Raw genomic sequence first — 225,969 nt, forward strand, 5'->3', positions numbered from 1 at the left:
ACAAGCCGTCTGTTTTTGCCTTGTTGGCGAGGAAGTTAATCCGCTCCAATTGTTCGGGTGCTAACATGAGATTCGCCCCCTCTCTACTGAATTTGTAGTTCTACTGTACAAAATCAGGGCGCAGGAATCAAGTTTCTGGCACTGCCACATGTTCCAAATAGCGACGGTTCACAGTCGCTTTCGAGACTTCGTAGCCGAATCCACGGAGCGTGGCCGCGATTTCGGCGAAGGTGAGCCCCCGCTCCCGAAGTTGGACGATCTCCTCGATCGGCACTTCGATCCGGCTCCTCCCACCTTGGTCATGGTGCTGAATGTTGCGTTGCGGGTTGAAGCCGTTCGCGACCGCCCGGCGCATGCCGCGCGATATCTTGGCGTTATGAATCTTCCGTTGATACTCCTCGACGACGCTGACAATCTCAAGCACCATCTTCTCGGCGTCCGAGACGACGTATTCGTCGGACGACTGCATCGTCAACAGCCGGACGTTATGCTTCATGAGCGTATGCAAGATGGCGATTTTTGCATTCCCCCGGCCGAGGCGACTGTCATCGCTCACGAGCACGGCATCGAGCTTTGACGCCGACACATGCTCTAACAGATCAAGCAGACCCGTCCGATTGACCTCGAAGCCGCTCTCTTGTTCGGTGATCACATCGATCACTTCCGCATCGAGACGTTTGGCCATCTGTAACAATTCCGCTTCTTGCCTCGTGAGCGAGGTTTCCTGAGTTGACTTGTTCGTCGATACGCGACAATAAATGACGACTCGCATCTCGTCACTCCCTTTCTTTCCAGTCATCCTTTTACGATACACAGGATGAGCGGGTGTTCGCAATCCAAATCGATCATTCAGCGGCGAACCACGTCGTTTTCCGTTCTTCTTTTTCCGCACGTTCCGCTAACAGCTGGGCTTCGAGCGTTTCCGCTTCGTTGAACGCAACTTCTTGTTCGATACTTCTTTCGACCGTCATCACTGTCGGCTCGACAACTTCGCCTTGGCGAAACTCGCCGACTAAGTAAAAGGCGAACATACCGAGCACTACCATTCCGACCAATATGAATCCGTTGACTGTATCTTTCATTTGAACCGCCTCCAAATACGAGAATATGCGTTCTTAGGAACGTCTGTTCGTTTATCTGTTCTCATCATAAAACAAGAACTTCTGTTCGGTCAAGAAAAAACGAACGAATGTTTGTACGCTCATATGTTCTTGTGTTAAAATAAATCCATAAAGAATAGGATGCGTTCGCAGGTTATTCGACATAAACGAGGTGAAATCCATTGAAAAAAATGTCAGCAAGACAGCAACAGATTCTTGATTTTATAAAAGCTGAAGTTCGGACGAAAGGTTATCCGCCGTCAGTCCGAGAAATTGGTGAAGCCGTCGGTCTCGCATCGAGCTCGACTGTGCACGGTCACTTGGACCGTCTTGAAAAACGTGGATTGATTCGGCGCGATAAGACAAAACCGCGTGCGCTCGAAGTGTTGAGCGAGGACGCCCCGTCAATCGAGGAGCGTGAGACGGTCATGTACGTCCCGGTCATCGGGAAAGTTACGGCCGGAACACCGATCACGGCGATCGAGAACGTGGAAGAACACTTCCCGCTCCCGGCCCATATCGTCGGTTCGGATAACGTGTATATGCTCTCCGTCTCTGGCGATTCGATGATCAACGCCGGAATCCTCGACGGAGACCGCGTACTCGTGAGACAACAGAACACGGCAGACAATGGAGAGATTGTCGTCGCGATGACGGACGAGGGTGAGGCGACCGTCAAACGGATCTACAAAGAAGCGTCGAAAGTCCGACTCCAGCCGGAGAACGATGAACTTGAGGCGATGTATTTCGATAACGTATCCATTTTAGGGAAGGTCATCGGTGTATACCGGACGATCCATTAATGGCTAGCGGCAAGACACATACGCGTACGAACCTCGTGGCAATCGGTGCTTTAGCGATTGCCACGCCTTTTATTGATGTCGATATCCCGACTACCCTTTTCCTCGGTGCGCTTATCGGGACGTTCTGGCTCTCCCCGGACCTCGATTTGAAATCGGATGCATACTATCGGTGGGGACCGCTGCGTGGCTTTTGGCTCCCTTACGTGAAGCTGATGCCGCACCGGTCTCCGCTGTCGCACTTGCCGGTGTTGAGCGATCTCATTCGTGTCATCTACCTCGGCTTCCCGCTCGCACTCGTCCTTACGTTCACCCCGTATGAAGCGGCTGTGAAGACGTGGCTCGACTTGAACGGCATCCCGTTCTTCCTCGGTCTCGTGTTCGCGACGACGCTCCATACGGCGCTCGACTATGCGTCCACATTTTTCAAACGTGCGTTCTAATCTCAAAACAAGCGACCACTCAATTGCGAGTGGTCGCTTGTTTTGACTAAAAAACGCCCGATCCAAGAAACTGGATCGAGCGTTTTTTGAATCCATTCGACTTAGTAGAGAGTCATGTACTGATCGCGTTCCCACTCTGTTACTTGCGTGCGGAACATATCCCACTCGATCTCTTTCAACTCGAGGAAGTGTTCGCCGATGTGGTCACCGAGCGAATCCATGACGATTTTGTCGGCGCGGAGTACTTCGAGCGCGTCGAAGAGTGTCGCCGGAAGATCGTCAATGCCGTTCGCAACACGCTCTGGCTTGTCCATCACGTAGATGTTGCTGTCGATCGGTTTCGGCGCTTTCAAGTCTTTCTCGATGCCGTCAAGACCAGAAGCCAAGAGGGCCGAGAGCGCGAGGTACGGGTTCGCCGCCGGGTCAACCGAACGTACTTCGATACGTGTCGAGAGGCCGCGGGCAGCCGGTACACGGACGAGCGGTGAACGGTTACGGGCGCTCCATGCGACGTAGCATGGTGCTTCGTATCCAGGCACGAGACGCTTGTACGAGTTGACCGTCGGGTTACAGATCGCCGTGAACGCACGTGCATGCTCGAGGATACCAGCTGTGAAGGCGCGTGCCGTATCCGAGAGCTCCATGTCACCGTTCGGGTCGTAGAACACGTTCGTGTCGCCTTTAAAGAGTGACATGTTCGCATGCATCCCTGAACCGTTGACACCGAAGAGTGGTTTCGGCATGAACGTCGCGTGAAGGCCATACTTCGCCGCGATCGTCTTGACGACGAGTTTGAACGTTTGGATGTTGTCGGCAGTCGTTACCGCATCCGCGTATTTGAAGTCGATTTCATGCTGTCCTGGTGCGACTTCGTGGTGTGACGCTTCGATCTCGAAGCCCATGTTTTCGAGCTCGATAACGATTTCTTTACGGCAGTTCTCGCCTGAATCGACAGGTGCCAAGTCGAAGTAACCGCCTTGGTCGTTCAATTCGAGTGTCGGCTGTCCGTTCAAGTCTTTCTTGAAAAGGAAGAACTCTGGCTCTGGTCCGACGTTGAACGCTGTGAAGCCGAGCTTTTGCATATGCTCGAGGTTGCGTTTCAAAATACCGCGCGGGTCACCGCTGAACGGTGTGCCGTCCGGATTATAAATATCACAAATTAAGCGAGCGACTTTACCGCTGCCGTCTGTCCACGGGAAGACAACCCACGTGTTAAGGTCTGGATAGAGGTACATGTCTGATTCCTCGATGCGTACGAACCCTTCGATTGAAGAGCCATCGAACATCATCTTGTTATCAAGTGCTTTGTCCAATTGGCTGATTGGCACCTCGACGTTTTTAATCGTACCGAGGATATCCGTGAATTGAAGACGAATAAAGCGTACGTCCTCTTCTTGTGCGATCCGTTTGATGTCTTCTTTTGTGAACGTTTTTCTGGCCATGATAAAAGTCCCCTCTCACATTGTGTAATGGTTTGTGTACTGGCGTCATCGATAAAAACGTGACAACTCTCCTTGGATGAGCGACGTTTTATTGAAACGACCAGCTTCTTGAAGCTGTGTTTTCAATAATTGATGTAACTCTTTCTCGGAAATCTTTGGCGGTTCGCTTGGCGGAGCCGCAGAAGCAGATTGTTCTGTCTCTTTGGCACCGTCGTTGTCGAGCATATGGCGAATCGCCGCCAAGTTGAAGCCTTGGTCAATGAAATCTTTGATTGCGAGTAAACGTTCGACATCATTAAAGGAATAAAGTCGTCGTTTCGATTCCGTCCGACTAGGCGAAACCAGACCCTGTTCTTCGTAATATCGAATCTGCCTGCCTGTCAGTTGCGTCAGATCTTGGACGATCCCAATCGGAAACAACGGGTTGGAGCGACGAAATTGATCGGCCATCCCTTACCCCTCCTTTTCTGTCTCACAATGTGAGAATAATACATGACAACTTTCCTGTCAATAGATGTTAAGAAAGTTAACATGACATTTCGGTTACAACGTTTGAGTTGAATTTTCACGGTCAAATGTGACGAGCCCTTTCGTCCGCAATTGGCTCAAGGCGAGCATTAACGCGACTTTCACGTGTGCATAGGTCAAGCCACCTTGGACGTATGCCGTGTACGGCGCCCGGAGTGGTCCGTCCGCTGATAGTTCGATCGACGAGCCTTGGATGAACGTCCCGGCCGCCATGATGACGTCATCCTCATATCCTGGCATATAGGCCGGTACCGGCAGTGCGTGGGCGTTGACCGGGGACGCCATCTGAATGCTCTGACAGAACGCGATCATCTTGTCGCGGTCGCGGAACGTGACCGATTGAATCAAATCGGTCCGCCGTGACGTATAATGCGGATCGGTCTCGAAGCCGAGCAGGCCGAGCAGGCTCGCCGTCAAATGGGCCCCTTTCAACGCTTGGGCGACCGTGTGCGGCGCCATATAAAAGCCTTGATACATCTCCTGCAGCGAATAGAGCGACGGACCGGCCTCGCTGCCGATGCCTGGTGTCGTCATCCGGAACGAGCATCGTTCGATCAATGCTTTCGTCCCGGCGATATAGCCGCCTGTCTTCGCCAAGCCACCGCCCGGGTTTTTAATGAGCGAACCGGCCATGAGGTCGGCCCCGACATGTGTCGGCTCAATCGTCTCGACAAATTCGCCGTAGCAGTTGTCGACGAAGACGAACACGTGCGGGTGCGCTGCTTTGATCGCCGCGATCGCCTCGCCGATTTCTGTGACTGGGATGCTGCGTCGATTGGCGTACCCTTTCGAACGTTGGATGCCGACGAGCTTCGTCTCGGGGCGAATCCGTTCGATCGCAGCCGCGACATCGATTTGATCGTCTTTCAACTCGACCGTGTCGTAGCCGACACCGAGTTCTTTCAATGAACCGCGGCCGTCGCCACGGATGCCGACGATCTCTTCAAGCGTATCGTACGGTTTACCCGTGATATACAAGAGTTCATCTCCCGGTAACAACACACCGAACAAGGCGATCCCGATCGCGTGTGTCCCCGAGATGATTTGCGGACGACAGAGGGCGAGTTCGGCCCCGAACACGTCCGCATAGATCGACTCGAGCGTGTCGCGCCCGATATCGTCATAGCCGTACCCGGTCGTCGGATTGAAATGAAAGTCCGACACTTTATGCTTCTTGAACGATTCGAGGACACGGTATTGGTTGAACTCCGCCGTTTCCTCGATCGCTTCAAAATAAGGTTTCACCCGTTGTTCCGCTTGCTTGACGAACGGGGCGAGTTCATCGTAATGCTCAATCTTTTCTTGCCACATCATTCACACCTCAAATGGTTTCAGCGTCGCATATAGACGCGTGTCTTCTCTCATATAACCGACAAGTTCGACCGAGCCGTCGTCAAGGAAGTTCTCCTCGAGCCGGTACATCGAATCTTTGGCCGGATGGTAATGTTCGAACGAGCTGACCGGCAAGACGACGTGCACTTTCGTCAACACGTCCGAAATCTTGTCCTCGATCGCGCCGATGAGCGTCTCGATATCGGCCGAGTCGAGCGCCGAGATGACGAGCGGTCCACCGACGAAGTCAGCCGTCAAGCGATCTTTCTTGTTGTACACTTCGAGCTGCGGCAACTCGCTCGCGCCGAGATCGGACAAGACCGAATTGGTCGTATCGATCTGGTTCATGTAGTGCGGGTTCGACGCGTCGATGACATGAAGCACGAGGTCGGCCCCGAGCACTTCTTCAAGCGTCGAGCGGAACGCGGCGACGAGTTTCGTCGGCAAGTCACGGATGAACCCGACCGTGTCGGTGATCAGCACTTTCCCGCCGCGCGGCAGTTCGAGCTCACGCGTGAGCGGGTCGAGCGTCGCGAACAGTTCATCCTGTTCATACGTGTCGGCATCGGTCAGACGGTTGAAGATGGTCGACTTGCCGGCGTTCGTGTAACCGACGAGCGCGACTTGGAACACACGGTTCTCTTTCCGGCGCACACGGTAGCGGTCACGGTGCGCGACCGTGCCTTCGAGTTGTTTCTTGATCTCATCGATGCGGCGCTTGATGTGACGGCGGTCACTTTCAAGTTTCGTCTCACCCGGGCCACGCGTCCCAATCCCGCCTCCGAGTCGTGACAACTGTGTGCCTTGCCCGATCAGGCGTGGGAGCAAGTAGTTCATCTGGGCGAGCTCGACTTGGAGCTTCCCTTCCTTCGACTGGGCCCGTCCGGCGAAGATGTCCAAGATGAGTTGCGTCCGGTCGATCAATTTCATCTCGTCCGGGTCGTTCAACGAGATCCGAATATTTTTCGATTGGGCCGGTGACAGCTCAGCGTTGAAGATGACAATATCCGGCTCGAACTGTTCGATGAGTACGGCGAGCTCCTCGACTTTCCCTTTCCCGATAAACGTCCGGCGGTCGACTTGTTGCCGTTTCTGGTCGAGTCTTGCGACGACCTCACCTTTTGCTGTGTCGACCAACTCGACGAGTTCACCCATCGATTGTTCATATGTCCAATCGTCGACGGTCGGTAGCTGACACCCGACGATAATCACTTTCTCTCGTTCCATATACATCCCTCATTCCTAATAAGTCTCATCCTCCATCTTACCACGAATCCATGAATGGAGAACGTCCGTTTGTGGTACGATATGAAGAGAAGGAGGGACGTCCCATGACGAAACGCAGAAAAGAGTACTCGCTCCCCGAGTATATCGAAACGTATTTATATCATCTCGGTGCGAGCGGCCGCCAGCCATCGACGCTGAAACGCTATCGCTACGACTTGATCGACGTGCACAAATACTTCAGCGACCATAACGTCGAACTCGTCACCCCCGAGGAATGGCTCGCCGTCCCGCTCGAGTCATGGAAGACGTTCATCAACGATTTTTTGATCGAAGAGAAACAGTACCAACAGGCGACGGTCGCCCGCATCGTCACCGTGATCAACAGCTTGACCCAGTTTTTGAACCCGCTCCGCAAAAAGATGCTCGCCTATTCGCAACCGGCGCACACGCTCACCATCGACCAAATCGCGTTACAGTCCGAGTTCGACAAGCTCGTCCGGACGATCCGGTCGCCGCGGGGATTGAGCGAGAACCAGCTTCAGGCTCATCCCTATCTCGTCAACCGCAACGCGCTCATCGTCACACTGTTCTACAAATACGGTTTGCGCGTCCATCATATCATCCGTCTGAAAATGAACGACCTACACTTGGCGAGCTACGAGTTCGACGTCTATGACCGGCTCGGTAACAAGTTCACGCTGAAGCTGACGCCGGAGGACCAATCGCTCCTCATGAACTATCTCGCCGACATCCCGACGCCGGTGCGCCCGCGCTGGTACTCGGAAGACCCGGTGTTCGTCTCGTTCGACTTTGCCCGGATGACGTTCCGCTGGGTGTACGCCAAAAACCAGCCGAAACAGCTGACGATCGTCATGATCACGAAGATGATGCGGCAGTTGAACGAGCGCAGCGGCGTCACCCGCTCGGTCACCCCGTCGATGCTCCGGAACGCCCATGTCTTGAAGACGTATGCGACCGACATGACCTCTCTCGAGCGGATGAACGTGACGTGCATGCATAAAGAGTCGTCGCTCCGCCGTTATGAGCAGGCGTATGCCGAGTTCGGTGCCGAGCTGTTCGGTGAAAATGTGACGAACTAAAACCCGCCCTTTTCCGAGGACGGGTTTTGCTTTGTCGATCAATGGGCCCATTCATCTTCTAGTAACCCGTAGACGACATGGTCGACGTACCGGTCGTACAGCCATTCGGCGTCTCGAAGCACGCCTTCTTGTTTGAAGCCGAGCCGTTCCGGCAGCGCCCGGCTCTTCACGTTCCCGGTCGCGACACGGATCTCAATCTTATGTAAGCGGAGTTCCTTAAATCCGTACTCGATGATCGTTTCAAGTGCTTGGCTCATGATGCCCTGCCCTTGAAAGTCTTGGCCGAGCCAATAGCCGACCGTCCCGCACTTGATGCCACGATCGATATCGTTGAAGCCGATCGTGCCAGCGAGGTCACCTTGATAGATGATGGCGAACGATTTCGGATACCCACCCGTCTCGATCAATCCTTTGATTCGTCCTTCGATGTTCTGCCGCGAATCCTCAACCGTCTCCGTGTAATCGAGCCACCCGAGCCACTCCCGAAGATATGGCTTCGATGCCATCGTCAGTTCGAACAACGCCTCCGCGTCGTCAAAGGTGAACATCCGTAGCTGTAATTTTTCATCGATGTTATAAGCCAACATGTTACCGTCCCCCCATCCATCTCCCATTTATTGTGTTCACTGATGATTTATTGTAAGCTATCTGTAAATAATTTGAAAGCGGTGAAAATATGTAATCTGGCTTCATCCATCCCATCCAAAATTGAATAGTCCTGGAGGAGATTTGTGATGAAGTCATTTTACACGCTCTTGGTCAGTCAATGGCTGGCCAACATCGGTGACGTGCTCTATATCGTCGCCTTGATCGCCTTATTGTATCAACAGAGCGGTTCCGCCCTCGCAGCGGCCAGTTTCCCGATTGCCGTCACGATCGGCATGACCGTGAGCGGTCTGTTCTTTGCCCGCGTCCTATCTCGGTTCACGCTCGGTCAGACGCTACTCGTCACGCAATTACTGAAAACAATCCTACTTCTTGCGGTGATTCAGACGGAATCGGTCTACGTCCTCGGTCTTGTCGTACTAATCGCTTTCTTAGACGGGTTCGCCCGTCCGGTCCAGGCGTCGTTCATTCCCCGGCTGACGACAAATCGCCAACAAGCAAACAGTCTCGTCCAAGGATCGAACCAGTTCATCCAGCTGGCGATGTGGCCGCTTGGGACGATTCTTGTCGCTTCGTTTTCAAGCGAGGTGGCTCTAACCGTCGCTTTGATTTTGTTCACGCTGTCAACGCTCGTCACGTTTCAATTCGTCCATTCGCTCGACCACGATGTGACGGAAACAGAGCTTGAATCGGACATTTCCCTAAAGGACAGCCTCGCCTTCGTGCGAACAGCACCTTATGCTCGACTGATCACGGTGTTCGTCACGTTCGAATCGTTCGTCAGCACACTTTGGATTTCAGCGCTCCTGCTCGTCTATTTGGAGCGCCATCTCCACATCGATACGAGCTGGTGGGGAACGATGAACGCGAGCTTCTTGGTCAGTATGATCATAGCGAGCGCTTACCTGTACCGTGCAAAGCGCAACAGTTCGCTCGCCATCAGCTCCGTTTTGTCTGTAGGGGCCGCCCTGTTGTTCGGGCTGACGTCTCACATCGTGTTCGCACTCATCGCGCTCGCGATTCAAGGATACGCCACCCAGCTCCTCATCATCCAGACGAACACAGCGCTCCAAGAGACAACACCGGCCGCACAACTCCCGTACGTCTACAGCGTCCAACAGACGACCTACACGTTCGCCTTCAGCATCGGCAGCCTGACGTTCGGTATGCTCGCGGACGGATTGCCGATTGCGGTCGTCTACTTGATTGGCGCAGGTTTGACCGTTCCGCTCGTCTGGCTCGGTCGACAAATCGATCAGGCGGACGACGTGGTCCAATCTGCATAATAAGTAGGCGCCTTCTCGGTCAGAGAGGGCGCCTATTCATTGTGTATTTTCTTGATTTCTCATCGGTACTAAGGCGATGGTTTATACTAAAAGAAACCGTTGAATGGAGTGATTGATTATGTCCATACTTTCGCACGAAGAAACAACCGAGTTATTGAATACGTTGGAATCACGATTTACCACCCATCCCGAACGGCATCCTGGTATCGCCTGGTCCGACGTATTGACGCAGCTTCAGGCGGACAATAGTAAACTTTTCTCGCTCGCCGAGATGGAGCGGACTGGTGGTGAACCTGACGTGATTCAACTTCCAAACGGTGACCTCGTTTTCTGCGACTGTTCAGCCGAAAGTCCGACTGGCCGGCGCAGCCTTTGTTACGACAATCAGGCGTTGGCCGCCCGGAAGAAAAACAAACCGTCCGGCAGTGCTGTCGCAATGGCCGAACAGATCGGGATTTCGATCCTCGAAGAAGCCACATATCGCCACCTGCAGACGTTCGGAATGTTTGATGTGAAGACGTCAAGCTGGATTGTAACTCCGGAGGCGATTCGACAAAAAGGCGGCGCCTTGTTCTGCGACCGGCGCTATGATCATATCTTTGTCTATCATAACGGCGCTGATTCCTATTATGCAGCCCGAGGGTTCCGTGGAATGTTGATTCTTTGAGCAGGGCCATGAGCCTTGCTTTTTAATGGAGAAATAGTTTGATTCGTTAGAATAAATACTTTCTCAACTTTTTTAACATTAATGCGGTATATGAAATAACCGAAACTGAATCGCATCATATACGAATTAAAAAACTGCAGACAATCGTCTGCAGTCTCAACCTTACGCGTGAAGCGTGACGTTCAACTCTTCGGCGACCGCCTTGAAGGCCGCGAGCGCGCGTTCGAGGTCGTCACGGGTATGCTCCGCCGTCACGATCGTCCGGATGCGGGCCTTGCCCTTCTCGACCGTCGGGAAGGCGATGCTTTGCGCGAACACACCGTGGTCTTTCAGCTTGTCCGAGAACGTGTGCGCGAGCGTCTCCTCACCGAGCATGACCGGGGTGATCGGCGTCGTCGCGTGGCCGATGTCAAAGCCGAGGTCACGGAGACCTGTCTTGAAGAACTCCGTGTTCGCCCATAACTTATCGAACAGTTCCTCTTCTTCTTTCATGACCCGGATCGCCTCACGGTTCGCCGCGACGACCGCTGGCGGGTGTGACGTCGAGAACAAGAACGGACGCCCTTTTTGGATCAAGAAGTCACGGACGTCGTTCGAGCAGGCGACGTAGCCACCGAGGACGCCGATCGCTTTCGACAACGTCCCGACTTGGAGGGCGACCCGTCCGTCGAGACCGAAGTGGTTGACCGTCCCGCGGCCGTTCTGACCGAGGACGCCTGACGCGTGCGCATCGTCGACCATGACCGCCGCATCATACTTCTCGGCGAGCTCGACGATCTCCGGGAGCGGTGCGATGTTGCCGTCCATCGAGAAGACGCCGTCCGTGACGACGAGACGCGTCCGGTAGTCTTGCGTTTCTTTCAAGGCCGCCTCTAAGTCTTCAAGGTCGGTATGCTTGTAGATGCGGCGGGCCGCTTTCGTCAGACGGATGCCGTCGATGATCGAGGCGTGGTTGAGTGCGTCACTGATGACGACGTCTTCCGGTCCGAGCAGCGCCGACAAGACGCCGAGGTTCGTCGCGAACCCTGACTGGAAGACGAGTGCCGCTTCCGTATGCTTGAACTCGGCGAGTTCACGCTCGAACGCCTCGTGCATCTCGAACGTTCCGGCAATCGTCCGGACCGATCCCGTCCCGGCCCCGAACGCTTCGACCGCTTCGATCGCGGCTTGTTTTAAGCGTGGGTGGTTGGCGAGTCCGAGGTAGTTGTTCGACGATAATTGGACGAGCGACTTACCGTTGATCATGACCTCGTTCCCTTGCGCCGATTCGAGCGGCACGAGCGAGCGGAACGTGCCCGCTTGTTTCATTTCATTGACTGCTTCTGTAATATGTTCAAATGCCATATCGATTCCCCCTGTTTATGGTAGTAAGACGACTTTCCCGCATTTCCCGGCCCGCATGAGCTCGAAACCTTGCTCGAACTCCTCGAGCTTGAAGACGTGGGTGATGATCGGTTCGACGTTCAATTGGCCGGACGCGAGCATTGTCGACACTTGGCCCCACGTCTCGTACATTTTACGACCGGTGATGCCTTGGACCCTTATTCCTTTGAAGACGACGTCACGCGTCAAATCGAGCGCGACCGGTCGTGCCGGAAGTGATAAGACGTTGACGTCGCCGCCCGCCGTCACCATCTTGAACGCCTGGTCGATCGCGACCGGATGCCCGCTCATCTCACAGACGACGTCGATCCCGTCCCCGTCCGTCTCAGCCATGATCAGGTCGAGCGGATTTTGGTCCATGCTGTTGATGACGACGTCCGCCCCCATCTGTTCTGCGAGCTTCAGCCGGTACGGATTGATATCAATCGCATACACGCGGCTCGCACCGGCCGCCTTGGCGACGCCGACGGCCATGAGACCGATCGGACCACAGCCGACGATGGCGACAGTTTGTGCCGTCACGTCACTTGCGAGCACGGTATGGACCGCGTTCCCGAGCGGCTCTTGGATTGATGCGAGCTTCGACGGCATCGTCTCCGGGTTGACCCATAAGTTCTCTTCCGGCATGACGACATACTCGGCGAAACAGCCTTGTGTGTCGACCCCGATGATTTTCGTATTTTTACAGATATGATACTGGCCACGCAAACATTGTTTACACTGATGGCAGACGATGTGTGTCTCAGCCGACACGGTCTGACCGACTTTGATGCGCTTCGCGCCTTCCCCGAGCGCCACGACTTCCCCTGAAAACTCATGCCCGAACACGTAAGGCGGTTTGACCCGGCTCTTCGCCCAGTCGTCCCATTCATAAATATGGACGTCGGTCCCGCAAATCGATGTCGCCTTCACTTTGATCAATACTTCACCGGCACCCGGTGTCGGAATCGGCACCTCGACCAGCTTTGCCCCAAATCCGGCCGTGTGTTTTTGAATCGCTTTCATAACAGGTGTCGTTGCTTCCTTCTCTGTCGTTGACACGAGCTGTTCCATCGAAAACGTCCCCCTCTTGTCTGTTTGTCGAACTTCACGTTCTCTTTCATCTTGTCATAAAATGACGAAACTGAGAAGATAGAACCTCATTTTTCAACAAAAAAGAGAAGCCATCCGCTCCGATGGCTTCTCTTCACAAGAATAGGACCTATGTCCCGACCGCACAAGCTCATCTCGGTTCGATGATGAGCTTGATGGCAGTTCGTTCTTCCCCGTCAATTAGAATATCCGTAAACGCTGGAATACAGATCAAATCAAGACCGCTCGGCGCGACGAAACCGCGGGCGATGGCGACAGCTTTGATGGATTGATTGAGCGCACCGGCGCCGATCGCTTGAATCTCACACGTTCCTTTTTCACGAAGAACGCCAGCTAATGCACCCGCAACGGAGTTGGGATTCGATTTTGCTGAAACTCTGAGTACGTCCATTCTTGTTTCCCCCTCGGGTAGGTTGTTCAATCAAACCAGACGGTCTGATCATCTAGGTGTATGCGTTCGATCTTGGTCGCTCGTTTCGACTGGTCGTCGATCGTGATTAAAACTCCATTAAGTTGTTCCCGTCCCTCGGCAACTTCAAACCGGACCGGGAGTTGTGTTACAAACTTTTTCAACACGACAGACGCGTCCATGCCGAGGACACCGTCGAGCGGACCGGTCATCCCGACATCAGTGATATACGCCGTCCCGTTTTTGAGCACGCGCTCATCAGCGGTTTGGACATGGGTGTGCGTCCCGACGACCGCTTGGACACGGCCGTCTAGGTGATACCCCATCGCGATCTTCTCACTCGTCGCCTCGGCGTGCATGTCGACGAAGATGGCATCGACATCGTCCCGAACCTCATCGACGAGGGCGTCGACTTTGCGGAACGGACAATCGAGCGACGGCAAGAACACCGTCCCCATGACGTTGATGACGGCAAGCTTCTTCCCGTTCTGCTTGAGTACCATCATGCCGACACCCGGTGTGCCGTCCGGATAGTTGGCCGGACGGACGATACGCTCGGCGTCGTCGATCCAATCAAAGATTTCACGGTTGTCCCAAGTATGGTTCCCCATCGTCACGCCATGGAATCCAAGTTCGAGAAATTGTTGGTATATTTTTTTTGTGATACCGCGTCCGTTGGCTGCGTTCTCACCGTTGACGAGCATGAACGTCGGACTATATTTGCTTTTCAAGCGCCCGATTTGTGCTGCCAAGATGTCACGACCCGGTTTCCCGACGACGTCACCGATAAATAAAATCTTCATAACTATTTCCTCCTTCAAAACAGAAAAAGCGGAGAATGTCTCCGCTTTTTACTTCGCATAATCGACGGCACGCGTTTCACGAATGACCGTCACTTTAATTTGTCCTGGATAATCCAGTTCATCTTCGATCCGTTTGCAAATATCGCGCGCCATCTTGTTCGCCACGACGTCGTCGACGACATCTGGGCGGACGATGATGCGGACTTCGCGTCCTGCTTGGATCGCATATGATTTCTCGACACCTTCGAACGACTCACAAATTGACTCGAGGCGTTCTAAGCGGCGAATGTAACTCTCGAGCGTCTCTTGACGAGCGCCCGGTCGTGCCGCAGACAGCGCGTCTGCCGCTGCGACGAGAACAGCGATTGTCGATGTCGCTTCGACGTCTCCATGGTGCGAGGCGATCGAGTTGATGACGACCGGATGTTCTTTATACTTCGTGGCCAGCTCAACGCCGATCTCGACGTGGCTGCCCTCGACTTCATGGTCGATTGCTTTCCCGATATCGTGGAGGAGTCCCGCTCGCTTGGCGAGCGTCACGTCTTCCCCGAGCTCGGCGGCCATCATGCCGGCGAGGTGGGCCACTTCGACCGAATGGGCGAGTACGTTTTGACCGTAACTCGTCCGGTAACGCATGCGTCCGAGTGTTTTAATAAGGTCAGGATGTACCCCGTGGATACCAGCCTCGAACGTCGCTTCTTCACCGTATTCACGGATGCGCTCATCGACTTCGCGGCGTGACTTCTCGACCATCTCTTCGATCCGGGCCGGATGGATCCGTCCGTCTTGAACGAGTTTTTCTAGCGTCATCTTGGCGATCTCACGACGGACCGGGTCAAATCCGGACAAGATGACCGCTTCAGGCGTGTCATCGATGATGAGATCGATCCCAGTGAGCGTCTCGAGCGTGCGGATGTTACGTCCTTCACGACCGATGATGCGCCCTTTCATCTCGTCACTCGGCAAGTTGACGACAGATACCGTCGTCTCAGCGACATGTTCAGCCGCATAACGTTGCATCGTGAGAGACAACAAGTGTTTCGCTTTTTTATCAGCTTCAAGTTTTGCTTTTTGCTCGATGTCTTTTTGAAGGAGAGCAGCATCGTGAAGCGCTTCCTGCTTCGCTTCGTCCATGATGATGGTTCGTGCTTCTTCTTTTGACAAGGCCGCCACGCGTACAAGTTCTTGACGGGCTTCCTCGTATAATTCCTCCACTTTGCTTTCGAGCGTCTCTGCTTCACGTTTCCGTTTCGCAATGCCTGCCTCGCGTTCATCCAAAGCATCTTCTTTCCGTTCGAGCATGTCTGCCTTCCGGTCAAGAAGCTCTTCTTTTTGAACAAAGCGATTCTCTTTCACTTTCTGCTCTTCGCGACGTTCGCGTAACTCTTGTTCCGTCTCATTGCGAAGTTGAATCATCTCTTCTTTTACTTCAAGCCGTGCCTCTTTTTGCATCGCTTCCGATTGTTGTTTCGCTTGCTCCACAATCTTGGTCGCTTCCGTCTCAGCACCTTGAATCTTCGCTTCGGCGATCGATTTACGCACAAAAAAACCTGCAACAAAAGCTATCGGCAAAAGGAGGATCAGAATAAGCCAATTTAGCCATTCCATCATGTTCACCTCCCTTTCGCAAGGTTATTTTATTTTTTTAAGATTGAATGACACGGGTGGACCCGCGCATAGCTTTATTGTACTTATTTACTTGTTAGAATGCAATGCAAGGACAGGATAGAACTCCCAATTCCTTAAAAAATATTGTGATATACAAAAAACCCGCTCGGACGCATCCGGCGGGTCGCTTGCTTAATCTTCTTCGATGAGTGAGAGCACTTCATCACTGTCGGCTTCGACCGTGACCGTCTTCTCACCGTTGAGACCGTAGTGATCACGAATTTGTTGTTCGATTGCTGCGGCGATTTGTGGATTTTCTTTCATGAACTGCTTCGCATTTTCACGACCTTGTCCAACGCGTTCTTCGTTATACGAATACCAAGCACCGCTTTTTTGAACGATATCAAGATCGGCACCGATATCGATGAGTTCACCTTCACGTGAGATCCCTAGACCGTACATGATATCGACTTCAGCTGTTTTAAATGGTGGGGCGACCTTGTTCTTGACGACTTTGATCTTCGTCCGGTTACCGACCATTTCTTGGCCTTGCTTCAACGTCTCTGCACGACGGACTTCTAAACGAACCGACGAATAGAATTTCAAGGCACGTCCACCTGGAGTTGTTTCCGGGTTCCCGAACATGACACCGATTTTTTCACGAATCTGGTTGATGAAGATGACGATCGTCTTCGATTTGTTCGTCGCACCCGACAACTTACGGAGCGCTTGGCTCATGAGACGAGCTTGAAGTCCCATGTGTGAGTCACCCATCTCACCTTCGATTTCAGCTTTTGGTACGAGTGCCGCTACCGAGTCGACGACGAGGATGTCGACGGCACCAGAACGAACGAGCGCTTCTGCGATTTCGAGCGCTTGCTCCCCTGTGTCCGGCTGTGACAAGAGAAGTTCATCGATGTTGACACCGAGGTTGTGCGCGTACTTCGGATCGAGCGCGTGCTCCGCATCGACGAACGCTGCTTGGCCACCGCGTTTTTGGACTTCAGCGATCGCATGGAGCGCCACTGTCGTCTTACCTGAAGATTCCGGTCCGTACACTTCGATGACACGACCACGTGGATAGCCGCCTGCGCCGAGCGCGATGTCGAGGGCGATTGATCCTGACGGAGTGACGGATACTTGTTGATCTGTATTTTCACCGAGGCGCATGATTGAGCCTTTACCGAATTGTTTCTCAATTTGGCGTAATGCCATTTCTAACGCTTGTTTACGATCACTCATAGATTAATGAGCCTCCTTTGATTTGTATCTTTATTATAAACGAACCCAACCTTTTACACAAGGATTTTACGAACGTTTATTCGCCTTTTTTCATTCGTTGCCACAATGCCCATAACCCGTCCTTGGCCGCCCGTGCCTGGATGACGTTCCGCTGTTGGTGCGGATAGACGCGTTCGATTACTTCCATGCCTGACGGCGTCTTCACCCCGATGAACACGGTGCCGACCGGTCGACCCGAATTGGAGACGGGTCCGGCCTCACCGGTAAAGGACAGTCCGTAATCCGAATTCGTCTGATCAACGAGCCCTTGGATCATTTCTAAAGCAACTTGTTTTGAGACGACCGACTGTGACTCAATTGTAGCAAGGGACACCCCTAAAAACCTATTTTTTAGCTTGTCCGAGTACGTGACGACGCCTCCTAGAAAGACTTCTGACGCCCCTGGGACCGCCGTCAGCATCGCTTGGACTTGTCCCCCGGTCAGCGATTCGGAGATCGATAGCGTCGCGTGGCGCCGTCTTAGCTCGCGAATCAAATGCGTAGCCAGCGTATCCTCGTCCGAACCGAAATAATAGGCGCCGACACGGGACAGAATGTCTCGTTTGACGCGGTCGATCATCTGGCGGGCCGCGTCCTCGGTCTCCGCTTTCGCGCTGACACGCAGTCGCGCTTCCCCTGATTCCGCGTACGGGGCGACTGTCGGGTTCACCCCGTCCATTAGATCGGATACCGCCTCGTCAAGAGCCGACTCACCGATCTCATAAAAACGTAGTGATTCAGAAACGATCGTCGCACCCGAAAACTTGCTCGGAAACGTCGCTTCGACAATCGCTGCCATTTCGCGTGGCACCCCGGGTAAGAGCAGCCACGTCGTCTCGTCCTCGACCCACATGCCGGGAGCGAGACCGACCGGATTGTGGAGCACTTCAGCTCCTGATAAAACATCCGCTTGTCTGGCGTCCCCGTCGTTCATGGCTCGTCCCCGCGAGGCGACAAAGCGTCGGATCGTGTCTAAAGACGCTTCGTCCCGAACGAGCGGACGGCCGAGCAAGTCAGCGAGCACTTGTTTCGTGATGTCATCATTCGTCGGACCGAGTCCCCCGGTGACGATCACGAGTTCGCTCCGCCGCTTCGCTTGCTCGAACGTTTCTCTCAAGCGATCGAAGTTATCCCCGACCACTACATGATACAGCACGGACAGCCCATATTTCGACAACTGCTCTGATAAGTAACGGGCGTTCGTGTTCGAGATTTCCCCTAAGAGTAGTTCAGAACCTACCGCAATGATTTCCGTCCGTTTCATCGAAGTTCCTCCTTTGATTCAAAAAAAAGACGAGTTGCTCCCACAACTCGCCTGTCGTCGATTTACATCGATTTTACAATGATCTTATAGTTTTGTGCGAAATACTCGGCCCCAGAATAAATCGTCAAGACGAGTGCGAGCCACATCGCCCACTCTCCGAACGGGATGCCGATATAGTTGAAAATCGGGTTGCCGAACAATAAGAAGATGATGGCAAAGAGCTGGACCCATGTCTTCGCTTTACCCGACTTACCGGCCGCCACGACGATTCCTTCATCAGCCGCGACGAGACGAAGCCCCGTCACCGCGAACTCACGTGACAAGATGACGACGACGACCCATGCCGCGACGAGATCCATCTCGACGAGCAAGACGAGCGCCGCCGTGACGAGTAACTTGTCAGCGAGCGGATCCATGAACTTGCCGAAGTTCGTGACCAAGTTGTGCTTACGGGCCAAGTGCCCGTCAAGCCAATCCGTAATCGCTGCGATCGTAAACACGACCGCGGCGATGAATTGATGGAGCGGTACTTCCGCTCCGAGGAAAGCGATGTCTCCCCAGTTAAAATCTACAGCGAGCAAGACGACGAATACGGGGATGAGCAAAACCCGCAACATCGTCAGGCGGTTAGGTAGGTTCATCGAGAACTCCTCCTCTAGAAGAGGTCGACTTATTCAGCGTCGACTCTCTTCACAAATATATTTTGTGTGACCGGAGAATCAGCAAGCTCAAGCTCACGGCCGTTGACGACAATCTTCTCGACGCCACCAATCAAACCGATGCGAATCCGAAGCGTATCCGTTTCGGCACCTTCGATGACGATCGGGTTTTGTTTCGATTGGTTCGGATATTCCGGTGCAAGGAACGCTCCTTCAAGCGATGTATCGCGAACGCCGACATAAGTCGCCGGTGATTCTTTGACGTGAATCTCGGTCGTCAGCTTGTCAGCTGTTGCGATCTCATACGTGAGATCGGCCCCGTTCGTTTCCTTCACCGCAATCGGTCCGGTTTCTTCTGCCGGCTCTTCCTCGGCCGGTGTTTCTTCGACCGGTGCTTCTTCCGTCGGCTCTTCTTCAGGAACGTCTTCATTTTGGTTGATCGTCACGCCTGAAGCCGGTGGTTCAGCCGGTGTCGCGTCCTGTCCGCCTCCAAAATCGAGATTTCTAACGACGTAGTAGACCGCTGTCACGAGCAAGAACGCGACAAGCACGAGCATGATTTTCGGCACCCATCTTGAGACGCGGCTCGACGTCTCGGAAGCTTTTGAATAAGTTTGCTTACGTGATAATTGAGCGGTCGGTTGCGGTTCGATTTTCGGTAAATCTTTTGCATATGTCTCGTAAAGCTCATCGACATCAAGCCCGAGCGATTCCGCATACGTTTTGATGAACGCCCGTGCATAAAACGAACCAGGGAGATTTTTATAATCACCTTCCTCGATCGCGATGATATAGCGCTTTTGAATCTTCGTCGTCTGCTGAATTTGGTCAAGCGTCAGACCGCTCGCCTCACGCCTTTGTTTCAAAAAAGTCCCTAGTTCTGTCAAAGGGGTCCACACCTTCCATTCAATTAATTATTCAAACCATTCTGCTTCACGATTCGTTTCTTGCGGAATGATGATGATTTCATCTTGGTTGTTTCGCAGTTCGATAATATAGTCAAAGTCCTCAAACACGCAATCGGTATTGCGGACGTAAAGATCGGGATGCTCGATCACTTTGACGGCAGGCAGACGCATGACTTCCCGGATCAACTGACGATGACGTTCGTCCATCGTCCGCGTCGAAACGGCGCCGTCGATTATGTAGACGTGATCGCCTTCTCGTTCTTCTTCAAACAGTGACGTCCGGACCGTCTGTTTCATGAGCGTCGACGAGAGAAACAGCCAACGCTTGTTTGCGCAGACGCTCGCCGCGACGATCGACTCCGTTTTGCCGACGCGCGGGTTGCCCCGGACACCGATCAACAGATGTCGTTCTTCTTTCATCAGTTCAGCGACAAAATCGACGAGTACTCCCAAATCTCCACGCACGAAGCGAAACGTCTTTTTGTCGTCGTTGTCGTGTTCGATATAGCGGCCGTGACGGATCGCAATCCGGTCCCTCAGTTTCGGGCGGCGGAGTTTGATGACGACGATCGCTTCCATCTTCCGCAAAATATGCTCGAGCCGATGGACGTGATCGGCGGCCGGTGCCTTGAGCAACATCCCACGACGTTGAAGATCGACCCCGTTGATGGTCACGATCGAGATTTGGAGCATCCCCATCAGCGAGGCGATATCGCCGAGGATACCGGGGCGATTTTGGCAAAGTTCATATTCGAGATACCATTCTTCGAACTTATGATCCATCTCGTCCACCCTTTCCGAATGTAGGCTCGCTACCTTGTTCATTCTAAATTATTTTAGAAGAATTGAAAAGAACTCGTTTCAACCGAGGCGACAAAGTTTTCACTGCCAACCGCCATCGACCCGTAACACCGTGCCGGTCACGTAGGACGCGGACGGTGAACAGAGAAAACGGATCGTCTCGGCAACTTCTGTAACATGACCGAGACGGCCGAGCGGAATCTCATCTCGAACGTCTTGTTTCGTCTCTTCTACCGTATCATTCATCGGCGTCTCAATCCACCCCGGCGTGACGGCATTGATACGAACATTGAACGGACCGGCCTCGCGCGCGAACGCTTTGACGAAGCCGAGCTGGGCCGCTTTGACGGTCGAGTACATCACTTCTCCTGCCGCTCCGACTTCCCCCCAGACGCTCGAGACGATGACGATGTCGAGCGGGCGATCGTAAGCTTTTTGTCCGACGACGTGTTGAACGAGTCGAACCATCGCGCGCACATGAACACGATAGAGACGATCGAGTTCAGTGATGTCCGCGTCGACGAGCAGCCCGTAGGCATGGTTCCCGGCGACGTGAATAATCCGATCGACCGCGCCGACCGTAGCGAGCCAGGCGTCTAGCGCCTGGTCGTCGCCGAGGTCGCACGTGACGACTTGTCCTGACAAACCCTCTGTCTTCACGAACGCTTCGAGCGCTTCCGTGTTCGCGTACGCATGTAAGATGAGCTCATCATCGCGAAAGGAAAGGGCGACGGCACGACCGATCGCCCCACTCGCCCCGGTGATGAGTGTCGTCATGGTTTTTTGACGACACAGACGGTCCGTTGATCCGGTTTGAACAATCGGTCATACGTGTCGTATAGCTCTTCAAGCGTGACCGCGTCTAGCAGCTCAGGCAAATCGAACATGTTCCCGCCCGTTAGCGCGTAGCGTGAAAACTGATTGGCGATGAACTCGGGTGAGTTGAGCGCCTTCAAAAACTGCCCTTTCATCATCCGCTTCTTACGGTCGAGTGTCTCATTTCCGATGTCGAGCGGACGCTCGAGCACCTCGGTGATGCGGGCGACGAACGCATCGACATGCGGTGTCTCCATCGACAACACGGCGAAGGCGAACGATTCTTCCGACGTATAGTCGAACGAGAAGGCATCATCGATCAACCCTTCGGCGTAAAGCTCTGCATAGAGCGGCGCCGTCGTGTCAAACAAGGCGTGCATGAGCAGTTCGACGGCTAGTTCTTGTTTCATCCCGTCTTCCCCGGCGCGTGGCGTGTCCTTGTAGCCGATCATGACTTTCGGGACTGATACGTCCATCTCGATGACACGCGTGGCTAAGCGGACCGTTCTCGGCTCTTGCACGTGTTCGCGTTCAGTGAGTACAGGCGGTTCGAACGTTTTCGCGGCCTGATTCGAACGGATCTGTTCGAGCACGATGTCAGGGTCGATGTTGCCGACGACGAACAGCGTCATGTTACTCGGATGATAGAACGCTTGATGACACGCATAAAGGTCAGCGGCCGTGATCGCGCTGATCGACTCGATTGTTCCGGCGATATCGATTTTGACCGGATGCGCTTCATACATCGCCTCGATCAAACCGAAATAAAGACGCCACCCTGCGTTGTCTTGATACATTTGAATCTCCTGGCCAATGATGCCTTTCTCTTTCTCGACCGAAGCCTCCGTAAAGTACGGATCTTGGACGAAATCAATCAACGTCTTTAAGTTTGCCTCGACGTTTGACGTGGCACCGAACAAATAAGCGGTCCGGGTGAATGATGTGAAAGCGTTCGCCGACGCCCCGAGCTGTCCGAACTTCTGGAACACATCGCCGTCCTCTTTTTCGAACATTTTATGTTCAAGGAAATGGGCGATCCCGTCGGGTACTTCGATCCAGTCGTCCGTTTTGAAGCGGCGGTCGATCGAACCGTATTTTGTCGTGAATGTGGCGTACGTCTTTTCATATCCAGCTTTCTTCAGCAAGTAGACCGTCAGCCCGTTATCGAGAACGACGTGATGAATCGTCTCACCGACGTTTGGAAAATCTAGTTTCATGCTGTCCCCCCCTTTAAACAATAAATCGCCTTCAGTTTGATTTGACTCGAGAGCGCGGCCACGTCTTCTCGCGTGGTCCGGGCAAGGATGGCCATCTCTTCTTCGAGTGAGAACGGACGGATGTCCGAGCCACTCATCCAGGCGATCAGTTGACGCGGACTGTCACCGAGCTGGCGCCGTTGATGGAACAACATCTCTTTCGTCTGCTCAAGCGTCATGTCATCGAACTCTCCTGCTTGCAGGTCGGCAAGTTGGTCGGCAATGATTTGTTCTGTTTTCGCTTGGTTCAAGGCATCGATCCCGGCGTAGACGAACAGCATTCGGCTGAGTGAACTGTATTGCGACGCCGCATAGTACGCCAAGCTCTCCTTTTCACGGACGTTCATGAACAGTTTCGAGTGTGGGAACCCACCGAACAAACCGTTGACGACTTGCATCTTGATCGCGTCCTCGCTGCGCGGGTCAACGTTGGCCTCGTAGGCGAGGTGAAGTTTACTCTGCTTCACGTCCTGCTGTTCCTCAAGTCGTTGAAACTCTCGGTCGACCGGTTCAGGATACTCTCGGACGAGCGGCGAGCCGAGCGTCTCGAGTGGCAAAAACGCCTCGGTCACTTGGTCACGCGTGACGTCCCCGACGACGTAGACGTCGATGCGGTCGTGCTTGATCATGGACGTGTACGCCTCATAGAGCGATCGCGGCGTCACCTGGTCAAGTTGTTCGAGTGTCCCGAGCGACGGGATCGCGAGTTCTCCGCCGAGCAGTTCTTGCAATCGCTGCTGGGCGAAGCGCATTTTATCATCGTATACCGACTCGATACGTTGACGCTGCAAACGGGATTCTTGTTCGACGATGAGCGGTTGGAACGCGCCGTCGAAAACGTTCGGGCGGAGCAATACTTCTTCTAATAGCTTGATCGCCTGAGACAGGACCGGTTCCCCGACGAGCCGGTCGTTCACGACTTCCAGTTGGAACTGGATGACATGCTCTTTCCCGACTTTTGACGCACCGGCGAATAGGCTGGCATCATATAATTGTTCGAGCGGTGTGTGAAACAGTTCAATCGACGGATACGCCGCCGTCGCTTTTTCCATGACGTACGGCAATAGCGCCCGGTCGGCAATCGTCTCTGCAGACAACGGCGCCGCGAACGAGACGAGGCACGTCGTCGTTTTGAATTTATCGGTCGGATAGACCGAGTAGTGGAGCTGGTTACGGAATTGTTCGATCCCTTTCATGAATCATCTACTCCTTTTTCGTTTTCGGTTGGAACACGGACGCACCGCGCGCATACTCTTGATCGGGTACGCCCGCCACCACGTTGGCATAACGGGCGGCCGTGAACAAGTAATCGCTTAAGCGGTTATAGTAAGACAATTGACGAACGGCCGCATCGATGTTGACGAGCTCGCGTTCGACGCGGCGACAGACCGTCCGGGCGACATGCAGACTCGCCGAGGCCACGCTGCCCCCCGGCAAAATGAAGCGGACAAGTTCCGGACACTTCGTCTCTAGTTCATCGATCCAAGTCTCGAGCTCGGTGACGATCGCTAAGTCGACTTGCTGCGGCGGATCTTGTTTGTACATCAGTTCTGAACCGAGGTCGAACAGATCGTGCTGGATTTTCGTCAGCTGATCCCGTAACGTCGCGTCCGTCTGGTGCGCGAGCGCGAGACCGATGTGACTGTTCAATTCATCTAACAATCCCATCGCCTCGATTTGCGGGTGTACTTTCAAGACGCGTCCGCCGATCAATGACGTTTCACCCTTGTCGCCTCCACGTGTATATCGCTTCATGTCATTTCCTCCTCTATGCCACAAATGGTGACCCATAGGAGTCACCATTGTCGTTATGATTGCGGTTGGTCGTAAGGGAGCCGAATCGTGAACGTCGTCCCTTCGCCGTACACGCTCGTGACGTCGACCGTTCCATGATGGGCGTCGATGACGTTCTTGACGATGGCGAGTCCGATGCCTGTTCCGGTCTTCCCGCCGCTCGTCCGGGCCTTGTCCGCTTTATAGAACCGCTCGAACACAAACGGCAAGTCCTCTTTCGGGATCCCGCTGCCGGTATCGGTCAAACAGATCAAGAAGCCGTCCGCTTCTTCGGTCGCCTCGAGCCGAATCGCTCCGCTCTCGGTGTGGGCGATGGCGTTGCCGATCAAGTTCGTGAACACTTGTTCTAACCGGTCCCCATCCGCTTCAATCACCCGCTTCGGAGCCACGGTCGACAACGTGATCCCTTTCTCGTTCGCCATCTGGTTAAACTTGCGCATCACCCGCGGTAAAAATTCGCCGAAATCGAACGCTGCGAACTGCATCGTCTCTTTCCCTGATTCGATTCTCGCCAAATCGAGTAAATCGTTGACGAGCCGGGCAAGCCGTAACGACTCGTCGTAAATGATCGAAGCGAATTCTTTCGTCGCCTCGTCACTTTCGGTCATGCCGTCGATGATCGCCTCGGAATAGCCTTGGAGCGTCACGAGCGGTGTTCGCAGCTCGTGGCTGATGTTGGCGACGAAATCGGTCCGCATCTTGTCGAGGCGGTGACTTTCGGTCGTATCACGGATGACGACGACCGCTCCCTCGAAATCTTCCTCCCCGAGGAGCGGTGTGACCGTCAACGTGTAATAGTGATCGTCTTGCTTCACTTCAATCGTCTTCTCAGGCGCACCGCCGACGACGTCTTCGTAGAGCGCGAGCACGACTTCGTGCGGTTGATCGTCGTGCAATAACGGCTGTGCCTGCGGGTTCGTCACGATCACGTTCGCATGGCGATCGAGCGTGATGACACCGTCTGCCATCGAACGCAGAATCGAAGCGAGCTGCAGCCGTTCGCGGTCGAGCGCGTTCACGTATGTCGACAGCTGGCTGCTCATCGCATTGAATGAGCCGGCAAGTTCACCGATTTCGTCGTTCGTCTTCTGGACGAGCCGCAGATCGAACTGTCCTTCACCCGTCTTATTGACGGCGTCCCTCATCTCACGCAGCGGGGCCGTGATCCGGGTCGATAAGAAGAAAGCGAACACGGTCGTGACGATGATCGCCGAGGCGACCGTCCAAAAGATGATCGTCCGCGCCCCTTCATTCGCGCTTGAGATCGCGTTGAGCGGCTCAATCAAATAGAGCGTATACTCACCCGTCTCAAGAGAGAACGTCGTCCGATACGCCAAGGCAGCCTGGTCATCGAACGACGAGAAGTTCCCGATCGCCGTCTCCCCTATAGCTTGATAAGGACCCCATGACTGACGTCCGAGTTCGGTCATCAAGCCATCGACTTCCGTGCCGAAGTTCGAACGGACCGACCCGTTCTCTAAAATATAGTTCGCCCCGTACACTTCGATGATTTGGTCGACCGTCCGTGACGAATCGCCTTCCTCTAGCAAGACTGACTGGACTTGCCCACCGAGTTTCGCTAAATGCCCACGTTCCTGATCAATATGGAACGAGTTGAAGAACTCGAGCATCAGGACGGATACGATGAACAAAATCAGGCTGACCAACACGAGGATCGTCAGCCACAGCTTCGTGACAATACTATTGCGGCGAATCATCACTCACTGACGACTTCAAACTTGTATCCGACACCCCATACCGTCGTAATCATTTGGGCCGCGGATGGAGAGACACGGTTCAATTTCTCACGAAGCCGTTTCACGTGCGTGTCGACCGTTCGAAGGTCTCCGAAAAATTCATAGTTCCATACTTCTTTTAACAGTTGCTCCCGCGAGAACACTTTATCGACTTGTTTGGCCAGGAAGAATAATAGCTCATACTCTTTCGGCGTGAGGGCGATTTCTTCTCCGTCGACCGTGACACGGTGTGCGTCATTGTCGATCGTCAAATGCGGGAACACGATCAAGTCTTTCGACTTTTCGGCCGTTTGCAAAAACTTTGTCGAACCTGAGCGACGGAGTAGCGCTTTGACGCGTAAGACGACTTCACGAGGACTGAACGGTTTGACGATGTAGTCGTCCGCGCCGACCTCGAACCCTTGAACCCGGTCGATCTCCTCACCTTTCGCCGTCAGCATGATGACAGGTGTCGCTTTCGTTTTACGGAGTTCGGTACACACCTCGACCCCGTCCATCTTCGGCATCATCAAGTCGAGCAAGATGACGTCAAAGTCGCCTTCAAGTGCGAGTTGAAGCGCTTCTTCACCGTTCGTCGCTTCTTCGATCACGTATTGCTCCCGTTCTAGATACATTTTTAACAGTCGGCGAATTCTTTCTTCGTCGTCGACTACTAGAATTTTTGTTTTATCAGCCATCAACTAAACCTCCCAGAGAACCATTACAAGATGTAGCGAATGTTGCACAATTGTGAACATTTCGCTCTCTTTCATAACTATACCACTCTATTATTTCGCTTAACAACGGTGAGTTGTATGCCCTTACGAAAAAGAAGCCACCGAAGTGACTTCTTTTTCATCAAGCGTATGAATGTAATCCGGCGATGACGAGGTTGACGAACACTAAGTTGAACATGATGACGGCGAATCCGCCGACACAGAGCCATGCTGCTTTCGTCCCCGTCCACCCCCGCTGGATGCGCATATGCAAGTAATAAATATAGATGAGCATCGTGATGAGCGCCCATACTTCTTTCGGGTCCCAGCCCCAGAAACGGTTCCAGGCAATCTGCGCCCAAATCATGGCGAAGATGAGCCCACCGAGGATGAAGACCGGCAATCCGATCGCGATCGAACGGTAGCTGATCTCGTCCGCGAGGTCAAGATCGACTTTCTTCGCAAGCGGTTGCAACGCTTCCGCAATGCGTTTGCGTAAGACGACGAACCGGAGCACGAGGTAAATGACGGCGCCAGCGATAACCGACCAGAGCAACGTGTTCAACTTCAACGTATTGATGAACGTCGGCAATTCGAGCGATAGTCCACTCGCACCTGATAACAGTTGTGCGCCTTCCGGTACGAACAAGATCGGCATGAAGTATTCGTACGACTCTTGCGTACCGCGGTCATTCGTAAATTCGACGACACCGCCGGCACCGATTGCTTTAAACAGCATCGATACGAGGATGAAGCCAAGCGTGCACATGAGGACGAACATCGTCACTTCTAGCCATGTGCGCGATTTCGATTGTTCGCGCATCGACGTCTCGTTGAGCAAGAAGATCAAGCCCGAGGCGAAACTGATGGCGAGAATCCCTTGACCGAGAGCGGCCGTCGTGACGTGAATTTTCAACCAGACACTGTTCAGTGCCGGAATGAGCGGTGCCACTTCGCTTGAGAACATCGATGCGAACGCGATGACGAGAAGCGCCACCGGCATGGCGAACAAGCCGAGCACATCGTTTTTATAGATCCCGTAGACGACGAGAAAACCAAGCACCATCATCATTCCGAAGAATGTCGTGTACTCGTAAAGGTTAGAGACCGGCGCGTAGCCGACCCCGATCCAACGCATGATAAAATATCCTATTTGGGCGACAAAGCCGATGACGGCTAGCGTGAACGCATACTTACCGTAAGCGATCCGGTTGACGTTTCGGTCTTTGCGCATGCCACTGACCGCGATTGTGAACAACACGGTCGCCACGGCGTAAAGAATGAACGCGATCAAGAGCAGGCGGCTGCTCCACTGAATCCACTCCATTATGATTCCCCTCTTTCTTTAGTTGAGTCGATGTCTGCCTTTTTTTCGAACCGAGCCTGGTCTTCCCAAATCGGCAGCCCATTTTTTTCTAGGAGCGGTGTAATCTCGCGGTGAAGCGACGACGGGTTCTTGTTCGTGAATCCAGCCACGAGCACGTCCGTCTCGTTATGACGTCGAATCCAGACCCGGCGGTGCGGCCAATACATCCCCATAATGATCCCGATCATGAAGATCGTCCCACCGACAATTAAAATCGGATACGTCGAGTCGCTCTTGACCCGAAGTCCGCTCGTACTCGCCATTTCCGTTCCTGCGAACTGGATTGCGTAACGATTGTCTTCATCGGCAACGTTCAATCGAATCCCGATCAAGTTCGATTCGGTCGTCCCATCCGGGTTCTCGACCGCTAAGAAGAAAGCAGGGTTCAACGCCCGTGGTGACTTCGTATCCGGCTGTCCGTTTCGAACTTCAAAGTCCGGATACAAGTCGTTGAGCGTCACCGTGACCTCGCCGAGATCGTAAGTCGTCTCAGGGTCCGTCAAGTCAACCGTGAACGGTCCGTATATGTCACCCGTCTGTTTGTCACCGACGTTAAACGACATCGACAAAAACTCGGGTCGGCTTGAATACTGCTCCTGATACACTTCGTACTTATCAAATTTGAACGGATGGTTCACTTTCGTCGAACCGGTTTCGACTTCCTCGAGTTGCGGCGATCCGTCCTCGTTCGTTCCGGTCTTCTTGAACAGTGTCAGTTCCGTCTCATAGTTTTTCGGGACAGCCCCGGCTTTTTCAATCGCCTCGGCGAACTTGGCGTCCTCCGCATTATTTTCTGGATCATACATCTCGAGGATGAACTGATCATTACGAATGTAATACGTGTCATCGGTCGCCTCGAGCGCGACCGTCTCGCCTTCCCTTACCCATTCGAGCGTATCGGTGTGAAATGCCGGGAAGACGCGGAGCATCGCCCCCATAAAGAAGATGACAAGCCCGATGTGGTTGATGTATGGGCCCCAACGACCAAACCGATACTTCTCGGCGAGTAGCGCATCGCCGTCGCGTTTTACATGATAACGCTTAGACTTCAACGCCTCACCGAGCGCGTCGATCTGTTCGTCCGTCCCTTTACCTTCACCGATCAGGCGTTGCCCGCGCATGAAGCGGTCGGTGCGTCGGACCGGTTGATATTTCAACGCTTTATACAACGGAAAGAATCGATCGATCGAGACGACGATCAGTGACAACGTCAGCATCACGATCAACGTGATGTACCACCACGACGTATATAAGTTATGGAATCCTAACGTGTAATAAATCGTTCCTGGCGTGCCATATTCTTCGGTATAGTATTGACTTGCCGGCAATTGTTGCGGAATATACATCTCTTGCGGAAATGTCGTCCCGACCGCAGAGCCGACGATAATGAGTCCAATCAACCAAAGACCGACTTTGACCGATGCAAAGAAACTCCAGACACGGTCAATCCAAGATCTCGGACGACGCTTCGACCGTAAATCGGCGCCGTCGTATTTCATATCTAGCATGTGTGCGCCCCCCGTTCGCTTACAATGACTTCTCGGCTAACTCTAACAGTTTCTCTTTCGTGAGTTCGCCTTCATACTTTTCAATGACTTTTCCGTCGGCATCGATGACGAACGTCACCGGTAAGTTATAAATGCCGTACGCCTTCTCGACTTCGCTACGTGTATCCATCAAGATCGGATAGTCGAGTTCGACGCCGAGGTCATTGATAAAGTTGTCGACCCGCAGCGGCGTCTCACCGACGTTCACGGCCCAAAAATCCACGCCCATATTTTGAAGCGTGGCATAGTTGTCTTGTACGACCGGCATCTCTTTCTCGCACGGTTCACAGAACGTACCCCAGAAATTTAACAGCATCCCTTTCCCATCATACGTTTCGCGCTCGACCATCGTCGCACCGTCAAGACTGACAAGTTTAAAGTTCGGCGCGTCGTCTCCGGCCTCGACCCGGCCATCGTTCCCGGCCTGCTCGATCAATTGCATGATGACGACCGCACCGGCAAACAGCACCATCGTCATAATCATGAGTCGCCAAAATGACCGCCTTTTCTTATGGGCCATCGCTTGATTCATCCGATCGCCTTGTTTCGTCTCTTTCGTCATAATTTCACACCATCCTTCAGTTGCTATTGTACTGAAAAAACAACGATAACGCACATTAACAGACTTTTTTCATCCTTTTGTCACAGAATCTCCACAAAAGAAAAAATCATCCTGTGTAAGGACGATTTTTAACTTGTTATTTTTTCTTTTTCTTGCCTCGCGGTTCGTTCGGCACGACCGGGTTCGCGAGCTCACGGAGCTTGCTCACTTCCTTGCGTGACAACTCGCGCCAGTCGCCTGTCGTGAGTCCGTCGAGCGTCAAGAAACCGAACTGTTCGCGCTTCAGTTTGATGACTTCCGAACCGACTGCTTCGAGCATGCGTCGAATCTGACGGTTGTGCCCTTCCGAAATGACGATTTCGAGAATCGCCGAGTTCTTCTTATGGTCGACTGTCTTCATTCTGACTTTCGCGCTGCCCGTCTTATAACCGTCATCGAGCTCTAAGCCTGACTCGAGCTGCTTGATGGCGATATACGAAGGGATGTTTTTCACTTTCGCGACGTAACGTTTCGGGATTTTGAACTTCGGATGAGTCATCATGTTCGAGAATTCTCCGTCGTTCGTCAAGATGATGAGTCCCGTCGTATTGTAATCGAGACGACCGACCGGGAAGACACGTGACCCTGGTGGGACGAGATCGGTAACGACTTTGCGTCCTTTATCATCGTCGACCGTCGACACGTAGCCGCTCGGTTTGTAGAGCACGTAGTAGACGTGTTCTTCCTGTTCGATTTTGACGCCGTCGACTTCAATCTCCGACTTCGGTCCGACTTTCGTCCCGAGCTCACGAACGACTTTGCCGTTAATGCGAACCCGTCCGTCTAAAATCATTTCTTCGGCTTTACGCCGTGAGGCGATACCCGCTTGGGCAATCACTTTTTGTAAACGTTCCATTTAATCATTCTCCAATCTATCTTCCGTAATCGAAGTTGGCTGGCCGAAGAACAGATCGCCTTCGTCTGCCAACTCGTCAACAAACGTTAATGGTGGCAACTCCTCGAGTGAATTGAATCCGAAATGGTCAAGGAAATGCTCGGTCGTCCGGTACAGTTTCGCGCGCCCGATCGTCTTCGCCCGGCCGGCTGATTCAATCAGCCCTTTTGACAACAACGTATGAATGACGCGTTCGACTTTGACACCGCGGACTTCCTCGATATCGGCCCGTGTGACCGGCTGCTTGTAGGCGATGATGACGAGCGTCTCCATGGCCGCACGAGACAGCGCCTGTTCGGCCATCGTCCCGACATACCGTTGAATGTACTCGGACACGTCCGGGATCGTCACAAGCTTGTAAACGCCGCCCGATTCGATCAATTGAAACGGACGCCCGGAATCCGTGAACGACGCCCCTAGCTTATTCAATTGTTCGCGGGCAGCGGCCTCAGAAATATCGAGCGTATCTGCTAACGCCCGGACTTCCATGCCTTCTTCTCCGACGACAAACAATAGGCTTTCAATGATCGTTTCATAAGACAACAACGGCTTCATCCCTTTCCTTTGACGCTTCGACAAACGAAATGTGAATATCTCGGTCGACTTGCTTTGTCGTGACGACTCGTAACTTAATCAACTCAAGCAGCGCCATGAACGTGACGACGAGGTCGGACACGTCCGGCCGTTCTTCGAAGAATGCAAAGAACGACGTGTTCCGGTTCGCCGACACATGTTCATGCAAACGGGTCATCTGCTGTTCGAGCGTCCGCTCTTCCCGCTTGATCGTCTTTTTACGCCGTTCTTTCCAACGCTTCCGCTCGACCATCTTTGAATAGGCGTGCAACAAATCTGAAAAGTTGAGCGGTCCATCGTAAGGTTGGACCAGTTCAGACATGTACCGTGTCAAATCTTCGCCGGGACGGCTATATAGTTCGAGCCGTTGCTCTTCTTGCTCGCGCATGAAGACGACCGCTTCTTTATAAGCTTTGTATTCAATCAACTGTCGAATCAACCCTTCCCGAGTCGGCTCTTCGCCGAAATCCGGAATCTCATCGTCCTCGATCGGGACCGGTGGCAACAGTTGTTTGCTCTTTAATTGGAGCAACGTCGCCGCCATGACCAAATATTCACTGGCCACATCGAGCTCAAACTTTTGCATCGTCCGGATAAAGGCGACATACTGGTCCGTGACTTCCGAAACAGAGATGTCGGCGATATCGAGCTCCATCTTGCCGATCAAGTGGAGCAACAAGTCGAGCGGGCCTTCGAACGTATCGATTTTGACGTTATACGCTTCCATAGAGACACCTGCCATTTAACATTTTTGCGCTTTAGTATAACATGTTTTGTAGTACAGTGACCACGAAAGGAGAAAATTGATGCTTACCCCTTTTTATCAGTATACGTTGCTGTTTGAATGTCATGCCGATTATTTCGAGTGCCACGAGGTGCTCGAAGAGGCGTGGCAGGATGGGAACCGAGAACATCTCGGCTATGCCGTCTTGATCCAGTACGCCGTCGCCCACTACCACTTCCGCCGGGGCAATACGGCCGGGGCCGTCAAGAGCGTCGCTGCATTGAAGCAAAAGCTTCCTTTGGCCGCAAGCGCTCTTGAACCGCTCGGCATCGACATGGAGGCGTTCACACGCGACTTGGAACGTTGGCCGCTCCCGGACACACTCCCGCTAGACGAGGCGACACGCCGACAAATCGACCGGTTGAAACCCACGTTCGAACCGACCTCCCTGACTTTCGACGAGCTCGTCCATAAACATATCCACCGTGACCGCACGCCCGTCGTTGAAGAGCGTCTGCTCGCGCTAGAACAACGACAAAAAGCTAGGCGCTGAGCCTAGCTTTTTATATCGAGACTTGATTCCATTTTTCGAGCAAGTCACTCGTCTTCCCGCGACCGACAAGCGTCAAATCGAACGGTAACAAGTTCCGTGTCTCATCGAGCAGTTCATATGAACGTTTCTCGCCACGGAACGAAGGCGACAAGGCGATATGATGGATGCACATCGTCGTCTCAAGCTGTTCCATCCCGATGATCCCGACGAAGTCTTCTTCGACTTTCCACAAGTAGAGGAACTTCGAAGCATCTTCCTCGTAAGATCGTACGAGTTCGAGAAGGGCGAGCGGAGACTTGTCGCTACATGAAAATGCGAGCAGCCCCATCGCCGTCTTCTCGTGCGATTGTTTATACTTCACCAGCATGGCTGGTCTCACCACCTTTAGTCAGACATGTTTCACGAAGTGAACACGTGAGAGACATGGCTCATTGTGCCATAACGTTTAGGCAGAAATCAATTCTCATCCCAAACTTTGACTTCAGCCATCTTCGTGCCTTGGCGAAGTTTGACCGCGTGCTCAAGACCTGACGTCACTTTACCGAACACAGTATGAACCCCATCAAGGTGCGGTTGTGGCGCATGGACGATGAAGAACTGTGATGAGCCCGTGTTGCGCCCAGCGTGTGCCATCGAAAGCGAGCCGGCTTCATGTTTGTACGGGAACGAAGTCGACGTCTCGCAAGGAATCGTTTTACCTGAACCGCCCATACCTGTTCCGTCTGGGCATCCGCCTTGACTGACGAAGCCTGGGATGACACGGTGGAACGTCAATCCGTCGTAGAAGCCGCGGTTCGCGAGCTCTTCGAAGTTGTCGACCGTGATCGGTGCTGCATCATGGAATAAATCGAATTCAATCATTTCACCGTTCTCTAATTTCATTGATCCTTTTTTCATATGGAAATACCCCTTTATGTTCATATAGTCAATAATCACTCACATTACCCATCTTATCAAAAAAAGACGTCTGTCTCCACTGTTTTGTGGAAACAGACGTTCTGACTTACTGGATGACCGCGTGGACGAGCGGACGTGCCTCTGGTTGAGTGGCGCCGATCGTGTAAGCATGATCCATGCGTTCAAGTGCCGAAGACATGTCTTCGATGTTTGAACGAAGGACCGCGATGACGTCACCCGCCTCGACTTTGTCGCCGACTTTCTTCTCGAGCGTGATACCGGCCGCGAAGTCGATCAAGTCGTCCTTCGTTGCCCGTCCCGCTCCGAGGAGCATCGCTGCGACACCGACCTCGTCCGCGATGATCGATTCGACGTAACCGGCTGTCTTCGCGACGAACGTCGTCTCAAATTTCGCTTGCGGGAATTTAGTCACATCATCGACGAGTGAAGCGTCCCCACCTTGTGCCGCGACGAACTGACGGAATACTTCAAGCGCGTGACCGTCGGCCATCCGGCGTTCAAGATCGGCGTATGCTTCGTCAAACGTCTTATAAAATTCACCGAGGACGGCCATATGACCGGCAATCGTGAGTGCGATCGTTTTCAAGTCTTTGACGTCTTTCCCAGACAATACTTCAATCGCCTCTTTCACTTCGTTCGCGTTCCCGATCTCAAAGCCGAGCGGTTGGTCCATATCAGTGATGACAGCGATCGTCTTGCGACCGACGTTCTTCCCGATGGCAACCATCTCTTCAGCGAGAGCTTTCGCGTCGTCGAACGACTTCATGAACGCACCAGACCCTGTCTTGACGTCAAGGACGATGCTGTCGGCACCGGCAGCGATCTTCTTCGACATGATCGAGCTCGCGATGAGCGGAATCGACTCGACCGTCGCCGTCACATCGCGGAGCGCGTAAAGACGTTTGTCGGCCGGCGTCAAGTTGCCCGTCTGCCCGATGATCGACATCTTGATGTCGTTCACTTGCTTCGTGAACTGAGCTTCTGTCAACTCGACGTTGAACCCTGGGAATGATTCGAGCTTGTCGATCGTCCCACCTGTATGACCGAGCCCGCGCCCGCTCATTTTAGCGACCGGGATACCGATCGAGGCGACGAGTGGGGCGACGATCAAACTGATCTTGTCACCGACGCCACCCGTTGAGTGCTTATCGACTTTTTTTCCTTTAATTTTAGAAAGGTCGATGACGTCACCTGACTTGACCATTTCCATCGTCAACGCTGCCGTCTCTTTCTCGGTCATGCCATTGAAATAAATCGCCATCGACAAAGCAGACATTTGATAGTCTGGAATCGTCTCATTCGTGAAGCCTTCCACGACGTAGCGGATCTCCTGTTCGTTTAATTCTCCACCGTTACGTTTTTTCAAAATCAAGTCGACCATACGCATAAGTTTCGTCCTCCTAGAATTGTTTTAGTTACATGCTTTTAATCGTGCCACGTACGAGTGAAAGGAAGTCTTGACGGACGCGCTCTGTCGTCTCGATGACTTCTTCGTGGTTGAGCGGTTGGTCAAGGATACCTGCGGCCATGTTCGAGACGCATGAAATTCCGAGGACACGCATGTCTGAGTGACGAGCCACGATGACTTCTGGTACGGTCGACATGCCGACGACGTCGCCGCCGAGCAGACGGGCCATCTTGACTTCGGCCGGTGTCTCGTATGTCGGACCGGTGTTCCCGAAGTAGACGCCTTTTTGAATCTTGAGACCGAGGTCTGACGCGACCCGCTCTGTCAACGCGACGAGTTGTTTGTCGTACGCCTCTGACATATCCGGGAAGCGTGTCCCGAAGTCGCTCGCGTTCTTGCCGATGAGCGGGCTCGTGCCGAAGAAATTGATATGGTCCGTGATGACCATCAAGTCGCCTGGGTTGAACGCCTCGTTGCAAGCACCAGCGGCGTTCGTGACGATGAGCGTCTCGACACCGATCAATTTGAGGACACGGACTGGGAACGTGACTTGTTCCATCGAATATCCTTCATAGAAATGGAACCGTCCTTGCATCGCAACGACACGTTTCCCTTCAAGGTCACCAAAGACGAGCTGTCCGGCATGACCTTCGACTGTCGAGACCGGGAAGTGCGGAATATCTTCGTAAGGAATCGCGACCGGATTCTCGATTTCGTCGGCGAGCACGCCAAGACCTGATCCGAGAATGAGTCCGATTTCTGGTGTTCCGTTCATGCGTTCCTGTAAAAATGCTTTTGTTTCGTTCCAATTTACCATGTGTAGTGCCTCCTCAAATTTCGTTTAAGAAACTGTTTCCGATTGCTGGTGCGTCGACGTCAAAGTTATCCGCCACCGTGGCGCCGATATCTGCGAACGTAGCGCGAACGCCGAGGTCGACCGCAGTCGAACCGTGGTGATGAACGATGAGCGGGACATATTCCCGCGTATGGTCCGTCCCTGGTGCCGTCGGATCGTTACCGTGGTCGGCCGTGATGATCAGCAAGTCGTCTTCACGCAAGCGAGCAAACACTTCAGGAAGACGGGCGTCATACTCTTCGAGCGCGACCGCATATCCTTCCGGATCCCGGCGATGGCCGAACAATGCGTCAAAGTCGACGAGGTTCAAGAAGCAGAGCCCTTCGAACTCCTCATCAAGCGAAGCGACGAGTTTGTCCATCCCGTCCATGTTTGACTTCGTACGGACCGCTTTCGTCACGCCTTCTCCGTCATAGATATCACTGATCTTCCCGAGGGCAATCACGTCTTTTCCAGCTGTTTCGAGCGTGTTCATGACCGTCTTGCCGAACGGTTTGAGCGCATAGTCGTGACGGTTTGACGTCCGGACCCAAGCACCAGGCGTTCCGAGGAACGGCCGGGCGATGATCCGTCCGAGCATGTACGGATCTTCGCGCGTGATGTCGCGCGCGTATTCGCAGATGCGGTACAGTTCTTCGAGCGGGACGACTTCTTCGTGGGCTGCGATTTGTAGCACCGAGTCGGCCGACGTATAGACGATCAACGCGCCTGTCGCGACATGCTCTTCACCAAGCTCGTCTAAAATTTCCGTTCCTGACGCCGGCTTGTTGCCGATGATGTCGCGTCCACTGAACTCTTTAAGCCGGTTGATCAAATCGTCCGGGAATTCCTCGAACACACGGAACGGCGTATCGATATGGAGACCCATGATTTCCCAATGACCAGTCATCGTATCTTTCCCGGCCGAAATTTCTTCCATCCGCCCGAACGCGCTCGGCGCGCTTGACGGTTCGATGCCTTCGATCGGTTTAATGTTCGCTAACCCGAGCTTGCCCATGTTCGGCATGTTCAAGCCGCCATGCTCACGAGCGATATGACCTAACGTGTCTGAACCGACGTCTCCGAACTGGTCGGCATCTGGGGCTTCCCCGATCCCGACTGAGTCCATGACGACTAAGAATATACGTTTAAATTTCTTCACAAAAGTTCCTCCTTTAAGTGTCTAGGCCCGCGGGTGATGCTTACGGTACACATCGTGGAGCCGCGCCTTGTTGACATGTGTGTAGATTTGAGTGGTGGAGAGATCGGCATGGCCGAGCATTTGCTGGATGGCGCGCAGATCGGCACCATTCTCGAGCAAGTGCGTTGCGAACGAGTGACGCAACACGTGCGGTGTGATCTCTTTCGCGATACCGGCGTCTTTCGCCCGTCGCTTGATGATTTTCCAAAAGCCTTGGCGGCTAAGCCGACCGCCACGTCCGTTCAAGAACAACGCCTCGGTCTCCCGACCACCGAGGCCGTTTCGCGCTTGCTGGATGTAACGTTCGACAAAATTTTGGGCGACCGACGACACCGGAATGATCCGGGCGCTCTCGCCTTTGCCTTCACACTGTAAATACCCCAGTTCAAACTGTAAATCATCCAAATCAAGACCGAGAAGTTCGCTGACGCGCATGCCTGTCCCGTAGAGCAGTTCGAGCATGGCACGATCCCGAAGCGCGAGCGGGTCGTTCGTCGGGACGCTATCGAGCAAGCGCTCGACTTCGTCTTGCGACCACGTGTCCGGCAGATGCCGCTCCGCTTTCGGCGTCTCTAAATAAAGTGCCGGATCGGTCGAGGCGCCGCCGCTCATCTTCAGATGGTGATGAAACGTGCGAATCGAACTGACGGCTCGCCGCAGTGACGAGGCGGCCCGACCCGCTTGCGACAGTTCCTCTAAATGCTTGACGATATGTGAGCGCGTGACTTCATTCCACTCGGTCACCCCAAGTTGGGTTAGTGTCGATAAGTACTGGGTCAAATCGCTCGCATAGGCTTGTCTCGTGTTGGTGGACATTCTTTTTTCAACCGTCATATATTGTAAAAACGACTCGACTTGCGAACGCATGACATCCCCCTCCTTCCTCGCTACACCTGAATACGCTTACATCATATCACTTATGTAAACCGTTGTGAAGACGTCTGACCTCATTTTTTTGTAAGTTTTTTTGACAGTTTTTTGTCATCGATTTCACGCCCGTTTTCTCCAGGAAATCGACTGACAATCCCACTGTATTACTGGTAAGATTAACGTAGTTGAAAAGGAGTGATGACGATGAACATCGAGCATGTTGCCGTATGGGTCCACGACCTCGAACGGATGCGTCGCTTTTACGAGACATACTTTGGTGCCAGCGCCAACGACAAATATACGAACCGGCACAAACAGTTCGCATCGTATTTTTTAACGTTTCCGGAATCAGCGTGCCGCCTCGAGCTGATGTCACGGTCGGACATCCAAGGCGAAGCGATGCCGACACTCGGCTGGGCGCATGTCGCCTTCGCGCTAGGCAGCGCCGAGGCCGTCGACGAATTGACGGCGCGCTTGCAGGCTGATGGCTATGAACTCGTCGATGGACCGCGTCTGACCGGGGACGGCTATTATGAGAGCGTCGTCCACGATCCAGAACGAAACAAAATTGAACTGACGATTTGACGGCACGATGAACATAAAGGAGGACAAGCCGAGCGGCTTGTCCTCCTTTGTTTCGTCAACCGTTAATGACGGCTTTATGCCCTTCGAGCGTGACGCCTTTCGCTTGGCACACTTTACAGATGCCATGGAACGTCAAACGATGGTCTTTGATTAAAAATTCATACTTGCTCTCGACTTTCTTCTCGACGTCGACGAGCAGGTCTTCCATGATCTCTTCGACTGATCCGCACTCGACACAGACGAGGTGATGGTGCGAATGGTTCGCCCCTTCTGGTCTGAGATCGAACCGGGCGACACCGTCACCGAAGTTGACTTTGTCGACGACGCCGAGCTCGGTCAACAGTTCGAGTGTCCGGTAAACGGTCGCGAGACCGATTTCGGGTGCGATGCTCTTGACGAGCATGAACACGTTCTCTGCACTTAGATGGTCTGTCTCATTCTCAAGCAAGATACGGACCGTTGATTCTCGTTGCGGTGTCAATTTATATCCTTTGGCGCTCAATTGCTGTTTGATCCGTTCAATTCGCGTTTCCATAAGGCGCCCCCTCTTTACATAATTCACTATTCAAAGCATACCGAAGTTCCGTCGTTTTTTCAAATTAAAATCATTACTATGTAAGTCTATCACAACCCACTACAGATTAGAATTATTTCAATTTAGATAATTGCCACCATTGAATCGCCATGATCGTCTTGGCATCGGTGATCCGGCCACTCGCTAAAAGTTCGCCCGCTTCTTCGAACGTATAACGTTCGACTTGTAAAAATTCGTCCTCGTCTAGGTTCATCGCTCCCGCCGTCAAACCTTTGGCGACGAACACGTCAACGCGCTCACTACAAAATCCAGGTGCCCCGTAAAACGAGAACATCTTTTCAAGCGACTCGGCTTTATAACCGGTCTCTTCCTCGAGTTCACGCTTCGCACTCGCGAGCGGCTCTTCTCCGATTTCAAGTTTCCCGGCCGGAATCTCGAGTGACATCGATTCGAACGCTTTCCGGTATTGCTCGACGAGAACAATCTTGTCGTCCTCATCGATCAACAATATCGCGACGGCCCCATTATGATACACAAGCTCTCGGACCGACGTTCCTCCGTTCGGGAGCGCGACGACATGTTTCTCGACATCGAAAATCTTCCCTTGATAGATGACTTCCCGTTCAATCGTTTTCTCTTCCATGGTTATGTACTCCTCACGTTTTCTTATATACTGTAATTATGAGTCAAATCAATGGACGGAACAAGGAGGAATTATCGATGGCAGAACTTGGACTAGGAACGATGTCGATTTTAAAACAAGGTGACGATGAGGGCCGACGGATTCTCGAGGCGGCTCACGCGTCAGGGATCCGTCATTTTGACACGGCTGACGTCTATGACCGTCACGACGTCGAACGGCTCGTCGGTGAGACGTTTGCCGGTCGGCGGGACGATTTGTTTTTGACGAGCAAAGGCGGGAATGAATGGACCGAGGACGGAATGCGCTGGAACCCAGCCCCTTCCTATTTAGAACAGGCGCTTCACGGTTCTCTCGAACGACTACAGACGGATTACTTAGACTTATATTACGTACATGGTGGAACGATGGAAGACGACCTTGACGCGACGATCGATTTCATGCGCCGACAAAAGCAGGCCGGGGTCATCCGTCAAATCGGGCTCTCCTCGATTCGCCCGAACGTGATCCGCTACTGGCTTGAGCACGGGGAGCTCGATGTCTTGATGACACCGTACTCACTGCTCGACCGCCGCATCGAATCACTCGGGCAAGACGTTCCGCTCGTCGGTCGAGGACCGCTCGCTAAAGGGCTGTTGACCGATGAATGGTCCGAGCGCTTGAGCGCTAAGGGCTTCGAGTCGTGGAGCGAACCCGAGTTACGCAACCTCCTGTCGACGTTGCCACACCCGATTCAAGCGTATGCGCTCGCTGCCGCGAAACGGACGTGCGCCGTCGTCTTGCCTGGCGCTTCTTCTGTTGAGCAGTTGCAGCAGACGATTGACGCGTATCATGACGACATCAATGAGCGTGCACTCGATAAACTACTGGCTCGTCTACCGATTCATCCGTATACAAAACATACGACCTGAACGTCAGGTCGTATGTGTATCGCGCTGTTTCATTTGTTCGATCGCCCAATCGGCCCAATCGGCATAGTTTTCCATCATGCGGATCGCATATTCACTCGTCAATAAGTACCCGAGCGTGTCCGCTTCCGATTGATGGGCTGCTTGGAACGCACGAATTTGATGTGCGACTTGTTCATGATGCGTTTTCGTCTCCTCGACGTAACGGATCGCCTCGTCGAGCGGGAGCAGTTGCAGCAGGCTGACGCGCAGCAGGTTCTCATCTTTCATCTTCGGCTGAAACGACGTCGGTTGTCTGAGCCAGTCAATCAACTCTTGACGTCCCGTCGCTGTGATCGAATAGATCTTCTTATCGGGAAGATCATGTTGGGTCACATGCTCTGACGAAACGAGGTGCTCGTCTTCCATCTTTAACAGTTCCCGATAAATCTGTGTATGATGGGCGTGCCAAAAGTGGATCATTTGCGCTTTGAACGTCGCGTTCAAGGCGTAGCCGGTCGCAGGCTGATGGGTCAACAACCCGAGTAGTGCATGACGTAACGCCATAACCATCACCATTCCCTTGCAGTTCAGTTTTTTTAAGTGTAGCACAATCTCTTGTAAGTCCGAGAATGTCAATCGGTTGACGGGCGCACCGAAGACACAGACAATGAGAGAAAGGAGTGATCAATCATGAAACCAATACAATCTGAACAACAATTCCAAACTGCCATTCAAGATAAAGGAATGGTCATCTTCACGACGTCTTGGTGCCCGGACTGCCGCCGCCTCGACATGTACGTCGACGAACTCGTCAAAGACTACCCGCAATTCAACTGGTACGTCGTCGATCGCGACGAACTGCCTGAACTGTCTGACACGCAGGAAGTCCGTGGCATCCCGTCACTGCTCTTCTATAAAGAAGGCGTCAAACAAGAACACCTTCATTCGGCGCATGCGAAGACGGAAATGCAAATTCGGTCGTTCCTCGACACGTTGAACGCCTAATCAAAAGACGACCGCGGTCGTCTTTTTTAGTGCGTGAATTTCTGCATGTAGCGCCTGTCGATTTGACGCTTGATCCAATACGAACACCGGCCGTGCCACGTCAAGCGCCCAAACGTGAGTAAGGCGTGTCCCGGGGTCGTCAATAAAATATTGAGCGACGTCCGCTGTTTATATGGCTTTTGGTCACCGAGGAGCGCCGACGCGACGTGACGGCCCGATCGGACCGCGTCGACGCCTCCGTTCAAGCCCATTGCCATATCCCCGGTGATGTAAATATCTTGATACGTCGCGTGACGCAAATAAGCGTCGGTCGGAATAAACGACCCCTCCTCGGCAAGGCCTGAGCGGTGCCACCACTCGACCGGCACGACTCCAGTCGCGTCAAGGACAAGACCGTCTGGCGCGTCCCCACCCTCATACTGTTGCGCGATCAGCGTCACCCCGCTTGCAACGAGACGACGGGCAATATGACGGCCGACCCGGTTCGGCAAGTCGGGCAAAATCTGCTTCGCATAGAGCGTGACGTGTTGCTTCGACCTCACGCAAGCGAAAGCGAGCTCGACGCCAGCTTTGCCCCCTCCGACGATTGTGACCGCACGGCTCGCTTGAATGTGTTCGATTGCTACGTCTGTCATCGGTTTCAAGCCCGTTCCGATCCCTCGGCTCTTCGCACCTGTCGCGAGCACGAGATGATCGTAAGCGATCATACCTTGATCGGTCTCGATGATTCGTTTGACCGGGTCGAGCGAGATGAGTCTGCTCGCGACCGGTGTGACGTCCGGTCGCAAGTTGACGACTGCCGAAGCCATCTCATTTGCGATCACTTGGGGGAACGCCCCGGTATAAATCGTTTCCTCAAGTCCGACATAACTGACCTCGTACCGTTCACGCAACTGTTCGATCCGCCCTAAAATTTCGAGTTGCCCGTGACCGAGCCCGACTAGGACGAGCCGCGGCTTCATCGTAAAATCCGCCGTGCTTCCAACAGGCGCTGGCTGATCGTGAACACTTCAAGGATGAGGAACAGCGTCGCGACGACCCCGATCCACGACGGGAACAAAATCATGAGCGTGAACAAGATGAAGCACTCCGTCCGTTCAAGGAGACCTGGTTGATAATAAAATGATTTCTCAGAACGTTTTGAACTGCTGGCTCCGACGGCGAGAAACAGCGTCATCGCAACGACGAAGGATCCGAGCAAGAAGAGAAAGACCGGCATGTGCTCAGGATAACGAAGCGCCAGCGCGACGACGACCGAGATCTCGACGATGCGATCGAAGACGAGGTCGAGCACTGTGCCAAACCCCGTCTTCCGAGAGCGGCGCGCCATCGTCCCGTCAATGACATCGAGAAGACCCGATAACCAAAGCAGGGCGACCGCTGTCCAAAGCATGTCATTATAAATAAAGAACCCGACCGAGATCCCGATGATCCCTCCAAGGATTGTCACTTCGTTCGGTGTGAAATTCCATTTTAGAAGCCGATCGGCCCCTCGTTCAACGATGGGACGAACCCAGCGGCTTCCGTACGTGTCTAGCATCAAACCACTCCTTTTTTCTTCCGCAAATAGTAGGTCTCCCCGACCTGAAACGATTCATCCCGGGGGAGAATGACGTACGTACCGGTCGCGAGGCGATACTCGCCTAGGCGATTGCCGAAGCGATTCAACTGTCGGACGAGTACGACCGGTTCGCCTGCTTGTTTAGTCACTTCCATCATCGTCGCCGGATAAGACGAACCTGAAAGCTCGATAAAGTCTCCAAACGCCGGCTCAGTCTCGTAAAGTTCGCCTGGCGTCCCCGTCACTAGGACTTCTCCGTCCTCGAGCAACGTCACCCGATCGGCGACGAGCATCGCTTCTTCCCGGTCGTGGGTCACGAGCAACGCCGTCAACTCGAGTTGTTGGACGAGGTCCCGGATCAGCCGCTGCAACTCGTACTTCAAATCCGGATCGAGATTCGTGAACGGCTCATCTAATAAAATGAGCCGCGGCTCGGCCGCAAGGGCACGGGCAAAACTGACACGCTGTTGCTCGCCTCCGGAAAGTTCGTGGATGTCATCGTCATATCGGCCCGGAAGGCGGACACTGGCAAGCCATGCCTCCGCCTGCTCCCGCGACCGATTTTGAGTCGCGAGCGTCACGTTCTCCCCGACCGACAGATGCGGGAACAGAAGCGGTGATTGTGACAGCATCGTGATGCGCCGCTTGTGAGGAGGCGTCCCGAGGAGCGGCTCTCCGTCCCACGTCACCGTCCCCGTGTCTGCCGTCTCAAGTCCAGCGATAATCCGTAGCAACGTCGACTTCCCGGATCCGCTCACCCCGACAAGCGCATGGATCTCTTTCTTGTCAACGATCAGGTCGACCCCGTTCAATACGTCGCGTTGTTTAAAGTTCTTTTGTATTCCTGTAACGACTAAACTCATCTTAACCGCTCCTTCATAATTCGTACCGATACGCGGAACAGTCCTCCGAGACCGATATACAACAAGACCGGTAACAAGATGAGGACCCACGTGTTTTGTAGTGCCAATGAAACGTCATTTCCTGCATACGATTGATACAGTTGTGTCGTGACGGTCGGGATGAGCCCTGCGCCGATCAATTGCACGAGCACGAACTGACCGAGAACGATGACCGTCGAGAACAAGACGATCGTCCGCATCGTCGCCGCCAACAAAGGAAACAGCACCATGCTAAATCGAGGCAGCGGCGGCAGTGTCATCGTCTGCTCAAGGAGCGGGCGTCCGATCACATACATCGCATTGTAGGCGAGCCGGATCGAGTACGGGAGCGTCGAGACGAGCAAGACGAGCAAGACACCGGCATACGTCCCGACGAGCCCGACGTTCGCGAGCACGATGTACATACCGAACATACTTGCCATGACCGGAATGAACAACGGGATAAAGACGAGCCACTCGACGAGTGTCCGCCATCTCGACTCTGTAAAAATCAGCCACCACGCTGTCCCGAGACCGAGCCAGACATTGATGACGGCCAAACTGATGACGTAGAACACCGTGTTCATGAGCACTTCATCCAATCGGATCGGAGAAGGCCAACCGAAGAGTAAGCCGAGAAACGGGAACAAGATGAAACAGATGATAAGGACCCGACTCATCGCCTCACCCCTTTTTCAATCCGGCGTCTTCGTTTGGCCGTAACGAGATACGATACAAAAGCCCCGACCGAGATCAATAGTGTCCAAACGAGTGCGACCGCGTAGGATTCATTCGCGTTTAAAAACAACCCTGTCGTCAGCCGTTCGTATGCGAGCACCCCGAGCAGCTCCGGGAATGTGACCCCGAGCAGGGCCGGTACCTCGTAAGCGAACGAGATGAACGCCACTAAAATCCAAAACGAGTCCAGGAGCGGCTTCAGTAAAAACGGCCACTCCGCGACTTTGAACTGCTCGAACCGTGTAAGTTGGAGCGTCTTCGCCATATCAAGATAGCCGCGATTCAGTTGCCCGTATGTGCCGAGCATCATCAAAAAGACGAACGGCACTTCTTTCCACACATACGTCAATATGACGACAAAGTGATGGCGCTCGTTCGCTTCCACAAGCCCGTAAAACGGAAAACCGCCCGAGAACAACAACAAAAATAAATACGCACCTGCGACATGCGGCACGAACATCGGCAATTTGAGCAGCGCTGAAAGCCAAACCACCTCTCGAATCCGGACCGTTCGTGCCAACCACGTCCCGATGAGTAGCGAAATCGTCGTCGAGACGAGCGTCACGTAAAGCGTGACGGCTAAACTCGCCCGCCACGCCGCGTCGCGCCAAAGTGACGTCCATTCGAATGAAGCGGTCTCACCGGCTAGAAATACAAGACCGGCGAGCGGTAGCAACAAGACGATGACGCTCAAGCCGACGCTACCTCGCGACACGAGACCATCCCTCACGAACTTGATCGATCACGCTCGGCCCGAAGTCGGCAATCGAACGTTCGGCAAGTTGTTCAGGGTCTGGATACGTGACGCCCGTGTCCAGTTTGAGGAAGGCTTCCCGGTCCGCTCGTTCAAGCTTCGTCAAATCGAGCGACGTCCCGTCTCCCCAATACGTCGCATCTTGTTTGGCGAGTTGAGCTTCCGGTGACAACAATTCATTGATCACGACGAGGGCACCGTTCGGATTGCTTGCGTTGAACGGGACCGCGAGAAAATGCGTCGAGGCGATTGAATGATCGAGGACGAGGGCACGCGTCCCGTCTGGAAACACGCCGTCGTTTCGCTCGGCCTCAGCACGACGCTCATTGAATCCCATCGTCATCCACACGTCACCTTTCGCATAAAGTTGGTCGAGTTGGGCGAGTGACTTCGGATACGTCGCCCCTTGTTTCCACAGATTCGGTGACCACGTCGCGAGTTCATCCCAAAATGCATCCGGGATCGTTTGATCGCTTCGGATCGTTTCCCCGTACTCGGCATAGAGCAGATGGCGGACGAACGCGTTACCGGTGAAGTCTGTCACTTCAGGATACGTGAAACGGCCCGGATTTGCTTCGGTCCAACGATGTAGTTCTTCGAACGTCGCCGGAGGATTCGTCACTTTGTCGGCATCATAGTGCAGCACAAACTGAACGTTGCCCCACGCCACCTCGAGTCCGTCGGTCGGCGTCCCGGCGTCGGTCGCTTGCGCGGTCTCGTTCAAAAGTGCTGAGTTCGGGATTTTATCGAGCAGGTCGCCTTGAAGAAGCTCCGCCTCGGCCGCGTTTCTAAAATTATCACCATTGATCCACATGAGATCGATCGTGCCCGCCTCTCGGTTCGAACGTTTATCGAGTGACAGTTGGCGAATGAATTCGGCCGTGTCCATCGGGACGCGATTTAACTCGATATCGTATGTTTCTTTCAGGCGCGGTGCGACGTAGTCATCGATGTAACGGTTGATGCCGTCGTCCCCACCCCACAAGTAAAAGTTGACCGTCGTTTGCTCAGCCTCTTGAACCGCCTCGTCAAACGTCGGGGCCAAGTCTGCTCCCATCGTCCCGCAGGCGCTGAGGAAAACAAGCGCAAACAGCAGCCCAAATTGTCGTATTCGTCGCATCGTACTTCCCCTCTCTCTACTACTTTTTGTCAAATCCCCGTTTTGCCAACCGTTCGAACCAAATCGGGCACATTGCGTACAGTTTTCCGCCTAAGTCCATCCACCACGGGGCGTTGACTTCACGTTTCGACTGTTCAAACGCTGAGACGACCCGCTGTGCCAACTGATCTGGGTCGAGCATGATACGACGCACACTCTGTTCATAGCGCCCCGTCTTATCAGCACGATCAAAGAACGGCGTGTTGATCGGACCAGGATTGACCGTCAGTACATGGACACCTGCCGGCTTCAGCTCGAGCCGGAGCGCGTTTGAAAACTGGAGCAACGCCGCTTTCGATCCGGCATACACGGCCGACTTCGGGGTCGGCACTTTGGCAGCTTGCGAGCAGACGTTTATGATCGTCCCGCCTCGCTTCATCCGGCGCCCACAGTCACGCGACATCACCATCGGCGCGATCGCGTTCAAGCGCATCGTCTCTTCGATGACGTCCGTCGTTTGATCAACGACCCGGTCAAACTCACCGACGCCGGCGTTGTTGACCCAACCGTCGATCGGTCCATATTTCCGTACGACATCGTCGACGAGCGTCTCATAACTTGTCAAAACATCCGCGACCATCCAGTCTGCAGATAGTTTCGTCCCGAGCTCTCGAAGGCGCGTCTCGTTTCTGGCAATTAACGTCAGCTTATAGCCCGCTGCCGAAAAAGAATGCGCCAAAGCGGCACCAAAGCCGCTCGACGCACCCGTGATCACAATATGTCTCATTCCATTGCTTCCTCCACTCTCACATAAATCCATTTGCCATCGGCTAACTGCTTGACGACATGACCGCGCTCCTCGAGCAATGTCAACCGCGCGAACACTTCGCTGAAGACAAGCGGCATCGCCCGGCGCATCTTCCGCCCGTACAGCCGCATCGACCAATCGAACACACTCAAGCCGTCGGCCCAGTCGTTCAGCAGCTGTTCGCTCCGTTCATAGCGTTGACTGATCCTTGATTCGATGAGTACCCGCGGATGCTGAATCGGATTGCCGTGTCCGCTCACGACGAGCTTAATATCAAGCTCCTGTAGCTTTCTAAGCGAGTCGAGATACAGTAAGACCGGTGACGCAAACCCTTCGTCCTCATACGGTTGTTCGATCAACGGATTCGGTTCGACCGCATCGATCAAATGATCACCGGCGATCAAGACGCCGCCCGGTCCGAGAAGTCCGAGTTGATCGCTCGCGTGTCCCGGCAGATGAATCGTCTTCCATGCCCCGTCGCTCGTCACGTCTTGTCCTTCTTCGAACGTCATCGTGACGGTCGTCGGACCGATCCAACGCAGCGCCTCCCGATAGTCCGGTAACTTGGTGATGATCGACTCCGGTGCCCCAAACCAATGAGCCAGTTCATATAAGAAGTGATTGCCTTTTTTAATAAAGTTCGGTGTCTGTTCCAAATAACGAACGAGCTTCTCGTGACCATAGACTGGAATCGAGGCATCGCGTAGCCGCCAAGCTTGACCGGCATGGTCGGCATGATGGTGCGTTAAAAATAGAAAATCGATATCCGCTAGCGTCAGTTCGAGTTCAGCCAATTCACCGTTCAAGGACGCCCATGCCTCTTCCGTATCCGGGCCACAGTCGACCATGAAAAACCGGCCCCCATGCTCTACAATGTATACGTTCACGTTACCGACCTCAAACGGTGTCGGAATATCGAGTCTTGCCAGTTGGCTTGAAATCCAGTTCGCCACGTCCACACAACCCCTTCCACCTATCTTCATTCATTATACCTGTCAGAAAGAAGGGATTTCAATGGCACAAAAAAAGGAGGGGATTTCTCCCCTCCAATCGTTTATAAGTTAATGACGGTCACTTTATCGCGTGTCATCGTTTCAAGACTGCGTCCAATCCCTTGGACACCGAGACCTGATTGTTTCACACCGATGAACGGGAAGTGGTCAGGACCGCGTTCCGTTCGACCGTTGACTTGGACCGTACCGACTTCAAGCTTGTCGGCGACCGTGAACGCACTGTTCACATTTTGCGTGAACACGCTCGCTTGAAGACCGAACTCTGACTCGTTCGTCAGTTCGATCATCTCGTCGAGCGAGCTGACACGGATGATCGGAAGAACAGGTCCGAACGGCTCTTCCCAAGCGACACGCATCTCACGCGTGACGTGATCGAGCAGCGTCGGGTGGAGCAGGTTGCCGTCACGTTCGTTACCGTGGACGACCGTCGCACGCTTGTTGACGGCGTCGTCAATCAAGCCTTGAACGTAGTCAGCCGACTTTTTGTCGATGAGCGGGACGATGAAGCTGTTGTCGACTGGCGAACCAACCGTGAGCTTCTCGACACGCTGTTTCAACATGGCGACGAGTTCGTCTGCTTGATCTTCGAGAACGAAGACGCGTTTGATCGCCGTGCAACGTTGACCCGAGTATGAGAACGCACCGCTGACGATTTGATCCGCCGCAAGCGTCATGTCCGCGTCTTCTAAGACGAGCGCCGGGTCTTTGCCGCCGAGCTCTAAGACGACCGGGACCATCGATGCCTGTTGTGACAAATGTTGACCGGTTCCTGTACCGCCTGTGAATGTGATCATGTCGACACCTGGGTGCGACGTCAAGTAGTCGCCGATGACCGAACCGCGACCCGTCACGAGGTTCAACAATCCGCTCGGAAGACCGGCGTCTTGCAGTGCCTCGACCATTTTGACGCCACTGATCGCACCTTGTGTCGCCGGTTTAAAGACGACCGCGTTCCCTGTAATAAGGGCCGGGGCGATTTTAGCAGCGGCTAAGTTGACCGGATAGTTGAATGGTGAGATCGCGAGAACGACACCGAGTGCCTCTTTTTTGATGATCGCCATTTTATTCTTTGATCCGCCCGGGAACGAATCGCCTTGCATGAATCCACCTGTGAAACGAAGTCCTTCCTCAGCCGTATAACGAATAATCTCAGCTGTGCGGACGACTTCTTTCTTCGCGTCGCTCAAGTTCTTCCCGACTTCGCGCATGATGATTTGACCGATCTCATCGACGCGTTCTTCGAGTTTGTCCGCCCATGCGTACAACAGCTCGGCGCGCTTGTTGACCGGAAGCGCCGCCCACTCTTGTTGTGCACGTTTAGCACCGTGAATCGCCTCGTCGACTTCGTCGCGCGACATCGCTTGGACGTGTCCGACGATTTCTTCTGTATAAGGTGAAACGAGTTCGATCGTCTCATTTGTTGTTGATTCTTGCCATTGCCCGTTAATTAAATATGGATACGTGTTCATACTCATAATCTCTATCTGCCTCCTGAGTAAGCTGTGATATCTCGTTGCCACCCTCATTGTATGCAAAATCAATTCCGTTGAACAACTATAAAGATTCAGTTTATGTAATGTAAACGGTTACTCCATGACTTTTCGTGATTTTTGACCTGACTTTGACACTTTTCAACTGAAGACTTTGATCGATTTGACCGATAGAGAGGAAGAGAGAACGCGATATAGGAGGGACCACCATTGAGCATGGATCATAATATTTTACTTGAAGCAGGTACGAACGAGTTAGAAATCGTCATTTTCCAGTCAGGCCCGTTTATTTTCGGGATTAACGTCATGAAGGTTCGCGAGATCATCACGATGCTTCCACTCACCCCGTTACCTGGAACGCCTGAGGCGATCATGGGGTTGATCGAACTACGCGGTGAAGTCATGACGGTCATCGATCTCCCGATGGTCATCGGCCATCCTCGTGAAGCCGGAGACGGGGATCGCTTGATCGTCTGTGAGTTTAACGGTGAGAAATCGGTGCTCCGAGTCGACCAAGTGACAGAGATCAAGCGCATCTCATGGGAACAGATCGATACACCGTCAGATCTCGCCCGCGGTGTCCAAGGCATCACGAACGGCGTCGTCAAAACAGGAGACCAAATGATCATTCTTCTCGACTATGAGCGCATCGCTCTCGAGTTGTCACGAAAAGACATCATGGCTCGTGAATCTGTCAAACGACTCGGTGCAAGGGAACGCTCGAACAAACAAGTGTGGATCGCAGAAGATTCGGAGATGCTCCGCACCTTGATTATCGACACGCTCGATGAGGCAGGCTACTTCAACACGACAATCTTCAACAACGGGAAAGAAGCGCTTGATGCGTTCGAGCAAGATGGTGTCGAGTGCGATCTGCTCATCACCGACATCGAGATGCCACAAATGGACGGGTTACATTTGACGAGACGGCTGCGCGAAATGGACCGCTACGCGACATTACCGATTGTAATTTTCTCGTCACTCATCTCAAACGACTTGAAACATAAAGGCGACGCCGTCGGCGCGAACGCACAAATCACGAAGCCTGAGATCGGCATGTTGATCGCGACGCTCGATGAGTTTTTAGCCTAATGACAAACGGAGGGGCCGCAAAATTGCGGCCCCTCTTTCATTACACCAATCGATTGAAATAGGCGTCCCACTCGACAGCGAACCGTTTCATTTGATGCTCGATGTCTTCAAGCACCGGTTCAAGGTTCTCGACCTCGTTCGTCTCACCGGCGAGTTCAAGTTGTTGGAAATGCGACGCCGTCTCGTCGAGTCCGACCGAATAAGAGGCGCCCTTTAACAAGTGGGCGAGTTGTTCGATTTGTTCATGATCTTTCGTCTCGACCACGCGCTTTAATTCAGGAAACTTCGCCTCGAACTGCGCGACGTACGTCTCTGCAATCTTTTTCAGAAAATCTTTATTTCCACTTGCGATTTGATGGAGCTCTGCTAATTTCTCTTCATTAAACAGAGCGTTTTGAGGTGTTTGAGTCATCTCCATCCCTCCTTCTACTCATTCCTTCTGACATTTTAACTCACTGTAGTATGTTTTCGAGAGAAAACAAAAAATCTCCTTCTTTGCGATTGCACTCTCCTACTCGCCTACCTATAATAAAGTTGAGCTAAGGTAGGAGGAAGATTATGCTAACGATTTACCGTACCGACGCATCTGGTCGTGTGCACGAGATCGAAGACTTTGACAAAGGAAGCTGGATCCAACTCGTCAATCCGACGAAAGACGAGGCCGATCAAGTCATTGCCGCCTCCGGCATTCCTGAAGACTTCGTGTACGACCCACTTGATATTGAAGAAAAGCCGCGCTTTGAGAAAGATGACGAAGGCCTGCTCATGATCATTGACGTTCCATACGTCGAAGAAGACGATACGGGACGTGCCTATAATACGATCCCACTCGGTATCATCGTCACGGGACGACATTTCATCACCGTCTGTTCGCGTGACCTCGATGTACTCAACTTGTTCGCTAACGGCAAAGCCCGCTTGTTCCGGACAAACTATCGCAGCCGGTTCGTCTTCCAGATTTTGCACCGAGTCAGCATGACGTACTTGCGGTTCCTTCGCCAGATCGACCGGCGAATGGAAGAGCTAGAGCAAGAACTTCAACGTTCGATGCGAAATCAGGAAATTTTCCAGTTGATGAACTTACAGAAGTCGCTCGTCTACTTCATGACATCGCTCAAAGCGAATGACAGCGTCCTCGACCGCATCGTCAAGACGCCGAGTCTTGAGAAGCATGAAGAAGATGAAGACTTGTTAGAAGACGTATTCGTCGAGCATCGTCAGGCGATGGAGATGGCCTCGATTTATAACGACATCATCAGCATTAAGATGGATGCGTTCGGGTCGATCATCTCGAACAACGTCAACTTCGTCATGAAGTTCTTGGCGTCGATCACGATCGTGCTCAGCATTCCGACGATGATTTCCGGGATCTTTGGGATGAACGTCCAAGTCCCGTTCGAAGGTCAACCAATCGGCTTCATCTTTGCCATCACATTGATGGTAGGTTTTTCGAGTCTCGCCTTTTATATCTTATGGCGGAAACGTTATTTCTAGACAAAAGGATGAAATCGTCACGAGCGACGGTCTCATCCTTTTGTCGTTTAAGTTAGCTTTAACGTGACGAGACACAAGTCGTCGTCAATCTCAATTTTCGGGACGAGCCGTTCGGCAACGTGACGGGCAAATTCTAAGCCGTACGTGGCGATGTCTTTTTCAAGCCAACGGATTCCGTCATCGATGTCTTTGCTGTAACATTCCATCAGTCCGTCCGTGTACATATGCAGGACCATACCTGGCGTGATCTTGATTTCTTTCGATTCATAATTCGGTTCCTCGAACATGCCGACCGGCACCCCAGTCGTCTCGAGACGAGTCATCCCTTCCGGAGACGTTACGATCACAGGCGGATGGCCGGCATTGACGTACTCGATGCGTTGATTCGTCGTATCGATGTAACAATAGACGGCCGTGAAATAACTTTGCATATCGTCGCCCGAAAACAGAAACGTCATCTGTCGGTTCAGTTCGGTCATGACGTCAACCGGGTACTGGACGTTGGCGACAAGGCCTGGCAAGATCGAGCGGATTCCCATCGTGATCAAGGCTGAAGACACGCCGTGACCCATCACGTCGAAGATGATGACACCGTAACGATCAGGCGCGACTTGGAACCAGGCGTACATGTCACCCGCCAATTTTTTAGATGGCAGGTACAGCGCCCGCATATCGATTTCCGCGCTACTGATTGGTGGGGTCAGTGCGCTCTGCTGAATCTTTTGGGCCAAATCCAGGTCATATTGGAGACGCGCCTCATATTTTTTCCGTTCATCGACGGCCGCTTTGTAACGGAGCGCCGAGCGAATCCGAGCGAGGAGTTCGGTGATTTTGATCGGCTTCGTCGTATAGTCGGACGCTTCAGCATCTAGCCCTTCGGCAATTTGCTTCTCTTCGGTCCGGCCCGACACCATGATTACCGGCAGTTCTTCATATCCTGTCATTTGTCGAATCCGTTTGCACGTTTCAATCCCTGAGATGCCCGGCATCTCGACATCGAGCAGGACGAGGTCATACAGCGACGGGGCTTGCGGGTCCATGAGGAGCGCGAGAGCATCTTCACCACTTGAGACCGAGACCGTCTCATAATCGTGTTGATGCAATAATTGTTCGAGAACCATCGTATTGACCGGTTCGTCGTCGACAATCAAAATCGCCATAGTCATCCCTACCTTCTCTGTCAGTGTTCTTCTATATGTTATTGTATCATATCTAATCCAGAGACCAACCATTTCAAACCTGTAACAGTTGTGAGAGACTCAAACATGGAGAACGTCTCAGCTTTTTGTCATACTAAAAGAAAGAAAGCGAGGAATGCGCCATGGGATGGATATTTGCCGTGAGCGGATTGATTATTTTACTCGTCTTGGTCGCCTCTGTCGTCGTCATCCAAAAAGGATACGCCTACAAAGACAACAAAGATGACATCGTTCTCGATTACGATGAGATCAATCGCCGCATCACCGAACAAGATCAGCAGGACAAATAGAGCCATCCACGACGGATGGCTCTATTTTTATTTGAATTCGAAACGGAGCGCCCCTTTTTCAAGGTAGAGCGTGGCATCAAACGTCTTGTCGCCTTTTTTGAACGCATGAACATTTGACTGCCCGCCGTTGATCATCTGTTTCAGTTCATCTTTCGCGAGTCCGACGCCGAGAACTTGTTTTGACACGGTGAATTTGCAGCCTTCGCGGTAGCCGCTGCAACCGATGAACTTCGGATGCTCGACGAGTCCTTTTCCACAGCTCGGACAGACGCCAAACGACGCTTTTGGCCGCGAGGCAGATTTCTTCCCGAATCGTCTCGGTTCAATCGTATAGCCTTCCGGATTCGCCGCCGCGACTCTCGCTTTGGCTTCTTCGACGAGATGAATCGACATCTTTTTCGCCTGGTCGATGAATTCGGCCGCAGACGCAGACGCCTGTCCGATCTCATGGAGCCGCTTCTCCCATTTCGCGGTCATGGCCGGCGAGGCGAGAATGCTGTCGCCGAGCACATCGATTAACAGACGGCCTTTATCGGTCGGAACGAGCTCTTTCTTTTGAAGTTCAACATAACCCCGCTTCTTCAAGCCGTCGATGATGTTCGCCCGAGTCGCTTCCGTGCCGAGCCCCTCGACTTCTTTCATGATATGGATCAGTTCCTCGTCGTCGAGCTGTTTCCCGGCGACTTTCATCGCCATGATGAGCGCGCCTTCCGTATACCGTTTTGGAGGCTCTGTCTGTTTCGATAACACTTCGACTTTCTTTTCAGTCAACGGCTCACCGGTTGTCAGCACCGGAAGCTCGACGTCTTTTGACTTCATCTCGACGACTTGACGGTACCCGGGGCTGACAACGACCGTCCCTTTTGCCCGGTATAAGTCTTCCCCGTCCATCAAGTCGACGGTCGTCTTCTCGAGTTTGGCCGGGGGGGCGAACGCTGCGAGAAAGCGGCGGTTGATCAAGTCATACAGCTTCGCCTCATCCCCGCTAAGTCGACCCACATCGCCGCACGCTTCGGTCGGAATGATCGCGTAGTGATCGCTCACTTTTTTCGCGTTGACGTAGCGGCTGTTCCGGGACGGGTTCTCGGTCAACACGTCAGCGAGTCCGGCATATGCCGCAGACTTCAACAGCCGTGCTTTCGTTTGGGGGAACAGCGTTGCCTCGTCCGGCGTCACGAAACTGGAATCGGTCCGTGGATAACTGATCCACCCTTTCGTGTACAGCTTCTGGGCGATATCGAGCGTCTTCTTCGCCCCGAAACCAAAGCGTTTGCCGGCCTCAGCTTGGAGACCCGACAGACTGAACCAGAACGGAGGGTGTTCCACTTTCTCTTCTTTATCGATTGATTTTACGATCGCCGTCCCGGTCGCTCGGTTGACGACCGCTTCGGCTTGTTCATGCGTCTTCAACTTCGTCGTCTTGCCGAGCGTATATTTCGCTTTGAACGTGCCCCGTCCTTTTTGGAGCGTCGCTTCGACCTCGAAATAAAGCTCCGGGACGAACTGTTTGATTTCACGCTCCCGATTGACGATCAAGGCGAGCGTCGGCGTCTGGACGCGTCCGAGCGAGAATACGTCTTCAATCCCGATCGTCTTTAACAGCGTCGTATACGCTCTTGATGCGTTCATGCCGACGAGCCAGTCGGCACAGGCGCGGCTCATCGCCTCGTGGTAATACGGAATCGTCTGGTCACCAGGCAACAGCTGGGCGAAACCGCGATCGACCGCCTGCTCGGTCAAACTCGAGATCCATAAGCGCTCGAGCGGTTTTTTGTTGCCCGCGAGCCTCAAGATGAGGCGAACGATCGCCTCCCCTTCCCGCTCGGCGTCGGAAGCGATGATGACGTCCGTGATGGAGCGGTCGTGAAGCCATTTTTTGATTGTCTGGAACGGCTTCGACTTGCCCTGCGAGATGCGGTAGTCGAACCGGTCTGGGACGATCGGAAGTGACTCATATTTCCAAGATTTCCACTCCGGACGGTAGTGAGACGGCTCTTGGAGTTCACATAAGTGTCCGACCGCCCAAACGACGATGGCACCTTCTGGGAAACGTTGACACGCTGCGATTTCAATCTCGTCTTTTTTCTTTTTTGATGGATATGGCGCTGCCAGCTTTTGTGCCTGCGACGGTTTCTCCGCAATGATTAATCTCATGTGATCCCTACTTTCGTTGTCGTTCGAACGACCTTGTTAGAACGACACTTTCGAAAAAGAATGTTTTTTCTCGTATGTTTCATTATATCATTAGAGGAATATGTACAAAACCAAAGGGGGATGCCTGTTGTCTTATTTAATTTTATTTGCCGCCGTCTTTTTCCTATCGACGAGCGTCTTGTTCGTCAAATGGACGTCCGCACCGGCGGAGACGGCCGCATTTTACCGCATGCTGATCACGTGTGTGATGCTACTGCCATTTGTTGACTTCAAGTCACTCATTGGGACACGCCTTATGACGCGATACGCCTTGTTGCTCAGCGGGACACTGCTCGCGTTTCATTTTTGGCTTTGGTTTCTATCGCTTGACTATACGACCGTCGCGAGTTCGACATTGTTCGTGACGTCGAGCCCGATTTTCGTCTTGATTGGAAATGCACTCTTTTTTAAAAAGCATCCGACACGAAAAGGGTTGGCTTTCGCGCTCATCGCTGTTTTGGGCGGAATGCTCGTCGCGGCAGGTGACCTTCAACTCGGACGTGAAGCTCTGTTTGGGGACCTACTCGCCTTAGTCGCCGCTCTGCTCATCGCCGGCTATTGGCTCGTCGGCCAACACGTCCGTGCCGAAATGAACACGAATACATACTCGTTCAGCGTCTATTTCGTCGCCACGGTCGTTCTCTGCTTCATGCTCCTCTTCCGGGGGACGACTTTTACCGCCTTCGAATCTGTCAACTGGTGGTATTTCCTCGCCCTTGCCTTCTTCCCAACGATTTTAGGACATAACTTGTTCAACTACGCTCTCGCTCGTGTCAGCGCGACCGTCGTCAGCATCACCATCCTCGGTGAAGCGCTCTGGGGCATGTTGTTCGGATTCGTCTTTTTCGAGGAACGGCTCGGCGTGATGCAATGGATCGGCGCGGCCGTCTTGCTCGGCGGAATCTACTTGTTCCTAAAAGAAGACGCCCGCTCTACAAGAACGGACGTCGTTTCATAAGTTGGTCACTTTCGCTTCTGCCTCTTCTTCAGACGGACGGAACAATAGCTTGCGGTCCCATACCGCCATGCCGACCGCCGTCAAGAAAGTCAAACCGTCAGCGATCGGAAACGCGAGCCAAACGCCGAACACACCGAAGTAGTTCGGTAAGATGAAGACGAGTGGAATCGTATAGAGCGTCTGTCTCGATAAAGACAAGAACATCGCGACGCGGGCTTTCCCGAGTGATTGATAAATGCCGTTGACGAGCATTTGCACGCTCGGGAGAAACGAGACAGCGAACAATACGTGAATCGCCGTGACGCCGCCGGCAATCAAGTTGGCGTCAGACGTGAACATGCGCATGAGCGGTTCCGGAATCAACTGGAGCGTCAGCCAGATGATGACGGCGATGGCAATGCCGGCCCGCATCGCCGTCCAGATCGTCTCTCGCATCCGGTCGAATTGTCTGGCTCCGAAGTTGTAGCCGACGATCGGTTGCATGCCTTGGACGATGCCCATGATCGGCATCCCGACGAGCGCCATGAATTTATTGATGATCGCGAAGATGGCAAGCTCTTCGGTGCCACCATACGTCCCGAGCATGACGTTGACGCCGACGAATAAAATCGACTGCGACACCATCATGATAAACGAAGACGACCCGATCGCCATAATCTCTTTCAACTCGCCGAACCGCAGTCGAAACTTCCGCCATTGGAAGTCGAGCTCGGTCCGGCGATTTTTTTTCGCGAAGAAGAATCGGAGCATGAGGACCGATCCGACGACTTGAGCGAGCGCCGTCGACCAAGCGGCCCCGTATATGCCCCAGCCGAACGTGAAGATGAACAACGGCGTCGTCACTAAGTTCACGACGACAGTCGTGAGCATCACTTTCATCTGATACGGCGCTTGCCCCTCAGCCCGCACCATTGCGCTCGCGGCGAGGGTGAACATGAAGAACGGTGAGCTGATAAGCACGACCGATAAGTATTGACGACTCAATTCCATGATGGCTGACGTCGCCCCGAACACCGTCAAGATGTCGTCCAACATGAAAAAGGCGGAACTGACCGCGAAGGCGGCGAACACACCGACGAGGACGAGCACGTTCAAAAACGTGACGGCGGCACCGGCATCGTCCCCTTTGCCGAGCTTCCGTGAACTGATCGAGGCCCCGCCAAGTCCGACCGCGCTTGAGACGGCCATGAGAATCATTTGAATTGGAAAAGCGATTCCGATGGCGGCCACGGCAGTTGCCCCGATCCCGCGGGCGACGAAGATTGTATCGATGATATTGTAGAGCGCCGTCACCAGCATGCCGATCATCGCCGGCAGCGACAGCTTGAACAGCAGGCGTCCGATCGGATCGGTCCGGAGCTGCTCCGTATTTTGATTCATGCTTCCATCCCCTTTTTCGTCTATGTTAATAGGTTAGCAAGATTGGATGGAACGGTCGACTATGTTGTCTTACCGGATGTGTCAGACCGGGCTCGGTACAGACGTGCTCGCGACACCCGCTTTTCGCTTACGCATGATGAAGTCGGTCGCGACAGGTTGGTCGACTTTGACGCGTACCGTCATCATCGCCTGGTTCGCCGTCTCGAGCGGCATCCCGGTCTCATCGAACAACTCGTCGATCCGTTGCGTGAAGCGGACGAACCCGGGACCAAAGAATTCGACTTCTTCTCCGCGACGGAAATGGTTACGCTGCTCGAGCGTCGCCATGCCTGTCGACGCTTCATACGAGATGACGCGCGCTGCGAACGCATATTGCGGGATGGCGCGCGGTTTGCCGAACAATTGCTCTTTCTCGGTCGGGATGCCGTAATAGAACCCGCTCGCGAGCTCCCGTTGCGCCGCTTTCCAAATCTCTTCTTCCCATGCCGGGTCGAAGACGAATCCTTCAGGATCCTCGCAGTAGGCGTCGATGACTTGACGATAGACGTTACAGACGGTCGCCACGTAATGGATCGACTTCATCCGTCCCTCGACTTTCAAGCTATCGACGCCGGCATCGACCAAATCGGGTATGTGCCGGACCATCGCAAGATCGACCGAACTCATCGAGAACGGTTCCTCATCGCGCGCTGCCATGTCATCTGTCAACAACTCATCCGCCTCGAAGAAGCCGTATTTCCAGCGGCACGACTGGGCACAGCCGCCGCGGTTCGCATCGCGGAGCGCCATATGGTTCGACAGCGTGCAACGTCCCGAGTAGGAGATACACATTGCGCCATGGACGAACGCCTCGATCTCGACGTCGACTTGACGCTTCATCTCTTTGATTTCTTCCATCGACACTTCACGGGCGAGAACGATTCGCTCTAGTCCTTCCTCTTGCCAAAAACGGAGCGTCTCGTAGTTTGTCGCCGACGCCTGGGTCGACAAATGGACCGGAAGACCGGGCGCGTCCGTGAGACAGACCTCGATCATGGCCGGGTCCGAGACGATGACGGCGTCGATGCCGATGTCACGGAGTCGACAGAAGAAATCGCCCGCGCCATCGATATCCCCTTCATGGGTCACCATGTTCGCGGCGACATACACTTTCGCCCCGCGCTCGTGCGCGAATGCGACGCCTTCAGTCATCTCCTCGTATCCGAAGTTGCCGGCCCGCGAGCGGAGCCCGAACTGTTGACCACCGATAAAGACCGCATCGGCCCCGTAAAGAATCGCCATCTTTAATTTTTCTAAGTTTCCTGCCGGAGCTAGTAGTTCTGGACGTTTTTTCATCTTGATCCCCTCACTTGATCTCTTCTGGATTTCTTAACAGCAGTCCGGTCCCAAGCCGGAATTGTTCAGGTTGGAGTTCGGCGAGACGCCGTTCCATGAGCGTGCGGTCGAACTGGCCATTCAACAAATCCGACCGGGCTTTGTCGAACAGACGGACGATGTCGACGAACGCATCCCCGGCATGCCACCCATCGAGTTTCCACGTATGCAGTCCGCCTTTTAAGAGCACCGGCAATTGACCCATGAGCGTCAAATCTTCGGAGAAGACGTGCGTCCCATTGTCGTCTTGGTAGACGGGATAGCGACTGTCCGCATCAGACGGTTCGCTCATATAGTACTCGCGCGCTTCCGCGTCCCCTCTCGACCGACCGATCTCATTGAAATAGTTCGTCAATAGCGGTCGTTTCGAGTGATGGATACATGTTGGTCCGTACACTTGAACCTCGACGGGGAGCCCGATCTGCTGTTGAATCATCCCGAGTTCGGTCAGTGTCACTTCACGGGCCGCGACAGCCCCGATCGCGTCGCGCTTACCCCAAAATTGAATGTGTCGCGCCGACGTGACGAGCGTTTGAGCATCGTACCAATAGGGGATATTTGCATTACGGATCAAGCGGATTGCACCTGGATCGCCCGCCGTCACACTGTCGATCCCGATTTGCTTGAGCGCGTGTAAGTAATCCGGCAACGCCTCGATTTGATCGTTATGCATCAAATTGTTGACGGCAACCGTCACTTCTTTGCCGTAACGATGGGCGAGCGCTGTGACTTCTCTCACAGCAGGAAGCGACCAGTCACCTTTATGGCGTAAACCAAACGTCGACTCTCCGATATATAGACGGTCTGTCCCCGCCATGATCAGCGCCTCTGCTTGTTCGACGCTTTGTGCTGTAGTAACTAGCTGAATCATCATCTGTTTTTTCTCCTGACTTTGTGAGTCTAATCACATATTCTTGATATACTTTAGCACACGTTCAAGCGTGTCGACGAAGCAGGAATTTAACAACTGGTGAAGAAATCAGTAACAATGTATGACTTTTTAATTGAAGGAGTGGACGATTTTGACAAAAACAGCCTTGATTACCGGTGCCTCGACTGGCATCGGCCTAGATCTCGCCGTCTTAGCGGCCCGAGATGGATTTGACTGTATTCTCGTAGCTCGTAGCGAGCCACGGTTACATGAACTCAAAAAAGTGCTTGAAAAACGATACACGATTAACGTGCACGTATTCGCACTCGACCTATCTGAACACAACGCCGTGAAACGGTTGACGAACGCGATTGACGACGCCGGGCTCACGGTCGATTTTTTAATCAATAACGCTGGTTTCGGTACGGCCGGCGAGTTTATCGAGCTCGATGCGGAAACCGAGGCCGAAGAGGTCCGGTTGAACGTCAACGCCTTGACCGAGTTGACGAAAGCGTACTTGCCTGACATGGTCGCCCGCAATCACGGCTACGTCTTAAACGTCGCCTCTGTCGCCGCATTCCAGCCGGGACCGTATATGGCCGTCTATTATGCGACGAAAGCGTACGTCTTATTGCTTACAGAAGCGCTCCATGCCGAGACGAAAGGCACAGGCGTAAACGTCAGCGTCCTTTGCCCGGGTCCGACCGACACCGGTTTCTTTAACCGGGCCGGCAGTGAAATGATGGTATCGAAAATGCCGTCTCATCTCGTCGCTTTCTTCGGTTATAAGGGCGTCATGAAAAATAAACGGGTCATCATCCCAGGCTTGTCGAACCAAGCGCTCGTCGGACTCGCGAAAATTATGCCGCGAGCGGTCAGTCTCGAAATTTTACGTCGATTCCAAAAACCGACAGATGCCTCGGTCGAACAGCTCCCGACATCTTGAACCTAAAACAAGCAGAGCGACTCAAACGTTTGAGTCGCTCTGCTTGTTTAGGTTGAGGAATCAGTCGCCATGGCGTGACAGCTGAATCAGACGTCGAATAAAGATAAAAGCTGGTATCACCGTCATGAGTGCCGTCGTGACGACAAGTGACCAGGCGAACACGGCTTCAAGTGTGACCGTTCGGGTTCGTAGCTCCTCGAGAAGATTGACGTTTTGAACGGACAAGACGATCATCAGTGCCGGCCAAACGCTAGAAGCGAGGATGCTCAACATCGCGTATCGTGTCCGAATGAGCCGACGCGACATCAAGAAGATATTGACGGCCATAAACAATAGTCCGATGAAGAGGAACAAACCGATCTCATACATATTGACGTATCCGCCCATGCTCAACCACCTCACTCGAGTAGTACTCATGTTTACCCGTCTTCTCGGACAAATATGCGAACGAATAAATCGTGTAGGACGATCAAAAAGAAGACGTTTGCGATTCCATGAGCCAAATCGAACGGCAAGCTAAGGATGAGCAATTTGATAAAGTCGGCTCCAATCACTTCCGCGAACGACAAGTTCGCCGTCCAGCCGAATAAAAAACCAGAGCCGAGCCCGATTGACCAAAGTAACATGCGCGACCGTAACAAGATCGGTCGTAACAAGTAAACGAGCGTGATCACGAGCAGCCAACCGAGAAACTGATACAAAACGAACGGACCGAGGCCGAGTAAAAGTCCCGATAAAATCGGGACGAATAAAGCGAGCATGCCTGCACTCGTCCATCCAAAATAGAGCGCGGTCAGCATCAATAGTGCAGTCGTCGGTTGCACGTTCGGGATGGCCATGAAAAGCCACCGTCCGATGACGGCGAGCGCAAGAAGCTGCGTCAATACAGAAATAGGTGACTTCGTCCGCTCAAACTTCGACAAAAGTGCGAACGCGGTTATGAGGGCGAGGACGTAAGTGACCATAACGTACTCCGATCCACGTACTGTTCGCGCGTGCCGTCAAACACGACCGCTCCGCTCGCCATACATAAGACATGACCTGCCGCCGCAATCAAGCGTTCATCGTGGGTCGCACATAAAACACGCGCCGTCTCGGCTTTTTGTACGATTGCCGCAACGAAGGCGTCGCGTTCGTTCTCCGACAGTCCGACCGTCGGCTCGTCGAGGACGATGAGTGACGACGTGGACGCGAGTACCGCCTGCAACTGTTCGACTCGTCGATTCAACGATTTTGGGAACGGCCCGTACTCGGGGTCTGCCGGAAGATAGAGCGGCCGCTCTGATAACTTCACTTTCCCGTATAACGGACGCAGACTCTTCGCCATCAGTTCTAGGAGTGTCGACTTGCCACTGCCGTTCGTCCCGATGCACACCGTTAACCCTGGTCCGTCAGAACGGTACGACACGTGTTCGACCGCGTAGGCGGGTTGCAACGGATGACGATAGGACACGTCTTTGACGTTAATCGATGCTTCACTAGAGGACTTTACGACCGTAAACGCATGTGTTGCACCGCCTTCACGCGACCGGTCCGTATAAGCGACGCTAATCCCGAGCTGTCCTAGCCGCCGAAGCAGCATCGACAAGTGTTCGCTTCGGAATCGATCGAGATAACGGAACGGCTCGATGAGAACGAGCGCATCGGGATTTTCGCCGAGCACATGAGCGATTCGAACGAGCTGTTGTTCTCCGCTCGAGCATTCATCAAATCGTTTTTTGGACAGATGATCGATTTGCAAGAGAGCTGCCAGTTCGGCGCCGCGCATCGCATCATCACCGGCGAGCAGTGAAGCGACCGAACCGGCGAGCGGGTCATCGAGATTGACGATATGGGCCCGCTCTGAAGCGACCCACTCCTCAATTTGCTGATGTCCGTGCTCTGAGGATAACCAACGCATCTCGCACACCTCCTTTCGTCAAATACGGGTAAAGCAACCAGATGAGTGGTGACCACTTAAGCGCCGCCACAAAGCAAATAAACAGGATGAACAGATGAACGAGATCATCACCTTGGAATGAACGTAGGCGCGGCAACGCGTAAACGGGTTCACGGCGCTGGCTGTCAATCCCGACGACGATCGCTTCTCGCCAATCTTGTCGCTGGTGACTACGGAGCGACAAACGGATGGCCCGTTCCATGGACGGGACGAGCGCCCAAGCACCGTACAGCAACCGGGTCGATTGCGGAAAGCGTCGCAAGAGCGGCAATAGCCGTTCTAATCGCATGAAACGGCTCGCCCAAACCATTCCGAGTAAAAACGTCGCCAAGCGGACAATTTGGCCGCTGAGCGCACGGATGGAGACGTCCCACTGGAGCAAAATCGGTGCGAGCGAGATCAGCGCGAACGCGACAAGCAGACCGAGCATCGCAACGGGAAAGCGCCGCTCTAACAGTAACAACAAGACCAGCCCGGCGAGCAGACTTAACGAACCGTTCACATGGATCAAGACGTACAGATGGACGAGTAGAAAGAAAAGGAGCGTGACAGCATGTCTACGCTCCCAATCCGCCTCATTCGAAGAAAGAAATCGCATCTTCTTCAAACCGCCATTGGATGATATCGGTGGACTCGACTTCTTTTGCAGCCGCCCCTTCATCGCCAGGGCTGCCGTTAAAGGCGTACACCCAGCCAGATGACTGACCGGCCGATTTTTCTTGAATCCCGTCGATTGCCGTGACGTAGGTCATCTCCCCGCTTCCGACCGAATCAATCGGCAATTCTGTCGCCTTGAGGGCATCGAGCACCGTCGCCCCATCCTCTAGGCAGACACTTTTCTCATGGTACAACGTCTCTTCCGTCGACGCGTCGTAAACGGAAATCGTCGGTTCGACGTCACAAGACTCACTTTGTCCGTTCGATGTCTCTTCTCCAGCACAAGCTGCCAATAAAGGTATCATCATACCCATGATGAGCAATTTTTTCATTGATCCGTCAAATCCTCTCGTTGGTGGATGGAGTAGTTGTAAAGAATCGTATATTTTTCGCCTGTCGTTCTGCCTTCACGGGTCAAACCGGTCAATTGAATACTGTTGGCGAGCACGGGTTCGCGCTGGAGCCAGAATTTGACGATTCGTCCGTCCCGGTTGATCATGAGCATCGCTTCGTTCTCGAACGTGTACATGTCGTACAGTCCGTCAAATGAGAGCTGCAAGAGCGGTGCCTCGACTTGTTTGGCAAAGTCTTCCCACGCTGTCCCCCGTACGGCTTCGATCACGTGTTCGAAGTCAACGAGCTTCTCGAAAAAGGCTCGACCGGAACTTTTGTTCATCTCATCGACTTGACGATACTCAAGTTCCCCTGAGTCGTCATAGTTGATGCGGATTTGCTGGAACGAGCTGTTGCGTTCGACCATGAGCAAATACTCGAGTGACTGCAGTTCACCGTCCCGGTCGACAATCATCTTGCTACGATCGAGCTTGATCACCTCGCCGTTGATCCGGCGTAAAATCGTATCTGTCATCCGGTCGAACGACTCGTCTTGCACCGACACCGGCCCGATTTGTTGAGATTCGGCCCGGAATTCGGATTGGTCGAACAAAGGTACGAACAGTAAAACGATGAAGAAGAAGAAGCCGACGAGCGCCCCGTACCATTTATACCGGCTGTTTCGTTTTGGAAAGAACAAGAATGACATCAAAAATCCGATTGGGATATGAAACCCGCCGATCGGAAACGAAACGATTCCGAGCAACGAGTAGAATAAGAACTTGGCGAAAAAGTTCGGTTCTGGTTCTTTCAACTGATTCAATCTTACACCTAGCAACAGGCTGATGACGATGAAACCTAGCCAAACGTATAGTTGTATTGTCACATCAATCCCCCACTATAAACTCGGAAAAGTCGGTTGCCACATGGCTATCCGCAAACCCAGACACGACCTCGGCCTCAAATTCTGCTTCCCGGCCTTGGTAGCGGGCCGAGATATGGGTGACGATCAACCGGCCCGTACCTGCCTCGTTCGCGAGCCTTGCGGCTTCGACCGTCGTCGAGTGACCATACTGTCTCGCAAGTTTTGACTCCCCCTGCATAAACGTCGCCTCGTGGACAAGAACGTCGGCAGCTTGTGCGAGCACGAATGCATTCTCGCACGGAGTCGTATCCCCTAAGATGGCGACGATCGCTCCACGGACCGATTCTGTGACATATTCTTTAGACGCGTATGTTTTCCCTGCAAATTCAAACGTGTCTGCTTGTTTGATTGTCTGATAGATTGGACCGCTCGGAATACCGAGTGCTCTCACTTTGTCGACGAGGAGCGTCCCCGGACGCGCCGGTGCCTCGATGCGAAACCCGTAAGATGGAAAGCGATGCGCGAGCTTCCGCACCGTGACGAGGTGACCGTCTTGCTCGAACGTGTCCCCGTCCTCATATTCGACAATCGTCAGGTCATAGCCTAAATATGAACCGGTCAGTTTCAACGTCAGCTCGAGCCATTGCTTGATGCCACGCGGCCCGTACAGCGTGAGCGGATCCTTTCCGTCGAGGGCGGAACGCGTCGATAAGAAACCTGGCAACCCGAAGACATGGTCTCCGTGTAGATGCGTGATCCAAACAGCCGATACTTTTCGCGGTTTGATCGTGGTATGGAGAATCTGGTGCTGGGTCGCCTCCCCGCAATCGATCAGCCACGTCTGTTTAGGCAATATGAGTGCGAGCCCGGAAACGTTCCGTTGTTTCGAGGGCATGCCTGAACCAGTTCCTAAAAAATGTAACTTCATAAATATATTTGTCCTTTCTGCTAGCCTAATCCATGCTATACTTGAGTCACTCGTTGAAAAGGATGTGATCCGTGATGAATAAAGTTGAACATTCCGATGCTTTGTATGAAGTGATTCGGGAACGAGCGACTTCAATGAATCGCAAACACCAACAAGATGCAGGCACCTCGATCCGAATTCACGACATAGCGACCGAACTTCACTGCTCAGACGAACTCGTCTTAGAATCGTTGGAGTTCGCCGCATAAACACACGAACACATAGGAAGAGCCGACTTAGCGTCGGCTCTTTTTTTAGTTTGTTTCCCGTGTTGCGACTTGCTCGACAATTTCAACAACGAGTTCAATCAACTTATACAGTTCGACGAGTGGCATGCGTTCGTTCGTCGTATGGATTTCTTCATACCCGACCGCAAGGTTGACCGTCGGAATGCCTCCACCGGCGATCACGTTAGCATCTGAGCCCCCGCCCGAATGAAGGATACGAATCGGACGTCCAATCGCTGTCGCGGCTGACTTCGCCACTTCGACGACTTCGTCGCCTTCTTCGAACTTGAAGCCCGGGTACATGATGTCAATCTCGACTTCAGCACGACCACCGTGCGTCTCAGCCGCTTCGATATACGCTTGCTTCATCGCTTCGGCTTGCGCTTCCATCTTATCGTGGATAAGCGAACGGGCCTCGGCGAGCACTTCGACGTAATCACAGACGATATTCGTCGCACGTCCGCCTTCGAAGCGTCCGATGTTAGCCGTCGTCTCTTCATCGATCCGACCGAGCTTCATTTTTGCGATCGCTTTCGCTGCGATTTGAATCGCCGAGACCCCTTTTTCTGGGGCGACACCGGCGTGGGCCGTCTTCCCGTAAATTTTCGCGTTCACTTTTGCTTGGGTTGGAGCTGCCACGATAATATCGCCGACCGGTCCGTCCGAGTCGAGTGCGAAACCGAATTTCGCATCGATTTTCGAGAGGTCGAGCACTTTCGCACCGACGAGACCCGATTCTTCACCGACCGTGATCACGAACTGGATCTGACCGTGTGGGATTGCCTCCTCTTTCAAGACCCGAACGAGTTCGATCATCGCTGTAAGCCCCGTCTTGTCGTCGGCACCGAGAATCGTCGTCCCGTCCGTGACGATATAACCGTCTTTAATACTCGTTTTGATGCCTTTACCTGGTGTGACCGTATCCATGTGGGCCGTGAAGTAAATCGGGTCAACGCCCTGTTTCGTCGCAGCCAACGTGACGATAAGATTGTTTCCTGAATGCGCAGTTTTCGTCGATGCGTCGTCTTCGTAGACGTCACATCCGAGTTCTGTGAAGACCGACTTTAAATGCTCACAGATGACCGCTTCTTCTTTTGTCTCTGAATCGATGCTGACCAACTGTAAAAATGTGTCCAGCACACGTGTCTCGTTTACCATAAAAACATCCCTCCATCCAAACATTTCTTGGTTATTATAACAAACTCATGTCGTTTGCACGAACCTTTTCCATTCTGTACAATGAGGTCAAACACGTTTTGGAGGATTCTCATGAGAAAAAAACAACAAAAACGACAACGCATCATTCAAATCGGCGTCGTCGTCATCGTATCAATCTTCTTGCTTAGCACGTTTTTGTCGGGAATGGCCATGTTCCTGTAACAGGAGAATGTATCGTTCTTTCAAGATCAAGTAACTCTTTACATCTGACAAAATATTTAGCAGTGACGAGCGTACCTCAAATTCCTCACGCGATGTGGGGAGAGGTACGTTTTTTCGATAATGGTCGATGATCTCCTCGAGCTCGCGAAGAAACGCCGAGGCGTCAGCCTGCTCGTTGACGTTGTCGCCGACGCGGCGTAAAAATGTGGCGACGGGTTTCGCCTCATTGACGACCATCGTGATTTCCCGCGCATTATCAGCAATCCGCTTCAAAATGTCGTACTGGCGCTCGCGCATCCGGAAGTATAGATAGTCCATGTCTTCGTTGCGCTTCCCGATCGAGTTCCCCATCCGGCGGAGCGCCAAGTCTTTCCCGTTCTTTAAATAGTCACGCGTCTTCAACAGCATCATCGAATGGTTATTGTACACACCGGTCTCGACACAGGCTGCGACGTCATAGAAGTGGACCGCGAGCGCCCGGTTGATACTCTCTTTAATGCGCTCGATGTCTTTATCGAGCGTCGGCATGTACATGTTGACGACGAGTCCGACGCCAACCCCGATCGCGATCAACAGGAGTTCGTTCAAGAACAAGTCGAGTGAGAACCGTCCTTCGGTGTACAGATGGGTCAAGATGACGACACTTGTGATCATGCCGTCCTGCAGTTTGAGCTGTTGAACGAGCGGGATGAACATGACAAAATAAAGTGTGAGCGTCGCTGGAGAATAGCCGAGTAACGTGAACATCAACGCGCCCATCCCGATGGCGAGCAAACTTGCCATGACACGTTCATATGAGGCCCGAAATGACTTCTTGCGCGTCTCTTGGATGCTGAGGATGGCGATGATGGCCGCGAAGACGTAGTAATCGAGATGGATCGTCTCAGCGATGAGCATCGCGATCCCAGCCGCGACCGCCGTCTTTAACGTACGTGTACCAATTTTCATATCATTCCCTCCTCTCATACAAAATTGTTTACTAGTTTTCTCTGTTTGGCAATCCTCAAGTTTGGAAGTGATCCTATTGAAGAAAAAACAACGACGCCGGCTCTTGCCCGCCCTGCTCAGCTTAGCACTTGCCATCTTCGGCTTTCTTTGGTTACAAGAGCGGGGCAACGGGACGTACACCGTCGAGACGTTCGCAGATGGTGACGTCTCGTCCCGTCACTTCGAGTCGCTCGCTGAAGCCCGCACTTACATGGAACGCGGCGACAATCGCGCCTTGCTCGGCCCGTCCGGCGAAGTCATCGACTTTACCGGCACCGGCATCGCCGTCACGCCGACCGACCGGGTCACGAACCTGTATAAAGATGCCGCGTTCAAAGAGCGGCAGTCGTACGTCGCCGGCGGCACCCGGCTTAGGCTCGTCGGAAAGGGTTCTGACCATTTGCGAGTCACCATCTCCGGTGCCGACGTGTACGTACCGCTGGCCGACATGACGCTATACCCGGACGCCGTCGTCGAGAAACGCGGCTACTACGAGATGCGAGACGGACAAGTGCTCCATACCGTTGAAGCGAACGGGAACTTGGCTGGGACGTTCTTGGTCGGACCGGCCCCTCAGGAAGCGTCGGACCGGTTTTATACAGAAAACGTCCGGGACGTCTTCGATTCACCGTACCAATTCGCCTCGATTCAGTCCAAATCGCCGTACTCGGCCCGCGAACTCGATCAATTTCTTGCCACGCTCGGTGACAGTCCGCTCACCGGAAAAGGTGATGCCTTCAAGGACGCCGAAGCCGAGTTCGGTATTAACGCCCTGTTCTTACTCGCCGTCGCCGGTCACGAGTCGGGATACGGGACGTCCGCGATCGCCCGCGATAAAAATAATCTCTTCGGGTTCAAAGCGACAGATGACGACCCGAGCGGTAACGCCTCGACGTTCGCTTCAGTCGAGGCGAGTGTTGATGCTGCGGCCCGCTTGTTCGCCGAGAAGTATGTGACCGGATCGTACGACCGCGGCCCGTTCCCCGGCAACAAGCAAGAAGGTGTCAACGTCTTCTACGCCTCGGACCCGTATTGGGGCGAGAAAGTCGCCGGGACGATGTATCGCATCGACCGCGAGCTCGGATTAAACTATTTGGAACAGCTCCAGTGACGGCCAAACGGCCGTCGCTTTTTTTTTGCAGGAATCCCAAGAGTCAAACCCGAATACTAAAAATGAACTACCATTCATTCAAAGGGGGAGATTCATTTGAAAACGATTTGGATTACCGGCGGTTCGTCCGGCATGGGGAAATCGATGGCGCTAAAATTTAAAACAGAGGGCTGGAACGTCGCCATCAGCGGCCGCAACGAGGAACGCCTACAAGAAACGATGACTGAACTCGAGGCGATCGGTGCGGGACAAGCGTTACCCGTCCAACACGACGTCCGCGATTACGAGGCGTGCGCCCAAGCGCTCGATCAGATTGTCGAACGATTCGGTCCGGTGCATGCGCTCGTTAATAACGCAGCCGGCAATTTTGTCTGTCCGATGCTCGATTTGACACCGAACGGTTGGACGAGTGTCATCGACATCGTCTTGAACGGCACGTTCAACTGTACGCACGTCCTCGGAAAGCACTGGGAGCGCGAACAACTCCGTGACGGTTCGATCATCAACATGGTCGCGTCGTACGCGTGGCAGGCGGGTGCTGGTGTCGCACCAAGCGCCGCCGCTAAAGCAGGCGTCCTGAACTTGACCCGGACACTCGCCGTCGAATGGGGCTATCAGTTCGGGGCCCGCGTGAACGCGATCAGCCCGGGACCGATCGAACGGACTGGCGGGGCCGACAAACTCGCGGTCCACGTCAAAGAAGTCGAGCGCATCCGCCGCAACGTCCCGCTCGGCCGCTTCGGGACACCGGAAGAGATCGCCGACCTCGCTTTCTGGATGACGTCGGATGAGATGCGTTACTTGAACGGTGAATGCATCTCGCTCGACGGCGGGCATTGGCTCAATAAACATCCATTTTAACGCCAAACGGCCGAGGATCCCTCCTCGGCCGTTTTACATATCTTCGCCAACCCATTCCGCCTCGAACTGCTTCAAGAAAGACGTCATGAACGCGTGACGGTCGCGGGCGATCGCTTTCGCCCGGTCCGTATGCATCCCGTCTGCGAGCAAGAGCAGTTTGTCACTAAAATGCGCGATGGCGCTCGAAGGGTCGTCCGGATCATAGAGCGGTGTGCCTCGTGATCCGGCATACTGGAACGTCCTGGCGATGCCGATCGCACCGACCGCATCGAGCCGGTCTGCGTCTTGAATGATCGCACTCTCGAGCGTCGTCGGCAGTCTGCCTTGCGAGAACGACGTCTCCGCGATGACGGCGAGTACGTGATCCGTCTGGCTTGTACTGAGGGCGATCGTCTCGAGATGATGCCGGACGAGCCCTTTGGCTCGTCCGAGTTTCGCGTCCTCGACGTCATGAAGCAGCGCTGCGAGCGTGACGACGAGCGGGTCGACCGCCATCCCTTCAGCGAGATGTTCGGCGAGCCGACGCACCCGTTCGAGATGACTCATGTCATGCCCGGTATGATCTCCGGTATGAAGCTTCGTCACGAAACGTTCGGTCGCTTGAATCGCTTGACGCGTCATCAAATCTCGATCGTCGTGTTCGGTTCGATCAACAGACCGCGCTGATGTAACTGGTCACAAAAGGCACGTGCATCTTGTTTGATCGGTGGGAACGTATCGAAATGGATCGGGACGATTCGTTTCGCCTGCAGCCAATGGGCGGCATCGAGCGCGTCAACCGGACCCATCGTGAAGTTGTCCCCGATCGGCAGGAAGGCGACGTCGATCTCGAACCGTTCACCGTACAGTTTCATGTCCGAGAACAATGCCGTATCACCCGCATGGTAAAGCGTTAGTGAGTTCGTCTCGATGATGAAGCCACCCGGCATCCCCATATAGACCGGGACGTCGCCCATGTCAAGGCTCGAGCTGTGGAACGCCTGCGTCATCGTCACACGGCCGAACGGGAAGGAATACCCGCCCCCGATATTCATGCCGTGGACCGAATAGCCTTTTTTCTCGTAATAGGTCGCGAGTTCATGTGTCGCGACGATCGTCGCGCCCGTTTCTTTCGCGATCAGTTCGACGTCCTCGATATGGTCGAAATGCGCATGCGTCAACAAGATGTAGTCGGCTTTCAATGTCGCCGGGTCGACGTCCGTATGCGGGTTACTCGTCAAAAACGGATCGATCAAGACGCTCGTCCCGTCGATATCGAGCTGGACTGTCGCATGGCCATAGTAAGTGATCTTCATTCGAATCCTCCCTTTCTGGTGTCAGATGGAACGTGTCATCACAAGACTTTTTCTAAGAACCGTTTGGCCCGGTCCGTCTGCGGGTTGAGGAGCAGGTCGTCCGGTTTGCCTTCCTCCATCAAGATTCCTTCATCAAGGAACAGGACACGGTCAGCCACTTCACGGGCAAAGCCCATCTCGTGCGTGACGACGACCATCGTCATACCTGAATCGGCGAGTCCTTTCATGACGTCGAGCACTTCATTGACCATCTCCGGGTCGAGCGCCGACGTCGGCTCGTCAAACAACATGACGTTCGGCTCCATGGCAAGCGCCCGGGCGATCGCGACACGTTGTTTTTGTCCGCCTGACAACTGACTCGGATAAGCATCGATCTTCTCCGATAATCCGACACGCTCGAGCAACGTCTTCGCTCGTTCGATTGCTTCAGCCTTGCTGACTTTCAACACGTTGATCGGTGCGTACGTCAAGTTGTCGAGCACGTTCATATGCGGGAACAAGTTGAACTGTTGGAACACCATACCGATATTTTGCCGTGCCTTCGAGACGTTGGCCCCTTTTTTCGTCAACTCGTATCCGGCGACGCTGACCGTTCCGCTTGTCGGCACTTCGAGCATGTTCAAGCAACGTAAGAACGTCGACTTACCGGAACCCGACGGACCGATGACGGCGACGACTTCTCCTTGTTCAATCGAAGTCGTAATCCCTTTCAACACTTCAAGGTCACCGAACTGTTTGTATAAATCCTTTACTTGTATCATCTGCCATCACTCTTTCTTAACCGTTTTTCAAGACGTTGACCAAAGTATGTCAACACCATCACTATCGTAAAGTATATCACACCAGCGAACAGGAGCGGTTCGAAGTAGATTGCCTTTTGTCCTCCGACGATTTGGGCCCGGCGCATAATATCGAGGACGCCGACCGTCGAGACGAGTGCCGACTCTTTCGTGAGCGTGATCATCTCGTTGACGAGTGCAGGCAAGATGTTTTTAAACGCCTGCGGCAAGATGATCGAGCGCAGCTGTTTGACATATGGAACACCTAGCGCGTCAGACGCTTCCCACTGGCCTTTGTCGACCGCTTGAATCCCGGCCCGAATGATCTCCGAGATGTACGCCGCCGAGTTGAGCGAGAAGGCGATGACGGCCGATTGATAAGGTGTCGTGATAAAGCCCGTCAACTGCGGTAAGCCGAAGTGGATGATGGCGAGTTGCAAGATGAGCGGTGTTCCCCGGAACACGGCCGTGTAGGCGTGTCCGATAAAGTTGACGAGACGGTTCGGCACGATCTTGAACGTGGCCACGATGACACCGAACGTGATCCCGAACAGCGCCGAGACGAGCACGACTTGAAACATGACCGGGATCCCTTCAAGAATGTACGGGATAGAATCATAAATCCGACTAAAATCCATTATAAGTTCCTCCTAAAAAAGGCTGACTGATGTTTTCAGTCAGCCTTAATCCATAATTATTCAGCTGGTGCTGCTTCTTCTTCGAACCATTTTTGAGCTAACTTCTCGATTTCTCCTGATTCGATCAATTTGTTCAACTCTTCGTTGAACTGATCGCGGAGCTCATCGTCTTTACGGAAAGCCGCGGCCGAGCCGGCTTCTTCTTCGTCAACGATTTCAAACGTCGCTAGTTCGCTGTCTTGGTCGAGGTACTTCTTCGCGACCGTATCTTCGATGACCATTGCGTCGATGCGGCCTGTCTTGATTTCTTGAATGATCTCAGGGATTTTGTTCAAGGCGACGATTTCCGCTCCGGGGATCTGGTCTTTGGCGATCCCTTCTTGGATCGAACCGAGTTGGACGCCGACTTGTTTCCCGTCTAGGTCTTCAAGCGTTTGAATCGCGTCGCCTTTTGATAAAATCAAGTTTTTCGCCGTAAAGTAAATATCTGTGAAGTCGGCGTTCTCTTTCCGCTCTTCAGTCGGTGTCATGCCCGCCATGACGAAATCGACACGTCCAGCGTTCAAGGCCCCGAGCAAGCTACCGAAGTCCATATCTTCAATTTTCAATTCATAGCCCATGTTGTCGGCCACTTGTTTGGCGATGTCGATATCGAATCCGACGATTTCGTCACCGCTCGCCGTATCGACGAACTCATAAGGGAAGTAGTCCGCGCTCGTCCCCATGACGAGGACTTTGTCGTCTTCCTCATTCGTCGACGATGACCCGCCTTCATTGACGTCGGCGCCACAGGCGACCGAAAATGCAGCCAGTGCTGCGATACATAATGCTAGAAGACTTTTTTTCATGTTCATTTTCCCCTTTTCAATAAGATGGAATTGTCAGAACTTTAACAAAATTATGACATATTTGTTTTTCTGTCTCAATAGTTCTTTCGCTCTTCATATGTCTGACTTGTTCTTCAACCACTATATACACATAATTATTAATTGTAAAGTATATTCATGCATAAAAACCAAAAAAAAATACGGTCACATCCGCTCGTAAGCGAAATACGTGACCGTACCATTATCTGTCGACCCATAAGGTTGCACCCGTTTCACCGATGTGATCGGGATGGCGCTATACACGTGCGGATAGCGATCTCCGTCCTCATCTAGCTCGTAGTGGAGCAAGCTGCCGAGGCGCCCAATATGAAACGAGACGAGCACGACCCGCTCCCCATGATAGTGGCGCCTCGCGACTTTACTGATCTGTTGCGGGGTGCAGCAACGAACGTATCCTTCCGTTTGGAGCGATTCTTCGTTGATCTCACCTCGCGACAAGGCGATCGCATATTCCGCCTCACTCATGATTTTAATGACTGGTTCCATTCGATCGATCCCTTCTTAAGGAAAAGCGCAAAGGCAAAGCCTTTGCGCCCACACATTGATTACGCGTAATAAATATCGAACAACGTCTGTAACTGTTCGACGAGCTCTTCAGCCGTCGACGACTCGATCGTGCTCCGTTCGACCATCGTGACGATGTTACCATCTTCGAGTAGCGCGATCGATGGTGACGACGGGGCGTACCCTTCGAAATACTCACGAGCCCGGTCCGTCGCTTCCCGGTCTTGCCCGGCGAAGACAGTGACGAACTGATCCGGTTTCGTGCCTTCCATCTTGTTCACGTAGGCCGCCGCCGGACGAGCGATCCCGCCGGCGCAACCGCATACCGAGTTGACGAGCACGAGCGTCTTGCCTTCTTTTTTCAGTGCCGCATCGACTTCTTCCGGTGTCGTCAGTTCGGTGTATCCTGCTGCCCGTACCTCATTGCGTGCCTGTTCGACTACATCTTGAAAGTATAATTGAAAATCCATATTGTTTCCCCTTTCGACTTTCGTCTTATCTTTCTTATTTTACGTCTTGTGGATCGGTTAGGACAAGTCTATCGCTCAACTGACCTTCAAGGAACGGGTCCGCACCGAGTAACGACTTGAACGCTTTGTAGCGGACGCGCTGCTCTTCGGTCGCTTCGCGGTTCGTCAAATAGGCGCGGATCAAAATATTTTTTGGTGTATGTTCCATGTCGATAAATTCGAGCAACTGCGCTTCATAGCCGACGAGACCGAGCAGTTCGGCCCGGATCGAATCGGTGGCGAGCGCCGCGAACCGTTCCTTGACGAGGCCGTGTTGAAGCATGACGTCGAGGCTCGGCGCCTCGAGTTGCCGGTTCAGTTCTTTCTGGCAACACGGCACGCTCAAGATTACTTTCGCCCCCCAGCGGACCGCTCGCGCGAGCGCCATGTCGGTCGCGACGTCACAAGCATGGAGCGTGACGACCATATCGACCGCCGACTCGCCTTCAAATTCATTGATGTCCCCAACGAGAAACTCGAGCCGCTCGTAGCCGAGGTCGCGGGCGATCCCGGCGCACTCCTCGATGACTTCCTTCTTCAAATCGAGCCCGGTGATGTGTACGTCATACCCTTTCATCTCATGCAAGAAATGGTACAAGGCGAACGTCAGATACGATTTGCCCGAACCGAAATCGAGAATCCGGACAGTCCGGTCGGTCGGGAGGTATTTGATCGAATCCTCGATGAACTCGAGGAACCGGTTGATTTGTTTAAACTTATCGTACTTCTGACGCTTCACTTTCCCATCTGCCGACTGGACGCCGAGGCGAATCAGGAACGGGACCGGCTCATCGACCGGCAACACGTACTGCTTTTCGCGGTTGTGCGTCAGTTTCACTTGCTTCACGTCCGTTGGCCGCTCTTTATACGTCACTTTAAACTTTTTCGAGAGTTGGAAATGGAGCTCGGTCGCTTTCAGCTGAAACTGTCCTTGCCGGAAGTTTTCGAGCAGCTGTCCAAGCTCTGCGATCGCTTCTTCCGTACGTAAATTTTTATGTTTCATAACGCGCTCAAATTGGTATTCAAACTGTATGTGGTACTCATCTTTCAACAATACCGGCTTCAGTTTCACCCGGCGTAAATCGCTCGATTTTTGACGTGGTTGACTGATTGTCGCCGTCACGAGCTCTCCATCTTCAATCAGACCGTTGAGCCGTTCCATCAAATCTGTATATTCCACTTGATTCATCCTTTTTTTAAGTAGTTGCGAAACTTTTTAAACGTGCATCCGTACATACTATTACACGAACACGTGCAAACGTCAAAGGAGGATCACCATATGTTTAAAAAGTTACTTTCATCGATTGGAATCGGGGCCGCGACTGTCGATACGCGCCTGGCGGAGAACAGTTGTGTTCCCGGCGGTACGCTCGACGGGGTCGTCCACATCAAAGGCGGCAACGTCGAACAATCGGTCGACCGTATCTACATTTTCTTCAATACGCTCTACAAGCACGAGGTCAATGACAAGACGACCTATTCGACGTTCACGATCGAAAAAATCCTGTTGAACGAGGCACCGTTCATGATCGGACCGGACGAAGTGAAAGAGATCCCGTTCACGATCGAGGTGCCGTTCAACACACCGATCTCCGTCAGCCAGTCGAAGACATGGATCGAGACCGGCCTCGATATCGCCCAAGCGGTCGACCCGAAAGACGAGGACTCGATTCTCGTCAAACCGAACCACAAGCAGCAAGTCATCCTCGACGTGCTCGACGATATCGGTTTCCGGCTAAAAAAAGCCGACACCGAGATGCTGCCGGCCAGACATCGCTCGGGACGACTCCCGATCGCTCAAGAGCTCGAGTATTCGCCGAACGGCACAAGCTTCGGACGCCGGCTCGATGAACTCGAGGTCATCTTGCTCCAAGACGAGACGAGCCTTGACTTGTTGATCCAAGTCGACAAGAGCGTCCATAGTTTAGGCAGTCTATTCGCCGACTTAACCGGGACCGACGAATCGACACATCGGCTCAGCTACTCACAGGCCGACTTGTCTTCGCCTGAACGCATTCGTCGCGACCTCGAGTCATTGATTGAACGGTCAATTTAACAAAAGGAGCCACGGACATGCGTCCGCGGCTCCTTTTTGGATCAATAAAGTGTGTACGTGTTCGGGTCGATTGATTCGAGCGCCTGTTTGATCGCCTGTAAGAACTGTCCGGCGACGAGACCGTCGAGAACGCGGTGATCGACCGACATGCACAAGTTGACCATGTCGCGTGCTGCGAACATACCGTTCACCCAGACGGGACGCTTCACGATCGATTCGACCGAGAGAATCGCCGCTTGCGGGTAGTTCAAAATCGGGGCCGATTGGATCGATCCGAAAGCGCCCGTATTGTTGATCGTGAACGTGCCGCCACGCATCTCGTCGGCTTTCAAGCGGTTCGCGCGGGCCCGGCCGGCGACGTCTTGAAGCGCGACGGCGAGCCCTTTGATGTTCTTCTCGTCTGCATGCTTGATGACCGGGACGTAGAGCGCATCGTTCGCCGCGACGGCGACCGATAGATGGATATCCTTGTGGACTTTGATATGGTCCCCGGCCCACTCCGAATTCATCATCGGATGTTTCTTCAGACCTTCGACCGCAGCCTTCATGAAGAACGGCATAAACGTCAACTTGACGCCTTCCCGTTCGAAGAACTCATCTTTCAATTTGGCGCGCGCCTCGACGAGGTTCGTCACGTCGACTTCGATCATGAGCCACGCATGCGGTGCCTCGTGCTTCGAGCGGACCATGTTGCTCGCGATCGCTTGACGGACACCCGCCGTCGGGATCATCTCGATGCGGTCTGACGATTCACTCGGTGTCGAAGCGGTCATTGGCGCGACGACAGGATTCGTGACGGTTTCTGGCACATCGAGCTTCACTTGCGTCATCGTCTCTTGAACCGGTACTTGCGTCGCCGGTTCCGGTTGGCGCGGACGACCTTCCGATAAGTAACGAAGGACGTCTTTCCGCGTGATCCGGCCACCGAGTCCTGAGCCGTCGAGTTGATCCAAATCGATATCATTCTCACTCGCGAGACGGATGACGGCCGGTGAGAAACGCCCGTTCGCGCTTCTATTACGCGGCGGCGCGGAAACTGGAACGGTCGCGACGACCGCAGCCTGTTCCGGCTGCTTCGTGTCTTCAGTTGTCACTTCGGCGGGCTCATCGGTAGCGCTTGCGACTTCCATCGTCAAGACCGGCGTGCCGACGCTAACGGTATCGCCTTCACCAATCAACAGCTCTTTAATGATCCCAGCACTCGTCGCCGGAATCTCGGCCGTCACTTTATCGGTCATGACTTCAGCGAGTGGTTCATACTCTTCGACCCGGTCGCCCGGCTTGACGAGGAATGTCGTGATCGTCCCTTCGGTCACACTTTCCCCGAGTTGTGGCATCTTGATCGTCTGTTCCATAAGACCCCTCCTTAAAACGCAGCGAGCTGACGGGCCCGCTCCGCAATTTTTTCAGGGGATACGATGAAATACTTCTCCATCGGTGGCGCGTACGGCATCGCCGGCACGTCCGGCCCTGCCAAGCGTTCGATCGGCGCATCGAGTTCAAACAGCGCTTTCTCGGCGATGATGGCTGCAACTTCCCCGATGATGCTGCCTTCTTTGTTGTCTTCGGTCACGAGCAGGACTTTACCCGTCTTCTTGACGGCTTCGACGATCGCGTCTTGATCGAGCGGATAGACCGTGCGTAAATCCAAAATATGCGTGCTGATCCCTTCCGCCTCGAGCGTCTTCGCGGCTTCTTGGGCCATATGGACACAGAGGCCGTACGTGATGATCGTCACGTCGTCGCCTTCGCGTTTGACGGCGGCCTTGCCGATCTCGACCGTATAGTCGTCAGTCGGTAAGTCCGCCTTTAACAAGCGGTACGCCCGTTTATGCTCAAAGAACAGGACAGGATCGTTCGAACGGATCGCCGCCTTGAGCAGTCCTTTGGCGTCGACCGGGTCGGACGGGATGACGACTTTCAAACCAGGCGTCGAGTTGAACATACCCTCGACCGACTGTGAATGATAGAGCGCGCCATGGATCCCGCCCCCGAACGGCGCCCGGATGACCATCGGACACGTCCAGTCATTGTTCGAACGATAACGGATTTTCGCCGCCTCGGACACGATTTGGTTGACGGCCGGCATGATGAAGTCGGCGAACTGCATCTCGGCGATCGGCCGCATCCCATACATGGCCGCACCGATCCCGACGCCTGCGATCGCACTTTCAGCGAGCGGAGCATCGATGACACGGTCCTCGCCATACTTTTCAATCAAGCCTTGCGTCGCCCGGAAGACACCACCGCGGACGCCGACGTCCTCACCGAGCACGAACACGTTCTCATCGCGTTCCATCTCTTCATGGATTGCTTCATTGATCGCTTCAATAAACGTTTTCATCAGTTATCCCCCTCGTACACGTGGTCCATCGTCGATTCAGGTGCCGCGTAAGGCGCCTTGTCGGCATACGTCGTCGCCTCGTTCACTTCGACGTCGACTTTCGTCTCGATGTCTGCGAGTTCGGCCTCGGTTGCGATGCCGTCTTCGAGCAATCGCTTCCGGAACAGCTGAATCCCGTCGCGGTTTTTCAGTTCGGCGAGTTCTTCTGACGAGCGGTACGCCTTGTCATCGTCATCCGACGAGTGCGGCACGAGCCGTTCGACTTCCGCCTCGATCAACGTCGGACCTTCTCCGCGGAGTGCGCGGGCGCGCGCCTCTTTCACGGCGACGTAGACGGCGATCGGGTCTGTCCCGTCGACCGTCACTCCTGGCATCCCGTATCCTTTCGCCCGGTCCGAGACGCGCTCGCAGGCGAGTTGCTTCGACAGCGGTACCGAGATTGCGTACTTGTTGTTCTCACAGAACAAAATGACCGGAAGTTTATGCACGCCGGCAAAGTTTGCCCCTTCGTGGAAGTCCCCTTGGTTCGACGAGCCTTCACCGAACGAGACGAACGTGACGAGCTCTTCTTTTTTCAGTTTGGCCGCAAGTGCGACACCGACCGCGTGCGGCACTTGTGTCGTCACCGGAGACGACCCCGTCACGATGCGAAGTTGTTTCGAGCCGAAGTGACCTGGCATTTGCCGCCCGCCCGAGTTCGGGTCTTCCGCTTTGGCGAACGCCGACAACATCAAGTCACGCGCCGTTTGACCGAAATGCAAGACGACGGCGACGTCCCGGTAGTATGGAAGGATGTAGTCGGTCCCTTTCTCGAGGGCGAACGCCGCCCCGACTTGGGCCGCTTCTTGTCCTTGACACGAGACGACGAACGGGATTTTCCCGGCCCGGTTCAATTTCCACATCCGTTCATCGATTTTACGGGCCCGGACCATCGTCTCAAACATCGCGGTGAGGTCTTGTTTCGACAAGCCGAGCTCTTCATATGAATTCACAGTCATTTGTTCCATTTTCTGTTTCCTCCTTAGGCGTGAATCGGTAACCCGTCCACGGCGAGCGCCGCTTCTTGGAATGCTTCGCTCAGTGCCGGGTGCGGGTGGACGAGCTGACCCATCTCCCAAGCCGTCGCGTTCAAGACGAGGGCGAGCCCGCCTTCCGTAATCAGTTCTGTCGCTTTCGGTCCGACGATGTGGACTCCGAGCAGGTCGTCAGTGTCCGAGTCTGAGATCAGCTTGACGAATCCGTCGGCTTGTCCTTCGATCCGGGCTTTTCCGAGTCCATTGAAACGGTACGTCCCCGTCTTGACAACGTGTCCCGCTGCTTTTGCCGCCTCTTCGGTCAATCCGACCGATGCGACTTCGGGTACACCGTACACACAGCGCGGGATGACGTTGTAGTCGAGCGGTGTCGGTTCTTGACCGAGAATCACTTCGACCGCTTTGACACCTTCAGCTGACGCGACGTGGGCGAGCTGGAGTTTACCGATGCAGTCACCGATCGCAAAGATGTGACGTTCTTTCGTCCGATATTGCGAGTCGACTTGGATGACGCCGTTCTCGACGATGATCGACGTGTTCTGCAGCCCGAGGTCTTCAGTATTCGCGATCCGACCGATCGAGACGAGCACACAGTCGACCGTAAGTTGTTCGTCACCGACCGCGAGCGCGACATCGTCCGCTGACACGGTCGTCCGTTCCGGGTCGACCGTCACATTTTTCTTCACACGCACGCCGCGCTTCTTGAGCAGTCGCTCGACTTCTCGCGAGACGGCCTTGTCTTCGAGCGGTAACAAACGTTCGCCGACCTCGATCAGCGTCACGTCGACATCGAGGTCGATCAGCATCGACGCCCATTCGACGCCGATGACGCCGCCTCCGATGATGGCGATGGACGTCGGCAACTGCTCGAACCGGAGCAAATCGTCTGAATTGAGGATGCGCTCATGATCGAACGGCAACCCTGGGAGCTCCCGGGGGATCGATCCCGTCGCAATGATCAACTGGTTCGGCAACAACAGCTCCGACTCGCCGGTTTCATCCTCGACCGCGACCGTTCCCGGCTGGGGCGAGAAGATGCTCGGTCCCAAGATTGAGGCTTTGCCGCGGAACACTTCGATTTTCCCTTGCTTCATCAAGTGCTCGATGCCTTTCTCAAGGCCGGAGACGAGCTCTCGTTTGAACGTTTGTGCCCGTCCCATGTTGAACGTGACCGCCCCGACTTCTACGCCATACGTTTCGCCATGTTTCGCCGTTTGATAGACGTGTGCTGCCTTCAAGAGCGCTTTTGTCGGGATGCAGCCTTTATGTAGACATGTCCCGCCTAGTTTTTCCGCCTCGACGATCGCGACGCGCTTACCGGCCTGCGCCGCTTTGATCGCGGCGACGTAACCACCAGGTCCGCCGCCGATGACGATGACATCAAATTCTCGTGCCATGTGTATCCCCCTCATATGCTTTTACAGCTTCTTCTTGCCGGATGATCCGAAGGGCCCCTTCCGTGAGCGCCTTCAATTCATCCTCACCCGGATAGACGTGGACGGGTGCCAAGTAGCCGACCCGGTCTTTGATCTTCCCAGTCAGCCAATCCGAGTAGGCGATCCCGCCCGTCAAGATGATGGCATCGACGTTCCCTGACAGCGTGGCCCCGTGCTTGGAGATTTCTTGGGCGACTCGATACGCCATCGTCTCATAGAGAAGTGCGGCCTTATCGTCACCTGCCGTCATCCGGTCTTCGATCTCGATGGCGTCGACCGTTCCGAGGTGTGCATACAATCCACCGCGACCGACGATTTTCTGTTTCATGTCGTTTTTATTATACCTGGTACTATAACATAGTTCTACTATCTGTCCAACAGGAATCGAGCCGGCTCGTTCCGGTGCGATCGGACCGTCCCCATCGAGTCCATTGTTCACATCGATGACGTTCCCGGACGCGTGCGCCCCGACCGTGATGCCGCCCCCGAGATGCGCGATAATCAAGTTGAGCTCATTGTAATCGCTTCCATTTTCTGCGGCGAAGCGCTTGCCCACGGCTTTTTGATTCAAGGCGTGGAAGATGCTCCGTCGATTGATTTCTGGCATGCCCGTCGCTCGAGCGAGGTCATGCATCTCGTCGACGACTACCGGGTCGACGATAAAATTCGGTACTTGAAATAATTCTCCGAGCTTATAGGCGATCAAGCCGCCCAAGTTGGATGCGTGTACGCCGTAGCGCCCGCTCGTGAGATCTTCGCGCATGAGTTCATTGACGGCATATGTCCCCGAAGTCATTGGGGCGAGCAGTCCGCCGCGACCGACGATCGCCGACAACGATTCGCCGGCGATGCCTGATTCAATTAACAAGTCCCGTACTTCTCGCTCCCGGTGAGGCAATTGTTCCGGGAGTGACAATCCTGTGACATCTTCTCCGTGGCGGACCGTTTTCGACAAAATTTCGTCTGAGCCCTCAAATAAACCGACTTTCGTTGACGTCGATCCCGGGTTGATCGCTAGAACGAGTTGTCTCGTCATGTTAGCGCCCACCTAACAGGCTCTTTTCGACTTTCAAGAACTGGCTGCGCGAACGCGACATCATCTGGATACGCTCTTCGGCCATCTTCTCTGCCGCGACGTGAGTCGGTACCCCGTCCCGTTCAGCGATTTCGAACACACGCTGCATGTTGTCATAAATTAAGTCGACTTTCTTCATGGCCCGCTCGCGGTTGTACCCTTCGAGCTCATCGGCCACATTGATGACACCGCCTGCGTTGATGACGAAGTCTGGTGCGTAAAGGATGCCTCGCTCCTCTAACACGTCGCCGTGACGGTCTTCAGCGAGTTGGTTGTTGGCCGCACCGGCCACGATTTGAGCTTTCAGTTGTGGGATCGTCGCATCGTTGATGACCGCACCGAGCGCACATGGCGCGAAGATGTCACACTCGACCGCATAAATCTCATCCGGTTTGACGACTGTCGCCCCAAAGTCCGTCTCGGCCCGTTTGAGCGCGTCTTCGTTAATGTCCGTGACGATCAGATGCGCACCTTCCTCGTGCAAGTGGCGGCACAAGTTATAGGCGACGTTCCCGACACCTTGGACGGCGACCGTCTTGCCGGCGAGCGAGTCGGAACCGAATTTCCACTTCGCTGCCGCCTTCATGCCGCGATAGACACCGTACGCAGTAACAGGAGACGGGTTGCCGCTCGAGCCGAACGCTGGGCTGACGCCCGTCACGTAGTCGGTCTCCATATGGATGAAGTCCATATCGGCGACGGTCGTGTTGACGTCTTCGGCCGTGATGTAGCGGCCGCTGAGCGACTGGACGTAGCGGCCAAAGGCACGGAACAATGCTTCCGATTTGTCCGTCTTCGCGTTCCCGATGATGACGGCTTTCCCGCCGCCGAGGTTGAGTCCCGCCGCCGCATTCTTGTATGTCATCCCTTTAGCGAGACGTAGCACGTCTGTGAGCGCCTCTTCTTCTGATGTATAATTCCACATCCGCAGTCCGCCGAGGGCTGGTCCGAGTGTCGTATCATGAATCGCGATGATTGCTTTCAAGCCTGATGCTTGATCTTGACAAAATACGATCTGTTCATAGTCCTCAGCCTGCAATACGTCAAAAATTCGAAAGCGTGGTTCCATGTTTGTTTCCATCATTTTTTATTCCTCCTGAGTCATCAGTTATTTTTTAGCGTGCAATAGAGCGAACGCGAGCGAATAAAGTTTCGCCTCGGCCGTATCGGCCCGGCTCGTCAAGACGACGGGGGCACTGGCCCCGACGACGATCGCCGCGACGCTGGCCCCGGCGAAGTACATGATCGATTTATAAAGGACGTTGCCGACCTCTATGTATGGAACGAGCAATAAGTCGGCTTGTCCGGCCACTTCACTAGCGATCCCTTTTTGTTTGGCGGCAATCATGTCGACGGCGTTGTCGAGTGCGAGCGGTCCGTCGACGACGCAACCCTTGATTTGACCACGCCGGTTCATCTGGGCAAGGAGTGCGGCGTCCATCGTCGCGGTCATTTGCGGATTGACCACTTCAACTGCCGCGATTGCAGCGACACGCGGCAACTCGTAACCGATGTCTCGCATCGCGCCGACCGCGTTATGAATGATATCGACTTTTTCTTCGAGCGTCGGAGCGATATGGATCGCTGCGTCGGTCACACCGATCAACCGCTCCCGATTTGGAATTTGGAACAAGGCGACGTGGCTTAGCGTCCGGCTCGTCCTGAGTCCCGACTCCCGGCTGAGCACCGCCTTCATGAAGACCGAGGTCGACACCATTCCTTTCATGAGAACATCAGCCTCGCCGTTGCGAACCGCAAGTGTCGCTCGTTTGGCGATATCGGCGTCTCCCTTGACGTGCAAAATATCGATCGTCGACTCGGCAATGTCATGTTCATCACACAAGCGTTTAATCTCCCGGGCGTCACCGAATAGGATAAATCGTGACAATCCATGGTCGGTCGCAAGCTTGACGGCGCGGATCACTTCCACGTCGGCCGCCCCGGCGATCGACACGGTACATCCATCTAACCGTTTTGCCCGTTCGAGCATCCTGTCAAAGTTCATCGTTGTCCCCCCTAACCTGTCTACACTTTATATTATGCAAGTTTGTTTCCATTTTTGAAAGCGCTTTAAACAAGAGGTCGCCCTGCAATATATTACACAGTAAGCAAAAATATGCATGCATATTACTGCAGACGTTCAAGTTTATTATACAGCGTCCGGATCGAGATGTGTAACCGTCGCGCTGCTTCTGATTTGTTCCCGTCAGCTTCAGCGATCGCCCGGTCGATCAAATCTCGTTCATAGCGAGCGACGGCGTCTTGAAGCGATACGGCTTCGACTGATCGCGCCGTGACGGTCCGTGTCGATAGTTGAAGGTGATGGGGAGCAATCCATTGCTCAGAACTTGCCATATAAATCATCGCCCGGCCAATCACATTCTCAAGCTCACGGACGTTCCCTTTCCAGTATTGACTCTTTAATAGTTCGATCGCAGCTTGATCGACCCCGTGGACGAGTCGACCGTACTCTTGATTCAGTTTACGGATGATCCGCTCGCAAAGCGGCTCGATCTCTTCAAGCCGGTCACGGAGCGGTGGGATGTGGATCGGCATCCGGTTGATCCGATAATATAAATCCTCACGAAACGTCCCGTCCGCCACTTTCTGTTCTAAGTTCGCGTTCGTCGCCGCGATGATCCGGACATCGACCGGGATCGCGTTCGTGCCCCCGACTCGAACGATTTCATGTTCTTGGAGGACACGGAGCAGCTTGACTTGAACGTCGACCGGGAGTTCGCCAATCTCGTCTAAAAACAAAGATCCACCGTCCGCCTCCTCGAAATAGCCGACTTTCCCGCCGCGCCTTGCCCCGCTGAACGCACCGTCCTCATACCCGAACAGTTCGCTCTCTAACAGCGTCGGCGAGATGGCTGCACAGTTGACCCGGACAAACTTTTTAAACTTCCGCGGCGATTCGCCGTGGATGGCGTGGGCGAACAGTTCTTTGCCGGTGCCGGACTCGCCGCGTATGAGCACGGTGACCGGCGTGAGTGCCGCTAGGCGGGCTTGTTCGATGACAAAGCGCATCGCTTCGCTTGTCGCAATGATATCTGTAAATTGATATTTCGCCTCCAAGTTGCGAATCCGCGTCTTCGCTTCCTTCAACTCATCACGCAACGCCCGAATTTGGGACACGTCGCGAATGACGCCGACGGAACCGCGCAGCTTCCCTTCGACCACAATAGGTTCGGCGTTGACGAGGATGTCTCGGCGCGTCGCCCCGATCTGCATCCGAACATCACGTACGCCTTGACCGGTCGATAAAACTTTCAAGTGCACGCTCTCCTGCATTCCAATGTCGGCCGTCGCCGGTTTATCAACGACATCTTCTTTTTTAAATCCGGTCAAGCGGGTATAGGACGGATTGATTAAAATCGTATTCCCGTTATGGTCGGCGACCGAGATCGCCTCGCTCGTACAGTCGATGATCGCTTCGAGCATCTGTTGGTTCTGCTTCAGCCGTTCGACGACGATTCGGATAAACTCGCCTGGCAGCACGACCGCCTCCGAAAAATGGTCCTTCAGTTCAATGAACGTCTCGCTCTGTCCGGTCGTCTCGATCACAAAGTCGACTTTTTTGTCGGCACACGCGCGCCAATCGCTCGAAGTCTGGATCCCCCAACTCCGTGCCAGCTTCAATCCTTCTGCCTCTATGTCCGAGTCGATGACGGCAGCGACGGTGACAAGCGGGGAATCAAGGAGCATCTTGAGCACCTCGGTCCCGCCTTTCCCCGCTCCGACAATCAACAATCGTTTATTCATTTTTAAAATCCCCCATTTTCCTAATCTATATTCATGCTACTCAACCGCCTTCCTTTTCGCAACTCTTCGAAAAAGGCAGTGTTTCCGCTCTCGTTTTCTGTTAAAATAATGAGTGGAAAAGGAGGAGATACTATGCGTGTGATCGCGCTTCTGATCCTAATCATCCCAGGCCTATTCGGCGTTTACGGCATCAAGCTTTTACGTGACAGCTTCTTTTTAAAAACGAGTGCCCCATTCACATGGATCGAGTCGGTTGCTGCAGCATCGATGTTGCAAGGAACGTTCGGTCTGTTACTGGCAATGGGCGGTATCGGTTTCGTTGCAGGATATATCTTTAATCGCGACAAGAAGACAGGAAAAGTCCCACGAATAGATTCTTGAACACACAAAAAAAAGGTTCCCTAACTTGACTTCATTTCAAGTGCGGAACCTTTTTATTCATATTGAATTGTGATCACTACGGATGATCTCCTTTCATACTTGCTATACTGCTTTGACATGAGATCCAATGGTCTTCTTAATGAAGAAGTTTGAAAGAAATTAGTAACTGCCGTCTTGCGTGAACGGAAACTTACTTCTTCGAGTTACTAACAAATGTTCATCGGGTCATGTCCAACCATCCATTGTGAAGTCGAACGCTTGCCATGAGATGTTCAACGATTGACAACACTCCTTTTGGTCAACTGAACGATTCGTTTTACCCTGACATGGGTCCCTAGCTTCGAACCGATGTCGGAATCGTCTCGCAAATGAGCGAATGTCGCGACCTCTCGTCGGAACAATAACGATTTGAGATGTCGTTCGCACCTCTGAGCTATTAACGGATAGCGAGCCGAGATGATTTCTTGCTCTAACCTGTTCCGGAACATGTTAGAAAGCGTTCATCTGACGCTCGTCCAAGTAACTTGGTACACATTTATTATAACAAGGATCATCAAAAATGCAAGCGCTTTCTTTATAAATAAAGAAAAGAAATCAGGGGATTCCCCTGACTCCTTCACTGTTGTTTGAACGATTGGTACGTTACGAAATACGAAATAAATTCTGAGTTTTTCGGGCTGCGCTCTCGCTCTGGACGACCGTCAAACATCTCGTGATCCCGCATCCCGTTTTCCCAAGCCGTCTTAATCGCGTGACGCATCGCCCGCTCGACCCGAGACGACGTCGTCTCATGTTCTTTGGCGATCATCGGATACAATTCCTTTGTGATCAACCCTAAAAGTTCTTGCCGCTCCCTCACATAGACGACCGCTTGGCGGATATACTTAAATCCTTTGATCCGCGGCGAGATGCCGAGCTGTTGCAACAAGAGCGAGATGTCGAGTTCTTCTGGCGACATCGGTTCGAACTCGCGGCTTGAACCCGCAGCCAGCTCGCGGATTTTAGAAATCAGTTGTTGAATGTTGAACGGTTTGACCAAGAAATAAGAAGCACCCAGTTGAACGGCTTGTTTCGTGACTTCATCTTTCCCGAAAGCGCTGAGCATGATGACTTCCGGTTTCGTGTTTGGCAAGTCTACTTGAAGCCGTTCTAGAACACCGATCCCGTCAAGATGCGGCATGATGATATCTAGCAGTAGCACATCCGGCTGGTGTGTCTTGACGACGTCTAAGCATGCTTCGCCGTCGAAAGCGGTCCCTACGACTTTCAAGTCGGACTCGGACTCAAGTTGTCGAGTCAACAAGTCGACGATTTCACGATTGTCGTCCGCAATGCATAATGTAATCAATTAAGACACTCCTTCGATAAACTTCCGTTTTAATTGGAGGGACATATCAAGCAGCTCCTCCACATGCTGTTTCGTCAGATCGGTCATTTGCGCACCGGCAATCATTCTTCCGAGTTCATCGATGCGGTCCTCATGGCTAAGCGCGGCGACGTTTGTCTTCGTCCGTTCGTCCGTCTCGGTCTTTGTAATATACAAGTGATGATCCGCCATGGCGGCCACTTGGGCCAAATGCGTGATACAAAGCACTTGTGAACCGACCGACAAGCGGAAAATCTTCTCCCCCATCGCTTGGGCAACCCGTCCCGAGACACCCGTATCGACTTCGTCAAAAATAATTGACGCGACACCGACCGTCCTTGAGAAAATCGATTTTAACGCGAGCATGACCCGTGACAGCTCTCCGCCTGAGGCGACTTTCGCTAGCGGCTTGAACGGCTCTCCGACGTTCGTCATCATATAAAATTCGACTTGATCGAGCCCGTCCGCCTTGCACGACACTTCTTTGAATCGGACCTCAAACTTCGTCTTCTCCATATAGAGCTCTTTCAACTCACGCTGAATTGCCTTCTCAAGCTCGCCGGCTGCTCGTTTCCTTGCTGCCGACAACTCGAGGCCGGCCGAACGCATCAAACGTTCGAGCCTGTCGAGGCGATCTGTTATTTCTTGAAGGTGTTCTTCCCGATTTGTCATCGTTTTTAACTCTTCTGTGATTTTTTCTCCGTACGTGATGACATCGTCAATCGTCGCCCCGTATTTCCGTTTCAATTGTTGGAACAACGCGAGGCGCGTTTCAATCTCATCGAGCCGGATCGGATCAAATTCAAGCGAATCGAGTTGGTCGCGCAATTGGAACTTAGCGTCTTCAAGCAGGAAATATGCGTTCGAGATCATCTCGGCCATCGGCGCAAGTGATGCCGTGAGCGCCGAACCTTCTTCCATCTCCCGCATCGCGATGCCGATTTGATCAATCCCTTTCCCCTCGTCCGCAACGGCGTCGTAGGACAAGCGGACGTGCTGATGAATCCGTTCAAAGTTTGCAAGTTCGTTCCGTTCTTCAGTCAACGCCTGCTCTTCCCCGACTTTGAGCTCGGCCGCGTCGATTTCATTCGTTTGAAACGATAATAAGTCCATTCGTTGGGCCAATTCCTGCTCGCTCTGGCTAAGTCGTTTCAGTTCATCAGCGACACGTTTCCAATCGGTGTACGTCTCGTGATAACGCGCTAACAACGGGGCCAGATCCGTTTCAGCGAAACTGTCCAATATGCCGAGATGATGCTCGGCATCCATCAAATGTTGGTGCTCGTGTTGTCCATGAATATCGACCAAGAGACGTCCCAACTCACGCAACGTCGACAGCGGCATCATTTTGCCGTTGACACGACACACACTCTTTCCGCTACTATGTAAATCACGGCGCAAAATGACGGTCCCTTCCTCGATCTCGATTCCGTACTGCGTCGCCGCCTCGATGATCAAGTGATCGGGTTCGACGACGAACAGCCCTTCGATTTCCGCTTTATCTTGACCGTAACGAACGAATTCACTCGAACCACGTCCTCCGACGAGCAGTCCGATCGCATCCAGGAGAATTGATTTTCCCGCCCCGGTCTCTCCGGTCAATACGGTCATCCCGCGCTTGAACGTGACGTTCAATTCATCGATGATCGCAAATTGTTTGATCGATAGTTCTGCTAACATCTGATAATTCACCTCATAACATTCCGAGTAGTCGTTCGATGATCTGCTTCGCCTGGTCCTCATCCCGTGCAATCATCAAGATCGTATCATCCCCGCACACTGTCCCGATCAATTCATCCCATGACAGGTGATCAATCAAGACGCCGATCGCGTCCGCATTACCAGGCAACACCTTCATGACGACCAAATTTTGGGCCGAGTCGACTGAGACGAAGCTGTCGCCGAGTATCCGTTTCATCTTGCCATACGGGTTAAAGCGCTGGTCGGCCGGCAGACTATACTTATAGCGGCCGTCATTGAGCGGCACCTTGACGAGATGAAGTTCTTTAATGTCACGCGACACTGTCGCCTGCGTCACTGGGTAACCAGACCGATGGAGTTCGTCTACGAGTTCATCTTGGGTCTCAATTTCACGATTCGTAACGATTTCTCGAATTTTAATCAATCGTTGTCCTTTGTTCATACACCCTGACACCTCATTTTTCGTTTCACATATACAGTATCATTCTAAAGTATTGGTGAAAAAAGGTCTACCATTCCAAGGTTGAAAAGGAAAGATATGGTGAGCAACCACCTTCAAAAACAGCTGCAGACGATTTGTCTGCAGCTGTTCATACGGTTTTCTTCAGTTGGGTATGTGCCTCGTCGATGACCGCTGACACATCGAGAGCTGGTTCGACCCCACCGACGCCCGTGTAACGGGCGAACAGCAAGAACTCGATATTGCCGTCACCGCCAGTGATCGGCGAGAAGTCGAGCCCTTCGACCCAGAACCCTTCAGATGCGAAGTAGCGGACCATCTCATTGACGACGCGTTCATGAATTGACCGGTCCCGAACGATGCCTTTTTTTCCGACATCCGCTTTACCGGCCTCAAATTGAGGCTTAATGAGCGCCATGACGACACCGTCCGGTTTTAAAATTTGTTTTAACGGCGGAATCATCAGCCGAAGCGAGATGAACGAGACGTCAATCGTCGCAAAGTCGGGTTGAATCGGGAACTGTTCGTTCGTCGCGTGCCGAAAGTTCATCCGTTCCATGACGACAACACGTTCGTCGCTCCGAAGCTTCCAAGCCAACTGATTGTAACCGACGTCGACCGCATACATTTGCGTCGCCCCGTTTTGAAGGGCACAGTCAGTAAAACCACCCGTCGACGAGCCGATATCGATCCCGATACGCCCGGAGACGTCGAGCGGGAACACTTGGAGTGCTTTTTCAAGCTTTAACCCGCCACGGCCGACGTAAGGCATCGTCTGCCCTTTGACTTCGAGCGGGATGTCGTCAAACACTTTATCGCCGGCTTTATCGAGCCGCTCCGTCCCGCTGTATACGATTCCGGCCATGACGGCCCGTTTCGCTTTCTCTCTCGTCTCCGCTAATCCGCGATCGACGAGCAATACATCTAATCTTGTTTTATTTCGTTTTTCCATAATTCCTCACACATTCTGTCGATTTGTCATTTGAATGAACTGCTCTACCGATTCCGCGATTTGAGACGGTCTGAGCCCGATCTCTTCTAGCAGTTGATTGACCGCGCCATGTTCAATATAACGGTCCGGAATCCCTAGACGAAGGACGCGCGGGAACTGTCTCGCATCACTCGCATGCTCGAGCACGCTGCTTCCGAACCCTCCGGCAAGAACGGCCTCTTCGAGCGTGACGAGCGGGATGCCTTCCTCATAGAGCGCGGTAAGCATCGCATCGTCGAGCGGTTTAATCGTACGACAGTTGATGACCCGTACGCTCCGTTGTCCTTCGAGGAGCGTTCTCACTTCTAGCGCATCTTGTACTTGCGGCCCGAACGTCAAAATAGCCACGTCCGTCCCGTCAGCCACGACTTCCCACTCATCGAGCGGAAGTTCACGCAACGTCTCACTCATCGGGGTACCGATGCCTTCTCCGCGCGGGAACCGCACAGCGATCGGTCCATCATCATATTTTAACGCCGTGTAGACGAGATGTTGCAATTCTTCCTCATCTTTCGCCATCAAAATCCGAATGTTTGGCACATGGCGCATGAAGGCGATATCGAACACGCCTTGGTGCGTCTCCCCGTCGGCGCCGACAAGGCCCGACCGGTCAATCGTGAAGACGACGTTCAAGTTTTGGCGGCAAATATCGTGCACGAGCTGGTCATAGGCGCGCTGGAAGAACGTCGAATAGATCGAAACGACCGGTTTGAGACCTTGTGTCGCTTGACCTCCGGCGAGCGTGACCGCATGTTGCTCGGCGATGCCGACGTCAAACATGCGTTCCGGAAATTGCTTGTTGAAACAGTCCAGTTTCGAACCGACACTCATCGCTGGCGTGATCAACGTCACTCGCTCATCCGTCTCCGCGACTTTCGTGATCGTTTCGGCCACGACTTTTGAATAACTCGGTCCTTTGACTTTCCCTTTAATGACTTCACCAGATTCAATCTTGTACGGCCCGAGACCGTGCCACGTCCCGATGCCGTCTAGCTCGGCCGGACGATAGCCTTTGCCTTTTTTCGTGATGACATGGACGAGTACCGGTCCATCAATTTTTTTCGCATACTCAAGTGTCTCGAGCAAATCTTTCAAATCGTGACCGTCCGTCGGTCCAAAGTAAGTGAAGCCAAGTTCTTCGAAAAACGTACCCGGTATGAGTGCCGACTTCAACATGTCCTTGACTCGTTCGCCACTACGTTCGAGCGAACTTCCGACAATCGGGATGTGCTTGATGAGTGCTTCGACTTCCTCACGGGCATGCTTCAGTTTACGTGACGCCCGCATCCGGCCGAGCATATTATGCATCGCCCCGACGTTTGGCGCGATCGACATTTCATTGTCATTTAAAATGACGATGACGTTTTGTTTCTCGGCCCCGATGTGATTGAGTGCTTCGAGCGCCATTCCACCCGTGAGAGCACCGTCTCCGATGATGGCGATGGCGCGATCATCCGCTCGCCCTTTTAGCTCGTTGGCGATGGCAATCCCCATTGCCGCCGACAACGAGGTCGAACTGTGCCCCGTCTCCCATACATCGTGCTCGCTCTCACAGCGCTTCGGAAACCCACATAAGCCATTATACTGGCGAAGCGTGTCGAACTGGTTCGTCCGTCCCGTTAAAATTTTGTGGACATAGGCTTGATGCCCCACGTCCCATACGAGTTGATCTTTCGGACTGTCAAATACACGGTGCAAGGCAAGCGTCAACTCGACAACGCCGAGGTTCGGCCCGAGATGCCCTCCCGTTTCTGCCAATTTTTCAATCAAGAACCGTCTGATGTCTGCGCCAAGCGCTTCGATCTCGGTCACCGACATTTTCTTTAAAAATGACGGGTCTTGAATGGATGTCAGGTCCATGATGACCATCCTTTCTCCTATCGTATTACTGATTCGTACCTTACATTTTACAAGAATGTGTCCATATATGCTATACATACAGAAAAACAAAGGTGACACGATGTGCTCATCGTGTCACCTAAAGTCAATGATTGCGTTTGACGACAAAGTAAAGTAGCTCATGCAAACGAGGTGAAGCGACCGACAGTTCGGCGAGCGCAGCTTCAGCTTGTGCGACTTCTTGAGCGAGCGCTTGTTTCGCACCGTCAAGACCGAGCAGCTTCGGATACGTCGATTTATCGTTCCCTTCATCCGAACCGACACGCTTCCCAATCAACGCCTCGTCGCCTTCGACGTCTAAAATGTCATCTTGGATTTGGAACGCAACACCGAGATGCGCTCCGAAACGCTTCAATGCCGCTTGGTCGCTTGCGGACGCATCGGCCAAAATCGCTCCTGCTTCGAGCGCATAGACGAGCAGCGCCCCGGTCTTGCGGGCATGAATCGACTGAAGCGTCTCTAACGATACGTGTTGTCGTTTCTCGGCTAGCATATCGTCTAGCTGTCCACCTACCATCCCGGCACTACCGGCCGCCTCGCTGAACCGTGAAATCAAACTCACTAGTTTTTCAGGCGCGGCGTGCGTGCGGGTGATCACTTGAAATGCGTCCGTCAAGAGCGCATCGCCCGCAAGGATCGCGGTCGCTTCATCAAACTGACGATGGTTCGTCGGGCGGCCTCTGCGGACATCGTCGTCGTCCATCGCCGGCAAATCGTCATGAATGAGTGAATACGTATGTACCATCTCGAGTGCGACGGCGGCTTCGTGACCGAGTTCAATCGGTCGGCCGTATGTATCGAGGACGGCGTACAGGAGGGCCGGACGAATCCGTTTCCCACCTGCCTCTAATGAATAGGTCATCGCTTCGAACAGTCGCTTCGGCATGGCCGCGTCGTCAACGAGACGACTCATCGCCTGTTCGACCGCACGTTTCCACTCATCGAGCATCAACTGACTCATACGGCGCCTCCTTTGTCACGGAGCGTACCGTCCAGTTCTAAAATTTCGTCCATTTTCTTTTCGGCAGCCGTCAATTTTGACTGACAAAGCGCCGACAGACGAACACCTTCCTCATAGAGCGTCATCGCTTCTTCAAGCGCGACTTCTCCAGTCTCAAGTTTCGCCACGATGTCTTCGAGTCGGGCTAGCGCCGTCTCAAACGTCTGTTCTTCTTGTTTCTTCGCCATAATGTCTCTCCTTCACTTCCGCGACGGCATGACCGTCACGGAAACGGATCGTCACGACTCCGTCATGTAGTTGTTTGACATCTTTCACGTACGTCCCGTCTTGCTCGGTAAGCGTATAGCCTCGGGATAGGACCGCGAGCGGGCTGACCGCATGCAACCTGCCGACCTGCGCGGCAAAGCGTTCGGTCGGCCGTTCGAGCGGCCGAATCCGGTTCAGTCGTCCTTCAAATTGACGGTACCGTTCATCGTTCGTCCGCAGTGCCCGAGCCAAATTCCGGACATCGAGCCGCTGCTGCGATTGAGCGAGACGATGGCGGGCGAACGTCAGTTGTTTGGTGACACCTTGCTCGAGACGGATCTCAGCCTGAGCGAACCGGTCCCGCTTTTGTGAGAGCGTGAACCGCGGCGACTTCAACCCGTAGCTGTTCGCCGCCCGTTCGAGCCGGTCGCGCACAGCTGTCATTTGATTCGTGACGGAACGCTGCAACTGCATCGTCAAACGCTCGACGTCTTTTCGCTGCGCATCGATCGTCGCCGTCGCGAGTTCCGCCGCAGCCGTCGGTGTGGCCGCACGTAAGTCGGCGACGAAATCGGCAAGCGTGAAGTCGGTTTCGTGACCGACGGCCGAGATGACCGGAATCGTCGAGTTGTAAATCGCTTCAACGACGATATCTTCGTTGAACGCCCACAGTTCCTCGATCGAGCCGCCGCCCCGGCCGACGATCAAGACGTCACAGTCCGTCCGTTCGTTCATCCAGCGAATCGCACTCGCCACTTGCGGGGCCGCCAAGTCACCTTGGACGGCAACCGGGGCGAACGTGATGGCTACGTGTGGCGCCCTGCGCCGCAGTGTCGTCGCGATGTCGTGCAAGGCGGCACCTTTGGGGGACGTAATGATCCCGATTCGTTCAGGGAAGGCCGGGAGCGAACGCTTCCGTTCCGCGTCGAACCACCCCTTCGCTTCGAGTTCGCGTTTTCTCGCCTCGTAACGTTCAAACAATAGACCGACACCGTCTTGACGCATCAGTTCAACGTACAGCTGAACGTCACCCGTCGCCTCGTACATCGTCACGCGCGCGACGACGACGATGTTCATCCCGTCTGTCGGTTCGAACGTGAGCGTTCTGGCGTCACGTGAAAACATGACGGCTTTCATACGAGACGCCTCATCTTTCAACGTGAAATAGCAATGACCCGAAGCGTAACGTTTAAAGTTCGAGATCTCACCGACGACCGCGATTTGTTGTAAAATCGGATCGTCGTCAAGCTGTCGTTTGATGTAACGGACGACTTCGGACACTTGAATCGGATTAGCCACGCGAAGCGACCTCGACCGTGTTATGCATGAGCATCGTGATCGTCATCGGTCCGACGCCGCCAGGTACAGGCGTGATGGCGCTCGCCACATCTTTGACACCTTCATAGTCGACATCCCCAACGAGACGATTGTCGACACGGTTGACACCGACGTCGATGACGATCGCACCTGGTTTGACCATGTCGGCCGTGACGAGTCCGGCCCGCCCGACCGCGACGATCAAAATATCGGCCTGTCTCGTCATCGCTCCGAGGTCAGCCGTCTTCGAATGGCAATACGTGACAGTCGACGACTCGTTCAAAAACAGCATGCCGACCGGTTTGCCGACGATTTGGCTTCTCCCGACGACGACGACATGCTTCCCGACGAGGTCGGTCTGCGTTTTGACGAGGTGTAAAATCCCGTGCGGCGTGCACGGCAACAGTGTGTCAAGACCGAGCATCATTTTCCCGACGTTCTCCGGATGGAAGCCATCGACGTCTTTCTCCGGCGAAATCCGCATGATGACGCGAGATTCATCGATATGGTTCGGTAACGGGAGTTGGACGAGAATCCCATGTACCGCTTGATCTTCATTCAATAAATCAATCAGCTTCAGTAAATCCGCTTCGGTCATGTCATCATCAAATCGAAGTATTTGCGAGTCGATGCCAATCTCTTTGGCCGCTCGCTCTTTCCCGCGAACGTAACTGTGGCTCGCTGGGTCGTCCCCGATTAAAATGACTTTTAATTTCGGGGTGATGCCGCGCGCCCGAAGAGCTGTCACCTGATCTTTTAACGTTTCCCGATACGATGCTGCGATTTGTTTCCCGTCGATCACTACTGCCATCTCTCTCATCCCCCATTGTCTTAGGTTTCTCTGTAGTTGGTGTGGTGTCTTCTCTATTTGTTTAACAGACCGTGTGCTTGTCTTCGCTTACGCTTTAATGATGTTACCGAGCACGCCGTTGACGAGCTTGGCCGCTTCTTCATCGGCGAACGATTTGGCGAGTTCGACCGCCTCGTTGATCGTGACTTTGTCCGGAATCGTCTCGACGTAGAGCAACTCGTACGTCGCCATGCGGAGAATCGTCCGCTCGACATTTCCGAGACGATCGAGTCTCCAGTTTTTCAAGTTTTCGATGAGCAATTCGTCAATCTCATCTTTCTTCTCCAACGTTCCAACGACGAGTTGTTCGTAGAATGGATCAGAGTCCATGCCATCAAGGGCAAATTCGATGGCCTCGTCTACCTCAAGATTTGATACTTCGATTTGAAAAAGTGTTTGAATCGCTTTCTCACGTGCTTCATGACGTTTCATTCAGATACTCTCCTTTTGCTTGCTTTCATCTTTAATCGGCAAGGATACCCCTACTTCAATCGTGCGCCGGGCACAGCCCGACGATAAGTGGGGGAGAAATTGCCGCCGGGACTGAATCACGCATGTCCGTTTTGGCAGACAACGTCGCTATCGATACCGGCCTCATCTCTTGCCCATCCTCTCCGGTTGTTCGTTTGTAAACTGTTCTCTACGGGAAAAAAATATTATCTCTAGTGAAAGGCGGTGAACCCAATGTCCACCATCACTGCGAAGGTCCAACTCTTCGTCCCGCCCCCTCAAGCGGCTATCCTGAGGGCAACGATGGACGCATACCGGTCGGCTTGTGACTGGCTGTCGGGACACGTCTTCGAGACGAGGGACCTGAACCAGGCGAGCCTCAACGACTCGCACTATGCCGAGCTCCGGCAACGGTTCGGCCTGAAGAGCCAGATGGCCCAGTCGGTCATGAAGACGGTGATCGCTCGGTACAAGTCGGCGAAGTCGAACGGGCACGCGTGGTCCCGTGTGGAGTTCAAGCGTCCCGAATACGACCTCGTCTGGAACCGCGACTACTCGCTCACCCAGGACCGGTTCAGCGTGAACACGCTGGACGGACGGATCAAGCTGGACTATGCGCGTAAGGGCATGAGGCAGTACTTCAACGGGACGTGGCGGTTCGGCACAGCCAAACTGGTGCACAAACACGAGAAATGGTTCCTACACATCCCCGTGACGAAGGCGTTCCCCGAACCCGACGACGCTTGCGTCACAAACATTGTCGGTGTGGACCTCGGCATCAACTTCCTGGCGGTCACGTACGACAGCCAGGGCGAGACCACCTTCTACGACGGAAGAATGGTGAAGCACAAGCGAGGCACGTTTAAAGCGACCCGCGAACAGCTGCAACGACGGCAGACCCCATCGGCCCGCAAGCGGCTGAGACAGCTCGGCTCGAGAGAAAACCGTTATGTGACCGATGTGAACCATCAGGTCACGAAGGCACTCGTCGACCGATACCCGAGGGGCACGCTGTTCGTGTTGGAGGACCTGACCGGCATCCATGCCGCCACAGAGAAGGTGCGGGCGAGAAACCGCTACGTCTCCGTGTCGTGGGCGTTCTACCAGTTCCGTCGCATGCTCGAGTACAAGGCCGCACTGAACGGTCAGAAGATGATCGTCGTCGACCCGAGACACACCTCCCAGACCTGTCCGACATGCGGGCACACCGAGAAGGCGAACCGGGACAAGAAGCTGCACACGTTCCAATGCAAGAACTGCCGGTACCGATCGAATGATGATCGCGTCGGCGCGATGAACCTGCATCGGAAAGGCATCGAACACATCGGTACAGGTGCCACGGGAGCATGACCCCCATGGAAGGGGCGAGGTCAACCGTCCCGATGTTCCGCCACGCGAAGGTAGGAGGCGCATGAGCGCCGTCCGCACTACCGGGCAGGAACGAGCGTAACCGTACTCTACGAGGGTAGAGGCGCCGTCGAGTCCTCGACGGACGCAAGCCCCCACCTCAAACGGACCGTCAAGGCGTTAAGTGGCGGGTTGTTGACTGTGATAGTTTAGCATAAAGCACTCACAAATTCAGTACAAAAAACAAGGAAGCCCGAAATAATGTTCGGGCTTCCTTGTTCGACTCATTTCGTCAGTATCATTTCTTTTTCGACAAATTTCGTGTCGAACGCACCGTTACGGAAATGTTCGTGCACCATGACTTGTTGATGGAACGGAATCGTCGTATGAATGCCCGACACCGTGAACTCGTCAAGGGCACGGAGCATCTTCGCGATCGCCTCCTCGCGCGTCGGGGCGTGGACGATCAACTTCGCCACCATCGAGTCATAGAATGGCGGGATGACGGCACCTGCGAACAGTCCGCTGTCGACCCGTACCCCCATTCCTCCTGGAACGATATATTGATCGATCTTGCCGGCCATCGGACGGAAGTCCGCGAACGGGTCTTCGGCGTTAATGCGGCATTCGATCGAGTGGCCGCTAAAGACGATATCTTCCTGTGAGATGGCGAGCGGATGCCCGAGCGCGACTTCAAGTTGCGCTTGGACGAGATCAAAGCCGGTGATCATCTCTGTGACCGGATGCTCGACTTGGATTCGCGTGTTCATTTCCATAAAGTAAAACTCGTTCGATTCAGGGACATAAATAAACTCGATCGTCCCGGCGCCCGAATATTGGATCGCTTTCGCCGCTTTGACGGCCGCTTCTCCCATCGCTTGACGCGTCGCCTCGTCGATTGCAGGCGACGGGGCCTCCTCGATCAGTTTCTGCATCCGGCGTTGGATCGTGCAGTCCCGTTCTCCTAAATGAATGACGTTCCCATACTGGTCAGCAAGCACTTGTACCTCGACGTGACGGAACGATTCGATATATTTCTCTAAATAGACGTCACCGTTCCCAAAAGCTTGTTTCGCTTCTTTACGGGTCGCGACGAGTCCTTTGATGAGCTCTTCTTCATCGAAAGCGACACGAATCCCGCGTCCGCCGCCTCCGGCCGTCGCCTTGATGATGACCGGATAACCGATTTCTCGAGCGAGTTCAATTGCCTCATCATCCGTCACGACACCGCTCGATCCCGGGACGACAGGCACACCTGACTCGATCATCGTTCGTTTCGCTTCATCTTTAATGCCCATCTTCCGAATCGCATAGCTGCTTGGACCGACGAACTGGATCCCGCACGCTTCGCTCATCTCGGCGAATTCGGCATTTTCTGCCAAAAATCCATAACCAGGATGGATCATCGTCGCATCGACCGCACAAGCGACCGACAAAATGTTCGGGATATTCAAATAAGAGTCTTTCGACGGGTTCGGTCCGATACAATACGCCTCGTCCGCGAGACGAACGTGCAACGCCTCACGATCTGCCTCCGAAAAGACGGCGACTGTCGGGATATTCATTTCTTTGGCTGCCCGAATGATTCGTACCGCGATCTCGCCGCGGTTTGCAATGAGTAATTTCATAGCACCCTCACTTCACGCTAAAGAGCGCTTGGCCATATTCGACTAGATCGCCGTCGGCGACGAGGATTTCAACGACTTCCCCGCTGATTTCGGCCTCGACGTCGTTGAACAGTTTCATCGCTTCTAATATACAGACGACCTGACCCGTCTCGACACGATCGCCTACTTTGACGTACGTGTCTTTATCCGGGGCCGGGCGTGAATAAAACGTTCCGACCATCGGAGATGTGATGGTACGTAAGTTGCTCACTTCCGCTTGAGGCGCTTCGCTCTCTTCTACGACTGGTGCAGATAACGGAGCAGTAATCGGTTGAGCAAGCGGTGTGCTCGCGACGATTTGCTGCGCCGTTTCTTTTTTTAATGACAGTTTGAACTCGGACGTCTCGAGCTCCATCTCATGGATAGACGTCTGGTCGAGCAGTTCAATCAGCTCTTTAATATGATCGATTTGCATGAAATAAACCCCCTATTTATACCTGGTACTAATCTCTACTCTACTATAACTGGTCAGACCAGTGAATGCAACGACAAAAAAAGTGCCCATTCGTTTGAATGGACACTGCTCGTATTACCCGTTATAACGTCCCATGAAGTCGCCGGTACGTGTGTCGACCGTCACTTTTTCACCTGGCTCGATGAAGAGCGGGACTTGAATGATATGGCCAGTTTCGACCGTAGCGTTCTTTTTGACGTTTGACGCCGTATCCCCTTTAACACCTGGGTCAGCTTCTGTGATCGTCAAGACGACCGTCGTCGGAAGTTCGATCCCGAGGATCTCACCGTTATAATCAGCGATGCTCACTTCCATGTTCTCGAGCATGAACGGAAGCGCCGCTTTCACTTGCTCGCCCGTCAATTCGAGCTGCTCATACGACTCCGTATCCATGAAGACGTACGTGTCGCCCATCGGATACAAATACTGCATTTTTTTACGTTCGATGTGAGCGCGTTCGACCCGCTCGCCGCCCCGGAACGTCGTCTCTTGAATCGCGCCAGAACGCAAGTTGCGCATTTTCGTACGAACGAACGCTGCGCCTTTACCTGGTTTGACGTGTTGGAACTCGATGACTTGCCAAATCGAACCATCTGATGTTTTGACTGTTAACCCTGTCTTTAAATCGTTTACTGATACCATATTAATTTCCTCCTAAAAATGAGCTGAGACTCAAGCCTCGATCGTGATTAACTCTTTTGGCGACTGCGTGAGACGGACATTTCCATCCTTCGTGATGACGACATCATCTTCGATACGGCAGCCACCGATGCCGGCGATGTAGATCCCAGGCTCGATTGTGACGACCATCCCAGGTTCGAGCACCGTGTCAGACCGGAATGACAACCCTGGTGCCTCATGTACTTCCATTCCGAGTCCGTGACCGGTTGAGTGGCCGAAGTACTCGCCGTACCCGGCTTCTTTGATGACGTCACGCGTCAACGCGTCAGCCTCGATGCCAGTGATGCCGGCCCGAGTCCCTTCCACGCCTGCCAGTTGGGCACGTAACACCGTGTCATAAATCTCGCGCAATTTGTCTGAGATCTCACCGACTGCGAGCGTACGCGTAATATCCGAACAGTAGCCTTTGTAGTACGCTCCGAAGTCGAGCGTCACGAGTTCACCGGCTTCGATGACTTTGTCACTGGCCACACCGTGCGGCAATGCCGAACGGTGACCAGAGGCGACGATCATATCGAATGAAGACGAATCCGCACCTTGGCCGCGCATGAACATCTCCAACTCATTGGCGACTTCTTTCTCAGTGCGTCCCGGGCGAATGAACGTCTGGATGTGGGCAAACGCCGCATCCGCAATCGCCGCAGCTTCCTTCATTATCTTAATCTCTGCCTCGTCCTTAATCAAGCGCAGCTTTTCCACGATCCCTGACGTCTCGACCAGTTCAGCCGCTACCTCTTTTTCATACGTCCGATACGTCCCGACCGTCATGTCATCTTGCTCGATACCGAGACGCTTCACCCCTTCTCGGCTCGCGATGTCAGACACCGACTTGATGAGCGATGTTTCGAGCTCGATGATGTCATAACCGGTTACTTGGCTAGCTGCCTGCTCGGTATAGCGGAAGTCCGTGATGAAACTCGCCGCCTTCGCTGTGATCAAAATGACCCCACTCGACCCGGTAAACCCAGACAAGTAACGAATGTTCTCTCGTTTCGTCACGAGCAATCCATCGATCCCGTTCATTTCTAACTGAGCTTGTAGCTTGTTGACGCGTTCAATCATGTCGATTCCTCCAATGTTCGATGAGTGCATGCAACGCGAGCGTATAGCTCGTCAATCCGAAGCCGCTGATGACGCCGAGGCAGACACCGGCAAGTTTCGATTCGTGACGAAACGACTCACGGGCATGCACGTTCGAGATATGTACTTCGACGACCGGGGCTGAAATAGCGGCAATCGCGTCCCGCAATGCAATCGACGTATGCGTATACGCCCCGGCGTTCAAGATGACGCCCGCGTAATCATACGCCTCATGCAGCGCATCGATCAGCTCACCTTCATGATTGGACTGGATGAACGTGAGACGAACATCTCCCGGTGCTTCGAGCAACAGTTCTGCCGTCAAGCCTTTCAGCGAGACATCCCCGTACACATCCGGTTCCCGTCTACCTAGCAAGTTCAAATTCGGTCCATTCAAGACAAGTATATGCACAAGCCTTCCCCCTCATTCGTCAAGTCTTTCTTATTGTAACAAATTTATGCGAAGAGCGATAATTGCGTCACCTGAGGTTTCGTTTTTCGATCGAATCACGTTATAATTCAACTATATACTTGTCAGAATCGAGGAGAACCTATGAAAAATAAAAAGTTGATCCCCGTCGGCGGTCAAGCACTCGTCGAAGGCGTCATGTTCCAAGGACGCACCGAGAGCGCCTCGGCCATCCGGCGTAAAGACGGATCGATCGAGACGTTCAAACAGCCTCGCCTCCTCGTCCCGTGGGTCCAATCGTTGAAAAAAGTCCCGTTCCTTCGTGGCATCGTCGCTTTATACGAGTCGTTAAAGAACGGCTCGGCCCACATGAACTTCGCGAGCGATCGCTATGACGTCGACCCGAGCGAAGACGTCACGGAGAAGCCAGAGCAGAAGCAAAACATCCTCATGGTCATCATGATCGCCATCGTCGGTGTCATTTCTTACATCTTCGGAAAATTGATCTTCAACGTCACCCCGGCGCTCCTTGCCGCTATGTTCCAAAACGTGCCCGCACTGTCCGGTCACGTGATTCAAAACCTGCTCGAAGGGGGAATTAAACTAGTATTACTGCTCAGCTACCTATACTTGATTTCATTGACCCCGCTCATCAGACGCGTCTTCCAATATCATGGCGCCGAGCATAAAGTTATCAACTGCTACGAATCCGGACGACCGATCACCGTTGATAACGTCCGTTCAAGCTCACGCCTCCACTATCGGTGTGGTTCAAGCTTCATCCTGTTCACCGTTTTTGTCGGCATCGGCGTCTATATGGTCGTCCCGATCGACCCACTTTGGGTCCGGCTCGTCAGCCGGATCGCGCTGTTGCCGGTCGTCATCGGCATCTCGTTCGAGGTGCTTCAATTCACCAATCGATTCCGAGAGCATCGGTTTTTATCCGTACTCGGTAAACCAGGACTTTCATTGCAACTATTAACGACGCGAGAACCGAACGACGAACAGATTCGCGTCGCCATCGAAGCGTTCGAGACGTGGGAACGTTCCGAACTCGGTCAACCGGACGTCCAAAGAGAGGGATAAAGAGGAGGAAAACACCATGATCAGACAAAGAATCGGCTCGACCGCGGCGACCATCGTGTTCATCTTAGGCTTCATCGGAGTCGGACATATGTTAGCGACCGATCCTGGTCGATTGTTCAGACAGCTACTCTTCATCGGTATTTTCGGGTTAATCTTTTACGTGATTTACCGGGTCTTCATGGCTCCTAAAATTTCGGCCGAGGACGTACGTTACCGGAAGACCGCGCAAGCATCGAAAAAACGGATGGCGCGACCGGGCAATAGCCAAAAAGTCAAACCTTCCGCAGCGGCCGCTAAGAAAAAGAACACCAAATCAGGTTCGAACGTCACCAAACTGTCGAAGCGCACGAGCGTCCATCGCAGCGACGCCCCTCACCTGACCGTCATCGAAGGGAAAAAGGGCAAGAAGAAAAAGAAAGCGAACATGTAAAAGGAGCGCCTCTCGAGGCGCTCCTTTTAGTCTGTCTCGACAAATCCGATATACGGTAAGTTGCGGTATTGTTCCGCGTAGTCGATGCCGTACCCGATGACGAACTCATCTGGAATCTCGAATCCGACATAATCCGCGTCAAGTTGGACGAGGCGACGAGCCGGTTTATCGAGCAACGTGCAAATTTTCAATTCTCCCGGTTGATGCAGCTTCATATGCTGACACAAAAACTTGAGCGTCTGGCCGGTATCGATGATGTCCTCGATAATGACGACATATTTCCCTTCGACGTCGAGGTCAAGGTCTTTCCGGAGTTGGACGTTACCGCTCGAGACCGACTTTTTCCCGTAAGACGAAGTCGCGACCGTGTCCAGTTGGACGCTCCCTTTCATCTGTCGCATCAAATCAGCGGCGAACACGAGTGAACCTTTTAACACAGGGACAAGGACGATCGGCGTCCCGGCCGCATCACGTTCGATCTGTTCCGCGAGTTCAGCGACGCGCTGTTTAATCTGTGCTTCATCAAATAACTTCCCTTTGATTTGAATATTCATTTGCCGGCGATTGTTCGCCGTCACCCCCTTGTTTATCTATCCAGCAACCATTCTATCATACAATCAGTCTAAAAATAGACTTTAATTCAATAAAACGATGTTAATGTTCGGTTTTTGGTTAAGGTGTATAAAAAAAGACCACCACCCGCTTCAACAGTCGGCTAGTGGTCGATTTCACTCATCGCGTGTCATATTCAGTTCTTGAAACTGTCGAAACTGCTCCATCAACTCGGGTTTGTCTTCAAAGAATTCGACGAATTGGGTCATGCAGTCGAGCGTGTTCGAACTCAAATGATGTTCGATGCCCTCAACATCCTCATAGACGTGCGCTTCATCGACTCCGATCAGCCGTAGGAACGACTCGAGCATCGTATGACGCTCAACGAGCCGCTTGCCGATCTTCTGCCCTTTATTCGTCAACATCAGGCCTCTGTATTTTTCATACACCAAATAACCTTCCCGGTCTAACTTTTGCACCATTTTCGTGACTGAGGAGGGATGCACCCCTAAATGTTCGGCGATATCAGATACACGGGCGTATCCTTTCTCGACCATCAGTAAGTAGATTCGTTCTAAGTAGTCTTCCATACTCGGTGTCGGCATGGGCGTAGCCTCCCCTTATGTTCCATTCTCCAATCTCCATTTTAGCGTAACCCGTGTAAAACCGAAAGCAGAACGGGCAAATCGTCTAGTCAATCATTGTCTCATGACCTTAAATTCTTTATAATGAATGTTGGTGAAACTTAATAGAGAAAGGGAGAACATCAATGGGAATCGAAACAATCCTCGTCATCATCCTCTGGGCTGCGCTCATCGCATACATCGTCTGGCGCTTCATGCCGGCTCGTGGTTTGAAAAAAATGAAACAAGAAGAATTTCGCGCTTCGCTCCGCAAAGGACAATTGATCGACGTCCGTGAACCGAACGAGTACAAGGGAGGCCACATCATCGGGGCCCGTAATATCCCGGTCGGCCAGATGAAACTTCGGATGAAAGAGCTACGGAAAGATCAACCGATCCTCATGTACTGCCAAGGCAAGTCACGTACGAACCAAGCGGCCAAACTGCTCATGAAAAATGGTTACACCGACATCTATATGCTTGAAGGTGGATTTAAAAACTGGAAAGGGAAAGTCAAAAAAGACTGACCCTCACAAATAAGCGTTGCTCCAACATTCGTTGGGGCAACGCTTATTTGATTGAACGTTCAAAAGAATTTAGCGATCGATTTCGGTGTTAAAACTTTCCCTACCGATTTGATTTCCTCATTGACGACGAGGCCAGGCGTGCTCATAATTCCATATGACATAATTTGCTCGATGTCCGTCACTTTTTCAACCGTCGCCGTCTTCCCAGTTAATCGTAACGCTTCTACGACATTTTGCTCCAGCGTTTTGCAATTGCGACACCCGGTCCCTAAAATTTTTATGTTCATGTTCGACTCCTCCTCATAGTATAAAGTTGAATAAGTAACCAATTACCGTGATCCCTAACGTCACAATGACGAAGAAAATGATGACGAGCTCTTTCTTCAACACTCGGCTCAACAATAGACCTTCAGGTACAGACAAAGCGACGGTCGACATCATGAACGCAAGAGCCGTTCCGATCGCCATTCCTTTCCCTACGAGCACCTCGATGACTGGCAACGTCCCGATCGCATTGGAATAGAGCGGAACCCCGATCAACGTTCCAACGATTGGGCCATACCAGTTATCTCCCCCTGCGACACGCATAATGAACTCGGCCGGGATGAACCCGTGAAACCCTGCCGCGATCGCAATCCCAATCAGTAAATAAGGTCCCACTTTTTTCACGGTCTCATAAACGCTATTGAGCGCTGTCACTAAACGATCTGCTTGTGATAATTCAATCGTGACCGCGACTTGTTGACTTTTGATTTGATATACGTAGTCTTGCACATACTTTTCAAGATGTAACTTTTCAATTAGCAGGCCAGCGAACAACGCGACCATCACTCCTGCAAATACATATAAGAACGCGACCTTCCAACCGAACATTGAGATGAGAAGGACGATAGAAATTTCATTCACAATCGGTGACGTGATGAGAAACGTGAACGTCATCCCGAGCGGAATACCCGCTTCCACGAACCCGATGAAAAAGGGGATCGTCGAGCAGGAACAGTATGGTGACAAGACGCCTAGACCAGCGGCACCAATATATCCGCCAATTTTCCGCTTGCCACTCAAATAGTCGCGAACTTTTTCTACAGGGAAATAACTGCGAATATATCCGATCACAAAAATCATAATGCTCATCAGCACGGTTATCTTCACAACGTCCATCACGAAAAATTGTACAGCTTCACCGAAACGACCACTTAGATCAAGGACGTCGTATGCGACAAAGTCTCCAATCCGATCAAACATGTTCACCCACTTCTTTCTCTGTCAATTGGAAAACGGTGTTCCGTCCCAAACGTGTCGAGCGAATGACTTCACCACGCTCTAGCAAACGGAGATGATGTGTCAACGTAGAGTTCGGCACCTCGAGCGCGCTCGACAGTTCACATAAGCACATCGGGGCTATGCCTAACAGGCGGACGATCTTTAACCGAGTTGGATCTGCCAGTCCTTTATGGAAGGCGGCTTGTCGCTCGAGCTCTCCCTCATCAAATTGACAGATACGTAAGGATTCGCGAAGTTCTTCGTCTGTTTTCAAAGTCCATTCCATCTTCATCACCTCCTCTTATATAACTAGTTTGCTAGTTATATAGTTTCAAGTCTACACACTTGTTCAACTATTCACATTTAAGACATTTTTTAGTTCATACAATCGTCACAACCACTCATCTTGGCACAAATCAAAAACCCGCTCGCGAATTGTGAGCGGGTTGTGGCTTAGTTGATTGACGATGGTTGGCGTCGCTCATACTTCAATACCGGCTTACGGGCAGCGAGCGTCTCGTCGAGTCGTTTGACGACCGTCGTGTGCGGCGCCGTCTGAACGATCTCCGGATTCTCTTCTGCCTCTTTGACGATTTGGAGCATCGCGTCACAGAATGCGTCGAGCGTCTCTTTCGATTCCGTCTCGGTCGGCTCGATCATGATGCACTCCTCGACGTTGAGCGGGAAGTAGATCGTCGGCGGATGGTATCCGAAGTCGAGCAATCGTTTGGCGATGTCGAGCGTACGGACACCGAGTGCCTTTTGACGTTTACCTGACAAGACGAATTCGTGCTTGCAGTATGTGTCGTACGGCACATCGAACGCGTCCTTCAAACGGGCGAACATGTAGTTGGCGTTCAACACTGCTTCGCGTGAGACACGCGTCAGCCCTTCGGCGCCCATCGTCTTAATGTAGCTGTAGGCGCGTACGTTGATGCCGAAGTTTCCATAGAACGGTTTAATGCGTCCGATCGACTGCGGGCGATCGTAATCGAGCGTAAAACCTGAATCCGCTCTTTTTACGATCGGTGTCGGCAAGTACGGGATCAAGTCGCGCTTGACGCCGACCGGTCCCGAGCCCGGACCGCCGCCACCGTGTGGTCCTGTAAACGTCTTGTGCAAGTTCAAGTGGACGACGTCAAAGCCCATATCACCAGGACGGGCGATCCCTAGAATCGCGTTCGAGTTAGCCCCGTCGTAGTACAGTTTACCGCCTGCCTCATGGACGACTTTGGCAATTTCAAGGATGTCCGCCTCGAACAACCCGAGCGTGTTCGGGTTCGTGAGCATGAGCGCTGCCGTGTCGTCCCCGACTTTTCCTTTTAAGTCAGCGAGGTCGACAAGTCCCCGCTCATCCGATTTGACCGTGACCGCCTCGAATCCGGCGACGACGGCCGAGGCCGGGTTTGTCCCGTGCGCCGAGTCCGGGACGAGTACTTTCGTCCGATTCATATCGCCGTTATGCTGGTGGAACGCTTTGATCAACATGAGTCCGGTCCATTCCCCGTGGGCCCCGGCTGCCGGTTGGAGCGTCACTTCGTCCATCCCCGTGATTTCAGCGAGCTGGTCTTGAAGGTCGACCATCATCTCGAGCGCCCCTTGCACCGATTCGATCGGTTGGAGCGGGTGGATGTGGGCGAACCCAGGCAGACGTGCCATATCTTCGTTCACTTTCGGGTTGTATTTCATCGTACATGATCCGAGCGGATAGAAGCCGGAATCGACACCGTGGTTCCGCGTCGACAGCGACGTATAGTGACGAACGACATCTAGTTCCGACACTTCCGGCAGTTCGGCCGCCTCTTGACGAATCATCGACGCCGGTAACAGCGCCTCAATATCAACTTCTGGCACGGTCGGTGTCGGCAAGTTGTACCCGGTACGTCCGGCACGTGACACTTCAAAAATGAGCGTTTGTTCGTGTTGCATCAGTTCGTCCCCCCAACCACTTCAATAAATCCGTCAATCTCTTCTTTCGTGCGCAGTTCGGTCGCACATAGCAACATCTGTGTTTGACGATCAGCATCATACGTTCCGAGCGGCAATCCACCGATGATCCCATTTTCAAGCAAGCGGCGTGACACGGTTTCGGCATCGGTACCGAAATCGACGACGAACTCGTTGAACATCGGTCCTTCATCGATGATTGGGTAACCGGCCGACTTCAGTGCCTCTTTCATATAGTGGGCCGTTTGAATGTTGCGGACGGCCATGTCACGAATCCCATATTTCCCGAGCGCGGACATCGTGATCGAGGCGGCGAGCGCGTTGAGCGCCTGGTTCGAGCAGATGTTCGATGTCGCTTTATCGCGGCGGATATGCTGTTCCCGTGCCTGTAGCGTCAAGACAAAGCCGCGTTTCCCGTCCTCGTCGACCGTCTGACCGACGAGACGACCCGGCAGTTTACGCATGAGCGCCTTTTTGACGGCGAAGTAGCCACACGATGGACCACCGAAACTTTGCGGGATCCCGAACGGTTGGGCATCCCCGACCGTGATATCGGCCCCGAGCGCACCAGGAGACTCTAAAATACCGAGTGCGAGCGGGTTGCTCGATACGACAAAGAGCGCACCGGCATCATGGGCCGCTTTCGCGAGCGTCGCCAAGTCCTCGACGCGACCGTAGAAGTTCGGGTACTGAACGACGAGACACGAGGCGTCCGTCAAATCGACGTCCGCCAAATCCGTCACGCCGGCCGCAACATGCGTATATTCAACGGAAAGTCCCGGTCCATCCGCGTAGGTGCGGATGACGTCTTTCGCTTCCGGGTGAACAGCACCGGAGACGATGACACGTTTCTTCTTCGTATGAGCGCTCGCGAGGTAAGTCGCTTCCGCGAGTGCGGTAATGCCGTCATACATCGACGAGTTGGCGACGTCCATCCCCGTCAGTTCACAAATCATCGTCTGGAACTCGAACATCGCTTGCAGTTCACCTTGTGAAATTTCAGGTTGATACGGCGTATACGCCGTGTAAAACTCAGAACGGAGCAACATATGGTTCATGACGCTTGGCGACAAGTGGTCGTACATGCCGGCTCCTAGAAAACTCGGATGTGATTTCGTATGAAGGTTCTTCTCGGCAAGCTTTGTCATGTGGCGGACGAGATCGACTTCTGGGAGCGGAGCGCCGATGGCAGATAACGATGCCGTCTCCCGGAGCGTGGCCGGGATATCTTCAAGCAAATCTTCGATCGATTCGACACCGATCGTCTGGAGCATATCGCGTTCGTCTTGCTCGGTCATCGGTAAATAACGAAATTCCATTCTGTTCATTCTGAATCCCCCTGTATCATTTACGTTTATAGAACGGTGTCGGCACACGTTCGGCTTCTATTTGTTTGCCCCGAACTTCGACGATGAAGTTTGATTGTTCGACAAACCGGCGATCGATCCGGGCCCAAGCGATCGATTCGTTAACGGTCGGCGGCATCGTTCCCGTCGTGACGACGCCGATCGTCTCGCCGTCAAACAAGACGGGCGCACCTTGTCGGGCAATCCCGCGGCCGAGTAGCTTCAAGCCGATCAGACGGCGCGGAATATCTTCTTTTTGTTTGACGAGGGCATCTTTCCCGACGAAGTCGGTATCGAGCTTGACCGCAAAGTTCAAGTTGGCCTCGAACGGCGTCACCGTCTCGTCTAACTCATGCCCGTACAGCGGCAGACAAGCTTCAAAACGGAGCGTGTCACGTGAACCGAGCCCGCACGGCGTCACTTGTTCTGCTTCGAGCGCAGTCCAAATCTTCGCGACATCTTCGGCCCGGGCGTATACTTCGAACCCATCCTCACCTGTATAGCCACTCCGCGAGACGATTGCTGGCACACCGGCAACGTCGCCGCTCAAAAACCGGAAGAACTTGATCTCATGTAGCGGTAAGTCCGTGATTCGTCCGAGTACTGTTTCTGCAATCGGACCTTGGATCGCGATTTGACCGTACGCATCCGATTCATCGGTCACAGTGACGTCCCCTGATACGTATCGACGGACGTGGGCCACGTCTTTTTCAATATTCGAGGCGTTGACGACGAGCCAATACGCGTCTTCATCGAGACGATAGACGAGCAGGTCGTCGACGACCCCGCCGTCAGGTAAACAAAACAAATTGTATTGCGCTTGCCCGATATTCAGCTTCGAGACGTCATTCGTCACAAGACGTTGGACGTTTTCGAACGCGTCCGGACCTTCAATCCGAATTTCCCCCATGTGCGATACATCGAACATGCCAACCCGCTCCCGAACCGCTTGATGCTCTTCTTTGATTGACGAGAACATGATGGGCATCTCAAACCCCGCAAAATCCACCATCTTCGCCTTCGTAGAAATCAGGTCGTACAAAGGCGTACGTTTCAACGTTAACTTCTCCATAATATCCCCCAATCCCGAACGTAATTAATCCATTTGATGAAATATTTCGTTTTCTATTCCACTCTATCAATTTTTTGACGCGCTGCCTAGCAAAAATGGGCAAAAATAAAGAGGATTGAAAACGAAAACGTTTTCATCCTCATTATTTCATATTTCAGTCTCAGTGGAAACGCCTGAACGATCGATTCCAGCGGTCCGTTTAATTTCCTTCGCAAGGCCGACCGTTGCCTGTTTCAGTTCGAGCGACTCGTCTTTCACTTTAACCGAATAAGCCTTCATTTGCTTCACCGATGCGTTGACCGTGTCGATGTGCTGTTTGATCTCACCGACCAAGCCTTGAATCACATTCATTCGAATCGTAAACCGTTCCGTCAACCGTTTCACACGTCGCAGATCGGTCTTCATTTTGTTCCGATACAATAAAAATCCGTATCCACCTAGCCCGACGAGTGCGAGCACGATAATACCAAGATTAATCCAAATCATCTGTCTTCCTCCTTCAACCGATCTAGTTCACAAGCAATCGCTTCCGAGCTCAATGAGGCGTCGATTGTCACATCGGCGTAAGCGTAAAGCGGACGCCTGCGCTCGTATAGCGCCTCGACACTCCTTTTACCAAGTTGCACGAGCGGACGGTCCGAGTCTTTAATGCGCCCCCAACACAGTTCGAACGGCAACTCAAGGGCAACGATGCGCCCATGCCGCCGCATCCATTCGATATTTTCTGAGCGCTCGACGATTCCGCCGCCTGTCACGATATAGTCCGCATGAACGTTTCGAAGCATCGCCGTCTCTTCGGCCCGAAACGAGCTCTCACCGTGGCGGGCGAAATAAGCAGGTAAACTCATTCCAAGATGCCGTTCGAGCGCTTCATCCAAATCGATGACATGATTCGATTTTTCAAGATATCGTTTTAAGCTTGATTTACCTGTACCCATAAACCCGATGATGTAAAACGGTCTAGTCATCGAAATAAATCACCTCTTTATGCTTCTCTCCCGTCTTCAACCGAATCTCGACCTCCGTCGTACCTGGCCCGAGCGGTCGGCAGAAAATCGTACCGGTCGGTTTGACGATGATCTCTGCTTCTGTCTGGCACGAATGTTTGGCGACCATGAGATGGGATTCGAAGCGAATCGCCAAAATTTCGAGCGTCAGGCGTTCCGTGCTTCGTTCGATATCAGTATACCAAAACAAAGCTGCAGCTAATAGCCACGTCAAGAGGACTAACGTAGAGATGACGAAGAACCCGAGCGCATGCACATCACGGACTTCTCCCGAGGGCCGATCGAGTCGGTCCACTGAATCCGGTAGCCGTTTCCTAACGGTTCGACGCGATAACCATCGATTCCTCTTATAAATAACAAGTTCCCTCCCTCTTCGCCTACCATGACTAAGTTCCGATTGATCTGCTTGAGCGTCCACGTCCACGTCGTCTCATCGGGTCGAACGTACGTACCGACGAGTCTACCTTCTCGCACCTGACAGTCACGACTGTCGAACAGTTTGCGGACGATGAGTTGTGGTGTCGTGTTCACTTGACCGCGCGGTTGTTCGTAAAACGCCTCCCCGAGCGCTAAAAAGTGGACGAGTAGCCCGATGAACAAGGGGAGCAACAATAATGTGAACGTCATCTCGAGCAACGTGAAGCCACCCTCAGAGCGTCGGCAGACATATGTCTCGTTCACAAATTTCGACTTCACCGCTTGGGTCGGCCGCATCGAGCAACACCTCCCCTTGAAGCCGTTCATAAGTCCGAACCGTCGCCTCGAGACGTTCCACCCGCTCCGTACCCGCCGTAACGAACGGTGCAATCACACCGACCCATCCGATCAGGAGGGCTAGACTTAAACAAACTTCCCAAAACGTGACGCCTTGCTCATCCTCCCCCACTACGGATCACCTCCGGCTCATACGTGCCCATCCTGAACTTCAATGTGACCGTGACTTGGCCCGTGTAAAATTTCCACTGTCCGGCATACGTCGCCGCCGACTTTGAAAAAACGATTTCGCTCGTTGTCGGCAGGCTCATCTCGACACCGTCGGGAACGACGCCTGAAGTGATCGACGTCGTCCCGCACGTGATGTGATACCGCCGTTCTTTCATGTACCATCTCAAGCGCGGGACACATTTTTCATCGGCGGCCACATACGGATACTGACCGACCTCGGCGATGTCTTGGACGAGCGCCTCCGTGAAGTCGATGAGCGCGAGCCGGTCCATCGAACGGACGGTAGGCGTCGCCACTAAAAGGAGTAACGACAGGACGACGAGCACCCAAGCCATCTCGACGAGCGTATAGCCGCCTTGTCTCATTCCAGCGCCAACGCACCCGTGCTCGGCGTGTACGTGTACGTCACCGACTGACAGCTATATTCGAGCGGGGTCTCGGTCGAAGCGCGTTTGATGACGGCGAGCGATTCTGGATACGCCTTATGTTCCGCATAGTATAAATTGATTTCAGATTCGACAATCCGTACGCTCCCTTCACAGCTGACGCTATCCGCCCGTGACTTCCCGTCCGACATAGACGGGACGAGTAGCAGCAACAAGACCGAGATGATCAGTAACACTGCCGCCATTTCAACGAGTGTGAATCCTTGCTCTGCCTGACAGTCTGATTTGAGTTTTGCCACGATAATTCTCCTCCTCATAGTTGGGCCATAATTAGTTTGACCGGCAAATAAATCGTATAGAACATCATCGTCACCATGACGGTCAAGAAGCCGTACAAAAGCGGCTCCGTCTTGGCGATCAGTTGCTTCCAATACAGTTCCATCTCTTCAAAGATCAAGTCTCGATGTAACGCCATAATCAATCCGAGGTCTCCACTCACCGTCCCGACCCCGAACAAGCTGACGACTTCATGATCGAGCAGACATTCCTCTCGGGCCGCCGCCTCCAACTCGATCCCACCAGACATCCGGTCATGGATGCGCCGGGCGATTTGCGCCACTTCCCCGTCCCCCTGAGAGAGACGCTCGATGACGTGACGAACCGAAATTTGACCTTCACTCAGTAAGGACAGTTCGCTGACAAACAAATACGTGATATACAGTCGTCTTCCCCGCTCGACGAATCGGATCGGGACGGACCGGCCTCGCTTCACGACCCAATAGCCCCAGACGCCCGTCAAGACGAGCGCGACGAACAAGCCAGGGAAAAAACCTCGTGACAAGAGGATGGCGCTGATTCCGTCTAAATCTTCGACCTGCACCATCGAGAGCAATTTTGGAAAGATGTACAGCGCATAAATGGCGCCAAGCCCTAAAAGCATCGTCAAGATGACGAGCGGATACCTCGCCAGTTGTTTTAGCTCTTGCTGCAGGCCTCGACGCATCATCGATAAGGCAAGTACTTGTTCTAGACCTTCAATGAAATGATGTCCCCGTTCCGCCGTGACGAGCATGTCTCGCATGCGGGCATCCGTGACGAGTTCTGAGAACACGTCGGCGAGTGCCAGACCACTCTCGAGCTTTTGCCGCATCACACGAATCAGTTGTTTTTGCTTCCCCCGCTCATGCAACTCGAGCGTCTCGAACGTCTTTTTCAACCCGACCCCTCGTGCTTGCAGTCGCAGGAAGCGCCGGATCGTGTTCAGCTCCCTACTGGAACGGACGTCGACCATGAGCAAGTCACCTCCTCTCTCCGCTGCAACACACACCAATGGCGCGGCACCTCTACTTTGCCGATCAACTGTTCGAGACGGCGCTCACCGTCTTCGATACTCGCCGTATGAAACGTCGCGATCGTCAAATGTCCGCTCAGTGCCGCATCATGCGCGACACGCAGTTCTTCACTCGTCCGCACCTCCCCGACAACGATGATATCCGGGTCGGCTCGCAACGTTTCTTTCAACAAACGTCTATGATCCAGTCCTGCCAATACATTCACCTCGAGCTGGATCACACCCGTCAATTGCTGTTCGGGAGGGTTTTCGATCGTCACGATCCGGTGGTTCTTCAAACTTTCAAGAAAAGCATAGAGGACTGTCGTTTTTCCGGCCCCCGTCGCGCCACCGATTAAAAACAAGCCGTGCCGCAGCTCAGCCATGCCTTGAAAACGCAACACATCCACTTCAGATAACAACTCTCGAAGTTGGAACGAGACGTTCGGCAGACGCCATGACATGAGCACATCAGTAAATGACGGCAAAAACGTGACCCGGATCATTTCTTTGTTTCGATCATATATCCCGGATTGTGGAACCCGATGATCCGTTTCAGCGAGCGAACACCAATATTTCATATGTAATGTGAGCCGTTCGTAGTCTGGACGTGGTATCGTCTCAAGCTTTGTGATCGACGTCCCGTGACGCACCTGTACGATAACGGCGTCTTTGCCTGGCATGAAATGGACATCGCTCGCCTCGAGCCGTCGCGCCGTTTTAATCAATCGATCAATCACTTGTTTCATTGTCCCCACCTCATAAATGAGCATAAAAAAAAGCCCACTCTTAGGAAAGTGGACTTGTCTTATGAAACGTTTACCGAAGTCAAATCATGGCGGCGGGCATACGTCTCGATTGACGCCTTGTCATAGCCGACAATGACTTCTTTACCGTCTGTCAAAATCGGGCGTTTCAACAGCTTCGGATTTTCGCTCATCAACTTCAGCAATTCGCTCAGTTTCAATTCATCGACGTCAACGTTGAGCTGTTTGAACGCTTGACTTCTCGTTGCTAGGAGTGAATCGACTCCGTCTTCGCTAAGTGCAAGCAGCGTCAAGAGTTCGTCTACCGTCGGAGCGTCTCGGAAAATATGGCGTTCGTTCACATCAAGTTGTTGCTCTTGTAAAAACGCTTTCGTTTTTCGACACGACGTACAGCTTGGATACGTATAAAACATAAGTTCACTTGCCACTTTCAGCGCCTCCTTTTATTTGACAACCTGTTCCGTTCAATGTTTGTAAGTTGATTATACAACCTATTCCGCTTTTTGTACATAGTTTGTACAACCTTTTTTGAATTTTTGTACAACTTTATATAACATATCGATTTCACATATTTTTCACGATTATTTTGCTCAATTCACACGTTTTCATAGCATTTTTCTGAATGTGTTGGTAAAATAGTGAATGAGAATGGAATAATGTACGTATGGGGGGATTAACATGGCGAGAATGTTCCGTGTCCTAGGCTTTTGGACTGGGTTGATCGCGGCGCTGGCTTTCGTGGGCGCACTCGGTGGAGATCAAAGCAGTAGCGAACATACTGGTGACTTCGTCGTAATGGGTCTTGTCTTTTTAGCTCAAACAATTTTCTTTGTCGCACTAGGCTACTTGAAACTGACTGAAAAAACGTATGTATACGTGTTCGGCGCTTATTTGACTGTTTTCTTCGTCGTCTTCACGTATTGGAGTAACTTCCAAATGTAAAAAAAGATTGTCTCTCGTTGAGACAATCTTTTTTTATGTTCACCGTTCAAAAAATGGATTTGAACGAATTTCAGCTTCGAGTGTCGTCTTCGGTCCGTGACCTGAATAGAGCACCGTCTCGGCCGGCAATAATTGACGCATCCGATCGATCGATCCGAGGAGTGTCGATTGGTCGCCGCCGAATAGATCGGTCCGGCCGACCGATTGTTTGAAGATCAAGTCACCGCAAAAGGCAACACGTTCGCTCGGGATGTGCAATGTGACACTCCCCGGTGAATGGCCCGGCGTGTGATGTAACTCGATTGTAAACGCACCAATCTCTAGCTTCTTACTTTGATAAGTTCGTTCGGCCGGTCGCATCGATGAGTGCGGAAGATGGAATTTTGCGGCCCCGTTCTTTTCGCCGTCGGCGAGCCATGACCGCTCGGCTTCATGAACATAGACCGGCACCGGATAGCGATCGCGCAGCGCGTCGATTCCGCCGATATGGTCAAAGTGGGCATGCGTCAACAAAATGGCGTTCAATCCGCCGAAACGTTCCACCGCCTCAAAGAATTTCGGGTCGTCCGTGCCCGGGTCGACGATAACGACCGTTCCGTCTTGTTCGAGCACGTATCCGTTCTCTTGGGCAAGGCCCGATGTGATTTTTACAATATTCATCTAGAACACCTCCACAACCATTCTAAACGATATTGTGGCAAAATTGTAGCGGTGGCAACCTTTGCTCGACAGCGTGTGTTATTTCGGATAAAATAATAGTGATATTTCAGTGAAATTTTTATGAATTTCATGACGTATAATAAAGGGGGAACTCGTCATGCATTTGTATGAGCCATTTGGATGGATTTCACTCATCGTAGCATTCGTTGCACTTTGGGGGATGGCCCGTTCATTCAAAAAACGCCAATTCTTTCCACTTGCGTTTGCCGGAATCACCGTGCTTGTCTTTGGATTCTTTGGCGTCGCAACATTGATTTTCGGTGGAATCCCAGGTTAATGTTGACTTACCACGAAGACGACTGCGGTCGTCTTTTTTTATTTCACAAAAAAAGCGCTGACGTTTAACGGTCAGCGCTAGCTCTTGATTATTAGTCGGTTTGTTCTTTAAAGCGAAGCAAATCCGAATAGATCAAGTCATCGTTCATTTGCAGGATTTTTTCGGCTTCTTCCGTGACCGGTCCGCAAAGTGTCGTATCTTCAACCGCTTCTCCAGTCGTCGCATCGTAACACATCGATTGCGTCCACACGTAATCTTCCGTGACGACCGTGCCGTCTCGGAAGATGGCGCGACTATTGCGGTCTTCCGCGAACAAGTCGTTCCCGAACCCGACCAAGTCCGACGTATCGATGCCGAGCAAGTGCAGGAGCGTCGGCTTCATGTCGATATGACTTCCGATCGTCTCATGGACTTCACCTGCTTTTTGGCCCGGCAAATGGATAGCGAACGGCACTTGTTGAAGTTTCGCCACATCGTACGGCGTCAGTTCTTCTTTGCCGAGTAGTTCAGCTAACGCGTTGTTATGGTTTGTCGAAATACCGTAATGGTCACCGTACACGACGAAAATCGTATCTTCCCACATCCCGTTCTGTTTCAGTTCGTCGATGAACAGGCCAAGCGCATAATCTTGGTAAGCGAGCGCTTGCGGGAAGTTGTTAAGCGTCGTCGAGTTCGTCTCGAATTTCGGTACGAGTTCGTAATCCTCGCTCGGCATCGTATACGGGAAATGGTTCGTGAGCGTGATGAACTTCGCATAGAACGGCTGCGGGAGTTCCTCGAGCATCGGAATCGATTGTTCAAAGAAACTATCGTCCAACAAGCCCCACTCTGTCATATCCTCAGGATTCCCAAGATCGTAGCTCTTCTCATCAAAGAACATGTCGACACCGGTGTTCTTATACATCAAATCGCGGTTCCAAAACGATTTGTTGTTCGCATGGAACACGGCCGAATAATAGTTCTCTTCTTTAATCAGTTCAGGAAGAGCTTGGTACTCATTATCAGCGTTCGTGAAGTAAACGGCACCACGCGGCAAGCCATACAGCGAATTATCGAGGGCGAACTCGGCGTCTGACGTTTTCCCTTGCCCGACCGTATGGTAATAGTTTGGCCAGTAATGGGACTCTTCGATCAATTTGTTCAAGTTCGGCGTGATATACTCGCCGTTCGCGGCTTTCATATTGTGTGTGAAGTTTTGGGCCGACTCGAACGAGACGACGACCACGTTTTTACCTTTATACTTTCCGAACAAGTCCGGATTCGGCGCCGCATAGTTTTGGCGCGTATACTTTTCAATCTTGGCTAGCTCCGAGCCATCGGCCATCGCTTTCTGCGCGGACGTCTTCGTTTGAAGCATCGCGTCATAGACGTGGAAGTTGAACGTCCCGATGTTTTTGACGAGCAGCTCACGGTCGAACGAACGCGTCAACAGTTCAGGGCGTTCCGTTTCAGCAAGCGACAAGTTGAACAAGAACACGGCGACAGCTGCCACGAACGTGATGAGCGCCCGGCGATGAGACGCGGCGGTTTGCAGTGTATTGATCTTCCATAGTACGAACGGCAAGACAAGCACGTCCCCAAGAATGATCAAGTCTTTCCATTCAAGCAGTGACGTGAAAGAAGTAGACAACGTCTCCATGTTCGACGGTTGCAAAATGACAGGCATCGTCAAGTAGTCTGTAAACTCGCGGTAGTAGACAGCGTCCGCGAACAACAGGAACGAGGCGACCGCATAAAGGGTGTACAGCACCCACTTTTGCTTATTTCCTTTAAAGAAGAAACTAAAAGCGAACAAGAACAAGGTCGAGCTGATCGGACTGATCAACAAGATGAACGCTTGAGCTGTGTTTTCAATCGGGATGTCAAAGAAAAATTGGTAAACTACGTACGTCTTCGTCCAAAGTAATAAACTAAATATCCAAAATAACCGATATTCTTGAAACGAAGCGCGGACCGTTTCATTCAGTCGCATAGTCAGCTTCGATAAGCTTTGAGATGACTTCATCTGACGGCCTCCTCCTCTTTTCAGTTTTAAGACGTCCTCAAACAGGATGCGCCATGAATAAGTTCAATAACATGTAGTTGGCTTGTTATCTATTTCACTAACGGTAACAGCCCAGTATCAAGTCCAAATCTTACCCCTTTTTTAACAAAAAATCAACCACACCTTTACAATTCCCTTTGTACGTCAAAAGCACACATGCGAGATCGCATGTGTGCTTTACAGGTTAGACTCTAGTCGGTAAAAAATGTTTTCGTGCCAGCCAAGCGCAGCCGATGACCCCGGCATCATTCTCGAGTTCGGCAATTTTGAACGTCGTCGACGTATATACCCGCTCAAGGGCAAACCGCTTAAATTGTTCATCGAGCGGCTCGAGCAAAGCTTGTCTCGCTTTTGAGACACCGCCGCCGATCACGATTATTTTAGGGTTCAACGTGTTGGCGATGTTTGAAATCGTCAACCCGAGATATTCCGTCATCTCTTCGACGACCTCTGTCGCGACCTCGTCTTTCGCTTCATAGGCTTCAAATACATCGCGAGCCGTCACTTCACCTAACTCGTTCAATGACGTCGTTCTCCCTTTACGCTTTTGTAAGGCGAGACGGGCGATACCGGTTGCTGAGGCGATCGTCTCGATGCAGCCTGTGCGCCCACATCCACACATGACCGCTTTCGCCTCGTCGCGCTCGACCGTGATATGTCCGATCTCACCAGCCATGCCAGAAGCCCCATGGACGATGTTCCCGTTCGTGATGACACCGCCGCCGACACCCGTACCGAGTGTGATCGCGAGTAGTTCAGACGCACCTTCACCGGCGCCTTTCCACATCTCACCGAGCGCGGCCGCGTTTGCGTCATTCTCGAGCACGGCCGGCAATCCGACTGCTTTCTCGAATTCGCCGACGAGCTCAAAGTTCTTCCACCCGATGTTCGGCGAGTATTCGACGACACCTTCTGAGAAGTTGATGAAGCCTGGAGCTCCGATTCCCGCACCCGCAAAATCTTGCTTCGCTTTTCCAGATTGCTGAAGGTACGCTTCAAACGAGGCGGCGATATCAGTCGGGATATGTACCCCATTATCACGGATGTCCGTCTTGATCTCCCACTTGTCTGAAATGATCCCGTTCATGTCCAGGACGGCCATTTTCACCGTCGTCCCACCGATGTCGATTCCTAATAACCACTTCATGCATTCCACTCCTCGTCTCAAATAAATCGCTTTCATCCAATAGTCTACACTATAAAACCTCTTGTGCAAACATTTGCACAAGAGGTTTTTCTGTCAATCTATTGAATTTTTTAGTTCATGCGTCAGAATAATTTTCGCCGTGTCATACTCGCGCTGTTCGATCATGCCACCGGCGTTCAATTCGTCTAACTCCATCATCATGAGACCGATCTCGGCGTCACGCTCTCCGATGTAAATAATCGTGCCAAACGATTTTAAGAACTGTTGCACGTCATAAAAGTTTCTCATTATTATTCCTCCATCGCGGTCAATACGTAGCGATATAGCAACGCTCGTGTCGCCTCGAGCGATGTTTGGTGCGTCCTCTCATAGCTGTGGCTCGACTCGATCCCAGGACCAATGAGCGCATGCCTTACGTCATAGCCGGCCCGGATCGCAGCTGATGCGTCCGAACCGTAGAACGGATAAATGTCGACTTTGAACGGAATGTCGTGGTCGCGGCAAAGCTTTGTGAACTGACGACGCAACTCGAGATCGTACGGTCCTGAAGAATCTTTGGCACAGATCGATACCGTGTACTCGTCCGAGTGTTGCCCGTCCCCGAGCGCCCCCATATCGACTGCGATGTACTCGTCAACTTCGTCCGGGATCCCGGCGTTCCCACCAAAACCGACCTCTTCATAGTTCGAAATTAAATAATAGACTGTATGCGGTAAGTCCGCTTTGACCAAGTCACGCGCCAAATCGAGCAGGATGGCGACTGACGCCTTGTCGTCAAGATGACGCGATTTAATATAACCCGTCTCCGTCTGTTTGAAACGGGGATCGAACGAGATGAAGTCCCCGACTTCGATTCCTAACGCTCGGACGTCGTCCGCCGTATGAACGTCGGCATCGAGACGTACTTCAATGTTCGCCGCCGTCCGCTCGGCACTGTTCGTGTCTTTATAGACGTGCACACTCGATTGATGGACGAGGATCGTCCCGTCCACCGCCTCGCCCGCTTCGCGATGGACGAGACAGTTCTCACCTTCGATCGCGGTCCAGGCGTAACCGCCGACTTGTGTCAGCCGCAAGCGCCCGCTCGGCAACACTTCCTTCACCATCGCACCGAGCGTATCGACGTGGGCGGTCAAAAGACGGGCCGGCCCGCTTTGGCCAGGAAACTTGGCCAACAATGCACCTTTTCTCAACCGGCTCGTCTCAATCCCTAGATCCGTGAGCTCACGTTCGACGTAACTGACTGCTTCGTGCGTCATTCCAGAAGGACTCGGAATCTCTACTAATCGTTTTAACGTATCAATCATGTTGTTACTCCTTTGTCATCGATGATATCCGAGCCAGTATAGTGTCCCGGTCAATAAAACTGCCAGCGCCGTGAACAACAGGCGCCATTTTTTTGTCGTCTCGTCAGGTAATCCGACCACGCCCGCCATCAAAAATCCACCGATGAGGCCACCGGCATGGGCCGAGTGGTCCAAGCTGGCACCGAGGACGAAGGCGAGCCCTACGTTTAATCCTAACATAATAAACAGCGGTGGGCCGAGTGTCTTCATGAACAGCGAGCGGTCACGCAGTCCGAAATAGAGCAGTGCGCCGACGAGACCGAACAATGCGCCGGACGCCCCGGCCGAGATCGCCTCACTGAACGCGTAAGAGGCGGTCGACGCGATGACGCCCGCCAACAGATAGATCGTCAAGAACCTCGGTGACCCATACATGCGTTCGACGAGCGGGCCGAGCGACCAGAGCGCGAACATGTTGATCGCAAAATGAAACCAACCGATATGAAGGAACATCGGTGTGACGAGGCGCCACCATTCGCCTTCATCGATGAGCGGATTGACTTTGGCGCCGAATCGGATGAGCGTGTTCGGATCGAGCGTCGAGCCGAATGATTCGGCGAGCCACATGACGACAAACGTCAACATCATGAGCGCATAGACGAATTTAGGTTCACCGAATGAGAATCGCTTCTTCAGTTCGGCTTTTCGCTGTTTATCGAGTGCGAGCGCGAGCGGCCGAAACCGGGCCTCATCTTGGTCATCGCCACACGAATGCCTATCGAGTCTCACCTTGGCCGCGACTTGGAACGACAACGTCTCAAGTCGCTCCTCATCGACGAGCGCGTCGCCGTATATATGAACGTGAAGCTTCGCACGCCCGAGTCGTGCGAGTCGGAACGAGCTCATGACCGCCTCGATCTCGATCGCGACATGGTTCGCCCACGCCTTATCTGTCTTTATGTACAGGTGATAGAGGTCTCCAGCTTTCGTGTCGAACAATAGCAGCGCGCGCGAAGGCTCGAGTATCCCTTCGACCCGACCGCCTGCCTCGACCGCATGGTAAATGTCTTCCCAAAAACATCCCGATTGCGTCAACTGAATCCCCTCCTTTCCTTCTGTCTTAATTGTAATCCAATTCGATCATGACGACAAAAGTTGGCGCTTTCTGAATCTGTCCGGCATCCGTGGCAACACATCAAAAAACGTAGCCGGCATACGCCGACTACGTCTATATCGCAAATATATTATAAAACAGGTTGCATCGTTTTCAACAACACGTCTGCCGAATGGAGCATTTTCTGCTTCTCTTCTTCTGATAACTCGATTTCGACGACTTGACGCACGCCTTGGCGGTTGATGATTGCCGGCACACCGATATGAATATCGTTCAAGCCGTACTCTCCGTCCAAGTAGGCACCGACCGTGAGCAGCGTGTTCTCGTTACGGAGCACCGCTTTGACGAGACGAAGCAAGCCGAGACCAATCGCATAGTAAGTCGCGCCTTTACGTTCGATGATGTGGTACGCAGCGTCACGAACGTTGACGTAGATATCTTCAAGATCTTCCCACGTATACTCGTCGTTTTCTTCGAGCAACTGTTCGACCGATTTGCCGTAAATCCGGGCGTTGCTCCACGCTGCGAACTCGGTATCGCCATGCTCACCCATGATGTAAGCGTGGCAGTTGCGCGGATCGACGTTGAAGTAATCACCTAGCATGTAGCGGAGGCGTGACGTATCGAGTACAGTCCCTGATCCGAAGACGCGATGTTTCGGAAGACCAGAGTATTTCCAAGCTAAGTGTGTCATGATATCGACCGGGTTTGACGCGACGATGATAATACCGTCGAAGCCAGAGGCCATGATGTCAGTGATCATCGCTTTCATGATTTTCGCATTTTTCTCAACGAGGTCGAGACGTGTCTCACCTGGTTTTTGAGGAGCGCCGGCCGTGATGACGACGATATCTGCAGCACCGCAGTCCGTGTAATCTCCAGCCCAGACGCGCATCGGCGACGAAGCGAACGAGACGCCGTGGTTCAAGTCCATCGCTTCGCCTTCTGCTTTCGCCTTGTTGATGTCGATGATGACGAGTTCTTCACATAGGCTCGCTGTCGTCAATTGATACGCGAAGCTTGCACCGACCGCTCCGGCCCCGACGAGAGCGACCCGTGTTACTTTTGCATGATTTAATGTTTCCATGTTGTTTTTCCACCCTTCAAACAATCTGTTTCATGTTTTTGCTTTGTCTGTCACACCTAGATTGTAACATCATTCACAAACAGTCAATACAAGAGAAACCGTTTTCAGTTTGGCAATATTGTGACAAAATTCACATTCGTTTGAAACATCCTCATTCTCTGTATTACCCTTATGCGAAAACAAGAAAACCAATCGCTGCCGCGGAGGCGATCGCCAAGAAGTTAACGGCGTCGTTGCCGAGAAAGCGCCATCCAGATACATAGTCGGTCGCTTCGCCGTGATGCAGCTTTTTCTCCGTCAGTTTTTGGCACGTCCGACAGCGATACTTCCGTTGCACGGTCGCACCGAGCAACGTATCGACGACGCTGCCGCTCAGCCCGAGCGCAATCAATAGAAATAGCGTGCCCATCGTTATATTTAAGAACGGGAGCGATGCCAAGACGATGATCGTCGCACCGGCGACAGACATGAGCGTACCGAACGGTGACACCCCACCGCTCGTCCCCGGTTCAACTTCACGCAATGTCAAAATTGAGCGCGGTCGGCGCGATGCGAGAACGCCGAACTCGGACCCCCACGTGTCACTCGTCGCCGCCGCGATTGAAACGACGTAAGCGAATAGCCACGCCTCGTTCGAAGTCATCGCCATTCCGACGGCGGTGAGCATGGCGATTCCTCCGTTCGCAAGCACTTGCACAAAGTCACGCGGTCCGGATTTTTCGACGATGTCATCGACCGATGCTTTGTCGCGGGCGCGATATTTTGAAGCGAGCGAGGACGTCGAAAAGAACACACCGAGCAAGTACAGCCCGAACCAGCCAAAACCAAACCCGATGACCGTCCCTGTCACGATCGTCAAGATCGCCCCAGAGAACGTCAACGACTGGAGACGATATCCGGCCAGTGCAACTAGACAAGTTACGAGGACGATTGAGAGCATCGAATCATTTCCCTTTCTGTCACGATCAGTTCGACAGGTATGTCGTGTGGTTCGATCGGTATTTCGTCGAGCACTTGTACGTCGTAGGCGAGAGCGATTGTCGCACCGCGATATGTCGCTAAGAAACGGTCGTAATAACCCCCGCCCCAACCGATCCGATATCCAGAACGGTCAAAGACACGGCCTGGGACGATACAGACATCAATGTCGAGGTCGGTTTCCGCGGTCGTCGGCTCGAGAATACCCATTACCCCCGGCTCGAGGTCGCTGAACGTCCTGATTTCGTGGAACGTGAGCCCCTGTTCCGTTACTTTCGGCACCAACACCGATTTTCCTGCTTTTAAAGCTGTATCGATGAGCGGACGCGTATTCACTTCAAGGTCGAGTGACAATGTGAGTGCGACCGTATACGCTTGTTGCCACTCAGGGAGCGACGCCACGGTATGTAAGATCGCTTCATCACGCTCGTCACGATCGGTGAGCGCGCGAATATTCACATGAACCGCTTTTCGGAGCTCTTGTTTAGCTGTCATTTGTTATTCCTCCTGTCGAAAAAAAAGGCCGCCACATGAGTGACGGCCGGTCTCAATTATTTCACTTCGCGGTAAAGCGTGTGACGACGGAGACGTGGGTTGTATTTGCGCAATTCGAGGCGCTCTGGGTTGTTACGTTTGTTTTTCTTCGTGATGTACGTGCGATCGCCTGTTTCTGTGCAAGCTAGTGTGATTTTAACGCGCATATCTTTCACTCCCATCTTACTAATGTTGTATCAAGTGCTTTTGCTTTACAGTCTAAGCATACTCAATTATCCTACCAAGTTTTTTTTGAAAAAGCAAGGTTATTTCACGTTCTTTTTCAAACGTTTCTGCTCGTACGGTGACGCGTCGAGCGGTAGGCACGTTTTTACGTTATCGCCGATCACATACCGCGTCGCGAGCTCCTCGATCGAGAGCTGTTCACCGACATAAACCGTATCAGCTTCCGAGAGGACGCCGTTCTCAATGCGATGAATCGCATCGAACAGGCCACCGTGCCCGTGCGGGTTGCGGGTCGTTTCAAATGACAACATAGTTGAGTATAACGGAACATCTAGTGACTTCGCAAGTGAACGTGCAGCTGGAATCGTCATCCAATCAAAATGATGGACCGCTTTGAAGTTGACCATCGTCTGTAACTGTTGGACGAGTTTCACGTAGGCAACGTTCTGAGCAGCGATTTGGTTCATGACATGCTCTAGAAACGGACTCGTGAGTGGGACCCGGTACACGTGCACGCGATTGTGACGCTCGTATTCAGGCAATCCTTCACTGTGCGGCGTGAGGACGTAAACGGTCTCCCCGTCAGCTGCTCGTGCCTCGACTTCAGCGACGACGCGGTGACCGAGGTCACCCACGATATTGCCTGTATATTCTGGCGTGAGGACGAGAATGACCTCACCTTCTTCGCCACGCTCCTGCGTCACATAATAGTCGTGCGGAGATAGGAACGTATCGATATCAATGTCCACGTCGTCTAAGAACGGATAGACCGTGTAGTGCTCGTCTAGCAAGCGATCCGATAGCTTGCCTTCGTAGAGAGCCGTCTCGAGTTCGGCAAACAGACGGGTATGTTCCCGGAAACGTTCGGCGGCGTATTGCGCCGTCGTCTGGCCATCCAAGATAAACGCCCAATCGCTCGAGACTGAGAGCACATAATGACGAATGAGCTGTCTCAAAGCCCGGTCGGCGAGTGGCGAAGTGTTCCGATAGTCAGCCACGTCTTTGACGAGTTGCGTCTCCATCGTGTGCAAATGTCTGAGCATCCATTCGTTGCGTTCGTTGATCCAAACATCGCCGTAACCTTTCCGGCCCCACGTGTTCATCGAAACTTGTACTGTTTGCAGGTCTTGGAAATGACGCTCGAGGAAGAGTGCCGGCGTGATCGTCTCAATCCCGTACGCCTCTAGTCGCTCTGCGACTTGCCCTAAAAATTCAGGGCCCTCAAACCACCAATGGCCGAACAGTTCGGCGTCAAACGGTGCCGTGACGAGGAACGGCGGGAACGTTTGTCCACCGTGCGCTTCTAAATGTGCCGCGAGCGTCTCGGCGAAATCGGTCGCGTGATTATCGATTTGATGTTCGGCCCATCCGCGGACGTAAAAGTCTTTTTCGTCGCTGTCTCCCGTGATGCGATGCATCTTCAGACCTGTGTCGAAGCGGATGCCCTCTGGATGCATGAACGCTTGAATGTATTCCCAGTCCCGGTCGTAGGCGAGATCGCGATAAAACTCGCGATAATCCGGATGCCCCGGATAACCGATCATCGAACTCCAAATCTTCCCGGAGATGATTTGATCACGTGGGAACAAAGCGACTCCGTGCGGCGAATAGACAGGCGCACCGATGCCTTTGTCCGGCGTCGGGTCGGCTTCGAGCAACGCGTGCTCATCGACGAACGTGTAGCGAATCCCTTCCTCATAGAGGATGCGGTCGACTCCTGGCGTATACGCACATTCCGGTAACCAAATGCCGGTCGGACGGAAGCCGTAATGCCGCTCGAAGCAGTTCAATCCAGTCCGAATCTCGGCCCGTGCCGCCTGATCGGTGAACAGATGCGGGTTGAAACCGTGTGTCGCCGTACATGTGACCATATCGATGAAGCCTTGCTCACGATATGTACGGAACGCATGGTTCAAATTTTTCTCCCAATGGAGGAACGTATTCTTCAAGTCTTGATAACGGCGTTCGTAAAAATGAAGCGTCTCGACTTCTTGTTCGCTCCGACCCTCAGCCAGTTCGATTGAGATCAGTTCAAGCATCTCATCTAAATGCCCAAGATAGCGATCTTGGACGAGTGGGTCGGCGAGCATTTCGACGACGGGCGGAGAGATACTGACCGTCCAATGCAGGGGCCGTTGAAGTCGATCGACCTGCCACAGAATCGGGATGTATGTCTCCGAGATGGCTTCATATACCCAGCGCTCTTCTAGCCGGTGTTTCTCTTCATGCCTCACGTACGGAAGATGGGCATGTAGGACGAGTGAAAAATAACCTGGTTTCATAGTGTGTCCTCCTCAGCGTACGCAGCGGTATGCAGAATATTTTGGTAACGTATCGAGTAGTTCTGGTGACTCGACTTCACCGAATTGCCAACGTCTGACCGGTTCGGCAAAACGTCCGACTCCTGCCGGTTCGTTCCGCGGCGTATCAATCGGCATCGAGGCGACGAGCGGAAGAAATTCGCCTTCCATCGTCCGAATCCCGAATTCGAAGACGTACGTCGTGTTCGGGTCAAGCGGACGGACGAACCAACTGTTCGTCATTTCCGGCAACTCGAACGTATAAGACCGGTTCGCATGACCAGATGTGTAATCGAGCAGGGTGATGTCTAAGATGCGGAACGCCTTCGGCAAATCTTCCCACGGCCGCATGAACTGCATCGTCAGCGTCTCTTTCACAGCGTCTGACACTTCCCAAAAAACATAGACCGCGTTCGGGGATTGGACGACTGCGTGCATGAGGTCGACATCGTAGCGGTCTGGAAGCTTCCAAAAACCGTCTGGACCTGTTTCAAGGAGCGGTGACTGCTTTGGCTCTTCGTGATGGAGTGTCGAGGCGACTTGCCCCACTGTTGGAGCTTCTTTCTCGTTTCGTTTCATTCTATCCTTCCCTTCATTAGAAGATTTTTTAGGAGCGGTTGTCGGCTTGGTGACCTCACCGTTCTGGGAACGCCATTTACGCCATGCGTACTGGACTTTTCCGACTGGCATGTCTAATTGTTCTGCAATCTGTTTTAACGTAAGCCCTTGTTGTTTCAAGGATACGATTTTTTCTTCCATTTGTGTCTGGCTCCCTTCCAAAAAAAAATCCATATGCTCTACGTATTCGTTCTTTTTCCGTGAATTCCTGCACAAAAAAAGTAAAGAACAACAGACCTGTTGTTCTTTACCACTTTTATCACTGATTTAAATCATAATGCTTCCCTTTTTCGAGAAAAATCAAATGTTCCCCGAAATTGGTCACATGGTCGCCCATCCGCTCGAGATAGCGGGCGATGTTTGCAAACTCATAGACATCGTTCGTTCCGACCGTCATCGTCGGCAGACTTCCGATATATTGCTTGATCGCCTGTAAGTTGAGATCATCGATGACTTTGTCCATCTCATTCAACTCACGGACCCGGCTGGCTTCACCTTTACGATAGGCACGGGTTGCGAGTTCAAGCATATCGATCAACTGTTCGGCCATCTGCTTGAGCGGCTTAATGTCAAGCAAGTACGGGACGTGCTCGATTCGCGTCACGGCTTTGGCGATGTTCGTCGCGTAATCCGCGATCCGTTCAAGATCGGTCGCGGACTTCATCGTCACGATCAAGCGACGAAGATCGGTCGCGACCGGTTGTTGTTTGGCAATCAAGAGAATCGCCTGGTCGTTGATTTCAAGTTCGAGGTCGTCTAGTTCGTTATCATTGTCGATCACCGTCTGGGCGAGCGTGAGGTCTCGTTTCTCAAGTACCTCGATCGCCGTCGCCGTCTGGCGCATCGTCAAGTTCGCCAAGCGAACGACTTTCTCTTCTAGTTCGTGTAATTTAACATCAAAAAATGTGCGATTTTGTGCCATAGTAATCTCCCCCTCTTAACCGAACCGGCCAGAAATGTAATCTTCAGTCCGCTTGTCAGTTGGATTCGAGAAGATTTTATCGGTTGCGTCGAACTCGACGACTTCACCGTTCAAGAAGAACGCCGTCTTGTCAGACACACGTGCTGCTTGCTGCATATTGTGCGTGACGATGATGATCGAATATTGTTCTTTCAACTCTTGGACGAGCTCTTCGACTTTAAGTGTCGAGATCGGGTCAAGCGCCGACGTCGGCTCGTCCATAAGAATGACATCTGGTTCAATCGCAAGTGTCCGGGCGATGCAAAGGCGCTGTTGCTGACCACCCGAGAGACCATAGGCGTTCTCGTTCAAGCGATCTTTCACTTCTTCCCAAATCGCAGCACCGCGCAGTGAGCGTTCGACGATCTCGTCGAGCACTTTTTTGTTTTTGATTCCGTGCGTGCGCGGTCCGTACGCGACGTTGTCGTACACGGATTTCGGGAACGGGTTTGGCTGCTGGAATACCATCCCGACCGACGTGCGGAGGTCTTCGACTCTATAGTCACGATCAAAAATGTTACGGCCGTGGTAAAGAATCTCCCCGTTCGTGCGCACCGTCGGGACGAGTTCGACCATCCGATTCAACGTCTTGATAAACGTCGACTTCCCACAACCAGACGGACCGATGATGGCCGTCACTTCATTTTTCTTAATGTCGAGATTGACGTCGATCAACGCTTGATCGTCGCCGTACCATAAGTTCAAGTTGTTCACGACATAGGCGCTGTCTTTTTGCATCACGGTCTCGTTCGGTTGGGTCGTCGTTGTATTCACGTTGTGATCTCCTTTAAGCTCTGTTTGTTTCATCATCTCGAGAGTCCTCCTCGTTTACTGCTGCGACTTAATGTCGATTTGTATATTTGTTACGGATATAGATTGCGACCGAGTTCATCGTGATGAGCACTGTCATCAAGACGATGATACCGGCAGCGGCAAGGTTTTGGAATTCTGCTTGTGGACGGCTTGTCCAGTTGTAAATTTGAATCGGGAGTGCTGTGAAGTCAGAGAGCACGTTGCTCGGTGTTGTCGAGATGAACGTTGCCGCTCCAATCATGATGAGCGGTGCCGTCTCGCCGATGGCCCGGGATACGGCCAAGATGATCCCGGTAATGATCCCTGGAATGGCTGACGGTAACACGACGTTGAACGTCGTTTGCCATTTTGAGGCACCCATTGCGAGTGACGCGTGACGCAGCTCCATCTTAACGGACCGTAACGCTTCTTGTGACGCGACGATGACAATCGGCAAACTCATCAGACCGAGCGTCAGCGCACCAGTCATGACCGAACTGCCAAGTCCGGCCGTTCGGACGAAGAACGTCAATCCGAGCAAACCGAACACGATTGACGGGACACCCGCCAAGTTCGAGATGTTCACTTCGATAAACGATGTGAGCCGGTTTTTAGGTGCGTACTCTTCCAAATAAATCGCAGCACCGACACCGACGATAAACACCATCGGCACAATCATAACCATAAGCCAAAGCGTCCCGATCAAAGCCGGATAAAGACCGGCCTGTTCGGCACGGCGTGACGGGAAGTTACGGAGGAAGTCGAGATTGACCCATCCGCCACCTTTTGAAATCACGTCATAAATAAGCGTCGATAAAACAAGCAAGGCGAAGACGAGCCCCGCTAAAAAGATGTATTTAAATACTTCATTCAATCGTAGGCGACTTTTAATCCGTCGCGATACGGTCTCATGGTCAATATAGTTCTTCGTATTCTTGAACTCACTGTTCGGTAAAGCCATATTAGTACTCCTCTCTGAAGCGGCGCGTCACCCAGTTCGCGAACAAGTTCATCACGAGCGTAAAGATGAATAGAAGCGCACCGACCGCATAGATACTGTAGTATTCGATTGTCCCGTAACCAGCGTCACCTTTGGCGATCTGGACGATATACGCCGTCATCGTTTGGATCGCATTGAGCGGGTTGAACTCGAAGTTCGGTTGCGACCCACCCGCGATTGTGACGATCATCGTCTCACCGATCGCTCGACTCATCCCTAGGACGATCGAAGCGATGATCCCTGAGAGCGCGGCCGGCATGACGACTTTGAGGGCGACTTCTAAACGTGTCGCTCCAAGGCCGAGTGCCCCGTCCCGAATCTTTTTCGGAACGGCACTCATCGCATCTTCCGAAATCGACGCGATCATCGGGATGATCATGATACCGACGACGATTCCTGGACTGAGGGCGTTATAGATCTTCAACCCTGGAATGAGCGACTGTAAGATCGGTGTGACGAATGACAAGGCGAAGAACCCGAAGACGATTGTCGGAACGCCGGCTAGGACTTCAAGAATCGGCTTGAGAATCGTCCGAGCCCGTTCAGACGCGTACTCGCTCAAATAAATGGCCGACGCGAGTCCGAGTGGTACCGCCACGATCATCGCGATGAGTGTGATTTGGAGTGTGCCCATGACGAGTGCCCAAACACCGAAACTCGGGTCCGCACTGAGCGGGTACCATTCGGTCGAGCCGATGAAATCGCGTACCGGGACTTTTTCAAAGAACTTGAACAGTTCGAAACCGAGCGTCAAAGCAATCCCAATCGTCGTGACGACCGAGACAAATGCGCTCAAGAATAATAAGAACGGCATGACTTTATCAAACACGTTCGTCGTACTATATTTTTTTTGCTTATTCGCGTTAATCATCTCTCGAATCGAGAACTCTTTTTTTGATTCGTTCATCTCGTTTATCGCTCCCTACCTCTTCATACTAGAAAGCATGGCGAGAAGGCGAGAGACCCTCTCACCTTCTGCCATCCGCAATATTTATTCGCCAGCGATCTCGTCGATCACTTTGGCGTTCTCGTCGTAACGAGCTTGTTCCATACCGACATAGCCGACTTCCTCAGACAAGGCTGCCGCGTTCTCGTTCAAGAACCGCGTGTAGTCTGCGACTTGTGGCTTATCTTTCAATGATGCGTTGTTCACGTACGTGTAGATTTCACGCGAGAGCGGATACGACAAGTCGTTGATCGTTTCTGTCGTTGGTTCAACGCCTTCTACACTCATCGCACGAAGTGTGTCTTGGTTTTCAATGTAGTACGCGTATCCGAAGAAGCCGATCGCACCTTTCGTTCCGGCAACTCCTGTTACGAGGACGTTATCGTCTTCTGACAACTGCGCGTCTTGACGGATGTCCGTGTCTTCAAGTACTGCTTCGTTGAAGAAATCGTACGTTCCTGAATCTTTACCAGGTGAGAAGAATGAGATCTCTTCATCCGGCCAGTCCGAGCGGACGTCTTTCCATGTTTTAATATTGCTGTCTGTCCACATTTTGTTAAGCTCTTCAATCGTGATGTCTTGGGCCCAATCGTTTTCTGGGTTGACGACGAGTGAGAGTCCGTCAAGCGCGACGGCGAGTTGTGTATATTCAACGCCGTTCGCTTCAGCTTCGGCCGCTTCTTCTTCTTTGATTTCACGTGATGCGTTCGAGAAGTCTGTCTCACCGGTTACGAAACGTTTGAAACCGCCGCCCGTTCCAGATACACCGACCGTTACTTCAACGTCTGGCTGTTCAGCTGAATACTCTTCAGCGACCGCTTCCATGATTGGGAATACGGTAGACGAACCGTCCATGACGACTTTACCTGAAAGTGCGTCCCCTTCGGCTCCACCGTTTTCTTCTTCATTGTTTCCACATGCGGCACCGACGATGGCCACCGAAGTGATTGAAGCGAGTAAAGCTGATTTTTTCATCCAAGACATTTCTGACGTCCTCCTTGAGTTTGCTTTGATTTGTGTTGCGGGTCTGTTGTTTCGTCCTACAATTAACATCCTAATAAACTACTATTAACGATAAATAAACGGAACGTAAAAGAATTGTAAAGATAAAAAAAGAAGCCACCGAAGTGACTTCTTTACTGGAGCTGTGCTTGGACGTCTTCTAAATCAAAATACACTTTCATGATGTCATGGGCGACGCGCGTGTTGACGCCTTCCGCCTCAAGACCTGGCATGATGATCGCCCACGCGATCTCTGGGTCGTCGTACGGAGCCCAGCCGACGTGGTTCGAGTTGAGCGTCTTGATCGGCTCACCGTTCGCGTTTCGTTTCGCTTGGCCGTCCGGCCCTTCCGCGATTGCTTGCGCGGTCCCGGTCTTACCGGCTGCCGTCATCCCCGTCTGTTGGAGAATCCGTGACGTCCCGGTCTCGACCCCTTGACGGAAGCCTTCACGTGAACGCTGGATGAACTCGTCGCGGATGTCGACTTTGTTCAGCGCTTTCGGCTGGAAAGTGCTGACGACTTGTTTGTTCATCTCATCGAGCGAGCCCGGTTCGATGATTTCTTTTAAAAGATGCGGTTGCACCCGATACCCGCCGTTGGCGAGCGTCGACGTATATTGCGCGAGTTGGATCGGCGTATACGAGATGAACTGACCGATCGACATATCCATCAACAGTGTGACACGGTCCGGAACGCTCCGGAAACCGATCGACTCGTAAGGAAGATCGATGCCCGTCTCGATCCCGAGTCCGAACTGTTTATAGTAGTGCTCCATCGTATTGAACGCCTCGGTGACGTTGTCACCGACGATTTGGCCGGTCGAGTAATAATCAGCGAGCCTGAGCGCGATCTGGAACATGTAAATGTTCGACGACATGGCGAGCGCATCGAGGTCGTTGATGTTCCCCATGTTCCGGTAAGACGACTTGAGCGAAGACCCGATACGGATCGGTGCGTCGTAAATGTATTCGCCCGGCTTGATGACTTCTTCTTCAAGTCCGAACGCGACGGTCGCCCCTTTGATCGTCGAGCCGATTTGGCTCGCTCGGAGGACGGTTCCTGTCGAGACGTCTTTAAACTCGTTCGTCTCGAGATCTAACTCTTGCCCAGACAAAGCGAGCAGCTCGCCCGTCTTCGGATTCATGACGACAACGAAAGCCCGGTCGAAGTGTGGGCTCCCCGAACGTCCGGCGAGGATCGCCTTCTTCAAGATCTCGTCGACTTCTTTTTGGAATTCGATGTCCGTCGACAAGATGATATCTTTTCCGGGATTACCGCTCACGCGCGTAGGCTCACCGACCGGTTGGCCTTTGTACGTCGTGAACACGTCATAAGCCGGAGTCCCGCGTAAAATATCTTCATATTGCTGCTCGAGATAAGACGTCCCGACCCGATCGTTCAACCCGTAGCCTTTTGCCTGATACGAGGCCCGTTGCTCGGCCGGGATTTGACGATAGCTTCCGAGGAAGCTTTGGAACGTTTCACCGAACGGATAAGCCCGTTGGTAGTATGGTTCGACGCTGACGCCGGGCAACAGCTCCAAGTTTTCTTCGATCAAAGCCATCTCTTTCGGTGACGCGCCAATCTTGATGACTTGCGGGTCTAACGCGTACCCGCTCTCCATATTATGTTTGATGGCGATGATCTCTTCGGTCGCATCATCGAACGTGATCTCTGCTTGTGTGATTGAATCAAGCAGCAACTGATCGACTTCTTGGTTCGACAAGGCGGCCCGCTCTTCTTCCGGTAGCTCGGCGAGAAGGGATTGGACTCGTTCTTGCGAGCGCTCGGGATCGATGGCGATCCAATAGTCCTTGCGATCCCGTTCGGTCACTTTGCGATCTTTCTCCGGAATGTCGACGATCTTAGCAAGTTTGACCGCAACATCGAGACGCTCTTCCGTTTTCGTCACTTGGGAGCGACGGTACATGACCGAATAGTTCGAAATCGTGTCGGCCAACACTTGCCCGTTCCGATCGTAGATTTTGCCGCGAGGCACCTCGTACTTGATCTTGCTCGACTCGGTCTTTTGAACTTCTCGGGCGATTAACTCTCCGTTGACGATTTGGACGACGCCTAACCGAAAGATCAACGTCGCAAACAAGATGAAGACGATAAAGAACAATAAATTTAATCGTAACGGAAGGTGGTTACGCCGTTTTTTCGGCACTTTCACACGGTGTCTAGCCAATTCAGTTATCTCCTTCCACTTTCAGTTGCTTCTATATTATACTTTTCTGTATTTCTATTTTCAGACTCGATTTTTACTATATCATAATTTGTTTACAAATTAATGAAATGTAGAAAAAATCCCGAGATTCAACCGAATCTCGGGATCGTGTCATTATTTGGCGTCAGCGTAAAGCTTCGCGACGTAATCCCAGTCGATGACGTGGAAGAACGCTTGGATGTAGTCCGGGCGACGGTTTTGATAGTTCAAGTAGTATGCGTGCTCCCAAACATCGAGTCCAAGGATCGGCGTGATGCCTTCCATGATCGGTGAATCTTGGTTCGGTGTCGACGTGACTTCGAGCTTTCCGCCTTTGACGACGAGCCAAGCCCAACCTGAACCGAAACGAGTTGTAGCGGCTTTCGTGAACTCATCTTTGAACGCGTCAAAGCTGCCGAACGCTTCGTCGATTGCCGTTGCGAGTTCGCCCGTTGGCGTCCCGTTCTCGTTTTTCTTCAACAACTTCCAGAAGAACGAGTGGTTCCAATGGCCGCCGCCGTTGTTACGAACAGCTGTCTGAATGTCAGCAGGAAGCGAATCGAGTTTTTGGAGCAAGTCTTCAAGTGAAGAGTACTCTACGTCTTTTCCTTCGAGTGCATTGTTCACGTTCGTGACGTAAGCGTTGTGGTGTTTCGAATGGTGGATTTCCATCGTGCGTGCGTCAATGTGTGGTTCGAGTGCATCGTATGCGTAATCAAGTTGTGGTAATTCAAATTTAGCCATAACTAAAATCCCCCTTAAAATTGGTTTGAACAACGTTCGTTTTAAATGTAACAGATTTGTGACGGCTTACTCAATTGTAAAGGCTTATTCCACATCTTCGTCCGGCAACGCCCAGACCGAGATCGATCCTGCCGCTACTTTAAATACCCCTTTTCCATCTTCGTCAATCTCGATGATTTCATCGATCGTCTGCGTCAAGTCGACCCATTTCTCACCGGCACGATGCTCCCCAACAAACATCTGTTTCTCCGCTTCTTCGTTATTCGAGATGATGACGGCACAACCTGAACGCTCGATGTCCTCACTGCCGTGTCGGACCCAGCCGATCACGTGCTCGTTATCGAAGTAGTCGTCTTGTTGCCCATACGCTTTTTCACGACGGGCGTACAGAAGCGGATCAATGGCCAGCTTCTTCCCTTCGACCGGGTGGGGCCCGTTGATGCCGTAGTAATCCCCGTAGAAAACACACGGATAACCGTCTTGACGGAGTAAAATCAAACCGTAAGCACTCTGTTTGAACCAATCTCCGACCCATGACTCGAGCGCCTCGGCCGGCTGTGAGTCATGGTTGTCGACGAACGTGACCGAGTGAAGTGGGTGGGACTGGACGAGTGTGTCGTCAAAGATCGTCCGCAAATCAAACGATGCGCCTTCGATCGAGGCACGCTGCAAATTGTAATGGAGCGGCACGTCGAACAGGTCGACGTGGTAGTCGATGTTGTCTAAAAAAGCACGGCAATCTTCGAGCTCCGACTTCCAAAACTCACCGACCAAGTAAAAGTTCTCGCCTTTTTCATCTTTCATCTTTTGGCTGAACTCTTTGACGAAATCGTAGTTGATATGTTTGATCGCATCGAGACGGAAACCGTCACATTGCGTCTCTTCGATGAACCACTTGCCCCAATTTAATACTTCTTCCCGGACTTCCGGATGGTGATAGTCGATGTTCGCGAACATCAAATAGTCGTACACCCCGAACTCACTATCGACGTTGTCATTCCATTTCTTGTTTTCGCCTAAGATGAAGAAGATACCGCTGTGGTCGCCCGCCGCGTCATAGTCTGTTCCGTTGAAATGATGGAAGTTCCATTTGAACGACGAATACTTACCGTTTCGCGCTTTATAATCAAACTTCGTCCAACCTTCGATCTCAAACGGTTCTTCCGACAACACTTTCGTCCGGTCTTCCGGATCGACTTCTAACACGTCGAACTTCTCGGTCGCGTCGGCTCCGGCTTTATGGTTCAACACGACGTCCATATATACTTGCATCCCGAGCTCTTGGGCGTGTTTCGTCGCCTCAAGCAGCTCTTGCTTCGTCCCGTATTTTGTGGCGACGGTTCCTTTTTGATCAAACTCGCCTAAATCATACAAATCATAGACACCATATCCCGTATCCTCATCACTCTGACCTTTAGTGACTGGTGGCAGCCAAAGTGCGGTGATTCCTGCTTTTTTCAATTTAGAAGCCCGTTCTTTCAATCGCTTCCAATGCTTTTGGTCAGCCGGGACGTGCCATTCAAAAAATTGCATCATCGTATGATTTCGTTCCATCTCGCTTCGCCTCGTTTCATATTTTTCAAAAACAAAATGCTAACGGATATTTACCCGCGTCTTCACTTTTGAAAACAAAAATGTAAACAAAAAAGCAGCTTTCATTAGAAAGCTGCCCTCGATGGACCCTGTAGGACTTGAACCTACGACCGGACGGTTATGAGCCGTCTGCTCTAACCAGCTGAGCTAAGGGTCCTTATTGGTAGCGGCGGAGGGAGTCGAACCCACGACCTCACGGGTATGAACCGTACGCTCTAGCCAGCTGAGCTACACCGCCACGTTGTTATACAGTAATAATATACTGAATGAAAGCGCCACTGTCAATGAAAAGTCATATGTACGAAAAAAAGTCCTGCTACTTATAACTTACAGTAGCAGGACTTTTTCGAAACGTTACACCGATACTTCGTTCGTTGCATCTTCGAGTGTAATTTCTGTGATGTTCATCGCATGGTCACCGATCCGTTCAAGGTTCGAGAGCATGTCGACGAAGAACATACCAGCTTGGCCGTCACATTCACCTATGTTCAAACGAACGACGTGATTTTTACGGAACTGGCGCTCGAGCATGTCGAGTTTCGCTTCCATTTCGATGACTTGACGCGCCTCGACCATGTCGCCGCTAGCGAGCGTCTGGAGTGACTTCTCGAGTGTCAATCGTGTCAAATCGTACATTTCTGTCAACTCTTTTTGCGCTCCCGCTGAGAGCGTAATCCGTGTCGCCGTCTTATAGTCGATCAACTCGATGATGTTCTCAACGTGGTCACCAATCCGCTCGATGTCGTTGATCGCATGCATGAGTGTCTTATGCTCTTGTGACTCTTGCTCCGTCAAATCGACGGCAGCCAATTTGACGAGATAATCCGTAATCTTAGCGTTCAATGAGTTGAGCGCTTCTTCAATGTGCGCCGATTTCTCAGCGTGTTTCTTGTCGCCTGTAGTCATATAGTTGCGTGCCTCGTCAAGGCCGAGCTTAGCGAAATCACCCATGCGGATGACTTCATATTTGGCTTGCTCGACTGCGATTGAAGGCGATTGTTCGATGAAAATCGGGTCCAAGTGCTGCGCTTTCGTATCGACGATTGAATCTTCACCCGGTACGAGTTTCGTCACGATCCAAGCAATCGTCCCGATGAACCAGAACTGGATAAACGTGTTGACGACGTTGAACGTACCGTGGGCGAAAGCGATCTGCATCTTGTCTTCGATCGCGAGGAAGTTTGTGATCCACAAAATATATGACGTGAATGGCACTAACAATATCATGAAAATCGTCGTCCCAATCAAGTTAAAGATGACGTGCGCCGCTGCCGCACGACGGGCCGCGACTGAGGCACCGATTGAAGCGAGAATCGCTGTGATCGTCGTTCCGATGTTGTCACCGAACAAGACAGGCAGTGCCGCGTCCAAGTCGATTGATCCACCAGCGTATAGTTCTTGCAAAATCCCGATTGTCGCAGAAGACGATTGCACGATGACCGTGAACACCGTCCCGACGATGACACCGAGGAACGGATTGTCACTCATAGATTGCGTCAAGTCGATGAAATATTCACTCGAACGTAACGGCTTCATCCCGTCTCCCATAAGTTCGAGACCGTAGAAGAGCGCCCCTAGACCGAAAACGATTTGTCCGAGGTGTTGGAATTTCTCTCTTTTGAAGAAGAAAAGAAGCACTGCACCGACTGCAATCATCGGTAGCGAATATGCACCGACATCGAAACCGATGATGAATGCCGTGACTGTCGTCCCGATATTCGCTCCCATGATGACCCCGATTGCTTGACGGAGCGTCATGAAGCCGGCGCTGACTAGACCGACTGTGATGACGGTCGTACCTGAAGACGATTGAATCAAGACCGTAACAATGATCCCGGCTAGTACTCCGAGGAACGGATTCGATGTATACTTATCAAGGATGTCGCGCAGGCGATTACCTGCAGACTTTTGAAGGCCGTCTCCCATCGATTTGATACCGAATAGGAAGATCCCTAATCCTCCAAAAAACATGAATAACATTTCTTGCAAATTGTATTCCACGATTTTTGTACTCCTTTTGATTGTGTATTGGTTGTGTTTAATTGGTTCTTGTTGCCCTACTCATTATGCCTGCATCATCTAGTCGATGTAAACACGTTTAATGTTAAGGTTTTATTAACCGACTGTCTTATTTTTGTTTGATTTTAGTTTTTTGTACTATAACAGAATGGGGTTTTGTATGTATGCTTAAAACGACATCAATGTTTATCCGCCATAGCCTGCTACCTACGAAGCAAACGCTACGGCTCCGTCTAGCTCCGCTGCACGCTTATATGTTGGCGAGCCTTGTCTTTACAATCGTCGCGACTGTTTTAGATTACCTCGTCTTGCGTCCCGATTTTTTCGCACCGATGTGGTTGTTCTTACACGGGTTCGCCATTTTTTTCTTCTATATGACTTGGGTCGCCGTCGCCGCCTTGTTCGTTCAACTCGTGACGAGACTTCGAATGAAGAAACCGTGGTCGTATCGGCAAGCTTGGCCTTACGCGGTCGCGATGACACTCGTCCCGACGCTCGTGCTCATCGCCTTGTATCACGCCGTGCCCGCATTTATTTGGTTCGGCTTCGTCGTCACGATCGTCTACTTGACCGTCCCGCTATTCCAAATCCCACTCAAACAAAAAAACTCGGGACGGCGCTAACACGCGCTGTCCCGAGTTTTATCACGTCTTCGGTGCAAGTTCAGTAAGTACTTCCTGTTGCTATTCGTCCGATATATCGGTCTTGAGACGGTAGAAAATTATGAAGCATCTGTTAAGATAACGTTAGACTTTGTAAAGAGCACATCTTAGGAGCGCTTGCCGGGTGCTTTTTCACAAGCATTTCGTTATGATAAGAAAGAAACCAACCATCTAAATCGATTGGAACCTTTCCAAAAGAAGGAGATTACGTATATGTCAGAAATTTTACACCGTTCATTAACTCGTCCGATTCGTGTCGGCAACGTCATCATCGGAGGATCTGATGAAGTCGTCATTCAGTCGATGACAACGACGAAAACGCACGACGTCGAAGCGACTGTCGCCGAAATTTTACGTCTTGAAGAAGCAGGTTGCCAAATCGTCCGCGTCGCTTGTCCAGATGAGCGAGCGGCCGACGCGCTCGCTGAAATCAAGAGTCGCATCAACATCCCGCTCGTCGTCGATATTCACTTCGACTACAAATTGGCGTTAAAAGCCATCGAGAGCGGTGTCGATAAGATTCGGATCAACCCCGGTAACATCGGTCGCCGTGAGAAAGTCGAAGCGGTCGTTAACGCCGCTAAAGCGAAAGGCATCCCGATCCGCATCGGTGTCAACGCCGGTTCGCTCGAGAAGCAGTTCCTCGAAAAATACGGATATCCGACAGCTCAAGGCATGGTCGAAAGTGCGATGCACCACGTCAAGATTTTAGAGGACCTCGGTTTTTACAACACGATCATCTCGCTCAAAGCGTCTGACGTGAACCTTGCTCTCGAGGCGTACACGCTCGCCGCGAAGACGTTCGACTACCCGCTCCACGTCGGGATCACTGAATCAGGACCGCTGTTCTCAGGATCACTCAAATCAGCGGCCGGACTTGGTGCGATCCTCTCACTCGGGATCGGCTCGACGGTTCGTGTGTCGCTGTCTGACGATCCTGTCGAAGAGATCAAAGTCGCCAAAGAAGTGCTCAAGTCGTTCGGCCTAGCCGCTAACGCCGCGACGCTCATCTCTTGTCCGACATGCGGCCGTATCGAAATCGATTTGATCTCGATTGCGAAAGAAGTTGAAGAGTACATCCAAAACATTAACGTCAACATTAAAGTCGCCGTCCTCGGCTGCGCGGTCAACGGACCGGGTGAAGCACGTGAGGCGGACATCGGCATCGCCGGTGCCCGTAACGAAGGCCTGCTCTTCCGTCACGGGAAAATCATCCGTAAAGTACCGGAAGCAACGATGGTCGAAGAGTTGAAGAAAGAGATCGACGCTATCGTCGCCGAGAAACTTGCCGCGCGTGAGCTTGAAGAACAACAACTTGCCAACCAATCTAACTAATCTCTCGCCCGCTCGGTTGCAACCGAGCGGGCTTTTGATACAATGAGTGTTATGGCAAGGAGGAATCAAGATGCATATTGGGATAGATTTAGACGGGACCGTCACGGATCCGCAAAGTTGCTTTCACTATATGAACGACATACTCGGTTACGCCATCGATTATCATCAAGCGACCGAATACGAGCTCCATACGTACACGGATATGACACAACATGATTTTTGGACGTTCATGATCGAACACGGTCATGAAGAAGCCATCTATCGGCGTTCACTCCCTCACTCTGAAGTGAACAAAGTACTCTGGCATATTCGGAAAACGCACCAACTTCACTACGTGACGGCGCGCAGTGAGGCCGTCCGGTCCGTCACCGAGGACTGGATCAAACAGCATGAACTGCCGCTCGACTCATTGATCATGACAGGTAGCCACGACAAGGTTGGCGTCGTCAAAGATCTCGCGCTCGACTTGTTCATGGAGGATCGCTATGAGAATGCCATCTCGATCCATGAACAGACATTGATTCCGGTGCTCTTGTTCGACGCCCCGTATAATCGCCGGCCGTTACCGGACGGGGTGAAACGCATCACGTCTTGGAACGAGGCGCTCCATCTCGTCGACCACCTCGAGACAACGAAATCGATCATCACCCCATAAAAAAGAGGAATCCGTCGCTGGATTCCTCTTTTTCATACCCGTCCAATCGCCTCGATGACATCGCTCGCGAGAACACTTGCCGGATGGATTCGTTCACTCGCTTTTTTAGCGGCTAACGCGTGCCATAGAACGGCTTGTTCGTTCGGAGGCTGCTCTGGCTCGATCCGCGCACTACGGGCCCAGAGCGCGAGCAGCATGCCCGTCAAGACGTCACCGCTCCCGCCTTTCGAGAGTGCCGGGGCTACAACTGTGTTGACGGCGCCAGTACCGTCTGGGGAAACAATCAACGTATACGTCCCTTTTAAAATGAGATGAACCCCATGTTGCCTCGCAAAGTCTGAGGCGGCCTTAAACCGATCCGCCTCGATCGCTTCAACCGTCTGTCCCGTCAACCGGGCAAGTTCACCGGGATGCGGGGTGAGCGTCAATGGGCCCGACGCCTGTAAGTGTTCCTGCGTCAGCGCACCGGCATCGACGATGATTGGCGTCGTCCGTTTCTTGACCGCTTGCCAAGCATTCGTCAACCGTTCATCCTCGACCATGCCGGGACCGATCGCCGTCGCCGCATACCGCGCGTCCGGTATGGCGTCGATCTCGTAAAACATCGCCTCCGGTAACGTTGCGACCAGTGCCATCGCCTCAGCCGGCACCGCCAAATCGAGTAGTCCGAGTCCGCTCCGAAGCGCGGCCTGCGCTGCTAGAAACGGTGCCCCGATCAAGTGGCGGCTCCCGCCGACGAGCTGACCGTGACCGTAAGTCGATTTATGGCCATATGGATCACGGGATAACAGACCGCGATCAAAATCGGTCTCCGTCAACACGCGCCAGTTCGACGTCTCAGGCAATCCGATGTCGATTCGTTCGACTTTCCCGTAAAACGGTGCGGTTTGATTCAAGAACGCACTTCGCTTGTAACCATGTAACGTCAACGTCTGATCGGCTTTGATCGCGTGACCGTCGAACCGGCTCGTCTCGTCGCTCGGCACACCGGACGGGACATCGACCGCGATCACCGTCACCGCTTGGTCGCACATCCAGGTGATCACGTCTCTCGCTTTCCCTGTGACCGGTCCGTCAAGGCCTACTCCGAACAAGGCGTCGATAATATAGTCCGTCCGTCTCGGATCATCTACGACCGGGACCACTTGCTTCGCTAACGCTGCGTGCGTCAAGGCTTCTGGCGATCTCGGCTCGCCGAGTGGTGCCCAAACGCTGACGTCATACCCACGCCGGTGCAGTTCACGGGCGATGACCCAACCGTCACCCCCGTTATTCCCTCGTCCACAGACGACGAGGACGGATGCCTCTGCTCGAATCGCCAAACGATTCGTCAAGGCCAGCGCCGCCCGCTCCATCAAGGCTTCGGGCGTCGTCCCGTGTGCAAAAGCCTGTTCATCCGCTCGCTTGATGTCGCTTGCCGTATAAATCATCGACTCACTCCTTCCTTATACACAAAAAAAGGAAGTTTAAGTAATCAACCTCCTTACTTACATTGTTTACAATACCCGTAAATCTCAAATTTATGATCGATGACCTCAAAATCAGGGTCAAGCGTCTCTACGTAACGCATCGGGCAAAGTTCGAGCAGTTTCGTCTTGCCGCACCCGCGGCAGATCAAATGATGGTGGTGGTGCGATGAGCCACACGTGACCCGGAACGCTTTCTCACCGTTCAACTCGGTCGCTTCGAGCAACCCTTCCTCCGCAAACGACTTCAAGTTCCGGTAGACCGTATCAAAGCTCATCGTCGGATGTTTCGAACGCATATAGTCGAGGACGTCTTTCGCACTGACGTAGCGTTCTTCGGCCGCCAAATAAGCGTACATCTCAATCCGTTTCGGCGTCACTTTCAACGACGACGATTGCAACCGTTCGATTTGTTCAGTCTGTTTCATGGAGTACCTCCTTCTTCCGTAACGAGCCGATCTTCTCAAACAACATGACGGCAGCCAAAATCAAGACGGCGAGCAAGACGATGACACCGCCCGGGGCGACGTCTAGTTCGTAGGCGAGGACAAGTCCCCCGATCGTCGCAAACTCACCGAACACGATTGCCCAAACAATCGTCTGTTTGAAACTGTTCGTGAACCGGAGTGCGGCCGCGACCGGTAACGTGATCAAGCTTGAGACGAGCAACGTGCCGACGATCCGCATACTGACGGCGATGACGAGCGCGACGACGAACATGAACAACATGTGTAACAACGTGCTCGGCAATCCGGACACTTTCGCTTGTTCTTCATCGAACGACAAGAACAAGAGCTGTTTATAAAACACGACGATGACGATGACCGTGATGAGCGCGACAGCTAGAATCAAACCGATATCAGACGGACTGACCGCTGAAATCGAACCGAACAACAGCGTCGACAAATCGACCGAGAAGCCGCGCGACAACGAAATGAAGATCGCGCTCAGCCCCATCCCCGCCGACATCATGATCGGGATCGACAGCTCTTGGAAATGGACGTACTTATTGCGGAGCCAATCGAGACCGAGCGCCGCAAGCACCGAGACGAGCGTCCCGAGGTAGAGCGGATTCAAGTCAGAGAAGAACAAGACATACTGACCGAGAAACAAACTGAAGGAGATGCCGGCGAGCGTCACGTGTGACAAAGCGTCGGCAATCAGACTCATCCGTCTGACAACGACGAAGGAACCGATCAACGGGGCCGTAAACCCGATGACGACGGCCGCTATGAACGCATAACGTAAAAAACTATAGGTTAACAAGTCGGCAATCATGACATACCTTCATGAACGAGGACTTTGACGGGATACGGCTTGATGGCGGCAAGTTCTCCTAGTTCGCTATATTCTTTCAACCCACAGTTACAGGCCATACGTCCCCGGTCAAGATGGACGACTTTCGTGACGAGGTCGGTGACGACGTTTAAGTCGTGCGTGACGAGGATGAACGTGCACGACGTATGCTCGCGCAACAAGTGGAGCACTTCATAAAAGTCCCGCAGATGCTTTTGGTCGACCCCGACCGTCGGCTCATCCAAGATGAGCAAATCGGGTTGGTTGACGATGGCCCGGGCGATGAACACACGCTGCTGTTGCCCACCGGACAGGCTTCCGATTTTGCGGTTCCGATACTGCCACATGTTGACCGTCTCGAGCGCATTTTGAATGGCGGCCTTATCTTCCATGTTCAATCGCTTGAACAGGCCTAACCGTCCGTACCGGCCCATCGCGACGACTTCTTCGACCGTCACCGGAAACCCAGAGTTAAATGACGCCGCTTTTTGGGAAACGTAACTGATACGGGACTTGTCCTTGAATTGGCCTTGCGGGCGACCGAACAGTTCGACCGTTCCCGCCTGTGGGCTCAATAACCCAAGGATCGTCCGAATCAACGTCGACTTGCCTGAGCCGTTCTCACCGACGATGGCGACGAAATCACCTTGCTTGATGTCGATGGACACGTCCCGAAGTGCGGCCGTGCCATCGTAATAATACGAAACATGATCTAATTTTACGACAGATGTCGTCATGAGCTACCCTTCTCTCGTTTGATAAATCGTAATCATTTCTACTTGCTTGGCGTCTGTATTATACAGAATATTATTAAATGCTTCAAGTTTGAGAAGATTGAGAAGCTCGTCGTCACGTCTTCACACAAAATCAAGATGAGTTTGTCTAGTGTTCGTTGTACACTAGAGGTATCGCAGAGGGGGATTTATCGTGGAAAAAAAATTAGCAGTCATTGATATCGGGTCAAACTCGATTCGCAACGTCATTTTTGAAGTGAATCGACACGGCCAATATTTTGAACGGTTGAACGTGAAAGAAGTCGCTCGGCTCTCGAGTCACATCACCGATGCGAACGAACTGTCCGAAATGGGCATCCAATCGTTAATCGAGACACTCGACCATTTCATCAGCCTGAACAAGCATCATGGCGTCAAAGAGATGTTGCCGGTCGCGACCGCAGCCATCCGCAACGCCAGCAATTCTGAAGCGATTTTAAACGAGGTCCTTAACGCGACCGGGATGGAGATCCGCTTGTTGAGTGACTATGAAGAGGCGTATTACGGATACTCGGCCATCGTCAACTCGACTTATATCGAAGACGGCTATTCGGTCGACATCGGCGGCGGCTCAATGGAAGTGACTTACTTCAAAGATCGCGAGCTCGTCTTTTATCATAGTTTCCCGTTCGGTGCCGTCACGTTGACGAACGATTTTATGTCAGGCGACACGCTCTCGAAAGATGAGCGGAAACAACTGACTTCTTTCTTGAAGAAGGCGTTCAAAGACATCGATTGGCTCGTCCCTCACGGTGTTCCGCTTGTCGGTGTCGGCGGGACCGCCCGAAACCTCGTCCGCGTCGAACAGTCGTTGTCCCACTTCCCGCTTGAAGGCATCCATCAATATACGCTCGGTGCCGACCGGCTTCACGAGGTCGTCGATGAACTGATCGACATGTCGACGAAACAACTCGGACGACTCGATGGCCTGTCAAAAGATCGGATGGACATCATCGCTCCGGCCGTGACCGCAATCGATGAACTGGCCCGCTATTTAAAAGTGCCTGAGTTTACGATGAGCAATAACGGTCTGCGGGAAGGGCTATTTTATGAGTACTATTTAAAAGAGAACAATGAGATCCGTTTCGCTGATGTCAAAGAAGAAAGTTTCCGCCACTTTGAGAAACAATACGATGTCGATCCGGTCCGGCATCGTCATCTCGTCCATCTGGCCCGTCAAATTTATATGGGCTTGATCGAGGCGAAGACGATCAAACCAAAACCGTTCGAACCGGGACTGTTAGAAGCAGCTTGCCGTCTCGCTTACATCGGTGAATACATCGACCATAACAACAAGAGCGACCACACGTTCCATTTGATCACGACCAATGACTTTAAAGGCATGAACAACGAAGACCGGCTCGCCCTGGCGCTCGTCACGTCTTACAAGTCACGGCGCCTGCTCGAACAGCATATCGAGGGCTTTCCTGAATGGTTCGACTCAAAAATGTTGAAAAGTCTAGAGCTGATCGGATCAATTGTCAAACTTGTCGACGCGCTCGATTTGACCGAGCGTCAAGTCGTCGAGAACATCGACGTCGAGACAACAGACGACGGGCTTGCCTTCACCCTTCATACAGCGACGTCCCCGCGCTTTGAATTGCAGCGCGGTATCCGTCACAAAAAGCATTTAGAACGCGCGATCGAAACGACGATCGAGTTACGCGTAGAGGAGAGGATCACTTTATGACGACTTACTTACCAGAACATTTTAACAACCGCGAATTGAGCTGGCTCAGCTTTAACGAGCGCGTGCTCCAAGAAGCGATCGATGACCGCAACCCGCTCATGGAACGCCTCAAATTCCTCGGCATCTTCAGTGCAAACCTCGATGAGTTCTACATGGTCCGTTTCGGAGGACTGAAAGACGAGGTGCTCGCCGGATTCAACCAACCGGAGGACAAGGCCGGGCTGACACCAAAGCAGCAAATTAAAGCGATCTCGATCAAAGCTCAAGAACTCGTCGAAGTCCAATATGCGACGTATAAAAAAATCGTCAAACAACTCGGAACAGAAAACGTCCGCTTTTTACGTCCGAAGCACTTGAACAAAGAGCAACTTGATTTTGTTAAACTGTATTTTCGGACCCACGTCTTCCCGGTCTTGACACCGATCGCGGTCGATGCGTATCGCCCGTTCCCGATGCTGTTGTCAAAATCGCTCAATATCGCCGTTGAAATCTCGTCGACCTCAGAAGGCAAAAAGCGGCTCGCCCTCGTTCAAGTACCGGCCGTCCTACCGCGTTTTCTCGAACTGCCGACAGAAGACGAAGAACATGCCGACTTGATGTTGCTCGAAGACGTCATCATCCAATTCATCGATTCGCTCTTCAAAGGCTTTGAAGTCGAGTCGACGATGCCGTTCCGGATCACCCGCAACGCTGACATGCCGTTCCATGAAGAAGGTAGCCGTGATGTGTTGAAACAGATCGAGAAAGAATTGAAGAAACGCCGTTACGGCGTCGGCATCCGCCTCGAGGTCCAACAACGTTCACTCAGTAAAGAACTGTTGTTCATGCTGCAAGACGTCCTCGATCTGCACGACCGCGACATTTTCGTAGTCGACGGACCGATCGATTTGACGTTCTTGTTTGGCATCTATAATAAGATCGGGATCGAGTATGATGAGATGATCAACGAGACACTCATCCCGTTCGTCCCGGAAGGACTCGAGCCCGGCAAGGACTTGTTCAAGGCCGTCCTGAAAAAGGATTATTTGCTCCATCACCCATACCATTCGTTCGACCCGGTCGTCCGCTTTATCGCCCAGGCCGCGAAAGACCCGAACGTCTTGGCCATCAAGCAGACGCTTTACCGTGTGTCTGGCGATTCACCGATCATTAAAGCGCTCACTGACGCTGCCGAGAGCGGCAAACAAGTCACCGTCCTCGTCGAACTGAAGGCTCGGTTCGATGAAGAGAAGAACATTCAATGGGCGAAACAGCTCGAAAAAGCCGGGGCCCACGTCATCTACGGCTATAAAGAGTTAAAAACGCACTCGAAGATCACGCTTGTCGTCCGGATTCTAGAAGGAGGTGTCCTCCAACGTTTCGTCCACCTCGGTACCGGTAACTACAACGACTCGACGGCGAAGCTTTATACGGACATCGGCTTGTTGACGACGAACGAGGACTTGGCCGAAGATGCGACCAACTTCTTCAACTGGCTCTCTGGTTACGGTGAACGACCGTCTTGGCACGAGTTCGAGACGTCACCCGACGACATGCTCGACTTCTTCCTTCACAAGATTCAAGACGAGATCAAACTGCATGAGAAGTATGGGAACGGTCGCATCGTCGCCAAGATGAACTCACTCACCGACAAGTCGATCATCACGAAGCTGTATGACGCGTCTCAGGCCGGGGTCAAGATCGATTTGATCATTCGCGGCATCTGTTGCCTGCGGCCGGGCATTAAAGGCGTCTCGGACAATATTCGTGTCGTCTCGATCATCGACCGCTATCTAGAACATTCTCGCATCTTCTATTTCTATCAAAACGGGAAAGAAGACTTGTACTGCTCGTCTGCGGACTGGATGACCCGAAACATGAAAAAGCGCATCGAGATCTTGTTCCCGATCCTAGATGCGGGTCATAAGTCATACATTAAAGACATGCTCGCGCTACAGCTCGTCGACAACGTCAAAGCGCGGATCCAACGCGCCGATGGCAGTTACGTCTACATCAAGCAAGAGCCTGGCCAAGAGAAAATTCAATCGCAGATCATCATCCACCAATATACAGGCGGCCGTTGGAACAACATCCCGAGCGTCTTCGAACGGGAGCCGTCGAACTGGGCCGAACGTGAAGTCCTTCGCCTCCGGGCCGAAAATGAGAAAATGACTGATGACTGATGTTAGACTTCTCAAACGAGAAAGAACATTGTATAATTAGTTCGTTCAGTTAGTTGAAACGCTTTCATTTTCGAATATGGAGGAATCATTCATGCAAGAAATCTTACTCTCGTTGCTCGCCGGCCTCATCTGTGGCATGATTTTCACTGCCTTGAAGTTGCCGTTGCCTGCCCCCCCGGTCTTGCCTGGCGTCATTGGAATCTTTGGCGTCTTTCTCGGGATGAAAGTTTACCAATTCGCGCTTGCGAACTGGCCATTTTAAACAAAAAGAACGATGCCCGCGGGCATCGTTCTTTTTGTTACTCTGCATGATGTATCGCCTTATGACAAGTCGGACAGACCCACATCCCGCTGTCTCCTTCAAGATGGTACTCTAGGAGACGATTAGCTATCGCCCCATACCTGTCTGTCAAGTCGACTCCACAGCTCGTACAAGCCGTGATGGAGGCGATACGGTGCATCATCATTCGTTCCCGAGCTAGATGCGTCTCATACGTTTGCCGAGTCCAGCGTTGGGATGGGACTTGATAACCGCGGTCCCACATATCTTTTAACGTCGCATAAGATGTCGACACGTCGTACATACCACTCTTGAGCAGCGGATGATGAAAATCAAGGCCGACTAAATCGACGAGACAATAGTCTCGAACTTCATCGTCGGGACGCGTTCGCCAATACCGGTCGTCGGGGCGCGTCGTCGTCTCGACGAACATAATCTCGACTTCCGCGACGATCCCGTACCCGACGACTTCGATCAAGGCTGGTCCCTCAACGCTTCCTTCAATGTAAAACGGGCTCTGCTCGCGAAAGTATGTCGGGAGCGCCGCAAATACGTCATACGTCTCTGGATCGATCTTTAGCACGCTCATCGCTTATTGGTGCGCGAGCGCGAATCGTTCGCGCCATTCGGCGTCGAACGCGCCTAATCGGAACATGTTGATCTCTTGCTTATACGGCGCGACTTTCGTCTTCTCGCTGATTGGAATGTAAGGTGTTTCAAGAATTTTTGGCAAATGAGCGAACGCCTCATGATGGATGATTCGGTTCAACGCGTCAAAACCGATCTCCCCGTAGCCGATATTTTCGTGGCGGTCTTTTCTCGCCCCACGCACGTTTTTCGAATCGTTGACGTGGATGACGCCGAGTCGGTCGATTCCGACGATGCGGTCAAACTCGGCAATCACGCCGTCTAAATCCCCCACGAGATCATACCCGGCGTCATGGACGTGGCATGTGTCGAAACAGACCGACAGCCGGTCGTTATGCGTCACTCCGTCGATGATCGTCGCGAGTTCTTCAAACGTCTTCCCGAGTTCGCTCCCTTTGCCTGCCATCGTCTCGAGGGCGATCTTCACCGTCTCGTCTCCGGTCAGCACTTCATTCAAGCCTTCGATGATGCGAGCGAGACCAACATCTTCGCCGGCACCGACATGGGCACCTGGGTGAAGGACAACATGGCGGGCGACTTGTAGCGCTTCGGCCCGCTTGATTTCAGCCGCCAAAAACGAGACCGCGAGTTCGAACGTCTCAGGTTTCGTCGTATTGCCCAAGTTGATGATGTATGGGGCGTGGACGACGATTTCCTCGATGTCATGCGCCGCCATGTGGACGAGCGCCGCTTCGATATTTAACTCCTCGATCGGTTTACGACGCGTGTTTTGAGGCGCGCCCGTATAGACCATCATCGTCGTCGCACCGTACGAGACGGCTTCCTCACTGCCAGCGAGCAGCATCTTCTTACCTGAAACCGAAACGTGTGAACCAATTTTTAACATAGTCAACTCTCCTTCGCAATCTTCTGCCTTTAGTGTACACAAAAAGAAGAACCGACTCCATGAAGTCGATTCTTCTGTTTAGTGATTACCGTCTGTTCTTCTTACGGGTCTCACGACGTTCCGTGCGCTGTTGTTGCATATGCTCGCGCGAAGCCGTCTCTTTCAATTTATACTTGAACTTCTTCTTGTAGCCTGGTTTGACTTTCTTCTTCGCCTTCTTGATCTCACCGGCCATACGGCTGTGCGCCGTGTGCGATACTTTCATCTTACGGTCGGTCACGCGGCGTTTACGAGTCTTGATCTCTTGGAGCGTCCCGCCTTTAACATCGACATGTGTGAACGCGAAACCACGCTCTTCAAGTCGATTGATCGGGCCGTTCTCGTGATCTTCATACAGCGTATACGCTTCTCCGGTAGCACCGGCACGACCGGTCCGGCCGACACGGTGTGTGTAGAAGTCGAGATCTTTCGGGATACCGAAGTTGATGATGTGCGACACACCTTTAATATCAATCCCGCGGGCAGCCAAGTCGGTTGCGATCACGTATTGATATTTTGCATCGTTAATGTCTTTGATCGCTTGCTTGCGTCGACGGGCTTGCATGTCGCCATGAAGCGTCCCGACGTTGAGGCCTGCCTCACGGAACGAGTTCTCGAGCTCATCCGCGTCTTGTTTCGTGTTCGTGAACACGAGGCAGACGAACGGATTGATCGCTTTGGCCACTTCGACCGTCAATTCTTTGCGGTCGCGGTGACGGACCGGGATGACGTGGTGCTTGATCTTCGGTGCGACGCGGTGCTCGGCACTCGCTTCAGCGTAGCGCGGGTCGTGAAGATATTTCTTCAAGAACGGCTCGAGCTTCTCTGGGATTGTCGCTGAGAAGACCATCGTTTGCAGTCTTTCCGGAAGCGACTGCGCGATGCGGTCCACTTCTGGCAAGAAGCCCATATCAAGCATTTGATCGGCTTCATCGACGACGAAATGTTTGACTTTATGCGGGAACAACGCCTGAACTTTCATCAAGTCGAGCAGACGGCCTGGCGTCCCGATGATCAACTGTGGTGGGTTTTTCATCTTGTCGATTTGACGTTCACGGTCAGTTCCGCCGACGATCAAACTCGTCTTAATATAGTCAGGCTGCTTCACGAGGAGTGTTTTCAACTCTTCGTGGATCTGCCAGGCAAGCTCGCGTGTCGGTGCGACAACGATCGCTTGGACTTCATGTTCGCTCGGGTCGATCGATTCTAAAATAGGTAAGAGGAACGCGAGTGTCTTCCCGGTCCCGGTTTGTGATTTTCCAATGATGTCACGGCCATTCATCGCGGCTGGAATAATCCGTGCCTGAATGTCCGTTGGGTTAGTGATGCGCTTTTCTGTCAAGGCATCGACGATAAACGGTAACAATTTGAACTGTTGGAAGCTGTTCAATCGATACACCTCCTGTTTCTTTCCACTTTTCCTAGCATAGCGGAATCTAGTTATTTGTCAATTAATCTTTACCGAGTCCTTCATACAAGTAACTCGATGAATAGTAGTGCGTCGAGATTTTTTTGCCGCTCAAATGCTGTTCGAGCGCTTTGAAACCGACTTCAATCATTTCGTTCGGGGATTGCACGACCGTCGCATCGACTTTCCCGCTATGAATCAACGGGTAAATCTCTGTCACACCGTCTACCGACACGATTGTCTTATCATTTAATCTTTTGCTCTCGAGCGCCCTCACGACCCCGAACGTGTTGTCGTCGTTATGGGAAAACACGGCGTCGAACGGGATGTCTTCCTCGAGCCAACGCGACATCTCAATCTCGGCTTGGAACGTATCGTAGTTACCCGTGAGCGAGGCCACGACCTCGAGGTCATCGTGGGCTTTATCGTACTCGGTCAATCCGAGGCTACGGTCGATGGTCGAGCGGACTTTTGCCGTTCCCCTCACTTCGACGACACGGATCGGCCGATCGAGTGCGGTATGTTTGGCGGCAATATGGTTGGCGGCCATCCGCCCGATTTCAACGTTATCGGACACGACGGACGTGAGCACGCTATCGTGGTCAATCATCCGGTCAATCGCGATAATCGGGATCCCTTTGTCTCTCGCCTTTTCGAGCGATGATTGAATGAACGTCTCGTCAAGCGTCGTCACGAAGATGGCTTTGACACCGCGCTCGATCAACGAATCCAATTTCTCTTTTTCTAAGACACGTGAATCCTCACTTGTCGTCGGAATCGGAATGAACCCTTTTTGATTGGCCGTTCGTACAAAGGCGGCTAACAACTTATTGGCGTGTTCGTGTTTTTCACTGACGAACACGAAGCCGACCTCATTGTTCGTCGTCGCGCGTTCCGGCAACTGGATCGACGTGATCAATAAAATCGTCATGGCCCAGATGACGGGAATCCAAAGCCAGTAATAGCGGAAGCCCTTCATACGTTTGTCCGCCTTGGGATTTTAATCATCATCGCCGTACCTTCTCCTTCAACGCTCTCGATCTCCATTTGACCGTTTACGGCTTTTAATGATTCTCGAATCATGTACAGCCCTAGCCCGTTGCCGTTCTCTTTCGTCGTATAGAACGCCGACCCGACCGTGTTGACTTGATCTTTCGTCATCCCGATCCCGTTATCCTCAATCAAGAACCGATAATCCCGCTCCGTGAAGAGGACCGTGACCGTGACGCTACCGTCCGCCCCTTTTGAATCGACGGCTTCGACGGCGTTTTTAAACAAGTTGTAGATGGTTTGGACGAGCATGTCGCTCGAACAGTAGAACGGCGGCATCTCATTCGGAACAATCAGTTCCCACTTCGTCACCCGTTTATAACATTCGGCGTCGAGTAAGAACTCGAGCCGACTCGCAAATTCGGTCATGTCGAGCCACTCTTCTTGAAGCTTGGATTGATCTGGTTTGGCGAGCGTGAGCATCGTCGTAATCAAATGGTTAGCCCGATTGAGCTCGGACAGTGCAAGGTCGAGCATTTCTTCACTACCATGACCTTCTTTCGCCATCTGCAAGGTGATTTGGACAGGTGTAAGCGGGTTACGGATTTCGTGAGCGATACCGGCCTCGAGTTGACCGAGCGAGGCGAGCTTCTCTTGTTGGAGCAAGAGCTGTTGTTGGCTCAACTGCTCACGTCGAGCCGTCTCCATCCGGTTCGAGTAGTCGTTATACGTATCGAGGAGCGTCTGGACTTCCTTTGAACCGGTGCGTTCGAGTAAAATCGGTTCGAGTGACTGTTGTTTCTTGATGTTTTGAACGAGTTCGAGCAGCGGGCTCGTCAATGTCTTCGAGAGAAGGAGACCGACTAAAATACTTAAGAAGAAAGTGACGAGCGTAATCATCAAATATTGCCAACGTGTATCATAGACCGCCTCATAAACCGAATCCGTGCTATGCTTGGCCAATACGCTCCATCCGTTCACTCGAGCGTCCGGTTCGAACATGATGACGTCGTCTTCGGTACTTAAAATTGTCCGAACGTCATACTCATCCGTCGTTTCGACGATTGAGCGTGACAACCTTCGCTCCGCATCCGTGACGAGGTTAAACGATGTCGATAACACTTCTCCCCGCTCATTTAAGAGGTAGAGAATCATATCATCGTTCGTGGATTCGAGCATGCGCCGATAGAGGTCCGAGTTAAGCACACTGATGCTTCCACCAAACATGCCAATCGGTCGGTTGTCCTCGATGACGGGTACGTAAAGATACGTGCCGGCATCACCAGAAATCGATACCGGGTCACTCATGAATAAATCGTCGCCGTTCGAAGTGATGACTTCTTTAAATTTCGGATCAGCCTTTAACGTCATCGCGGGGACTTGCCGTTGCGAATACCAAGTGAATTCATCTTCTCGTAAATCATAGTAAAAGATCGAAGTGAAACTCGTTCGTTGGTTCAAGTAACCCGTCCGAATCCGCTCTTCAATCAAAGGTTCGTTTCCAACATAAGCACCAAGGTAGACGAGGTCTTCATACAATTTCCCAAGCCTTGTCTCGAGGTTCTCGATACTCCCATCAATCGCATAGTCAAATTGTTCTTTCGCCAATTCTTCCGCGCGGGACACCGTCACGCGATCGGCAGAGAAAGCTAGTGATGAGATGACGAGTCCAAGAATGATAAAGATAATAAATGTGATTTGAAAGAAGTACGATTTTCGAACTTCAAGCAATGTTCTCAAGCGTTCCACGGTGTCCCTCCTTTCTAACCTTAAGATTATAGCATGAATACACGCAATTCTTTTCGTATTTTCGAAACAATGTTAGACTAATACGTAGGAAAGCATCGCGAAAGGAGCGTTCATCACGCAATGAAAGTTAAAAAAATTAGCCCACGCGGATACTGCTATGGCGTCGTCGATGCCATGAAATTAGCGAATGAAGCCGTGGCCAACCCAGATTTACCACGGCCTATCCATATACTCGGTATGATCGTCCATAACCGTCACGTCACCCAAGCGTTTGAAGACTTAGGCGTCAAGACCGTAGACGGTGAGGATCGGATGCAAGCAGTTGAAACAATCGACAGAGGGACCGTCGTGTTTACGGCCCACGGCATCTCCCCGCTCGTTCGGAAGCGTGCCATCGAAAAAGGACTGACGATTGTCGATGCGTCTTGTCCTGACGTTCTCGTCACGCACGATTTAATTCGTGAGAAGACAGCGGCCGGCTACGAAGTCATCTATATCGGCAAGCACGGGCACCCCGAACCTGAAGGCGCGATGGGAGTCGCCCCTGGAAAAGTCCATCTCGTCCAGTACGAGAGCGATTTTGAGGCGTTGCCAGATCATTTGTTAGACGCAAACATTCTCGTCACGAACCAGACGACAATGAGCCAATGGGACGTTTCGGCATTAATCGACCTCATTCAAGAACGCTATCCTCACGTCGAGGTGCATAACGAGATTTGTAACGCGACACAAGTTCGTCAGGAAGCCGTGGCCGAGCAGGCCGGTGACTGCGACTTGCTCATCGTCGTCGGTGATCCGAAATCGAACAACTCGAACCGCCTCGCCCAAGTCTCTAAAGAGATTGCCGGGACGAATGCCTATCGCATCGGTGATTTGAGTGAGCTCGATCTCAATTGGCTTCAAGACGTCGAAACGGTCGCGGTCACATCGGGCGCGTCGACACCGACGCCGATCACGAAAAAAGTCATCGACTTTTTGACGCAGTACGACCGTGATGACTTGAGCACACACGACAAGACACCTTATCTCGAACTGCGAAACATTTTGCCGAGAGTGAAGGCGCTTCGCAAATGACAAGCAACCCCCGTCCTCATGCATGAGGGCGGGGGTTGTGTTCGGTTTCAGCGGAACTTAAAAGGGTTCGTGTTCGTAGCGGAAACGAGGAGCTCGACCTCGAGTTTTGCTGCCGTGAACTTCTGTTGCAAGACGTCGACGACACCTTGCTTCATGACGCTCTCGACGTGATGACCCGGGTCGACCACGGCGAGTCCGAGCGCCATCGCGTCGTGGGCGACATGGAAATATAAATCACCGGTCACGTAGACGTCGGCTCCCTTGAAGTGCGCGGCCGAGACGTACTTGTTGCCGTCACCACCGAGCACGGCCACTTTTTTGATCGTCCGGTCCAAGTCGCCGACGACCCGCACCGCTTCGACACCAAAGCTTGCTTTGACATGTTCCGAAAATTCAGCGAGCGTCAACGGTTTGTCGAGTCGACCGATGCGGCCGAGACCTAGGACAGGCCCTGTAATCTCATCCCGAATCAAGTCATGAGCGATCTCTTCGTAAGGGTGAGCGTCAAACATCGCTTTTAACACCCGCTTCTTCTTACTTTCGGTAACGATCGTCTCAATCTTCACTTCATCGACTTGCTCCGTTTTCCCAATCTGTCCGAGGTACGGGTCGGCCAAGTCGAGCGGGGTGAACTGCCCTTTCCCTGTGACCGTGAATTGGCAATCGCCGTAATTCCCGATTCGACCGGCTCCGGCCTTGCCTAACGCTTTAGACACGGCGGACTGATGTGTCTCCGGGACGAAGACCGACAATTTATACACCGGTTCTTCATACGTCGGGACGAGCACTTCGGTCTCACGCAATCCGAGTGCCTCGCTCATCCAGTCGTTGACCCCGCCCTCACAGACGTCTAAATTCGTATGGGCGACGTAGACGGCGATATCGTTTTTCAGACATTTCATAACGATTCGACCGGCGGCGTTGCGATCGGTCACTTGGGTGAGCGCACTAAAGATCGGCGGATGATGCGCGATAATCAAGTCCACCTCTTGTTCGATGGCTTCGTCGACGACCGATTCGAGCACGTCGAGCGTGACCATGACCCGATTCACTTGTTTATTCAGCGTACCGATCTGCAGTCCAATCTTGTCGCCTTCGACCGCGAGATGTTTCGGTGCGAACTCTTCAAACAGTTGGATGATATGATTTCCGTTTGCCATCACTGACTCACCTCTCTCATTTTGTCGCGTAACGCTTTGAACTCCTCCTGCTTCCGGACGAGCGCCTCGGTCTGGGCGCCTGCGGCCATTTGACCGAGCACGTAATCCAATTTGTCCGCTTCCCGGCCCCACTTTAATTTAAACGGTTCAGGACGATTCTTCAGTAGCTCCGGCCCGAACATAAGCTGCCACGTCCGCTCTGTCTCGTCCGCACTGTAACGCGTCTCTGTGCCCCGCTCACCGACAAGGATCTCATATATTTTGTCATTCTCTTCGACAATCGTCTCCGCGACGAGCACAAACCCAGATTCGAGCAACCATTCCCGAACTTGCTGGCCATCGACGTTCGGTTGCAACACAAGTCGCTTAATCACTCCTAATTTGTCGCATCCGCTCTCTAAAATCGAACGGATCAAGCTTCCACCCATCCCGCAGATCGAGATACATGTCGCCTCGTCTTCATTCAAAACGGCCAATCCGTCACCGAGCCGGACGTCAATCTTGCTCGATGCGCCGATCAATTCGACTTGGGCTTTGGCCGCTTCCATCGGACCTTGATTCACTTCTCCGGCGATGGCCCGGTCGATGATTCCTTGTTGTACTAGATAACACGGGACGTAAGCGTGGTCGGAACCGATATCGGCTAAAATGCTTCCAGCTGGTATAAAATCGACGACTCGTTTCAGTCGCCGGTCTAACGTGACTTGTTCTTGCATGGGGACAACTCCTTTTGTCTACTTCTTCTTCTTTAGGGTAACGAAATATTCTTGCCCGGACAACAAAAAACGTACCCCAGAAGGAGTACGCGTTCACCCTTATTGTTCAAGCAACCATGTCGCGAGCACGTCGGCTTCTTCGGCAGACGCGAGACCGGCCGGCATTGCACCTTTACCATTGACGATGATGTTCGCAATCTCTTCAGCAGACAAACGTTCTCCGACTCCAGTCAACGCCGGACCGACGCCACCTTCAAGATTTCCGCCGTGGCAACCTGTGCAGCCTTTAGCAGCGTACAAGTCTTCCGGGTTCATTTCCGTGACGGCTGGACCTTCAGCGGCTTGTTGCGCTTGGTTTACACCAAAATACGATAATGAGACCATAGCGATGATTGCGACGATCGCAATCGCTGCAAACGGTAACAATGGATTACGCATTGTATTTCCCCCTCATGTTCTTTCCAAATTTCTACCCATCACTATTTTACTCAAAAAACAATAAAGAAGGAAGGAAAATCACTCATTTTCCTTCCTTTCTTCTAAAACTTCACATTTTATTCAAAAACACGATTAATCGAGGAAGTCTTTCAAGCGTTTCGAGCGACTTGGGTGACGGAGCTTCCGTAACGCCTTCGCTTCGATTTGACGGATCCGCTCACGCGTGACCCCGAACACTTTACCGACTTCTTCGAGCGTGCGCGTCCGACCGTCATCAAGCCCGAAGCGGAGACGGAGTACGTTCTCTTCACGGTCTGTCAACGTATCGAGCACGTCTTCGAGTTGTTCTTTGAGCAGCTCGTAGGCTGCTGCGTCCTGAGGAGCCATCGCATCTTGATCTTCAATGAAGTCACCGAGGTGCGAATCGTCCTCTTCGCCGATCGGTGTTTCAAGCGACACCGGTTCTTGCGCGATTTTTAAAATCTCACGAACTTTCTCAGGCGTCAATTCCATTTCCTTGGCAATCTCTTCAGGAGCAGGCTCGCGTCCGAGGTCTTGCAGCAATTGACGTTGAACACGGATCAATTTGTTGATCGTTTCCACCATATGGACCGGAATCCGGATCGTCCGGGCTTGGTCGGCGATGGCACGTGTGATCGCTTGACGAATCCACCACGTCGCGTACGTCGAGAACTTGAACCCTTTCATGTAGTCGAACTTCTCGACTGCCTTGATCAGACCCATATTCCCTTCTTGAATCAAGTCAAGGAACAACATACCACGACCGACATAACGTTTCGCAATCGAGACGACAAGACGAAGGTTGGCTTCAGCGAGACGTTTTTTCGCCTCGTCATCGCCTTGCTCGATTCGCTTCGCGAGTTCGGTCTCGTCTTTGGCACTCAACAGATCGACACGGCCGATCTCTTTCAAGTACATCCGGACCGGGTCGTTGATTTTAATTCCTGGCGGGACAGCCAGATCATTCAAGTCGACCTCTTCGTCTTCTTTTTTCGTAGGAGTCTCCTCGGCATCGGCCGCATCTTCTGTGACACGGATGTCTTTGCCTTCTAAATCTTCAATGAAGTTATCGATAAAATCTGAATCGACCTCAAAATGGCTGAGGCGATCCTGGATCGCTTGCATCGATACGACACCCTTCTTTTTCCCCAACTTTTCAAGTTCGTCTATGGCGTTAAATAAATCCTCTTTTTTCTTCTCTGCCATCTAGCAGTTCAACTCCTTCCAAACTTCCTTCACGTTCATCGTTCACGTAAGCGGCGACTCCGGGTAATCAATTCTTGTAGCTTCGATGCCTGGTCTACTATACTTTCGGCATCCTGCCCGATTTCCCTTTTTGCTCGCTCGATTTGACGCTGTTCCTCATAACTGTTTATCACCTTAATGTATTCATCTAAAACCTCTTCAGTCAGATCATCAGGCGCTGACATGAGGCGAATCTCTGCATAGCGGTTGGCATAGTCAGGACGTTGGTCGCAGTGACGCTCCATAAAAGGCGGCATGACCTGCTCAAACTCTTCAAGCGTCATGTCTTCTGAAACAATCTCATAAAACGCCGTCGCCAACATGCGATGAATCTCATCTTGATAAGCTAGGCCGAGTCGGTCGCGGACGAAGCGAACCCGTTCCGGCCCACTGAGCATCGCCCGTAACAGTAATTTTTCAGCCTTCACAAAACGTGGTTCATTCGCTTTACTCGATCGTTTACGGATTGGTTCTGGTTCACGAACCGCTGGTGATGCCTGCACTTGGTTCGACACCGGTCGCGGCATTCGATTCGCTAGCGTTTCGACAGGAATGTCAAACTCATTCGCCAATTTTTTTAAATATAAATCGCGGCGAATCGAGTTGTCCGTCTTGCTGATTTCCCCAAGCATAGCTTCAATAAACCGGATCCGTTCTCCTTCTCGATTCATATTTTTCCCGCGCCGAAGCGTCCGGTTCATGAAATCGAGGACGGATAAGCGTTCCGATTCGACAAAGCGTTGCCATTGCTCCCGACCATTCGTCCGAATATAATCATCCGGGTCCGTCTTCTCCGGCAACATGAGCACTTGGACGTCGAGCGGATACGCCTCAAGCATGCGAACGACCTTTAGCGTCGCCTCTTGTCCGGCATGGTCTCCGTCGTAACAAATCACGACTTCATCGACCATCCGTGACAACGCCCGGGCATGCTGCGATGAAAATGCCGTCCCGAGTGAAGCGACGACCTCGGCCGTCCCGGCTTGGGCGACTTGGAGGACATCGACGTTCCCTTCGACAAGGAGCACCCGTTTTTGTTTACGCATCGATGCACGTGCTTGTGAAAATCCAAATAACAACTCACTCTTGTTAAAGAGTGGTGTCTCCGCCGTATTTACATACTTGGGCTGTCTGTCGTCAATCGCACGGCCGCTAAATCCGACGATCGTGCCGTCTCGATCCGCAATCGGAAAGACGACTCTTCCTTCGAACCGGTCAAAATATTCACCGGATCTAGATTTAGAAATAAGTCCTGCTTCGACCATGACTTCTAGGTCGAACCCTCTTCGCTCGAGTGAATCGACGGTGAAGCGGCGTTGATCAGGGGCGTATCCGATTTTGTATTGTCCGATCGTCGCCTCAGCCAAACCGCGTTCACGTAAATACGTCAAGCCGACTTCTCCGGCCTCGGTTTTCATTAATACCTCGTGATACAGGTCGGCGATGATCCGATGAGCATCACGCATTTGTTTGCGAACGACTTGATCGCGTGTCAACTCTTCGTCACCGGCCACCCCTTCTACAGCGATGTTTGCCCGTGTCGCTAAGCGCTCAATCGTTTCCGGGAAGGACAACCCTTCCGTTTCCATGACGAACGTAAAGACGTTCCCGCCAGCACCGCAACCGAAACAATGGTACATGCCTTTTTCAGGCGATACGGAAAAAGAGGGACTATTTTCCGAGTGGAACGGACAAAGTCCGACAAGACGGTGGCCTTGTTTTTTCAATTCAACGCGTTCACTGATCAAGTCCACGATATCCGTGGCTTGTTTCACTTCTGCAATGACTTCATCCGGTATACGTGGCAACTCCACCACTCCCTATCCAATCTCGCAACGAAACGGAACGCTCACCACGTTCCGTTTCACTATCGTGTCAATACTCTATTATACCGTTAACACGCGTCGATTACTAATGCGAGCGCTCAGTCATCTTTTGACAGTTCAAGCTGACGTAAGATGATTCCGGCCGTCTCTTCGACTGCCTTATTCGTCACATCGATGACCTCGCAACCGATTCGTTCGTATATCCCTCGCGCGTACTCGAGTTCCCGATTGATTCGCTCGAGTTGAGCGTAATCCGCTTCCGGTTTTAGACCGAGCGATTTCAAACGCTCCATTCGAATCGAAATCAACTTGTCCGGTGAAATGATCAAGCCGACACACTTATCCGGTGACACCTCAAACAGTTCTTCCGGCGGACGCGACTCCGGCACGAGCGGGACGTTGGCGACTTTATAACGTTTTAGCGCCAAATATTGTGACAGCGGCGTCTTCGATGTGCGAGACACACCGACGAGGACGATATCGGCCTTTTTCAAGCCACGCGGATCACGTCCGTCGTCATATTTGACGGCAAACTCCATCGCCTCGATTTTACGGAAGTAATCCTCGTCTAGACGATAGATCAGACCCGGTTTCTCACGCGGGCTCTCCCCGAGTTTTCCCGAGAGCACGTCTAGGAGGTCACCGAGCAGGTCGATCGTTTTGACGTCATACGTTTTACCGAGCGACACGAGCAGTGAACGATGTTCTTCGTTAACGAGCGTGAAGGCGATCACCGCTCCTTGGGCTCTAGCCTGCGTGACGACATCATGAATCGTCTGTTCGTCTTCGACGAAAGGAATCCGGAGTGTCTCGATCGCATTCTCATGGAACTGGATGCTTGCCGCCCGGACGACGAGCTCACACGTTTCTCCGACAGAGTCACTCACGACAAATACGAGTTGTTTGTTTGTCAAACCAATTTCCTCCTCAGAACGATTCATCGTTGGCAAGTGCAATCAACACCTTGGTCATGTTCGTCTTTGTCATTCGGCCGAGCACGATGAGCGAACCATCCTTCTCTTCGACGACTGGCATGGCGTCAATCTGTTTCTCAATCAACTTCATCCCGGCCCGAATGAGCGTCTCACCTTTTTCACAAACGGTAATATTCGGCATCCGCGTCATAATGACGTTGACAGGCAATTGGTCGAGGTCCTGGTTGCCGATGGCGGCCCGCAGTAAATCTTTGCGGGACAACACCCCGACAAGCTCATTGTCTTTTCCGACGACGAACAATGACCCGACATCTTCTAAGAACAACGTGACGACCGCATCATACACGGTCATTTCATTGCTGACGACTTTCGCGGACGACATGAAATCACCAACGGTCAGCGAATCAAGTTTTTCGCGGAGCAGCGATGAATTTCGCTTGCCGACGAACGTGTAGCCGACGCGTGGTCTTGCTTCTAATATTCCAGTCATCGTCAAAATAGCAAGATCAGGGCGGAGCGTGGCACGGGTGAGCGATAACTCTTGAGCAATCTGCTCTCCCGTGATCGGTCCGTTCACTCTCACAATCTCAACAATCTTCTGTTGGCGTTCATTCAGCTGCATAGCCAACCCCCTCTAGTTTGATCAGAGTACGAGCGCGCTGAAGTCAGCAACACGCTCGATCGTCGTAGCAAGTCGCTTCATCTCACTGAGACGATTATGGCGAATCGTTTCTACGTCGCTCATGACCATCGTATTTTCAAAATAAGCACTTATCGGTTGTTCAAGCGCTCGAAGTGATGTGATGGCACGCGTGTAGTCGCCCACTTCGACCGCTTCATGTGTCTCAGGCAATGTTGATTCGACCGCGGCGTGAAGGGCTTTCTCTTCAGCGTTCTCAAACAAGGCCGGATCCACTAGTCCTGGTTCGCCTTTTTTAGCGATATTGACGACGCGCGTCAACTGCTCGATCAACTGTTTCGCCTCGTCTGACAGCATATTTTGAACCGCCTCCGCGCGAGCGTCGAGCTGTTCGACAGGCAGACCAGTCGTGAGAACGGCATCAATCACATCGTATCGTACTTGTCTCTCTTGCAGACGATACTTCAAGCGGAGCATAAAGAAGTCGTTAAGTTGCGCCTTGACTTGTTCTTTATCGGCATCGTAAAGTCCTGCTTCCACCTGAGATTCGACAACTTGTGAAAGTAATTTGTCGACTGATAGATCGACGTGCCAATCTCCAAGAATTTGAACGACTCCTTGCGCTTGGCGGCGAAGAGCGAACGGATCTTGTGAACCGCTTGGAATCATGCCGACCCCGAAGAACGCAGCAATCGAATCGAGTTTATCCGCGAGTGCGAGCGCGGCACCCGTCGGCGTGGCCGGTGATGCGTCTCCGGCGAAGCGTGGCATATAGTGCTCACGGATCGCGGCCGCAACTTCTTTGTCCTCACCTTGCTGGAGTGCATACTTTTCTCCCATCACGCCTTGAAGCTCGGTAAATTCGTAAACCATCTGGCTAACGAGGTCGAATTTATGAATCTTTCCAGCGCGTTCGACTTTTTGAGCATCGGCACTGAACAGTGGAGCGAGCGTGAGCGCGAGTTGTTGGACGCGACGAACTTTCGCGCCTGTCGTTCCAAGCTTCTCATGGAAGACGATGCGGTCGAGACGGTCGAGCTGGTCGTCAATCTTCGTCTTTTTATCTTCCTCATAGAAGAAGACGGCATCGGCGAGTCGTGCCCGGATGACTTTCTCGTTCCCTTTGGCAACGTTTTGCAGATGGTCTGCGTTACCATTACGAACCGTCACAAAATAGTGTTGGAGCGTGTCACCGACATAGACCGGGAAATAGCGCTGATGCTCTTTCATCGTCGTGATCAACACTTCTTCCGGAAGGTCGAGGTAGCTCGCATCAAACTCACCGAACAGGGCTGTCGGCCACTCGACGAGGTTCGTCACTTCTTCAAGCAGCGATGCGTCAAGTGGCACCGTCCATCCTTGCTCGTTCGCCAATTGTTCGATTTGACGCTCGATGCGTTCGCGACGGTCGTCGTACGATGCGACGACAAACTCTTGTTCGAGCGTGGCCGCATAGCGGTCAGGTGATGAGATCGTCACGTCGCCTTTACTTAAGAAGCGATGTCCGCGTGTCACATTACCTGTTTTGACGCCCTCGATCTCGAAATCGATCTGTTCTGTCCCAAACATGGCGACTAACCAGCGGATCGGACGCATGTAACGGAGGCTGCTCGTACCCCATTTCATATTTTTCGGGAACGTCATGCCGCGGACGACGTCTTCAAGGCCGCCAAGTAATGAAGCCGTCGGCTGACCTGACTCGTGACGATCTGCGAAGACGTATTCGACCCCTTTTTCTTCCGCGAAGTAAAGGTCGTCGACTGACAGTCCGCGTCCACGCGCAAATCCTGCTGCCGCTTTCGACCAGTTTCCGTCTGCATCTTGCGCAATCTTTTTAGCCGGTCCCCGGAGCGTCTCCGTCAAATCTTGTTGACTCTCCTCGACGTCACGGACGAGTACAGCGAGACGACGTGGTGTCGAATAGACCGTGACAGCTCCGAAGTTGACGCGAGCGTCCGACAAGAACGCCGCCACGCGCTCTCCTAACTGTTTCTCCGAGCGGAGCACGTATTGGGCTGGTAGTTCTTCAAGTCCGATTTCTAGTAAAAGGTCACGCATCCAAGGCACCTGCTTTCTCTTGATTAAGGAGTGGGAAGCCGAGGCGTTCCCGTTCTTCGATAAATTTGGCCGCACATGCCCGCGACATGTTGCGGACACGTTGGATGAAACCGGTCCGTTCCGTCACCGAGATTGCGCCTTTCGCATCGAGAAGGTTGAACGTGTGCGAGCATTTTAAGATGTAATCGTACGCCGGGAAGACGAGGTTTTCCTCGAGCGCCCGCTTCGCTTCTTTCTCATACGTGTCGAACAACGTGAACAACATATCGACGTCCGACAGCTCGAACGTGTACTTCGAGTGTTCAAACTCTGGCTGATAGAAAATATCGCCATACTTGAAACCGTCTGTCCAGACGAGGTCGAACACGCTCTCGACTTCTTGAATATATGACGCGAGACGTTCGAGGCCGTACGTGATCTCGACGGCGATCGGGTCGCACTCGATTCCGCCGACTTGCTGGAAGTATGTGAACTGGGTGATTTCCATCCCGTTCAACCATACTTCCCAACCGAGTCCGGCCGCACCGAACGTCGGGTTTTCCCAGTTGTCCTCGACGAAACGAATATCGTGTTCGAGCGGGTTGATACCGATCAGTTCCAAACTCTCCAAATAGAGTTCTTGAATGTTGTTTGGGGACGGCTTCATGATGACTTGGAATTGGTGATGTTGATACAGACGGTTCGGGTTTTCCCCGTATCGACCGTCAGCCGGACGGCGTGACGGCTCCGTATAACAAACGTTCCACGGCTCTGGTCCGAGACTCCGTAAAAACGTCATCGGGTTCATCGTTCCGGCCCCTTTTTCTACGTCATACGCTTGCATCGTCAGGCAGTTTTTCGACGCCCAAAAATTTTGCAACGTGAGAATGATTTCTTGCACCGTTTTGTGCTTCATATGTGACACCTCCAAAAGTATTGAAACGACAAAAAACGCCCCTATGTGCCATGCACATAGGGACGGGATTACCCGCGGTTCCACCCTACTTGCCTCGGTATCGAGGCCACTCTTTGGATTGGGGCGCTCCGGAATCGCCATTCGCTCTCTTCATGGCGTTCGGCTCTCACCTTCCCGAACTCGCTTTACCCATGATTTAAGAACTACTCATTTTCCTTCACAGCGCACGCTATTTCATTTGTCTAATCGTAGATTATGGTATCGAACCTTGCATGAATTGTCAATCATCGTTCAAGTAAAGTCGCTGCATCTGATCGAGGACTCGTTTCGTCTTGAGGTTCAATCCGCTGTAAGAGTCCATATAGGCGTCAAACAGTTGCCGTAACAGGAGACGTGTCTCCTTCGTCAACGGGACGTTACTAAACTCTGACAGCTCATGCCGGCTCAACAAGTAAAGTAACTTCGCCAGCCGCTCACTCATCTGAATCGACCCTGCCTCTTGATGACGCGAACAGAGAAACCCGCCCGACGTCACGGAAAAGAACATCGGGTCGGTCACATCGTTACACCGGACACAACCGGTCAAGACCGGGGCGACACCGAGCAGATACATAATTCTGAGCTCGAAATGATGGGTGATGATCTCTGGGTCCATTCCGGCGTTCAGCGCTTGGAGCGCGTCATTCAAAATTCGGTACAACGGCCGGTTCGGGACTCGATCTTCGACAGTTTTATCGACGAGTTCGAGCAAGTACACGGCATACGCCATCCGCTCGACATCTTTTCGCACTTCCGGGTATGACGTGATCACGTCAGACGACTTGAGTTGACCGAGACCGCGGCTCGACGGGAAGATATAGACGGCTTCGACGAACGGTTGGCTCGATGCGTGCAACCGACTCCCTGGCTTTTTCGCACCACGTGCCATGACGGCGACTTTCCCGAGCTCTTCTGTGAAGATTGTCACGACTTTGTTGGATTCACCATAATTGACGGTCCGAATGACGATGCCCGTGACTTTTTGTAACATGGCTCAATACTCGTCGTCGCGGAAACCGAGGTCACGGAGTTGGCCCATCTTATTGCGCCAATCTTTTTGGACTTTCACCCAAAGGTTCAAATACACTTTCGTACCGAGCAAGAGCTCGATGTCATGACGCGCTTCCGTCCCGACCTGACGGAGCATCGCACCTTTCTTGCCGATGACGATTCCTTTTTGCGAGTCACGCTCGACCATGATGACGGCTTCGACGTCGACCATGTCCGAGTTGTCTCGTTTCTTGATCGATTCGATGTTGACCGCGATCGAATGCGGGATCTCATCGCGCGTGTTATGGAGCACTTTCTCGCGAATCAGTTCCGAGATGATGAAGCGCTCCGGGTGATCCGTCACTTGATCGGCTGGATAGTACATCGGCCCTTCAGGCAGCAGCTTCTTGATCTCACCGATGAGCGGTTCGACGTTATTGCCTTGCAAGGCTGAAATCGGAACGTACGCCGCGAAATCAAGTTGATTCGTATACTGTTCGATGACAGCGGGGATCTCGTCCGGGTGAATCAAATCGATTTTGTTCATCACAAGGATGATTGGTGTGTCGAGTCCTTTCAACTTCTCGATGATGAACTCGTCACCGGCACCGCGCGGCTCTGTGACGTTGACCATGAACAAAATCGCGTCGACTTCACGCAACGCGTTCGTCGCCACTTTCATCATGAAGTCGCCGAGACGGTGCTTCGGTTTATGGATCCCTGGCGTGTCGATGAAGATGATTTGCGTGTCGTCTGTCGTATAGACACCTTGGACCTTGTTACGTGTCGTCTGGGGCTTGTCTGACATGATGGCGATCTTTTGACCGATGACCCGGTTCAAGAACGTCGATTTCCCGACGTTTGGACGTCCGATAATTGAAACAAAACCTGATTTAAAACCTTCTTGATACATAGTGCACCTGCTTTCTAAATTTCCAATACATTGATTATAAAGCGAATAAATACGGCCCGAAAATGACGAGCGCTGTTACGGCTGCTCCGCCCGAAGCGACGAGAACCGATCCCGCCGCTACGTCTTTCGCTTGTTTGGCGAGCGGCTCGATGTCTTTCGTCACGAGATCGACCGTCCGTTCGACGGCCGTGTTCATCAATTCGAGAGCGATGACAAGCACGACCCACCCGAACAAGATGAGGTTTTCAAGCGTTGTCGTCGGGAGCCACCAACAGAACAATCCGACGAGCAAGCTTGCAATGAGGTGAATCAGCATGTTCCGTTCGGTTCGCACCGCGTGCACGATCCCGTGCACCGCAAACCAGAACGGATTCACACCTCGCCTCGCTTCAACTCAAAATGAGCGAGCACTTGCTCCTGACGCGCCGTCATCTCGGCTTCTTCTTCTGGCGTCATATGGTCGTAGCCGAGCAAATGGAGAAAGCCATGAATCGCCAAGAAACCGAGTTCACGTTCGAACGAATGACCGTAGTCCGCCGCTTGCTCGCGGCATCGCTCCACCGAGATGACGATGTCGCCCAATAGACGGGGTTCATCCTCATCGAGCATGAAGTCCATCTCTTCTTCTCCCATCTCGTCAAAAGCAAAGCTGATGACGTCCGTCGGCGCGTCTTTACCGCGCCATTCCTGGTTGATCACTTGAATCTCATCATTCGTTAAAAATGTGACTGACAGTTCACTCGGTTCTTCGACTTGTTCAGCCAAGGCCGCGTGAACTAAAATCGATTCGACTAACTCGAGCTGAGACTCGGTCAACAACCCTTGTTCATCGTTCGAGATGATTTGCATGTAATTCGCCTTCTTTCTTTAGTTCTGGGTATTCGATCCGTTCATGGAACAAGCCGGTCAACGTCTCGCATGCACTCTCGCCGACACGCCACACTTCCTTCGTCGTCAAATCACACTCTTCGAACTGGCCGTCTTGAAGCTTGTCGCGAATGATCGAGCTGACGAGCTGGCGTATCCGTTCTGGTGTCGGCTGTTTTTGTGACCGGACCGCTGCTTCGATCGAATCGACGATCATGACGACCGCCGCCTCACGCGACTGCGGTTTCGGTCCCGGGTAACGGAAACGTGACTCCGACACGTCTCGTGACTCTTTCGCTTTCACATAAAAGAACTTGAGCAGCGACGTCCCGTGATGTTGCTCGGCGATGTCGATAATCTCTTTCGGCAGTTTATAGCGCCGCAACAAATCAGAGCCGTCGTAAGGATGCGCCATAATGATGTCGGCCGACTCTTCCGGTGTGAGCCGGTCGTGCGGGTTCACGCCGCTTTGTTGGTTCTCGATAAAGTGGAGCGGTCGTTCCGTCTTGCCGAGGTCGTGATAATAACTCGCGACCCGGGCGAGCAGACCATCGGCCCCGATCGCCTCACACGCCGACTCGGCGAGATTGGCGACCATCATGCTATGGTGATACGTTCCCGGTGCCTCCATCAACAGTTTTCGCAGCAGCGGATGCGTTGGGCTCATCAATTCGACTAGGCGTCCGGACGACAATACGCCGAACCAAGGCTCTAGAAACGGCAAGAAGCCGAATGTGAGAACGATCGACAGCAAGGCGCTCGTGATCGCGAAACCGGATAAATAGGCGACCATTTCCCACGTCACTTGCGTGTTCCGCAAGAACAGGAGCGCGAGCACCATAATGATGTTGATGATTCCGAGCAAGACGCCTGAAAGGAACAAGCGTTTCCGTTGAATCTTCGGTTCGACCAAAAAGACAGCCAAGAAACTCCCGGTCGCAAAGTAAACGACCGTCATAAAGCTCGTATTTTGGCCAAAGCTCGCAACAATTGAACCAGCGATCATCGTGATGAGCGCCGAAGCCAACGCGACCCGTTCATCGACTAAGATACGGAGCAATAAGACGACGAACGCCGTCGGGGCGATGACGTACGCATACGTCGTGAACTCGATCCCGATATAACCGACGCCGAAGAAAATACCTAGTTGCAGCAATAGTAGACCATAGACAGTAATCAAAATTTTAGGTCGGAGCAATAGTTCTTGAATTTTTGAACGGATCAGCATGAATAAAAATCCGACCGTCAAGAGTCCGCTGAGCAAATAGGCACCGAACAAAGGCGCGAACGAACGGTTCGGGTCAATCGCACCGGTCAATTCGAGCTTCCGATAGATTTCACGGGTCACGACTTCCCCTTGGTTGACGAGGAGCTGTCCTTCTTGAATGATGACCGGTTCAACGGCGTCGATCGCCTCTTGTTCTTTCTGACGAGTCGCTTCCGAATCGAAAACATAGTTCGGGACGATCAGTTGGTCACTTAAACTCGTCGCGACCGCTCGGAATTCTAACGACAACGGTGATTGGTCGATGACCGTCGACGCCCGGTCTCTCGCCTCGGCAATCGACTCGGAACTCGTTTCGATCCGATTCGCCATGACTTCTTGAAGCGCCGTCACGGCGACGTCTTCGACGGTACGACGCGTGTTCACGGTCGCCTCTAGGAGTGAGTTCAACTCATCGTCTTCAAGGAGCCCGTTCACTTCTGTAGAGTTCAATCGATTTTTGATATCAGACAGTTCAGTGTCCTCATCCGTGTCTTCGAACGCCGCAAACAATTGCTCGATTTTGGCAATCTGTTGATCGGCGAATTCACGGCGTAATGAGAACTGACTCCCGACGGCGTTCGTCGCGTCTTGTCTGAGACGGTCCGACGCGACCCTGTCCTCGACCGTGATCGGGGAGCGGATATCCTGTGCGGCGATGCCAAGCGGCTCTACGCTGATGATTGATGGGCGCACCGTAAAGTAAAGGATCGCGCCAAGGATGAGAAAAAAGAGGACGGAGATTGTGGCGACCGTCCAATGACGTGCTTGCTGCATCAGTGCCCCCCCTTTCGTCATGTAATATCTGTACTGTAGGCGTTGATGATTTTTTTGACGAGTGGATGCCGCACGACGTCTGAGGCGCTAAAGTGCTCGAAGTGAATCCCGTCGACCCCTTCGAGGAGATGGAGCGCTTCTTGAAGCCCCGACGCTTTCCCTCTCGGTAAATCGACTTGCGTCAAATCACCGGTGACGACCATCTTCGACCCGAACCCGAGCCGTGTCAAAAACATTTTCATCTGTTCTTTCGTCGTATTCTGCGCCTCATCCAAAATGACGAACGCATCTTCAAGTGTCCGTCCGCGCATGTAAGCGAGCGGGGCGACTTCGATCGTGCCTCGCTCGAGCAGACGGTTCGTATGTTCGACACCATAGACGTCAAACAAAGCGTCATAGAGCGGTCGTAAGTAAGGGTCGACTTTTTCTTTTAAGTCACCCGGCAAGAAACCGAGGTTCTCACCCGCCTCGACGGCAGGACGCGTCAAAATGATCCGTTTCACTTGACCTTCTTTCAGCGCCCGCGCAGCCAGGACGACCGCCAAATACGTCTTCCCGGTCCCGGCCGGCCCGATCCCGAATACGAGGTCGCGTTTCTCGATGGCCCGGACGTAACGGCTCTGTCCGACCGTCTTCGCCCGGATTGGTTTCCCTTTGTTCGTCGTGAAGACGACACGGCCATAATGTTCGAGCAGTTCTTCCCCTTTGCCAATCTTAATATGTTGGATGACACTGATTGCATCGCCCTCGTTCAACCGCGCACCTTGTTTAACGAGTTGTTGCAACGTCTTGATCACACTTTTCGTCAATTCGAGCGTCTCCACGCTATCGGCTTGGATGATCAGCTCTTCGCCACGAGGCGTAAGCGCGACGGCAAGCTCGGCCTCGATCGCATGGAACACCTCGTCTTTCGGTCCGAGGAGTGCCTGCGCTTCGCTCGCATGTTCCATGACGAACGGTATCTTATCTGTCGTAATCAATGGATGTTTCTCCCCCTCATCTATAGATTGTTCCTTCTTTACTTTAGCACTATCATGCCGTTCGTGAAAGAAAGACCGTTATCTCAAGCCACAAAAAAAGCAGTGACATCGAGTCACTGCTAAAAAAATTACCGACGGCGGCGTTTCGAGACCGGCGGCTGAAGAATCTCACTCCAGACGATGGCTTGACGCGCTTCCTTCATCGAAATGCGCGTTTGCGCTTTCTTTCGTGAATCGGTCGCTTCCGTTATCGGAGGGATTTTGACTGCCTGTTCGAACGCAGCGCTCACTTTCGGGAGCGGCTCACGTGACTTTGGTGCGTGTCGATTTGGGTCAAACTCATGCCGGTCTGAATTTTCGACCGGAATCGCAACACGACGACGAACTTTTTGCGGTACTTTACTCTGCCGCTCATCTCGCGGATCGTTCAGTTGTCCATCGACTTCTTTCATCATGTCACCGACCGTATCAAGATACCGCTTCAAATCCGTGCTCGGCGGCTTTTCTCCTGTGGACGACGATTTCTCGAGTCGCTTCATGACCGCAGAAGCGATCCCGAAGGCGGCTAATAGTAAGATCCATAATCCATCCATATCGATTACTCTCTATCAGATTCGACTGGATGACCGATCGCATTACGCATTTGCGTATCCGCTTGGACGTTCAAGTAGTTGACGTAATCCATGACCCCAAGCTTGCCGTTACGGAGCGCATCTGCCATAGCGAGCGGTACTTCCGCCTCGGCCGCGACGACTTTGGCGCGCATTTCTTCGACCGACGACTTCATCTCTTGCTCGCGGGCGATCGCCATTGCGCGACGTTCCTCGGCTTTCGCCTGCGCAATTTTCTTATCTGCCTCGGCTTGGTCGGTTTGGAGCACCGCGCCGATGTTTTTACCGATATCAATGTCGGCGATGTCGATCGACAAGATTTCAAACGCCGTCCCTGAATCGAGACCTTTCGTCAATACGGTACGTGAAATCATGTCCGGGTTCTCAAGCACGTGTTTATGGTTATGTTGCGAACCGATCGTCGAGACGACCCCTTCACCGACACGGGCGATGATCGTTTCTTCACCGGCACCCCCGACGAGGCGGTCGATGTTGGCACGAACCGTGATCCGGGCTTTCGCTTTCACTTCGATCCCATCCATCGCCACACCGGCGATGAACGGTGTCTCGATGACTTTCGGGTTAACCGACATCTGTACGGCTTCTAACACGTTCCGGCCAGCAAGGTCGATGGCGGCGGCACGTTCGAACGATAACTCGATATCGGCACGGTGCGCCGCGATCAAAGCGTTGACGACACGGTCGACGTTACCACCGGCTAAAAAGTGACTCTCGAGCTGGTTCGTGTTCAAACCAATGCCTGCTTTGACGGCTTTGATGAGCGGGTTGATGATTTTAGACGGAACGACGCGACGAAGTCGCATCCCAATCAATGTGAAGATGGAGACGTGGACGCCTGAAGCAAACGAGCTGATCCACAGGCCGACCGGTACGAACGTGAAGAACACGGCGAGCGCGATCAATCCCCCACCTGTGATGAGTAACGTGCTTAATAGTTCTGGTGTCATTCTGTTACATCCTCCTTCGGTTCTACAAAGCGTCGGACGACAACGCGTCCTGAGTCGACTTTATACACCTCAATTTTTGTTTGTTCATCGAGATAGCTACCTTCTGCCACGACGTCGATTCGTTCGCCTTCAATCTCAGCAGTACCTGCTGGACGAAGTGGCGTCAATGTGACACCGACTTTCCCAAGCAACCGCTTCCGGTCGTCATGAGACAAATACCCCTTATCAGTCGACGTCGAATCGGTCAAAATCAAGCCTTTATACATGAGCGAGCGATTCGACTGCAGTCGACGATACGCCCAAAACCCGAGTCCCGCAACAAGCGCCGTCGCTAAACCAAGTGACAGCCAAAGCTGCCCGATCGTGGCACCTGCCATAATCAAACTCGCCACGACGGCGCCTATCCCGAGGACCCCGAACAATCCAAAACCGGCAACGAACACTTCAATTCCAAGAAGGACAATCCCGACGAAAAACACCGTCAGAATCACTCCGAGACCAAATGTCATCGTATTGCTACCCCCTTCCAAATCCAAAGCTACCTCTTATCTCTAGTGTATACGAAACAAGATTGAATGTGGTTTCATAATACGCAAAAAAAGGCAGAAACTTTTGGATTTCTCCAAAGTTCCCTGCCTTTTATCATTAATTCGTCAATTGTTGTTTGACAATTCGGTTCACAAGACCACCGTCAGCCTTGCCTTTAACTTGTGGCATGACGACGCCCATCACCTTACCCATATCGGACGGACCCGCAGCGTTCGTCTCGGCAATTGCTGCCTTGACGATTGCTGTGACTTCGTCTTCAGAGAGTTGCTTAGGCATGTAGACCTCTAGTACGACAATTTCATCAGCTACTTTAGAAGCAAGGTCTTCACGACCAGCGCTTTCGAATTCTCGGAGGGAGTCTCTGCGCTGTTTCATCTCTCGGTTGAGCACCGTGAGCTCCTCTTCCTCAGTAAGATCTTGTCGACCAAGTTTGATGGCCTCGTTCTGGAGCGACGCTTTGACCATCCGGATCGTCGTGAGACGATCTTTCTGTTTAGCGCGCATGGCTTGCTTCATGTCGTCCGTCAAGCGTTCTTGCAGACTCATGAGCCAACACCCTCTCTACAAAAGAAACTTCAATCAGAATTTCTTGTTCTTGCGAGCAGCTTCTGATTTCAATTTACGTTTTACGCTTGGCTTTTCGTAGTGACGACGTTTGCGAACTTCGGCAAGAGTGCCATCTTTCGCAACACCGCGTTTGAAACGACGAAGAGCGTCTTCAAGCGATTCGTTTTTACGGACACGAGTTTCCACTAGTTTTCCCTCCCTCCGAATTACACGACTAAGGAAACGTGTTTCACACGTCATACCACATTATAGTGAAATTAAGTCGTGTGGTCAACTACTACTTCAATTAATAATCGCTGTCCGAACGTCCGCCTGTGACGATGGCAATTCCGGCAGAAGCGCCAATGCGCGTTGCACCAGCATCGATCATCGCTTGTGCGCCTGCGAAATCACGGACGCCGCCTGATGCTTTGACGCCAAGATCCGGTCCGACCGTCTCACGCATGAGTCGGATGTCTTCGACGGTAGCGCCGCCAGTTGAGAATCCAGTCGACGTTTTCACGAAGTCTGCACCCGCTTTGACTGACAGTTCAGCCGCTTTTTTGATTTCTTCTTTAGTAAGCAAGCACGTTTCAAAGATGACTTTGACGAGCGTACCGTTCGCTGCTTCGACGACGGCACGGATGTCGCGTTCGACGAGGTCGAAATCGCCGTCTTTCATCGCGCTGATGTTGATGACCATGTCGACTTCGTCTGCGCCGTTAGCAATCGCATCTTTCGTTTCGAACGCTTTCACTTCAGGTGTGTTCGCACCGAGCGGGAATCCGATGACCGTACAAACTTTGACGTCCTCGTCTAATTTAAGTTGCTCGGCAGCGTAAGCGACCCATGTCGGGTTGACACAAACGCTCGCGAATTTGTACTCAAGTGCCTCTGCACATAATTTTGTAACTTGATCTTTCGTTGTTTCTGCCTTCAAGGCCGTGTGGTCGATATAACGTGCTAATTCCATAATAAATTCCTCCTCTGACATATAGGTCTGACATCTAACATATTATCATGTTTTCGAGAAATGTAACAGCTTTCACTTCATGCAAGTTGACGGCGTTTTCGCGTTTGGACCCAGCTGTTCCAACTGAAGAAAAAGATGGCGATCCAGATGCATGTGAACGCGAAGATATGATACGTTGTGAACGGTTCATCGTACAAGATGACACCGATCGCCAGACTGAGCGTCGGGGCGATGAACTGTAAAAAACCGACGAGCGTGAACGGGATATGTTGCGCCCCGTAACCGAACAACAGGAGCGGCAACGCCGTCATGACGCCCGTGCCTAAGAGCGCGGCCCAAACAATTGGTTCGCCCGTCATCGTGAGCCCGCCGCGCGACGTTTCGAAGGCGAGGAAGATGACCGCGACCGGAACGACCGCGAGCGTCTCGATGCCTAGACTGACCGTCGACGCAAGCGGCCGCCGTTTTTTGACCATCCCGTAAAACCCGAACGTACTCGCCAATATGAAAGCGATCCACGGGAACGACCCATAACCGAACGTCAAGACGAGCACCCCGACCGTCGCGACACCGACCGCGAGCCATTGGACTCGGTTTAATGATTCCCGAAAAACGAGGACACCTAACACCATGCTGACGAGCGGATTGATGTAATATCCGAGCGATGCCTCGATGATATAGCCGTGATTGACCGCCCATATGTAGACAAACCAGTTCGCACTGACGATAAAGCCGTTCAACATAAAGGCGTTCCGCGTCGCCCGATGTCTGAGCGCATAATTGAATTCAGTCCACTGTTTCGTCCATTTCAAGACGAGTAAAATGAATAGAAACGACCAGACGATACGGTGGGCGAGGATTTGACTGCTCGGTATTTCCTGTAGAAACTTCCAATAGATCGGCAGGATGCCCCACATGACGTACGCACCGATTGTGGGCATGACTCCTTTATTCAATCCGTTCACCCGCTCTCTTCATCAATTATCGTCAGTTTAGTCGATGCGTTTCGGACATTCAAGCGATTTCTTCTAGCACTCTACACGACAAAAGAGGCGCGCTCTGAGAGCGCACCTCGTGTCACACGTTCATTCAGCTCGTGATTGTCGTCAAGGCCGCAAGTGCTTGCTCCAAGTCTTCAATCAAATCGTTCACGTCTTCAAGTCCGACAGAGATACGGACGAGCCCGTCCGTGATGCCGAGTTCTGCCCGACGTTCGGCCGGAATCGAGGCATGTGTCATCCGTGCCGGCACGCTGATCAAGCTCTCGACCGCACCGAGACTTTCAGCGAGCGTGAAGTAGTTCGTTTTCGCAACGACCGCCTCTGCCGCTTCGGCCGATCCGACGTCAAAAGCGATCATGCCGCCAAACCCTCGGGCTTGTGACAGATGGACTTGTTTCGCCGTCTCGCTGGCAATGCTCGGGTGCAACACCCGGCTGATCGCCTCGTGAGACGTCAAGAACTCGACGAGGGCGAGCGCGTTCGTCTCGATTTCTTCCATCCGAACCGCGAGCGTCTTGATGCCGCGCACGACGAGGAAGCTGTCTTGCGGTCCGAGCACGGCCCCGACCGAGTTTTGTAGGAACGCCAAGCGTTCCCCAAGTTCTTCTGTCCGGGCGACGACGAGTCCGGCGACGACGTCACTATGTCCACCTAAATATTTCGTGGCGCTATGCAAGACGTAGTCCGCACCGAACTCAATCGGATTTTGGAAATATGGTGTCATGAACGTATTGTCGACGACGAACAAGACGTCGGCCTCGGTCGCAATGTCACGCACACTCCGCATGTCCGTGACGTTCAAGAGCGGATTCGTCGGCGTCTCGACATAAATCATTTTTGTGTTCGGTTGAACGGCTTCGCGGACTGCCGCCGCGTCAGACGTATCGACAAAAGATGCTTCCAAGCCAAGTGATTGAAATACTCGATTGAATACACGGTACGTTCCCCCATATACGTCAGAACCGACGATGACGTGGTCCCCTGATTTCATTAACATGAGAATCGTTGAGATGGCGGCCATCCCTGAAGCGAACGCAAAACCACGCGCCCCGCCTTCGATGTCGGCGATCAGCGTCTCAAGCGCCGTCCGCGTCGGGTTAGCCGTCCGCGAATATTCATACCCGTCCCGCAAATTGCCGATTCCGTCTTGTTTATAAGTACTCGTTTGATAGATGGCTGGTGTCACGGCACCCGTCAACGGGTCCGTCGTCTTACCGCCGTGAATAAGCGCTGTTTTTGTACGCATGTTCTGCCTCCTTGACTATTCCTTGACTTAAATATCGTTCGACACTGTCCGGTAAAATCGTGACGATCACACCTTCGGTCATCCGGTTTGCTTCCTTCACACAAGCGGCGATGGCCGCACCGGAAGAACTTCCGACGAGCAGTCCTTCTTGCTTCGCCAAATGGGCGACGTAATAAAACGCGTCATCGTCAGAGATCGTATAGATCCCATCGACAAGTTCACGATCTAAAAACGGAGGCCACTTCTCGACACCGATTCCTTCTGTTTTATGGGGCCCTGGTTGCCCGCCATTCAAGATTGATCCTTCGGGCTCAACGACAACGTTGCGTGTGCCATAGTTTTTCAAAACCGCGGCGACCCCGGTGAACGTGCCACCCGAGCCCGCGCCGGCGATAAAGACATCGATGTTCGGTATGTCTTGCAATAGCTCTTGGGCGAGTGAGTCCACGTACGTATCCGGGTTATCCGGATTCGAGAATTGTTCAGGTAAGTAGGCGTTATGTTCAACCGCCAACGCTTTGGCCCGCTCGATCGCACCATGCATCCCGAGCTCCGTCGGCGTGTTGATGACAGTCGCGCCGAGCAATGACATGAGCGCTTGCTTTTCTTGACTAAACTTTTCAGGCGTGACCGTCATCAAGTTCACCCCGTATCGCTGACAGGCGAGGGCGAGTCCGATGCCGGTATTTCCGGCCGTCGGCTCAACGACCGTACCACCTCGTTCGAGTTGGCCGCGTTCAAGCGCTTGTTCGATCAAATGAAGCCCGAGCCGGTCTTTCACACTCCCGCCTGGATTCATCATCTCGAGCTTGCCGTATATTTTAACGCCTTTCGGAACAGGCAACGTCCGTAACTCGAGCAGCGGCGTGTCCCCGATCAGTTCATAGACGTTATTGACGAGCATATTACGCCTCGTCCTTAAAGATGATGTGCCACTCGTCACGTTTCGCGAGCATGTCGGCCGCTAATTTTTTTGCGCCCTCAAAGTCGTGGTGGTTGGCACTTCCGCATTGGATTGGGTTTTGCGCCGGCAACTCCGTCGCATTTGCTGCATCACGGAGTGTCGCCTCGACGAGGTCGAGCATCGATTCGTAATCGCCGTCGTTCAACATCGTCCAATAAAAACCAGTCTGGCAACCCATCGGCGAGACGTCGATGATTTGGTCCGAGTGACTGCGGCTATTTTCAGCGATCAAGTGCTCGAGCGAATGGACGGCCCGCATCGGCATGAGACCCTCGTTCGGTTGGATGAAGCGAATGTCGTATTTATAGATCGTATCGGCCGTCCCTTTTTTCACTCCTGCTAAACGGACGTAAGGCGCTTGTACTTTTGTATGGTCCAAATTAAAACTTTCGACTTTATAACTTTTCATGATTGAGTTCCTCCTGATTGTTTCGTGGCCACGACGAGCCAGACGAATTTATTTTTTTGTGTCATCGAGACCGTATAACCGTTCGCTTCGAGCATTGCTTGGATTGTTTGCGTGTAAGGATAAAACTCACGGTTCAAGTCTTCGATTAAATCGTCGTAACCGTTCACGCTCGCCCAGTCGAGAATGTCTCGCTTCGCCTTTTGCGAGGCGAACATCGTGTCGAGTAAGACGAACCGCGGTGAATTGAGCTGCTCGACGTAACCTTGAATCGCTGTCCGTTTCTCTTCATCCGTCAGATGGTGAAACGCGTATGACGACACGATCGTATCTACCTGCTCTGTCGTCGGGTAGTTTAAAAAGTCACCGTCGATAATATCAATCTCAAGTTTTTCGGCGGCGACTGCCCTCATCTCCGGTGACGGTTCGACCGCAACCAGCTCGTGACGTTCTAAAATCTTCATACTTAAGTTCCCGGTCCCGACTCCGAACTCCATGACCTTCCCTTCGAGATGATCCACGACCTCGCTCAACATCTCCTCATAACCTGCGAACACTTCTTTATATTGCTCGTCATGTCCGGCCACGGTCGTGTCGTATTGCGTTGCCCATTCCTTAAAAATGTCCATGAACTGTAATCCCATTGCTCCACCCCATCGCTTTATTCCGACTATGTCGATAAGTTTTATATGTTTTATCTATTCAGACCATACCAATTTTCCAAAAAAATCTCAAGCGAATTGTTCGGATTATTGTATTCGAGGTCATATCACGCCCAATTTTTGAAACTTGAGTTGAATTCGTTCACGTTGTTCAAAAAATAATCGGTCATGAAGAAGAGCCCTCGCCTAGGCGAGGGCTCTTGTCATGTGGTCATTGAACATAAAATCAGCTCCCGCAAACTGCGGGAGCTGATTTTATGTTCAATTCAATTCAATTCAAGCGCATACGACAACGCCGCTAACGCGTAGAGCGGCGCCGTCTCGGTACGCAAAATCCGGGGACCGAACGCACATGAGCGCGCGCCTTGCTTCGTCCAGGCGTCTACTTCCTGCTCGTCAAATCCGCCTTCAGGACCGACGATCAGCAGGAGACGCTGTCCGCGTTCAAGCGCTTTGAATACAGCCGCGAGTGCCGCTTGTTCCCCTTGCTTCGCCGACTCTTCATAAGCGATGACGACCGCATCGTAATTAGAAAAGTCGTCTAGCAGGTCACGCGACGAGACGTACGCGCACGTCGGGACGACAGCCCGGTACGACTGTTCGGCCGCTTCTTGCATGATCTTCTGCAAGCGATCGACTTTCTTCGGGGCTTTTTTAGCGTCCCATTTCGCGACCGATCGTTTCGACTCGAACAACTTCAAGTGATGCAACCCGAGCTCGGTCGCTTTTTGAGCGACGAGCTCGACTTTATCACCTTTCGGCAGTGCGTAGGCGAGCGTCACATCAACGGGCAGTTCAGTCGTCGCCTGCCGCGCTTCGAGTACTTTTGCCGTCCCCGATTTTTTTTCGAGCGCGACCACCTCACAGACGTACTCGATACCTGTACCGTCTAACAACACCATCTGATAACCCGGTCCCGCCCGCAACACCGTCCCGATATGATGGACGACGTCTTGCGGCAATGCGACCGTGTCTGTTTTAAACGCATCACGTTGTAAGAAATAGCGTTGCATGGCTTACCCCTTCTTCGCGATGATGGCGACCCAGTCTTCCATGACTCGCGTCTCTTCGATCGAGAATCCAGCCGCCTTGAGCGCTGCCGTCACTTCATCTCGTTTTTGGCCGATGATACCCGACGTGATGAAATAGCCGCCTGGTTTGACGCGCACGTAAGCATCGTCAACGAACAGCATGATGACGTCGGCTAAAATGTTGGCGACGATCAAGTCATACTCACCGCTCATCCCTTTCAACAAATCACCCGTCTTGACGTCGACGACGTCTAGAACGCCGTTCGTCTCGACGTTTTGGCGGGCCGATTCGACCGCGACCGCATCCAAATCGAGCGCCTCGACTCGTTCCGCGCCAAGCTTCGCCGCCGCGATAGCAAGTACGCCTGAGCCCGTCCCGACATCGATCAAGCGGTCACCCGGTTGGATATAGTTCTCGATCGCTTGAATGCACAGCATCGTCGTCGGGTGCGTCCCGGTCCCGAACGCCATACCCGGGTCGAGCAAGATCACGTTCTCTTCCGGTTGTGGCACGTATTCTTCCCACAGCGGCACGATCGTGAGATGTTGCGAGATCTTGACCGGTTTATAGTACTGCTTCCACGAGTGGGCCCAGTCCTCCTCATCCATCTCGAGCGCCGTCACGGTACCCGCGCCGACTTCAAAGATATTGCGAAGCCGTTCAATTTCTTTTTTCAGTGTCGAGAGCGTGTCCGGTAGGTCGCCTGAGACAGGAACGTACGCTTTCACGTGGACACCCGACGTTGGATACGTATCGCGGCCGGATTCGTCCCAAATCTCTCCGAAATGATCTTCTGCCATCATCCGGTCATAGTCTTCGACGTCCTCGATGACGACACCTTGTGCCCCCACTTCATGTAGTAAATTTGATACGGCTTCGACTGCCTGCTGTGTCGTGTGGACACAAATTTCAGACCATTTCATCGCTTGTACACGCTCCTTTTACTGGCTAAAAAACTTTTTCATCTTTTGGAAGAGGCCGTGCTGTTCTTCCACGCCTGCTTCTCCGCTGATCTCTTCAAACTCGCGGAGCAATTCTTTTTGACGATCTGTCATGTTCGTCGGTGTCATGATGACGATATTGACGTACTGGTCGCCGTTGCCGCCCCCGCGAACGCTCGGCATCCCTTTTCCACGCAAACGGAATTTCGATCCGGTCTGTGTTCCGGCTGGTACTTTCAAACTGACCTTGCCGTGCACGGTCGGGACTTCGAGTTCGGCGCCGAGTGCTGCTTGCGCGAACGTGACCGGCATCTCCATCGAGATGTGCTGGTCGACACGCTCGAAGATTTCGTGCGCCCGAACGCGGACAACGATGTAAAGATCGCCAGCCGGGCCACCGTTAGCGCCAGGACCACCTTTACCGGACATGCGGATCTGTTGGCCGTTATCGATACCGGCAGGAATTTTGACTTCGACTTGCTGTGTCTTCTTGACGTGACCAGAGCCATGGCACGTCGTACATTTCTCTTTGATCGTCTTGCCTGTTCCATGACATTGGCTACACGTCCGCTGATTCACCATGCGACCGAGCACCGTGTTCTGTTCGACCGTTTCGACACCGCTACCGCCACAACGGCCGCACGTCTCTGGTTTCGTACCCGGCTTGGCACCGCTACCCATACACGTGTCACATTCGACTTCGATCTCAAGGTCGATCGTTTCCGTCTTACCGGTCACGCTCTCCATGAAGTCGAGGTCGACGACGTATTGATAATCTTCTCCGCGTCGCGGTGCGTTCGGGTCTTGACGACGTCCGCCGCCGCCGAAGAACATGTCGAAGATGTCGCCGAATCCGCCTTGGAAGTCACCGCCGCCTCCGAACTGGCTCGCTCCTTCAAATCCGAAGCGGTCATATTGAGCCCGTTTTTGCTCGTCTGACAGCACTTCATACGCCTCGCCGAGCTCTTTAAATTTATCGGCCGCATCCGGCTCTTGGTTGATGTCTGGATGATATTCCCGTGCCAATTTGCGATAGGCACGTTTGATGTCTTGCGCCGAGGCCGATTTGTCTAGGCCAAGCACTTCATAATAATCTCGTTTCGCCACGTTACTCTCTCCTCTTTACTGTTTCAAGTTCGATTTTACCGATTCTACCTTAACATGGAAAGAGCCAAAGCAGAAACCTGCTTTGGCGCCATCCAATCTATCGGTTGCCTTATTTACGATCGTCGAGATCTTCAAACTCTGCGTCGACGACGTTATCGTCTTTCGCTTCTGTTTGTGTCTCAGCGCCTTCAGCACCTTGCTGTTCAGCCATGTTCGCATATACTTTTTGCGTCAATTCTTGTACGACTTCAGATAGCTCATCTTTCGCCATACGGATTGCTTCGAGGTCTGTACCTTCAAGTGCTGATTTTGCTTTTTCTTTCGCTGCTTCGGCTTTGTCTTTATCTGTTGCGTCGACTTTATCTCCAAGGTCTTTGATCGCCTTGTCCGTCGCGAAGACGAGTTGGTCCGTTTCGTTACGGAGCTCTGCTTCTTCTTTACGCTGCTTGTCTGCTTCCGCGTTCGCTTCCGCTTCTTTCACCATGCGCTCGATTTCAGCCTCGTCGATACCTGAAGACGACTGGATCGTGATCGACTGCTCTTTGTTCGTACCGAGGTCTTTCGCCGATACGTGAACGATTCCGTTCGCATCGATGTCGAACTTGACTTCGACTTGTGGTACACCGCGTGGTGCCGGCGGGATGTCCGTCAACTGGAAACGACCGAGCGTCTTGTTGTCAGGCGCCATCGGGCGTTCCCCTTGCAAGACGTGGATGTCAACGGCTGGCTGGTTGTCTGCTGCTGTCGAGAAGACTTGTGATTTCGATGTCGGAATCGTCGTGTTGCGATCGATCAACTTCGTCATCACGCCACCCATCGTCTCGATACCGAGCGAAAGCGGAGTCACGTCGAGAAGGACGACGTCTTTCACGTCACCGGCAAGGACACCGCCTTGGATCGCTGCACCGAGGGCAACGACTTCGTCCGGGTTAACGCCTTTGAACGGCTCTTTCTTCGTGAAATCGTGAATCGCTTTTTGGACCGCAGGGATACGTGTCGAACCACCGACGAGGATGATCTTGTCGAGGTCAGACGGCGTGAGGCCTGAGTCTTTCAACGCGCGGCGAGTTGGTTCCATCGTGCGCTCGACGAGGTCTGCTGTCAATTCATCGAATTTCGCACGTGTGAGTGTTGTTTCAAGGTGAAGCGGGCCAGCTGCTCCTGCTGTGATGAACGGGAGGCTGATGTGCGCGCTTGTCACGCCTGAAAGATCTTTCTTCGCTTTCTCGGCCGCATCTTTCAAACGTTGGAGCGCCATCTTGTCTTGCGCGAGGTCGATACCGTTCTCTTTTTTGAATTCAGATACGAGGTAATCGATGACTTTTTGGTCAAAGTCGTCTCCACCAAGTCGGTTGTCCCCTGCTGTCGCGACGACTTCAAACACACCGTCTCCGAGCTCGAGAATCGAGACGTCGAACGTACCGCCACCAAGGTCATAGATCAAGATCGTGTGGTCTTCACCTTTGTCGAGGCCGTAAGCGAGCGCCGCTGCCGTCGGCTCGTTAATGATCCGTTTGACATCGAGACCGGCAATTTTCCCAGCGTCTTTCGTCGCTTGACGCTCAGCGTCGTTAAAGTAGGCAGGAACTGTGATGACCGCTTCAGTTACTGACTCACCAAGGTAGTCTTCTGCATCTTTTTTAAGTTTTTGCAAAATGATGGCCGAAATTTCTTGTGGCGTGAATTTCTTACCGTCGACTTCGACCGTATGTGACGTTCCCATATGACGCTTGATCGATTGGATTGTGTTCGGGTTCGTGATTGCTTGACGCTTCGCGACTTCACCGACTTGACGCTCTTCCCCTTTGAATGCGACGACAGACGGTGTCGTACGGTTCCCTTCTGCGTTTGAGATGACGACCGCTTCGCCACCTTCCATAACTGCTACACAAGAGTTCGTTGTTCCTAAGTCAATTCCGATAATTTTAGCCATTGTCTATTCCTCCATCTAGTTAAGTAATTTTATTCTGAAACTTTTACCATGCTTGGACGAATGACGCGTCCGTGCAACGTGTACCCTTTTTGAAGCTCCAGCGTTACAATCCCAGACTCGAACTCATCGCTAGGTTCTTGCATGACCGCTTGATGATAATTCGGGTCGAACGGCTGACCGACCGCTTCGATCACTTCAACGTTCTCGGCGTTTAACACGTCGAGCAATTGACGGTGGATCATATCGACACCCGCTTGAATCTGTTTAGCGTCATCCGATGACGCTTCGACTTGAAGCGCACGCTCAAAGTTATCGATGAGCGGAATCAATTTCTCGATGACGGCTTGCGAAGCGAACTTGACGCGTTTCGCGTTCTCTTCGTTCGTTCGGCGGCGGAAGTTGTCAAAATCAGCACGAATCCGGAGCTCGCTCGCTTTGAGCGCTTCGATTTCTTGTTGCAAATCTGGTCCCTCAGAACTTTCTTCCACTATTTCAGCATTTGAAACCTCGTCAGCGTCCGCAGTCTCTGACTGCAACGCGTCGAAATCTTTCTCTTCGAGCACTTCTTCTTGGTCTGGCCCGTTTTGATTTTCAGTAGTCATATTGAGGCTCCTTTCGTTCACTCTTCTAGTTTCGTTCGCCTTAACGCTTCAATGATTTGTCCCATCATCCGCACCCCGTGTCGATAATCCATCCGGGTCGGACCGATCATCGCGATCGTCCCGAACGTCTTGCCGTCGAGCGTATAGTCCGAGGTGATGACGCTACAATTTTGAAGCGCAAGGATCCCATTCTCGCTCCCAATGCTCACATAAATCTCGCGATTTGGCAACGATTCGAGCCAGTCGGTCAACCGTTCTTGCTCGTCGATCCACTCTAGGAACGGACGTAACGTATCGAGCGTTTGAAACTCGGGTTGGTTGAAAATGTTTTTCTTCCCACCAAGATACAGCGAGGTCGGATGATGTACCCCGACGGTCGCTTGAATGAGTTGCATCATCGACTCATATTGTTGTTGATGAGCGAGGCGAAGGTTTGACACTTCTTCTCCGATACGGAACTTCAGTTGACCGAGCGGAGTTCCTTTTAGACGATCGTTTAAAAATCGGATTGTTTGTTCGACCATATCCGGCGCCATCGGCGATTCGAACACGACCGTTCGATGTTCGACGTGCCCTTGATCAGTTACGATCAAGACGACACCGCGCCGTTCATCGAGCGGCATCAAATCGATCCGTGCTAGCCGGTTCATCTGACTGCTCGGGCCGAGCGCTACCGTCGTATAATTGGTCAAGTCAGAGAGTAGGTCAGCGGCTTGACGAATGAGGACTTCTGACTCTTGGGCGGACGCTCGCAAGCGTTCCCCGAGCCGATATGTTTCCCGCTCGTCGATGAGTTTCGTCTCGACAAGGTGATCGACGTAATAACGATACCCGACTTCAGACGGGATTCGCCCTGCTGAAGTGTGCGGTTTTTCGATCAAGCCCATGTCTTCTAAATCCGCCATGTCGTTTCGGATCGTCGCCGAACTGAACGACAAGTCATCCCGTTTCGAAAGCGTCCGTGAACCGACGGGCTGGGCTGTCTGAATGTAATCATCAATGATCGCTCGTAAAATGAGCAATTGTCTCTCTGTCAGCACAACATCACTCCTCTCTGAAGGATTGGCCTCACTTTTATTAGCACTCATATTTACTGAGTGCTAATCACACTTCAAATATTATCATGTTCTCCTTATTTGTCAATTCAAATGCATCATTTTTTCCATCGATTGAAAGTCATTCGAAATGCATCTTCCGCGCACTTTCGGTATGATACGAATTGAGGTGATCATATGTTTACAACTAAACAATTTAACGTGTTTACGCAAGACGGGCTCGACGCCCGCATGTCAGGTATTCGCGCGGACATTCAACCGCTGTTCCATCGCATCTATGACGAGGTCGGTCCGCAACTCGAAGCCGACGTCGGCATCCCGCTCTATCTCCACGTCGCCAAGCACGCCCGCCGGACGGTCAATCCGCCGAAAGATACGTGGATGGCGATCTGTCACGATAAACGTGGCTATAAGAAACATCCGCATTTCCAAGTCGGTCTGTTCGACGACCGTGTCTTCGTCTGGCTTGCCTTCATCTATGAGATGCCGAACAAAGAAGCAATCGGCAAACGACTCATGACAATCGACTTTAAACATGAATTTCCCGACTTCCATCTTGCCGGCGATCATATGAAAAAAGAGGCGTTCTTGATCGAAGAGACGTCCTCTGCGTCAATCGATGCCATCGTCGAGCGCTTCGCGACCGTCAAAAAAGCCGACTTCTTGATCGGTCGTCAACTTTCGGCCGATGCCTCGATCCTCCAAAACGAAGCGGCGTTCCTCGCCCTTGTCGAGGACACGTTCGGACGGCTCATGCCGATCTACCGCGAGCTCGTTCTCTAACTAAAACAGGCGAATCCGACATCGGATTCGCCTGTTTTTATGTTGTCACATCATTTAATCGTGCCTCACCGATGAATGCCGCGAACGCCTCGTTGGCGAGCGGGAGTCCCGACTCGGTCAACCGGACGTGCGTGTCCGTCGTTTCAATCAACTGTTTCGCTTTCAGTTCGGACAAGACATGCCCGAACACCGACTCCATCGAGACACCGTACTTCGTTTCGAACGTCTCGAACGACACACCGCTGCGCATCCGGAGTCCGAGAAACAACTCTTCTTCCATCCGCTCGAACGTCTCGAGTGTCGTCGTACTTCGAACCGGTAAACCTTCCGCCTTGATATAGTGCGGGATCGGCGCGACGTTCGCCCGGCGCTCGCCGTTCAAGTAACTGTGAGCCCCGGCTCCGAAGCCGTAATACTCCTCGTTCCGCCAATACACTTGGTTGTGACGGCTCTCCCGTCCCTCGACACTGTAGTTCGAGATCTCGTACTGCTTGAGCCCACGGCGTTCGAGCGTCTCCATGACTTTCAAGTACATGGCGACTTCGATGTCCTCACCCGGCAGACGAAGCTTGCCTTTGCGGTCTTGGATCGCGAAGACGGTGTGCGGTTCGAGGATCAAGGAATAGGACGAGACGTGTTGGATCGGCAGTTTGAACGCCAAGTCGAGGTCCCGTTCGATCTGTTCGAGCGTCTGCTCCGGTAGTCCGAACATGAGGTCGATCGAGATGTTGTCGAACCGTTTCGCCGCTTCCGTCACCGTCGCGAACACGTCATCCGCCCGATGCGTCCGCCCGATCCGTTCAAGCCCGCCGTCGTCGAACGTCTGGACGCCGAAACTGACGCGGTTGACACCGCCTCGTTTCATCGTATCGAGCTTTTCGGCGCTCACAAAGTTCGGATTCGCCTCGACCGAGTATTCTATATTCTTTGTAGCGAGCGGGAGCAAGTGCCGCTCGACCATGTCCATGAGACGTTTCATCTGCACCTCATCGAGCGCGGTCGGCGTTCCTCCGCCGATAAAGATCGTCTCGATCTCATTTGTCGGATATTGTTCAAGCGATAGGACGATCTCTCGTTCTAACGCATCTAAATAGTCATCAACCGGTTGGTTCTTTAAGAACACCTTGTTGAAATCGCAGTAATAACAAATATGTTCACAAAATGGAATGTGAAGATATACGGCTTTAGCCATGGCGGCCACCCCTTTCTTCTCCTTCCATTTATAACGCTTTTTACGTCTTCACGCCACTGTCTGCATTCAATCGAAACGATGGATGAACAATCCGCTCTTCAGTTTCGGATCGAACCAAGTCGATTTCGGTGGCATCTGTCCGGATTCATCGGCGACCTGCATCAACTCTCCCATCGCCGTGGCGTGACATGTCAACACGACGACATCCGGTCGCTCGGCCAACCGTTCTAGTTGTAAGGCGGCGTCTGAGCCGCCGACGAAGTCAATCCGTTTATCGGTCCGGACATCGTCCACTCGGAAGTACGGTTCGAGAATATCCCGTTGTAGCGTGGCGACGTCGAGAGCCGTGGTCGACTGTCGTTTCGTCAACTCATACTGTTTGCCACGGTAAGACAATCCGAACGAACCGCGCGCTTGCGGAACGATGAGGCCGTCAGTCGACAGCACTTCGTACGAGAACGAAATCCCGTCCAATAAAGCCGCGACTTCTTCAGGCGTAACATCGGTCAACAGGCGATGGTACGGCAAGATTGTCAACTCGTCGCTCGGGAAGAGCACGCCTAAAAAGTGATCGCGTTCTAGTTTCGATTCACCTTCAGGCAGTTCTCGCGCCGCGACGACAGCCGCCGCTTTGGCCCGATGATGCCCGTCGGCGATATAGATGGACGGGATCGTCGCCCCAATCATAATGACACGCGCCTGATCATTCGGCGGCACCGCATAGCCTTCGTGCAAGACACCTTGACTGTCCGTGAAGGAAAATAGAGGTCGTTCGTTCGTGGCGGCTTCAAGGATACGCCGTAACGCCTCGTCCGGCTTATGGCTCAGTAAAATCGGTCCGGTGTGCGCTTTCGTCGCCGCCACATGTTCGACCCGTTCCCGCTCTTTCACTTCTCGTGTATGTTCATGGATCTTGATGCGGCCCGCCTCATAATCCGCGACCGAAAACGTCGCCACGAGACCGGTTTGACGCCGCCCTTGATTCGTCAGCCGATAGACGTAAAAGCCGTTTGCCTGTTCCTTCAGTTCAGTCGCGTACAACCGTTCCAACTCGGCCCTCGCACGACGCCCCCACGCTTCGAGTGACAGGTCAGCGACAAACAGTTCTGGCTTATCGACTGAGAGAAATGAGTTCGGACGTCGCTCGACGTCTCCTCGTGCCTGTTCGACGTTCACGACGTCGTACGGGTCAGCCGCCACAGCTTCAGGATGGGTCGGCATATACGGTTTAAACGGTTTAAATATGACCATATTGATCCCTCCTTAAAATTCACGGACGCGCATGACGCCCTCGATGTCGTATAAAGCATGCACGGACAGTTCTTCTTGTTTATGGTTATCGATGTCGATCATCGTGTAGGCCACATCGTTCCGGCTGCGATTCACCATGTTATCGATGTTGATCCCGTTCTCGGCGAGCCGGCTCGCGATTTGACCGACCATGTTCGGGACGTTCAAGTGCAGCACCGCCAATCGTCGCTTACCGACGTAAGGAAGTTCAGTGTCCGGGAAGTTAGCGGAATTCCGGATGTTTCCGGTCTCTAAATATAGTTTCAGCGTATCGACGGCTTGAATCGCGCAATTCACTTCGGATTCCCGTGTCGAAGCCCCAAGATGCGGAAAAGCGACGACTTGCGGATGGCCGAGCAACGCCTGTTGCGGGAAGTCTGTAATGTACGTCGCCACTTTATCTTGTAACGCCTCAATCAAATCAGCGTCGTTCACGAGCTCGCCGCGGGCGAAGTTCAATAACGTCACCCCGGGCTTCATCCGTTTGAACCAACTAGCGTCGATCAAGTTGCGTGTGTCGTCCGTCAGCGGCATATGGATTGAGAGCAAATCGACGTCTCTAAGCAAGTCGTCTAAATGCTTGGCTCGTTTTACTTGCTTCGATACGTTCCACGCCCCATCGACCGATAAATGCGGGTCGTACCCGACGACGTCGACACCGAGCTGGAGCAGGTCGTTCGCGAGCGACGCCCCGATCGCGCCGAGGCCGACGATGCCGACCTTCTTGCCTCGTAATTCAGAACCGACGAAACGGCGCTTCTCGTCTTCCATCGCCCGCTCAAGTAACGCTTGGCTTGGGAACGTTTGCTCATTCACCCAACGCGCGCCTTCAAGGATCGGTCGGACCGATAAAAGCATGCTCGCGAGTACGAGTTCTTTGACCGCGTTCGCGTTCGCCCCTGGTGTATGGAACACGACGACGCCTTGACGCGCCAAGCGCTCAAGCGGGATGTTGTTCACCCCAGCCCCGGCCCGGGCGATCGCGAGCAAGTACGGGGGAATCTCGGCGTCGTGAACGTCATGGCTCCGAATGACCCAGGCATCAGCCTGCTCCACTGCGTTGACGGCGTATTCTCTCGGCTCAAAACGCTCTAGCCCGGCTGATGCGATTTGATTATATGTTTTGATGTGGAACATCGTATCCCTCCTGTTCAAATGCTTGCATCACTTCGACTAGACGAACGACTCCTTCGAGCGGCATCGCGTTGTAAAGACTGGCTCGCAGCCCTCCGACCGAGCGGTGGCCACCAAGTTCGATCAATCCACGTTCCTCGGCAAACTGTTGAAACGCTTGATCCGTCTCGTCCCGTCCCGTCGTGAACGGAATATTCGTCAATGAACGGATATCTCCCGTGACGAGCGACCGGAACAACGTTGAGCCGTCTAAATAAGCATACAATCGCGCGCTCTTCTCACGGTTGCGCCGTTCCATCTCGGCGACGCCACCCGTCCGTTCGACCCAGGCGAGAACCCGTTCGGCGACATACATGCTAAACGTCGCCGGTGTGTTCAAAACGGTGTCGGTGTGACGGGCGTAGTTCAAATAACTTGGCAAATCGCGGTCGACAATCAAGTCGCGACGAATGATGACGACGCTTAACCCGGCCGGTCCGATATTTTTTTGGGCGCCTGCGTACAGCAGACCGTAGCGGCTCACGTCAATCGATTCCGCCAAAATATTGGAGGACACGTCCGCGACGAGCGGGATGCCTGTATCCGGAAGCGTCGTATAACGTGTCCCTTCGATTGTATTGTTCAACGTCAAATGGAGATAATCGGCGGTCTCGCCATCCCCTTCATAGTCAGGCAGTTCCCGATAGTTCGAACTCGCCGAACTGCCGACGACGGCGACGTCCCCATAGTGGCGGGCATCAGCGATCGCTTTTTTCGACCACGTGCCGCTGTCGAGATAAGCGAAACGCCCTGTCGTACGCAAGTTCATCGGAATCATCGAGAACTGGAGCGTCGCCCCGCCTTGCAGCCAAAGGACGGCGTAATCGTCTGAGATGTCCATCAACCTCCGCAGCCTCGCTTCGAGCGCCTCGGCAATCGCAATGAAGCGCTCCGAACGGTGGCTCATCTCGACGATCGAGACACCCGTCTCTTGATAAGACAGAAACTCGTCTTGCACTTCTTGTAGTACCGATTTTGGCAAAACGCTCGGCCCTGCTGAAAAATTATAGACGGTCACCGCTACTCCTCCTCTATTTTTCTGTAAGTGGGTACTATTCCGTACCGGACGTAACGAATCCTGCCAAATGAAAAAAATCGCCCTTATCCATGGATAAGGGCGACCACTCATTCTTCGTCCATCGACAAGACGGACATGAACGCTTCTTGCGGCACTTCGACGGATCCAACCATCTTCATGCGTTTTTTACCTTCTTTTTGTTTCTCGAGAAGTTTACGTTTCCGCGAGATGTCGCCGCCGTAACATTTGGCAAGGACGTTTTTACGCAACGCCTTGATCGTCGACCGGGCGACAATTTTCGTGCTGACCGCTGCTTGGATCGGCACTTCGAACTGCATCCGTGGGATGAGCGCCTTTAATTTTTCAACGATGACTTTCCCACGTTCGTAGGCAAAGTCGCGGTGAACGATAAAGCTGAGCGCATCGACGAGCTCGTTGTTGAGGAGAATATCCATCTTGACGAGGCGTGACGGACGATACCCGATCAAATCATAGTCAAGTGAGGCATAGCCTTTCGTACTTGATTTCAATTGATCAAAGAAGTCGTAGACGATTTCACTGAGCGGAATATCGTACGTGATTTTAACACGAGTCGTATCGATGTACTCCATATCGATAAAACTGCCACGTTTCTTCTGACAAAGTTCCATGATCGAGCCGACGTAATCGTTCGGTGTCATGATCGCCGCTTTGACGTATGGCTCTTCGATCAATTCAACTTTTTGTTGCTCAGGCATCTTCGACGGGTTATCGACGTGGATGACGTCTCCTGACGTCGTCGTGACGTGATAGATAACCGACGGTGCCGTCGTGATCAAGTCGATTCCAAACTCGCGCTCGATCCGCTCTTGAATGATTTCCATATGAAGCATGCCGAGGAATCCGCTACGGAAACCAAATCCGAGCGCTTGTGACGTCTCGGGCTCGAACTCGAGTGCCGCATCAGATAACTGGAGCCGCTCAAGCGCTTCACGTAAATCGTTATACTTGGCCGCATCAATCGGATAAAGACCGCAGTATACCATCGGGTTCATCTTACGGTAACCAGGAAGTTGCTCGGTCGATGGGTTTTTAGCAAGCGTGATCGTATCACCGACACGAACGTCGCCAACCGTTTTAATCGATGCCGAGAGCGTACCAACGTCTCCGACATTCAACTCTTTCACAGATAACGGTTTAGGTGTCGAGACACCAAGATCCGTCACTTCGAACGATTTACCGGTAGACATCATTTGAACTTTATCCCCGACTTTGACCGAACCGTTGACGACTCGGATCGAGGCGACGACGCCACGATACGCATCGTAATACGAGTCGAAGATCAAAGCCTGAAGCGGTGCTGACGGATCTCCCGTCGGCGGCGGCACAAGCTCTACGATCTGTTCAAGAATTTCTTCAATCCCGATTCCCGCCTTGGCAGAAGCCGGCACCGCATCACTGGCGTCCAGTCCAATCACGTCCTCGATCTCTTGACGGACGCGTTCGACGTCAGCCGACGGTAAGTCGATCTTGTTGATGACCGGGATGATCTCGAGGTCGTTGTCGAGTGCGAGGTAGACGTTTGCGAGCGTCTGCGCCTCGATCCCTTGGGCAGCATCAACGACGAGGACCGCACCTTCACACGCTGCGAGTGAGCGCGAGACTTCATACGTGAAGTCGACGTGTCCAGGCGTGTCGATCAAATGAAGGATGTACTCAACTCCATCTTTTGCGGTATAGTTCAATTTAACAGCGTTCAATTTGATCGTGATGCCACGTTCTCGTTCGAGATCCATCGCGTCAAGCGTCTGTTCTTTCATTTCACGCGCCGTAAGCGCACCAGTTCTCTCGAGAATCCGGTCAGCTAGCGTCGACTTACCATGATCGATGTGGGCGATGATGGAAAAGTTGCGAATCTTCTTCTGACGGTTCTCTAATTCTTGTTTGTTCATATATGGGTTCACCTATCCTTCTCATGCATACCGTGTCATTATATCAAAATCCTAAGTTAATGTGTACGACCTACTACAACAATACCACATATAGTTTTCAGAATAATCATCAAGTGGTTGCTTTTCGAATAACCGTTTGCTACAATTGTGCTTGTTCTGTTGAATGATTACTTGAAGTAATGAGAACATACACTTTCTTGTTTCAGGAGGTGAAATAACATGGCAAATATCAAATCAGCAATCAAACGTGCAAAAACTTCTGAAAAACGTCGCGTCGCTAACTCGCAAGAGAAAGCAGCAATGCGTACAGCAGTAAAACGTGTCGATACTCTCGTCGTCGAAGGAAACAAAGAAGCAGCTCAAGAAGCTTTCGTCCTCGCTACGAAGAAAATCGACAAAGCTGCAGCAAAAGGTCTCATCCACCAAAACAAAGCAGGTCGTGACAAATCACGTCTCGCAGCTCGTATCGCAGCTCTCTAATTAGAGAACAAACGAAACAGCCGCCTCCGTTCAGGAGCCGGCTGTTTTTTTGTATAGCATGACGTAATGTGTCCCGACCCCTTCGATTTCGAAGGGATCACCGACGATGACGAGGCCGTTTCGTTCATAAAACCGGACCGCGACCTCGCGAGCGTTACACCACCAAGAAGCGTTCAGTTCACGATGGACTGCCTGTAAGAAACGAGAGCCGACGCCCGTCCCGGCGACGTCCGGATCGGTGGCCATGCCGCGCAGTTGAAATTGAACTTGTTCGCCAGACAGCTCTCGGTCTTGTCGCATCACCGTCGCAATCGATAAGATACGCCCGTTTTCAGCCCAGGCGTAGTGACGGGTCGTCTCGGCGTCATCCCCGTCAAAATAACACGTCGAAACGGCTAAACCTGGACGCAGTACTTCATGCCGGAGCGGGATCACTTCTTCAAGCAACACTTGTTGCAACATACAACCACCTCACAGTAATGTTAATTGACAGACGAGCGTGTCAAACACGATCTGCTTGTCGCCCCGTCCTGTCTTCATCGCTTCGTCCGCATCGGCGATGAGCGTGAGCGCCTTGGCGAGCTGTGCCTCTGAAAAGTTACGGCTCGCTTGCGTCGCCAGTTTCACCGTATAAGGGTGGGCGCCAATTTTTGAGGCAATTTGCTTCTCGCCGTAACCTTTCTCGGTCAACTGCTTGGCGAGGTACATATTTCGATATTGACGAGCTAGCAGCGCCAAGAGACCGATCAGTTCTTGGCCTTGTTTTTCTAAATCACGGACGAGACGCAGCGCCAAATCGGCCCGTCTGCCCACCAAATACTCGGACAGTTGGAACACGTTGTCCTCTAGCGTCCGAGGCACGAGATCGTTGACGATTTCAAGCGGGATGTTGGCTCCGTCGCCAGCATAGAGCTGGAGCTTCTCCAGTTCCCGGACGAGCTTGCCCCAGTCGTCTTGACAAAGGAAGAGCAAGCGTTCGACCGTCGTCCGCTCCATCGACTGCCTGCGCCGGTTCAGCTCGTCATTGACGTAGCGCATGAGCTCGCTTTGGCTCGGCTTCTTCGCCTCGAGGACGATGGCTCGCTCTTTCAAGCGCTTGACGACTTTCTTCCGTTCATCGAGTTTTTCCGCTTCAACGATGAAGACGAGCACCGAATAAGGCGCCGGCTGCAACACGTACTCGGTCAACCGCTCGAGATTTTGCTTTTGTTTTTCTTTGGCACCGGTTAAAAATTGGGCCTGTTTGACGATGACGGTGCGGTAGTCACTAAAGAACGGTACCGTTTCAGCCTCGTCTAACGCTGTATCGAGTGACGTTTCATGTAAATCGAGCTGCATGACGTCAAATTTGTCGCCGGACGGACTGGCCGCCTTGACGATTTCTCGTTCCCACGTCTCGAGTAAGTACTTCTCTGTCCCGTACAGGACGTATACGTTCGACAACTTGCCGTTGTGCAACCACGGTTCATTCAAACCACACACCACTTTCACAATTTATTCTTATCTAAACATAGATTATCCTTCGTTGATTCGCTATACTTAGAACGGAACCATTTTAAGGAGGGACTCACTATGCATATTAACTCGGTTCGCCCGCAAAGCGAAAACCCGTTTGAGAACGACGTGCAGTGCAAACGTAACGATGCGATCGATTCAGCAATCGGCTTCATCGTCCCGTTCGGCTTTTTCTTCACGATTTTCGCAATCGGTGTTCTTATCAAATTTTTAAGTCTTTAAGTCGTAAAGCGATTGCCCCGGGGGAGCAATCGCTTTTTAGTTTATCATAGTTTTCACGGCCTGACTGCCCTTCTCACACTCCCCTGACACCGTCCCCGCTCACAGACGACCATCCCGTCCTCATCCGTCCGCAACAACCGCCTTCCCTGAATACGGGCGAGCGTGTCTGGATGAGGATGACCGTATCGATTGTTGGCGCCGACGCTGACGACCACAAACTCTGGATCGATGCGAGCGATCAAGTCAGCACCGGAAGACGTTTCGGCCCCGTGATGGCCTAGTTTGAACACATCGACGTCGACAGTCGGGATCAACCGCTCGTTCGCCTCCGGTAAATCACCCGTCAATAAATAGGACAAGTCTCCGACTTTCATAAAAACCGACACTGAATTTGCGTTCTCGTCCTCGCCCGCATCAACCGGTGTGACGACCCACATCCATGGATAAGGCCGCTCTCCTGCTTCTAACAACCGCACGTTCACGTCATACGGTTCGAGCTCGTCGACTAACGCCCGCCGCTTCGTTTCATCGGCCACTTCAGCCGCGATCCATACTTCCTCGACCGGAATCAGATCAAGCACGCCCGTCAGCCCACCGATATGGTCATGGTCAGCATGCGTCAGCAAAATGAAATCAAGTCGGGTCTCGCCTCGTTTCCATATGTAAGGGACGACGACATCGGCACCCGGGTCGAACGTCGACCGTTTCTGCTCGTCCGGATGTTGAAACACGCCGCCGACATCGATGACACCAGTGATACCGGCTTGCTCGACGACGATGGCGTCCCCTTGCCCGACGTCTAAAAACGTCACCCGCGGCTCTTCCGACCATTCTAACCAGACGTGCAGCGCAAGCAGCGAAACTGAAGCAATGACCCATCCAACCAAACGTCTCTTATCTAACAGAATCAATCCGATCCCGAGCAACACGAACAAATAGACCGCATGCCAAAATGTGATGTCGTGCAACGGGACCCACGGACGATACGTATGATGTATCTGAAACATCCCGTTCAACCCGTCGAGAATCGGATAGAGCGTCGGTTCGAACTGCGGCATCACATAAGTGACGAGCGCAAGCGGAAGGATCGCCCAGGAAATCAACAATCCGCCAATCACGTTGTACACCGGAGCAAAGATTGAGATGATCGGCTGGATTTGCCATAAAAAAATTAAACCGAACCATTGGGCATAAAGCGCTACGCTGAACAGATTTGTCCACATCGACCGTGTCAAAAGCAAAAACAAGGTCATACCGACTGTCAATTGAAACCCGAGATTCCACAGCAAGTACGGTTGAACGGCTAACAGGGCTGCCGCACACCAACTGAGCATACGAACCGGGTCGCGAATCGTCTGACCGAATATCGACAAGACGAGCACGACGTCAGCGACAAGCACGGCTCGTGCCACCGGCGGCGAAAAACCAGTCAGCCAACCGAATGCGGTCACACAGACGATCACGAGACCAAGTTTCATCTCCCGATGAAGCGGCAACGGACGAAACACCCATCTGAGCGCAAACACGAGCAAGGCGATGTGGGACCCGGAAATGACGAGCAAATGAAGCAGACCCGTCACGCGATAGGAGAACGATGTCTCCTCGTCGAGCAGACGGCTCTCGCCAAACAGTAACGCCTCCATGTAAAGCGCAACGTCCGGACGGTGCGTCGCTTCGATCCGTTCGAGCTGACGTTCTTTCCAGCGCAGCATACGCCCATTTAATCCGTCACTCGGTCGACATCGTTCGACATGGACGTCCTCCCCTTTAAAAGACAATCCAGCCCCTTGCGCCCATTTCGCCTCGTCAAAACCTCCCGTATTTCGAAGCGGTGAAAAAGGAATTGGTTCGAACGTGACGAGACACGTCTCACCCGGACGCCCGAGCTCGACGTCGCGCCCGATCAAGACCCCAGACATCCCGTTCGATTCACCATAGAGCCGAACCGATTGGCCGTTGTCACGTCGGCTCTCGATGGCAAAGACTGCATCCCCGGCTTCATGTACCGCCGGGTCAGAACTTTGTAACAGTACTAGGAAAACGAGTGAGATCGCACCGACATGTGTATAGACCGCTTGCCGACGCCACGTCAAGAGCATGGCTAGCCCGAACAAAAGCACGACACCAAAAGCCCCAGACTTCCAAGCAATGAATAGACCAATCGGGATCAATGGATAGATCGGCATATCACGGGACCAACAAATAGCCTTCCATGCTCTCGAGCGTTTTCTCACCGAACCCTTTGACATTCCCGAGCTCGTCGTACGATTTAAATGGGCCGTGTTCTTTCAAATAGTTCAAAATAGCGTCCGCTTTGGCCGGACCGATCCCGGGGACGGTCATCAACTCTTCTTTCGTCGCACTGTTGACGTGAATGCCGTTCGTCGTATCGGTTTCCGGCACTGCAACGGCCTCTCCTTGTTTCGGTACCATGATTTTCGTGCCGTCTACGAGCAATTGGGCTAAATTCAGCTGTTCAGGGTCAGCTTCGTCCGTCAACACGGCGAGAGACAAGACGTCCCCGACTCTAGCCCCTTGCGGCATCGTATACGTGTCGGGCGCTTCAACCGCTCCCGTGACATAGACGACAACTTCTGTCACCGGCACCGCCTCTGCTTCCTCCACCGTCGTAAACTCCTCGACCATCGTCTTTTCTGGCTCTTTCGAATAGAACATATAACCGACACCGACGAACAAGATGACGAGCAACGCGACGACATACCGTTTCCACTTCTCCATACCGTTCCCCCCACATAAACGAATGTCTCTTCATTAGTATGCGAGAAATAGCCGGCTCACGCTCAAGTCCTAGTTGTTAGATGCGGTCGCAATGCTTGATTGTTCACCCACGGATCGATGGCGTATCGGAACGCAAAAAAGAGACAAGCCGAAACTTGTCTCATTGCTCTTCAACTTGTCTCATTGCTCTTCAAAATGTTGAACTTGGCTCGCCAGTGAGGCGGCTTGTCCTTCTAGCTCTTGCATCAAGGCAAAGATTTGATCAAAGCTTGCCTGTTGCTCTTTCATCGAGGCGGCGACTTCTTCGTTACCGGCTGCTAATTCTTCAGTCACACCACTCACTTCTTCGACGCGTTTCAACACGTTCGTGACTTCACGGCTCGAAGCGACCATTTCTTGTTCGATCGTGCCCACGAATGAGGCCACGTGATCGGTCCGATCATGGATGCGTGTGAACGCTTGCTTCGTCAGTCCGAACGCTTGAAGTTGCGCCGTTTGCTCGTGGCTCGACTCTTCGACCATCTCTGTCAAATTGCCGACCTCGTCCCTAATCGTTTGGACGACCCCGAAGATTGAGCGCGTCGCCACATTACTCTCCTCAGCCAATTTCTTCACTTCACTCGCGACGACAGCAAAACCTCGCCCGGCCTCACCGGCTCGTGCGGCTTCAATCGCGGCGTTCAAGGCAAGTAAATTCGTTTGGGCGGCAACGTCTTCGACAAGTTTTGCCATCTTCTCGATTTCTTCTGTTTTTCTCGCGAACTGGTCCATCCGTTCGACGAGCGATTGATTCCGCTCGCTCGAGCGCCGTAGAATATGTTCTTGATCCGTCAACGTCTCGATTCCGGCCGCCACTTCACGTGTCATCTCGGTCGTCTCTTCGGTCGTTTGTTTCGTCTGGTTCAAGCTCGTCTCGAACGACGTCGCCATGATCCCGACCGACTCGAGCGTCTCTTGAAGTTCAGTCGCGATCGATTGGGCCCCGTTCGCCATCTCATCGACCGCGTTCGTGATGTTCGACGTCGTACTCACGACCGCTTCATTTTCAGCGGCGGCCGTCTCTGTCATCTCATTCACTTTAACAGACGTGACCCGGATCGAGCCGATCACGGTTTGAAGCGACGCCGTCATATCTCGCATGGCGCGTTCTAGTCGGCCGATCTCATCGCGTCGCGTTGAATCCGGCAACGTGATCAAGTGCCCGGCCGCGATCGCCTCGGCTGCTTTCACGTTCCGTTCGAGCGGGCGTGTGATTGAGCGGGCGAAGAAGAAGTTGTACAGGCTTAGCACCGTGATGACGAACACCGTCAACAAGATTGAGACGAGGAACAGGCGTTTCGTCTCGTCGGCCGCTTCTTTTTGCAACGCCTCGTAAAACGTTCCGTTTTTTAACAACAACGTGTTCACGTCGTTCAAGACCCCTTCTAGTTTCGCCGCTTGAATCCGGGCAGCAATACCGCCTGCTTGAGCCGTTTCAATATTTGCTTCAATACGCTCATATTTGGCTGTGGCTCGATCAAGGTGAGTTGAAAACTCATCGATCAAATAGGTTTGATTCATCTCTTGAAACGTCTCCGTGTTCGTGGCACGAATCCGCTCGAGCTGCGTCAGTGTCGATTGACTCATCTGTTCACCGAGCGACGTCCAAAGGGATTGTTCTTGCAAAAGTGACGTCTCGAGTTGAGATAACTCGATCATCTGGGTGCCGTATTGCTCATTGTACGTCTGCAACCGGTTCAACGTCGTCAATACATAACTCATCATCAAGACGATGAGTAAGACCGTGAATACGGTCGAGAAGATAAAGCGTTTGCGTAAAGTCATTGTAACGTCCCCTCCAGCAACCGTTTCTGAACCGCTTCAAACTGCTCTGTCTCTTCATCGGTCCATTGCACACGGCGCAGCGCTGCTAGCCCGATACCGCCCTCTTCGATTCCGAGTTCGATATGATCGTTGATTGCTTCTGTTTGAAGACTGTCCGCGATCTTGACGATGGCCAAGTCGACTTGCTTTAACATCGACGTGATGACCGCATCGGGTGCGATCATCGATTGATCGCTGTCGACTCCGATCGCCTTGATCCCGTTTCGTTCAGCCGTCTCGAGTACACCGACGCCGGTCAGACCAGCCGCAGCGTAAAGCACGTCTGCCCCTGCGGCAATCTGTTTTTCCGCCAATTTCCGTCCAATCTCAGGCGAGGCGAAATCATTCGCGTAGTCGACGAGCATTTCGACGTCCTCGTTCACGCTTTTCGCCCCTAACTCGAACCCGGTTCCAAATTTCTGGATCAACTCGTTGTCCACTCCTCCGATGAATCCGATTTTATCGGACTCGGTTTCAAGTCCCGCGACCGCACCCGCCAACGCGCTGCCTTCTGTCTCTTCGAACGTGACCGAGATGACGTTTGGTAACGTCGATACCGCGTCGACTAAGGCAAATTGTTGATCTGGGTGCTTTGAAGCCACCGTTTCTAGATCGGTTTGGCTCGCGAAACCGAGACCGACGACCACATCGTGTCCATCTTCGACCAATTGCTCAAATCCTGCTTTGTATGTTTCGGTCTCTTCCAATTCTCGATAATCGACGAACCAATCTCCCGTCTCTCGTAACTGCCCCATGCCACGCATCGCAGCGTCACTGAACGATTGGTCCCCGAGACCAACGTCAGACAAGACGACACCCATCGATTGGCGAGGTTCGACCGTCTGTTCGGGCTGATCAATGACAGACTGACACCCGGATAGCCAAACGATACAAGTCGTCAATGCGCCGATTATAATTGTTTTGTTCATAACATGTACTTCCTCTCTCTAATGGTCTGACATCTCATGTATCGTCTGATTTACACCGGGTTTGAAGTCAAACCTTTTAAAACTTAGGGCAATAATTTGAACGATGTCACGACAAACAAGGCTGCAGACGATTGCCTGCAGCCTTGTTGATTCAACTTATTCTTCTGACGCCGCGACGGTCGTTTCCGCCAACTTCCGTTCAGCAGTCGGTGAGGTCGGCACATTGCCTTTTCCGGCAAAATTATCGAGCAAGTCTTTCATATCGATCCCAGACGACGCTTTGAGCGTCTGCTGCAGTGAAGCCATCAAATCAGTCGCGTAACCCGTGACTTTCCCGGCTCCCCCGTCTTTACCGCTCCCCGTATCGACGACCGTGATTTGGTCGATGTTACCGAGCGGTGCCGCAATTTGCTTCGCGTAGTCAGGAAGCATCTTGACGACCATGTCGAGAATGGCGGCTTGACCATACTGTTCGAACGCCTCGGCGATCTTTTGTTTCGCTTCGGCTTCGGCGAGACCAGTAAGACGAATAATATCAGCTTCTGCTTCCCCTTTCGCCCGTTCAGCATCGGCTTCGGCGACACCAGCGAGACGGACGCGTTCAGCATCGGCTTTCGCCTCGGCCTCGATGCGGTACTTCCCGGCATCTGCTGCGGCGATTTGACGCGCTTTATCAGCTTCCGCAGCCTGTTCGATCGCATAGCGGTCGGCGTCGGCTTTTTTCTTCACTTCTGAATCATATTGCTTTTCACGACGCATGATTTCTTTCTCTTCGAGCTCGATTTGCTTTTGACGCTCGATGATCTGAACTTGCATCTGTTGCTCTGTGACTTCTTGTTTGGCCTTGGCTTCTTCAAGCTCGTACGATTGGTCAGCCCGTGCTTTAGCGACATCTTGCTCGCGGCGGTAGTCGGCGATGCGGAGTTGGTTCTCTTTTTCCGCTTCCGCGATTTCAGAGTTTCGTTCAAGCTCCGCTTTCCTCGCGTCCTTCATCGCTTCCGCTTGTTTGATGCGCGTTTCTTTATCCGCTTCGGCCGTGGCGATGTCGGCGTCACGTTTTACTTGGGCGATCCGTGGCTTCCCGAGCGACTCAAGGTATCCGTTCTTATCCCGTACGTCTTTAATCGTGAACGAGACGATGACGAGGCCCATCTTCGCTAAATCTTGCGAGGCGACACGTTGCACTTCTTGCGAGAACTTGTCGCGGTTTTTATAAATTTCTTCGACTGTCATCGAACCGAGGATCGAACGAAGATGACCCTCGAGCACTTCTTTCGCCTCGTTCTCACGCTCGATTTTCGGTTTGCCGAGGAATTGTTCGGCCGCTGTCGCAATCTCACTGATCGAGCCACCGATTTTAATGATGGCCGTCCCGTCAGCCATGACCGGGACTCCTTGCTCGGTATACACTTCAGGCGTCGTTACTTCGAGCTTGCTCGAGAGCAAACTGAGCGGTTCCGCTTGTTGGAATACCGGCAACACGAACGCCCCGCCGCCACGGATGATTTTGACGCGGTTACCGGAAGCGTCACTGTGGACGTTCTTTTTACCTAAGTAGCTCCCGGTGACGATGAGCGCCTCATCCGGTCCGACTGTACGATATTTCAAGACAAACACGAAGATCAAGGCGAGCAAAATCACCCCGACGATAATACTGACTAAAATGGTTGTGTCCATACATTATTGCTCCTTTCGAATAGTGGGTTCGTCATATTCCATGACGACCGCGATATTTCGTTGTACTTCGATGATGACGACTCGACGATCACTCGGGATCGCTTTCCCGTCAATACTTTGCGCCGTCTTCAAAATCGAACCGACGACCGACTCGACGAGCACTTCCCCGTAACCGCCTTCCGGGACAGGGACGGTCAATCGCCCGACCAGTCCGACGAGCGACTCATCGGTCATACCAATCGACTCTTCCGCATTTGACAGCGGTAGGAGGACGAACAAGTATAGTAACGTCGTGAGCGCGAATGAGCCGGCGAGCGCTACCGCGAGACCGATCATCGGCGACACATGGGCGAGCGCGTTCAAGATTAACCCGATACCTGCACCGAGCGCCAGGAAAGACAGGATGACGGCCGGATTGAACCAACCTTCGAAGAAATCGAACGCGTCCGAGAACAGCATGTATAAAAATGTACCGAGACCGGCAATGATGAGTACCCACCAGTACAGTTGATCTAACGATTCCATTACCATCCCTCCTCGGTGCGGCGCTGTTGTTCATATGCGAGCACACGTCGCAAATGTTCGACTTCAAGTGCGAGCGCCTGTTCAATCGTATCCCATTCCGATAACGGCCGGGTCGGATACTGTACCGCCTTCCGCACGCGACCAAGCGTTCGTTCAAGGTTTAACCGATCATACCGTTCAACCTCTTCGAGCCGTTCCTGACGCAGTAGTTTTAAATAGTGATCGACTTCGCCCTGTAACGTAATAATCTGCTCTGTCGCCGCCTCCGACGACTCTTGCATCAGCAGGCGACGCACCCTGACTTGATGGGCAACCAGTTTGGCGATCCTGGCCTCGAGCTCGAGAATATGTTTATAGAGGAACTCTGCCTCATCTTGGTCCGTGTCATCGCGCCACCACATCTCCGTCTCACCTCACTTCTTTTCTACTCACTCATTCATACGTATCAATTGAATCATTGGTTTCAAAATGCGCGAAAAAAATGTAAGATAAATTTGCGAACGTTAAGAAAGGAAGTGCTCACTTTGGGCAATCAAGTCATCAAACTATCGACCGCGTCTCAAGAACAATTAATCCAGAGCTATCGCGCTCACGCGGTCAATCCGCCACCACACGCCCGCTTCAGTGCCAAGACGCCCCAATGTGTGATCACCGTGTACAATTCGGGAAAAGTCATGTTTCAAGGTCGGGCTGCGGATGAAGAGGCGGCCAAATGGGGAGATTCCATCAAAAAGGAAACGTCTGTTCCAAAACATACGTTACCGGCCGGTTTTTCCGATTGGTCCGTCATCGGGAGCGATGAAGTCGGGAAAGGCGATTATTTCGGTCCGCTCGTCGTCGTCGCCGCCTACGTCCCGAAGGAAAAGATTGCCCTCGTCAAAGAACTCGGCGTCAAAGATTCTAAATTGCTTACCGATAAAGATATTTTACGCATCGCCAAAGATTTGCACGTCACGATTCCCTACCAGAAAGCGACGCTACACAACCCGACGTACAACAAAATGCAACGGACGATGACGCAAGGGAAGATGACCGCAATCGCCCACAACGCGGCGTTGTCGGCGCTCTTGAAAAAGTTAGACGAGACGCCAGAAGCGATTCTAATCGACCAGTTCGCTGAAAAAGCCGTCTACTACAAACATTTGAGTTCTGAGACCGATATCGTCAAAGACGATGTCTACTTCTCGACGAAAGCAGAAGGTCTCCACGTCGCCGTCGCCGCCGCCTCGATCCTCGCCCGCGCTTTTTTCTTGAAAGAGATGGACAAATTGAGCGCGACACTCGGTGTCACGTTACCGAAAGGGGCCGGAGCGAAAGTCGATCAAGTGGCCGCGACCTTGATCCTTCGCTACGGTCAAGAACGTTTGAACGATATCGCTAAAGTTCACTTCGCGAACACGAAAAAAGCGATGCGTTTATGCGAGCAGAAACGATAGTTCTCACTTCAAAGATATGTTATATTTGTTTTATGGTTTAATGAACTTAAAAACTTTTGGGGGATAGCGTTCATGTTGCATTATAAAACGTACACATTAAGCGACGACCATCCTTGGGTCATCTTCATACATGGCGCAGGCGGGAGTCTATCTCACTGGTATCGTCAAATTCGTCCATTTCGAAAGAAATATAACGTCTTGCTGCTCGACCTCCGCGGTCATGGCGGCTCATATAACGAAGAACAATCTTTGAATCAACCACTCAACGCCTACACACTCGATGTCGTCGTCGAAGACGTCGTCGAAGTGATGAACCATTTAAATATTGAAAAAGGCCATATGGTCGGCCTATCGCTCGGAACGATCGTCATCCAAGCGATGTTCGAGCATCACCCCGACCGCATCGCCTCTGTCGTCTTAGGTGGTGCAATCGTCAAGTTCAACGTCCGCTCGACATTGCTCATCCGGCTCGGCAGTCTCGTGCAAAGCTTCGTGCCTTACATGTGGCTGTATCAACTGTTCGCTTGGATCTTGTTGCCGAAGAAACGGCATAAAAAGTCGCGGATGATGTTCGTGCGCGACGCGGCGAACCTTTGTCAACGCGAGTTCATCCGTTGGTTCAAGATGACGGAAAACATGAATCCGTTGCTGCGTCACTTCACTTCAATCCAAACATCCGTCCCCATCCTCTATATTATGGGCGACGAGGATTACATGTTCCTCGAGGCCGTCGAACGAACGGCGAAGCATCAACCGACGGCACACGTCCAAGTCGTCCACGATTCGGGACATGTCGTCAACGTCGATCAACCCGATACGTTCAATTCCATTTCAATGGACTTCATCGATCAACAAGTCGGTTTACTTGCAGCCAGTACGTCTTAAGTCGATACCGTTAAACAGAGACTCACTTCCTTAAACGGAAGCGGGTCTCTGTTTTGTCTGTGCAAAAAAATATTTTTCAGAAAGTTTTCAGAAAATATTGATTATTGAAAAATATCGTGTTACTCTTAGACAAATCTTGAACAGAGGAGCTGGCGACGATGCGTACACCATTACATAACGGCCTACTGATTATTATTCGACTGAGGGACTGAAAAATCGACTCGCTGACCGAGACGAATTTTTGGGCCCTTGTTTCGATGGTTTCGGACGAGGCGCTCAATGCATGAACCGTGCGCCTATCCAATCAGGATAGGTTTTTTTATTGGATCGATACACAGAGGAGATGATGGAAGTGAAACAGTACGCAATGGATCGGATGATCAAAATATCAGCAGGAATGGCGAGCGCCGTCCTCGTCACACTCGGAGTCGGACTCTTGATCGAAACGATCGGTAAAATGGCCGGTCTAGACACGCTCGTCTTGATCGGACAAGTCGCGAAATCACTGCTCGCCCCGGCGCTCGGTGCCGGAGTCGCCTATCAGCTCGGCGGCAACACCCTCATCTTGTTCAGTTCGATGATTGCGGCGACCGTCGGGGGCGCGGCCCTTCAAGCGACGGAGAGCGGACTCGTCCTCGTCCCCGGTCAACCGATCAGCGCCTTGATTGCCGCAGCGGCGGCCGTCTGGTTAGGCAAACGCGTCCTCGGTAAGACGAAGTTCGATATGATGGTCGTCCCGGTCACGGCCGTACTCGGCGGAGGCATCGTCGGTGTCGGCGCCGCTGCCGTCACGACACCGCTCATCAACTCGATCAGCGCGAGCATCACTTCGTCGGTAAACACATCACCGATCGCAACGTCACTCGTCATCGCTCTCGTCTTCAGTATCATGCTCATGTCACCTGCCTCATCAGCCGCGCTTGCGATCGCGCTTCAGCTCGACCCGGTCGCGAGTGCTGCCGCCTTGATCGGCTGCACCGCCCAATTCGTCGGCTTCACGCTCATGGCTTATCGCCAAACAGACCCCGGCGGCTTGGTCGCATCGTTTTTCGTCACACCGAAAGTCCAGTTCCCGAACGTCGTCAAAAATCCACGGGTCGTCATGCCGCCGTTCATCGCCGCCATGATCAGCGCTCCGATCGCGACGCTTTGGTTCTCACTCGAGGTACCGTATGAGATTGCCGGGCTCGGCTTGAACTCAATGATCGCCCCGCTCAATATCCTTGCCGCACAGGGCATGGAAGCGTTTCTCATCTTCGTCGGCACCGGCGTCATCTTACCGGCTGTCATCACGTTCCTTCTTTATAAAGTGACTTGCCTCGTCGGTTGGACGAAGTTCGGTGACTTGGCGCTTGAAATTCAATGAATTCTAAAAACAGCGATTCCCACAATAAAGGGAATCGCTGTTGTCTGTTAAGCGCGTACTTCTGCGCCGTATTTGGTTTTGACTGCTTCGATGATTGCATCATACGACGCTGTCACTTCCTCATCAAGAAGTGTCCGCGTCGGATCTTGATATTTGAGCGAGAAGGCAATCGACTTCTCCGTTTCACCGACGTTATCGCCCGTGTAGACGTCGAACAGAGCAAGCTCGATCAAGAGCGGACCCGCCGCTTGTCTGATCGTCGCCTCGACTTGACCGGCCGGAATGTCACGCTTCAACACGAGCGCAAGATCTCGCGAAATCGATGGGTAACGTGGTACGTCTTGATAGACGAGCATCGCTTCAGACTTCAATGCGCCAAGATCGAGCTCGAAGACGTACACTTCTTTCAAGCCGTATACGTCTTTCGATACGGCCGGATGGACTTGCCCAACGTATCCGATGACGTTCCCCGCGACGAGAACGTTCGCCGTGCGGCCAGGGTGCATGTCTGAAATGACGGCCGCTTCGTACGTCACGTCGATGCGTTGCGAACGCATGAGTGTATCGACGATGCCTTTCGCGACGAAGTAATCGACCGGGATGCGTGTTCCTTGCGAACGGTGATCGTACCAAAGTCCTGTCACTACGCCCGCGACACGTTCCGTTTCGCGTGGCAACGTCTCTCCGTGCTCTACATACACCCGTCCTGTCTCAAATAGACGGACGTTCGCTTGTTGACGCGCCGTGTTATAACGAGCCGCTTCAAGCAACCCCGGAACGAGTGATGTCCGTAACACCGAACGCTCTTCACTCATCGGCATGGCGAGTCGGACTGTCGTCGCTCCCTCGCCGTTGAACCGTGACGCATGAAGCTCGCTCGTGAGCGAGTACGTGATTGCTTGTGACAAGCCCGTTCCTTGAAGGACGCGGCGCACTTGACGACGGAGTACGTTGTCTTTTGGCAGGTAGCCTTTCGACTGCGATGCCGGGAGCGTCGATGGAAGGCTGTCGTACCCGTATAGTCGCGCCACTTCTTCCGTAATATCAGCCGGCACTTCTAGGTCCGGACGCCGCGACGGGACGTGAACCGTCAACGTTTCGTCTCCTGTCACGTCTAACCCGAGCCGCTTTAGAATATGTTTGATCGTCGTCTGGTCGAGGTCCATCCCGAGTCGATGGTTAATATAATCGATCGACACGTCAATCGTTCGGGCGTCGGACGCTTTGCTTCCGGCGATGACCGGCTCACTGATTGTCCCGCCGCTTACGTTGACGATCAGTGCAGCGGCACGGTCAAGCGCGAGGAGTAAACGTTCCGGATCGACTCCTTTTTCGAAACGGGCGCTTGAATCAGAACGAAGACCGAGCGTGCGGCTCGTCTTCCGGACCGAGGCCGGCGTAAAGTAAGCCGACTCCAGGATGATGCTCGTCGTCGTCGCGTCGACTTCGGTATTCGCTCCGCCCATCACTCCAGCGATTGCGACCGGATGTTGTCCATCGGTAATGACCATCATCGACGAATCGAGTGTGCGCGTCGCATCGTCAAGTGTGACGATTTCTTCTCCGTCCTGGGCTTGGCGAACCAAAATGGTACGGCCGAGCTTAGACGTGTCAAACGCATGGAGCGGTTGACCGAGTTCGAGCATGACGTAGTTCGTCACATCGACCACGTTGTTGATCGGGCGCACACCTTCCGCGATCAAGACGTTTTTCAACCACTGTGGCGACTCGCCAATCGTTACCCCGTCGACGCGTCGCGTCGCGTAGTACGTGCAGTTGTCTGTCTCGAGTCGCACAGACACGTCGTTCGGCGTATCCGTTTCGACATCGGCTGCTGGCAACGTATACGGGCGTTCTAAAATCGCCGCGACTTCATGAATGATGCCGTATAGGCTAAGGCAGTCCGAACGGTTCGGCGTCAATCCGAGTTCAATCACTTCATCATCGAGGTCGAGCAAGCTGATGACGTCCGCTCCGACTTCAACTTCTTCCCGGAACGTATGGATGCCGTCCTGTTCGTCTTCGCGAATCTGTTTTTTCTCGAAACCGAGTTCTTCGAGCGAACAGATCATGCCTTGCGACTCGACGCCACGAAGTTTTGCTTTTTTGATTTTAAGGCCAGGCAGTCTCGCGCCGACCTTTGCGACGATGACATGTTGTCCGGCCGCGACGTTCGGTGCTCCACAGACGATTTGGACAGGGCTGTCGTCACCGACGTCGACCGTTGTCACGTTCAACTTGTCCGCCTCTGGATGTTTCGCGCATGAAAGGACGTGTCCGACGACGAGACCTTTCAATCCTTCAGAGCGGTCTGTCACGCTCTCGACTTCAATCCCGTTTTTCGTGATCAAATCACCTAACGCTTGCCCGCTCAAGTCTGAGACGTCGATATATTGGTTCAACCATTTTTTCGATAATAACATGTATGATCCTCCTTAGAATTGCTCGATGAAACGTAAGTCGTTTGTATAGAAGTGACGAATATCATCGACACCATGTTTGAGCATCGCCATCCGTTCGACACCGATCCCGAAAGCAAAGCCAGACATTTTCGTCGCGTCGTAGCCTGCCATCTCGAGGACACGCGGATGGACCATCCCGCCTCCAAGAATTTCAATCCACCCTGTCCCTTTACAAACGTTGCAGCCTTTACCGCCACACTTGAAGCATGAGATATCGACTTCAACGGACGGCTCTGTGAACGGGAAGAAGCTTGGACGAAGCCGGATTTCTCGTGTCTCGCCGAACAGTTGCTTGACGAATACTTCAAGCGTGCCTTTCAAGTCGGCCATCGAGATATGCTCATCGACGACAAGTCCCTCGATTTGCATGAACTGGTGTGAATGGGTCGCATCATCTTCGTCGCGACGGTACACTTTGCCTGGACAAATGATGCGAATCGGTTTCCCGTCCGCTTCGAGCATCGTCCGTGCTTGCACCGGCGACGTATGCGTCCGCAGCAGCGTCTCGTCCGTGATGTAGAACGAGTCCTGCATGTCACGTGCCGGATGATCTTTCGGCAAGTTCAGCATTTCAAAGTTGTACAGATCGGTTTCGACTTCTGGTCCTTCGGCAATCGTGTACCCGAGACCTACGAACAAGTCTTCCATCTCGTCGACGATTTGTTGCAGCAAGTGGCTATGTCCCGGAAGTGCCGTTCGACCAGGAAGCGTGACGTCGATCGTCTCGGCTGCGAGTTTCGCTTCGAGCTCGACCGCCTTCACGTCCTCGATCCGTGCCTCTAACACCTCTTGAATCGTCGTCCTTACCGTGTTGACGAGTTCACCGACGACCGGACGCTCTTCGGCGGACAACTTGCCCATCCCGCGTAATACTTCGGTCATCGGGCCTTTTTTACCTAAATACTTAATCCGGACGTCGTTCAACGTTTTTTGTGATGACGCCGTTTCAATTTCTTGAAGGGCCTCACGTTGTAATTGTTCTAACTGTTCTTTCATCAATGTTTCCTCCTCTACAAAAAAAGTCCCTTCAGTCGATGACTGAAGGGACGAATAAACGCGGTACCACCCTACTTGGCCGATCAGGCCCACTTGAGAGCATCGGTATCGGGATGCCAGTTCGGTGTTGTCTCCAACACGACTCCAGAGTGAATTCAGCGCCGACCTCGGCATCGGCTCTCAATCTAGGCCGATGCTCCCTGTGCTCGTTCGGGGGTTCGCGTACTATGCTCTTTCAACGTCTTACCTATATTGTTCGATGTTTCTAAACTATCACGATTCTCAAGTGATGACAAGATTATTGTAGCGCGATGCGATACATGAGAATGCCGGCGGCGACTGCCGCGTTCAATGATTCGGCTTCTCCGATTACAGGAATATGGACACGTGTGTCACAAAGGGCGAGCACGTCGTCATGGACGCCTTGCGCTTCATTCCCGATGACAAGTGCGACTTGATCGTTGAACGCGACTTGGTCGTATGACTTCGCTTTCGAGAGTGCCGTCCCATAGACGTGAAACCCTAAACTTTTCAGTTCCGGCAACGTGTCGAGCAAGTCGACCGATTGAATGTTCACATGGAACAACGATCCTTGCGTCGCCCTTACGACTTTGGCATTGAACGGGTCGACCGTACCTTTGCCGAGAAACACGGTATCAAAGCCGGCCGCGTCTGCTGTCCGAATCATCGTCCCGAGGTTACCCGGATCTTGAATGCGGTCAAGGACGAGCACATGCTTCATCTTGCGTTCGACCGGCGTCATCTTGACGACAGCGAACACCCCTTGCGTCTTCTCTGTTTCTGATAACAGATCGGCGACATGGTCGGACAGTTCGAGCACCGGCATCTCATCTAGACGCCATGAACTTTTCGGACGATAGGATTCGCCCATAATCAATTGGACGAGTCGTCCGGCCCGGATCGCTTCGTCGACCAAGTGTTCACCCTCGACTAAAAACTGCCCAGACTCTTGTCTGCCTTTTTTCGTCATCAAGCGCTTCAAACGCTTAATCGTCTCGCTTTTCGTAGACGTGATTTTCGTCATATTATCCCTCTTTCAACCATTGAACCGTTTCGTTATCCAACCGCTTGGTGAGCGCCACGACCAGATCGATGGCCGCTTCATAATCAGCTTTATGAATGATTGACACGTTCGTATGCAAATAACGGACTGGAACCGTGAGCGCAACAGCCGGCATCCCGACTCCTGATAAATGGAACCGTCCGGCGTCGGTGCCGCCACCCGGTGTCAAATCTAACTGATACTTGATGTCTTCTGCTTTCGCGACTTCGACGATCAAGTCGATGAGGCGCGGGTTCGTGACAGTCGTCGCATCAAAGAAAATGACTTGAACGCCTTCACCAAGTTTTGACAGGCCTTCTGCCGGTGTCATACCTGGCGTATCACCTGGGATACCCGTATCCACGGCAATCGCGACGTCAGGTTTAATCAAGTTTGCCGCTGTGACGGCTCCACGCAATCCGACTTCCTCTTGAACCGTGGCCCCCGAGAAGACGGTGCCTGGTGCATCATTTTTCAGACGTTTGGCCGCTTCAATCGCGATCGCACATCCGATACGGTTATCCCATGCTTTCGCCATCAAGAAGTCTTCATTTTTCATGACCGTGAACTCGCAATGCGGCACGACCGTGTCACCTGGACGGATTCCCCACTCGGCGACTTGTTCTTTTGACGTCGCTCCGATATCTAAGAACATGTCTTTGATCTCGACCGGTTTTTTACGAGCTTCGACTGGCAGGACATGCGGTGGCTTCGCACCGATCACGCCTGGGATTTTCTCTCCAGAGCGTGTGACGACGTCCATGCGTTGAGCGAGCAATACTTGGTTCCACCAACCACCGAGTGCTTGGAAGCGCAGGAAACCACTATCTTCGATGCGTGTGACCATAAAGCCGACTTCATCCATATGACCGGCAATCATGACACGCGGTCCTTCACCGTTCCCCGTCACACGGCCGAACAAACTGCCGAGACCATCCTGTTCGAACGCCTCGACGTGGGGCTCGAGATACTCGCGCATGAGTGAACGGACTTCCCCTTCGTTTCCCGGGACGCCAGTCGCATCCGTCAGTCGTTTTAGCATATGTAAAGTTTCATTCATCTCGTATCGCTCCCTTTCGACTCCGTTAGTAGCCTTGATTTTGTCGCTCATGGTTAACTTCGTTCTTCGATAAATACGCCAACAGAATCAATTCTTCATTGAAACCTAGCGTATAGCCTAGTTCGAGATATGCCGCCATCAGCGTCTCGTACATCGCTTCTGTCTTCGACAAACCAAAATTCGTCACTTTTCGAAAGATATCTAAAAAAGCATCAGTCGCGTCAAGATACGAGCTTCCTGCCGGGAACGACTCCCGTTCGTATCCGAGGGCGAGTCCGAGCGACAGTAAGAAATGGATACCGTCAACGTACTCTTCTAAGATCACGTCTTGAGGCGACGGGCCTTTCGTTGACCAAAATTTAAAACTTCGGGTCTCATTGGCGAGTTCACCGAGTTCGACGAGTAAAGCGAGTAGCCGTTCATCGAATTGGTTGCCGGATAGTTGATGTTCTTGTTTGATCCGCTCATCTAATTCACGTTGCCGATCAAATAATGTTGTCCAGTTCACCGGTTGCTCCTCCTATTCTCCACTTAAAGCAGTACTAAAATCATTAAAGACCAGCCCACTGCTAAAATCAATACTTGTATTTGCATGCTTTTTGGGGCATGAACCGTTTTTTGGCGTGTCAAATGAAGTCCAAATAGCGCTCCAATGGCTCCTCCGGCATAGGCGTACAACACGTTGAACTTCCCTTCGCCGTGCGTATACTGCTTCGCCTGGAAATACGTATAGACGTTTAAGGCGATGAGCGCCAACGCGACGATGGCCAAGATAGATTGATCCATAGCGTGTCCTCCTTATCTTTATCTTAAGAAATTTACGAGAAAAAAGAAAGCGCCGAGATAGAGTCTCGGCGCTTTCGATTGAACGATTACGCGTTCAATTTTGATTTAGCTGTGTTAGCGAGTGAAGCGAACGCTTGTGCATCCGATACTGCAAGCTCAGCAAGCATCTTACGGTTGATGTCGATCCCTGCAAGCTTGAGTCCGTGCATCATACGGCTGTATGAAAGACCGTTGATACGTGCTGCCGCGTTGATACGTGTGATCCAAATACGACGGAAATCACGTTTCTTTTGACGACGGTCACGGTATGCGTACATGAGTGACTTCATGACCTGTTGTTTTGCTACTTTAAATAGAATATGTTTCGAGCCATAATAACCTTTGGCAAGTTTGATTTGCTTTTTACGACGTTGACGAGTCGTATAACCGCCTTTTACGCGTGGCATATAGTTTCCCTCCTAAATTCCTTCTGTATTACTTCGCAATCATGTTGCGAATACGTTTGTAGTCTCCAGCTGATACGATAGCACCCTTACGGAGCTTACGTTTTGCTTTCGTCGATTTGTTACCGAACAAGTGACTTGTGAAAGCGTGTGAACGTTTGAGTTTACCTGATCCTGTACGTTTAAAACGTTTAGAAGCACCGCGGTGCGATTTCATTTTCGGCATGAGTATTTCCTCCCCACTATGACTCGATGATTAATCTTCTTTCTTCGGAGCCAGCACTAAGAACATGCTGCGTCCTTCCATCTTCGGCTTTTGTTCAACTGTTGCCAAGTCGGCACATTCCGCCGCCAATTTTTCCATAACACGTCTACCGATTTCCGAGTGTGTGATGGCACGTCCGCGGAAACGGATCGACGCCTTCACTTTGTTTCCACTTTCAAGAAACTTGCGAGCGTTACGCAATTTGGTTTGGAAATCGTTGTCCTCGATTGTAGGACTGAGACGTACTTCTTTCAATTGGATGACTTTTTGGTTTTTACGCGCTTCTTTCTCCTTTTTCTGGAGTTCGAAACGGTATTTACCGTAGTCCATAATTTTAGCGACCGGTGGGTTTGCTTTGTCAGCGACCAAGACGAGGTCAAGGTCAGCTTCTTCCGCTAAGCGTAATGCTTCACTACGCGATTGTACACCGAGTTGTGCACCGTCCGCTCCAATAAGACGAAGTTCACGGGCACGAATGTTTTCGTTGATAAATAGCTCTTTGCTAATGGTTAGCACCTCCATCGTGCGATTGCACGAGTTTTAGATTTTAAAATAAGACAACATAGTAATAGTAACAAAAAAAGCGTCGGCAGTTTCCCGCCCACACATCATTGCGTACTCAGAACGGCAAGACACCGAAACTGAATTACGTACATGATGGACCTGACCGAACCGATTCGGACGAGGTGAGAAGCGGGCGCTTCTGCTTTGTTGTATTTACTCACTAAGTCATCTTAACACTAGCAGAAAAAGATGTCAAGAATTCGCGCATGAATAATTGATAGCTCGCACTTTTATGATAATAACAGTCATTCCATCGTTTCGCAATACCTTTTCAAAGGGAATAAAATAAAAAAGGAGGCGGCGAGGATGAACTGGAGAAAAGACGTGAAACAAGATCACGATTATCATGATCAAATCAAACATATCGTTCAAGAAACGATGCGTCACCATGAAATGAACGACGCTAAACTTGAAGCTGTATTGACCGACCTGCTTGAAGAGATGAACCGCATCACGTTGAAGATCGTCGATGATCATGAATCCGCTCGGGACTATATCCATAAACGTTGGTATTAAAAAGCAGAGCCTTCGCTCTCAGCTTGTTGACTAACATGATTGATATCGCTCGTCCTTCCGGCGCCCACGCTTTCCGCAGGCAATCCCGGAGCCGCGTCGCGACTCGCGTCGCTGCTTGGTCTCCGTCGGATTGCATTCCTGCGGGAGTCGGGGCGTCGTCGGACGAGCAACGCAAACGGTCGCCATCCGGCGGCCGTTTACATAGCATTTCTTCAATTTTATGTCGGACAGAGCGCCTCGAAGTCTTCGAACATAAAAAAGACGAACCAGATTGCTTTTAGCGACCTGGTACGTCAACAGCCTGAGAGCCTTCGCTCCGCTTTTTCGTTTAGTTCGTCAACGATTTGAAGAAATTACTGAGCGACTCAAACAGCCGCGCAAAGAAACCTTGCACTTCTTTCGTCTCTAGAAACGCCTGCACGTCTTGGCCCGCTCCTTTTAATCCATCACTGATCGCTGTCCAATCCAAGTTGGCTTGCTGCATGTTCTCGAACAACGTCGTCAGCTGGTTCAATTGCGTATCGGACAATTGAACGTTGTTTTGATTCAATACTTGAATGACGATATCACGGATTTCAATATTCGTCTCGGGCATTTGATTCGCGATTTCCGCTTTAATCTCATTCATCAGCCCGGCCACATCTTCTTGACCGACCGTCTTCCCGATCTCTGACGTGACAGCCAGTTCTTCTTGCGCGAGATTTTTACGTTCCTCGGTCAGTTGGATCCCGGTCTCGTCAGCCGTCTGGTCGTACGCCTTCATAATGCCTGTCAACGCAGACGTCCCGGTCACACGGATCGGAGACGTGATATAAATATCAGCGTCAGTGACCCCGGCCGTGACGAGCGCGTTCGCATACATATCTTCCGTCACCCACGTGACGTTCTCGGTTTGAATATCAAGACCCGTCCCGTCAGTCAGCTTGATGCGGGCCGATGAGTACATGCCGCCACCACGTTGTGCCTGGGGTACGGCGTCACCTAAATACTTCTCTTCGTCAGCTGCAGTCGTGATAATCGGTTCGATTCCTGCCGGCGCTTCGACACGCTCGAGCACCCAGTCTCGCTGCTCTGCTGATAATGTCTCCCCGAGGGTGACGATTGTATCGTCGACGATCGCTTCGGCGTTTACTTTAGGAATCATGCTAGTCGAGACAATCGTCCCGATCGTCAGCGCGATAATTGGTTTCATATAATTCAAACTGAATCACTCCTTTCTTCTACCATACGTGTTCTTTCATAGGTTGCGCATCCGTCTCTGGACCGAAAAGAAGACCACCCTTCCGTTGAAGGATGGCCTACCTTTACCGTGAACGATTCGCGATTTCTTCAGTGAGGGACGTCAAGAACTCATCGAGCGTTGCCGACACTTGTTCTTGTTGACCGTAGCGACGGATGTTGACCGAACGCTCATCACGTTCTTTATCACCGAGTACGAGCGTCATCGGGATCTTCTTCATCTGTGCTTCACGGATCTTATAGCCTAACTTCTCATCCCGAAGGTCTGTCTCGACACGGACACCACGTGATAACAGTTCTGCTTTCACTTCGGCCACATAAGCATCATGGACGTGAGACACCGGGATCAATTTGACTTGGACTGGCGCGAGCCATGTCGGGAAGGCACCTTTGTACTCTTCGATCAAGTAGGCGACGAACCGTTCCATCGTCGATACGACACCGCGGTGGAGGACGATTGGACGATGATCTTTACCGTCAGGACCTGTATACGTCAAATCGAAACGTTCTGGAAGCAAGAAGTCGAGTTGGACTGTCGACAACGTCTCTTCTTTCCCAAGCGCTGTCCGGACTTGGACATCGAGTTTCGGTCCGTAAAACGCCGCTTCGCCATCCGCTTCGAAGTATGGCAGGCCGAGTTCGTCCATCGTTTCTTTCAATTGACGCTGTGCCGATTCCCAGATCGCATCGTTGTCGAAGTATTTCTCTTTATCGGCCGGATCGCGATAAGACAGGCGGAACCGGTAATCTTTAATCCCGAAGTCGGCATACACTTCTTGGATCAAGTGAACGATATCTTTAAACTCTTGCTTCATCTGTTCCGGTGTCACGAACGTGTGTCCATCGTTCAATACCATGTAACGGACACGTTGAAGACCTGTCAAAGCACCTGACATCTCATAGCGGTGCATGCCGCCAAGTTCGGCGATACGGAGCGGCAACTCACGGTATGAGCGTGGCTCATGCTTATAGATCGTCATATGGTGCGGACAGTTCATCGGGCGCAAGACGAGCTCTTCGTTATCCATCTCCATTTTCGGGAACATGTCGTCTTGATAGTGATCCCAGTGACCTGACGTCTTATACAAGTCAACCGAACCGAGCACCGGTGTATAGACGTGCTGATAACCGAGTTCGAGCTCTTTGTCGACGATATAACGCTCGACCGTACGACGAATCGAGGCACCTTTCGGGAGCCACATCGGCAATCCTTGGCCGACTTCTTGCGAGACGAAGAACAAATCAAGTTCTTTCCCGAGTTTACGGTGATCGCGTTCTTTTGCTTCTTCAAGTAGACGCAAATGCTCGGCGAGCTGTTCTTTCGTCGCCCACGCCGTACCGTAGATCCGTTGCAACATCTTGTTGTCAGAATCTCCGCGCCAGTAAGCACCAGCGACGCTCATCAATTTAAAGACTTTCAATTTCGACGTCGACGGGACGTGCGGTCCACGGCAAAGGTCAAAAAAGTCACCTTGATGGTAAATTGTAAGTGTCTCACTTGCCGGGATATCTTCGATCAACTCGACTTTGAGCGGGTCGCCGAGCTGTTTGTAACGATCGAGCGCTTCGTCACGCGTGACGACTTCACGTGTGATGTCGAGGTTTTCATCGACGATCCGTTTCATCATCTTCTCGATCTCCGGCAAATCTTCTTCATTGATGCGGCGGTCCATCTCGATATCGTAATAGAAGCCGTTCTCAATCGTCGGTCCGATACCGAAATGAATCGTCCCTTCTTCGCCGTACAACCGTTTGATCGCTTGAGCCATCAAGTGAGCGGATGAATGGCGCATCAAGTCGAGGCCTGCCTCCGAATCCGGCATGACGAGCTCGATTTGACCGTCGCGCTCGATCGGACGACGATAATCGATCAGTTCACCATCGATTTTTGCGGCGATGGCTTTCTTACGAAGTCCCGGGCTAATCGAACCGGCTACTTCTTCTGCTGTGATACCAGCTTCAAACGCTTTGACTGCCCCATCTGGAAATGTCAATTGAATCATGTGTCAACTTCCCCTCTCTATTTGAAAAAAATAAAAAAAGCCCATCCCTATGAAAGGGACGAGCTTTGATTCTCGTGGTACCACCCTCGTTCCCAAGCTGTAAGCTTGGCTCGAACACACGATAACGAGTGTGAATCGCCGCACGATTGACCCGTGCGGTGCTCCGAGGGAGTAAGTCAATCGGCGTGTTTAGGAAGCTCTCACCATTCTTCCTTCGCTTTGAAACCCGTGACGATGTCTCGTATCCTCTTCTATGCATCAGTTATATGGTTATTAGTATAGTCAACTCGTACGAGAAATACAATCCTTTACCGACGACGATTTTCGCCTTTCAGCTCGATCTGTGTCGTCGTCGTCGAGATCCGTTGCATGAGCCGCTGTGCTTTCATCTTGTTTTGCGGCGAGCCGTCAATCGAGAAGTGCGTCTCGAGTTCTTCACTGCTGAAGTTTGAGCTGTAGAGCGTCGGCAGACGATGCATCATGCGGTACTGTAAAATGATCCCGAACAGTTCGTCTCGTACCCACGGGCTGATCGCCTCAGCGCCGATATCATCAATCAACAAAATCGGCACGTGCTGGAACGAGGTCAAAAATGAATCGAACGAATCGGTACGAATTTTACGTTTCGCTTCCGAGACGAATCCCGGAGCGTGAACTAAAATCGTCTCGATATCGGCGACTTTGAGTTCATTGGCGATCGCTGCGAGCAAGTACGTCTTCCCGACCCCGAAACTGCCGTACAAGTAAAGACCGTTCACTTTTTGACGCGTCTTCATCCCCGAGACGAATCGCATCGCCTCACGGAGTGCGATCTTTCGGGCATCGTCCGAATAATCAAACGATTGAAAGCTCGCTTCCCGCACTTCTTCCGGTAAAAATAAGCTCTTGAACTTTCGATCCATCTCTTTTTGACGTCTCGCCTGGCGGTGAGCGACCGTCTCTTCATAGCGGATCGCAATTTGACCGAGATCGACATAAAGGACCGGCTGATGCCCGGGGATGACGGCTTGTTCATCGACAAGTTTCTTCCCGTCCATCTGCTCTGCATATTCGCTCAGTTTCGTAAATCCGACTTCGATCGCCGTCTCGTCGAGTTCTGGATGCGCCTTTAAAAATGTAATGACACCAGGGTGCTCGAGAGTTCGTCTGCGAATCGACTCGTACGCTTCCCGCACTTCTTTACGGTTCATCATTTGGGCGAGCGTCTGATTGATCCGTTCCATGTCGCTCATCCTTTCTCTTTCAGTTCATTCAACAATTTGACGAGTTCCGCGTCATCTGGCACCGATGATTCGAGCGCCTCTTTGCGCTTCTGATCGTAAGACCGTTGTTCTTTCGCATCGTCTTCGAGCCATTTCGGCAACTCGGTCTTGTCTTTCCGACGCGAGCCGACCGTCGTACGCTGGACGTTCTCACGTTTTTGTTGCTTCTTCTCGATCAACGCGTCTTGCGTCGCTTCGCGCTCTAATGCGTCACCTGCGTGCAAATAGCCCGCCGTCTTCCAACTCGTGGCGATGCGCATCACATAATTCTCGCTGAGCCGCGTCTGTTTCTTCACTTCGATACAATAATAGAACAGCGCGTTGATCACACCTGGTGCGAGACCGAGTGTATCGACCATCTCGATGATGAGCTGTTCGTCACTTTTCGAGAGTTGTGGCGTCTTCCGAAGCGTCGATACGTACTGATGCGGGTGTGCTTCCTCCATGACCGTTGTGTCATGCAAATCGCCGACCTCCGCCTGCTCCGTCTCGTCTGACTTCACTTTTCGATGTCGCGTCTGTTTTTTCTTCAATTGTAATACCATCTGCCGACAACCATCACGCTTCTCTTGTTCGCTGAGCGGTAAGTATGCTTCGTGAACGAAATACTCTTTCAGCATCTCGGCCATCGTCTCTTCATCGATTTGCGACACGTACGCAAGTTTTGTGATCGTCTCGTCTAACTTCTTCGTGAAGAAGCCGATTGGGAAGTTTGTCAGTTTTTTGACGATATCCATATCGAACGTATAGTTGATCTCAATCTTGGCGCGGTCCGGCTTCTCATAATTTTTTTGAGTGAACGCCATCTGGTTGACCCCTTTGACGTCGAACACTTCATTGAAGTCTTTCGTCACTTCGACGATGCCTGCCGGTAGCGGGTCGATGGTGAACCGTCCTTGCAACTGCTTGAATCGGACCTCTCCTACTTTATAGAAGAGAAAACTCGATAACAGCCCATCGTTTAGGAACGTGTGGGGCGCGAGCGGGACTCTCAGTTGATAGACGTATTGGGTGAGTCGCGCGTCTTTCGTCTTGTACGTCCGGACGAGGCCGATCGCCTCGAGCCGGAATAGACTGTCCGCCAGTTCGTTGATCGAATAATCGAGCATTTCACACAAGGCGCTATGTGACATGTAGTTCGACTTCATTTTGCCCGGCTTCAATTCACTCCAAAGCGTTTGATACAAGGCGAGCGCCTTCACGCCGATGACGGGTTGATATAAATGATAAAGTGACTGATAAGACTCCCGATCGATAAGACCTGTACTCATGATCAATAGCTCATCAGTCCCGTAAAGAATCCGTTCTTTTTCCATAACGTTTCTCCCCTGAAAAAAGACGACCAGAAGGCCGCCCCTTTAGTTGGTCGATTTTTCTTGCTTCATTAAATCCTCTAACTCTTTAAAGAACACAGAAATGTCTTTAAACTGTCGATAGACCGATGCGAAGCGGACGTACGCCACTTCATCGACTCGGGCCAGTTCGTTCATGACGAGTTCGCCGACTTGTTCACTCGGGATCTCGGACTGTCCGAGCGCCCGTAACTGTTGTTCGACTTTCGTGACCACACCCTCGAGTTGCTCGAGTGTGACCGGTCGTTTCTCACAGGCACGAATAATCCCGCGCAGAACTTTCTCTCGACTGAACTCTTCGCGGTTCCCGTCCTTTTTGACGATGATGAGCGGCGTCTGTTCAACCGTTTCAAACGTCGTGAAGCGATAGCCGCACTTTTCACATTCGCGACGGCGTCGAATCGAATAATAATCTTGGACTGGTCGGGAGTCGAGCACCCTCGTTCCGTTATGATCACATTTAGGACAACGCATGCTCAGCCCTCCTTATCGTTCGACAGATTGATTCCCGATGGCACGGAGTGGGAACTTATTTTGTAAAGCATCATAATACGCAGCGACAACTTGTTTCAGGTCAGGACCGAGCATTTGTTCACGATTCATCGTGAAATCGACGGCGGTCCGTCCCCCGTCCACTTGCACGACTGTGGCCAACGCATCCCAACCATCGCCGTTGAAGGCGAGCTCGCCTCGGTCGGAGTCGATTCGGCGCACTGTCTGTCCTTCTGTTTTGATGTATTCATTCAACCATGTCAGTACCGCGTTCGGCGACGTCGCGAAATAACGCGTGCGCAACGCCTCATTTTTATGCGTATCATCCGTTTGGATATGTGTTTGAAACTTGTCTAGTAATCCCATTGTCCACCTCGGCACCTAATTTATATACGTTAAGCATATCAAAATTAACGACTTAACAAAACAATTAAAAGGGCTGACCGAAAATCGGCCAGCCTCAAAAGGTCAATCGGATTATTTGCTGATCGCCACTTGTGCTTCTGGAACACGAATCGGTCCCATACCGCGATCAAGTTTGACGTCTTCGCGAACTTTCGCTTCTAAGCCTTCAGCAATGTATTGTGAAGCTGTCGCTGGATCGATCCGGTCCCCACATGTGAACACATCGACTGATGCGTAACCATGCTCTGGGAAACTGTGAATCGTTAAATGTGATTCTGAAATGATAACGACCCCACTCACACCGTGCGGCGCGAATTTGTGGAAAGCGACTTCGCGGACTTCAGCGCCCGAGCGAAGTGCTGCATCGACGAACAAGCGCTCGATGTAGTCGATATCGTTCAATTTGTCGGGATTGCACTCCCAAAGTTCTGTAATAATGTGACGTCCCATAGTATCCATATTAGTGGATCCCCCTTTACATCAATGGTCTCAAAGTAGTTGATGATCACTCACTTTGTGCCTGAATCGCCCACAACCACGGGGGCAAGTTAGTCCTAAGAGGTCCTAAC

Annotated in this window: 244 protein-coding genes and 2 tRNA genes (1 of these 246 cut by a window edge); 40 read left to right on the forward strand and 206 right to left on the reverse strand. The window is 52.5% G+C overall.

The window, feature by feature from the left end; genetic code table 11:
- From EVJ24_RS03720 to EVJ24_RS03730, 3 genes are all read right to left on the reverse strand, one after another.
- Positions 1 to 67, reverse strand: the 5' portion of a protein-coding gene (locus EVJ24_RS03720; protein WP_070327145.1) for a DUF896 domain-containing protein. It extends 167 nt beyond the left edge of the window; the window shows 67 of its 234 coding nt (coding positions 1-67); it begins with the start codon at positions 65 to 67; its stop codon lies off the left edge, out of view.
- A gap of 60 nt (positions 68 to 127) precedes the next feature.
- On the reverse strand, positions 128 to 772 hold the full coding sequence (locus EVJ24_RS03725; RefSeq protein ID WP_035386380.1) for a YneB family resolvase-like protein: 645 nt from the start codon (positions 770 to 772) through the stop codon (positions 128 to 130).
- A gap of 73 nt (positions 773 to 845) precedes the next feature.
- The gene (locus EVJ24_RS03730; RefSeq protein ID WP_236637543.1) at positions 846 to 1,082 is read right to left on the reverse strand and encodes a hypothetical protein; all 237 of its coding nucleotides are present in this window, start codon (positions 1,080 to 1,082) and stop codon (positions 846 to 848) included.
- Positions 1,083 to 1,282: 200 nt separating this feature from the next.
- On the opposite strand from EVJ24_RS03730, the gene lexA reads away from it, so the two are divergent.
- Positions 1,283 to 1,903 (forward strand): transcriptional repressor LexA, encoded by a 621-nt coding sequence (gene lexA, locus EVJ24_RS03735; RefSeq protein ID WP_070327143.1) that lies wholly within the window; start codon positions 1,283 to 1,285, stop codon positions 1,901 to 1,903.
- Positions 1,903 to 2,343, forward strand: coding sequence for a metal-binding protein (locus tag EVJ24_RS03740; RefSeq protein ID WP_131439741.1), 441 nt, complete (start codon positions 1,903 to 1,905; stop codon positions 2,341 to 2,343). Before lexA ends, EVJ24_RS03740 begins: the two co-directional genes overlap by 1 nt.
- 101 nt (positions 2,344 to 2,444) lie before the next feature.
- Here the strand turns inward: EVJ24_RS03740 and glnA are convergent, their stop codons facing one another.
- The 4 genes from glnA to hflX form a co-directional block, all read right to left on the reverse strand.
- Positions 2,445 to 3,785 carry a type I glutamate--ammonia ligase gene (glnA, locus tag EVJ24_RS03745; RefSeq protein WP_071397634.1) on the reverse strand — a complete coding sequence of 447 codons (1,341 nt, stop codon included), beginning with the start codon at positions 3,783 to 3,785 and terminating at the stop codon, positions 2,445 to 2,447.
- Between the two features lie 45 nt (positions 3,786 to 3,830).
- On the reverse strand, positions 3,831 to 4,235 hold the full coding sequence (locus tag EVJ24_RS03750; protein WP_070327141.1) for a MerR family transcriptional regulator: 405 nt from the start codon (positions 4,233 to 4,235) through the stop codon (positions 3,831 to 3,833).
- A gap of 93 nt (positions 4,236 to 4,328) precedes the next feature.
- Positions 4,329 to 5,624 carry a methionine gamma-lyase family protein gene (locus EVJ24_RS03755; RefSeq protein WP_131439743.1) on the reverse strand — a complete coding sequence of 432 codons (1,296 nt, stop codon included), beginning with the start codon at positions 5,622 to 5,624 and terminating at the stop codon, positions 4,329 to 4,331.
- Positions 5,625 to 5,627: 3 nt separating this feature from the next.
- Positions 5,628 to 6,872, reverse strand: a complete 1,245-nt coding sequence (gene hflX / locus EVJ24_RS03760) for a GTPase HflX (RefSeq protein WP_070327140.1) — start codon at positions 6,870 to 6,872, stop codon at positions 5,628 to 5,630.
- 104 nt (positions 6,873 to 6,976) lie between these two features.
- Between hflX and EVJ24_RS03765 the strand changes: the two genes are divergently transcribed.
- The gene (locus EVJ24_RS03765) at positions 6,977 to 7,972 is read left to right on the forward strand and encodes a tyrosine-type recombinase/integrase (RefSeq protein WP_070327139.1); all 996 of its coding nucleotides are present in this window, start codon (positions 6,977 to 6,979) and stop codon (positions 7,970 to 7,972) included.
- A gap of 38 nt (positions 7,973 to 8,010) precedes the next feature.
- On the opposite strand, the gene EVJ24_RS03770 is transcribed toward EVJ24_RS03765, so the two are convergent.
- Positions 8,011 to 8,559, reverse strand: coding sequence for a GNAT family N-acetyltransferase (locus tag EVJ24_RS03770; protein WP_131439745.1), 549 nt, complete (start codon positions 8,557 to 8,559; stop codon positions 8,011 to 8,013).
- 147 nt (positions 8,560 to 8,706) lie between these two features.
- On the opposite strand from EVJ24_RS03770, the gene EVJ24_RS03775 reads away from it, so the two are divergent.
- Both EVJ24_RS03775 and EVJ24_RS03780 read left to right on the forward strand, forming a co-directional pair.
- Positions 8,707 to 9,864: an MFS transporter gene (locus EVJ24_RS03775; protein WP_131439747.1), complete on the forward strand. Its 1,158-nt coding sequence runs from the start codon at positions 8,707 to 8,709 to the stop codon at positions 9,862 to 9,864.
- Between the two features lie 118 nt (positions 9,865 to 9,982).
- Entirely contained in the window at positions 9,983 to 10,531 is a 549-nt protein-coding gene (locus tag EVJ24_RS03780; protein ID WP_131439749.1) for a DUF4256 domain-containing protein, read from the forward strand.
- A 162-nt stretch (positions 10,532 to 10,693) separates the two neighbouring features.
- Here EVJ24_RS03780 and EVJ24_RS03785 read toward each other — a convergent pair whose 3' ends face one another.
- The 22 genes from EVJ24_RS03785 to EVJ24_RS03890 form a co-directional block, all read right to left on the reverse strand.
- A complete protein-coding gene (locus EVJ24_RS03785) occupies positions 10,694 to 11,875 on the reverse strand; it encodes a glycine C-acetyltransferase (RefSeq protein ID WP_131439751.1) in 1,182 nt (393 codons plus the stop codon).
- A 15-nt stretch (positions 11,876 to 11,890) separates the two neighbouring features.
- The gene (gene tdh, locus EVJ24_RS03790) at positions 11,891 to 12,967 is read right to left on the reverse strand and encodes an L-threonine 3-dehydrogenase (protein ID WP_131439753.1); all 1,077 of its coding nucleotides are present in this window, start codon (positions 12,965 to 12,967) and stop codon (positions 11,891 to 11,893) included.
- Positions 12,968 to 13,136: 169 nt separating this feature from the next.
- A complete protein-coding gene (locus tag EVJ24_RS03795) occupies positions 13,137 to 13,397 on the reverse strand; it encodes a stage V sporulation protein S (RefSeq protein WP_016509762.1) in 261 nt (86 codons plus the stop codon).
- A 26-nt stretch (positions 13,398 to 13,423) separates the two neighbouring features.
- Entirely contained in the window at positions 13,424 to 14,218 is a 795-nt protein-coding gene (locus EVJ24_RS03800) for a TIGR00282 family metallophosphoesterase (RefSeq protein ID WP_035386387.1), read from the reverse strand.
- A gap of 48 nt (positions 14,219 to 14,266) precedes the next feature.
- Positions 14,267 to 15,829, reverse strand: a complete 1,563-nt coding sequence (rny, locus tag EVJ24_RS03805; RefSeq protein WP_370246299.1) for a ribonuclease Y — start codon at positions 15,827 to 15,829, stop codon at positions 14,267 to 14,269.
- Positions 15,830 to 16,018: 189 nt separating this feature from the next.
- The gene (gene recA / locus EVJ24_RS03810; protein ID WP_070327130.1) at positions 16,019 to 17,068 is read right to left on the reverse strand and encodes a recombinase RecA; all 1,050 of its coding nucleotides are present in this window, start codon (positions 17,066 to 17,068) and stop codon (positions 16,019 to 16,021) included.
- A 76-nt stretch (positions 17,069 to 17,144) separates the two neighbouring features.
- Positions 17,145 to 18,371, reverse strand: coding sequence for a competence/damage-inducible protein A (locus EVJ24_RS03815; RefSeq protein WP_131439755.1), 1,227 nt, complete (start codon positions 18,369 to 18,371; stop codon positions 17,145 to 17,147).
- Positions 18,372 to 18,433: 62 nt separating this feature from the next.
- Entirely contained in the window at positions 18,434 to 19,012 is a 579-nt protein-coding gene (pgsA, locus tag EVJ24_RS03820) for a CDP-diacylglycerol--glycerol-3-phosphate 3-phosphatidyltransferase (protein ID WP_035386389.1), read from the reverse strand.
- A 29-nt stretch (positions 19,013 to 19,041) separates the two neighbouring features.
- On the reverse strand, positions 19,042 to 19,896 hold the full coding sequence (locus tag EVJ24_RS03825; protein WP_236637544.1) for a helix-turn-helix domain-containing protein: 855 nt from the start codon (positions 19,894 to 19,896) through the stop codon (positions 19,042 to 19,044).
- A gap of 48 nt (positions 19,897 to 19,944) precedes the next feature.
- Entirely contained in the window at positions 19,945 to 20,721 is a 777-nt protein-coding gene (locus EVJ24_RS03830) for a YmfK family protein (RefSeq protein ID WP_071397654.1), read from the reverse strand.
- 99 nt (positions 20,722 to 20,820) lie between these two features.
- Positions 20,821 to 21,516, reverse strand: a complete 696-nt coding sequence (gene ymfI, locus EVJ24_RS03835; protein WP_131439759.1) for an elongation factor P 5-aminopentanone reductase — start codon at positions 21,514 to 21,516, stop codon at positions 20,821 to 20,823.
- Entirely contained in the window at positions 21,513 to 22,772 is a 1,260-nt protein-coding gene (yfmH, locus tag EVJ24_RS03840; RefSeq protein WP_071397656.1) for an EF-P 5-aminopentanol modification-associated protein YfmH, read from the reverse strand. Before yfmH ends, ymfI begins: the two co-directional genes overlap by 4 nt.
- Positions 22,769 to 24,007, reverse strand: coding sequence for an EF-P 5-aminopentanol modification-associated protein YfmF (yfmF, locus tag EVJ24_RS03845; RefSeq protein ID WP_131439761.1), 1,239 nt, complete (start codon positions 24,005 to 24,007; stop codon positions 22,769 to 22,771). The genes yfmH and yfmF overlap by 4 nt, the downstream gene beginning before the upstream one ends.
- A gap of 7 nt (positions 24,008 to 24,014) precedes the next feature.
- The gene (locus EVJ24_RS03850) at positions 24,015 to 24,566 is read right to left on the reverse strand and encodes a cob(I)yrinic acid a,c-diamide adenosyltransferase (RefSeq protein WP_131439764.1); all 552 of its coding nucleotides are present in this window, start codon (positions 24,564 to 24,566) and stop codon (positions 24,015 to 24,017) included.
- A gap of 53 nt (positions 24,567 to 24,619) precedes the next feature.
- On the reverse strand, positions 24,620 to 26,323 hold the full coding sequence (locus tag EVJ24_RS03855) for an ATP-binding protein (RefSeq protein WP_131440090.1): 1,704 nt from the start codon (positions 26,321 to 26,323) through the stop codon (positions 24,620 to 24,622).
- Positions 26,323 to 27,039: a response regulator transcription factor gene (locus EVJ24_RS03860; RefSeq protein WP_070327120.1), complete on the reverse strand. Its 717-nt coding sequence runs from the start codon at positions 27,037 to 27,039 to the stop codon at positions 26,323 to 26,325. Before EVJ24_RS03860 ends, EVJ24_RS03855 begins: the two co-directional genes overlap by 1 nt.
- A gap of 160 nt (positions 27,040 to 27,199) precedes the next feature.
- The gene (gene ccsB / locus EVJ24_RS03865; RefSeq protein WP_131439766.1) at positions 27,200 to 28,384 is read right to left on the reverse strand and encodes a c-type cytochrome biogenesis protein CcsB; all 1,185 of its coding nucleotides are present in this window, start codon (positions 28,382 to 28,384) and stop codon (positions 27,200 to 27,202) included.
- Positions 28,384 to 29,931, reverse strand: a complete 1,548-nt coding sequence (resB, locus tag EVJ24_RS03870) for a cytochrome c biogenesis protein ResB (protein ID WP_236637545.1) — start codon at positions 29,929 to 29,931, stop codon at positions 28,384 to 28,386. Before resB ends, ccsB begins: the two co-directional genes overlap by 1 nt.
- A 19-nt stretch (positions 29,932 to 29,950) precedes the next feature.
- On the reverse strand, positions 29,951 to 30,532 hold the full coding sequence (locus EVJ24_RS03875) for a redoxin domain-containing protein (protein ID WP_131439768.1): 582 nt from the start codon (positions 30,530 to 30,532) through the stop codon (positions 29,951 to 29,953).
- Between the two features lie 136 nt (positions 30,533 to 30,668).
- Complete coding sequence (locus tag EVJ24_RS03880) at positions 30,669 to 31,427, reverse strand: pseudouridine synthase (protein WP_071397662.1); 759 nt, start codon at positions 31,425 to 31,427, stop codon at positions 30,669 to 30,671.
- The gene (scpB, locus tag EVJ24_RS03885) at positions 31,428 to 32,021 is read right to left on the reverse strand and encodes an SMC-Scp complex subunit ScpB (protein WP_173647368.1); all 594 of its coding nucleotides are present in this window, start codon (positions 32,019 to 32,021) and stop codon (positions 31,428 to 31,430) included.
- Positions 31,999 to 32,766, reverse strand: coding sequence for a segregation and condensation protein A (locus EVJ24_RS03890; protein WP_070327115.1), 768 nt, complete (start codon positions 32,764 to 32,766; stop codon positions 31,999 to 32,001). Before EVJ24_RS03890 ends, scpB begins: the two co-directional genes overlap by 23 nt.
- A gap of 79 nt (positions 32,767 to 32,845) precedes the next feature.
- Here EVJ24_RS03890 and EVJ24_RS03895 point away from each other — a divergent pair, with 79 nt between their 5' ends.
- Entirely contained in the window at positions 32,846 to 33,316 is a 471-nt protein-coding gene (locus tag EVJ24_RS03895) for a DUF309 domain-containing protein (protein ID WP_131439770.1), read from the forward strand.
- 10 nt (positions 33,317 to 33,326) lie between these two features.
- Here EVJ24_RS03895 and EVJ24_RS03900 read toward each other — a convergent pair whose 3' ends face one another.
- The 6 genes from EVJ24_RS03900 to xerD all read right to left on the reverse strand — a co-directional run bounded on the left by EVJ24_RS03900 (position 33,327) and on the right by xerD (position 38,545).
- Positions 33,327 to 33,683: a GCN5 family acetyltransferase gene (locus tag EVJ24_RS03900; protein ID WP_131439772.1), complete on the reverse strand. Its 357-nt coding sequence runs from the start codon at positions 33,681 to 33,683 to the stop codon at positions 33,327 to 33,329.
- An 89-nt stretch (positions 33,684 to 33,772) separates the two neighbouring features.
- Positions 33,773 to 34,213: a peptidylprolyl isomerase gene (locus EVJ24_RS03905; protein ID WP_035386247.1), complete on the reverse strand. Its 441-nt coding sequence runs from the start codon at positions 34,211 to 34,213 to the stop codon at positions 33,773 to 33,775.
- A 106-nt stretch (positions 34,214 to 34,319) separates the two neighbouring features.
- Positions 34,320 to 35,621: a pyrimidine-nucleoside phosphorylase gene (locus EVJ24_RS03910; RefSeq protein WP_131439774.1), complete on the reverse strand. Its 1,302-nt coding sequence runs from the start codon at positions 35,619 to 35,621 to the stop codon at positions 34,320 to 34,322.
- Positions 35,622 to 35,649: 28 nt separating this feature from the next.
- The gene (locus tag EVJ24_RS03915; RefSeq protein WP_016509380.1) at positions 35,650 to 36,459 is read right to left on the reverse strand and encodes a purine-nucleoside phosphorylase; all 810 of its coding nucleotides are present in this window, start codon (positions 36,457 to 36,459) and stop codon (positions 35,650 to 35,652) included.
- Positions 36,460 to 36,472: 13 nt separating this feature from the next.
- The gene (deoB, locus tag EVJ24_RS03920) at positions 36,473 to 37,639 is read right to left on the reverse strand and encodes a phosphopentomutase (RefSeq protein ID WP_131439776.1); all 1,167 of its coding nucleotides are present in this window, start codon (positions 37,637 to 37,639) and stop codon (positions 36,473 to 36,475) included.
- A 21-nt stretch (positions 37,640 to 37,660) separates the two neighbouring features.
- Entirely contained in the window at positions 37,661 to 38,545 is an 885-nt protein-coding gene (gene xerD / locus EVJ24_RS03925) for a site-specific tyrosine recombinase XerD (RefSeq protein ID WP_131439778.1), read from the reverse strand.
- A gap of 207 nt (positions 38,546 to 38,752) precedes the next feature.
- On the opposite strand from xerD, the gene EVJ24_RS03930 reads away from it, so the two are divergent.
- A complete protein-coding gene (locus tag EVJ24_RS03930) occupies positions 38,753 to 39,133 on the forward strand; it encodes a VOC family protein (RefSeq protein WP_071397665.1) in 381 nt (126 codons plus the stop codon).
- A 55-nt stretch (positions 39,134 to 39,188) separates the two neighbouring features.
- Here EVJ24_RS03930 and fur read toward each other — a convergent pair whose 3' ends face one another.
- Together fur and EVJ24_RS03940 are read right to left on the reverse strand one after the other, a co-directional pair.
- Entirely contained in the window at positions 39,189 to 39,668 is a 480-nt protein-coding gene (fur, locus tag EVJ24_RS03935) for a ferric iron uptake transcriptional regulator (RefSeq protein ID WP_016509373.1), read from the reverse strand.
- 112 nt (positions 39,669 to 39,780) lie between these two features.
- Entirely contained in the window at positions 39,781 to 40,311 is a 531-nt protein-coding gene (locus EVJ24_RS03940) for an NUDIX domain-containing protein (protein ID WP_071397666.1), read from the reverse strand.
- A 77-nt stretch (positions 40,312 to 40,388) separates the two neighbouring features.
- On the opposite strand from EVJ24_RS03940, the gene EVJ24_RS03945 reads away from it, so the two are divergent.
- A complete protein-coding gene (locus EVJ24_RS03945; RefSeq protein ID WP_236637547.1) occupies positions 40,389 to 41,219 on the forward strand; it encodes an aldo/keto reductase in 831 nt (276 codons plus the stop codon).
- A 3-nt stretch (positions 41,220 to 41,222) separates the two neighbouring features.
- Here the strand turns inward: EVJ24_RS03945 and EVJ24_RS03950 are convergent, their stop codons facing one another.
- The gene (locus tag EVJ24_RS03950) at positions 41,223 to 41,762 is read right to left on the reverse strand and encodes a PadR family transcriptional regulator (RefSeq protein WP_131439783.1); all 540 of its coding nucleotides are present in this window, start codon (positions 41,760 to 41,762) and stop codon (positions 41,223 to 41,225) included.
- Between the two features lie 126 nt (positions 41,763 to 41,888).
- Here EVJ24_RS03950 and EVJ24_RS03955 point away from each other — a divergent pair, with 126 nt between their 5' ends.
- A complete protein-coding gene (locus EVJ24_RS03955; RefSeq protein ID WP_071397668.1) occupies positions 41,889 to 42,203 on the forward strand; it encodes a thioredoxin family protein in 315 nt (104 codons plus the stop codon).
- Positions 42,204 to 42,229: 26 nt separating this feature from the next.
- Here EVJ24_RS03955 and EVJ24_RS03960 read toward each other — a convergent pair whose 3' ends face one another.
- The 9 genes from EVJ24_RS03960 to EVJ24_RS04000 form a co-directional block, all read right to left on the reverse strand.
- Positions 42,230 to 43,165, reverse strand: a complete 936-nt coding sequence (locus tag EVJ24_RS03960; RefSeq protein ID WP_131439785.1) for an FAD-dependent oxidoreductase — start codon at positions 43,163 to 43,165, stop codon at positions 42,230 to 42,232.
- Positions 43,162 to 43,743, reverse strand: coding sequence for a CDP-alcohol phosphatidyltransferase family protein (locus tag EVJ24_RS03965; protein WP_070327104.1), 582 nt, complete (start codon positions 43,741 to 43,743; stop codon positions 43,162 to 43,164). The genes EVJ24_RS03960 and EVJ24_RS03965 overlap by 4 nt, the downstream gene beginning before the upstream one ends.
- A complete protein-coding gene (locus tag EVJ24_RS03970) occupies positions 43,743 to 44,627 on the reverse strand; it encodes an ABC transporter ATP-binding protein (RefSeq protein WP_131439787.1) in 885 nt (294 codons plus the stop codon). The genes EVJ24_RS03965 and EVJ24_RS03970 overlap by 1 nt, the downstream gene beginning before the upstream one ends.
- Entirely contained in the window at positions 44,624 to 45,325 is a 702-nt protein-coding gene (locus tag EVJ24_RS03975) for an ABC transporter permease (RefSeq protein WP_131439789.1), read from the reverse strand. Before EVJ24_RS03975 ends, EVJ24_RS03970 begins: the two co-directional genes overlap by 4 nt.
- On the reverse strand, positions 45,322 to 46,098 hold the full coding sequence (locus tag EVJ24_RS03980; RefSeq protein WP_131439791.1) for an ABC transporter permease: 777 nt from the start codon (positions 46,096 to 46,098) through the stop codon (positions 45,322 to 45,324). Before EVJ24_RS03980 ends, EVJ24_RS03975 begins: the two co-directional genes overlap by 4 nt.
- Positions 46,085 to 47,257 (reverse strand): ABC transporter substrate-binding protein, encoded by a 1,173-nt coding sequence (locus EVJ24_RS03985; RefSeq protein ID WP_131439793.1) that lies wholly within the window; start codon positions 47,255 to 47,257, stop codon positions 46,085 to 46,087. The genes EVJ24_RS03980 and EVJ24_RS03985 overlap by 14 nt, the downstream gene beginning before the upstream one ends.
- Positions 47,258 to 47,276: 19 nt before the next feature.
- Positions 47,277 to 48,023, reverse strand: coding sequence for an SDR family NAD(P)-dependent oxidoreductase (locus EVJ24_RS03990; RefSeq protein WP_070327099.1), 747 nt, complete (start codon positions 48,021 to 48,023; stop codon positions 47,277 to 47,279).
- Positions 48,020 to 48,997 carry an MBL fold metallo-hydrolase gene (locus EVJ24_RS03995; RefSeq protein WP_236637548.1) on the reverse strand — a complete coding sequence of 326 codons (978 nt, stop codon included), beginning with the start codon at positions 48,995 to 48,997 and terminating at the stop codon, positions 48,020 to 48,022. Before EVJ24_RS03995 ends, EVJ24_RS03990 begins: the two co-directional genes overlap by 4 nt.
- 101 nt (positions 48,998 to 49,098) lie before the next feature.
- Positions 49,099 to 50,535 (reverse strand): NADP-dependent glyceraldehyde-3-phosphate dehydrogenase, encoded by a 1,437-nt coding sequence (locus EVJ24_RS04000; protein ID WP_070327910.1) that lies wholly within the window; start codon positions 50,533 to 50,535, stop codon positions 49,099 to 49,101.
- Positions 50,536 to 50,763: 228 nt separating this feature from the next.
- Here EVJ24_RS04000 and EVJ24_RS04005 point away from each other — a divergent pair, with 228 nt between their 5' ends.
- Positions 50,764 to 51,639 carry a chemotaxis protein CheV gene (locus EVJ24_RS04005; RefSeq protein ID WP_084812901.1) on the forward strand — a complete coding sequence of 292 codons (876 nt, stop codon included), beginning with the start codon at positions 50,764 to 50,766 and terminating at the stop codon, positions 51,637 to 51,639.
- Between the two features lie 40 nt (positions 51,640 to 51,679).
- Here EVJ24_RS04005 and EVJ24_RS04010 read toward each other — a convergent pair whose 3' ends face one another.
- The gene (locus tag EVJ24_RS04010) at positions 51,680 to 52,051 is read right to left on the reverse strand and encodes an Hpt domain-containing protein (protein ID WP_236637549.1); all 372 of its coding nucleotides are present in this window, start codon (positions 52,049 to 52,051) and stop codon (positions 51,680 to 51,682) included.
- Positions 52,052 to 52,197: 146 nt separating this feature from the next.
- On the opposite strand from EVJ24_RS04010, the gene EVJ24_RS04015 reads away from it, so the two are divergent.
- Positions 52,198 to 53,133 (forward strand): magnesium transporter CorA family protein, encoded by a 936-nt coding sequence (locus EVJ24_RS04015; protein WP_131439797.1) that lies wholly within the window; start codon positions 52,198 to 52,200, stop codon positions 53,131 to 53,133.
- 47 nt (positions 53,134 to 53,180) lie between these two features.
- On the opposite strand, the gene EVJ24_RS04020 is transcribed toward EVJ24_RS04015, so the two are convergent.
- Positions 53,181 to 54,293: a PP2C family protein-serine/threonine phosphatase gene (locus EVJ24_RS04020; RefSeq protein WP_131439799.1), complete on the reverse strand. Its 1,113-nt coding sequence runs from the start codon at positions 54,291 to 54,293 to the stop codon at positions 53,181 to 53,183.
- 161 nt (positions 54,294 to 54,454) lie between these two features.
- Between EVJ24_RS04020 and ytzI the strand changes: the two genes are divergently transcribed.
- The gene (gene ytzI / locus EVJ24_RS04025; protein ID WP_131439801.1) at positions 54,455 to 54,622 is read left to right on the forward strand and encodes a YtzI protein; all 168 of its coding nucleotides are present in this window, start codon (positions 54,455 to 54,457) and stop codon (positions 54,620 to 54,622) included.
- Between the two features lie 27 nt (positions 54,623 to 54,649).
- Here the strand turns inward: ytzI and EVJ24_RS04030 are convergent, their stop codons facing one another.
- Complete coding sequence (locus tag EVJ24_RS04030; protein WP_131439803.1) at positions 54,650 to 56,776, reverse strand: DNA topoisomerase III; 2,127 nt, start codon at positions 56,774 to 56,776, stop codon at positions 54,650 to 54,652.
- A 127-nt stretch (positions 56,777 to 56,903) separates the two neighbouring features.
- On the opposite strand from EVJ24_RS04030, the gene EVJ24_RS04035 reads away from it, so the two are divergent.
- Positions 56,904 to 57,773 carry a DMT family transporter gene (locus EVJ24_RS04035; RefSeq protein WP_236633371.1) on the forward strand — a complete coding sequence of 290 codons (870 nt, stop codon included), beginning with the start codon at positions 56,904 to 56,906 and terminating at the stop codon, positions 57,771 to 57,773.
- On the opposite strand, the gene EVJ24_RS04040 is transcribed toward EVJ24_RS04035, so the two are convergent.
- From EVJ24_RS04040 to EVJ24_RS04050, 3 genes are all read right to left on the reverse strand, one after another.
- On the reverse strand, positions 57,768 to 59,153 hold the full coding sequence (locus EVJ24_RS04040) for an MATE family efflux transporter (protein WP_131439807.1): 1,386 nt from the start codon (positions 59,151 to 59,153) through the stop codon (positions 57,768 to 57,770). The genes EVJ24_RS04035 and EVJ24_RS04040 overlap by 6 nt on opposite strands.
- 81 nt (positions 59,154 to 59,234) lie before the next feature.
- Positions 59,235 to 60,488: a peptidase U32 family protein gene (locus EVJ24_RS04045; protein ID WP_131439809.1), complete on the reverse strand. Its 1,254-nt coding sequence runs from the start codon at positions 60,486 to 60,488 to the stop codon at positions 59,235 to 59,237.
- A gap of 10 nt (positions 60,489 to 60,498) precedes the next feature.
- The gene (locus tag EVJ24_RS04050) at positions 60,499 to 61,401 is read right to left on the reverse strand and encodes a peptidase U32 family protein (protein WP_131439811.1); all 903 of its coding nucleotides are present in this window, start codon (positions 61,399 to 61,401) and stop codon (positions 60,499 to 60,501) included.
- Positions 61,402 to 61,549: 148 nt separating this feature from the next.
- Between EVJ24_RS04050 and EVJ24_RS04055 the strand changes: the two genes are divergently transcribed.
- Positions 61,550 to 62,344 (forward strand): SDR family NAD(P)-dependent oxidoreductase, encoded by a 795-nt coding sequence (locus tag EVJ24_RS04055; protein WP_236637550.1) that lies wholly within the window; start codon positions 61,550 to 61,552, stop codon positions 62,342 to 62,344.
- 60 nt (positions 62,345 to 62,404) lie between these two features.
- On the opposite strand, the gene EVJ24_RS04060 is transcribed toward EVJ24_RS04055, so the two are convergent.
- From EVJ24_RS04060 to rnz, 7 genes are read right to left on the reverse strand one after another with little or no spacing between them, the layout of a single operon-like run.
- Positions 62,405 to 62,746: a hypothetical protein gene (locus EVJ24_RS04060; RefSeq protein ID WP_236637551.1), complete on the reverse strand. Its 342-nt coding sequence runs from the start codon at positions 62,744 to 62,746 to the stop codon at positions 62,405 to 62,407.
- Between the two features lie 17 nt (positions 62,747 to 62,763).
- Entirely contained in the window at positions 62,764 to 63,309 is a 546-nt protein-coding gene (locus tag EVJ24_RS04065; RefSeq protein ID WP_131439815.1) for a hypothetical protein, read from the reverse strand.
- Positions 63,282 to 64,244, reverse strand: coding sequence for an ATP-binding cassette domain-containing protein (locus EVJ24_RS04070; protein ID WP_131439817.1), 963 nt, complete (start codon positions 64,242 to 64,244; stop codon positions 63,282 to 63,284). The genes EVJ24_RS04065 and EVJ24_RS04070 overlap by 28 nt, the downstream gene beginning before the upstream one ends.
- The gene (locus EVJ24_RS04075) at positions 64,204 to 64,881 is read right to left on the reverse strand and encodes a hypothetical protein (protein WP_131440096.1); all 678 of its coding nucleotides are present in this window, start codon (positions 64,879 to 64,881) and stop codon (positions 64,204 to 64,206) included. The genes EVJ24_RS04070 and EVJ24_RS04075 overlap by 41 nt, the downstream gene beginning before the upstream one ends.
- Positions 64,859 to 65,254, reverse strand: a complete 396-nt coding sequence (locus EVJ24_RS04080; RefSeq protein WP_236637552.1) for a DUF4430 domain-containing protein — start codon at positions 65,252 to 65,254, stop codon at positions 64,859 to 64,861. Before EVJ24_RS04080 ends, EVJ24_RS04075 begins: the two co-directional genes overlap by 23 nt.
- A 14-nt stretch (positions 65,255 to 65,268) precedes the next feature.
- On the reverse strand, positions 65,269 to 66,159 hold the full coding sequence (locus EVJ24_RS04085) for a hypothetical protein (protein ID WP_071397691.1): 891 nt from the start codon (positions 66,157 to 66,159) through the stop codon (positions 65,269 to 65,271).
- A gap of 1 nt (position 66,160) precedes the next feature.
- A complete protein-coding gene (gene rnz / locus EVJ24_RS04090) occupies positions 66,161 to 67,066 on the reverse strand; it encodes a ribonuclease Z (protein ID WP_131439821.1) in 906 nt (301 codons plus the stop codon).
- A 74-nt stretch (positions 67,067 to 67,140) separates the two neighbouring features.
- Between rnz and EVJ24_RS15435 the strand changes: the two genes are divergently transcribed.
- Entirely contained in the window at positions 67,141 to 67,314 is a 174-nt protein-coding gene (locus tag EVJ24_RS15435; protein ID WP_167615642.1) for a hypothetical protein, read from the forward strand.
- Between the two features lie 45 nt (positions 67,315 to 67,359).
- Here EVJ24_RS15435 and EVJ24_RS04095 read toward each other — a convergent pair whose 3' ends face one another.
- On the reverse strand, positions 67,360 to 68,490 hold the full coding sequence (locus EVJ24_RS04095) for a M20/M25/M40 family metallo-hydrolase (RefSeq protein WP_070327082.1): 1,131 nt from the start codon (positions 68,488 to 68,490) through the stop codon (positions 67,360 to 67,362).
- Positions 68,491 to 68,661: 171 nt separating this feature from the next.
- Entirely contained in the window at positions 68,662 to 69,660 is a 999-nt protein-coding gene (locus EVJ24_RS04100) for an aromatic acid exporter family protein (protein WP_071397694.1), read from the reverse strand.
- Positions 69,661 to 69,727: 67 nt separating this feature from the next.
- Between EVJ24_RS04100 and EVJ24_RS04105 the strand changes: the two genes are divergently transcribed.
- Both EVJ24_RS04105 and fadH read left to right on the forward strand, forming a co-directional pair.
- On the forward strand, positions 69,728 to 70,810 hold the full coding sequence (locus EVJ24_RS04105; protein WP_233589587.1) for an N-acetylglucosaminidase: 1,083 nt from the start codon (positions 69,728 to 69,730) through the stop codon (positions 70,808 to 70,810).
- A gap of 90 nt (positions 70,811 to 70,900) precedes the next feature.
- A complete protein-coding gene (fadH, locus tag EVJ24_RS04110) occupies positions 70,901 to 71,671 on the forward strand; it encodes a 2,4-dienoyl-CoA reductase (protein ID WP_201740346.1) in 771 nt (256 codons plus the stop codon).
- A 33-nt stretch (positions 71,672 to 71,704) separates the two neighbouring features.
- Here the strand turns inward: fadH and EVJ24_RS04115 are convergent, their stop codons facing one another.
- From EVJ24_RS04115 to EVJ24_RS04150, 8 genes are all read right to left on the reverse strand, one after another.
- The gene (locus EVJ24_RS04115; RefSeq protein ID WP_071397697.1) at positions 71,705 to 72,292 is read right to left on the reverse strand and encodes an HD domain-containing protein; all 588 of its coding nucleotides are present in this window, start codon (positions 72,290 to 72,292) and stop codon (positions 71,705 to 71,707) included.
- On the reverse strand, positions 72,292 to 72,966 hold the full coding sequence (locus EVJ24_RS04120) for a metal-dependent hydrolase (protein WP_131439827.1): 675 nt from the start codon (positions 72,964 to 72,966) through the stop codon (positions 72,292 to 72,294). The genes EVJ24_RS04115 and EVJ24_RS04120 overlap by 1 nt, the downstream gene beginning before the upstream one ends.
- Positions 72,967 to 73,004: 38 nt before the next feature.
- Entirely contained in the window at positions 73,005 to 73,727 is a 723-nt protein-coding gene (locus tag EVJ24_RS04125) for an amino acid ABC transporter ATP-binding protein (protein ID WP_131439829.1), read from the reverse strand.
- Entirely contained in the window at positions 73,724 to 74,383 is a 660-nt protein-coding gene (locus tag EVJ24_RS04130) for an amino acid ABC transporter permease (RefSeq protein ID WP_071397700.1), read from the reverse strand. Before EVJ24_RS04130 ends, EVJ24_RS04125 begins: the two co-directional genes overlap by 4 nt.
- 56 nt (positions 74,384 to 74,439) lie before the next feature.
- Positions 74,440 to 75,231, reverse strand: coding sequence for a transporter substrate-binding domain-containing protein (locus EVJ24_RS04135; protein ID WP_071397701.1), 792 nt, complete (start codon positions 75,229 to 75,231; stop codon positions 74,440 to 74,442).
- Between the two features lie 183 nt (positions 75,232 to 75,414).
- Entirely contained in the window at positions 75,415 to 75,756 is a 342-nt protein-coding gene (locus EVJ24_RS04140; RefSeq protein ID WP_131439831.1) for a DUF952 domain-containing protein, read from the reverse strand.
- 59 nt (positions 75,757 to 75,815) lie between these two features.
- On the reverse strand, positions 75,816 to 76,244 hold the full coding sequence (locus EVJ24_RS04145; protein ID WP_070327072.1) for a BrxA/BrxB family bacilliredoxin: 429 nt from the start codon (positions 76,242 to 76,244) through the stop codon (positions 75,816 to 75,818).
- A 34-nt stretch (positions 76,245 to 76,278) separates the two neighbouring features.
- Positions 76,279 to 77,463, reverse strand: a complete 1,185-nt coding sequence (locus tag EVJ24_RS04150) for a class I SAM-dependent methyltransferase (RefSeq protein WP_070327071.1) — start codon at positions 77,461 to 77,463, stop codon at positions 76,279 to 76,281.
- Between the two features lie 99 nt (positions 77,464 to 77,562).
- On the opposite strand from EVJ24_RS04150, the gene EVJ24_RS04155 reads away from it, so the two are divergent.
- A complete protein-coding gene (locus EVJ24_RS04155; protein WP_131439833.1) occupies positions 77,563 to 78,339 on the forward strand; it encodes a sporulation protein in 777 nt (258 codons plus the stop codon).
- Positions 78,340 to 78,380: 41 nt separating this feature from the next.
- Here EVJ24_RS04155 and EVJ24_RS04160 read toward each other — a convergent pair whose 3' ends face one another.
- The 8 genes from EVJ24_RS04160 to EVJ24_RS04195 form a co-directional block, all read right to left on the reverse strand.
- The gene (locus EVJ24_RS04160) at positions 78,381 to 79,694 is read right to left on the reverse strand and encodes a dihydrolipoamide acetyltransferase family protein (RefSeq protein ID WP_131439835.1); all 1,314 of its coding nucleotides are present in this window, start codon (positions 79,692 to 79,694) and stop codon (positions 78,381 to 78,383) included.
- 11 nt (positions 79,695 to 79,705) lie between these two features.
- On the reverse strand, positions 79,706 to 80,683 hold the full coding sequence (locus EVJ24_RS04165) for an alpha-ketoacid dehydrogenase subunit beta (RefSeq protein WP_070327068.1): 978 nt from the start codon (positions 80,681 to 80,683) through the stop codon (positions 79,706 to 79,708).
- Positions 80,683 to 81,681 (reverse strand): thiamine pyrophosphate-dependent dehydrogenase E1 component subunit alpha, encoded by a 999-nt coding sequence (locus EVJ24_RS04170; RefSeq protein WP_131440098.1) that lies wholly within the window; start codon positions 81,679 to 81,681, stop codon positions 80,683 to 80,685. The genes EVJ24_RS04165 and EVJ24_RS04170 overlap by 1 nt, the downstream gene beginning before the upstream one ends.
- A gap of 23 nt (positions 81,682 to 81,704) precedes the next feature.
- Entirely contained in the window at positions 81,705 to 83,114 is a 1,410-nt protein-coding gene (gene lpdA, locus EVJ24_RS04175) for a dihydrolipoyl dehydrogenase (protein WP_131439837.1), read from the reverse strand.
- Positions 83,098 to 84,189 carry a butyrate kinase gene (gene buk, locus EVJ24_RS04180; RefSeq protein WP_131439839.1) on the reverse strand — a complete coding sequence of 364 codons (1,092 nt, stop codon included), beginning with the start codon at positions 84,187 to 84,189 and terminating at the stop codon, positions 83,098 to 83,100. Before buk ends, lpdA begins: the two co-directional genes overlap by 17 nt.
- Before the next feature lies 1 nt (position 84,190).
- The gene (locus EVJ24_RS04185; RefSeq protein WP_070327065.1) at positions 84,191 to 85,312 is read right to left on the reverse strand and encodes a Glu/Leu/Phe/Val family dehydrogenase; all 1,122 of its coding nucleotides are present in this window, start codon (positions 85,310 to 85,312) and stop codon (positions 84,191 to 84,193) included.
- Between the two features lie 24 nt (positions 85,313 to 85,336).
- Positions 85,337 to 86,233, reverse strand: coding sequence for a phosphate butyryltransferase (gene yqiS / locus EVJ24_RS04190; protein WP_131439841.1), 897 nt, complete (start codon positions 86,231 to 86,233; stop codon positions 85,337 to 85,339).
- A gap of 122 nt (positions 86,234 to 86,355) precedes the next feature.
- A complete protein-coding gene (locus EVJ24_RS04195) occupies positions 86,356 to 87,993 on the reverse strand; it encodes a sigma 54-interacting transcriptional regulator (RefSeq protein WP_131439843.1) in 1,638 nt (545 codons plus the stop codon).
- Between the two features lie 132 nt (positions 87,994 to 88,125).
- Here EVJ24_RS04195 and EVJ24_RS04200 point away from each other — a divergent pair, with 132 nt between their 5' ends.
- Positions 88,126 to 88,374: a DUF2627 domain-containing protein gene (locus EVJ24_RS04200; protein ID WP_016510497.1), complete on the forward strand. Its 249-nt coding sequence runs from the start codon at positions 88,126 to 88,128 to the stop codon at positions 88,372 to 88,374.
- 616 nt (positions 88,375 to 88,990) lie between these two features.
- On the opposite strand, the gene spo0A is transcribed toward EVJ24_RS04200, so the two are convergent.
- From spo0A to nusB, 10 genes are all read right to left on the reverse strand, one after another.
- The gene (spo0A, locus tag EVJ24_RS04205; RefSeq protein WP_131439845.1) at positions 88,991 to 89,722 is read right to left on the reverse strand and encodes a sporulation transcription factor Spo0A; all 732 of its coding nucleotides are present in this window, start codon (positions 89,720 to 89,722) and stop codon (positions 88,991 to 88,993) included.
- Positions 89,723 to 91,420, reverse strand: a complete 1,698-nt coding sequence (gene recN, locus EVJ24_RS04210) for a DNA repair protein RecN (protein ID WP_131439847.1) — start codon at positions 91,418 to 91,420, stop codon at positions 89,723 to 89,725.
- 13 nt (positions 91,421 to 91,433) lie between these two features.
- Positions 91,434 to 91,883: a transcriptional regulator AhrC/ArgR gene (gene ahrC, locus EVJ24_RS04215; RefSeq protein ID WP_016510386.1), complete on the reverse strand. Its 450-nt coding sequence runs from the start codon at positions 91,881 to 91,883 to the stop codon at positions 91,434 to 91,436.
- Between the two features lie 148 nt (positions 91,884 to 92,031).
- Positions 92,032 to 92,853 (reverse strand): TlyA family RNA methyltransferase, encoded by an 822-nt coding sequence (locus tag EVJ24_RS04220; protein ID WP_131439849.1) that lies wholly within the window; start codon positions 92,851 to 92,853, stop codon positions 92,032 to 92,034.
- Positions 92,854 to 92,859: 6 nt separating this feature from the next.
- A complete protein-coding gene (gene dxs, locus EVJ24_RS04225; RefSeq protein WP_071397720.1) occupies positions 92,860 to 94,752 on the reverse strand; it encodes a 1-deoxy-D-xylulose-5-phosphate synthase in 1,893 nt (630 codons plus the stop codon).
- 124 nt (positions 94,753 to 94,876) lie between these two features.
- Positions 94,877 to 95,752 carry a polyprenyl synthetase family protein gene (locus EVJ24_RS04230; protein ID WP_070327060.1) on the reverse strand — a complete coding sequence of 292 codons (876 nt, stop codon included), beginning with the start codon at positions 95,750 to 95,752 and terminating at the stop codon, positions 94,877 to 94,879.
- Positions 95,749 to 95,979: an exodeoxyribonuclease VII small subunit gene (gene xseB / locus EVJ24_RS04235; protein ID WP_016510387.1), complete on the reverse strand. Its 231-nt coding sequence runs from the start codon at positions 95,977 to 95,979 to the stop codon at positions 95,749 to 95,751. The genes EVJ24_RS04230 and xseB overlap by 4 nt, the downstream gene beginning before the upstream one ends.
- On the reverse strand, positions 95,948 to 97,297 hold the full coding sequence (gene xseA / locus EVJ24_RS04240) for an exodeoxyribonuclease VII large subunit (protein ID WP_131439851.1): 1,350 nt from the start codon (positions 97,295 to 97,297) through the stop codon (positions 95,948 to 95,950). Before xseA ends, xseB begins: the two co-directional genes overlap by 32 nt.
- Positions 97,290 to 98,126 (reverse strand): bifunctional methylenetetrahydrofolate dehydrogenase/methenyltetrahydrofolate cyclohydrolase, encoded by an 837-nt coding sequence (locus EVJ24_RS04245; RefSeq protein ID WP_131439853.1) that lies wholly within the window; start codon positions 98,124 to 98,126, stop codon positions 97,290 to 97,292. The genes xseA and EVJ24_RS04245 overlap by 8 nt, the downstream gene beginning before the upstream one ends.
- An 87-nt stretch (positions 98,127 to 98,213) precedes the next feature.
- Entirely contained in the window at positions 98,214 to 98,597 is a 384-nt protein-coding gene (gene nusB / locus EVJ24_RS04250) for a transcription antitermination factor NusB (RefSeq protein ID WP_131439855.1), read from the reverse strand.
- 252 nt (positions 98,598 to 98,849) lie between these two features.
- Here nusB and EVJ24_RS04255 point away from each other — a divergent pair, with 252 nt between their 5' ends.
- The gene (locus tag EVJ24_RS04255) at positions 98,850 to 99,965 is read left to right on the forward strand and encodes an RNA-guided endonuclease InsQ/TnpB family protein (RefSeq protein ID WP_131439857.1); all 1,116 of its coding nucleotides are present in this window, start codon (positions 98,850 to 98,852) and stop codon (positions 99,963 to 99,965) included.
- A 281-nt stretch (positions 99,966 to 100,246) separates the two neighbouring features.
- On the opposite strand, the gene accC is transcribed toward EVJ24_RS04255, so the two are convergent.
- The 5 genes from accC to aroQ form a co-directional block, all read right to left on the reverse strand.
- Positions 100,247 to 101,590, reverse strand: a complete 1,344-nt coding sequence (gene accC / locus EVJ24_RS04260) for an acetyl-CoA carboxylase biotin carboxylase subunit (protein WP_131439860.1) — start codon at positions 101,588 to 101,590, stop codon at positions 100,247 to 100,249.
- 7 nt (positions 101,591 to 101,597) lie between these two features.
- The gene (gene accB, locus EVJ24_RS04265) at positions 101,598 to 102,044 is read right to left on the reverse strand and encodes an acetyl-CoA carboxylase biotin carboxyl carrier protein (protein ID WP_131439862.1); all 447 of its coding nucleotides are present in this window, start codon (positions 102,042 to 102,044) and stop codon (positions 101,598 to 101,600) included.
- Between the two features lie 114 nt (positions 102,045 to 102,158).
- The gene (efp, locus tag EVJ24_RS04270; RefSeq protein ID WP_070327053.1) at positions 102,159 to 102,725 is read right to left on the reverse strand and encodes an elongation factor P; all 567 of its coding nucleotides are present in this window, start codon (positions 102,723 to 102,725) and stop codon (positions 102,159 to 102,161) included.
- Positions 102,726 to 102,755: 30 nt separating this feature from the next.
- Positions 102,756 to 103,823: a M24 family metallopeptidase gene (locus tag EVJ24_RS04275; RefSeq protein ID WP_070327905.1), complete on the reverse strand. Its 1,068-nt coding sequence runs from the start codon at positions 103,821 to 103,823 to the stop codon at positions 102,756 to 102,758.
- Entirely contained in the window at positions 103,819 to 104,256 is a 438-nt protein-coding gene (gene aroQ, locus EVJ24_RS04280; protein ID WP_070327052.1) for a type II 3-dehydroquinate dehydratase, read from the reverse strand. Before aroQ ends, EVJ24_RS04275 begins: the two co-directional genes overlap by 5 nt.
- Before the next feature lie 141 nt (positions 104,257 to 104,397).
- Here aroQ and EVJ24_RS04285 point away from each other — a divergent pair, with 141 nt between their 5' ends.
- Together EVJ24_RS04285 and EVJ24_RS04290 are read left to right on the forward strand one after the other, a co-directional pair.
- Positions 104,398 to 105,339 carry a DUF1385 domain-containing protein gene (locus EVJ24_RS04285; protein ID WP_071397716.1) on the forward strand — a complete coding sequence of 314 codons (942 nt, stop codon included), beginning with the start codon at positions 104,398 to 104,400 and terminating at the stop codon, positions 105,337 to 105,339.
- A gap of 16 nt (positions 105,340 to 105,355) precedes the next feature.
- Positions 105,356 to 105,769, forward strand: a complete 414-nt coding sequence (locus EVJ24_RS04290; protein ID WP_131439864.1) for an SA1362 family protein — start codon at positions 105,356 to 105,358, stop codon at positions 105,767 to 105,769.
- A gap of 26 nt (positions 105,770 to 105,795) precedes the next feature.
- Here the strand turns inward: EVJ24_RS04290 and hpt are convergent, their stop codons facing one another.
- A complete protein-coding gene (hpt, locus tag EVJ24_RS04295; RefSeq protein ID WP_070327050.1) occupies positions 105,796 to 106,323 on the reverse strand; it encodes a hypoxanthine phosphoribosyltransferase in 528 nt (175 codons plus the stop codon).
- Between the two features lie 174 nt (positions 106,324 to 106,497).
- Entirely contained in the window at positions 106,498 to 106,926 is a 429-nt protein-coding gene (gene mntR, locus EVJ24_RS04300) for a transcriptional regulator MntR (protein ID WP_070327049.1), read from the reverse strand.
- A gap of 164 nt (positions 106,927 to 107,090) precedes the next feature.
- Between mntR and EVJ24_RS04305 the strand changes: the two genes are divergently transcribed.
- A complete protein-coding gene (locus EVJ24_RS04305) occupies positions 107,091 to 107,471 on the forward strand; it encodes a rhodanese-like domain-containing protein (protein WP_016510373.1) in 381 nt (126 codons plus the stop codon).
- Between the two features lie 59 nt (positions 107,472 to 107,530).
- Here EVJ24_RS04305 and EVJ24_RS04310 read toward each other — a convergent pair whose 3' ends face one another.
- The 16 genes from EVJ24_RS04310 to EVJ24_RS04385 all read right to left on the reverse strand — a co-directional run bounded on the left by EVJ24_RS04310 (position 107,531) and on the right by EVJ24_RS04385 (position 117,947).
- Positions 107,531 to 107,758, reverse strand: coding sequence for a thioredoxin family protein (locus EVJ24_RS04310; protein ID WP_035386597.1), 228 nt, complete (start codon positions 107,756 to 107,758; stop codon positions 107,531 to 107,533).
- Between the two features lie 13 nt (positions 107,759 to 107,771).
- A complete protein-coding gene (locus EVJ24_RS04315) occupies positions 107,772 to 108,716 on the reverse strand; it encodes a permease (RefSeq protein WP_131439866.1) in 945 nt (314 codons plus the stop codon).
- Positions 108,709 to 109,020 carry an ArsR/SmtB family transcription factor gene (locus tag EVJ24_RS04320; protein ID WP_236633684.1) on the reverse strand — a complete coding sequence of 104 codons (312 nt, stop codon included), beginning with the start codon at positions 109,018 to 109,020 and terminating at the stop codon, positions 108,709 to 108,711. Before EVJ24_RS04320 ends, EVJ24_RS04315 begins: the two co-directional genes overlap by 8 nt.
- Positions 109,021 to 109,187: 167 nt before the next feature.
- Positions 109,188 to 110,663, reverse strand: coding sequence for an aminomethyl-transferring glycine dehydrogenase subunit GcvPB (gene gcvPB, locus EVJ24_RS04325; RefSeq protein WP_131439868.1), 1,476 nt, complete (start codon positions 110,661 to 110,663; stop codon positions 109,188 to 109,190).
- The gene (gene gcvPA / locus EVJ24_RS04330) at positions 110,663 to 112,000 is read right to left on the reverse strand and encodes an aminomethyl-transferring glycine dehydrogenase subunit GcvPA (protein WP_131440100.1); all 1,338 of its coding nucleotides are present in this window, start codon (positions 111,998 to 112,000) and stop codon (positions 110,663 to 110,665) included. Before gcvPA ends, gcvPB begins: the two co-directional genes overlap by 1 nt.
- A 25-nt stretch (positions 112,001 to 112,025) precedes the next feature.
- A complete protein-coding gene (gene gcvT, locus EVJ24_RS04335; protein ID WP_070327044.1) occupies positions 112,026 to 113,099 on the reverse strand; it encodes a glycine cleavage system aminomethyltransferase GcvT in 1,074 nt (357 codons plus the stop codon).
- A gap of 147 nt (positions 113,100 to 113,246) precedes the next feature.
- Positions 113,247 to 113,585 (reverse strand): hypothetical protein, encoded by a 339-nt coding sequence (locus EVJ24_RS04340; protein ID WP_131439870.1) that lies wholly within the window; start codon positions 113,583 to 113,585, stop codon positions 113,247 to 113,249.
- Complete coding sequence (locus tag EVJ24_RS04345) at positions 113,582 to 114,067, reverse strand: shikimate kinase (protein WP_236637553.1); 486 nt, start codon at positions 114,065 to 114,067, stop codon at positions 113,582 to 113,584. The genes EVJ24_RS04340 and EVJ24_RS04345 overlap by 4 nt, the downstream gene beginning before the upstream one ends.
- Entirely contained in the window at positions 114,060 to 114,362 is a 303-nt protein-coding gene (locus EVJ24_RS04350; protein WP_070327042.1) for a hypothetical protein, read from the reverse strand. The genes EVJ24_RS04345 and EVJ24_RS04350 overlap by 8 nt, the downstream gene beginning before the upstream one ends.
- Positions 114,326 to 114,820, reverse strand: a complete 495-nt coding sequence (locus tag EVJ24_RS04355; RefSeq protein ID WP_161568731.1) for a hypothetical protein — start codon at positions 114,818 to 114,820, stop codon at positions 114,326 to 114,328. The genes EVJ24_RS04350 and EVJ24_RS04355 overlap by 37 nt, the downstream gene beginning before the upstream one ends.
- Positions 114,756 to 114,992, reverse strand: coding sequence for a hypothetical protein (locus EVJ24_RS04360; RefSeq protein WP_131439876.1), 237 nt, complete (start codon positions 114,990 to 114,992; stop codon positions 114,756 to 114,758). The genes EVJ24_RS04355 and EVJ24_RS04360 overlap by 65 nt, the downstream gene beginning before the upstream one ends.
- Complete coding sequence (locus EVJ24_RS04365) at positions 114,979 to 115,416, reverse strand: prepilin-type N-terminal cleavage/methylation domain-containing protein (protein WP_131439878.1); 438 nt, start codon at positions 115,414 to 115,416, stop codon at positions 114,979 to 114,981. The genes EVJ24_RS04360 and EVJ24_RS04365 overlap by 14 nt, the downstream gene beginning before the upstream one ends.
- The gene (locus EVJ24_RS04370) at positions 115,413 to 115,736 is read right to left on the reverse strand and encodes a prepilin-type N-terminal cleavage/methylation domain-containing protein (RefSeq protein WP_131439879.1); all 324 of its coding nucleotides are present in this window, start codon (positions 115,734 to 115,736) and stop codon (positions 115,413 to 115,415) included. Before EVJ24_RS04370 ends, EVJ24_RS04365 begins: the two co-directional genes overlap by 4 nt.
- Before the next feature lie 14 nt (positions 115,737 to 115,750).
- Positions 115,751 to 116,728 (reverse strand): type II secretion system F family protein, encoded by a 978-nt coding sequence (locus EVJ24_RS04375; protein ID WP_131439881.1) that lies wholly within the window; start codon positions 116,726 to 116,728, stop codon positions 115,751 to 115,753.
- Positions 116,698 to 117,516: an ATPase, T2SS/T4P/T4SS family gene (locus EVJ24_RS04380; protein WP_236637555.1), complete on the reverse strand. Its 819-nt coding sequence runs from the start codon at positions 117,514 to 117,516 to the stop codon at positions 116,698 to 116,700. Before EVJ24_RS04380 ends, EVJ24_RS04375 begins: the two co-directional genes overlap by 31 nt.
- Before the next feature lie 59 nt (positions 117,517 to 117,575).
- Positions 117,576 to 117,947: a Spx/MgsR family RNA polymerase-binding regulatory protein gene (locus tag EVJ24_RS04385; RefSeq protein WP_016510368.1), complete on the reverse strand. Its 372-nt coding sequence runs from the start codon at positions 117,945 to 117,947 to the stop codon at positions 117,576 to 117,578.
- 265 nt (positions 117,948 to 118,212) lie between these two features.
- On the opposite strand from EVJ24_RS04385, the gene EVJ24_RS04390 reads away from it, so the two are divergent.
- Positions 118,213 to 118,476 carry a DUF2626 domain-containing protein gene (locus tag EVJ24_RS04390; protein ID WP_070327035.1) on the forward strand — a complete coding sequence of 88 codons (264 nt, stop codon included), beginning with the start codon at positions 118,213 to 118,215 and terminating at the stop codon, positions 118,474 to 118,476.
- 39 nt (positions 118,477 to 118,515) lie between these two features.
- Here EVJ24_RS04390 and EVJ24_RS04395 read toward each other — a convergent pair whose 3' ends face one another.
- Positions 118,516 to 119,136, reverse strand: a complete 621-nt coding sequence (locus EVJ24_RS04395; protein WP_131439887.1) for an MBL fold metallo-hydrolase — start codon at positions 119,134 to 119,136, stop codon at positions 118,516 to 118,518.
- Between the two features lie 157 nt (positions 119,137 to 119,293).
- On the opposite strand from EVJ24_RS04395, the gene EVJ24_RS04400 reads away from it, so the two are divergent.
- Complete coding sequence (locus tag EVJ24_RS04400) at positions 119,294 to 119,473, forward strand: DUF2759 domain-containing protein (RefSeq protein WP_131439889.1); 180 nt, start codon at positions 119,294 to 119,296, stop codon at positions 119,471 to 119,473.
- A gap of 91 nt (positions 119,474 to 119,564) precedes the next feature.
- Here the strand turns inward: EVJ24_RS04400 and EVJ24_RS04405 are convergent, their stop codons facing one another.
- The 22 genes from EVJ24_RS04405 to EVJ24_RS04510 form a co-directional block, all read right to left on the reverse strand.
- The gene (locus EVJ24_RS04405; RefSeq protein ID WP_131439891.1) at positions 119,565 to 121,478 is read right to left on the reverse strand and encodes an LTA synthase family protein; all 1,914 of its coding nucleotides are present in this window, start codon (positions 121,476 to 121,478) and stop codon (positions 119,565 to 119,567) included.
- 223 nt (positions 121,479 to 121,701) lie between these two features.
- The gene (locus EVJ24_RS04410) at positions 121,702 to 122,664 is read right to left on the reverse strand and encodes an ROK family glucokinase (protein WP_330857582.1); all 963 of its coding nucleotides are present in this window, start codon (positions 122,662 to 122,664) and stop codon (positions 121,702 to 121,704) included.
- 93 nt (positions 122,665 to 122,757) lie between these two features.
- Positions 122,758 to 122,952 (reverse strand): YqgQ family protein, encoded by a 195-nt coding sequence (locus tag EVJ24_RS04415; protein WP_070327032.1) that lies wholly within the window; start codon positions 122,950 to 122,952, stop codon positions 122,758 to 122,760.
- A gap of 2 nt (positions 122,953 to 122,954) precedes the next feature.
- Complete coding sequence (locus EVJ24_RS04420) at positions 122,955 to 123,971, reverse strand: M42 family metallopeptidase (protein WP_131439895.1); 1,017 nt, start codon at positions 123,969 to 123,971, stop codon at positions 122,955 to 122,957.
- A gap of 15 nt (positions 123,972 to 123,986) precedes the next feature.
- The gene (locus tag EVJ24_RS04425) at positions 123,987 to 125,045 is read right to left on the reverse strand and encodes a rhomboid family intramembrane serine protease (RefSeq protein WP_131439897.1); all 1,059 of its coding nucleotides are present in this window, start codon (positions 125,043 to 125,045) and stop codon (positions 123,987 to 123,989) included.
- A gap of 149 nt (positions 125,046 to 125,194) precedes the next feature.
- Positions 125,195 to 126,151 (reverse strand): L-lactate dehydrogenase, encoded by a 957-nt coding sequence (locus EVJ24_RS04430; protein ID WP_131439899.1) that lies wholly within the window; start codon positions 126,149 to 126,151, stop codon positions 125,195 to 125,197.
- Between the two features lie 169 nt (positions 126,152 to 126,320).
- Positions 126,321 to 127,091, reverse strand: coding sequence for a DUF92 domain-containing protein (locus EVJ24_RS04435; RefSeq protein WP_131439901.1), 771 nt, complete (start codon positions 127,089 to 127,091; stop codon positions 126,321 to 126,323).
- The gene (locus tag EVJ24_RS04440) at positions 127,070 to 127,624 is read right to left on the reverse strand and encodes a 5-formyltetrahydrofolate cyclo-ligase (protein ID WP_131439903.1); all 555 of its coding nucleotides are present in this window, start codon (positions 127,622 to 127,624) and stop codon (positions 127,070 to 127,072) included. Before EVJ24_RS04440 ends, EVJ24_RS04435 begins: the two co-directional genes overlap by 22 nt.
- Positions 127,625 to 127,680: 56 nt before the next feature.
- Positions 127,681 to 127,845 (reverse strand): 50S ribosomal protein L33, encoded by a 165-nt coding sequence (gene rpmG, locus EVJ24_RS04445; protein ID WP_016510885.1) that lies wholly within the window; start codon positions 127,843 to 127,845, stop codon positions 127,681 to 127,683.
- An 84-nt stretch (positions 127,846 to 127,929) separates the two neighbouring features.
- On the reverse strand, positions 127,930 to 130,131 hold the full coding sequence (locus tag EVJ24_RS04450; protein ID WP_131439905.1) for a 1,4-alpha-glucan branching protein domain-containing protein: 2,202 nt from the start codon (positions 130,129 to 130,131) through the stop codon (positions 127,930 to 127,932).
- 12 nt (positions 130,132 to 130,143) lie between these two features.
- A complete protein-coding gene (locus EVJ24_RS04455; protein ID WP_236637556.1) occupies positions 130,144 to 130,941 on the reverse strand; it encodes a DUF4912 domain-containing protein in 798 nt (265 codons plus the stop codon).
- Positions 130,942 to 131,026: 85 nt separating this feature from the next.
- On the reverse strand, positions 131,027 to 131,689 hold the full coding sequence (gene phoU, locus EVJ24_RS04460) for a phosphate signaling complex protein PhoU (protein ID WP_131439907.1): 663 nt from the start codon (positions 131,687 to 131,689) through the stop codon (positions 131,027 to 131,029).
- A gap of 15 nt (positions 131,690 to 131,704) precedes the next feature.
- Complete coding sequence (gene pstB / locus EVJ24_RS04465) at positions 131,705 to 132,466, reverse strand: phosphate ABC transporter ATP-binding protein PstB (RefSeq protein WP_233589588.1); 762 nt, start codon at positions 132,464 to 132,466, stop codon at positions 131,705 to 131,707.
- Positions 132,467 to 132,569: 103 nt separating this feature from the next.
- Positions 132,570 to 133,481, reverse strand: coding sequence for a phosphate ABC transporter permease PstA (gene pstA / locus EVJ24_RS04470; RefSeq protein ID WP_131439912.1), 912 nt, complete (start codon positions 133,479 to 133,481; stop codon positions 132,570 to 132,572).
- Position 133,482: 1 nt separating this feature from the next.
- Entirely contained in the window at positions 133,483 to 134,427 is a 945-nt protein-coding gene (pstC, locus tag EVJ24_RS04475) for a phosphate ABC transporter permease subunit PstC (protein WP_131439914.1), read from the reverse strand.
- Between the two features lie 84 nt (positions 134,428 to 134,511).
- Complete coding sequence (locus tag EVJ24_RS04480; protein ID WP_131439916.1) at positions 134,512 to 135,450, reverse strand: PstS family phosphate ABC transporter substrate-binding protein; 939 nt, start codon at positions 135,448 to 135,450, stop codon at positions 134,512 to 134,514.
- A gap of 152 nt (positions 135,451 to 135,602) precedes the next feature.
- Positions 135,603 to 137,660, reverse strand: a complete 2,058-nt coding sequence (locus EVJ24_RS04485) for a peptidoglycan D,D-transpeptidase FtsI family protein (protein ID WP_201740345.1) — start codon at positions 137,658 to 137,660, stop codon at positions 135,603 to 135,605.
- Between the two features lie 153 nt (positions 137,661 to 137,813).
- The gene (locus EVJ24_RS04490) at positions 137,814 to 138,422 is read right to left on the reverse strand and encodes a superoxide dismutase (protein WP_071397750.1); all 609 of its coding nucleotides are present in this window, start codon (positions 138,420 to 138,422) and stop codon (positions 137,814 to 137,816) included.
- Positions 138,423 to 138,506: 84 nt separating this feature from the next.
- Positions 138,507 to 139,976 carry an alpha-amylase gene (locus EVJ24_RS04495; RefSeq protein WP_131439918.1) on the reverse strand — a complete coding sequence of 490 codons (1,470 nt, stop codon included), beginning with the start codon at positions 139,974 to 139,976 and terminating at the stop codon, positions 138,507 to 138,509.
- Between the two features lie 122 nt (positions 139,977 to 140,098).
- Positions 140,099 to 140,172, reverse strand: a tRNA-Ile gene (locus EVJ24_RS04500).
- A 4-nt stretch (positions 140,173 to 140,176) separates the two neighbouring features.
- Positions 140,177 to 140,253, reverse strand: a tRNA-Met gene (locus EVJ24_RS04505).
- 116 nt (positions 140,254 to 140,369) lie between these two features.
- Positions 140,370 to 142,016, reverse strand: coding sequence for a Na/Pi cotransporter family protein (locus EVJ24_RS04510; RefSeq protein WP_131439920.1), 1,647 nt, complete (start codon positions 142,014 to 142,016; stop codon positions 140,370 to 140,372).
- 200 nt (positions 142,017 to 142,216) lie between these two features.
- Between EVJ24_RS04510 and EVJ24_RS04515 the strand changes: the two genes are divergently transcribed.
- The 3 genes from EVJ24_RS04515 to EVJ24_RS04525 all read left to right on the forward strand — a co-directional run bounded on the left by EVJ24_RS04515 (position 142,217) and on the right by EVJ24_RS04525 (position 144,686).
- The gene (locus EVJ24_RS04515) at positions 142,217 to 142,657 is read left to right on the forward strand and encodes a DUF1189 domain-containing protein (RefSeq protein WP_236637557.1); all 441 of its coding nucleotides are present in this window, start codon (positions 142,217 to 142,219) and stop codon (positions 142,655 to 142,657) included.
- 252 nt (positions 142,658 to 142,909) lie between these two features.
- Entirely contained in the window at positions 142,910 to 144,031 is a 1,122-nt protein-coding gene (gene ispG / locus EVJ24_RS04520; RefSeq protein WP_016508052.1) for a flavodoxin-dependent (E)-4-hydroxy-3-methylbut-2-enyl-diphosphate synthase, read from the forward strand.
- A 70-nt stretch (positions 144,032 to 144,101) separates the two neighbouring features.
- A complete protein-coding gene (locus EVJ24_RS04525; RefSeq protein ID WP_236637558.1) occupies positions 144,102 to 144,686 on the forward strand; it encodes a hypothetical protein in 585 nt (194 codons plus the stop codon).
- A 32-nt stretch (positions 144,687 to 144,718) separates the two neighbouring features.
- Here EVJ24_RS04525 and EVJ24_RS04530 read toward each other — a convergent pair whose 3' ends face one another.
- Genes EVJ24_RS04530 through EVJ24_RS04545 form a run of 4 tightly spaced genes read right to left on the reverse strand, consistent with a single transcriptional unit; the run spans position 144,719 to position 148,185 of the window.
- The gene (locus tag EVJ24_RS04530; RefSeq protein ID WP_131439922.1) at positions 144,719 to 146,116 is read right to left on the reverse strand and encodes an NAD(P)H-hydrate dehydratase; all 1,398 of its coding nucleotides are present in this window, start codon (positions 146,114 to 146,116) and stop codon (positions 144,719 to 144,721) included.
- Between the two features lie 53 nt (positions 146,117 to 146,169).
- A complete protein-coding gene (locus tag EVJ24_RS04535) occupies positions 146,170 to 146,580 on the reverse strand; it encodes a Fur family transcriptional regulator (RefSeq protein ID WP_070327015.1) in 411 nt (136 codons plus the stop codon).
- The gene (locus EVJ24_RS04540; protein WP_131439924.1) at positions 146,567 to 147,430 is read right to left on the reverse strand and encodes a metal ABC transporter permease; all 864 of its coding nucleotides are present in this window, start codon (positions 147,428 to 147,430) and stop codon (positions 146,567 to 146,569) included. The genes EVJ24_RS04535 and EVJ24_RS04540 overlap by 14 nt, the downstream gene beginning before the upstream one ends.
- Positions 147,427 to 148,185 (reverse strand): metal ABC transporter ATP-binding protein, encoded by a 759-nt coding sequence (locus EVJ24_RS04545; protein ID WP_131439926.1) that lies wholly within the window; start codon positions 148,183 to 148,185, stop codon positions 147,427 to 147,429. The genes EVJ24_RS04540 and EVJ24_RS04545 overlap by 4 nt, the downstream gene beginning before the upstream one ends.
- A gap of 190 nt (positions 148,186 to 148,375) precedes the next feature.
- Between EVJ24_RS04545 and EVJ24_RS04550 the strand changes: the two genes are divergently transcribed.
- The 3 genes from EVJ24_RS04550 to EVJ24_RS04560 all read left to right on the forward strand — a co-directional run bounded on the left by EVJ24_RS04550 (position 148,376) and on the right by EVJ24_RS04560 (position 152,335).
- A complete protein-coding gene (locus tag EVJ24_RS04550; RefSeq protein WP_131439929.1) occupies positions 148,376 to 149,911 on the forward strand; it encodes a Ppx/GppA family phosphatase in 1,536 nt (511 codons plus the stop codon).
- Positions 149,908 to 152,073, forward strand: a complete 2,166-nt coding sequence (locus EVJ24_RS04555) for an RNA degradosome polyphosphate kinase (RefSeq protein WP_131439931.1) — start codon at positions 149,908 to 149,910, stop codon at positions 152,071 to 152,073. Before EVJ24_RS04550 ends, EVJ24_RS04555 begins: the two co-directional genes overlap by 4 nt.
- A 91-nt stretch (positions 152,074 to 152,164) precedes the next feature.
- Entirely contained in the window at positions 152,165 to 152,335 is a 171-nt protein-coding gene (locus EVJ24_RS04560) for a DUF1427 family protein (protein WP_021065708.1), read from the forward strand.
- A 37-nt stretch (positions 152,336 to 152,372) separates the two neighbouring features.
- On the opposite strand, the gene EVJ24_RS04565 is transcribed toward EVJ24_RS04560, so the two are convergent.
- The 5 genes from EVJ24_RS04565 to EVJ24_RS04585 all read right to left on the reverse strand — a co-directional run bounded on the left by EVJ24_RS04565 (position 152,373) and on the right by EVJ24_RS04585 (position 158,034).
- Positions 152,373 to 152,942: a hypothetical protein gene (locus tag EVJ24_RS04565; protein WP_131439933.1), complete on the reverse strand. Its 570-nt coding sequence runs from the start codon at positions 152,940 to 152,942 to the stop codon at positions 152,373 to 152,375.
- A gap of 3 nt (positions 152,943 to 152,945) precedes the next feature.
- On the reverse strand, positions 152,946 to 153,848 hold the full coding sequence (locus EVJ24_RS04570) for a deoxyribonuclease IV (protein ID WP_131439935.1): 903 nt from the start codon (positions 153,846 to 153,848) through the stop codon (positions 152,946 to 152,948).
- Between the two features lie 85 nt (positions 153,849 to 153,933).
- Positions 153,934 to 155,286 (reverse strand): DEAD/DEAH box helicase, encoded by a 1,353-nt coding sequence (locus EVJ24_RS04575; protein WP_330857583.1) that lies wholly within the window; start codon positions 155,284 to 155,286, stop codon positions 153,934 to 153,936.
- Positions 155,287 to 155,338: 52 nt separating this feature from the next.
- Positions 155,339 to 156,274: a sugar ABC transporter substrate-binding protein gene (locus tag EVJ24_RS04580; protein WP_131439939.1), complete on the reverse strand. Its 936-nt coding sequence runs from the start codon at positions 156,272 to 156,274 to the stop codon at positions 155,339 to 155,341.
- The gene (locus EVJ24_RS04585) at positions 156,271 to 158,034 is read right to left on the reverse strand and encodes a sensor histidine kinase (protein WP_131439941.1); all 1,764 of its coding nucleotides are present in this window, start codon (positions 158,032 to 158,034) and stop codon (positions 156,271 to 156,273) included. The genes EVJ24_RS04580 and EVJ24_RS04585 overlap by 4 nt, the downstream gene beginning before the upstream one ends.
- 120 nt (positions 158,035 to 158,154) lie before the next feature.
- Between EVJ24_RS04585 and EVJ24_RS04590 the strand changes: the two genes are divergently transcribed.
- Positions 158,155 to 159,108 carry a 4-hydroxy-3-methylbut-2-enyl diphosphate reductase gene (locus tag EVJ24_RS04590; RefSeq protein WP_071397767.1) on the forward strand — a complete coding sequence of 318 codons (954 nt, stop codon included), beginning with the start codon at positions 158,155 to 158,157 and terminating at the stop codon, positions 159,106 to 159,108.
- A gap of 47 nt (positions 159,109 to 159,155) precedes the next feature.
- Here EVJ24_RS04590 and EVJ24_RS04595 read toward each other — a convergent pair whose 3' ends face one another.
- The 32 genes from EVJ24_RS04595 to hrcA form a co-directional block, all read right to left on the reverse strand.
- Entirely contained in the window at positions 159,156 to 160,268 is a 1,113-nt protein-coding gene (locus EVJ24_RS04595) for a Nif3-like dinuclear metal center hexameric protein (protein ID WP_131439943.1), read from the reverse strand.
- A complete protein-coding gene (locus tag EVJ24_RS04600) occupies positions 160,268 to 160,984 on the reverse strand; it encodes a tRNA (adenine(22)-N(1))-methyltransferase (RefSeq protein WP_131439945.1) in 717 nt (238 codons plus the stop codon). The genes EVJ24_RS04595 and EVJ24_RS04600 overlap by 1 nt, the downstream gene beginning before the upstream one ends.
- 99 nt (positions 160,985 to 161,083) lie before the next feature.
- Positions 161,084 to 161,422, reverse strand: a complete 339-nt coding sequence (gene cccA / locus EVJ24_RS04605; RefSeq protein ID WP_131439947.1) for a cytochrome c550 — start codon at positions 161,420 to 161,422, stop codon at positions 161,084 to 161,086.
- Positions 161,423 to 161,554: 132 nt separating this feature from the next.
- Positions 161,555 to 162,649: an RNA polymerase sigma factor RpoD gene (gene rpoD, locus EVJ24_RS04610; protein WP_016508087.1), complete on the reverse strand. Its 1,095-nt coding sequence runs from the start codon at positions 162,647 to 162,649 to the stop codon at positions 161,555 to 161,557.
- Between the two features lie 35 nt (positions 162,650 to 162,684).
- Positions 162,685 to 164,502, reverse strand: coding sequence for a DNA primase (gene dnaG, locus EVJ24_RS04615; protein ID WP_236637559.1), 1,818 nt, complete (start codon positions 164,500 to 164,502; stop codon positions 162,685 to 162,687).
- A 110-nt stretch (positions 164,503 to 164,612) separates the two neighbouring features.
- Positions 164,613 to 165,455 carry a pyruvate, water dikinase regulatory protein gene (locus tag EVJ24_RS04620; RefSeq protein ID WP_070327897.1) on the reverse strand — a complete coding sequence of 281 codons (843 nt, stop codon included), beginning with the start codon at positions 165,453 to 165,455 and terminating at the stop codon, positions 164,613 to 164,615.
- Positions 165,442 to 166,071, reverse strand: a complete 630-nt coding sequence (locus EVJ24_RS04625) for a helix-turn-helix transcriptional regulator (protein ID WP_070327000.1) — start codon at positions 166,069 to 166,071, stop codon at positions 165,442 to 165,444. The genes EVJ24_RS04620 and EVJ24_RS04625 overlap by 14 nt, the downstream gene beginning before the upstream one ends.
- Positions 166,072 to 166,092: 21 nt before the next feature.
- Complete coding sequence (gene glyS / locus EVJ24_RS04630) at positions 166,093 to 168,147, reverse strand: glycine--tRNA ligase subunit beta (RefSeq protein ID WP_131439950.1); 2,055 nt, start codon at positions 168,145 to 168,147, stop codon at positions 166,093 to 166,095.
- The gene (gene glyQ, locus EVJ24_RS04635) at positions 168,140 to 169,042 is read right to left on the reverse strand and encodes a glycine--tRNA ligase subunit alpha (protein WP_016508054.1); all 903 of its coding nucleotides are present in this window, start codon (positions 169,040 to 169,042) and stop codon (positions 168,140 to 168,142) included. Before glyQ ends, glyS begins: the two co-directional genes overlap by 8 nt.
- A gap of 280 nt (positions 169,043 to 169,322) precedes the next feature.
- Positions 169,323 to 170,072: a DNA repair protein RecO gene (gene recO / locus EVJ24_RS04640; protein ID WP_071397773.1), complete on the reverse strand. Its 750-nt coding sequence runs from the start codon at positions 170,070 to 170,072 to the stop codon at positions 169,323 to 169,325.
- A 3-nt stretch (positions 170,073 to 170,075) separates the two neighbouring features.
- Positions 170,076 to 170,984, reverse strand: coding sequence for a GTPase Era (gene era, locus EVJ24_RS04645; RefSeq protein WP_070326997.1), 909 nt, complete (start codon positions 170,982 to 170,984; stop codon positions 170,076 to 170,078).
- Between the two features lie 34 nt (positions 170,985 to 171,018).
- A complete protein-coding gene (locus EVJ24_RS04650; protein ID WP_070326996.1) occupies positions 171,019 to 171,360 on the reverse strand; it encodes a diacylglycerol kinase family protein in 342 nt (113 codons plus the stop codon).
- Positions 171,357 to 171,833, reverse strand: coding sequence for an rRNA maturation RNase YbeY (gene ybeY / locus EVJ24_RS04655; protein WP_070326995.1), 477 nt, complete (start codon positions 171,831 to 171,833; stop codon positions 171,357 to 171,359). Before ybeY ends, EVJ24_RS04650 begins: the two co-directional genes overlap by 4 nt.
- Positions 171,811 to 173,892, reverse strand: coding sequence for an HD family phosphohydrolase (locus EVJ24_RS04660; protein ID WP_233589563.1), 2,082 nt, complete (start codon positions 173,890 to 173,892; stop codon positions 171,811 to 171,813). Before EVJ24_RS04660 ends, ybeY begins: the two co-directional genes overlap by 23 nt.
- A gap of 17 nt (positions 173,893 to 173,909) precedes the next feature.
- A complete protein-coding gene (locus EVJ24_RS04665; protein WP_370251801.1) occupies positions 173,910 to 174,872 on the reverse strand; it encodes a PhoH family protein in 963 nt (320 codons plus the stop codon).
- Between the two features lie 128 nt (positions 174,873 to 175,000).
- A complete protein-coding gene (locus EVJ24_RS04670; protein ID WP_131439951.1) occupies positions 175,001 to 175,465 on the reverse strand; it encodes a hypothetical protein in 465 nt (154 codons plus the stop codon).
- Between the two features lie 5 nt (positions 175,466 to 175,470).
- Entirely contained in the window at positions 175,471 to 176,451 is a 981-nt protein-coding gene (floA, locus tag EVJ24_RS04675) for a flotillin-like protein FloA (RefSeq protein ID WP_016508066.1), read from the reverse strand.
- A complete protein-coding gene (locus tag EVJ24_RS04680; protein ID WP_070326992.1) occupies positions 176,448 to 176,960 on the reverse strand; it encodes an NfeD family protein in 513 nt (170 codons plus the stop codon). Before EVJ24_RS04680 ends, floA begins: the two co-directional genes overlap by 4 nt.
- A 136-nt stretch (positions 176,961 to 177,096) precedes the next feature.
- Positions 177,097 to 177,546: a GatB/YqeY domain-containing protein gene (locus tag EVJ24_RS04685; protein WP_070326991.1), complete on the reverse strand. Its 450-nt coding sequence runs from the start codon at positions 177,544 to 177,546 to the stop codon at positions 177,097 to 177,099.
- Positions 177,547 to 177,579: 33 nt separating this feature from the next.
- Positions 177,580 to 177,774, reverse strand: coding sequence for a 30S ribosomal protein S21 (gene rpsU, locus EVJ24_RS04690; RefSeq protein ID WP_286203271.1), 195 nt, complete (start codon positions 177,772 to 177,774; stop codon positions 177,580 to 177,582).
- A 79-nt stretch (positions 177,775 to 177,853) separates the two neighbouring features.
- Positions 177,854 to 178,519, reverse strand: coding sequence for a deoxyribose-phosphate aldolase (deoC, locus tag EVJ24_RS04695; protein WP_070326989.1), 666 nt, complete (start codon positions 178,517 to 178,519; stop codon positions 177,854 to 177,856).
- Positions 178,520 to 178,596: 77 nt separating this feature from the next.
- The gene (rarD, locus tag EVJ24_RS04700; protein ID WP_070327895.1) at positions 178,597 to 179,460 is read right to left on the reverse strand and encodes an EamA family transporter RarD; all 864 of its coding nucleotides are present in this window, start codon (positions 179,458 to 179,460) and stop codon (positions 178,597 to 178,599) included.
- Between the two features lie 148 nt (positions 179,461 to 179,608).
- A complete protein-coding gene (locus EVJ24_RS04705) occupies positions 179,609 to 180,766 on the reverse strand; it encodes a bifunctional cystathionine gamma-lyase/homocysteine desulfhydrase (protein WP_131439952.1) in 1,158 nt (385 codons plus the stop codon).
- Positions 180,732 to 181,670, reverse strand: a complete 939-nt coding sequence (locus tag EVJ24_RS04710) for a PLP-dependent cysteine synthase family protein (protein WP_131439954.1) — start codon at positions 181,668 to 181,670, stop codon at positions 180,732 to 180,734. The genes EVJ24_RS04705 and EVJ24_RS04710 overlap by 35 nt, the downstream gene beginning before the upstream one ends.
- A 1-nt stretch (position 181,671) precedes the next feature.
- On the reverse strand, positions 181,672 to 182,139 hold the full coding sequence (locus tag EVJ24_RS04715; protein WP_131439956.1) for an S-ribosylhomocysteine lyase: 468 nt from the start codon (positions 182,137 to 182,139) through the stop codon (positions 181,672 to 181,674).
- Positions 182,136 to 182,765, reverse strand: a complete 630-nt coding sequence (locus EVJ24_RS04720) for a class I SAM-dependent methyltransferase (RefSeq protein ID WP_236637560.1) — start codon at positions 182,763 to 182,765, stop codon at positions 182,136 to 182,138. The genes EVJ24_RS04715 and EVJ24_RS04720 overlap by 4 nt, the downstream gene beginning before the upstream one ends.
- Positions 182,766 to 183,064: 299 nt before the next feature.
- Positions 183,065 to 183,811, reverse strand: a complete 747-nt coding sequence (locus EVJ24_RS04725; RefSeq protein WP_131439961.1) for a 16S rRNA (uracil(1498)-N(3))-methyltransferase — start codon at positions 183,809 to 183,811, stop codon at positions 183,065 to 183,067.
- 3 nt (positions 183,812 to 183,814) lie between these two features.
- Complete coding sequence (gene prmA, locus EVJ24_RS04730; RefSeq protein WP_070326982.1) at positions 183,815 to 184,753, reverse strand: 50S ribosomal protein L11 methyltransferase; 939 nt, start codon at positions 184,751 to 184,753, stop codon at positions 183,815 to 183,817.
- An 18-nt stretch (positions 184,754 to 184,771) separates the two neighbouring features.
- Complete coding sequence (gene dnaJ / locus EVJ24_RS04735; RefSeq protein ID WP_131439963.1) at positions 184,772 to 185,878, reverse strand: molecular chaperone DnaJ; 1,107 nt, start codon at positions 185,876 to 185,878, stop codon at positions 184,772 to 184,774.
- A gap of 109 nt (positions 185,879 to 185,987) precedes the next feature.
- Positions 185,988 to 187,811, reverse strand: a complete 1,824-nt coding sequence (dnaK, locus tag EVJ24_RS04740) for a molecular chaperone DnaK (protein ID WP_131439965.1) — start codon at positions 187,809 to 187,811, stop codon at positions 185,988 to 185,990.
- A 29-nt stretch (positions 187,812 to 187,840) separates the two neighbouring features.
- Positions 187,841 to 188,413, reverse strand: coding sequence for a nucleotide exchange factor GrpE (gene grpE, locus EVJ24_RS04745; RefSeq protein ID WP_131439967.1), 573 nt, complete (start codon positions 188,411 to 188,413; stop codon positions 187,841 to 187,843).
- 17 nt (positions 188,414 to 188,430) lie between these two features.
- The gene (gene hrcA, locus EVJ24_RS04750) at positions 188,431 to 189,453 is read right to left on the reverse strand and encodes a heat-inducible transcriptional repressor HrcA (protein WP_070326978.1); all 1,023 of its coding nucleotides are present in this window, start codon (positions 189,451 to 189,453) and stop codon (positions 188,431 to 188,433) included.
- A 192-nt stretch (positions 189,454 to 189,645) separates the two neighbouring features.
- Here hrcA and EVJ24_RS04755 point away from each other — a divergent pair, with 192 nt between their 5' ends.
- Positions 189,646 to 190,251 (forward strand): DUF1054 domain-containing protein, encoded by a 606-nt coding sequence (locus EVJ24_RS04755; protein WP_070326977.1) that lies wholly within the window; start codon positions 189,646 to 189,648, stop codon positions 190,249 to 190,251.
- Positions 190,252 to 190,288: 37 nt separating this feature from the next.
- On the opposite strand, the gene hemW is transcribed toward EVJ24_RS04755, so the two are convergent.
- The 5 genes from hemW to lepA form a co-directional block, all read right to left on the reverse strand.
- A complete protein-coding gene (gene hemW / locus EVJ24_RS04760) occupies positions 190,289 to 191,443 on the reverse strand; it encodes a radical SAM family heme chaperone HemW (protein ID WP_131439969.1) in 1,155 nt (384 codons plus the stop codon).
- Between the two features lie 66 nt (positions 191,444 to 191,509).
- Positions 191,510 to 192,694 (reverse strand): DUF1015 domain-containing protein, encoded by a 1,185-nt coding sequence (locus tag EVJ24_RS04765; protein ID WP_131439971.1) that lies wholly within the window; start codon positions 192,692 to 192,694, stop codon positions 191,510 to 191,512.
- Positions 192,695 to 192,706: 12 nt separating this feature from the next.
- Positions 192,707 to 193,870: a phosphoglycerate dehydrogenase gene (locus EVJ24_RS04770; protein ID WP_070326974.1), complete on the reverse strand. Its 1,164-nt coding sequence runs from the start codon at positions 193,868 to 193,870 to the stop codon at positions 192,707 to 192,709.
- Complete coding sequence (serC, locus tag EVJ24_RS04775; RefSeq protein ID WP_131439973.1) at positions 193,848 to 194,924, reverse strand: 3-phosphoserine/phosphohydroxythreonine transaminase; 1,077 nt, start codon at positions 194,922 to 194,924, stop codon at positions 193,848 to 193,850. The genes EVJ24_RS04770 and serC overlap by 23 nt, the downstream gene beginning before the upstream one ends.
- Before the next feature lie 107 nt (positions 194,925 to 195,031).
- Positions 195,032 to 196,855 carry a translation elongation factor 4 gene (lepA, locus tag EVJ24_RS04780; RefSeq protein ID WP_070326972.1) on the reverse strand — a complete coding sequence of 608 codons (1,824 nt, stop codon included), beginning with the start codon at positions 196,853 to 196,855 and terminating at the stop codon, positions 195,032 to 195,034.
- A gap of 219 nt (positions 196,856 to 197,074) precedes the next feature.
- Here lepA and rpsT point away from each other — a divergent pair, with 219 nt between their 5' ends.
- A complete protein-coding gene (gene rpsT, locus EVJ24_RS04785; RefSeq protein ID WP_034778152.1) occupies positions 197,075 to 197,335 on the forward strand; it encodes a 30S ribosomal protein S20 in 261 nt (86 codons plus the stop codon).
- Between the two features lie 30 nt (positions 197,336 to 197,365).
- On the opposite strand, the gene EVJ24_RS04790 is transcribed toward rpsT, so the two are convergent.
- Complete coding sequence (locus EVJ24_RS04790) at positions 197,366 to 197,797, reverse strand: GNAT family N-acetyltransferase (protein WP_131439975.1); 432 nt, start codon at positions 197,795 to 197,797, stop codon at positions 197,366 to 197,368.
- 9 nt (positions 197,798 to 197,806) lie between these two features.
- The gene (gene holA / locus EVJ24_RS04795) at positions 197,807 to 198,817 is read right to left on the reverse strand and encodes a DNA polymerase III subunit delta (protein ID WP_233589589.1); all 1,011 of its coding nucleotides are present in this window, start codon (positions 198,815 to 198,817) and stop codon (positions 197,807 to 197,809) included.
- Between the two features lie 90 nt (positions 198,818 to 198,907).
- Between holA and EVJ24_RS04800 the strand changes: the two genes are divergently transcribed.
- Complete coding sequence (locus EVJ24_RS04800) at positions 198,908 to 199,072, forward strand: YqzM family protein (protein ID WP_016508105.1); 165 nt, start codon at positions 198,908 to 198,910, stop codon at positions 199,070 to 199,072.
- 53 nt (positions 199,073 to 199,125) lie between these two features.
- On the opposite strand, the gene EVJ24_RS04805 is transcribed toward EVJ24_RS04800, so the two are convergent.
- From EVJ24_RS04805 to EVJ24_RS04835, 7 genes are all read right to left on the reverse strand, one after another.
- Positions 199,126 to 201,258: a DNA internalization-related competence protein ComEC/Rec2 gene (locus tag EVJ24_RS04805; RefSeq protein ID WP_161568732.1), complete on the reverse strand. Its 2,133-nt coding sequence runs from the start codon at positions 201,256 to 201,258 to the stop codon at positions 199,126 to 199,128.
- Position 201,259: 1 nt separating this feature from the next.
- Complete coding sequence (locus EVJ24_RS04810) at positions 201,260 to 201,811, reverse strand: helix-hairpin-helix domain-containing protein (RefSeq protein WP_131439979.1); 552 nt, start codon at positions 201,809 to 201,811, stop codon at positions 201,260 to 201,262.
- Between the two features lie 180 nt (positions 201,812 to 201,991).
- Positions 201,992 to 203,635, reverse strand: coding sequence for a methyl-accepting chemotaxis protein (locus EVJ24_RS04815; RefSeq protein WP_131439981.1), 1,644 nt, complete (start codon positions 203,633 to 203,635; stop codon positions 201,992 to 201,994).
- Positions 203,632 to 204,603, reverse strand: coding sequence for a BMP family lipoprotein (locus EVJ24_RS04820; protein ID WP_131439983.1), 972 nt, complete (start codon positions 204,601 to 204,603; stop codon positions 203,632 to 203,634). The genes EVJ24_RS04815 and EVJ24_RS04820 overlap by 4 nt, the downstream gene beginning before the upstream one ends.
- 156 nt (positions 204,604 to 204,759) lie before the next feature.
- Positions 204,760 to 206,280, reverse strand: coding sequence for a flotillin family protein (locus EVJ24_RS04825; RefSeq protein ID WP_131439985.1), 1,521 nt, complete (start codon positions 206,278 to 206,280; stop codon positions 204,760 to 204,762).
- Between the two features lie 3 nt (positions 206,281 to 206,283).
- Complete coding sequence (locus EVJ24_RS04830) at positions 206,284 to 206,805, reverse strand: nfeD-like family protein (protein WP_083273931.1); 522 nt, start codon at positions 206,803 to 206,805, stop codon at positions 206,284 to 206,286.
- A complete protein-coding gene (locus EVJ24_RS04835; RefSeq protein ID WP_131439987.1) occupies positions 206,805 to 207,206 on the reverse strand; it encodes a hypothetical protein in 402 nt (133 codons plus the stop codon). Before EVJ24_RS04835 ends, EVJ24_RS04830 begins: the two co-directional genes overlap by 1 nt.
- Positions 207,207 to 207,329: 123 nt before the next feature.
- On the opposite strand from EVJ24_RS04835, the gene rnhC reads away from it, so the two are divergent.
- From rnhC to EVJ24_RS04850, 3 genes are all read left to right on the forward strand, one after another.
- The gene (gene rnhC / locus EVJ24_RS04840; RefSeq protein WP_131439989.1) at positions 207,330 to 208,241 is read left to right on the forward strand and encodes a ribonuclease HIII; all 912 of its coding nucleotides are present in this window, start codon (positions 207,330 to 207,332) and stop codon (positions 208,239 to 208,241) included.
- Between the two features lie 72 nt (positions 208,242 to 208,313).
- Positions 208,314 to 209,126, forward strand: coding sequence for an alpha/beta fold hydrolase (locus EVJ24_RS04845; protein WP_131439991.1), 813 nt, complete (start codon positions 208,314 to 208,316; stop codon positions 209,124 to 209,126).
- 343 nt (positions 209,127 to 209,469) lie between these two features.
- Positions 209,470 to 210,492, forward strand: a complete 1,023-nt coding sequence (locus tag EVJ24_RS04850) for a PTS transporter subunit IIC (RefSeq protein WP_131440114.1) — start codon at positions 209,470 to 209,472, stop codon at positions 210,490 to 210,492.
- 47 nt (positions 210,493 to 210,539) lie between these two features.
- Here the strand turns inward: EVJ24_RS04850 and pheT are convergent, their stop codons facing one another.
- The 9 genes from pheT to infC all read right to left on the reverse strand — a co-directional run bounded on the left by pheT (position 210,540) and on the right by infC (position 218,089).
- Entirely contained in the window at positions 210,540 to 212,915 is a 2,376-nt protein-coding gene (gene pheT, locus EVJ24_RS04855) for a phenylalanine--tRNA ligase subunit beta (protein WP_131439993.1), read from the reverse strand.
- Between the two features lie 12 nt (positions 212,916 to 212,927).
- Positions 212,928 to 213,950 carry a phenylalanine--tRNA ligase subunit alpha gene (pheS, locus tag EVJ24_RS04860; protein WP_131439996.1) on the reverse strand — a complete coding sequence of 341 codons (1,023 nt, stop codon included), beginning with the start codon at positions 213,948 to 213,950 and terminating at the stop codon, positions 212,928 to 212,930.
- A 298-nt stretch (positions 213,951 to 214,248) separates the two neighbouring features.
- Entirely contained in the window at positions 214,249 to 214,995 is a 747-nt protein-coding gene (locus EVJ24_RS04865; protein WP_070326956.1) for a TrmH family RNA methyltransferase, read from the reverse strand.
- A 1-nt stretch (position 214,996) separates the two neighbouring features.
- Complete coding sequence (locus tag EVJ24_RS04870) at positions 214,997 to 216,073, reverse strand: M42 family metallopeptidase (protein ID WP_131439998.1); 1,077 nt, start codon at positions 216,071 to 216,073, stop codon at positions 214,997 to 214,999.
- Between the two features lie 25 nt (positions 216,074 to 216,098).
- Positions 216,099 to 216,581 carry a dUTP diphosphatase gene (locus EVJ24_RS04875; protein ID WP_131440000.1) on the reverse strand — a complete coding sequence of 161 codons (483 nt, stop codon included), beginning with the start codon at positions 216,579 to 216,581 and terminating at the stop codon, positions 216,099 to 216,101.
- 23 nt (positions 216,582 to 216,604) lie between these two features.
- Complete coding sequence (locus tag EVJ24_RS04880; protein WP_070326953.1) at positions 216,605 to 216,859, reverse strand: hypothetical protein; 255 nt, start codon at positions 216,857 to 216,859, stop codon at positions 216,605 to 216,607.
- 86 nt (positions 216,860 to 216,945) lie between these two features.
- A complete protein-coding gene (gene rplT / locus EVJ24_RS04885) occupies positions 216,946 to 217,305 on the reverse strand; it encodes a 50S ribosomal protein L20 (protein ID WP_016508086.1) in 360 nt (119 codons plus the stop codon).
- Between the two features lie 28 nt (positions 217,306 to 217,333).
- Positions 217,334 to 217,528 (reverse strand): 50S ribosomal protein L35, encoded by a 195-nt coding sequence (rpmI, locus tag EVJ24_RS04890; RefSeq protein ID WP_016508031.1) that lies wholly within the window; start codon positions 217,526 to 217,528, stop codon positions 217,334 to 217,336.
- A gap of 30 nt (positions 217,529 to 217,558) precedes the next feature.
- The gene (gene infC / locus EVJ24_RS04895; protein WP_070326952.1) at positions 217,559 to 218,089 is read right to left on the reverse strand and encodes a translation initiation factor IF-3; all 531 of its coding nucleotides are present in this window, start codon (positions 218,087 to 218,089) and stop codon (positions 217,559 to 217,561) included.
- A gap of 348 nt (positions 218,090 to 218,437) precedes the next feature.
- Here infC and EVJ24_RS04900 point away from each other — a divergent pair, with 348 nt between their 5' ends.
- Together EVJ24_RS04900 and EVJ24_RS15345 are read left to right on the forward strand one after the other, a co-directional pair.
- Positions 218,438 to 218,647, forward strand: a complete 210-nt coding sequence (locus EVJ24_RS04900) for a hypothetical protein (RefSeq protein WP_070326951.1) — start codon at positions 218,438 to 218,440, stop codon at positions 218,645 to 218,647.
- A 35-nt stretch (positions 218,648 to 218,682) separates the two neighbouring features.
- The gene (locus EVJ24_RS15345) at positions 218,683 to 218,928 is read left to right on the forward strand and encodes a hypothetical protein (protein ID WP_161568733.1); all 246 of its coding nucleotides are present in this window, start codon (positions 218,683 to 218,685) and stop codon (positions 218,926 to 218,928) included.
- Between the two features lie 47 nt (positions 218,929 to 218,975).
- Here the strand turns inward: EVJ24_RS15345 and EVJ24_RS04910 are convergent, their stop codons facing one another.
- From EVJ24_RS04910 to speD, 7 genes are all read right to left on the reverse strand, one after another.
- Positions 218,976 to 219,839, reverse strand: a complete 864-nt coding sequence (locus tag EVJ24_RS04910; RefSeq protein WP_070327894.1) for a DUF1002 domain-containing protein — start codon at positions 219,837 to 219,839, stop codon at positions 218,976 to 218,978.
- 112 nt (positions 219,840 to 219,951) lie between these two features.
- Positions 219,952 to 221,889, reverse strand: a complete 1,938-nt coding sequence (gene thrS / locus EVJ24_RS04915) for a threonine--tRNA ligase (protein WP_131440004.1) — start codon at positions 221,887 to 221,889, stop codon at positions 219,952 to 219,954.
- 308 nt (positions 221,890 to 222,197) lie between these two features.
- Complete coding sequence (gene dnaI, locus EVJ24_RS04920) at positions 222,198 to 223,112, reverse strand: primosomal protein DnaI (protein ID WP_070326949.1); 915 nt, start codon at positions 223,110 to 223,112, stop codon at positions 222,198 to 222,200.
- 5 nt (positions 223,113 to 223,117) lie between these two features.
- Positions 223,118 to 224,467: a DnaD domain protein gene (locus EVJ24_RS04925; RefSeq protein ID WP_131440006.1), complete on the reverse strand. Its 1,350-nt coding sequence runs from the start codon at positions 224,465 to 224,467 to the stop codon at positions 223,118 to 223,120.
- A 42-nt stretch (positions 224,468 to 224,509) separates the two neighbouring features.
- Positions 224,510 to 224,977, reverse strand: coding sequence for a transcriptional regulator NrdR (gene nrdR / locus EVJ24_RS04930; protein ID WP_035385865.1), 468 nt, complete (start codon positions 224,975 to 224,977; stop codon positions 224,510 to 224,512).
- Positions 224,978 to 224,989: 12 nt separating this feature from the next.
- On the reverse strand, positions 224,990 to 225,361 hold the full coding sequence (locus EVJ24_RS04935) for a hypothetical protein (RefSeq protein WP_131440008.1): 372 nt from the start codon (positions 225,359 to 225,361) through the stop codon (positions 224,990 to 224,992).
- A gap of 111 nt (positions 225,362 to 225,472) precedes the next feature.
- Positions 225,473 to 225,859: an adenosylmethionine decarboxylase gene (gene speD / locus EVJ24_RS04940; RefSeq protein WP_029595188.1), complete on the reverse strand. Its 387-nt coding sequence runs from the start codon at positions 225,857 to 225,859 to the stop codon at positions 225,473 to 225,475.
- Positions 225,860 to 225,969: the final 110 nt, after the last annotated feature.

Origin of the sequence: Exiguobacterium sp. SH1S21 (assembly GCF_004337175.1) — a bacterium.
GTDB classification, from domain to species: domain Bacteria; phylum Bacillota; class Bacilli; order Exiguobacteriales; family Exiguobacteriaceae; genus Exiguobacterium; species Exiguobacterium aurantiacum_A.

What these genes read in the sequence shown, in the direction of transcription:
- EVJ24_RS03725 (WP_035386380.1), bottom strand. Translation starts at nt 772, where the DNA reads ATGCGAGTCGTCATTTATTGTCGCGTATCGACGAACAAGTCAACTCAG.
- EVJ24_RS03730 (WP_236637543.1), bottom strand. Translation starts at nt 1,082, where the DNA reads ATGAAAGATACAGTCAACGGATTCATATTGGTCGGAATGGTAGTGCTC.
- EVJ24_RS03740 (WP_131439741.1), top strand. Translation starts at nt 1,903, where the DNA reads ATGGCTAGCGGCAAGACACATACGCGTACGAACCTCGTGGCAATCGGT.
- glnA (WP_071397634.1), bottom strand. Translation starts at nt 3,785, where the DNA reads ATGGCCAGAAAAACGTTCACAAAAGAAGACATCAAACGGATCGCACAA.
- EVJ24_RS03750 (WP_070327141.1), bottom strand. Translation starts at nt 4,235, where the DNA reads ATGGCCGATCAATTTCGTCGCTCCAACCCGTTGTTTCCGATTGGGATC.
- EVJ24_RS03755 (WP_131439743.1), bottom strand. Translation starts at nt 5,624, where the DNA reads ATGTGGCAAGAAAAGATTGAGCATTACGATGAACTCGCCCCGTTCGTC.
- hflX (WP_070327140.1), bottom strand. Translation starts at nt 6,872, where the DNA reads ATGGAACGAGAGAAAGTGATTATCGTCGGGTGTCAGCTACCGACCGTC.
- EVJ24_RS03765 (WP_070327139.1), top strand. Translation starts at nt 6,977, where the DNA reads ATGACGAAACGCAGAAAAGAGTACTCGCTCCCCGAGTATATCGAAACG.
- EVJ24_RS03770 (WP_131439745.1), bottom strand. Translation starts at nt 8,559, where the DNA reads ATGTTGGCTTATAACATCGATGAAAAATTACAGCTACGGATGTTCACC.
- EVJ24_RS03775 (WP_131439747.1), top strand. Translation starts at nt 8,707, where the DNA reads ATGAAGTCATTTTACACGCTCTTGGTCAGTCAATGGCTGGCCAACATC.
- EVJ24_RS03780 (WP_131439749.1), top strand. Translation starts at nt 9,983, where the DNA reads ATGTCCATACTTTCGCACGAAGAAACAACCGAGTTATTGAATACGTTG.
- EVJ24_RS03785 (WP_131439751.1), bottom strand. Translation starts at nt 11,875, where the DNA reads ATGGCATTTGAACATATTACAGAAGCAGTCAATGAAATGAAACAAGCG.
- tdh (WP_131439753.1), bottom strand. Translation starts at nt 12,967, where the DNA reads ATGGAACAGCTCGTGTCAACGACAGAGAAGGAAGCAACGACACCTGTT.
- EVJ24_RS03795 (WP_016509762.1), bottom strand. Translation starts at nt 13,397, where the DNA reads ATGGACGTACTCAGAGTTTCAGCAAAATCGAATCCCAACTCCGTTGCG.
- EVJ24_RS03800 (WP_035386387.1), bottom strand. Translation starts at nt 14,218, where the DNA reads ATGAAGATTTTATTTATCGGTGACGTCGTCGGGAAACCGGGTCGTGAC.
- rny (WP_370246299.1), bottom strand. Translation starts at nt 15,829, where the DNA reads ATGATGGAATGGCTAAATTGGCTTATTCTGATCCTCCTTTTGCCGATA.
- recA (WP_070327130.1), bottom strand. Translation starts at nt 17,068, where the DNA reads ATGAGTGATCGTAAACAAGCGTTAGAAATGGCATTACGCCAAATTGAG.
- EVJ24_RS03815 (WP_131439755.1), bottom strand. Translation starts at nt 18,371, where the DNA reads ATGAAACGGACGGAAATCATTGCGGTAGGTTCTGAACTACTCTTAGGG.
- pgsA (WP_035386389.1), bottom strand. Translation starts at nt 19,012, where the DNA reads ATGAACCTACCTAACCGCCTGACGATGTTGCGGGTTTTGCTCATCCCC.
- EVJ24_RS03830 (WP_071397654.1), bottom strand. Translation starts at nt 20,721, where the DNA reads ATGGATCATAAGTTCGAAGAATGGTATCTCGAATATGAACTTTGCCAA.
- ymfI (WP_131439759.1), bottom strand. Translation starts at nt 21,516, where the DNA reads ATGACGACACTCATCACCGGGGCGAGTGGGGCGATCGGTCGTGCCGTC.
- yfmH (WP_071397656.1), bottom strand. Translation starts at nt 22,772, where the DNA reads ATGAAACTAGATTTTCCAAACGTCGGTGAGACGATTCATCACGTCGTT.
- yfmF (WP_131439761.1), bottom strand. Translation starts at nt 24,007, where the DNA reads ATGAAAGGGATCGAACAATTCCGTAACCAGCTCCACTACTCGGTCTAT.
- EVJ24_RS03850 (WP_131439764.1), bottom strand. Translation starts at nt 24,566, where the DNA reads ATGAAGCGATATACACGTGGAGGCGACAAGGGTGAAACGTCATTGATC.
- EVJ24_RS03855 (WP_131440090.1), bottom strand. Translation starts at nt 26,323, where the DNA reads ATGATTCGCCGCAATAGTATTGTCACGAAGCTGTGGCTGACGATCCTC.
- EVJ24_RS03860 (WP_070327120.1), bottom strand. Translation starts at nt 27,039, where the DNA reads ATGGCTGATAAAACAAAAATTCTAGTAGTCGACGACGAAGAAAGAATT.
- ccsB (WP_131439766.1), bottom strand. Translation starts at nt 28,384, where the DNA reads ATGGAGTGGATTCAGTGGAGCAGCCGCCTGCTCTTGATCGCGTTCATT.
- resB (WP_236637545.1), bottom strand. Translation starts at nt 29,931, where the DNA reads ATGCTAGATATGAAATACGACGGCGCCGATTTACGGTCGAAGCGTCGT.
- EVJ24_RS03875 (WP_131439768.1), bottom strand. Translation starts at nt 30,532, where the DNA reads ATGACGAAAGAGACGAAACAAGGCGATCGGATGAATCAAGCGATGGCC.
- EVJ24_RS03880 (WP_071397662.1), bottom strand. Translation starts at nt 31,427, where the DNA reads ATGGAACGTTTACAAAAAGTGATTGCCCAAGCGGGTATCGCCTCACGG.
- scpB (WP_173647368.1), bottom strand. Translation starts at nt 32,021, where the DNA reads ATGAAGCCGTTGTTGTCTTATGAAACGATCATTGAAAGCCTATTGTTT.
- EVJ24_RS03890 (WP_070327115.1), bottom strand. Translation starts at nt 32,766, where the DNA reads ATGGAAGCGTATAACGTCAAAATCGATACGTTCGAAGGCCCGCTCGAC.
- EVJ24_RS03895 (WP_131439770.1), top strand. Translation starts at nt 32,846, where the DNA reads ATGCTTACCCCTTTTTATCAGTATACGTTGCTGTTTGAATGTCATGCC.
- EVJ24_RS03900 (WP_131439772.1), bottom strand. Translation starts at nt 33,683, where the DNA reads ATGCTGGTGAAGTATAAACAATCGCACGAGAAGACGGCGATGGGGCTG.
- EVJ24_RS03905 (WP_035386247.1), bottom strand. Translation starts at nt 34,213, where the DNA reads ATGAAAAAAGGATCAATGAAATTAGAGAACGGTGAAATGATTGAATTC.
- EVJ24_RS03910 (WP_131439774.1), bottom strand. Translation starts at nt 35,621, where the DNA reads ATGCGTATGGTCGACTTGATTTTGAAAAAACGTAACGGTGGAGAATTA.
- EVJ24_RS03915 (WP_016509380.1), bottom strand. Translation starts at nt 36,459, where the DNA reads ATGGTAAATTGGAACGAAACAAAAGCATTTTTACAGGAACGCATGAAC.
- xerD (WP_131439778.1), bottom strand. Translation starts at nt 38,545, where the DNA reads ATGCGTTCGCAAGTCGAGTCGTTTTTACAATATATGACGGTTGAAAAA.
- EVJ24_RS03930 (WP_071397665.1), top strand. Translation starts at nt 38,753, where the DNA reads ATGAACATCGAGCATGTTGCCGTATGGGTCCACGACCTCGAACGGATG.
- fur (WP_016509373.1), bottom strand. Translation starts at nt 39,668, where the DNA reads ATGGAAACGCGAATTGAACGGATCAAACAGCAATTGAGCGCCAAAGGA.
- EVJ24_RS03940 (WP_071397666.1), bottom strand. Translation starts at nt 40,311, where the DNA reads ATGGAAGAGAAAACGATTGAACGGGAAGTCATCTATCAAGGGAAGATT.
- EVJ24_RS03945 (WP_236637547.1), top strand. Translation starts at nt 40,389, where the DNA reads ATGGCAGAACTTGGACTAGGAACGATGTCGATTTTAAAACAAGGTGAC.
- EVJ24_RS03950 (WP_131439783.1), bottom strand. Translation starts at nt 41,762, where the DNA reads ATGGCGTTACGTCATGCACTACTCGGGTTGTTGACCCATCAGCCTGCG.
- EVJ24_RS03955 (WP_071397668.1), top strand. Translation starts at nt 41,889, where the DNA reads ATGAAACCAATACAATCTGAACAACAATTCCAAACTGCCATTCAAGAT.
- EVJ24_RS03960 (WP_131439785.1), bottom strand. Translation starts at nt 43,165, where the DNA reads ATGAAGCCGCGGCTCGTCCTAGTCGGGCTCGGTCACGGGCAACTCGAA.
- EVJ24_RS03965 (WP_070327104.1), bottom strand. Translation starts at nt 43,743, where the DNA reads ATGCTAGACACGTACGGAAGCCGCTGGGTTCGTCCCATCGTTGAACGA.
- EVJ24_RS03970 (WP_131439787.1), bottom strand. Translation starts at nt 44,627, where the DNA reads ATGAGTTTAGTCGTTACAGGAATACAAAAGAACTTTAAACAACGCGAC.
- EVJ24_RS03975 (WP_131439789.1), bottom strand. Translation starts at nt 45,325, where the DNA reads ATGAGTCGGGTCCTTATCATCTGTTTCATCTTGTTCCCGTTTCTCGGC.
- EVJ24_RS03985 (WP_131439793.1), bottom strand. Translation starts at nt 47,257, where the DNA reads ATGCGACGAATACGACAATTTGGGCTGCTGTTTGCGCTTGTTTTCCTC.
- EVJ24_RS03990 (WP_070327099.1), bottom strand. Translation starts at nt 48,023, where the DNA reads ATGAGACATATTGTGATCACGGGTGCGTCGAGCGGCTTTGGTGCCGCT.
- EVJ24_RS04005 (WP_084812901.1), top strand. Translation starts at nt 50,764, where the DNA reads ATGGATCATAATATTTTACTTGAAGCAGGTACGAACGAGTTAGAAATC.
- EVJ24_RS04010 (WP_236637549.1), bottom strand. Translation starts at nt 52,051, where the DNA reads ATGACTCAAACACCTCAAAACGCTCTGTTTAATGAAGAGAAATTAGCA.
- EVJ24_RS04015 (WP_131439797.1), top strand. Translation starts at nt 52,198, where the DNA reads ATGCTAACGATTTACCGTACCGACGCATCTGGTCGTGTGCACGAGATC.
- EVJ24_RS04020 (WP_131439799.1), bottom strand. Translation starts at nt 54,293, where the DNA reads ATGGCGATTTTGATTGTCGACGACGAACCGGTCAATACGATGGTTCTC.
- ytzI (WP_131439801.1), top strand. Translation starts at nt 54,455, where the DNA reads ATGGGATGGATATTTGCCGTGAGCGGATTGATTATTTTACTCGTCTTG.
- EVJ24_RS04030 (WP_131439803.1), bottom strand. Translation starts at nt 56,776, where the DNA reads ATGAGATTAATCATTGCGGAGAAACCGTCGCAGGCACAAAAGCTGGCA.
- EVJ24_RS04040 (WP_131439807.1), bottom strand. Translation starts at nt 59,153, where the DNA reads ATGAATCAAAATACGGAGCAGCTCCGGACCGATCCGATCGGACGCCTG.
- EVJ24_RS04045 (WP_131439809.1), bottom strand. Translation starts at nt 60,488, where the DNA reads ATGAAAAAACGTCCAGAACTACTAGCTCCGGCAGGAAACTTAGAAAAA.
- EVJ24_RS04050 (WP_131439811.1), bottom strand. Translation starts at nt 61,401, where the DNA reads ATGATGATTCAGCTAGTTACTACAGCACAAAGCGTCGAACAAGCAGAG.
- EVJ24_RS04065 (WP_131439815.1), bottom strand. Translation starts at nt 63,309, where the DNA reads ATGGTCACTTACGTCCTCGCCCTCATAACCGCGTTCGCACTTTTGTCG.
- EVJ24_RS04070 (WP_131439817.1), bottom strand. Translation starts at nt 64,244, where the DNA reads ATGCGTTGGTTATCCTCAGAGCACGGACATCAGCAAATTGAGGAGTGG.
- EVJ24_RS04075 (WP_131440096.1), bottom strand. Translation starts at nt 64,881, where the DNA reads ATGCGATTTCTTTCTTCGAATGAGGCGGATTGGGAGCGTAGACATGCT.
- EVJ24_RS04080 (WP_236637552.1), bottom strand. Translation starts at nt 65,254, where the DNA reads ATGGGTATGATGATACCTTTATTGGCAGCTTGTGCTGGAGAAGAGACA.
- rnz (WP_131439821.1), bottom strand. Translation starts at nt 67,066, where the DNA reads ATGAAGTTACATTTTTTAGGAACTGGTTCAGGCATGCCCTCGAAACAA.
- EVJ24_RS15435 (WP_167615642.1), top strand. Translation starts at nt 67,141, where the DNA reads ATGAATAAAGTTGAACATTCCGATGCTTTGTATGAAGTGATTCGGGAA.
- EVJ24_RS04095 (WP_070327082.1), bottom strand. Translation starts at nt 68,490, where the DNA reads ATGGTAAACGAGACACGTGTGCTGGACACATTTTTACAGTTGGTCAGC.
- EVJ24_RS04100 (WP_071397694.1), bottom strand. Translation starts at nt 69,660, where the DNA reads ATGAAAATTGGTACACGTACGTTAAAGACGGCGGTCGCGGCTGGGATC.
- EVJ24_RS04115 (WP_071397697.1), bottom strand. Translation starts at nt 72,292, where the DNA reads ATGACGCGTCAAGCGATTCAAGCGACCGAACGTTTCGTGACGAAGCTT.
- EVJ24_RS04120 (WP_131439827.1), bottom strand. Translation starts at nt 72,966, where the DNA reads ATGAAGATCACTTACTATGGCCATGCGACAGTCCAGCTCGATATCGAC.
- EVJ24_RS04125 (WP_131439829.1), bottom strand. Translation starts at nt 73,727, where the DNA reads ATGATACAAGTAAAGGATTTATACAAACAGTTCGGTGACCTTGAAGTG.
- EVJ24_RS04130 (WP_071397700.1), bottom strand. Translation starts at nt 74,383, where the DNA reads ATGGATTTTAGTCGGATTTATGATTCTATCCCGTACATTCTTGAAGGG.
- EVJ24_RS04135 (WP_071397701.1), bottom strand. Translation starts at nt 75,231, where the DNA reads ATGAAAAAAAGTCTTCTAGCATTATGTATCGCAGCACTGGCTGCATTT.
- EVJ24_RS04140 (WP_131439831.1), bottom strand. Translation starts at nt 75,756, where the DNA reads ATGGAACCAGTCATTAAAATCATGAGTGAGGCGGAATATGCGATCGCC.
- EVJ24_RS04145 (WP_070327072.1), bottom strand. Translation starts at nt 76,244, where the DNA reads ATGGATTTTCAATTATACTTTCAAGATGTAGTCGAACAGGCACGCAAT.
- EVJ24_RS04155 (WP_131439833.1), top strand. Translation starts at nt 77,563, where the DNA reads ATGTTTAAAAAGTTACTTTCATCGATTGGAATCGGGGCCGCGACTGTC.
- EVJ24_RS04160 (WP_131439835.1), bottom strand. Translation starts at nt 79,694, where the DNA reads ATGGAACAGACGATCAAGATGCCACAACTCGGGGAAAGTGTGACCGAA.
- EVJ24_RS04165 (WP_070327068.1), bottom strand. Translation starts at nt 80,683, where the DNA reads ATGAAAACGTTTATTGAAGCGATCAATGAAGCAATCCATGAAGAGATG.
- EVJ24_RS04170 (WP_131440098.1), bottom strand. Translation starts at nt 81,681, where the DNA reads ATGACTGTGAATTCATATGAAGAGCTCGGCTTGTCGAAACAAGACCTC.
- lpdA (WP_131439837.1), bottom strand. Translation starts at nt 83,114, where the DNA reads ATGGCACGAGAATTTGATGTCATCGTCATCGGCGGCGGACCTGGTGGT.
- buk (WP_131439839.1), bottom strand. Translation starts at nt 84,189, where the DNA reads ATGACGAGACAACTCGTTCTAGCGATCAACCCGGGATCGACGTCAACG.
- EVJ24_RS04185 (WP_070327065.1), bottom strand. Translation starts at nt 85,312, where the DNA reads ATGATGGAAACAAACATGGAACCACGCTTTCGAATTTTTGACGTATTG.
- yqiS (WP_131439841.1), bottom strand. Translation starts at nt 86,233, where the DNA reads ATGAACTTTGACAGGATGCTCGAACGGGCAAAACGGTTAGATGGATGT.
- EVJ24_RS04195 (WP_131439843.1), bottom strand. Translation starts at nt 87,993, where the DNA reads ATGAATAAACGATTGTTGATTGTCGGAGCGGGGAAAGGCGGGACCGAG.
- EVJ24_RS04200 (WP_016510497.1), top strand. Translation starts at nt 88,126, where the DNA reads ATGCGTGTGATCGCGCTTCTGATCCTAATCATCCCAGGCCTATTCGGC.
- recN (WP_131439847.1), bottom strand. Translation starts at nt 91,420, where the DNA reads ATGTTAGCAGAACTATCGATCAAACAATTTGCGATCATCGATGAATTG.
- ahrC (WP_016510386.1), bottom strand. Translation starts at nt 91,883, where the DNA reads ATGAACAAAGGACAACGATTGATTAAAATTCGAGAAATCGTTACGAAT.
- EVJ24_RS04220 (WP_131439849.1), bottom strand. Translation starts at nt 92,853, where the DNA reads ATGGAAAAACGAAATAAAACAAGATTAGATGTATTGCTCGTCGATCGC.
- dxs (WP_071397720.1), bottom strand. Translation starts at nt 94,752, where the DNA reads ATGGACCTGACATCCATTCAAGACCCGTCATTTTTAAAGAAAATGTCG.
- EVJ24_RS04230 (WP_070327060.1), bottom strand. Translation starts at nt 95,752, where the DNA reads ATGAGTCAGTTGATGCTCGATGAGTGGAAACGTGCGGTCGAACAGGCG.
- xseB (WP_016510387.1), bottom strand. Translation starts at nt 95,979, where the DNA reads ATGGCGAAGAAACAAGAAGAACAGACGTTTGAGACGGCGCTAGCCCGA.
- EVJ24_RS04245 (WP_131439853.1), bottom strand. Translation starts at nt 98,126, where the DNA reads ATGGCAGTAGTGATCGACGGGAAACAAATCGCAGCATCGTATCGGGAA.
- nusB (WP_131439855.1), bottom strand. Translation starts at nt 98,597, where the DNA reads ATGAAACGTCATGAAGCACGTGAGAAAGCGATTCAAACACTTTTTCAA.
- EVJ24_RS04255 (WP_131439857.1), top strand. Translation starts at nt 98,850, where the DNA reads ATGTCCACCATCACTGCGAAGGTCCAACTCTTCGTCCCGCCCCCTCAA.
- accC (WP_131439860.1), bottom strand. Translation starts at nt 101,590, where the DNA reads ATGAAATTACTCATTGCAAACCGCGGCGAGATCGCGGTACGAATCATT.
- accB (WP_131439862.1), bottom strand. Translation starts at nt 102,044, where the DNA reads ATGCAAATCGATCATATTAAAGAGCTGATTGAACTGCTCGACCAGACG.
- efp (WP_070327053.1), bottom strand. Translation starts at nt 102,725, where the DNA reads ATGGTATCAGTAAACGATTTAAAGACAGGGTTAACAGTCAAAACATCA.
- EVJ24_RS04285 (WP_071397716.1), top strand. Translation starts at nt 104,398, where the DNA reads ATGAAAAATAAAAAGTTGATCCCCGTCGGCGGTCAAGCACTCGTCGAA.
- EVJ24_RS04290 (WP_131439864.1), top strand. Translation starts at nt 105,356, where the DNA reads ATGATCAGACAAAGAATCGGCTCGACCGCGGCGACCATCGTGTTCATC.
- hpt (WP_070327050.1), bottom strand. Translation starts at nt 106,323, where the DNA reads ATGAATATTCAAATCAAAGGGAAGTTATTTGATGAAGCACAGATTAAA.
- mntR (WP_070327049.1), bottom strand. Translation starts at nt 106,926, where the DNA reads ATGCCGACACCGAGTATGGAAGACTACTTAGAACGAATCTACTTACTG.
- EVJ24_RS04305 (WP_016510373.1), top strand. Translation starts at nt 107,091, where the DNA reads ATGGGAATCGAAACAATCCTCGTCATCATCCTCTGGGCTGCGCTCATC.
- EVJ24_RS04310 (WP_035386597.1), bottom strand. Translation starts at nt 107,758, where the DNA reads ATGAACATAAAAATTTTAGGGACCGGGTGTCGCAATTGCAAAACGCTG.
- EVJ24_RS04315 (WP_131439866.1), bottom strand. Translation starts at nt 108,716, where the DNA reads ATGTTTGATCGGATTGGAGACTTTGTCGCATACGACGTCCTTGATCTA.
- EVJ24_RS04320 (WP_236633684.1), bottom strand. Translation starts at nt 109,020, where the DNA reads ATGGAATGGACTTTGAAAACAGACGAAGAACTTCGCGAATCCTTACGT.
- gcvPB (WP_131439868.1), bottom strand. Translation starts at nt 110,663, where the DNA reads ATGCAACACGAACAAACGCTCATTTTTGAAGTGTCACGTGCCGGACGT.
- gcvPA (WP_131440100.1), bottom strand. Translation starts at nt 112,000, where the DNA reads ATGGAATTTCGTTATTTACCGATGACCGAGCAAGACGAACGCGATATG.
- gcvT (WP_070327044.1), bottom strand. Translation starts at nt 113,099, where the DNA reads ATGGAGAAGTTAACGTTGAAACGTACGCCTTTGTACGACCTGATTTCT.
- EVJ24_RS04340 (WP_131439870.1), bottom strand. Translation starts at nt 113,585, where the DNA reads ATGATTTGGATTAATCTTGGTATTATCGTGCTCGCACTCGTCGGGCTA.
- EVJ24_RS04345 (WP_236637553.1), bottom strand. Translation starts at nt 114,067, where the DNA reads ATGACTAGACCGTTTTACATCATCGGGTTTATGGGTACAGGTAAATCA.
- EVJ24_RS04355 (WP_161568731.1), bottom strand. Translation starts at nt 114,820, where the DNA reads ATGCGGCCGACCCAAGCGGTGAAGTCGAAATTTGTGAACGAGACATAT.
- EVJ24_RS04365 (WP_131439878.1), bottom strand. Translation starts at nt 115,416, where the DNA reads ATGAGACAAGGCGGCTATACGCTCGTCGAGATGGCTTGGGTGCTCGTC.
- EVJ24_RS04375 (WP_131439881.1), bottom strand. Translation starts at nt 116,728, where the DNA reads ATGGTCGACGTCCGTTCCAGTAGGGAGCTGAACACGATCCGGCGCTTC.
- EVJ24_RS04380 (WP_236637555.1), bottom strand. Translation starts at nt 117,516, where the DNA reads ATGAAACAAGTGATTGATCGATTGATTAAAACGGCGCGACGGCTCGAG.
- EVJ24_RS04385 (WP_016510368.1), bottom strand. Translation starts at nt 117,947, where the DNA reads ATGTTTTATACGTATCCAAGCTGTACGTCGTGTCGAAAAACGAAAGCG.
- EVJ24_RS04390 (WP_070327035.1), top strand. Translation starts at nt 118,213, where the DNA reads ATGGCGAGAATGTTCCGTGTCCTAGGCTTTTGGACTGGGTTGATCGCG.
- EVJ24_RS04395 (WP_131439887.1), bottom strand. Translation starts at nt 119,136, where the DNA reads ATGAATATTGTAAAAATCACATCGGGCCTTGCCCAAGAGAACGGATAC.
- EVJ24_RS04400 (WP_131439889.1), top strand. Translation starts at nt 119,294, where the DNA reads ATGCATTTGTATGAGCCATTTGGATGGATTTCACTCATCGTAGCATTC.
- EVJ24_RS04405 (WP_131439891.1), bottom strand. Translation starts at nt 121,478, where the DNA reads ATGAAGTCATCTCAAAGCTTATCGAAGCTGACTATGCGACTGAATGAA.
- EVJ24_RS04410 (WP_330857582.1), bottom strand. Translation starts at nt 122,664, where the DNA reads ATGAAGTGGTTATTAGGAATCGACATCGGTGGGACGACGGTGAAAATG.
- EVJ24_RS04415 (WP_070327032.1), bottom strand. Translation starts at nt 122,952, where the DNA reads ATGAGAAACTTTTATGACGTGCAACAGTTCTTAAAATCGTTTGGCACG.
- EVJ24_RS04420 (WP_131439895.1), bottom strand. Translation starts at nt 123,971, where the DNA reads ATGATTGATACGTTAAAACGATTAGTAGAGATTCCGAGTCCTTCTGGA.
- EVJ24_RS04430 (WP_131439899.1), bottom strand. Translation starts at nt 126,151, where the DNA reads ATGGAAACATTAAATCATGCAAAAGTAACACGGGTCGCTCTCGTCGGG.
- EVJ24_RS04435 (WP_131439901.1), bottom strand. Translation starts at nt 127,091, where the DNA reads ATGCTCTCAATCGTCCTCGTAACTTGTCTAGTTGCACTGGCCGGATAT.
- EVJ24_RS04440 (WP_131439903.1), bottom strand. Translation starts at nt 127,624, where the DNA reads ATGACAGCTAAACAAGAGCTCCGAAAAGCGGTTCATGTGAATATTCGC.
- rpmG (WP_016510885.1), bottom strand. Translation starts at nt 127,845, where the DNA reads ATGGGAGTGAAAGATATGCGCGTTAAAATCACACTAGCTTGCACAGAA.
- EVJ24_RS04450 (WP_131439905.1), bottom strand. Translation starts at nt 130,131, where the DNA reads ATGAAACCAGGTTATTTTTCACTCGTCCTACATGCCCATCTTCCGTAC.
- EVJ24_RS04455 (WP_236637556.1), bottom strand. Translation starts at nt 130,941, where the DNA reads ATGGATTTTTTTTTGGAAGGGAGCCAGACACAAATGGAAGAAAAAATC.
- phoU (WP_131439907.1), bottom strand. Translation starts at nt 131,689, where the DNA reads ATGGCACAAAATCGCACATTTTTTGATGTTAAATTACACGAACTAGAA.
- pstB (WP_233589588.1), bottom strand. Translation starts at nt 132,466, where the DNA reads ATGCAAAAAGACAGCGCCTATGTCGTGAACAACTTGAACTTATGGTAC.
- pstA (WP_131439912.1), bottom strand. Translation starts at nt 133,481, where the DNA reads ATGGCTTTACCGAACAGTGAGTTCAAGAATACGAAGAACTATATTGAC.
- pstC (WP_131439914.1), bottom strand. Translation starts at nt 134,427, where the DNA reads ATGAACGAATCAAAAAAAGAGTTCTCGATTCGAGAGATGATTAACGCG.
- EVJ24_RS04480 (WP_131439916.1), bottom strand. Translation starts at nt 135,450, where the DNA reads ATGTCTTGGATGAAAAAATCAGCTTTACTCGCTTCAATCACTTCGGTG.
- EVJ24_RS04490 (WP_071397750.1), bottom strand. Translation starts at nt 138,422, where the DNA reads ATGGCTAAATTTGAATTACCACAACTTGATTACGCATACGATGCACTC.
- EVJ24_RS04495 (WP_131439918.1), bottom strand. Translation starts at nt 139,976, where the DNA reads ATGGAACGAAATCATACGATGATGCAATTTTTTGAATGGCACGTCCCG.
- EVJ24_RS04515 (WP_236637557.1), top strand. Translation starts at nt 142,217, where the DNA reads ATGTTTATCCGCCATAGCCTGCTACCTACGAAGCAAACGCTACGGCTC.
- ispG (WP_016508052.1), top strand. Translation starts at nt 142,910, where the DNA reads ATGTCAGAAATTTTACACCGTTCATTAACTCGTCCGATTCGTGTCGGC.
- EVJ24_RS04525 (WP_236637558.1), top strand. Translation starts at nt 144,102, where the DNA reads ATGCATATTGGGATAGATTTAGACGGGACCGTCACGGATCCGCAAAGT.
- EVJ24_RS04530 (WP_131439922.1), bottom strand. Translation starts at nt 146,116, where the DNA reads ATGATTTATACGGCAAGCGACATCAAGCGAGCGGATGAACAGGCTTTT.
- EVJ24_RS04535 (WP_070327015.1), bottom strand. Translation starts at nt 146,580, where the DNA reads ATGAAACAGACTGAACAAATCGAACGGTTGCAATCGTCGTCGTTGAAA.
- EVJ24_RS04540 (WP_131439924.1), bottom strand. Translation starts at nt 147,430, where the DNA reads ATGATTGCCGACTTGTTAACCTATAGTTTTTTACGTTATGCGTTCATA.
- EVJ24_RS04545 (WP_131439926.1), bottom strand. Translation starts at nt 148,185, where the DNA reads ATGACGACATCTGTCGTAAAATTAGATCATGTTTCGTATTATTACGAT.
- EVJ24_RS04555 (WP_131439931.1), top strand. Translation starts at nt 149,908, where the DNA reads ATGACGACTTACTTACCAGAACATTTTAACAACCGCGAATTGAGCTGG.
- EVJ24_RS04560 (WP_021065708.1), top strand. Translation starts at nt 152,165, where the DNA reads ATGCAAGAAATCTTACTCTCGTTGCTCGCCGGCCTCATCTGTGGCATG.
- EVJ24_RS04565 (WP_131439933.1), bottom strand. Translation starts at nt 152,942, where the DNA reads ATGAGCGTGCTAAAGATCGATCCAGAGACGTATGACGTATTTGCGGCG.
- EVJ24_RS04570 (WP_131439935.1), bottom strand. Translation starts at nt 153,848, where the DNA reads ATGTTAAAAATTGGTTCACACGTTTCGGTTTCAGGTAAGAAGATGCTG.
- EVJ24_RS04580 (WP_131439939.1), bottom strand. Translation starts at nt 156,274, where the DNA reads ATGAAGGGCTTCCGCTATTACTGGCTTTGGATTCCCGTCATCTGGGCC.
- EVJ24_RS04590 (WP_071397767.1), top strand. Translation starts at nt 158,155, where the DNA reads ATGAAAGTTAAAAAAATTAGCCCACGCGGATACTGCTATGGCGTCGTC.
- EVJ24_RS04595 (WP_131439943.1), bottom strand. Translation starts at nt 160,268, where the DNA reads ATGGCAAACGGAAATCATATCATCCAACTGTTTGAAGAGTTCGCACCG.
- EVJ24_RS04600 (WP_131439945.1), bottom strand. Translation starts at nt 160,984, where the DNA reads ATGCAAGAACAAGTCACGTTAGACCGGCGACTGAAACGAGTCGTCGAT.
- cccA (WP_131439947.1), bottom strand. Translation starts at nt 161,422, where the DNA reads ATGCGTAATCCATTGTTACCGTTTGCAGCGATTGCGATCGTCGCAATC.
- rpoD (WP_016508087.1), bottom strand. Translation starts at nt 162,649, where the DNA reads ATGGCAGAGAAGAAAAAAGAGGATTTATTTAACGCCATAGACGAACTT.
- EVJ24_RS04620 (WP_070327897.1), bottom strand. Translation starts at nt 165,455, where the DNA reads ATGAATCGTTCTGAGGAGGAAATTGGTTTGACAAACAAACAACTCGTA.
- EVJ24_RS04625 (WP_070327000.1), bottom strand. Translation starts at nt 166,071, where the DNA reads ATGCAGCTGAATGAACGCCAACAGAAGATTGTTGAGATTGTGAGAGTG.
- glyS (WP_131439950.1), bottom strand. Translation starts at nt 168,147, where the DNA reads ATGCGTGACCTTTTACTAGAAATCGGACTTGAAGAACTACCAGCCCAA.
- glyQ (WP_016508054.1), bottom strand. Translation starts at nt 169,042, where the DNA reads ATGAAGCACAAAACGGTGCAAGAAATCATTCTCACGTTGCAAAATTTT.
- recO (WP_071397773.1), bottom strand. Translation starts at nt 170,072, where the DNA reads ATGTTACAAAAAGTCACGGGCATCGTCATTCGGACCGTCAATTATGGT.
- era (WP_070326997.1), bottom strand. Translation starts at nt 170,984, where the DNA reads ATGTATCAAGAAGGTTTTAAATCAGGTTTTGTTTCAATTATCGGACGT.
- ybeY (WP_070326995.1), bottom strand. Translation starts at nt 171,833, where the DNA reads ATGCAAATCATCTCGAACGATGAACAAGGGTTGTTGACCGAGTCTCAG.
- EVJ24_RS04660 (WP_233589563.1), bottom strand. Translation starts at nt 173,892, where the DNA reads ATGCAGCAAGCACGTCATTGGACGGTCGCCACAATCTCCGTCCTCTTT.
- EVJ24_RS04670 (WP_131439951.1), bottom strand. Translation starts at nt 175,465, where the DNA reads ATGGATGGATTATGGATCTTACTATTAGCCGCCTTCGGGATCGCTTCT.
- floA (WP_016508066.1), bottom strand. Translation starts at nt 176,451, where the DNA reads ATGACACCAGAACTATTAAGCACGTTACTCATCACAGGTGGGGGATTG.
- EVJ24_RS04680 (WP_070326992.1), bottom strand. Translation starts at nt 176,960, where the DNA reads ATGACATTTGGTCTCGGAGTGATTCTGACGGTGTTTTTCGTCGGGATT.
- EVJ24_RS04685 (WP_070326991.1), bottom strand. Translation starts at nt 177,546, where the DNA reads ATGAGTCTGCAAGAACGCTTGACGGACGACATGAAGCAAGCCATGCGC.
- deoC (WP_070326989.1), bottom strand. Translation starts at nt 178,519, where the DNA reads ATGGAATTAGCACGTTATATCGACCACACGGCCTTGAAGGCAGAAACA.
- rarD (WP_070327895.1), bottom strand. Translation starts at nt 179,460, where the DNA reads ATGCCCACAATCGGTGCGTACGTCATGTGGGGCATCCTGCCGATCTAT.
- EVJ24_RS04705 (WP_131439952.1), bottom strand. Translation starts at nt 180,766, where the DNA reads ATGCGTACAAAAACAGCGCTTATTCACGGCGGTAAGACGACGGACCCG.
- EVJ24_RS04710 (WP_131439954.1), bottom strand. Translation starts at nt 181,670, where the DNA reads ATGCTCGTCAATAACGTCTATGAACTGATCGGGGACACGCCGCTGCTC.
- EVJ24_RS04715 (WP_131439956.1), bottom strand. Translation starts at nt 182,139, where the DNA reads ATGAAAAGTTATAAAGTCGAAAGTTTTAATTTGGACCATACAAAAGTA.
- EVJ24_RS04720 (WP_236637560.1), bottom strand. Translation starts at nt 182,765, where the DNA reads ATGGACATTTTTAAGGAATGGGCAACGCAATACGACACGACCGTGGCC.
- EVJ24_RS04725 (WP_131439961.1), bottom strand. Translation starts at nt 183,811, where the DNA reads ATGCAACGCTATTTCTTACAACGTGATGCGTTTAAAACAGACACGGTC.
- prmA (WP_070326982.1), bottom strand. Translation starts at nt 184,753, where the DNA reads ATGAAATGGTCTGAAATTTGTGTCCACACGACACAGCAGGCAGTCGAA.
- dnaK (WP_131439965.1), bottom strand. Translation starts at nt 187,811, where the DNA reads ATGGCTAAAATTATCGGAATTGACTTAGGAACAACGAACTCTTGTGTA.
- grpE (WP_131439967.1), bottom strand. Translation starts at nt 188,413, where the DNA reads ATGACTACTGAAAATCAAAACGGGCCAGACCAAGAAGAAGTGCTCGAA.
- EVJ24_RS04755 (WP_070326977.1), top strand. Translation starts at nt 189,646, where the DNA reads ATGTTTACAACTAAACAATTTAACGTGTTTACGCAAGACGGGCTCGAC.
- hemW (WP_131439969.1), bottom strand. Translation starts at nt 191,443, where the DNA reads ATGGCTAAAGCCGTATATCTTCACATTCCATTTTGTGAACATATTTGT.
- EVJ24_RS04765 (WP_131439971.1), bottom strand. Translation starts at nt 192,694, where the DNA reads ATGGTCATATTTAAACCGTTTAAACCGTATATGCCGACCCATCCTGAA.
- EVJ24_RS04770 (WP_070326974.1), bottom strand. Translation starts at nt 193,870, where the DNA reads ATGTTCCACATCAAAACATATAATCAAATCGCATCAGCCGGGCTAGAG.
- lepA (WP_070326972.1), bottom strand. Translation starts at nt 196,855, where the DNA reads ATGAACAAACAAGAATTAGAGAACCGTCAGAAGAAGATTCGCAACTTT.
- rpsT (WP_034778152.1), top strand. Translation starts at nt 197,075, where the DNA reads ATGGCAAATATCAAATCAGCAATCAAACGTGCAAAAACTTCTGAAAAA.
- EVJ24_RS04790 (WP_131439975.1), bottom strand. Translation starts at nt 197,797, where the DNA reads ATGTTGCAACAAGTGTTGCTTGAAGAAGTGATCCCGCTCCGGCATGAA.
- EVJ24_RS04800 (WP_016508105.1), top strand. Translation starts at nt 198,908, where the DNA reads ATGCATATTAACTCGGTTCGCCCGCAAAGCGAAAACCCGTTTGAGAAC.
- EVJ24_RS04805 (WP_161568732.1), bottom strand. Translation starts at nt 201,258, where the DNA reads ATGCCGATCTATCCATTGATCCCGATTGGTCTATTCATTGCTTGGAAG.
- EVJ24_RS04810 (WP_131439979.1), bottom strand. Translation starts at nt 201,811, where the DNA reads ATGGAGAAGTGGAAACGGTATGTCGTCGCGTTGCTCGTCATCTTGTTC.
- EVJ24_RS04815 (WP_131439981.1), bottom strand. Translation starts at nt 203,635, where the DNA reads ATGACTTTACGCAAACGCTTTATCTTCTCGACCGTATTCACGGTCTTA.
- EVJ24_RS04820 (WP_131439983.1), bottom strand. Translation starts at nt 204,603, where the DNA reads ATGAACAAAACAATTATAATCGGCGCATTGACGACTTGTATCGTTTGG.
- EVJ24_RS04825 (WP_131439985.1), bottom strand. Translation starts at nt 206,280, where the DNA reads ATGGACACAACCATTTTAGTCAGTATTATCGTCGGGGTGATTTTGCTC.
- EVJ24_RS04830 (WP_083273931.1), bottom strand. Translation starts at nt 206,805, where the DNA reads ATGGAATCGTTAGATCAACTGTACTGGTGGGTACTCATCATTGCCGGT.
- EVJ24_RS04835 (WP_131439987.1), bottom strand. Translation starts at nt 207,206, where the DNA reads ATGTGGTGGCGCGATGACACGGACCAAGATGAGGCAGAGTTCCTCTAT.
- EVJ24_RS04845 (WP_131439991.1), top strand. Translation starts at nt 208,314, where the DNA reads ATGTTGCATTATAAAACGTACACATTAAGCGACGACCATCCTTGGGTC.
- EVJ24_RS04850 (WP_131440114.1), top strand. Translation starts at nt 209,470, where the DNA reads ATGATGGAAGTGAAACAGTACGCAATGGATCGGATGATCAAAATATCA.
- pheT (WP_131439993.1), bottom strand. Translation starts at nt 212,915, where the DNA reads ATGTTATTATCGAAAAAATGGTTGAACCAATATATCGACGTCTCAGAC.
- pheS (WP_131439996.1), bottom strand. Translation starts at nt 213,950, where the DNA reads ATGAAAGAACAGTTAGAACAATTACAACGTGAGGCCCTTCAAGAAATT.
- EVJ24_RS04865 (WP_070326956.1), bottom strand. Translation starts at nt 214,995, where the DNA reads ATGACGAAAATCACGTCTACGAAAAGCGAGACGATTAAGCGTTTGAAG.
- EVJ24_RS04870 (WP_131439998.1), bottom strand. Translation starts at nt 216,073, where the DNA reads ATGAATGAAACTTTACATATGCTAAAACGACTGACGGATGCGACTGGC.
- EVJ24_RS04880 (WP_070326953.1), bottom strand. Translation starts at nt 216,859, where the DNA reads ATGGATCAATCTATCTTGGCCATCGTCGCGTTGGCGCTCATCGCCTTA.
- rplT (WP_016508086.1), bottom strand. Translation starts at nt 217,305, where the DNA reads ATGCCACGCGTAAAAGGCGGTTATACGACTCGTCAACGTCGTAAAAAG.
- rpmI (WP_016508031.1), bottom strand. Translation starts at nt 217,528, where the DNA reads ATGCCGAAAATGAAATCGCACCGCGGTGCTTCTAAACGTTTTAAACGT.
- infC (WP_070326952.1), bottom strand. Translation starts at nt 218,089, where the DNA reads ATGGAGGTGCTAACCATTAGCAAAGAGCTATTTATCAACGAAAACATT.
- EVJ24_RS04900 (WP_070326951.1), top strand. Translation starts at nt 218,438, where the DNA reads ATGAACTGGAGAAAAGACGTGAAACAAGATCACGATTATCATGATCAA.
- EVJ24_RS15345 (WP_161568733.1), top strand. Translation starts at nt 218,683, where the DNA reads ATGATTGATATCGCTCGTCCTTCCGGCGCCCACGCTTTCCGCAGGCAA.
- EVJ24_RS04910 (WP_070327894.1), bottom strand. Translation starts at nt 219,839, where the DNA reads ATGAAACCAATTATCGCGCTGACGATCGGGACGATTGTCTCGACTAGC.
- thrS (WP_131440004.1), bottom strand. Translation starts at nt 221,889, where the DNA reads ATGATTCAATTGACATTTCCAGATGGGGCAGTCAAAGCGTTTGAAGCT.
- dnaI (WP_070326949.1), bottom strand. Translation starts at nt 223,112, where the DNA reads ATGGAACGGATCAATCAGACGCTCGCCCAAATGATGAACCGTAAAGAA.
- EVJ24_RS04925 (WP_131440006.1), bottom strand. Translation starts at nt 224,467, where the DNA reads ATGGAAAAAGAACGGATTCTTTACGGGACTGATGAGCTATTGATCATG.
- nrdR (WP_035385865.1), bottom strand. Translation starts at nt 224,977, where the DNA reads ATGCGTTGTCCTAAATGTGATCATAACGGAACGAGGGTGCTCGACTCC.
- EVJ24_RS04935 (WP_131440008.1), bottom strand. Translation starts at nt 225,361, where the DNA reads ATGGGATTACTAGACAAGTTTCAAACACATATCCAAACGGATGATACG.
- speD (WP_029595188.1), bottom strand. Translation starts at nt 225,859, where the DNA reads ATGGATACTATGGGACGTCACATTATTACAGAACTTTGGGAGTGCAAT.